The organism is Pseudomonas sp. LPH60, from assembly GCF_030718165.1.
GTDB lineage: Bacteria > Pseudomonadota > Gammaproteobacteria > Pseudomonadales > Pseudomonadaceae > Aquipseudomonas > Aquipseudomonas danubii.
This window is the reverse complement of sequence record NZ_JAVAJH010000003.1, coordinates 57,672-282,846: the sequence shown is the minus strand read 5'-3', so window position 1 is coordinate 282,846 and position 225,175 is coordinate 57,672. Positions and strand designations below refer to the sequence as shown.

The 225,175-nt window shown below is 62.4% G+C and carries 208 protein-coding genes, 2 tRNA genes and 2 pseudogenes (2 of these 212 only partly in view); 133 read left to right on the top strand and 79 right to left on the bottom strand.

Going from position 1 to position 225,175, the window contains the following annotated elements:
- On the bottom strand, position 1 holds a 1-nt sliver of the coding sequence (locus Q8O96_RS11660; RefSeq protein ID WP_102861491.1) for a hypothetical protein. It extends 200 nt beyond the left edge of the window; just 1 of its 201 coding nucleotides falls inside the window; the start codon is cut by the window's left edge — 1 of its three bases falls inside, at position 1; its stop codon lies off the left edge, out of view.
- A gap of 686 nt (positions 2-687) precedes the next feature.
- Between Q8O96_RS11660 and pcaR the strand changes: the two genes are divergently transcribed.
- The 11 genes from pcaR (at position 688) to pcaC (ending at position 11,680) form a co-directional block, all read left to right on the top strand.
- The gene (gene pcaR / locus Q8O96_RS11655; RefSeq protein WP_016962563.1) at positions 688-1,530 is read left to right on the top strand and encodes a pca regulon transcriptional regulator PcaR; all 843 of its coding nucleotides are present in this window, start codon (positions 688-690) and stop codon (positions 1,528-1,530) included.
- A gap of 289 nt (positions 1,531-1,819) precedes the next feature.
- Positions 1,820-3,166 (top strand): MFS transporter, encoded by a 1,347-nt coding sequence (locus tag Q8O96_RS11650; RefSeq protein WP_102861492.1) that lies wholly within the window; start codon positions 1,820-1,822, stop codon positions 3,164-3,166.
- Between the two features lie 190 nt (positions 3,167-3,356).
- A complete protein-coding gene (locus tag Q8O96_RS11645; RefSeq protein ID WP_102861493.1) occupies positions 3,357-4,214 on the top strand; it encodes a CoA transferase subunit A in 858 nt (285 codons plus the stop codon).
- Complete coding sequence (locus Q8O96_RS11640; protein ID WP_102861494.1) at positions 4,214-4,993, top strand: CoA-transferase subunit beta; 780 nt, start codon at positions 4,214-4,216, stop codon at positions 4,991-4,993. Before Q8O96_RS11645 ends, Q8O96_RS11640 begins: the two co-directional genes overlap by 1 nt.
- A complete protein-coding gene (gene pcaF, locus Q8O96_RS11635) occupies positions 4,990-6,195 on the top strand; it encodes a 3-oxoadipyl-CoA thiolase (protein ID WP_180988530.1) in 1,206 nt (401 codons plus the stop codon). Before Q8O96_RS11640 ends, pcaF begins: the two co-directional genes overlap by 4 nt.
- 37 nt (positions 6,196-6,232) lie before the next feature.
- Positions 6,233-6,937 (top strand): protocatechuate 3,4-dioxygenase subunit beta, encoded by a 705-nt coding sequence (gene pcaH, locus Q8O96_RS11630; RefSeq protein ID WP_102861496.1) that lies wholly within the window; start codon positions 6,233-6,235, stop codon positions 6,935-6,937.
- Between the two features lies 1 nt (position 6,938).
- Positions 6,939-7,505, top strand: coding sequence for a protocatechuate 3,4-dioxygenase subunit alpha (gene pcaG, locus Q8O96_RS11625; protein ID WP_102861497.1), 567 nt, complete (start codon positions 6,939-6,941; stop codon positions 7,503-7,505).
- Between the two features lie 251 nt (positions 7,506-7,756).
- Positions 7,757-9,052: an MFS family transporter gene (locus Q8O96_RS11620; protein WP_102861498.1), complete on the top strand. Its 1,296-nt coding sequence runs from the start codon at positions 7,757-7,759 to the stop codon at positions 9,050-9,052.
- A gap of 48 nt (positions 9,053-9,100) precedes the next feature.
- Positions 9,101-10,465: a 3-carboxy-cis,cis-muconate cycloisomerase gene (locus Q8O96_RS11615; protein WP_207815395.1), complete on the top strand. Its 1,365-nt coding sequence runs from the start codon at positions 9,101-9,103 to the stop codon at positions 10,463-10,465.
- An 11-nt stretch (positions 10,466-10,476) separates the two neighbouring features.
- A complete protein-coding gene (pcaD, locus tag Q8O96_RS11610; RefSeq protein ID WP_102861500.1) occupies positions 10,477-11,265 on the top strand; it encodes a 3-oxoadipate enol-lactonase in 789 nt (262 codons plus the stop codon).
- Positions 11,266-11,287: 22 nt separating this feature from the next.
- Positions 11,288-11,680 carry a 4-carboxymuconolactone decarboxylase gene (gene pcaC / locus Q8O96_RS11605; RefSeq protein ID WP_102861501.1) on the top strand — a complete coding sequence of 131 codons (393 nt, stop codon included), beginning with the start codon at positions 11,288-11,290 and terminating at the stop codon, positions 11,678-11,680.
- A gap of 69 nt (positions 11,681-11,749) precedes the next feature.
- Here pcaC and Q8O96_RS11600 read toward each other — a convergent pair whose 3' ends face one another.
- Positions 11,750-13,012: an OprD family porin gene (locus Q8O96_RS11600; RefSeq protein WP_305948826.1), complete on the bottom strand. Its 1,263-nt coding sequence runs from the start codon at positions 13,010-13,012 to the stop codon at positions 11,750-11,752.
- A gap of 622 nt (positions 13,013-13,634) precedes the next feature.
- Here Q8O96_RS11600 and Q8O96_RS11595 point away from each other — a divergent pair.
- The 4 genes from Q8O96_RS11595 to Q8O96_RS11580 all read left to right on the top strand — a co-directional run bounded on the left by Q8O96_RS11595 (position 13,635) and on the right by Q8O96_RS11580 (position 17,599).
- Positions 13,635-13,892 (top strand): Os1348 family RiPP precursor, encoded by a 258-nt coding sequence (locus Q8O96_RS11595; RefSeq protein ID WP_102861503.1) that lies wholly within the window; start codon positions 13,635-13,637, stop codon positions 13,890-13,892.
- A gap of 93 nt (positions 13,893-13,985) precedes the next feature.
- A complete protein-coding gene (locus Q8O96_RS11590) occupies positions 13,986-14,456 on the top strand; it encodes a GNAT family N-acetyltransferase (protein WP_242553907.1) in 471 nt (156 codons plus the stop codon).
- 20 nt (positions 14,457-14,476) lie between these two features.
- Entirely contained in the window at positions 14,477-15,637 is a 1,161-nt protein-coding gene (locus Q8O96_RS11585; protein ID WP_305948825.1) for an HEXXH motif-containing putative peptide modification protein, read from the top strand.
- A gap of 15 nt (positions 15,638-15,652) precedes the next feature.
- Entirely contained in the window at positions 15,653-17,599 is a 1,947-nt protein-coding gene (locus Q8O96_RS11580; RefSeq protein ID WP_250329234.1) for a DUF692 family multinuclear iron-containing protein, read from the top strand.
- Between the two features lie 67 nt (positions 17,600-17,666).
- Here Q8O96_RS11580 and adeC read toward each other — a convergent pair whose 3' ends face one another.
- The 3 genes from adeC to emhA are packed head-to-tail and all read right to left on the bottom strand — an operon-like array spanning position 17,667 to position 23,428.
- Positions 17,667-19,127 (bottom strand): AdeC/AdeK/OprM family multidrug efflux complex outer membrane factor, encoded by a 1,461-nt coding sequence (gene adeC / locus Q8O96_RS11575; RefSeq protein WP_207816684.1) that lies wholly within the window; start codon positions 19,125-19,127, stop codon positions 17,667-17,669.
- On the bottom strand, positions 19,124-22,267 hold the full coding sequence (locus Q8O96_RS11570; protein ID WP_102861507.1) for an efflux RND transporter permease subunit: 3,144 nt from the start codon (positions 22,265-22,267) through the stop codon (positions 19,124-19,126). Before Q8O96_RS11570 ends, adeC begins: the two co-directional genes overlap by 4 nt.
- A 3-nt stretch (positions 22,268-22,270) precedes the next feature.
- Positions 22,271-23,428, bottom strand: coding sequence for an efflux RND transporter periplasmic adaptor subunit EmhA (gene emhA, locus Q8O96_RS11565; RefSeq protein ID WP_102861508.1), 1,158 nt, complete (start codon positions 23,426-23,428; stop codon positions 22,271-22,273).
- A 265-nt stretch (positions 23,429-23,693) separates the two neighbouring features.
- Between emhA and emhR the strand changes: the two genes are divergently transcribed.
- On the top strand, positions 23,694-24,326 hold the full coding sequence (gene emhR, locus Q8O96_RS11560; protein WP_102861509.1) for an efflux system transcriptional repressor EmhR: 633 nt from the start codon (positions 23,694-23,696) through the stop codon (positions 24,324-24,326).
- A 162-nt stretch (positions 24,327-24,488) separates the two neighbouring features.
- Positions 24,489-25,373 carry a DMT family transporter gene (locus Q8O96_RS11555; protein ID WP_102861510.1) on the top strand — a complete coding sequence of 295 codons (885 nt, stop codon included), beginning with the start codon at positions 24,489-24,491 and terminating at the stop codon, positions 25,371-25,373.
- Positions 25,374-25,437: 64 nt separating this feature from the next.
- On the opposite strand, the gene Q8O96_RS11550 is transcribed toward Q8O96_RS11555, so the two are convergent.
- Genes Q8O96_RS11550 through Q8O96_RS11540 form a run of 3 tightly spaced genes read right to left on the bottom strand, consistent with a single transcriptional unit; the run spans position 25,438 to position 28,008 of the window.
- Complete coding sequence (locus Q8O96_RS11550; RefSeq protein ID WP_102878651.1) at positions 25,438-26,487, bottom strand: alkene reductase; 1,050 nt, start codon at positions 26,485-26,487, stop codon at positions 25,438-25,440.
- A gap of 33 nt (positions 26,488-26,520) precedes the next feature.
- Positions 26,521-27,687, bottom strand: coding sequence for an MFS transporter (locus Q8O96_RS11545; protein WP_102861512.1), 1,167 nt, complete (start codon positions 27,685-27,687; stop codon positions 26,521-26,523).
- An 18-nt stretch (positions 27,688-27,705) separates the two neighbouring features.
- Positions 27,706-28,008, bottom strand: coding sequence for a helix-turn-helix transcriptional regulator (locus Q8O96_RS11540; protein WP_016965050.1), 303 nt, complete (start codon positions 28,006-28,008; stop codon positions 27,706-27,708).
- 153 nt (positions 28,009-28,161) lie between these two features.
- On the opposite strand from Q8O96_RS11540, the gene Q8O96_RS11535 reads away from it, so the two are divergent.
- Complete coding sequence (locus Q8O96_RS11535) at positions 28,162-28,743, top strand: ACP phosphodiesterase (RefSeq protein WP_102861513.1); 582 nt, start codon at positions 28,162-28,164, stop codon at positions 28,741-28,743.
- A 104-nt stretch (positions 28,744-28,847) separates the two neighbouring features.
- Here the strand turns inward: Q8O96_RS11535 and Q8O96_RS11530 are convergent, their stop codons facing one another.
- The gene (locus Q8O96_RS11530; RefSeq protein WP_305948824.1) at positions 28,848-29,642 is read right to left on the bottom strand and encodes a lysophospholipid acyltransferase family protein; all 795 of its coding nucleotides are present in this window, start codon (positions 29,640-29,642) and stop codon (positions 28,848-28,850) included.
- Positions 29,642-30,397: an L-ornithine N(alpha)-acyltransferase gene (gene olsB, locus Q8O96_RS11525; RefSeq protein WP_102861515.1), complete on the bottom strand. Its 756-nt coding sequence runs from the start codon at positions 30,395-30,397 to the stop codon at positions 29,642-29,644. The genes Q8O96_RS11530 and olsB overlap by 1 nt, the downstream gene beginning before the upstream one ends.
- A gap of 140 nt (positions 30,398-30,537) precedes the next feature.
- On the opposite strand from olsB, the gene Q8O96_RS11520 reads away from it, so the two are divergent.
- From Q8O96_RS11520 to Q8O96_RS11480, 9 genes are all read left to right on the top strand, one after another.
- Positions 30,538-31,437, top strand: coding sequence for an acyl-CoA dehydrogenase (locus Q8O96_RS11520; RefSeq protein WP_305948823.1), 900 nt, complete (start codon positions 30,538-30,540; stop codon positions 31,435-31,437).
- Between the two features lie 276 nt (positions 31,438-31,713).
- Complete coding sequence (locus Q8O96_RS11515) at positions 31,714-32,811, top strand: serine hydrolase (RefSeq protein WP_305948822.1); 1,098 nt, start codon at positions 31,714-31,716, stop codon at positions 32,809-32,811.
- Positions 32,808-33,137 (top strand): amidase, encoded by a 330-nt coding sequence (locus tag Q8O96_RS11510; RefSeq protein WP_110595015.1) that lies wholly within the window; start codon positions 32,808-32,810, stop codon positions 33,135-33,137. The genes Q8O96_RS11515 and Q8O96_RS11510 overlap by 4 nt, the downstream gene beginning before the upstream one ends.
- 175 nt (positions 33,138-33,312) lie before the next feature.
- Entirely contained in the window at positions 33,313-34,488 is a 1,176-nt protein-coding gene (locus tag Q8O96_RS11505; RefSeq protein WP_102861519.1) for a M20 aminoacylase family protein, read from the top strand.
- A 98-nt stretch (positions 34,489-34,586) separates the two neighbouring features.
- Positions 34,587-35,897 carry an MFS transporter gene (locus tag Q8O96_RS11500; protein ID WP_102861520.1) on the top strand — a complete coding sequence of 437 codons (1,311 nt, stop codon included), beginning with the start codon at positions 34,587-34,589 and terminating at the stop codon, positions 35,895-35,897.
- 17 nt (positions 35,898-35,914) lie between these two features.
- Positions 35,915-37,357, top strand: a complete 1,443-nt coding sequence (locus Q8O96_RS11495) for an amidase (protein WP_305949023.1) — start codon at positions 35,915-35,917, stop codon at positions 37,355-37,357.
- An 85-nt stretch (positions 37,358-37,442) separates the two neighbouring features.
- On the top strand, positions 37,443-38,213 hold the full coding sequence (locus Q8O96_RS11490; protein ID WP_102861521.1) for an IclR family transcriptional regulator: 771 nt from the start codon (positions 37,443-37,445) through the stop codon (positions 38,211-38,213).
- A gap of 100 nt (positions 38,214-38,313) precedes the next feature.
- Complete coding sequence (locus Q8O96_RS11485) at positions 38,314-38,895, top strand: YceI family protein (RefSeq protein WP_102861522.1); 582 nt, start codon at positions 38,314-38,316, stop codon at positions 38,893-38,895.
- 1 nt (position 38,896) lies between these two features.
- Positions 38,897-40,054 (top strand): phosphatidylserine/phosphatidylglycerophosphate/cardiolipin synthase family protein, encoded by a 1,158-nt coding sequence (locus Q8O96_RS11480; protein WP_207167185.1) that lies wholly within the window; start codon positions 38,897-38,899, stop codon positions 40,052-40,054.
- A gap of 240 nt (positions 40,055-40,294) precedes the next feature.
- On the opposite strand, the gene bglX is transcribed toward Q8O96_RS11480, so the two are convergent.
- Entirely contained in the window at positions 40,295-42,586 is a 2,292-nt protein-coding gene (bglX, locus tag Q8O96_RS11475; protein ID WP_102861524.1) for a beta-glucosidase BglX, read from the bottom strand.
- A gap of 399 nt (positions 42,587-42,985) precedes the next feature.
- Here bglX and Q8O96_RS11470 point away from each other — a divergent pair, with 399 nt between their 5' ends.
- The 5 genes from Q8O96_RS11470 (at position 42,986) to Q8O96_RS11450 (ending at position 47,370) form a co-directional block, all read left to right on the top strand.
- Positions 42,986-43,594, top strand: coding sequence for a LemA family protein (locus Q8O96_RS11470; protein WP_305948821.1), 609 nt, complete (start codon positions 42,986-42,988; stop codon positions 43,592-43,594).
- Positions 43,594-44,544: a YgcG family protein gene (locus Q8O96_RS11465; RefSeq protein WP_305948820.1), complete on the top strand. Its 951-nt coding sequence runs from the start codon at positions 43,594-43,596 to the stop codon at positions 44,542-44,544. Before Q8O96_RS11470 ends, Q8O96_RS11465 begins: the two co-directional genes overlap by 1 nt.
- A gap of 33 nt (positions 44,545-44,577) precedes the next feature.
- Complete coding sequence (locus Q8O96_RS11460) at positions 44,578-45,336, top strand: YgcG family protein (RefSeq protein WP_305948819.1); 759 nt, start codon at positions 44,578-44,580, stop codon at positions 45,334-45,336.
- Between the two features lie 29 nt (positions 45,337-45,365).
- On the top strand, positions 45,366-45,983 hold the full coding sequence (locus tag Q8O96_RS11455) for a TPM domain-containing protein (RefSeq protein WP_060837908.1): 618 nt from the start codon (positions 45,366-45,368) through the stop codon (positions 45,981-45,983).
- A 169-nt stretch (positions 45,984-46,152) separates the two neighbouring features.
- The gene (locus tag Q8O96_RS11450; RefSeq protein ID WP_305948818.1) at positions 46,153-47,370 is read left to right on the top strand and encodes an SAM-dependent methyltransferase; all 1,218 of its coding nucleotides are present in this window, start codon (positions 46,153-46,155) and stop codon (positions 47,368-47,370) included.
- Here the strand turns inward: Q8O96_RS11450 and Q8O96_RS11445 are convergent.
- Positions 47,358-48,272, bottom strand: a complete 915-nt coding sequence (locus Q8O96_RS11445; protein ID WP_102861529.1) for a DMT family transporter — start codon at positions 48,270-48,272, stop codon at positions 47,358-47,360. The genes Q8O96_RS11450 and Q8O96_RS11445 overlap by 13 nt on opposite strands.
- Before the next feature lie 253 nt (positions 48,273-48,525).
- Between Q8O96_RS11445 and Q8O96_RS11440 the strand changes: the two genes are divergently transcribed.
- Together Q8O96_RS11440 and Q8O96_RS11435 are read left to right on the top strand one after the other, a co-directional pair.
- The gene (locus tag Q8O96_RS11440) at positions 48,526-49,107 is read left to right on the top strand and encodes a DJ-1/PfpI family protein (RefSeq protein ID WP_305948817.1); all 582 of its coding nucleotides are present in this window, start codon (positions 48,526-48,528) and stop codon (positions 49,105-49,107) included.
- A 14-nt stretch (positions 49,108-49,121) separates the two neighbouring features.
- Complete coding sequence (locus Q8O96_RS11435) at positions 49,122-49,427, top strand: ribbon-helix-helix domain-containing protein (protein ID WP_102861531.1); 306 nt, start codon at positions 49,122-49,124, stop codon at positions 49,425-49,427.
- Positions 49,428-49,981: 554 nt separating this feature from the next.
- Here Q8O96_RS11435 and Q8O96_RS11430 read toward each other — a convergent pair.
- The 7 genes from Q8O96_RS11430 to Q8O96_RS11400 form a co-directional block, all read right to left on the bottom strand.
- The gene (locus Q8O96_RS11430; RefSeq protein WP_102861533.1) at positions 49,982-50,602 is read right to left on the bottom strand and encodes a hypothetical protein; all 621 of its coding nucleotides are present in this window, start codon (positions 50,600-50,602) and stop codon (positions 49,982-49,984) included.
- A 9-nt stretch (positions 50,603-50,611) separates the two neighbouring features.
- Positions 50,612-50,902 carry a hypothetical protein gene (locus Q8O96_RS11425; RefSeq protein WP_305948816.1) on the bottom strand — a complete coding sequence of 97 codons (291 nt, stop codon included), beginning with the start codon at positions 50,900-50,902 and terminating at the stop codon, positions 50,612-50,614.
- A gap of 210 nt (positions 50,903-51,112) precedes the next feature.
- Entirely contained in the window at positions 51,113-53,674 is a 2,562-nt protein-coding gene (locus Q8O96_RS11420) for a TonB-dependent receptor (protein ID WP_305948815.1), read from the bottom strand.
- 120 nt (positions 53,675-53,794) lie between these two features.
- Positions 53,795-54,757, bottom strand: coding sequence for a FecR domain-containing protein (locus Q8O96_RS11415; protein ID WP_110595028.1), 963 nt, complete (start codon positions 54,755-54,757; stop codon positions 53,795-53,797).
- Complete coding sequence (locus tag Q8O96_RS11410) at positions 54,754-55,302, bottom strand: RNA polymerase sigma factor (RefSeq protein WP_102861537.1); 549 nt, start codon at positions 55,300-55,302, stop codon at positions 54,754-54,756. Before Q8O96_RS11410 ends, Q8O96_RS11415 begins: the two co-directional genes overlap by 4 nt.
- A 259-nt stretch (positions 55,303-55,561) precedes the next feature.
- Positions 55,562-57,145 carry a rhodanese-related sulfurtransferase gene (locus Q8O96_RS11405; protein WP_305948814.1) on the bottom strand — a complete coding sequence of 528 codons (1,584 nt, stop codon included), beginning with the start codon at positions 57,143-57,145 and terminating at the stop codon, positions 55,562-55,564.
- The gene (locus Q8O96_RS11400; RefSeq protein ID WP_115581761.1) at positions 57,142-57,771 is read right to left on the bottom strand and encodes a cysteine dioxygenase; all 630 of its coding nucleotides are present in this window, start codon (positions 57,769-57,771) and stop codon (positions 57,142-57,144) included. The genes Q8O96_RS11405 and Q8O96_RS11400 overlap by 4 nt, the downstream gene beginning before the upstream one ends.
- Before the next feature lie 106 nt (positions 57,772-57,877).
- On the opposite strand from Q8O96_RS11400, the gene Q8O96_RS11395 reads away from it, so the two are divergent.
- The 19 genes from Q8O96_RS11395 (at position 57,878) to Q8O96_RS11305 (ending at position 78,796) form a co-directional block, all read left to right on the top strand.
- Entirely contained in the window at positions 57,878-58,765 is an 888-nt protein-coding gene (locus Q8O96_RS11395; protein ID WP_092320280.1) for a LysR family transcriptional regulator, read from the top strand.
- 244 nt (positions 58,766-59,009) lie between these two features.
- Positions 59,010-59,831, top strand: coding sequence for an ABC transporter permease (locus Q8O96_RS11390; RefSeq protein WP_305948813.1), 822 nt, complete (start codon positions 59,010-59,012; stop codon positions 59,829-59,831).
- 2 nt (positions 59,832-59,833) lie between these two features.
- Positions 59,834-60,613, top strand: a complete 780-nt coding sequence (locus tag Q8O96_RS11385; RefSeq protein ID WP_305948812.1) for an ABC transporter ATP-binding protein — start codon at positions 59,834-59,836, stop codon at positions 60,611-60,613.
- Positions 60,610-61,815: an acyl-CoA dehydrogenase family protein gene (locus Q8O96_RS11380; protein WP_305948811.1), complete on the top strand. Its 1,206-nt coding sequence runs from the start codon at positions 60,610-60,612 to the stop codon at positions 61,813-61,815. The genes Q8O96_RS11385 and Q8O96_RS11380 overlap by 4 nt, the downstream gene beginning before the upstream one ends.
- A complete protein-coding gene (locus Q8O96_RS11375) occupies positions 61,812-62,750 on the top strand; it encodes a D-isomer specific 2-hydroxyacid dehydrogenase family protein (protein ID WP_207167194.1) in 939 nt (312 codons plus the stop codon). The genes Q8O96_RS11380 and Q8O96_RS11375 overlap by 4 nt, the downstream gene beginning before the upstream one ends.
- Before the next feature lie 335 nt (positions 62,751-63,085).
- Positions 63,086-63,895, top strand: a complete 810-nt coding sequence (locus tag Q8O96_RS11370) for a class II aldolase/adducin family protein (RefSeq protein WP_305948810.1) — start codon at positions 63,086-63,088, stop codon at positions 63,893-63,895.
- A gap of 12 nt (positions 63,896-63,907) precedes the next feature.
- On the top strand, positions 63,908-64,870 hold the full coding sequence (locus tag Q8O96_RS11365; protein ID WP_060837934.1) for an ABC transporter substrate-binding protein: 963 nt from the start codon (positions 63,908-63,910) through the stop codon (positions 64,868-64,870).
- Between the two features lie 128 nt (positions 64,871-64,998).
- Positions 64,999-66,210 (top strand): dipeptidase, encoded by a 1,212-nt coding sequence (locus tag Q8O96_RS11360; protein WP_305948809.1) that lies wholly within the window; start codon positions 64,999-65,001, stop codon positions 66,208-66,210.
- 369 nt (positions 66,211-66,579) lie between these two features.
- Entirely contained in the window at positions 66,580-68,157 is a 1,578-nt protein-coding gene (locus tag Q8O96_RS11355; RefSeq protein ID WP_305948808.1) for an FAD-dependent oxidoreductase, read from the top strand.
- An 88-nt stretch (positions 68,158-68,245) separates the two neighbouring features.
- Complete coding sequence (locus Q8O96_RS11350) at positions 68,246-68,743, top strand: RidA family protein (RefSeq protein ID WP_115581768.1); 498 nt, start codon at positions 68,246-68,248, stop codon at positions 68,741-68,743.
- 25 nt (positions 68,744-68,768) lie between these two features.
- Entirely contained in the window at positions 68,769-71,237 is a 2,469-nt protein-coding gene (locus tag Q8O96_RS11345) for a TonB-dependent siderophore receptor (RefSeq protein ID WP_115581769.1), read from the top strand.
- Positions 71,238-71,240: 3 nt separating this feature from the next.
- Positions 71,241-72,227 (top strand): aliphatic sulfonate ABC transporter substrate-binding protein, encoded by a 987-nt coding sequence (locus tag Q8O96_RS11340; RefSeq protein ID WP_305948807.1) that lies wholly within the window; start codon positions 71,241-71,243, stop codon positions 72,225-72,227.
- A gap of 293 nt (positions 72,228-72,520) precedes the next feature.
- Entirely contained in the window at positions 72,521-73,297 is a 777-nt protein-coding gene (locus tag Q8O96_RS11335) for a 2OG-Fe(II) oxygenase (protein WP_115581770.1), read from the top strand.
- 4 nt (positions 73,298-73,301) lie between these two features.
- Entirely contained in the window at positions 73,302-74,051 is a 750-nt protein-coding gene (locus Q8O96_RS11330) for a tRNA-dependent cyclodipeptide synthase (RefSeq protein ID WP_060837942.1), read from the top strand.
- A gap of 130 nt (positions 74,052-74,181) precedes the next feature.
- Positions 74,182-75,609, top strand: coding sequence for an MFS transporter (locus Q8O96_RS11325; RefSeq protein WP_305948806.1), 1,428 nt, complete (start codon positions 74,182-74,184; stop codon positions 75,607-75,609).
- Positions 75,610-75,622: 13 nt separating this feature from the next.
- Complete coding sequence (locus Q8O96_RS11320) at positions 75,623-76,954, top strand: LLM class flavin-dependent oxidoreductase (protein ID WP_207167994.1); 1,332 nt, start codon at positions 75,623-75,625, stop codon at positions 76,952-76,954.
- Between the two features lie 63 nt (positions 76,955-77,017).
- Positions 77,018-77,356 carry a YegP family protein gene (locus Q8O96_RS11315; protein ID WP_102861551.1) on the top strand — a complete coding sequence of 113 codons (339 nt, stop codon included), beginning with the start codon at positions 77,018-77,020 and terminating at the stop codon, positions 77,354-77,356.
- A 262-nt stretch (positions 77,357-77,618) separates the two neighbouring features.
- Entirely contained in the window at positions 77,619-78,263 is a 645-nt protein-coding gene (locus Q8O96_RS11310; RefSeq protein WP_207167201.1) for a hypothetical protein, read from the top strand.
- The gene (locus tag Q8O96_RS11305) at positions 78,263-78,796 is read left to right on the top strand and encodes a hypothetical protein (RefSeq protein ID WP_305948805.1); all 534 of its coding nucleotides are present in this window, start codon (positions 78,263-78,265) and stop codon (positions 78,794-78,796) included. The genes Q8O96_RS11310 and Q8O96_RS11305 overlap by 1 nt, the downstream gene beginning before the upstream one ends.
- Positions 78,797-78,865: 69 nt before the next feature.
- On the opposite strand, the gene Q8O96_RS11300 is transcribed toward Q8O96_RS11305, so the two are convergent.
- Both Q8O96_RS11300 and Q8O96_RS11295 read right to left on the bottom strand, forming a co-directional pair.
- Positions 78,866-79,753: a dihydrodipicolinate synthase family protein gene (locus Q8O96_RS11300; protein WP_305948804.1), complete on the bottom strand. Its 888-nt coding sequence runs from the start codon at positions 79,751-79,753 to the stop codon at positions 78,866-78,868.
- A 31-nt stretch (positions 79,754-79,784) separates the two neighbouring features.
- The gene (locus Q8O96_RS11295; RefSeq protein WP_102878683.1) at positions 79,785-80,567 is read right to left on the bottom strand and encodes an aldolase; all 783 of its coding nucleotides are present in this window, start codon (positions 80,565-80,567) and stop codon (positions 79,785-79,787) included.
- 161 nt (positions 80,568-80,728) lie between these two features.
- On the opposite strand from Q8O96_RS11295, the gene Q8O96_RS11290 reads away from it, so the two are divergent.
- The gene (locus Q8O96_RS11290; RefSeq protein WP_102861556.1) at positions 80,729-81,271 is read left to right on the top strand and encodes a helix-turn-helix domain-containing protein; all 543 of its coding nucleotides are present in this window, start codon (positions 80,729-80,731) and stop codon (positions 81,269-81,271) included.
- A 336-nt stretch (positions 81,272-81,607) separates the two neighbouring features.
- Here Q8O96_RS11290 and Q8O96_RS11285 read toward each other — a convergent pair whose 3' ends face one another.
- The gene (locus Q8O96_RS11285; protein WP_305949022.1) at positions 81,608-82,627 is read right to left on the bottom strand and encodes a DUF4917 family protein; all 1,020 of its coding nucleotides are present in this window, start codon (positions 82,625-82,627) and stop codon (positions 81,608-81,610) included.
- A 157-nt stretch (positions 82,628-82,784) separates the two neighbouring features.
- On the opposite strand from Q8O96_RS11285, the gene yiaY reads away from it, so the two are divergent.
- The gene (gene yiaY, locus Q8O96_RS11280; protein WP_102861557.1) at positions 82,785-83,933 is read left to right on the top strand and encodes an L-threonine dehydrogenase; all 1,149 of its coding nucleotides are present in this window, start codon (positions 82,785-82,787) and stop codon (positions 83,931-83,933) included.
- 51 nt (positions 83,934-83,984) lie between these two features.
- Here yiaY and Q8O96_RS11275 read toward each other — a convergent pair whose 3' ends face one another.
- Complete coding sequence (locus Q8O96_RS11275; RefSeq protein ID WP_110595048.1) at positions 83,985-84,269, bottom strand: type II toxin-antitoxin system RelE/ParE family toxin; 285 nt, start codon at positions 84,267-84,269, stop codon at positions 83,985-83,987.
- Positions 84,259-84,498 (bottom strand): CopG family ribbon-helix-helix protein, encoded by a 240-nt coding sequence (locus Q8O96_RS11270; RefSeq protein WP_092320301.1) that lies wholly within the window; start codon positions 84,496-84,498, stop codon positions 84,259-84,261. The genes Q8O96_RS11275 and Q8O96_RS11270 overlap by 11 nt, the downstream gene beginning before the upstream one ends.
- A 200-nt stretch (positions 84,499-84,698) precedes the next feature.
- Here Q8O96_RS11270 and Q8O96_RS11265 point away from each other — a divergent pair, with 200 nt between their 5' ends.
- The 7 genes from Q8O96_RS11265 to Q8O96_RS11235 all read left to right on the top strand — a co-directional run bounded on the left by Q8O96_RS11265 (position 84,699) and on the right by Q8O96_RS11235 (position 90,426).
- Positions 84,699-85,436: a hypothetical protein gene (locus Q8O96_RS11265; protein WP_115581774.1), complete on the top strand. Its 738-nt coding sequence runs from the start codon at positions 84,699-84,701 to the stop codon at positions 85,434-85,436.
- 10 nt (positions 85,437-85,446) lie between these two features.
- Positions 85,447-86,178, top strand: coding sequence for a hypothetical protein (locus tag Q8O96_RS11260; RefSeq protein WP_102861559.1), 732 nt, complete (start codon positions 85,447-85,449; stop codon positions 86,176-86,178).
- Positions 86,179-86,181: 3 nt separating this feature from the next.
- Positions 86,182-86,598, top strand: coding sequence for a fosfomycin resistance glutathione transferase (gene fos / locus Q8O96_RS11255; protein WP_305948803.1), 417 nt, complete (start codon positions 86,182-86,184; stop codon positions 86,596-86,598).
- A gap of 126 nt (positions 86,599-86,724) precedes the next feature.
- A complete protein-coding gene (locus Q8O96_RS11250) occupies positions 86,725-87,363 on the top strand; it encodes a LysE family translocator (protein ID WP_115581776.1) in 639 nt (212 codons plus the stop codon).
- Between the two features lie 108 nt (positions 87,364-87,471).
- Positions 87,472-88,821 carry a GGDEF domain-containing protein gene (locus tag Q8O96_RS11245; protein WP_102861562.1) on the top strand — a complete coding sequence of 450 codons (1,350 nt, stop codon included), beginning with the start codon at positions 87,472-87,474 and terminating at the stop codon, positions 88,819-88,821.
- A gap of 157 nt (positions 88,822-88,978) precedes the next feature.
- On the top strand, positions 88,979-89,503 hold the full coding sequence (locus Q8O96_RS11240; protein ID WP_305948802.1) for a DUF4142 domain-containing protein: 525 nt from the start codon (positions 88,979-88,981) through the stop codon (positions 89,501-89,503).
- Between the two features lie 149 nt (positions 89,504-89,652).
- Positions 89,653-90,426 (top strand): GNAT family N-acetyltransferase, encoded by a 774-nt coding sequence (locus Q8O96_RS11235; protein ID WP_305948801.1) that lies wholly within the window; start codon positions 89,653-89,655, stop codon positions 90,424-90,426.
- 7 nt (positions 90,427-90,433) lie between these two features.
- Here Q8O96_RS11235 and Q8O96_RS11230 read toward each other — a convergent pair whose 3' ends face one another.
- From Q8O96_RS11230 to Q8O96_RS11210, 5 genes are all read right to left on the bottom strand, one after another.
- Complete coding sequence (locus Q8O96_RS11230) at positions 90,434-91,210, bottom strand: AraC family transcriptional regulator (protein ID WP_102861566.1); 777 nt, start codon at positions 91,208-91,210, stop codon at positions 90,434-90,436.
- Positions 91,211-91,323: 113 nt separating this feature from the next.
- Positions 91,324-92,592 (bottom strand): FAD/NAD(P)-binding oxidoreductase, encoded by a 1,269-nt coding sequence (locus Q8O96_RS11225; RefSeq protein WP_305948800.1) that lies wholly within the window; start codon positions 92,590-92,592, stop codon positions 91,324-91,326.
- Positions 92,589-92,822 carry a (2Fe-2S)-binding protein gene (locus tag Q8O96_RS11220; RefSeq protein WP_102861728.1) on the bottom strand — a complete coding sequence of 78 codons (234 nt, stop codon included), beginning with the start codon at positions 92,820-92,822 and terminating at the stop codon, positions 92,589-92,591. The genes Q8O96_RS11225 and Q8O96_RS11220 overlap by 4 nt, the downstream gene beginning before the upstream one ends.
- Positions 92,819-93,940 (bottom strand): FAD-binding oxidoreductase, encoded by a 1,122-nt coding sequence (locus Q8O96_RS11215; RefSeq protein ID WP_102861568.1) that lies wholly within the window; start codon positions 93,938-93,940, stop codon positions 92,819-92,821. The genes Q8O96_RS11220 and Q8O96_RS11215 overlap by 4 nt, the downstream gene beginning before the upstream one ends.
- Positions 93,937-94,869, bottom strand: a complete 933-nt coding sequence (locus Q8O96_RS11210) for a 4-hydroxyproline epimerase (RefSeq protein ID WP_305948799.1) — start codon at positions 94,867-94,869, stop codon at positions 93,937-93,939. Before Q8O96_RS11210 ends, Q8O96_RS11215 begins: the two co-directional genes overlap by 4 nt.
- 264 nt (positions 94,870-95,133) lie before the next feature.
- On the opposite strand from Q8O96_RS11210, the gene Q8O96_RS11205 reads away from it, so the two are divergent.
- The 4 genes from Q8O96_RS11205 to Q8O96_RS11190 all read left to right on the top strand — a co-directional run bounded on the left by Q8O96_RS11205 (position 95,134) and on the right by Q8O96_RS11190 (position 100,500).
- A complete protein-coding gene (locus tag Q8O96_RS11205) occupies positions 95,134-96,054 on the top strand; it encodes a dihydrodipicolinate synthase family protein (RefSeq protein WP_102861570.1) in 921 nt (306 codons plus the stop codon).
- Positions 96,055-96,197: 143 nt separating this feature from the next.
- Positions 96,198-97,769: an APC family permease gene (locus tag Q8O96_RS11200; protein ID WP_102861571.1), complete on the top strand. Its 1,572-nt coding sequence runs from the start codon at positions 96,198-96,200 to the stop codon at positions 97,767-97,769.
- A 26-nt stretch (positions 97,770-97,795) separates the two neighbouring features.
- On the top strand, positions 97,796-99,370 hold the full coding sequence (locus Q8O96_RS11195) for an aldehyde dehydrogenase (NADP(+)) (RefSeq protein WP_305948798.1): 1,575 nt from the start codon (positions 97,796-97,798) through the stop codon (positions 99,368-99,370).
- Between the two features lie 116 nt (positions 99,371-99,486).
- Complete coding sequence (locus Q8O96_RS11190) at positions 99,487-100,500, top strand: Ldh family oxidoreductase (protein ID WP_102861573.1); 1,014 nt, start codon at positions 99,487-99,489, stop codon at positions 100,498-100,500.
- 51 nt (positions 100,501-100,551) lie between these two features.
- Here the strand turns inward: Q8O96_RS11190 and Q8O96_RS11185 are convergent, their stop codons facing one another.
- Positions 100,552-102,708 (bottom strand): TonB-dependent siderophore receptor, encoded by a 2,157-nt coding sequence (locus Q8O96_RS11185; RefSeq protein WP_207167209.1) that lies wholly within the window; start codon positions 102,706-102,708, stop codon positions 100,552-100,554.
- A 228-nt stretch (positions 102,709-102,936) separates the two neighbouring features.
- Here Q8O96_RS11185 and Q8O96_RS11180 point away from each other — a divergent pair, with 228 nt between their 5' ends.
- Positions 102,937-103,473, top strand: a complete 537-nt coding sequence (locus Q8O96_RS11180) for a GNAT family N-acetyltransferase (protein WP_305948797.1) — start codon at positions 102,937-102,939, stop codon at positions 103,471-103,473.
- Positions 103,474-103,539: 66 nt separating this feature from the next.
- Here the strand turns inward: Q8O96_RS11180 and Q8O96_RS11175 are convergent, their stop codons facing one another.
- Together Q8O96_RS11175 and Q8O96_RS11170 are read right to left on the bottom strand one after the other, a co-directional pair.
- Complete coding sequence (locus tag Q8O96_RS11175) at positions 103,540-103,914, bottom strand: hypothetical protein (RefSeq protein WP_102861576.1); 375 nt, start codon at positions 103,912-103,914, stop codon at positions 103,540-103,542.
- A gap of 224 nt (positions 103,915-104,138) precedes the next feature.
- Positions 104,139-104,426: a hypothetical protein gene (locus tag Q8O96_RS11170; protein ID WP_115581784.1), complete on the bottom strand. Its 288-nt coding sequence runs from the start codon at positions 104,424-104,426 to the stop codon at positions 104,139-104,141.
- Between the two features lie 559 nt (positions 104,427-104,985).
- On the opposite strand from Q8O96_RS11170, the gene Q8O96_RS11165 reads away from it, so the two are divergent.
- Positions 104,986-106,761 carry a sensor domain-containing phosphodiesterase gene (locus tag Q8O96_RS11165; protein ID WP_102861578.1) on the top strand — a complete coding sequence of 592 codons (1,776 nt, stop codon included), beginning with the start codon at positions 104,986-104,988 and terminating at the stop codon, positions 106,759-106,761.
- Between the two features lie 45 nt (positions 106,762-106,806).
- Here Q8O96_RS11165 and Q8O96_RS11160 read toward each other — a convergent pair whose 3' ends face one another.
- Positions 106,807-107,535 carry a class I SAM-dependent methyltransferase gene (locus Q8O96_RS11160; RefSeq protein ID WP_102861579.1) on the bottom strand — a complete coding sequence of 243 codons (729 nt, stop codon included), beginning with the start codon at positions 107,533-107,535 and terminating at the stop codon, positions 106,807-106,809.
- 376 nt (positions 107,536-107,911) lie between these two features.
- Between Q8O96_RS11160 and Q8O96_RS11155 the strand changes: the two genes are divergently transcribed.
- The gene (locus Q8O96_RS11155; protein WP_305948796.1) at positions 107,912-108,223 is read left to right on the top strand and encodes an SMI1/KNR4 family protein; all 312 of its coding nucleotides are present in this window, start codon (positions 107,912-107,914) and stop codon (positions 108,221-108,223) included.
- A gap of 164 nt (positions 108,224-108,387) precedes the next feature.
- Here Q8O96_RS11155 and Q8O96_RS11150 read toward each other — a convergent pair.
- From Q8O96_RS11150 to Q8O96_RS11130, 5 genes are all read right to left on the bottom strand, one after another.
- Positions 108,388-108,461, bottom strand: a tRNA-Gly gene (locus Q8O96_RS11150).
- 156 nt (positions 108,462-108,617) lie between these two features.
- Positions 108,618-109,502 carry an alpha/beta fold hydrolase gene (locus Q8O96_RS11145; RefSeq protein WP_102861581.1) on the bottom strand — a complete coding sequence of 295 codons (885 nt, stop codon included), beginning with the start codon at positions 109,500-109,502 and terminating at the stop codon, positions 108,618-108,620.
- A 325-nt stretch (positions 109,503-109,827) separates the two neighbouring features.
- A complete protein-coding gene (locus Q8O96_RS11140) occupies positions 109,828-110,520 on the bottom strand; it encodes a 16S rRNA pseudouridine(516) synthase (protein ID WP_102861582.1) in 693 nt (230 codons plus the stop codon).
- A gap of 33 nt (positions 110,521-110,553) precedes the next feature.
- A complete protein-coding gene (locus tag Q8O96_RS11135) occupies positions 110,554-110,772 on the bottom strand; it encodes a cysteine-rich CWC family protein (protein ID WP_305948795.1) in 219 nt (72 codons plus the stop codon).
- The gene (locus tag Q8O96_RS11130) at positions 110,765-112,252 is read right to left on the bottom strand and encodes a sensor domain-containing diguanylate cyclase (RefSeq protein ID WP_250329257.1); all 1,488 of its coding nucleotides are present in this window, start codon (positions 112,250-112,252) and stop codon (positions 110,765-110,767) included. The genes Q8O96_RS11135 and Q8O96_RS11130 overlap by 8 nt, the downstream gene beginning before the upstream one ends.
- A gap of 302 nt (positions 112,253-112,554) precedes the next feature.
- Here Q8O96_RS11130 and Q8O96_RS11125 point away from each other — a divergent pair, with 302 nt between their 5' ends.
- The gene (locus Q8O96_RS11125) at positions 112,555-112,998 is read left to right on the top strand and encodes a hypothetical protein (RefSeq protein WP_115581787.1); all 444 of its coding nucleotides are present in this window, start codon (positions 112,555-112,557) and stop codon (positions 112,996-112,998) included.
- Between the two features lie 49 nt (positions 112,999-113,047).
- Here Q8O96_RS11125 and Q8O96_RS11120 read toward each other — a convergent pair whose 3' ends face one another.
- A complete protein-coding gene (locus Q8O96_RS11120) occupies positions 113,048-114,160 on the bottom strand; it encodes an enoyl-CoA hydratase/isomerase family protein (protein ID WP_305948794.1) in 1,113 nt (370 codons plus the stop codon).
- Between the two features lie 133 nt (positions 114,161-114,293).
- On the opposite strand from Q8O96_RS11120, the gene ung reads away from it, so the two are divergent.
- Entirely contained in the window at positions 114,294-114,986 is a 693-nt protein-coding gene (ung, locus tag Q8O96_RS11115; RefSeq protein ID WP_102861587.1) for a uracil-DNA glycosylase, read from the top strand.
- Between the two features lie 145 nt (positions 114,987-115,131).
- Here the strand turns inward: ung and Q8O96_RS11110 are convergent, their stop codons facing one another.
- The 5 genes from Q8O96_RS11110 to Q8O96_RS11090 all read right to left on the bottom strand — a co-directional run bounded on the left by Q8O96_RS11110 (position 115,132) and on the right by Q8O96_RS11090 (position 120,576).
- Entirely contained in the window at positions 115,132-116,163 is a 1,032-nt protein-coding gene (locus Q8O96_RS11110) for an AbrB family transcriptional regulator (protein WP_102861588.1), read from the bottom strand.
- Positions 116,156-117,670: a tripartite tricarboxylate transporter permease gene (locus Q8O96_RS11105; RefSeq protein ID WP_102861589.1), complete on the bottom strand. Its 1,515-nt coding sequence runs from the start codon at positions 117,668-117,670 to the stop codon at positions 116,156-116,158. The genes Q8O96_RS11110 and Q8O96_RS11105 overlap by 8 nt, the downstream gene beginning before the upstream one ends.
- A gap of 1 nt (position 117,671) precedes the next feature.
- Positions 117,672-118,130, bottom strand: coding sequence for a tripartite tricarboxylate transporter TctB family protein (locus Q8O96_RS11100; protein ID WP_102861590.1), 459 nt, complete (start codon positions 118,128-118,130; stop codon positions 117,672-117,674).
- A 58-nt stretch (positions 118,131-118,188) separates the two neighbouring features.
- A complete protein-coding gene (locus tag Q8O96_RS11095; RefSeq protein ID WP_102861591.1) occupies positions 118,189-119,175 on the bottom strand; it encodes a tripartite tricarboxylate transporter substrate binding protein in 987 nt (328 codons plus the stop codon).
- A gap of 108 nt (positions 119,176-119,283) precedes the next feature.
- Positions 119,284-120,576, bottom strand: a complete 1,293-nt coding sequence (locus Q8O96_RS11090; protein ID WP_305948793.1) for an OprD family porin — start codon at positions 120,574-120,576, stop codon at positions 119,284-119,286.
- Between the two features lie 235 nt (positions 120,577-120,811).
- Between Q8O96_RS11090 and Q8O96_RS11085 the strand changes: the two genes are divergently transcribed.
- A complete protein-coding gene (locus Q8O96_RS11085) occupies positions 120,812-121,483 on the top strand; it encodes a response regulator (RefSeq protein ID WP_102861593.1) in 672 nt (223 codons plus the stop codon).
- Positions 121,476-122,879: a sensor histidine kinase gene (locus Q8O96_RS11080; RefSeq protein ID WP_305948792.1), complete on the top strand. Its 1,404-nt coding sequence runs from the start codon at positions 121,476-121,478 to the stop codon at positions 122,877-122,879. The genes Q8O96_RS11085 and Q8O96_RS11080 overlap by 8 nt, the downstream gene beginning before the upstream one ends.
- On the opposite strand, the gene Q8O96_RS11075 is transcribed toward Q8O96_RS11080, so the two are convergent.
- Both Q8O96_RS11075 and Q8O96_RS11070 read right to left on the bottom strand, forming a co-directional pair.
- A complete protein-coding gene (locus Q8O96_RS11075; RefSeq protein WP_102861595.1) occupies positions 122,865-123,686 on the bottom strand; it encodes an HDOD domain-containing protein in 822 nt (273 codons plus the stop codon). The two genes, Q8O96_RS11080 and Q8O96_RS11075, sit on opposite strands and share 15 nt — an antisense overlap.
- A 38-nt stretch (positions 123,687-123,724) precedes the next feature.
- On the bottom strand, positions 123,725-124,666 hold the full coding sequence (locus tag Q8O96_RS11070) for a folate-binding protein YgfZ (RefSeq protein WP_102861596.1): 942 nt from the start codon (positions 124,664-124,666) through the stop codon (positions 123,725-123,727).
- Between the two features lie 149 nt (positions 124,667-124,815).
- Here Q8O96_RS11070 and Q8O96_RS11065 point away from each other — a divergent pair, with 149 nt between their 5' ends.
- Complete coding sequence (locus Q8O96_RS11065) at positions 124,816-125,070, top strand: succinate dehydrogenase assembly factor 2 (protein ID WP_011059785.1); 255 nt, start codon at positions 124,816-124,818, stop codon at positions 125,068-125,070.
- On the top strand, positions 125,054-125,506 hold the full coding sequence (locus tag Q8O96_RS11060; RefSeq protein ID WP_102861597.1) for a protein YgfX: 453 nt from the start codon (positions 125,054-125,056) through the stop codon (positions 125,504-125,506). The genes Q8O96_RS11065 and Q8O96_RS11060 overlap by 17 nt, the downstream gene beginning before the upstream one ends.
- Here Q8O96_RS11060 and nadB read toward each other — a convergent pair.
- The gene (gene nadB / locus Q8O96_RS11055) at positions 125,469-127,091 is read right to left on the bottom strand and encodes an L-aspartate oxidase (RefSeq protein WP_305948791.1); all 1,623 of its coding nucleotides are present in this window, start codon (positions 127,089-127,091) and stop codon (positions 125,469-125,471) included. The genes Q8O96_RS11060 and nadB overlap by 38 nt on opposite strands.
- A gap of 558 nt (positions 127,092-127,649) precedes the next feature.
- On the opposite strand from nadB, the gene rpoE reads away from it, so the two are divergent.
- The 4 genes from rpoE to Q8O96_RS11035 all read left to right on the top strand — a co-directional run bounded on the left by rpoE (position 127,650) and on the right by Q8O96_RS11035 (position 131,469).
- Positions 127,650-128,231 carry an RNA polymerase sigma factor RpoE gene (gene rpoE / locus Q8O96_RS11050; protein WP_007930230.1) on the top strand — a complete coding sequence of 194 codons (582 nt, stop codon included), beginning with the start codon at positions 127,650-127,652 and terminating at the stop codon, positions 128,229-128,231.
- A gap of 31 nt (positions 128,232-128,262) precedes the next feature.
- Positions 128,263-128,850: a sigma-E factor negative regulatory protein gene (locus Q8O96_RS11045; RefSeq protein WP_102861599.1), complete on the top strand. Its 588-nt coding sequence runs from the start codon at positions 128,263-128,265 to the stop codon at positions 128,848-128,850.
- Between the two features lie 8 nt (positions 128,851-128,858).
- The gene (locus Q8O96_RS11040; protein ID WP_102861600.1) at positions 128,859-129,815 is read left to right on the top strand and encodes a MucB/RseB C-terminal domain-containing protein; all 957 of its coding nucleotides are present in this window, start codon (positions 128,859-128,861) and stop codon (positions 129,813-129,815) included.
- A 223-nt stretch (positions 129,816-130,038) separates the two neighbouring features.
- The gene (locus Q8O96_RS11035; protein ID WP_102861601.1) at positions 130,039-131,469 is read left to right on the top strand and encodes a DegQ family serine endoprotease; all 1,431 of its coding nucleotides are present in this window, start codon (positions 130,039-130,041) and stop codon (positions 131,467-131,469) included.
- A gap of 75 nt (positions 131,470-131,544) precedes the next feature.
- Here the strand turns inward: Q8O96_RS11035 and Q8O96_RS11030 are convergent, their stop codons facing one another.
- Positions 131,545-132,978: a M48 family metalloprotease gene (locus Q8O96_RS11030; RefSeq protein ID WP_102861602.1), complete on the bottom strand. Its 1,434-nt coding sequence runs from the start codon at positions 132,976-132,978 to the stop codon at positions 131,545-131,547.
- Between the two features lie 233 nt (positions 132,979-133,211).
- Between Q8O96_RS11030 and Q8O96_RS11025 the strand changes: the two genes are divergently transcribed.
- Entirely contained in the window at positions 133,212-133,451 is a 240-nt protein-coding gene (locus tag Q8O96_RS11025; protein WP_011059792.1) for a sulfurtransferase TusA family protein, read from the top strand.
- A 33-nt stretch (positions 133,452-133,484) separates the two neighbouring features.
- Positions 133,485-134,555, top strand: coding sequence for an AI-2E family transporter (locus tag Q8O96_RS11020; protein ID WP_102861603.1), 1,071 nt, complete (start codon positions 133,485-133,487; stop codon positions 134,553-134,555).
- A 37-nt stretch (positions 134,556-134,592) separates the two neighbouring features.
- Here the strand turns inward: Q8O96_RS11020 and Q8O96_RS11015 are convergent, their stop codons facing one another.
- A complete protein-coding gene (locus Q8O96_RS11015) occupies positions 134,593-135,066 on the bottom strand; it encodes a peroxiredoxin (protein ID WP_102861604.1) in 474 nt (157 codons plus the stop codon).
- 10 nt (positions 135,067-135,076) lie between these two features.
- A complete protein-coding gene (locus Q8O96_RS11010) occupies positions 135,077-135,637 on the bottom strand; it encodes a glycine cleavage system protein R (RefSeq protein ID WP_102861605.1) in 561 nt (186 codons plus the stop codon).
- A 326-nt stretch (positions 135,638-135,963) separates the two neighbouring features.
- On the opposite strand from Q8O96_RS11010, the gene dapA reads away from it, so the two are divergent.
- The 5 genes from dapA to Q8O96_RS10985 all read left to right on the top strand — a co-directional run bounded on the left by dapA (position 135,964) and on the right by Q8O96_RS10985 (position 139,653).
- On the top strand, positions 135,964-136,842 hold the full coding sequence (gene dapA, locus Q8O96_RS11005; RefSeq protein ID WP_102878721.1) for a 4-hydroxy-tetrahydrodipicolinate synthase: 879 nt from the start codon (positions 135,964-135,966) through the stop codon (positions 136,840-136,842).
- A gap of 17 nt (positions 136,843-136,859) precedes the next feature.
- Entirely contained in the window at positions 136,860-137,975 is a 1,116-nt protein-coding gene (gene bamC, locus Q8O96_RS11000; protein WP_102861607.1) for an outer membrane protein assembly factor BamC, read from the top strand.
- A gap of 4 nt (positions 137,976-137,979) precedes the next feature.
- Positions 137,980-138,738, top strand: a complete 759-nt coding sequence (locus tag Q8O96_RS10995) for an MBL fold metallo-hydrolase (protein ID WP_305948790.1) — start codon at positions 137,980-137,982, stop codon at positions 138,736-138,738.
- Between the two features lie 28 nt (positions 138,739-138,766).
- Positions 138,767-139,480 carry a phosphoribosylaminoimidazolesuccinocarboxamide synthase gene (gene purC, locus Q8O96_RS10990; RefSeq protein WP_011059799.1) on the top strand — a complete coding sequence of 238 codons (714 nt, stop codon included), beginning with the start codon at positions 138,767-138,769 and terminating at the stop codon, positions 139,478-139,480.
- Between the two features lie 83 nt (positions 139,481-139,563).
- A tRNA-Ser gene (locus Q8O96_RS10985) sits at positions 139,564-139,653 on the top strand.
- A gap of 1,197 nt (positions 139,654-140,850) precedes the next feature.
- Here the strand turns inward: Q8O96_RS10985 and Q8O96_RS10980 are convergent.
- From Q8O96_RS10980 to Q8O96_RS10970, 3 genes and pseudogenes are all read right to left on the bottom strand, one after another.
- Positions 140,851-141,144: pseudogene (locus Q8O96_RS10980) on the bottom strand (TonB family protein); the annotation flags it as partial.
- Between the two features lie 594 nt (positions 141,145-141,738).
- Complete coding sequence (locus Q8O96_RS10975) at positions 141,739-142,026, bottom strand: hypothetical protein (RefSeq protein WP_305948789.1); 288 nt, start codon at positions 142,024-142,026, stop codon at positions 141,739-141,741.
- A gap of 18 nt (positions 142,027-142,044) precedes the next feature.
- Positions 142,045-142,269 carry a hypothetical protein gene (locus Q8O96_RS10970; RefSeq protein WP_305948788.1) on the bottom strand — a complete coding sequence of 75 codons (225 nt, stop codon included), beginning with the start codon at positions 142,267-142,269 and terminating at the stop codon, positions 142,045-142,047.
- Between the two features lie 116 nt (positions 142,270-142,385).
- Between Q8O96_RS10970 and Q8O96_RS10965 the strand changes: the two genes are divergently transcribed.
- A complete protein-coding gene (locus Q8O96_RS10965) occupies positions 142,386-142,640 on the top strand; it encodes a helix-turn-helix domain-containing protein (protein ID WP_305948787.1) in 255 nt (84 codons plus the stop codon).
- Between the two features lie 22 nt (positions 142,641-142,662).
- On the opposite strand, the gene Q8O96_RS10960 is transcribed toward Q8O96_RS10965, so the two are convergent.
- Positions 142,663-144,225: a TIGR04141 family sporadically distributed protein gene (locus Q8O96_RS10960; protein ID WP_305948786.1), complete on the bottom strand. Its 1,563-nt coding sequence runs from the start codon at positions 144,223-144,225 to the stop codon at positions 142,663-142,665.
- Positions 144,226-144,469: 244 nt separating this feature from the next.
- Here Q8O96_RS10960 and Q8O96_RS10955 point away from each other — a divergent pair, with 244 nt between their 5' ends.
- Entirely contained in the window at positions 144,470-145,057 is a 588-nt protein-coding gene (locus tag Q8O96_RS10955) for a recombinase family protein (protein WP_305948785.1), read from the top strand.
- 200 nt (positions 145,058-145,257) lie between these two features.
- Here Q8O96_RS10955 and Q8O96_RS10950 read toward each other — a convergent pair whose 3' ends face one another.
- On the bottom strand, positions 145,258-147,390 hold the full coding sequence (locus tag Q8O96_RS10950; RefSeq protein WP_305948784.1) for a hypothetical protein: 2,133 nt from the start codon (positions 147,388-147,390) through the stop codon (positions 145,258-145,260).
- Between the two features lie 388 nt (positions 147,391-147,778).
- Complete coding sequence (locus Q8O96_RS10945; RefSeq protein WP_305948783.1) at positions 147,779-149,233, bottom strand: tyrosine-type recombinase/integrase; 1,455 nt, start codon at positions 149,231-149,233, stop codon at positions 147,779-147,781.
- A gap of 306 nt (positions 149,234-149,539) precedes the next feature.
- On the opposite strand from Q8O96_RS10945, the gene Q8O96_RS10940 reads away from it, so the two are divergent.
- Positions 149,540-149,731, top strand: coding sequence for a hypothetical protein (locus tag Q8O96_RS10940; protein ID WP_207167218.1), 192 nt, complete (start codon positions 149,540-149,542; stop codon positions 149,729-149,731).
- A gap of 117 nt (positions 149,732-149,848) precedes the next feature.
- Here the strand turns inward: Q8O96_RS10940 and Q8O96_RS10935 are convergent, their stop codons facing one another.
- The 5 genes from Q8O96_RS10935 to Q8O96_RS10915 all read right to left on the bottom strand — a co-directional run bounded on the left by Q8O96_RS10935 (position 149,849) and on the right by Q8O96_RS10915 (position 156,773).
- Positions 149,849-150,637 (bottom strand): IclR family transcriptional regulator, encoded by a 789-nt coding sequence (locus tag Q8O96_RS10935; protein WP_102861610.1) that lies wholly within the window; start codon positions 150,635-150,637, stop codon positions 149,849-149,851.
- A gap of 463 nt (positions 150,638-151,100) precedes the next feature.
- Positions 151,101-152,243 carry an acyl-CoA dehydrogenase family protein gene (locus tag Q8O96_RS10930; RefSeq protein ID WP_305948782.1) on the bottom strand — a complete coding sequence of 381 codons (1,143 nt, stop codon included), beginning with the start codon at positions 152,241-152,243 and terminating at the stop codon, positions 151,101-151,103.
- Between the two features lie 10 nt (positions 152,244-152,253).
- Positions 152,254-153,441, bottom strand: coding sequence for an acyl-CoA dehydrogenase family protein (locus Q8O96_RS10925; protein WP_115581798.1), 1,188 nt, complete (start codon positions 153,439-153,441; stop codon positions 152,254-152,256).
- A 10-nt stretch (positions 153,442-153,451) separates the two neighbouring features.
- Positions 153,452-154,636, bottom strand: a complete 1,185-nt coding sequence (locus tag Q8O96_RS10920; protein ID WP_305948781.1) for an acetyl-CoA C-acyltransferase — start codon at positions 154,634-154,636, stop codon at positions 153,452-153,454.
- Between the two features lie 16 nt (positions 154,637-154,652).
- Positions 154,653-156,773: a 3-hydroxyacyl-CoA dehydrogenase NAD-binding domain-containing protein gene (locus Q8O96_RS10915; protein ID WP_305948780.1), complete on the bottom strand. Its 2,121-nt coding sequence runs from the start codon at positions 156,771-156,773 to the stop codon at positions 154,653-154,655.
- 323 nt (positions 156,774-157,096) lie between these two features.
- Between Q8O96_RS10915 and Q8O96_RS10910 the strand changes: the two genes are divergently transcribed.
- From Q8O96_RS10910 to Q8O96_RS10845, 14 genes and pseudogenes are all read left to right on the top strand, one after another.
- The gene (locus Q8O96_RS10910; protein WP_102861729.1) at positions 157,097-157,813 is read left to right on the top strand and encodes a GntR family transcriptional regulator; all 717 of its coding nucleotides are present in this window, start codon (positions 157,097-157,099) and stop codon (positions 157,811-157,813) included.
- Positions 157,810-158,598, top strand: coding sequence for an SDR family oxidoreductase (locus Q8O96_RS10905; RefSeq protein WP_207167224.1), 789 nt, complete (start codon positions 157,810-157,812; stop codon positions 158,596-158,598). Before Q8O96_RS10910 ends, Q8O96_RS10905 begins: the two co-directional genes overlap by 4 nt.
- Positions 158,599-158,697: 99 nt before the next feature.
- The gene (locus Q8O96_RS10900; protein WP_102861616.1) at positions 158,698-159,630 is read left to right on the top strand and encodes a 3-keto-5-aminohexanoate cleavage protein; all 933 of its coding nucleotides are present in this window, start codon (positions 158,698-158,700) and stop codon (positions 159,628-159,630) included.
- A 79-nt stretch (positions 159,631-159,709) separates the two neighbouring features.
- Entirely contained in the window at positions 159,710-161,059 is a 1,350-nt protein-coding gene (locus Q8O96_RS10895; RefSeq protein ID WP_249735487.1) for an MFS transporter, read from the top strand.
- Positions 161,060-161,603: 544 nt separating this feature from the next.
- Positions 161,604-162,185: a fimbrial protein gene (locus tag Q8O96_RS10890; RefSeq protein WP_102861617.1), complete on the top strand. Its 582-nt coding sequence runs from the start codon at positions 161,604-161,606 to the stop codon at positions 162,183-162,185.
- A 28-nt stretch (positions 162,186-162,213) separates the two neighbouring features.
- Complete coding sequence (locus Q8O96_RS10885; RefSeq protein ID WP_102861618.1) at positions 162,214-162,969, top strand: molecular chaperone; 756 nt, start codon at positions 162,214-162,216, stop codon at positions 162,967-162,969.
- A 144-nt stretch (positions 162,970-163,113) separates the two neighbouring features.
- Positions 163,114-165,738 (top strand): fimbria/pilus outer membrane usher protein, encoded by a 2,625-nt coding sequence (locus Q8O96_RS10880; protein ID WP_346330273.1) that lies wholly within the window; start codon positions 163,114-163,116, stop codon positions 165,736-165,738.
- Complete coding sequence (locus tag Q8O96_RS10875; protein ID WP_305948779.1) at positions 165,735-166,472, top strand: fimbria/pilus periplasmic chaperone; 738 nt, start codon at positions 165,735-165,737, stop codon at positions 166,470-166,472. The genes Q8O96_RS10880 and Q8O96_RS10875 overlap by 4 nt, the downstream gene beginning before the upstream one ends.
- 85 nt (positions 166,473-166,557) lie before the next feature.
- Positions 166,558-168,210: a ShlB/FhaC/HecB family hemolysin secretion/activation protein gene (locus Q8O96_RS10870; RefSeq protein ID WP_305949021.1), complete on the top strand. Its 1,653-nt coding sequence runs from the start codon at positions 166,558-166,560 to the stop codon at positions 168,208-168,210.
- Between the two features lie 76 nt (positions 168,211-168,286).
- A complete protein-coding gene (locus Q8O96_RS10865; protein WP_305948778.1) occupies positions 168,287-171,280 on the top strand; it encodes a GLUG motif-containing protein in 2,994 nt (997 codons plus the stop codon).
- A gap of 143 nt (positions 171,281-171,423) precedes the next feature.
- The gene (locus Q8O96_RS10860; RefSeq protein WP_305948777.1) at positions 171,424-172,584 is read left to right on the top strand and encodes a fimbrial protein; all 1,161 of its coding nucleotides are present in this window, start codon (positions 171,424-171,426) and stop codon (positions 172,582-172,584) included.
- 89 nt (positions 172,585-172,673) lie between these two features.
- Positions 172,674-173,594 (top strand): LysR substrate-binding domain-containing protein, encoded by a 921-nt coding sequence (locus tag Q8O96_RS10855; RefSeq protein ID WP_102861622.1) that lies wholly within the window; start codon positions 172,674-172,676, stop codon positions 173,592-173,594.
- A gap of 237 nt (positions 173,595-173,831) precedes the next feature.
- A pseudogene (locus Q8O96_RS10850) lies at positions 173,832-175,022 on the top strand (low temperature requirement protein A).
- Positions 175,023-175,104: 82 nt separating this feature from the next.
- Positions 175,105-175,470, top strand: a complete 366-nt coding sequence (locus Q8O96_RS10845) for a 5-carboxymethyl-2-hydroxymuconate Delta-isomerase (RefSeq protein WP_102861624.1) — start codon at positions 175,105-175,107, stop codon at positions 175,468-175,470.
- Between the two features lie 12 nt (positions 175,471-175,482).
- On the opposite strand, the gene Q8O96_RS10840 is transcribed toward Q8O96_RS10845, so the two are convergent.
- From Q8O96_RS10840 to Q8O96_RS10820, 5 genes are all read right to left on the bottom strand, one after another.
- On the bottom strand, positions 175,483-176,421 hold the full coding sequence (locus Q8O96_RS10840) for a LysR family transcriptional regulator (RefSeq protein ID WP_102861732.1): 939 nt from the start codon (positions 176,419-176,421) through the stop codon (positions 175,483-175,485).
- 180 nt (positions 176,422-176,601) lie between these two features.
- Entirely contained in the window at positions 176,602-177,510 is a 909-nt protein-coding gene (locus Q8O96_RS10835; RefSeq protein WP_102861625.1) for a DMT family transporter, read from the bottom strand.
- Positions 177,511-177,531: 21 nt separating this feature from the next.
- Complete coding sequence (locus tag Q8O96_RS10830) at positions 177,532-178,716, bottom strand: cyanate transporter (protein ID WP_305948776.1); 1,185 nt, start codon at positions 178,714-178,716, stop codon at positions 177,532-177,534.
- A gap of 236 nt (positions 178,717-178,952) precedes the next feature.
- Entirely contained in the window at positions 178,953-179,423 is a 471-nt protein-coding gene (gene cynS / locus Q8O96_RS10825; protein WP_102861627.1) for a cyanase, read from the bottom strand.
- A gap of 35 nt (positions 179,424-179,458) precedes the next feature.
- Positions 179,459-180,118 carry a carbonic anhydrase gene (locus Q8O96_RS10820; RefSeq protein ID WP_102861628.1) on the bottom strand — a complete coding sequence of 220 codons (660 nt, stop codon included), beginning with the start codon at positions 180,116-180,118 and terminating at the stop codon, positions 179,459-179,461.
- Between the two features lie 108 nt (positions 180,119-180,226).
- On the opposite strand from Q8O96_RS10820, the gene cynR reads away from it, so the two are divergent.
- Positions 180,227-181,117, top strand: a complete 891-nt coding sequence (gene cynR / locus Q8O96_RS10815) for a transcriptional regulator CynR (RefSeq protein ID WP_207167231.1) — start codon at positions 180,227-180,229, stop codon at positions 181,115-181,117.
- Here the strand turns inward: cynR and Q8O96_RS10810 are convergent.
- Positions 181,096-181,878 (bottom strand): transporter substrate-binding domain-containing protein, encoded by a 783-nt coding sequence (locus Q8O96_RS10810; RefSeq protein ID WP_102861630.1) that lies wholly within the window; start codon positions 181,876-181,878, stop codon positions 181,096-181,098. The two genes, cynR and Q8O96_RS10810, sit on opposite strands and share 22 nt — an antisense overlap.
- 181 nt (positions 181,879-182,059) lie before the next feature.
- On the opposite strand from Q8O96_RS10810, the gene Q8O96_RS10805 reads away from it, so the two are divergent.
- The 4 genes from Q8O96_RS10805 (at position 182,060) to Q8O96_RS10790 (ending at position 185,485) form a co-directional block, all read left to right on the top strand.
- Positions 182,060-182,722 carry a class I SAM-dependent methyltransferase gene (locus Q8O96_RS10805; protein ID WP_102861631.1) on the top strand — a complete coding sequence of 221 codons (663 nt, stop codon included), beginning with the start codon at positions 182,060-182,062 and terminating at the stop codon, positions 182,720-182,722.
- Positions 182,723-183,009: 287 nt separating this feature from the next.
- The gene (gene rnd / locus Q8O96_RS10800) at positions 183,010-184,143 is read left to right on the top strand and encodes a ribonuclease D (protein WP_102861632.1); all 1,134 of its coding nucleotides are present in this window, start codon (positions 183,010-183,012) and stop codon (positions 184,141-184,143) included.
- On the top strand, positions 184,140-184,433 hold the full coding sequence (locus tag Q8O96_RS10795) for a YcgL domain-containing protein (RefSeq protein ID WP_016964446.1): 294 nt from the start codon (positions 184,140-184,142) through the stop codon (positions 184,431-184,433). Before rnd ends, Q8O96_RS10795 begins: the two co-directional genes overlap by 4 nt.
- Positions 184,434-184,552: 119 nt before the next feature.
- On the top strand, positions 184,553-185,485 hold the full coding sequence (locus Q8O96_RS10790; protein ID WP_102861633.1) for a D-2-hydroxyacid dehydrogenase: 933 nt from the start codon (positions 184,553-184,555) through the stop codon (positions 185,483-185,485).
- Between the two features lie 113 nt (positions 185,486-185,598).
- Here the strand turns inward: Q8O96_RS10790 and Q8O96_RS10785 are convergent, their stop codons facing one another.
- Positions 185,599-186,192 carry a nitroreductase family protein gene (locus Q8O96_RS10785; protein WP_250329268.1) on the bottom strand — a complete coding sequence of 198 codons (594 nt, stop codon included), beginning with the start codon at positions 186,190-186,192 and terminating at the stop codon, positions 185,599-185,601.
- 274 nt (positions 186,193-186,466) lie between these two features.
- On the opposite strand from Q8O96_RS10785, the gene Q8O96_RS10780 reads away from it, so the two are divergent.
- The gene (locus tag Q8O96_RS10780; protein WP_102861635.1) at positions 186,467-186,916 is read left to right on the top strand and encodes a YcgN family cysteine cluster protein; all 450 of its coding nucleotides are present in this window, start codon (positions 186,467-186,469) and stop codon (positions 186,914-186,916) included.
- A gap of 50 nt (positions 186,917-186,966) precedes the next feature.
- The gene (locus Q8O96_RS10775; protein WP_207167232.1) at positions 186,967-188,202 is read left to right on the top strand and encodes a hypothetical protein; all 1,236 of its coding nucleotides are present in this window, start codon (positions 186,967-186,969) and stop codon (positions 188,200-188,202) included.
- A gap of 39 nt (positions 188,203-188,241) precedes the next feature.
- Here the strand turns inward: Q8O96_RS10775 and Q8O96_RS10770 are convergent, their stop codons facing one another.
- From Q8O96_RS10770 to Q8O96_RS10755, 4 genes are all read right to left on the bottom strand, one after another.
- Positions 188,242-188,613 (bottom strand): DUF2892 domain-containing protein, encoded by a 372-nt coding sequence (locus Q8O96_RS10770; RefSeq protein WP_115581808.1) that lies wholly within the window; start codon positions 188,611-188,613, stop codon positions 188,242-188,244.
- Between the two features lie 82 nt (positions 188,614-188,695).
- The gene (locus Q8O96_RS10765) at positions 188,696-189,163 is read right to left on the bottom strand and encodes an RNA methyltransferase (protein WP_102861638.1); all 468 of its coding nucleotides are present in this window, start codon (positions 189,161-189,163) and stop codon (positions 188,696-188,698) included.
- A 108-nt stretch (positions 189,164-189,271) separates the two neighbouring features.
- Entirely contained in the window at positions 189,272-189,649 is a 378-nt protein-coding gene (locus Q8O96_RS10760; RefSeq protein WP_102861639.1) for a YajD family HNH nuclease, read from the bottom strand.
- 49 nt (positions 189,650-189,698) lie between these two features.
- Entirely contained in the window at positions 189,699-190,385 is a 687-nt protein-coding gene (locus Q8O96_RS10755) for a spermidine synthase (RefSeq protein WP_102878749.1), read from the bottom strand.
- Between the two features lie 75 nt (positions 190,386-190,460).
- Here Q8O96_RS10755 and Q8O96_RS10750 point away from each other — a divergent pair, with 75 nt between their 5' ends.
- The gene (locus Q8O96_RS10750; protein WP_102861641.1) at positions 190,461-190,775 is read left to right on the top strand and encodes a hypothetical protein; all 315 of its coding nucleotides are present in this window, start codon (positions 190,461-190,463) and stop codon (positions 190,773-190,775) included.
- On the opposite strand, the gene Q8O96_RS10745 is transcribed toward Q8O96_RS10750, so the two are convergent.
- Positions 190,772-191,245: a cyclic nucleotide-binding domain-containing protein gene (locus Q8O96_RS10745; RefSeq protein WP_102861642.1), complete on the bottom strand. Its 474-nt coding sequence runs from the start codon at positions 191,243-191,245 to the stop codon at positions 190,772-190,774. The genes Q8O96_RS10750 and Q8O96_RS10745 overlap by 4 nt on opposite strands.
- Before the next feature lie 103 nt (positions 191,246-191,348).
- Entirely contained in the window at positions 191,349-193,403 is a 2,055-nt protein-coding gene (locus Q8O96_RS10740) for a S9 family peptidase (protein ID WP_115581809.1), read from the bottom strand.
- 100 nt (positions 193,404-193,503) lie between these two features.
- On the opposite strand from Q8O96_RS10740, the gene Q8O96_RS10735 reads away from it, so the two are divergent.
- The 3 genes from Q8O96_RS10735 to Q8O96_RS10725 are packed head-to-tail and all read left to right on the top strand — an operon-like array spanning position 193,504 to position 195,363.
- Positions 193,504-194,001 carry an MFS transporter gene (locus tag Q8O96_RS10735; protein WP_102861644.1) on the top strand — a complete coding sequence of 166 codons (498 nt, stop codon included), beginning with the start codon at positions 193,504-193,506 and terminating at the stop codon, positions 193,999-194,001.
- 32 nt (positions 194,002-194,033) lie between these two features.
- Entirely contained in the window at positions 194,034-194,810 is a 777-nt protein-coding gene (locus Q8O96_RS10730) for a class II glutamine amidotransferase (protein WP_110595098.1), read from the top strand.
- 10 nt (positions 194,811-194,820) lie between these two features.
- Positions 194,821-195,363 carry a DUF2937 family protein gene (locus Q8O96_RS10725; protein ID WP_305948775.1) on the top strand — a complete coding sequence of 181 codons (543 nt, stop codon included), beginning with the start codon at positions 194,821-194,823 and terminating at the stop codon, positions 195,361-195,363.
- A 132-nt stretch (positions 195,364-195,495) separates the two neighbouring features.
- Here Q8O96_RS10725 and Q8O96_RS10720 read toward each other — a convergent pair whose 3' ends face one another.
- Positions 195,496-196,416 (bottom strand): LysR family transcriptional regulator, encoded by a 921-nt coding sequence (locus Q8O96_RS10720; RefSeq protein ID WP_102861647.1) that lies wholly within the window; start codon positions 196,414-196,416, stop codon positions 195,496-195,498.
- 138 nt (positions 196,417-196,554) lie between these two features.
- On the opposite strand from Q8O96_RS10720, the gene Q8O96_RS10715 reads away from it, so the two are divergent.
- From Q8O96_RS10715 to Q8O96_RS10700, 4 genes are all read left to right on the top strand, one after another.
- Positions 196,555-197,838, top strand: coding sequence for an MFS transporter (locus Q8O96_RS10715; protein ID WP_305948774.1), 1,284 nt, complete (start codon positions 196,555-196,557; stop codon positions 197,836-197,838).
- Between the two features lie 72 nt (positions 197,839-197,910).
- Complete coding sequence (locus Q8O96_RS10710) at positions 197,911-198,663, top strand: 5-oxoprolinase subunit PxpA (RefSeq protein WP_305948773.1); 753 nt, start codon at positions 197,911-197,913, stop codon at positions 198,661-198,663.
- Positions 198,660-199,364: a 5-oxoprolinase subunit PxpB gene (gene pxpB, locus Q8O96_RS10705; protein WP_102861650.1), complete on the top strand. Its 705-nt coding sequence runs from the start codon at positions 198,660-198,662 to the stop codon at positions 199,362-199,364. Before Q8O96_RS10710 ends, pxpB begins: the two co-directional genes overlap by 4 nt.
- A complete protein-coding gene (locus tag Q8O96_RS10700; RefSeq protein ID WP_115581811.1) occupies positions 199,361-200,278 on the top strand; it encodes a biotin-dependent carboxyltransferase family protein in 918 nt (305 codons plus the stop codon). The genes pxpB and Q8O96_RS10700 overlap by 4 nt, the downstream gene beginning before the upstream one ends.
- 113 nt (positions 200,279-200,391) lie before the next feature.
- Here the strand turns inward: Q8O96_RS10700 and Q8O96_RS10695 are convergent, their stop codons facing one another.
- The 3 genes from Q8O96_RS10695 to Q8O96_RS10685 form a co-directional block, all read right to left on the bottom strand.
- A complete protein-coding gene (locus Q8O96_RS10695) occupies positions 200,392-201,570 on the bottom strand; it encodes a VWA domain-containing protein (protein ID WP_102861652.1) in 1,179 nt (392 codons plus the stop codon).
- Between the two features lie 164 nt (positions 201,571-201,734).
- On the bottom strand, positions 201,735-202,580 hold the full coding sequence (locus Q8O96_RS10690; RefSeq protein WP_011059855.1) for a MoxR family ATPase: 846 nt from the start codon (positions 202,578-202,580) through the stop codon (positions 201,735-201,737).
- Positions 202,581-202,723: 143 nt separating this feature from the next.
- A complete protein-coding gene (locus Q8O96_RS10685; RefSeq protein WP_102861653.1) occupies positions 202,724-203,800 on the bottom strand; it encodes a DUF748 domain-containing protein in 1,077 nt (358 codons plus the stop codon).
- A 127-nt stretch (positions 203,801-203,927) separates the two neighbouring features.
- Here Q8O96_RS10685 and cysK point away from each other — a divergent pair, with 127 nt between their 5' ends.
- The 4 genes from cysK (at position 203,928) to Q8O96_RS10665 (ending at position 208,145) form a co-directional block, all read left to right on the top strand.
- Complete coding sequence (gene cysK / locus Q8O96_RS10680) at positions 203,928-204,902, top strand: cysteine synthase A (RefSeq protein ID WP_102861654.1); 975 nt, start codon at positions 203,928-203,930, stop codon at positions 204,900-204,902.
- A gap of 368 nt (positions 204,903-205,270) precedes the next feature.
- Complete coding sequence (locus Q8O96_RS10675; RefSeq protein WP_102861655.1) at positions 205,271-206,209, top strand: aspartyl/asparaginyl beta-hydroxylase domain-containing protein; 939 nt, start codon at positions 205,271-205,273, stop codon at positions 206,207-206,209.
- A gap of 352 nt (positions 206,210-206,561) precedes the next feature.
- Positions 206,562-207,425 (top strand): DMT family transporter, encoded by an 864-nt coding sequence (locus tag Q8O96_RS10670; protein WP_305948772.1) that lies wholly within the window; start codon positions 206,562-206,564, stop codon positions 207,423-207,425.
- 342 nt (positions 207,426-207,767) lie between these two features.
- Positions 207,768-208,145 (top strand): hypothetical protein, encoded by a 378-nt coding sequence (locus Q8O96_RS10665; protein ID WP_102861657.1) that lies wholly within the window; start codon positions 207,768-207,770, stop codon positions 208,143-208,145.
- Positions 208,146-208,216: 71 nt separating this feature from the next.
- Here Q8O96_RS10665 and Q8O96_RS10660 read toward each other — a convergent pair whose 3' ends face one another.
- Positions 208,217-209,110, bottom strand: coding sequence for a DMT family transporter (locus tag Q8O96_RS10660; protein WP_115581814.1), 894 nt, complete (start codon positions 209,108-209,110; stop codon positions 208,217-208,219).
- A 249-nt stretch (positions 209,111-209,359) separates the two neighbouring features.
- Here Q8O96_RS10660 and aceK point away from each other — a divergent pair, with 249 nt between their 5' ends.
- The 11 genes from aceK to Q8O96_RS10605 form a co-directional block, all read left to right on the top strand.
- Positions 209,360-211,081 (top strand): bifunctional isocitrate dehydrogenase kinase/phosphatase, encoded by a 1,722-nt coding sequence (gene aceK, locus Q8O96_RS10655; protein WP_207167239.1) that lies wholly within the window; start codon positions 209,360-209,362, stop codon positions 211,079-211,081.
- 132 nt (positions 211,082-211,213) lie between these two features.
- Positions 211,214-215,125: an ATP-dependent RNA helicase HrpA gene (hrpA, locus tag Q8O96_RS10650; protein WP_305948771.1), complete on the top strand. Its 3,912-nt coding sequence runs from the start codon at positions 211,214-211,216 to the stop codon at positions 215,123-215,125.
- A 293-nt stretch (positions 215,126-215,418) separates the two neighbouring features.
- The gene (locus Q8O96_RS10645) at positions 215,419-216,540 is read left to right on the top strand and encodes a beta-ketoacyl-ACP synthase III (RefSeq protein WP_102861661.1); all 1,122 of its coding nucleotides are present in this window, start codon (positions 215,419-215,421) and stop codon (positions 216,538-216,540) included.
- 80 nt (positions 216,541-216,620) lie between these two features.
- Positions 216,621-217,235 (top strand): RNA polymerase sigma factor, encoded by a 615-nt coding sequence (locus Q8O96_RS10640; RefSeq protein ID WP_102861662.1) that lies wholly within the window; start codon positions 216,621-216,623, stop codon positions 217,233-217,235.
- Positions 217,229-217,462 carry an anti-sigma factor gene (locus Q8O96_RS10635; protein ID WP_102861663.1) on the top strand — a complete coding sequence of 78 codons (234 nt, stop codon included), beginning with the start codon at positions 217,229-217,231 and terminating at the stop codon, positions 217,460-217,462. The genes Q8O96_RS10640 and Q8O96_RS10635 overlap by 7 nt, the downstream gene beginning before the upstream one ends.
- A 295-nt stretch (positions 217,463-217,757) precedes the next feature.
- Complete coding sequence (locus tag Q8O96_RS10630) at positions 217,758-219,092, top strand: OprO/OprP family phosphate-selective porin (protein WP_110595114.1); 1,335 nt, start codon at positions 217,758-217,760, stop codon at positions 219,090-219,092.
- A gap of 660 nt (positions 219,093-219,752) precedes the next feature.
- A complete protein-coding gene (gene dmpG / locus Q8O96_RS10625) occupies positions 219,753-220,754 on the top strand; it encodes a 4-hydroxy-2-oxovalerate aldolase (RefSeq protein ID WP_115581817.1) in 1,002 nt (333 codons plus the stop codon).
- A gap of 36 nt (positions 220,755-220,790) precedes the next feature.
- Entirely contained in the window at positions 220,791-221,648 is an 858-nt protein-coding gene (locus tag Q8O96_RS10620) for an acetaldehyde dehydrogenase (acetylating) (RefSeq protein ID WP_102861666.1), read from the top strand.
- 41 nt (positions 221,649-221,689) lie between these two features.
- Positions 221,690-223,846, top strand: a complete 2,157-nt coding sequence (locus Q8O96_RS10615) for a carbamoyltransferase C-terminal domain-containing protein (RefSeq protein ID WP_207167240.1) — start codon at positions 221,690-221,692, stop codon at positions 223,844-223,846.
- Between the two features lie 34 nt (positions 223,847-223,880).
- Positions 223,881-225,104, top strand: a complete 1,224-nt coding sequence (locus Q8O96_RS10610; protein WP_102861668.1) for an aminotransferase class I/II-fold pyridoxal phosphate-dependent enzyme — start codon at positions 223,881-223,883, stop codon at positions 225,102-225,104.
- Between the two features lie 28 nt (positions 225,105-225,132).
- Positions 225,133-225,175, top strand: the 5' end (the start) of a protein-coding gene (locus Q8O96_RS10605) for a CoA ester lyase (protein ID WP_123393369.1). 821 nt of this gene lie beyond the right edge of the window; 43 of the gene's 864 nt are visible here — the first part of the coding sequence; its start codon is at positions 225,133-225,135; its stop codon lies off the right edge, out of view.

Sequence of the window (225,175 nt, the reverse complement as noted above, 5' to 3'; positions counted from 1 at the left end):
CAGTGTTACCTAATTGAGTAAGGGTCCATTCCGGTGCAACGCATTGCTTGTGGGCGACTATCAAGAAAGCAGACTGATTGCCTGCCGAGGCCTTGGGGCCTGCTCTTTCCAGCCAGCCTTTTGTTGCATGCGGCCACGTCACCGGATGAAAACGACTGTCGTAGCTACAGTGTTGTTTGTTGCAAGCGGATTGGCCGAATCTGGTTAGGGGTCAAGCGCTTGCGACAGGTGACCGATTGCAGCCTTGGGTCACCTGAGCGAGGTACGAGCGGGACTGATTGCGCGTTACTCACTTCGGCAGTATAGCCTCGGCAAAGAATAACTCTACGCTCGGCAAGTTTAAAACTGTCAACTTTATTGTGAGCGTTTTGTGACACGGAAGTTCTAATGAATTCCTACACGGCGCTTCCCGTCTTCGTACTCCGTTGGCAGAAATCTATATGGGGCTAATCCGCTCTTGATACAAGTGACAGGCCTGAAGATGGTCACTGAGTCCACCGCCTGCTGGTGATTATTACCATGAGTTTTTGCAATAAAAGAGTGGGCGAGTGGTTGGCAGCGGCAAGCACCGCAGATTGCGATTATCGGTCGACGGTTCGATAATCGCCCAATCTTGCAGGGGCTGACTTGTGCTGCCTCTCCAATACGGCTTGTAATACGGAAGAATTTCATCGCAGAGACCCTGAAATGAACGATCAGATGCGTAATTCCTTCACCTCAGTGGCGCCGCCCATCGTGGCTTCGGCAGCGAAGAGGATTCAGGCGTTGACCGGTGACCCGGATTTCATGACGTCTCTGGCCCGAGGCCTGGCGGTGGTGCAGGCGTTTCAGGAACGCAAGCGTCACCTGACCATCGCCCAGATCAGCCACCGCACGGAGATTCCCCGAGCGGCAGTGCGCCGCTGCCTGCATACCTTGATCAAGCTGGGGTACGCCACCACCGACGGGCGTACCTATTCGCTGCTGCCCAAGGTGCTGACCCTGGGGCATGCTTACCTGTCGTCGACGCCCCTGGCGGTTTCCGCGCAGCCTTATCTGGACCGCATGAGCGAGCAACTCCATGAAGCCTGCAACATGGCCACCCTGGAAGGCGACGACATCCTCTATATCGCCCGTTCGGCCACTACCCAGCGGTTGATTTCCGTCGATCTTTCGGTGGGCGGCCGGCTACCGGCCTATTGCACGTCCATGGGGCGGATTCTGTTGGCCGCGCTGGATGACTCCTCGCTGCATGAGTATCTGGAACACGCCGATCTGCAGGCCAAGACCAGCCGCACCCTGCACACCCCGGAGGCATTGCTGGAGTGCCTGCAGCAAGTTCGTCAGCAGGGCTGGTGCATCGTCGACCAGGAACTGGAGCAAGGGCTGCGTTCAATTGCCGTGCCGGTCTACGATGCTTCGGGCCAGGTGTTGGCGGCGTTGAACGTCAGCACCCACGCGGGCCGGGTCAGCCGCGCCGAATTGGAACAGCGTTTTCTCCCCGGCCTGCTGAGCGCCAGCCGCGATCTCAGCGCCCAGCTGTTTGCTTAAGCGTTCGATAAACGCACAGATCCGCCTTTGACGAATTGACGCTCTTTCCACTGGCTCATTAATGTCGCGCCAGCGTCATCGGCGGCCAGCCGGCATTGCCAGCCTGCTGCCGATGACCCGTCCAATAATAATGAAGAGGCCAACTCATGAGCATGCTCTCCCTGCGTCGTTGCCGTGACCGTTCCTGCCGTCCCGCTCGAATCGCCTGATTTTCGCCACCTTTTCTACGTGACCTGATCAGCCCTTGGCGGCCTGTGCGCGCCTGCGTTTTAGTGTGGAAATAAAAACAATGAATCAACCCCAATCCGCTGTAGGGAACTGCCTCGATGTGCAGTCCTTCATCAATTCCCAGCCGCTGTCGCGTTACCAGTGGCGAGTCGTGATCCTGTGTTTCCTGATTGTCTTCCTCGATGGGCTGGACACCGCGGCCATGGGCTTCATCGCCCCGGCGCTGTCCCAGGACTGGGGCATCGACCGTGCCAGCCTGGGCCCGGTGATGAGTGCGGCGCTGATCGGCATGGTCTTCGGTGCCCTGGGTTCCGGGCCCCTGGCTGACCGTTTTGGTCGCAAGGTGGTGCTGGTAGGGGCGGTGCTGCTGTTTGGCGCCTTCAGCCTGGCTTCGGCCTACAGCACCAACGTCGACCAGTTGCTGGTGCTGCGCTTTCTCACCGGCCTGGGATTGGGGGCGGGGATGCCCAATGCCACCACGCTGCTTTCGGAGTACACCCCCGAGCGTCATAAGTCGCTGTTGGTGACCAGCATGTTCTGCGGGTTCAACCTGGGCATGGCGGGCGGTGGTTTCATTTCCGCCAAGCTGATCCCGGCCTTCGGCTGGCACAGCCTGCTGCTGATCGGTGGCGTCCTGCCGCTGATCCTGGCCCTGGTGCTGGTGGTCTGGCTGCCGGAGTCGGCGCGTTACTTGGTGGTGCGCAATCGCGGCACCGACAAAGTGCGCAAGACCTTGGCCCCCATCGCTCCGGCCATCGTCAGCGAGGCGGGCAGTTTCAGCGTGCCGGAACAGAAGACGGTGAAGGCGCGCAACGTTTTTGCCGTGATCTTCTCCGGCACTTACAGCGTCGGCACGCTGCTGCTGTGGCTCACCTATTTCATGGGCCTGGTGATTGTCTACCTGCTGACCAGCTGGCTGCCGACCCTGATGCGCGACAGTGGCGCGAGCATGGAGCAGGCCGCCTTTATTGGCGCTTTGTTCCAGTTTGGCGGGGTGCTCAGTGCAGTCGCCGTGGGCTGGGCCATGGACCGTTTCAATCCGCACAAGGTGATTGGCTGCTTCTACCTGCTGGCCGGGGTCTTTGCCTACGCCGTGGGACAAAGCCTGGGCAACATCACCGTGCTCGCCACCCTGGTGCTGATCGCCGGCATGTGCGTCAACGGTGCGCAATCGGCGATGCCTTCCCTGGCGGCGCGTTTCTATCCGACCCAGGGACGGGCCACCGGGGTGTCCTGGATGCTCGGCATCGGTCGATTCGGCGCCATTCTCGGTGCCTGGATGGGCGCCACCCTGTTGGGCCTGGGCTGGAACTTCGAGCAGGTGCTGACCGCGCTGGTGATCCCGGCGGCGCTGGCCACCACAGCGGTAGTAATCAAGGGCATGGTCAGCCATGCCGACGCCACCTGACAGGCAACAAGGAGCAGGATTGGGTGCAGGGCGAAGAATCGATAGCCCTGCAACAATCCGTTCGATAATCGAACGCTCAGTCGATTATCGGATTGTTTGGGGTATTGCTCCGGCTTAATCTTCAGTCACTGCGGCGCGCCTAGAGCGCCTTTTTCTCCAGTCGCTGAATAACAATCGGGAGACCCCATCCATGGCTGAAATCCTTTCGCTGCACGACGCGGTGAAGCAATTCGTCAACGACGGTGACACCGTCGCACTCGAAGGCTTCACCCACCTGATTCCTACGGCCGCAGGTCATGAAATCATCCGCCAGGGCAAGAAAGACCTGACCCTGGTACGGATGACGCCTGACCTGATCTACGACCAGTTGATCGGTGCCGGTTGCGCTCGCAAGCTGATTTTCTCTTGGGGCGGCAACCCGGGTGTTGGCTCCCTGCATCGCCTGCGCGACGCCGTGGAAAAGCAGTGGCCACAGCCCCTGGAAATTGAAGAGCACAGCCACGCCGACCTGGCCAACGCCTATGTGGCCGGGGCTTCCGGCCTGCCATTCGCGGTACTGCGGGCCTATGCCGGCTCCGATCTGCCCAAGGTCAACCCACTGATCAAGACCGTGACCTGTCCCTTCACCGGTGAAGTGCTGGCGGCGGTGCCTTCGGTGCGTCCCGACGTGACGGTGATTCACGCGCAGAAAGCCGATCGCAAGGGCAACGTCCTGCTGTGGGGCATCCTTGGGGTGCAGAAAGAGGCCGCCCTGGCCGCCAAGCGCTGCATCGTCACCGTCGAGGAAATCGTCGACGACCTGAATGCGCCGATGAACGCCTGCGTGCTGCCGACCTGGGCCCTGAGCGCGGTGTGCCATGTGCCCGGCGGCGCCCATCCGTCCTACGCCCATGGTTATTCCGAGCGCGACAACCGTTTCTACCAAGCCTGGGACCCGATTGCCCGCGACCGTGAGACCTTCACCGCGTGGATCAACGAATACATCCACGGCAGTGCCGACTTCAGCGAATTCCAGGCCAAGCTGGCCGCAGCTTCGGAGGCCCAGTAATGACCTACTCCACCAATGAAATGATGACCGTGGCCGCGGCCCGTCGCCTGCAGAACGGTTCGGTATGCTTCGTCGGCATCGGCCTGCCGTCCAAGGCCGCCAACCTGGCGCGCCTGACCTCGTCGCCGGACGTGGTGCTGATCTACGAATCCGGCCCGATTGGTGCCAAGCCCAGCGTGCTGCCGCTGTCCATCGGTGACGGTGAACTGGCGGAAACTGCCGACACCGTCGTCCCCACCGGAGAGATTTTCCGCTACTGGCTGCAAGGCGGGCGCATCGATGTGGGGTTCCTCGGCGCGGCCCAGGTCGACCGCTTCGGCAACATCAACACCACAGTGGTGGGTGATTACCACCGGCCCAAGGTGCGCCTGCCGGGGGCCGGCGGTGCTCCGGAGATCGCCGGTTCGGCGAAAAGCGTGCTGATCATCCTCAAGCAGTCTTCCCGTTCCTTTGTCGACAAGCTGGACTTCATCACCTCCGTCGGTCACGGCGAGGGCGGCGACTCGCGCAAGCGTCTGGGCCTGCCCGGCGCCGGGCCGGTGGGGATCATCACCGACCTGTGCATCATGGAACCGGAAGCCGGTACCCACGAATTCGTCGTCACTTCCCTGCACCCGGGGGTGACCCGCGAGCAGGTGGTGGCCGCCACCGGCTGGGCGATCCGTTTCGCCGAGCACGTGGCCGAGACGGCCGCGCCTACCGAAGTCGAACTGACCGCCCTGCGTGAGCTGGAAGCACGCACCGCTGCGGCCCACGGCCAAGCACCTGGAGAAGCCTGATGCGCGACGTATTCATCTGTGATGCCATTCGTACCCCCATCGGCCGCTTTGGCGGCGGCCTGTCGGCGGTGCGCGCCGACGACCTGGCGGCGGTGCCGATCAAGGCGCTGATGGAGCGCAACCCGACGGTGGACTGGACTGCCGTGGACGAGGTGTTCCTCGGCTGCGCCAACCAGGCCGGTGAAGACAACCGCAACGTGGCGCGCATGGCGCTGCTGCTGGCGGGCCTGCCGGACAGCGTGCCGGGCGTCACCCTCAACCGCCTCTGCGCCTCGGGCATGGATGCCATCGGCACCGCCTTCCGCGCCATTGCCAGTGGCGAGATGGAATTGGCCATCGCCGGCGGCGTCGAGTCCATGTCCCGCGCGCCCTTTGTGATGGGCAAGGCCGATGCCGCCTTCTCGCGCAACATGAAGCTGGAAGACACCACCATCGGCTGGCGCTTCATCAACCCGTTGATGAAGGCCCAGTACGGTGTGGATGCCATGCCCCAGACCGCCGACAACGTGGCCGACGACTATAAAGTGTCCCGCGCTGACCAGGACGCCTTCGCCCTGCGCAGCCAGCAGCGCACCGCCGCGGCCCAGGCCGCCGGTTTCTTCGCCGAGGAAATCGTCCCGGTGCGCATTGCCCACAAGAAGGGTGAGAGCGTGGTGGAACAGGACGAACATCCACGGGCCGACACGACCCTGGAAGCCCTGGGCAAACTCAAGCCGGTCAACGGCCCGGACAAGACCGTCACCGCTGGCAATGCGTCCGGGGTCAACGACGGTGCTGCCGCACTGATTCTGGCGTCGGCCGAGGCGGTCAAGAAACACGGCCTGACTCCACGTGCGCGAGTGCTGGGCATGGCCAGCGCCGGTGTGGCGCCACGCGTGATGGGCATCGGCCCGGTGCCGGCGGTGCGCAAACTGATCGAGCGCCTGGGTGTGGCCGTCAGCGACTTCGATGTGATCGAACTCAATGAAGCTTTCGCCAGCCAGGGTTTGGCGGTACTGCGGGAGCTGGGTCTTGCCGACGATGCGCCGCAGGTCAATCCCAATGGCGGCGCCATTGCCCTGGGTCACCCCTTGGGCATGAGTGGCGCGCGCCTGGTGCTGACAGCTCTGCATCAGCTGGAAAAGAGCGGCGGTAAAAAAGGCCTGGCCACCATGTGTGTGGGCGTCGGCCAAGGGCTGGCACTGGCCATCGAGCGGGTTTGAATGCCTGCCCTATATAAGAAGAGAACGAGGAACCACCATGAGTGACAAGCCCGGTTACCGGCGCCCGCAAGCGGGTACTCAGCCTGATTACCTGCACCCGGCCTACCAGTCGACCAACACCCGCTCGCCGTCCAAGCCGCTGGTGTTCCTGCCCCATTCGCTGTCGGAAATCACCGGCCCGAGCATCGGCGCCGAGTCGATCCAGGAGCGGGACAACGACCTGACGGCCCAGCACCAAGGCCAGCCCCAGGGCGAGCGGATCATCATCCACGGCCGGGTGCTGGACGAGAACGGCCTGCCGGTGCCGGGCATCCTGGTGGAGATCTGGCAGGCCAACGCCGCCGGTCGCTACAACCACGACCGCGACCTGCACGACGCGCCCCTGGACCCGAACTTCACCGGCACCGGGCGCACCGTCACCGATGCTGAGGGCTGGTATCAGTTCCAGACCATCAAGCCCGGTGCCTACCCCTGGGGCAACCACCACAATGCCTGGCGTCCGGCGCATATCCATTTTTCGCTGTTCGGCCCGAGCATCCTCACCCGTCTGGTGACCCAGATGTATTTCCCCGGGGACCCGCTGCTGGAATATGACCCGATCTACAACTGCGTGCCGGACACCCGTGCCAAGGAACGCCTGATCGCCCGCTTCGACCTGGAGAAAACCATTCCTTCCTACGCCCTCGGTTACCGTTGGGACATCGTCCTGCGCGGCCGCGATGCCACGCCGATGGAGAAATAACATGAGCCTGACCGCGACTACCTCCCACACCGTCGGCCCCTACTACCACATCGGCCTGACCTGGCTGAACCGCGAAGACCTCACCGAGGAAGGCACTCTGGGCGAGCGAGTGGCAATCACCGGCCAGGTGGTGGACGGCAACGGCAACTTCGTCAACGACGCCATGCTGGAAGTCTGGCAAGCCAACGCTGCCGGCAAGTACCGCCACTGCGAGGACGACCAGGACAAACCTCTGGACCCGAGCTTCCAGGGTTTTGGCCGAGTCCCGGTGGATGGCGAAGGGCGCTTCCGCTTCACCACCATCAAGCCGGGCGCGGTGCCGGGTCTGAAGGGCACGACCCAGGCGCCGCACCTGGTGGTGCTGGTGTTCGCTCGAGGCCTGGTCAAGCACTTGCTGACCCGGATCTATTTCGAGGGTGAACCGGCCAATGCCACCGACCCCTTGCTGGCCTGTGTACCCGAGGAGCGCCGCAGCACCTTGCTGGCCAAGTCCGATGCCGAGGGCCGCTATCAGTGGAACGTGATCCTCCAGGGTACCGACGCCGAAACCGTGTTCTTCGACTACTGAGCCGGAGCACTGTGTAGCCGCTGCCGCAGGCTGCGAACGACCCGAAGGGGCGCGGGGTTCTCAAGGTTGCGGCGAGTTTGGCGAGAGATTGCCGAGCAAGGCCCTGTGTACCGAACGCGGCCCGGCCTTTCGCAGCCTCGCCGTGGCTCGGCAGCGGCTACAGGGCAGAACCACAGGGCCCACGTCCCGTAGGGAACGGGGTTGTTGCAAAGTGTGTCTAGATTCGCACTGTCCCCCATGAGTGAAAAACCATGACTACAACGACAAGTCACTACACCGCAGAGGAGCGCAGCAAAAGGATCTTTGCCATTGTCGGTGCTTCCTCCGGCAACCTGGTGGAGTGGTTCGACTTCTACGTCTATGCCTTTTGCGCCATCTACTTCGCTCCGGCGTTCTTCCCCTCTGACGATCCCACCGTGCAACTGCTCAACACGGCCGGGGTATTCGCTGCGGGGTTCCTGATGCGTCCCATCGGCGGCTGGCTGTTCGGCCGGGTTGCCGATCGTCATGGGCGCAAGAACTCGATGATGATCTCGGTGCTGATGATGTGCGCCGGCTCCCTGGTCATCGCCTTCCTGCCAACCTACGCCAGCATCGGTGCCTGGGCGCCGTTCCTGCTGCTGGTGGCGCGCCTGTTCCAGGGTTTGTCGGTGGGCGGCGAGTACGGCACCACCGCCACCTACATGAGTGAAGTGGCGCTCAAGGGCCAGCGCGGTTTCTTCGCGTCCTTCCAGTACGTGACCCTGATCGGCGGACAACTGCTGGCGGTGTCGGTGGTGGTGATCCTCCAGCAGTTCCTCGATGAGGCCGAGCTCAAGGCCTGGGGTTGGCGCATTCCCTTCGTGATCGGCGCCATCGCGGCGGTGATCTCGTTGCTGCTGCGGCGTTCGCTGAAGGAAACCACCAGCAAGGAAATGCGTGATAACAAGGACGCCGGCAGCATCGCCGCGCTGTTCAAGCATCACTCGGCGGCCTTTATCACCGTGCTGGGCTACACCGCTGGCGGCTCGCTGATTTTCTACACCTTCACCACCTACATGCAGAAGTACCTGGTGAACACCGCGGGCATGCACGCCAAGACCGCCAGCTACATCATGACCGGCGCGCTGTTCCTTTATATGTGCATGCAGCCGCTGTTCGGAATGCTCGCGGACAGGATTGGCCGGCGTAACTCGATGCTCTGGTTCGGCGCCCTGGGCACCCTGTTCACGGTGCCGATCCTGATGACCCTCAAGACCGTCACCAGTCCGTTCCTGGCCTTTGTACTGATCACCCTGGCCCTGGCCATCGTCAGTTTCTACACCTCCATCAGCGGCCTGGTGAAGGCGGAGATGTTCCCGCCACAAGTGCGGGCGCTGGGGGTAGGCTTGGCTTATGCGGTGGCCAATGCGATCTTCGGTGGCTCGGCAGAATGGGTGGCCCTGAACTTCAAGAACATGGGCATGGAAAACACCTTCTACTGGTATGTCACGGCGATGATGGCGATTGCTTTCCTGTTCAGCCTGCGTCTGCCGAAACAGGCTGCATACTTGCACCATGACCTTTGACCCGTACGCCTGTGCCCGCCCAGGGCACAGGCGCACCAAGGACTGTTTATGACCTTACCTGCGAGCAACCAGTTGTTCGATGCCTACTTTACTGCCCGGGAAATGCGTGGGGTGTTCTGTGACCAGGGGCGGGTCCAGGCCATGCTCGACTTCGAGGCTGCCCTGGCCCGGGCCGAGGCGCGGACCGGGTTGATTCCAAGCGCGGCGGTTGCCCCCATCGAGGCGGCTTGCCACGCCCATCTCTATGACTTCCAGGCCCTGGGTGAAGCGATCGCCACGGCCGGCAATTCGGCGATTCCTCTGGTCAAGGCCCTGGGCAAGCAGATCGCCCGGACCGATGCCGAGGCCGAGCGTTATGTGCACCTGGGCGCCACCAGCCAGGACGTGATGGACAGCGGGCTGGTGCTGCAATTGCGCCGCGCCGTGGACTTGCTGGAGCAGGACCTGAACCGTCTGGGCGGCATACTCGCGGCCCAGGCCCAGCGCTATGCCGACACGCCCCTGGCCGGCCGTACCTGGCTGCAACATGCCACGCCGGTGACCCTGGGCATGAAGATCGCCGGTTGGCTGGGGGCCGTGACCCGCAGCCGCGAACGGCTGCAGCAACTCAAGCCGCGTCTGCTGGTGCTGCAGTTCGGCGGTGCCTCCGGAACCCTGGCGGCCCTGGGCGAACAGGCCCTGCCGATTGCCCAGGCCCTGGCGCAAGAACTGCAACTGAGCCTGCCGGAACAGCCCTGGCACACCCAGCGCGACCGTCTGGTGGAGTTCGCCTCGGTGCTGGGCCTGCTGGCCGGCAGCCTGGGCAAGCTGGGGCGGGATATCAGCCTGTTGATGCAGACCGAGGCGGCGGAAGTCTTCGAGCCTTCGGCGCCGGGCAAGGGCGGTTCGTCCACCATGCCGCACAAGCGCAATCCGGTGGGCGCGGCGGTATTGATCAGCGCCGCGACCCGGGTTCCGGGCCTCTTGGCGACGATGTTTGCCGCCATGCCCCAGGAGCACGAGCGCAGCCTCGGCCTGTGGCACGCCGAATGGGAAACCCTGCCGGAGATCTGCTGCCTGGTGTCCGGAGCCCTGCAACAAGCCTTGCTGGTCACCGAGGGCCTGGAGGTCGACAGCGCACGCATGGCGCGCAACCTTGACCTGACCCAGGGCCTGGTTCTGGCAGAAGCGGTGAGCATTGAGCTGGCCCAGCGCCTGGGGCGGGAGACGGCCCATCACCTGTTGGAACAATGCTGCAAGCGTGCGGTGGCTGAACGACGCCATTTGCGCGAGGTATTGGCGGACGATGCCCAGGTCAGCGCCGAGCTGTCGGCGCCAGAGCTGGATCGTCTGATGGACCCGGCGCATTACCTCGGTCAGGCCCAGGCCTGGGTCGAGCGTGCCGTGGCTGAACATTTTGCCTTGAAGGCCTGAAGGAGACTGCTGTGGGATTCGTGAAACTCGCCGAGGGCGATCTGCACTATCAACTCGAAGGACCAGAGGGCGCGCCGGTACTGGTGCTGTCCAACTCCCTGGGCACCGATCTGCACATGTGGGACAAGCAGATCGCGGCGTTCACCCGGCACTTTCGGGTGTTGCGCATGGACACTCGCGGCCATGGCCGTTCGCTGGTGACCGAGGGGCCTTACAGCATCCAGCAACTGGGCCAGGATGTGCTGGCACTGCTGGATGCCCTGGATATCCGCCGGGCGCATTTCTGCGGTCTGTCCATGGGCGGCCTGATCGGCCAGTGGCTGGGGATCAATGCCGGCGAGCGTCTGCACAAGCTGGTGGTGTGCAACACCGCGGCGAAGATCGGCGATCCGTCCATCTGGAACCCACGGATCGAGACCGTGCTGCGTGACGGCCAGGCTGCCATGGTGGCGTTGCGCGATGCCTCCATTGCCCGCTGGTTCACCGAGGACTTTGCCGCCGCGCGTCCTGATCAGGCCAAACTGATCACCGACATGCTCGCCGCCACCTCGCCCCAGGGTTATGCCGCCAACTGCGCAGCGGTGCGGGATGCGGATTTCCGTGAGCAACTGGCAGCAATCAAGGTGCCGACCCTGGTGATCGCCGGCAGCGAAGACGCGGTGACACCGCCGTCTGGCAGTCACTTCATCCAGCAGCACGTGGCCGGCGCCGAGTACGCCGAGTTCTATGCCGCGCATCTGTCCAACGTCCAGGCCGGTGACGCGTTCAGCGACCGTGTCGTGGAATTCCTGCTGGCCTGACCCCGGATTCAAGGAGCCCTTTGTGGACGAGAAACAACGTTATGACGAAGGCATGCAGGTCCGCCGCGCCGTACTGGGCGACGCCCATGTGGACCGCAGCCTGAATGCCCTGAACGAGTTCAACTCGGAGTTCCAGGAAATGATCACCCGCCATGCCTGGGGTGATATCTGGACCCGTCCGGGCCTGCCGCGGCATACCCGCAGCCTGATCACCATCGCCATGCTGATCGGCATGAACCGCAACGAAGAACTCAAGCTGCACCTGCGGGCAGCGGCCAACAACGGTGTGAGCCGAGCCGAGATCAAGGAAGTGATCATGCAGAGCGCGATCTACTGCGGCATCCCGGCAGCCAATGCCACCTTCCACCTGGCCGAATCGGTTTGGGACGAGTTGGGCACCGAATCGCGTGTGTAACCCGTTCCATGGCCCAATAAAAAGGCCAGCCCGATCACCGGGCTGGCCTTTTTGTTGGGCGTTGCGCGGTTACAGCAGGCTCAGCGGATAGCTGACGATCAGGCGGTTCTCGTCGAACTCGTTGTTGCTGAAATCACGGCGCATGGTGGAGTTGCGCCATTTCAGGTTGAGGTTCTTCAAGGTGCCGCTCTGCACCGTGTACCCAAGCTCGCTTTCCCGGCCCCATTCCTTGCCATCGCTGACGGTGGTGGTGTGCACGTTGCTGCCGCTGATGTAGCGGTTCATCAGGGTCAAACCAGGCACGCCCAGGGCGGCGAAGTTGTAGTCATGGCGCAGTTGCCAGGATTTTTCCTTGGCGTTGTCGTAGCTGGCGTTGTAGCTGTCGTTGGCCAGGGTCCCGCCGCTGGTGCCATTGACCCGCATCCAGCCGCTGTCGCCAGTGAGTTTCTGCAGGCCGACGTAGAAGGTGTTGCCGCCGTATTTGGCCGAGAACAGGCCGGACCAGGTGCGGTTTTCCAGATCGCCGGCCCGGGCGCTGCCGTCTTCCTTGCCGTAGAAGAAGCCCAGGTTGGCCCCCAGGGTCCAGTCGCCCAGCGGCTGGGTGTGGATCAGGTTGACGAACTGCTGGTTGTAGATGTCCTTGAGCTCGGCATTCCACAGGCCGATCTGGGTGCGCTTGTCATTGAAGGCGTATTCGGCCCCCTGGAAGTTGAAGCGATCCGAGGTAAAGGCCGCTTTGCCGAACATCGTCATGTCGCTCATGCTGCTGTCGTCGCGGGGGCTGTTGCCACGGAACTGACCGCCATAGAGGATCAGGCCGGCGATTTCCTTCGAGGTGATCTGGCCGCCGCGGAAGGTCTGCGGCAGCGAGCGACCGTCATCCGAACGCAGGATTGGCAGCACTGGCATCCATTCGCCAACCTTGACCTCGGTCTGCGACAGCCGAGCCTTGAAGGCCACTCCCAGGCGCCCGAAGTTGTCCGCCGGGCGCCCGTCGTGGTCCAGGGGCAGCAGCTGGGTGCCACCGGTGCCCTTGCCACCGTCGAGCTTCAGCGAGTACAGGCCCAATACATCCATGCCGAAGCCTACCGTGCCCTGGGTGAATCCTGACTTGGCGTCGAGGATGAAGCTCTGGGTCCACTCTTCAGCCTTGCCCTGGACCTTGCTCGGGTTGGTGAAGTTGCGGTTGATGTAGAAGTTGCGCAGGTTCAGGTTGGCCTGAACATCTTCGAGAAAGCCCGACTCTGCGGCCATGACCGGCAGGGCGGCGCTGGTCAGCGCCAGGGCCAGAAGGCTGGGCAGAAGGTATTGCGGCGGGGTGATTGGCTTCATTCGTCGGTCTCTCTAATTGTTAGGGGTGCAACTATCCACTGCCGCAAAAAGCCCATGCGGACAGCTTTCAAGGTGTGGGAGGAGGTGCTTGCAGGATCAGCCGGAGCGGGCAGGACGTGAGGGCATGGCATCGAACCTGTTGTTATTGGTGTGTTCGGGTGCCGGGAATGGTGCGTCGCGGATCAGGGCCGATCAATTGGCGAATGCGGGTTCTGGGCGATTAACGAACAGTTATCGGGCCGGGTGTGGTGGGCTGCCAGGGGATATATCCCTGATGAATCCTGAGGTTGTCCTCGCTGATCGATCAATGCTGGAAGTTGCGCTATTTCCATGACGCTGCGGGCGGTATCAACTAGTTAATAAAAAGGACTTATTGCTTTAGTAGTAAATCCTTGTTGTTGGATGTTGTTCTTATATAAAAGGATATAGGGCTAATCGCCAGTTAAACTTGATATTCGGTGTTATCGATTATCGTAAAAAGGTTTAAGTGAAAGGTTTGTGTTCGCTGGAAAAGCAGGTTTGCCTTGCTATATTGAAGTTCCTCAAGGCGGACAAGGATAAGTTTAAAGTTTCGTCGGGAGAGGGCTTTTTATCGTGTTGTGAATATACAAGGAGAAATACCATGAGTACGAGAGTCAATCAGGAACGCTTGGCGTCGGTAGTCGGTCGCGCACTTCTGGATAAGGAGTTCGCCGCACAGTTGCAAAAGGACCCAGAAGCAGCGGCCAAAGGTATCGGTGTGCACCTGAGTGTTACCGAAGTGGGTGCAGTGAAAAGTATCGATACGGCAAAACTGACCAGCGCCGGTTCGGCGATTCGCGACAAAATTGGTGTCGCGGCAATCTTTGACACTCAACAGCAACAGGCGCGCATGGACTGAGCCAGGCGTGTGCAGTCCGGTGTGCCGCGCTCAAGTTTTCATCAGTGCGGCACACCGGAACCGGGATTCAAGGTCATCGTGGAGTGTCTGTCCGTGTCCATCACCCTGGTGTCGATGCAGGAAGCCGACTTCAGTCGTTTCGCCCAGCGAGCCCTGGATGAATACGCCGCCGGCATGGTGGCGGCCGGTGAGTGGTTGCCGGAGCAGGCGTCGCTCCAGGCGGCAGAGGTGTTCCGCCAGTTGCTGCCGCAGGGGCGTCTGAGTACGCACAATCACTTGTGGCGGGCGCTGTGTGCGGGACGGGCGGTGGGCGAGTTGTGGATCGCCGAGCGCCAGGTGGGTTCTCGACGGATTGCCTTCATCCTCGATCTTTTTATCGAACCGATCGAACGTCGCCGGGGTTACGCCAGGCAGACGCTGCTGGCCGGTGAGTCGGCGGCGCGTGAGTGGGGGTGTGACGAGATGCGTTTGCATGTCTTCGGGCACAACCTAGGGGCGCGTCGTCTTTATGAACTGCTGGGCTATGAAGTCGCCAGCCTGACGATGAGCAAGCCCTTGCCGTGACCTTAAGGGAAGGTTGAACCATGGACAGCGTTAACAGTCAGCAAACAGAACTTTCCATTGATGAGCTATTTCAGGGCACTACTTTTCTCCCGGACAGCGAGCCGGAACGTTTTTTAAAGTTACAGGAGCAAGTCGAAAAGAATCGTTATACGATGTTTGTCGCGTTATATGCCGAGCTGTCAAAGTTGTTTGTCGCCGACTCTGCGTTGAATCTTTTTTTTAAACAGGCGCTGGATATTATTCTGTCTCCGCCCAGTGCTCGCGCCAAACTTATCGCCCATCCAGTGTTTCAGATCTGGAGCATTCTGACGTTTCGTGATGTTAACTATCTGTTGACCGGAAAGACGCTGGATGATGCTGAAGTTAAAGCCAGGCTGCTGGAGTTTGCGCAAGTTCTGCAACGGATCGAAGCTTCGCAGGATGCACAGGTCGATGAGCAATACCCGCCGGTTTATCGATTCGATGTCGACCCGTTGATCACCCAGGTCACGCCGCCCAGTTATGACTATCCGCCAGATGAGCAAACCCGGCGTCATCTGGAGCGGGCGGGTTATTCCAAAGCCTTTTTCAAGGACGTCATGCAGCTTGCCCTGCTGCGGATCAAGCACACCTGGCCGGCCTGTCATGAACAGTGGCAAGTGCTGGTCAAGGCCGTGTGCTATTTGCCCGACGGCAGTTTTCGCAGTTGCTCGGCGTCCCGTTATACCGGGGTGATCCTGCTGTCGAGCCGGGACAACTCGATACTCGATATGGAAGAGTCGCTGGTGCATGAAGCGACCCATCAGCTGCTGTACAACATCGTTGAAGTCGCTGCGGTGGTGGAGCCCCACGCCTCCAAAGAAGCCCTGTATTCCTTGCCCTGGTCGGGGCAGCAGCGTGACTTGTATGGCTACTTCCATGCCTTCTACGTCTACATCGCCCTGGTCAAGTACCTGGAGCGGGTCCAGGCCCGTCCGGCAGAGGAAATGCGCCGGGCCGAGCAGCGCATGTTGTTTATCCTGCGGGGCTTGAGCAAGGCGCTGGCGGATTTTGAAACCGCACCGGGCTTCACCGCGCAAGGGCGGGAACTGCTGGGTAACCTGATGCAGGAAGTGCATCGGCTGGAGCGTCGTCATGCCGGGTTGCTGAGTCGAGGCGAAGGTGCCAGCACCGTTGCCGCGCCCCTGCACTTGACGGCCTGAGCCAGGGAGGCGGACATGCAAAACTTCGATTCTTCGCGTTTCCCCGAAGCCGGGGTGGGGCTGGAATATCATTTGCCACATGGCGCCGGGGCCGGCTCAGCAGGGCTCGATCCCACCATCGAGCGGATTCTGGATGAAGGGCTGCCGTACTTCGATTACCTGGAATTCCAGCCCACCCACTGCATTCTGCAGCCGCGGCTGAATGAGCTGGGCGGACGGGTGCCGGTGCTGCTGCATTCTTCCAGCCTGTCCCTGGGTAGCGTCGGTATTGAAATGGACCGGGAGTTTTTGCGCATGACCCGTCGTCTGTGCGACCGAACCTCATCCCCCTGGCTGGCGGAGCATATTTCCTGGTCACGGTTTCAGGGGGGTGATACCCAGCATTTCATTCTGCCGAGCCTGGCCCGTGAAGTGGCCGATACGGTGGTGGCCAATGCCATCGAGCTGCAGGCCTTCACCCGGACCCCCCTGGTGCTGGAGAACGCCCCCCGGCTGTTTTCCATGGACATTGGCCAGGAACTCTCCGAAGGCGGGTTCATTTGCAGTGTGGTCGAGCGCAGTGACAGTGGCTTTCTTCTGGACCTGGACAGCGCCATCAGCACGGCCAGGGCCCTGGGCTACGACTTGCGCGATTACCTGCGCTCATTGCCGCTGCAACGTCTGATTGAGGTGCATATCGGCGATCCGCGCCGGGACTGGGACATATTGCGCCAACTCTTGCAGTGTGCGCCGCTCAAGGCGGTCACCATCGAGTGGGACATTGCCGATCGAGCCGAGGACCCGCAGTTGTCGGCGCTGATCAAGGAGATCAAGGCCCTGCGGCCCGAACCTCTGTTCTGGCAGGCCGCGCCTGTTGCCAGTGTGCCGGCCCCGACGGTTGGCGCGGTGGATGGCCAGAGCTTGTTCGAACTGCGGCCGGGGACCTGGCTCGGTTTCGCCCATCAGGCCTTTTCCCTGCGCGATCGTCGGCGCGGCCTGGACCTGGAGTTGTCGACGGAGTTTTTGCCGCTGGTACGGCATTTTCTCTGCCCGCGGACCCTGGACAGCGCACTCTTGCTACCCGGCGCGTTGCAAGGCGAGAGCCTGGCGGTGCTCCAGGAGCTGATTGAGTTGGGCCTGTTGCAGCCCGGGCAGTCCCAGGGCCTTGCCGAGCCCGAGGACGCCGGCGATATCTGGGCCCATTGGCAGGACGCCCTGGATTTCTACCTGGGGACTCGCACTCAAACCGCTACGCCCTACATCAGTGTGGCGCAGATGGAAGAACAGCTGGCTGGCAAGGCGTTGCAGCAGCGTCAGCCATCGGCGTTCAAGGACTACTTTTCTCACCCGTTCCTTGCCCTGGACAATCCTCTGTTGGCATCTGCACCGGCGTTGGATCAGCAGGGCCTGATGGATACCTTGAGCGATCGCGAGACTTGCCGGACCTTCGACGGTTCGCCCTTGAGCGCCCGGCAGTTGTCCCTGCTGCTGTATTACACCTGGGGCGCTACCCAGATGCGCCGCAACCCCATGGGCGACTTCTTCCTGAAGAAAACCTCGGCGTCCGGCGGCTCTCTGCATGCCATCGAGGTCTATCCGATCTTGCTCAATGTGCAGGGCTTCGAGGCAGGGTTGTACCACTATTCGGTGCGTCGGCACGGGCTTGAACTGCTGTCGCGAGAGGACCCCGGCGAGTGGATTGGCGCAGCCTGTGGCGAGCAGGACTGGATCAGCAAGGCCGCCGTGGTGTTTCTGTCCACCGCGCGGCTTGAGCGCCTGGCCTGGAAATACCCGGGCAGCCGGGCCTTGCGCGTGGCCTTGATGGACTGCGGCCACCTGAGCCAGAGCTTCGCCTTGGTGGCCACGGCGCTGGGGCTCAAGAGCTGCACCACGGCAGCCTTGCGCGACGAGACCTTCGAAACCCGACTGGGCCTGGATTACCTGCGCGAGCCGGTGTTCCTGCTCAATGGTGCCGGCGGCTGAGGGGAGGGCGCGCGAGGCATAAAAAAACCCACCGTCAGGTGGGTTTTTCATACGCACAGACTGTGCTTCAGAACAGGTGCAGCGCCGGGGCCTTTTCAGCCAGTGGCTCGTTCTTCGCGGTCTGTTCGCTCCAGCCGCCGCCGAGGGCCTTGTACAGGTTGACCTCGCTGGTCAGCTGCGACAGGCGATCGGTGATCAAGGCCTGCTGGGCACTGAACAGCGAGCGCTGGGCGTCGAGGAAGGTCAGGTTGCTGTCGACCCCGATGCGATAGCGACGCTCGGCCAGGCGGTAGTAGTCCTGGTTGGCGTTGACGAAGTCACGCTGGGCCTGCAACTGCTGGTTGTAGGTCTGGCGTGCGGCCAAGCCATCGGAGACTTCCTGGAAGGCGGTCTGGATGGATTTTTCGTACTGGGCCACGGTGATGTCTTTCTGGATCTTCGAGTAGTCCAGGCTGGCCCGCAGGCTGCCGGCGTTGAAGATTGGCAGATTGATCTGCGGCTGGAACAGCCAGGTTCCCGAACCACCCTTGAACAGCCCGGAAAGGTCCGGGCTCAAGGTGCCGGCGTTGGCCGTCAGGCTGATGCTCGGGAAGAACGCCGCCCGCGCCGCGCCGATATTGGCGTTGGCTGCTTTGAGCTTGTACTCGGCTTCGAGGATGTCCGGACGCCGTTGCAGCAGTTCCGACGGCAGGCCGGCCGGCAGCTCGCTCAACAGATTGGCCGACAGCGGCTGGGCCGCCGGCAGATTGCTCGGAATCGCCGTGCCCAGCAGCAGCGTCAGGCTGTTTTCATCCTGGGCCACCTGGCGGGTGTAACGGGCCAGTTGCACCCGGGCGTTTTCCACCGAGGTTCGCGCCTGACTCAGGTCCAGTGCCGAGGCCACGCCCACTTCGTTGCTGCGAGAGGTCAGCCGGTAGCTTTCCTCGTAGGCACCGAGGGTGTCCTGGGTCAGTTTCAGCAGTTCCTTGTCGGCCTGCCAGGTCATGTAGGCATTGGCCACGCTGGCCACCAGGCTGATCTGGGTGCTGCGCCGGGCCTCTTCGCTGGAGAAGTAGGTCTGCAGGGCTTGTTCGCTCAGGCTGCGAACCCGGCCGAACAGGTCCAGCTCATAGGCGCTGACGCCCACGGTGGCCGAGTACTGGCTGGTGATCCCGGCTTCGCCGGTCTGCGACATGCGTGCTGGAGTACGCTGGCGGCTACCGCTGGCGTTGGCCGAAACCGCAGGGAACAGGTCAGCCCGCTGGATCTGGTACTGCGCGGCATAGGCATCGATGTTCAGCGCCGCGACTTTGAGGTCGCGGTTGTTTTCCAGTGCAGTCTGGATCAGCTGCTGCAACGCCGGGTCATGGAAGAACTGCCGCCAGCCCTGTTCGGCGGCCGCCACGTTGGCGGCCTCCTTGGGCGAGTAGGCAGGGCCTTGGGGGAATTGCGCCGCCACCGGCGCTTGCGGTCGCTGATAATCCGGTATCAGCGAGCAACCACTTAGCGCGATGGCGGTGATTGCCAGGGAGAGTAGCGACTTGCTCATTGGCCAGCCTCATTAGCAGTTGCAGTAGTTTCTGATTGGTCCGCTTTCCTGCGGCCCATGGACGACACGGTGACGAAGAACAATGGCACCCAGAAGATCGCCAGGATCGTCGCGGTGAGCATACCGCCAATCACCCCGGTACCGATCGCATGCTGGCTGCCCGAGCCGGCGCCGGTGGAGATGGCCAGTGGCACAACCCCGAGGACGAAGGCCAGGGAGGTCATGATGATCGGCCGCAGACGCATACGGCAGGCTTCCACCGCCGCGTCCACCAGGGAGCGGCCCTGCTCGTGCAGTTCCTTGGCGAACTCGACGATCAGAATGGCGTTTTTCGCCGCCAGGCCGATGGTCACCAACAGCCCCACCTGGAAGTACACGTCGTTGGACAGACCCCGCAGGCTGGTGGCCATCAGTGCACCGATGATCCCCAGAGGCACTACCAGCATGACCGCGATCGGAATCGACCAGCTTTCATACAGGGCTGCCAGACACAGGAACACCATCAGCAGGGACAAGGCATACAGCGCTGGAGCCTGGGAACCCGACAGGCGTTCCTCATAGGACAGGCCGGTCCAGGAGATGCCCACACCCGGTGGCAGCTTGGCGGCAATGGCTTCGACTTCGGCCATGGCCTCACCGGTACTGTAGCCAGGGGCTGGAGCACCGAGGACTTCCATGGCTTCCACGCCGTTGTAACGGGCCAGTTTCGGCGAACCGTAGATCCACTCGCCCTTGGCGAAGGCGGAGAACGGCACCATGGTCCCGGCGCTGTTGCGTACGTACCACTTCTTCAGGTCTTCAGGGCTCATGCGAGCACCGGCCTGACCCTGGATGTAGACCTTCTTCACCCGACCGCGGTCGATGAAGTCGTTGACGTAGCTACTGCCCAGGGCAATCGACAGGGTGTTGTTGATATCGGTGAGGGTCACGCCCAAGGCACTGGCGCGCTCGTCATCGATGGTCAACTGGTACTGCGGTTCATCGTTCAGGCCGTTCGGACGCACCTGGGACAGCACCTTGCTCTGAGCGGCCATGCCGAGGAACTGGTTGCGTGCCGCCATGAGTTTCTCGTGGCCGATACCGGCGCGGTCCTGGAGGAACACGTCGAAACCGGTGGCGTTACCCAACTCCAGTACCGCCGGAGGGGCGAAGGCGAACACCATCGCGTCACGGAAGCTGAAGAAGTGCTGCTGGGCGCGGGCCGCCAGGTTGAACACGCTGTTTTCTGCGGAGCGCTCGCCCCAGGGCTTGAGCATGATGAAGGCCATGCCCGAGCTCTGGCCGCGACCGGCGAAGTTGAAGCCGTTCACGGTGAACACCGAAGCCACGGTGTCCTTTTCCTTGTCCAGCAGGTAGGCGCGCATCTCGTCCACCACCACTTGGGTCCGTTCGGCACTGGAGCCGGCTGGGGTCTGTACCTGGGCGAACAGAACGCCCTGGTCTTCTTCCGGCAGGAACGCGGTCGGGATGCGGGTGAACAGCCAGATCATGCCCAGGACGATCAATACGTAGGCCAGCAGGTACGGGACCTTGTGGCGCAGCATGTTGCCGACGCCGCGCTCGTAGCTTTTCACGCTGCGATCAAAGGTGCGGTTGAACCAGCCGAAGAAGCCGCGCTTCTCGTGATTCTGCCCCGCAACCACAGGCTTGAGCATGGTGGCGCACAGGGCCGGGGTGAAGATCAGGGCCACCAGCACCGACAGGGCCATGGCCGACACCACGGTGATCGAGAACTGTTTGTAGATCACGCCCGTGGAGCCGCTGAAGAAGGCCATCGGCAGCAGTACCGCAGACAGCACCAGGGCGATACCCACCAGGGCGCCCTGGATCTGGCCCATGGATTTCTTCGTCGCTTCCTTGGGTGACAGACCTTCCTCGTGCATCACCCGCTCGACGTTTTCCACCACGACGATGGCGTCGTCCACCAGCAAGCCGATGGCCAGCACCATACCGAACATGGTCAGGGTGTTAATGCTGAAGCCGGCCGCCGCGAGGATGCCGAAGGTCCCCAGCAGGACCACCGGCACCGTCATGGTGGTGATCACCGTGGCGCGGAAGTTCTGCAGGAACAGGAACATCACCAGGAACACCAGGACAATCGCTTCCACCAGGGTTTCAACCACACCCTTGATGGATTCGGTCACCACTGGCGTGGTGTCGTACGGGAACACCACCTTCATACCTTGCGGGAAGAAGGGTTCCAGGTCGCTGATGGTCTTGCGCAGCGCCTTGGCGGTGTCCAGGGCGTTGGCGCCGTTGGCCAGTTTCACCGCCAGACCGGAAGCCGGCTTGCCGTTGAACTGGGCGCTGATGGCGTAGTTTTCGCCGCCCAGCGCTACATCGGCAACATCACCCAGGCGTACTTGCGAACCGTCCTTGTTGACCTTGAGCAGGATTGCCTTGAACTGCTCGGCCGTCTGCAGGCGAGTCTTGCCGATGATGGTGGCGTTCAGCTGCTGGCCGGGCAGGGCGGGCAGGCCACCGAGCTGGCCGGAGGACACCTGGACGTTCTGCGCGGCAACCGCGGTCTTCACGTCCACCGGGGTCAGGTTGAAGTTGTTCAGCTTGGCCGGGTCGAGCCAGATCCGCATGGCGTACTGGGCACCGAACACCTGGAAGTCACCCACACCCGCGGTCCGCGAGATCGGGTCCTGCATGTTCGACACGATGTAGTTCGACAGGTCGTCCTTGGACATGCTGCCGTCCTCGGAAACCACGCCGATCACCAGCAGGAAGTTCTTCACTGCCTTGGTTACGCGGATACCCTGTTGCTGCACTTCTTGCGGCAGCAGCGGGGTGGCCAGGTTGAGCTTGTTCTGTACCTGGACCTGCGCGGTGTCCGAGTTGGTGCCCTGCTCGAAGGTGGCGGTGATGGTCATGCTGCCGTCGGAGTTACTTTCCGAGGACACGTAACGCAGGTTGTCGATACCGTTGAGCTGCTGCTCGATCACCTGGACCACGGTGTCCTGCACGGTCTGTGCAGAAGCGCCTGGGTAGGTCACGGAGATCGCAATCGCCGGAGGGGCGATGCTCGGGTACTGGTTGATCGGCAATTTGAGGATCGATAGAGCCCCGACCAACATGATCACCAGGGCAATTACCCAGGCGAAAATCGGACGGTCGATAAAAAATTTCGACATGGTTTACTCCCCTTTGCCGCCTGCAGCTTTGTCAGTTGCCTGTGCAGGGGCCGGGTTCTTGGTTGCTACATTGGTCGCTTCGCTGGCCTTGACTTCAATGCCCGGCTTGACGAATTGCAGGCCTTCGGTGATCAGCCGATCACCAGCTTTCAGGCCATCTTCCACCAGCCACTGGCTACCGACGGTGCGGCTGGCCTTGAGCTGGCGCAGCTCGACCTTGTTGTCCGGGCCAACCACCAGGGCGGTCGGGGTGCCTTTCAGGTCGCGGGTCACGCCTTGTTGTGGGGCCAGGATCGCTGCACTGTTGACCCCAGCTTGCAGCTGGGCGTGGACGAACATGCCCGGCAACAGGGTGTGCTGGGGGTTGGGGAACACGGCGCGCAGGGTCACCGAGCCGGTGGTTTCATCCACCGAGACTTCGGAGAACTCCAGCTTGCCGTCGAGCTTGTACTGGCTGCCGTCTTCCAGCGTCAGTTTGACCTTGGCGGCGTTGTCGCCCACTTTCTGCAGGCGACCGCTTTCCAGCTCGCGGCGCAGTTCCAGCAGCTCAACCGAGGACTGGGTGACGTCGACGTAGATCGGGTCCAACTGCTGGATCACTGCCATGGCATTGGCCTGGCCGTTGCTGACCAAGGCGCCTTCGGTTACCGAGGAGCGGCCAATGCGGCCGGTCAAGGGCGACAGCACTTTGGTGAAGCGCAGGTTGATCTGGGCACTTTGCAGGGAGGCTTCCGATTGCAGACGGTTGGCCACGGCGGTGTCGTATTCCTGGCGGCTCACGGCCTGCTCATCGACCAATTGCTTGTAGCGATCTGCAATCGACTTGGTCGATTGCAGATTGGCCTCGGCGCTCTTCAGCGTTGCCTCATAGACCGATGGATCGATCTGATAAAGCTGCTGACCTTCCTTAACATCTCCGCCTTCTTTGAACAGACGCTTGAGAATGATCCCGTTTACCTGTGGGCGAACTTCGGCGATGCGGAAAGCGGTGGTCCGGCCCGGGAGTTCGGAAGTCAAGGTAAAGGCTTGTGGTTGCAGGGTAACGACGCCGACCTGAGGGGCTTGAGGGGCTGGCGCCGCCTCTTCCTTTTTACATCCGCTGAGCAGCGATGCCAGGGCGACGGCAGTGACCAGAGCGGTAACAGCTGGCTTGAGTTGCATGAAGATCCTCGGGTCAGGCACGCAAGATGCGCACAAGAAAAGTGGAAGGGTAAAAAGAGTTGGCTGAGTGGATTAGTAGCTTGCTAAGGAATATACTTACGTTCATGGTTGTTTGTAAATACCCTGGCGGCGTACCCATCCGGTTACAAAAGCCCCTGTAGGTGTTGAATTGTAGGTTGGGCAAACGGCACTCGAGATGCCGTTCCATATTTATTCAGAAGGTCTTCACGCATCGCTGAAAGATCCTGATCGAGGTTTTACTGCCATGGTCCGTCGTACCAAAGAGGAAGCTCAAGAAACTCGCAGCCAGATACTCGAGGCCGCCGAAAAGGCCTTTTACGAGCGTGGCGTGGCGCGTACCACCCTGGCCGATATCGCGGCGCTGGCAGGGGTGACTCGGGGTGCCATCTATTGGCACTTCAGCAATAAGGCCGATCTGGTGCAGGCCATGCTCGACAGCCTGCGTGAACCCTTGGATGAGATGGCTGCCGCCAGTGAAAATGTAGATGAAATGGATCCGTTGGGCTGGATGCGCAAGTTGCTCATTCATTTGTTTCATCAAGTTGCCCTGGACCCGAAAACCCGACGCATTAATGAAATTCTGTTTCATAAGTGCGAATTCACCGATGAAATGTGCGACCTGCGTCGCCAGCGTCGTGCCGCCAGCCTGGACTGCAACCTGCGTATCGAGTTGGCGCTGACCAATGCAGTGAATCGTGGGCAATTGCCCGAAAATCTCGACACTATGCGAGCGGCTATCAGCATGCGGGCCTTTATCGATGGCATCCTTTATCAATGGCTGCTGGCCCCTGACAGCTTCGCTCTGCACACCGAGGCGGAGCGCTGGATCGACATCGGGCTGGACATGCTGCGCTTGAGCCCGAACCTGCGTCATTAAGACAAAATGCGTAATTGAGTCCAGTTATGTCAAGATTTACGGCGAGGGAGATTCATTACCGCGCTCGCCGGATCGCGATGGGGTGCTTTTATATACGGGCTGGCTGCATCTTGATAGATAGCGAGCTACGTATTTTGTAGTGATTTTGTTGCGGGTGTGTGAATGAGTGTGAACCCTTCACCGTTCAAAGGCGCAGAACAGCCAATCAAGGGGATCGCCCTGATTTGTCTGGCGGTTCTGCTCTTCGCCAGTCACGACACGCTGTCCAAATATCTCTCGGCCTTTTACCCCATCGTCATGGTGGTCTGGGCTCGTTACGTGGTTCATACCTTGCTGATGCTGGTGGTGTTCGTGCCTCGCAGCGGTTTTTCCGCGGTGGTACGAACCAAGCGTCCCGGCCTGCAACTGCTCCGGGCCTTGTGCCTGATCGGCACCAGCCTGCTGTTCACCACTGGCCTGCGCTATATCCCCCTGGCGGAAGCTACCGCGGTCAACTTTCTTGCGCCCTTGCTGGTCACGGCCTTGTCTGTGCCGTTCCTGGGCGAGCGGGTCAGCCGTGGGCAATGGCTGGCGGTGCTCGCGGGCTTCGTCGGGGTGCTGATCGTGGTGCGCCCTGGTGGCGTTCTCTTCACTCCGGCGATCCTGCTGCCCCTGGGGTCGGCGCTGTGCTTCGGCTTTTATCAGTTGCTCACCCGCAAGCTCAGCGGCATCGACAGCCCGACTACCAGCAACTTCCTGACCGGGATCTTCAACAGCCTGATCATGAGCGCGTTGTTGCCGTTTTTCTGGAGCACGCCAAGCTTTATTCACGGCCTGTTCATGATCGGCCTCGGCACCTGCGGCATGCTTGGCCATATGCTGCTGACCCAGGCCTTCCGTCATGCCGCGCCGGCGATGCTGGCGCCTTTCAGCTACGGACAGATACTGTTCGCTGGCCTGTATGGCTACCTGATCTTCGACCATACCCCGGACCGCTACGGCCTTATCGGGATTGCGGTGATCTGCCTGAGCGGCCTGGCGGTGGCCTGGACTCAACGCAAGCGTTAATCCTGGCACTCAAAGAAAAGCCCCGGCTCGCGAGAGTCGGGGCTTTCTATTTACAGAGGCAGGCTTACAGCGCCGGGTAGTCGATGTAGCCCACTGGGCCCTTGCCGTAGAAGGTTTCCGGATGCGCCTCATTCAAGGGCGCATCGGCCTTCAAGCGGGCCGGCAGGTCCGGGTTGGCGATGAAAGGTACACCAAACGCAACGGCGTCAGCCTTGCCGGCGGCCAGCCAGGCATTGGCGCTGTCCTTGGTGAAGCGCTCGTTGGCGATGTAGGGGCCACCGAAAGCCGCTTTCAACTGCGGGCCCAGGCTGTCGGCGCCTTCTTTCTCGCGGGAGCAGATAAAGGCGATGCCGCGTTTGCCCAACTCGCGGGCTACGTAGGTGAACGTCTCTGCCAGGTTGTCGTCGCCCATGTCATGGGAGTCGGCACGGGGTGCCAGGTGCACGCCCACTCGGCCAGCGCCCCAGACCTCGATGGCGGCGTCGGTGACTTCCAGCAGCAGGCGGGCACGGTTCTCCAGAGAACCGCCGTACTGGTCGGTACGCTGGTTGGTGCTGCTTTGCAGGAACTGATCCAGCAGGTAACCGTTGGCGCCGTGGATTTCCACACCGTCGAAACCGGCGGCCTTGGCGTTTTCCGCACCGACCCGGTAAGCGTCGACGATGTCGGCGATCTCAGCGGTTTCCAGGGCTCGCGGGGTTGGGTAGTCGGCCAGTGGACGCACCAGGCTGACATGGCCCTTGGGCTGGATGGCGCTTGGCGCCACTGGCGTTTCACCGTCCAGGTAGGACGGGTGGGAAATCCGCCCCACGTGCCACAGCTGCAGGAAGATCTTGCCGCCAGCGCCGTGTACGGCCTTGGTTACATTGGCCCAGCCACGCACCTGGTCGTTGGACCAGATGCCGGGGGTGTCCGGGTAGCCCACCCCCATTGGGGTCACCGAGGTGGCCTCGCTGAGGATCAGGCCAGCGGAGGCCCGCTGCACGTAGTACTCGGCCATCAGCGCATTGGGCACGCGGCCGGCGTCGGCGCGGCAGCGGGTCAGTGGGGCCATGATGATGCGGTTGGACAGCTCGAGGTCGCCGATCTTGATCGGATCAAAGAGAGTGGTCATGGAATACAGCCTTCTATATAGGAAAGGAACGGATCAGTGGGTTGCAGCAGCCAGTTCGGCGTTGCCGCCCTGGCGAAAGGTAATCAGCGTCACCAGCAGGGCCAGGATCGCCAGGACCGCCGCCGCCAGGGGCACGCTGGTCAGGCCGAAACCGTGGGCGATGACGCTGCCGCCGACCCAGGCGCCCAGGGCGTTGCCGATGTTGAAAGCGCCGATGTTCAGGGTCGAAACCAGGTTGGGTGCGGCTTTGCCGAAGGTCACCACATTGACCTGCAAGGCCGGCACCGCAGCAAACGAAGCGGTGGCCCAGAGGAACAGAGTGATCTCGGTGGGAATCAACGCCACGCTGGTCCAGGTCAGTACAGTGGAGACCACGGCCATGGCCGCGAACACGCCGATCAGGGTGGCGCCCAGGCGCTTGTCCGCCAGCTTGCCGCCGATGATGTTGCCCAGGGTCAGGCCCAGGCCGATCAGCAGCAGGGTCCAGGTCACGCCCCGGGGCGAGACGCCGGTGACGTCGCCGAGCAGCGGCGCAACGTAGGTGAAGAGGGTGAACATCGACGCGGCGAACAGTGCGGTCATACTCAGGGATAGCCAGATCCCCGCGCCCTTGAGGGCCGCCAGTTCCGCACCCATGTCGAGTTTTTCCTCATCGCGCTTGGCCGGCAAAAAGCGCAGCAGGCCGATCAGCGCCACCACACCGATGACCGTCACCGCCCAGAAGGTCGAACGCCAGCCGGCTGCCTGGCCCAGAGCAGTACCCAGGGGCACGCCGAGTACGTTGGCCAGGGTCAGGCCGGTGAACATCAGGGCCACGGCCGAGGCGCGCTTGTTGGCGGGCACCAGGCCGGCGGCCACCACAGAACCGATGCCGAAGAAGGCACCGTGGCACAGCGCCGTGATTACCCGGGCGAACATCAGCACGTTGTAATCACTGGCCAGTGCACACAGCAGGTTGCCGACAATGAAGATCCCCATCAGTGCTACCAGGGCTGCCTTGCGTGGCAGCCGTGCGGTGGCCAGGGCCATGAACGGCGCGCCGATGGCCACACCCAGGGCGTAGCCGGTCACCAGCCAGCCGGCACCGGGAATCGACACCCCGAGGTCCGCCGCCACATCGGGCAAAAGCCCCATGATGACGAACTCGGTGGTGCCGATGGCGAAGGCACTCAAGGCCAGGATGATGAGTGAAAGGGGCATTGTCGGGTCCTTGTCAGATCAGAGCTGTTGGCTCATTTGCGTGAGGAACTGCTGGATGACTTCCTCATTGCGTTTGAAAAAATGCCATTGGCCGACTTTCCGGCTGCTGATCAGGCCTGCGCGTTGCAACGTGGCGAGGTGGGCGGACACGGTCGACTGCGACAGGCCGCAGCGTTGATCGATCTGTCCGGCACAGACGCCGTGCTCATTGCTGTGAGCCTGATCGGGAAATTCGACTGTCGGGTCTTTCAGCCAGTGCAGGATTTCCCTGCGAACCGGATGTGCCAGGGCTTTTATTATTTCGTCGAGGTCGAGGGACATGGCGGTGCTCGTTTTCCATAAAACGTTGTATCGCGATGAGGCGAAATTTAAATCGTTATTTCGCGATATACCAATATGATTTTGATCTTAAATCATCACTTATCGGTATATCGGGTTATAACGATATGTTGGGCGCGGTGCTAAGCTGCGCGAATGAATTATCTCGCACATCTACACCTTGGCGGCCAGCGTCCGGGTCAATTACTCGGCAGCCTGTATGGCGATTTCGTCAAAGGCCGCCTGCAAGGGCAGTTTGCCCCCGAGGTCGAGGCGGCGATCCAGCTGCATCGGCGCATCGATACCTACACCGACAGCCATCCTCGGGTGACGGCGGCACTGTCGCGTTTCTCCCTGACCCGGCGGCGCTATGCCGGCATCGTCATCGACGTGTTCTTCGATCACTGCCTGGCCCGTGACTGGGCTCATTACGCCGATCGTCCCTTGCCGCTGTTCACCGCCGAGGTGTACCGGGTGCTGGCGGCCGAGCCGCAACTGCCGGCGCGTCTGGCGCAGATTGCGCCGTACATGGCTGCTGATGACTGGCTGGGTTCCTATCGGGATTTCGCGGTGTTGGAGCAGGTCTTGCGGGGCATTGCCCGACGCTTGTCACGGCCAGAGGAATTGACTGCAGCGATGATCGAGCTGGAGCGGCTGTATCAGCCCTTGAGCGAAGATTTCCGAGCCTTCTACCCGCAGTTGCAGGCATTCGCCGCGCAGCACACCCAGTTGCCCTGACGAACGTTCCACCGGGAGGCGCTGGCTTGCCAGCGAAGGCGCCTTCATGAGTGGCGCCAGGCTTGAAGGCCTTTTCGCCGGCAAGCCGGTTCCTACAGCGAGTTTCAGGCCGCGACCAGTTCGCCGTTGCGGCGTGGTTCGGCGGGCTGTATGACCTCACCGAACAGGGCTTTCTGTACGGCTTGCTGGGCCTGAAAGGCCAGCGCCGCACGTTCCTGGCCCTGGTAGGCAATCGGCTTGAGCACATGAATCTCCACCTGGCCCCGGTCGTTGGCAAACAGCCGCATCAGGTGCGAGAGCAGGTCGTCGTCGCCAATGAAAGGAGCCAGGGTATCGATCTGGCCATCGCGCAAATAACGGATCGCCACCGGTTGCAGGGACACCTCGGCATCGATGGCGCTGGCCAGCAGGCGGCCGTGGAAGGTGCGCAGGGCACGGCCGTCGGTGGTGGTGCCTTCAGGAAACAGCAGCAGTGGGTGCTGCTCCTGCAGGTGTCGGGTCATCTGCTTGCGGATCAGTTGGCTGTCACCGGCCCCACGACGGATGAACAGGCTGCCGGCCTTGGCCGCCAGCCAGCCCGCCACCGGCCAGGTGCGCACCTCGGCCTTGGACAGGAACGACAGCGGCGTCAACATGCCCAGCAGTGGAATATCGGTCCAGGACACGTGATTGCTGACCCAGAGCATCGGCTGGCGAGGCAACTCGCCGTGCACCGTGACCCGAAACGGCAGGGCATTGCTCAGGCGAGCCATGAAGAACCGCGACCAGCGCTGGCGCCGAACCATGGAGTTGGCGACCCCCAGGCGTTCCAGCAAGCCGAAGATACTGGCCATGCTCAGGCCCAGCGCGACCACCAGCAGTACCCGGGCGATGCGCCCGTAGACCCGCAGCCGGCGCATCAGACCGCCGCCTTGAAGTGCCGTGCATAACGCGGGCACAACTCGTCGCGCTTGAGCAGGATGAACACGTCGGCGACCTGGAAGTCCTGGTCCCAGCAGGGTTCGCCGCAGATCTTCGCCCCCAGGCGCATGTAGGCCTTGAGCAGTGGCGGCATCTCGGCGATGACATTGGAAGGAATGTCCAGGCTGGGCAGCGGGTGCTTCGGCTCGGCCCGCAGGTGTTCGGTACTCAGGTAGCGCTCGCGCAGCCGTTGCATGATGGCCTGGGCCTGGATGCCGCCGTCCTGCATGGGGATGCTGGCGCACCCCATCAGGTAGCTGTAGCCGCCCTGGTTGAGCACTTCCGCCAGCTCGCCCCAGAGCACGGCGATGGTGCCGCCGTTGCGATAGGCCGGGTCGACACAGGTGCGGCCGATTTCCAGGATGGGGCCCTTGAGGTGCGCAAGGCCGTGCAGGCTGAACTCTTCCTCGCTGTAGAAGCGTCCCAGGCTGCTGGCGGCCTGATGGTCCAGCAGGCGGGTGGTGGCCACCAGACGCCCGGTGTTCAAGTCGCGTACACCGATGTGGCTGCAGTGAACATCATAGTCATCCATGTCCAGACCCCATTCCGCGCCCTTGAGCTTGGCGTTGAACTCGCCGCTGAAGACGTTGAAACGCAGGGCCTGGGCTTCTTGCAGGGCCTGGGCGCCGATCAGGCGTTCGGCTTGCAGGCGGCGTTCAGTGCCGGTGTCGCTGATGCGGGCGATCTGAGTCATCGTGAATCTCCGTGCGGGCTACCGACCCGCCGTGGGTTGCAGCCAATCGACTTTGTTGTGCAAAGTCAGGCTATGTAGCCCCGGTGTCATCGCCATGAAGCTTTGGTGATGCTTATATGACAGCCCCTGAGGATCTTCGAATGCCCTGGCAAGCCCTGCTCGAGAGCCGTGACCGACTGCCCGTCAACCCCGATCTGGCCGAGGGCTACGGGGCTTTGCTGGCCCATTTGGGCAGCGTTACGCCCTTCGAACTGGCGGTGCTCGGCGGCCGTCTGATGGAGACTCCGGGGCTGGCGTTCCTGGTGGGCTACCAGGCGGCGTTGCGCATGTTGTGGCCCAGTGCGCCGCAAAGCCTGGGGGCTATGTGCGCGACCGAGCGCCGCAGCCTGCGTCCGGCGGACATGCAGACCCGGCTGGAGGATCTGCGCCTGCAGGGGCGCAAGGATTTCGTGACCGCTGGCGATGCCGCCGACTGGCTGTTGGTGGCGGCCCGCAGCGAGGCCCCGGGTGAGCGGGCAGCCTTGCGCCTGACCGTGGTCTATGCCGGGGAGCCTGGGGTCAAGGTCCAGACCCTGCCCGCCATCGCCCTGATGCCGGAGATCAGCCACGGCTGCCTGTTGCTGGAAAACGCCGCCTGCGAACTGCTGGCCGGCGATGGCTGGGACGCCTATGTCAAACCCTTCCGCACCCTGGAGGACATCTATGTCCTGAGCGCCATACTCGCCTGGCTGTATGGCGTGGGGCAGGACAGCGGCTGGCCGCAGCCCTTGCAGTTGCAGGTACTGGGGTTGCTTGCAGGTTGTGCCGAAGTCAGTCGGCAGAATCCCTCCTTGAGTGGCGGGCACATTCTATTGGCTGGTTTGTTCACGCAGTTCCAGGTATTGCGGCCTGAAATCGACGCCGCATTCGCCAATGGCCCCGAGCATTGGCGCAACCAATGGTCCCGTGACCAGGCCCTGCTGGACCTGGCGGCCAGCGCCCGGGAACAACGCCTGGCCAAAGCCCTGGCCTCGTTTCAGCAACGGCGTCCCCTTGCCTAGGAGCCGGCTTGCCGGCGAAAGGGCCCGAGAGCCTCGCACAAGGCTCGATGGCTTGCTTGCCGGCCAGCCGCTCCAAAAAATGAGGCCTTCCCGCTACGGCTCACGGCACAACATCACTCGTAGGAGCCGGCTTGCCGGCGAAAGGGCCCGAGGGCCTCGCACAAGGCTCGATGACGTCTGCGCTGGCCAGCCAGCTCCAACAAACGGGGGCACTTGCAGTGAAACTGTCATCAGCCTGGACTAGGCTCGGCCACTGACGTTGTTCGAGTGTCATCCATGGCCAAGGCTCCGATTCTGCTGGCGTTACTGGTGTACCTCTGCTTGCCGGCCTGGGCCGAGGAGTGGCCGGCGCAGCAATGGAGTCGGGGGCCGACTGTCAGTGGCCCGGCGCTCAAGGCTCTGGAGGACTATGCCTTTGTGCCCAGGGACGACCAGTCCCACAAAGGCATTCGCACTGACGCCTTGCTGGTGATCCGCGATGGCCAGGTGCTTTACGAACGCTACGCCGGCGCCACCGGACCACAGACGCCCCATCTCATCTGGTCTGCCAGCAAAAGCCTGTTGGCGGTGGTGTTGGGCGTTGCCTACGGTGAAGGCCGCTTCCAGCTCCAGGACCCCGCGGCAAAATATTACCCCGCGCTGCAGCCGCATCCGGCTATCAGCCTGGAGGATTTGTTGCATTGGGCCTCGGGTCTGGATTGGCAGGAAGACTACGAATACGCCCCCCTCAATTCCTCAGTGGTGGCCATGCTCTATACCCGCGGGCATCGGGACATGGCGGCATTTGCTGCACAGCAGGCGCGCTCCACCCCACCGGGGCAGGTCTTCCGTTATTCCAGCGGCGATAGCAACCTGCTGGCGGCCAGCCTGCGGGGGATGGTCGGGGCAGACCAGTACGCGGACTATCCCTGGCGTGCCCTGTTCGAACCGCTGGGCATCACCCAGGCGGTGTGGGAACGCGACGCCGCCGGCACCTTCGTGGCGTCTTCCTACCTCTACCTGACGGCCCGCGATCTGGCCCGTGTCGGCCTGTTGATGCTGCGTGAGGGGCGCTGGCGTGACCGGCAGTTGCTGCCCAGGGCCTGGGTCGAGTTCAGCCGCACGCCCTTTGCCGGCTATCGGGCCAACCAGGATGAGGCGGTGGCGGGAGGGCACTGGTGGCTCAACCGCTCGGTGGACGGTGCTCCTCAGCCCTGGCCCGATGCTCCAGCGGATACCTATGCGGCCCTGGGGCACTGGGGACAGGCGCTGTATGTCCTGCCGGCGCAGCGCCTGGTGATCGTGCGTTACGGCGACGATCGCGATGGCAGCTATCGGCACAATGACTTGCTCAAGCGAGTCCTGGCGGCGTTTTCCAGCCAGGGGCAGCCATGAAGCGTCGGGCCTTTTTCCGCCGTCATCCGCTGCTCGGCCTGGTGTTGGTGGCGCTGCTCCTGCTGCTGGGCTGGAGCTGGCAGCACCGGGTGGCGCTGCAAGCCTTCCCGGATATCCTCGGTGCCTACACCGCCAAGGAGTACTGCTCCTGCCGTTACGTGATGCAACAACCTGCCGACTACTGCCGTGCCTATGTGCGCCAGTACCTGCCCATCAGCGGCTTTAGCGATGAACCGCAGAGCCGACGTGTCACCGCCAGCGCCCTGGGGCGTACCCACAGCGCACTCTGGCTAGGTCCCCGGGAAGGCTGTCGCCTCGCCCCCTGATCCCTGGATCAGGCAGCGCTGCAGATTATGTGTTCCATCCAGTGGAACCACATTTGATTGTCCTGTGCTCCGGCTCGCGGTTATCTGACGCCGAGCTTCGAGCACGCTCCGGCGCCTCGTGCAACGCTCCGAAAAAAAAAGAACGGGAAGCCACCCGGCCCAGAGGAGATTCGCCATGACCCGACACCAGCACATCCTTGCCTGGCTCAACGACATTGCCAGCGATCTGCGGGCCATCCGCCAGGATATTCATGCCCACCCGGAACTGGGTTTCGAAGAGCAACGCACTTCGGCGCTGGTGGCTCGCTGTCTGCAGGAGTGGGGTTATGAAGTGCACACCGGCGTCGGCCGAACCGGGGTCGTGGGTGTTCTGCGCAACGGCACGGGCACGCGCACCCTGGGCCTGCGGGCGGACATGGACGCCTTGCCGATCATCGAGAACACCGGGGTTCCCTACAGCAGCCGCCATGGCGGTTGCATGCACGCCTGCGGGCATGACGGCCACACCACCATCCTGCTGGGGGCGGCGCGCTACCTGGCGGCGACCCGAGCGTTCGACGGCACCCTGAACCTGATTTTCCAGCCCGCGGAAGAGGGCCAGGGCGGTGCCGAGGCGATGCTTGCCGATGGCCTGCTGGAACGCTTCCCCTGTGATGCACTGTTCGGCCTGCACAACATGCCTGGGCTGCCGGCCGGTCACCTGGGCTTTCGCGAGGGGCCGATGATGGCGTCCCAGGACCTGCTTGAGGTGATTGTCGAAGGCGTCGGCGGTCACGGCTCCATGCCCCACCTGGCGGTGGACCCCTTGGTGGCCGCGGCCAGCATGGTCATGGCCTTGCAGACGGTGGTGGCGCGCAATATCGACGCGCAGGAAGCGGCGGTGGTGACGGTGGGGGCCTTGCAGGCGGGTGAGGCGGCCAACGTGATTCCCCAGCAGGCGTTACTGCGCCTGAGCCTCAGGGCCCTCAACGCACCGGTGCGCGAGCAGATGCTGGAGCGGGTCAAGTCGATCATCCGCACCCAGGCCGAAAGCTTTGGCTGCAGCGCCAGCATCGACCACCGCCCGGCTTATCCGGTGCTGGTCAACAGTCCTGAAGAAACCGAGTTTGCCCGGCGGGTCGGTGTCGAGCTGGTGGGGGCCGAGGCGGTCAATGGCCAAACGCCGAAGCTGATGGGCAGCGAAGACTTCGGCTGGATGCTGCAGCGCTGCCCCGGCAGCTACCTGTTCATCGGCAATGGCATAGCGCAACCGATGGTGCACAACCCGGGTTACGACTTCAACGACGACATCCTGCTCACCGGTGCGGCCTATTGGAGCGCGCTGGCGGAGAGCTGGCTCAAGCCCGTCTGAACCCTCCTGTTCCTGTAGCGCTGTGCGGCCCGGGCGTGCCATGCGTCCGGCACTTTTCCGAGCCCGCAAGAAGGCTCAAAAGTATCAAGGAACCTCCCATGAGCGTCTCGATACCTGCTGTTTCCAAGACCCGGCAAGTGGTTGCCGCCGTGGTTGGCAACGCCCTGGAATGGTACGACTTCATCGTCTATGGCTTTCTCGCCAGCTTTATCGCCCGCCAGTTTTTCCCGGCTGAAGACGAGTACACCTCGCTGCTGATGGCCCTGGCCACCTTCGGCGTGGGTTTTTTCATGCGCCCGGTGGGCGGCGTGCTGCTGGGCATGTATTCCGACCGCAAAGGCCGCAAGGCGGCGATGCTGGTGATCATCCAGCTGATGACCGTGGCCATTGCGATGATCGTCTTTGCCCCCAACTACGCGGCCATTGGCCTGGGCGCGCCGTTGCTGATCGTGGTGGCGCGGATGCTCCAGGGCTTTGCCACCGGGGGGGAATACGCCAGCGCCACGGCCTACCTGGTGGAAAGTGCCCCGGTGGACAAGAAGGGGTTGTATGGCTCCTGGCAGTTGGTAGGACAGTGCCTAGCGGTGTTCAGCGGAGCGGCGATGGCGGCGGCGGTGACCCACCTCTTCTCGCCGCAGACCCTGGATCTCTGGGGCTGGCGCCTGCCGTTCGTGATCGGCCTGCTGATCGGTCCGGTGGGACTGTGGATTCGCAAGTACATGGAGGAGCCGGAGGCCTTCATCGAGGCGCGCAAGCAGGCAGGTGGCAAGGGGCCGGGGCTGTGGCAGGTGGTGTCGGCCCATCGCCGGGCGATCCTGGTCTCCATGGGCCTGTGCTGCGGCAGCACTGTGTCTTTCTATGTGGTGCTGGTGAACATGCCGACCTTTGCCCACACCAACCTCGGCCTGCCCCTGGATCAGGTGCTGCTGGTGCAGATGTTCGCCGTGGCCCTGATGACCCTGGTGATTCCCTTTGCCGGGGCGCTGTCGGACCGCATCGGCCGGCGCCCAGTGCTGATGGCCTTCACCCTGGCGTTTTTCGTCATGGTCTATCCCTTGTATGTGTGGGTCGCCGCGGCGCCGTCCATTGAGCGCCTGCTGGTGATGCAAATGTTGCTGTGCGGTGCCATTGGCGGCTTTTTCGGTCCCGGTCCTACGGCCCTGGCCGAGCAGTTTCCCATCGAGGTGCGTTCCACCGGGGTGTCGGTGGCGTATAACGTCACGGTGATGTTGTTCGGTGGCTTTGCGCCCTTGATCGTGACCTGGCTGAGCAAGGTCATGGCCACGCCGGTGGCGCCATCCTTCTATGTCTTGCTGACCTCGATCCTCAGTCTGCTGGGTATCTACTGCATGCATGACGCGGTCAGAGACGACAAACAAGATGCCGTGACCCTGGGAGGCGAGTCTTGATCAAGCACAGCGAAGCAATGGCCAACGAGTCCATCGTCGAGTTGGATGCCTTGGCACTATCCCGGGCGATCCATGCGCGCGAGCTGTCCTGTCGCGAGGTGATGCAGGCTTATGTGCAGCAGATCGAGCGTTACAACCCGGGCGTCAATGCCCTGGTCTCTCTGTGCGATCCGCAGGATCTGCTGGCCCAGGCCGATGAGCGTGACCGGCAACTGGACCGGGGGCAGTCCATGGGCTGGATGCATGGCATGCCCCAGGCGATCAAGGATCTGGCAGCCACCGCAGGGCTGGCCACCAGCATGGGCTCGCCGCTGTTCGCCGATCAGGTACCCCAGGTGGATGCCATCAGCGTGGCCCGGGTCCGTGCAAGCGGCGCGATCATTGTCGGCAAGAGCAACGTGCCGGAGTTCGGCCTGGGCTCCCATACCTACAACCAGTTGTTCGGCACCACCGGCAATGCCTATGACAGCAGCCTGAGCGCGGGCGGCAGCAGCGGCGGGGCGGCGGTGGCCCTGGCCTTGCGCATGCTGCCGGTGGCCGATGGCAGCGACATGATGGGCTCGCTGCGCAATCCGGCGGCCTTCAACAACGTGTTCGGCATGCGCCCCTCCCAGGGGCGGGTGCCATTCGGCCCGACCCCTGAGCTGTTCGTGCAGCAACTGGCTACCGAAGGGCCGATGGGGCGCACGGTGGCTGATGTGGCGCGGTTGTTGAGCACCCAGGCCGGATATGATCCGCGAGTGCCCTTGTCCCTCAAGGACGATCCGGCGCTGTTGCAGGCGCCTCTGCAACGGGATGTACGTGGCCTGCGCCTGGGCTGGCTGGGTGACTACAACGGCTACCTGGCCATGGAGCAGGGCGTCCTGAGCCTGTGCGAAAAGGCCCTGGCCGACTTCACCCATCTGGGCTGTGAAGTGGAAAGCTGCCAGCCGGAGTTTTCCATGGCGCAGTTGTGGGACTGCTGGCTGGTGCACCGGCACTGGCTGGTCCAGGGTTCCCTGGGGCTGTTGCACAACGACCCGGACCAGCGCCGCTGGCTCAAGCCCGAGGCGCGTTGGGAAGTGGAGGGCGCGGCCAGCCTCAGTGCCGCGGACGTGTACCGCGCTTCCCAGAGTCGCAGCGATTGGTATCGCGCCTTGCTGCGGCTGTTCGAACGTTACGATTTTCTGCTGCTGCCCACGGCCCAGGTGTTCCCTTTCGATGCACGGCAGGCCTGGCCAAGGCAGATCGATGGGCAGGAAATGGATACCTATCACCGCTGGATGGAGGTGGTGATCGGTCCGACCCTGGCCGGCCTGCCCAGTATCAGCATTCCGGTGGGGTTCAATCTGGCGGGCCTGCCCATGGGCTTGCAGATCATCGGGCCGGCCCAGGCCGACCACGCCGTGCTGCAACTGGCCTATGCCCACGAACAACTGACGCACTGGGTGCGGCAACGCCCTCCGGGTAACCTGCTGTAACCAGGCAAATGCCGTTGATAGGGTTCTGAGGCCCGCATCTTGCTGGGAAAAACCTTTACCCATCTTCAGTCAGGGAGTTCGGACTATGGCCAGCAAGGTAGAAACCGGCAGCGTGCGTTCCGTGGAACGGGCCCTGGCCATCGTCGAGTTGCTGGGTCAGCACCAGGCCCTGGGCCTGGAGGAGCTGCACTACCTGACGGGCCTAGCCAAGGCCACGGTGTCGCGCATGTTGCTGACCCTGCAGGAGCAGGGCTGGATCTACCGTGGACTGAGCGACAGGCGTTATCGCCTGAGCGCCCGCAGCCTGTTCGGCGACAGCCGGCAACGCTTCAAGCGCCATCTGGTGGAGCAGGCGGCGCCCTGGATGCTGGAGTTGAGTGCACGCACCGGACTGGTCAGCGACCTGTCGAGTTTTGACGGTGAGCACCTTGAGGTCCTGGAAAGTGCGGTGCCTGCGGTGTTGCGCAAGCGCTACCCGAACAACAGCCGGATTGTCGGCCAGCATGCCAGCCTGTTTCATTCGGCCATGGGCAAGGCCTGCCTGGGGGCCCTGGCCAGTGATGAAGTCGAGCGTCTGGCCGAGCGTGAGCGAGTACCGGCCGAAGACCAGCAACAAGCTTGCGCCCAGTCCCAGCATCTGGGCTTCGGTCAGCGTACCGAGGGCCACTGGGAATATCCGGTACGACTGCCTTTTCTGATTCGTGCCGTGGCCCTGCCGTTGCAGGCCGAAGGCCGGGTGATCGGCAGCATCGCTCTGCATTGGCCGATGGACCTGAGCTGTGTCGAGCAGGTGCGCAATCGTCACTTGGGATTGCTGGCCGACACCATCGAGCAATTGCAGAAGTCCATTGCCTGAACCATTCCCCGTCTGCTACGGCTGGGCCCCACTTGAGCGCGGTGTTTGCCAGCCCCCTGGCAGCCGGTTAAGGTGGCGCCTTCTGTTCACGGGAGCTTGCATGCGTACGCCGATCCGCCTTCTTATCAGCCTGCTCGGGGTACTTGCCCTGCCGGCCCAGGCCAACTGGTACCTGGACAACGAGTCTTCCCGGGTGTCCTTCGTGACCACCAAGAACGCCAGTATTTCCGAGGTCCAGCGCTTCCTGGTGTTGCACGGCAAGGTCGACGCCAAGGGCCAGGCCCGGTTGCAGATCGAGCTGGACTCGATCAGCAGCGGCATTCCCCTGCGCGATGAGCGCATGCGTCAGGAGCTGTTCCAGGTCCAGCAGTTTCCCGAAGCGCAGATCACGACGCAGATCAACCTGCGGCCGATCAACGACCTGGCCCCCGGGGCGCAGATCGAGCTGCTGTTGCCGGTCACCGTGGCCCTGCACGGCCAGGAACACACCTACAACGCCGAGCTGCTGGCCACTCGCCTGGATGAGCGGCGTTTCCAGGTGGTGACCTTGGAACCGCTGGTTCTCAATGCCGAAGACTTCAACCTGGCACCGGGCCTCGACAGCCTGCGCAAAGTGGCTGGCTTGTCGGCCATCAGTTTCTCGGTACCGGTGGGTGCGGTACTGATCTTCACGGCGCGCTGAAATGCGCGGAGCGGTGTTCCCCTGGCGTGAAGGCAACCGCTTCGAGCTGTTGATCGACGGTCCCCAGTTCTTTCCGCGCATGCTGGTGGCCATTGCCCGCGCCCGGCAGCAGGTGGAGCTGGAGCTGTATCTGGTGGAAGCCGGCGCCTGTGCCGACGCTCTGGTCCAGTCCCTGGTCCAGGCTGCCGAGCGCGGGGTGCGGGTGCGCTGTCTGTTCGATGACTATGGCAGCCTGGCTTTTACCCAGGCCTTGCGCCTGCGCTTGACCACGGCCGGTGTCGAGCTGCGTTTCTACAACCGCCTGAAGTGGCGCCAGGGCTTTCTCAATCTGTATCGCGACCATCGAAAACTGTTGTTGGTGGACCAGTCCCTGGCCGTGGTGGGCGGTACAGGGGTTACCGATGAGTTCTGGCAGCCCGAGGACAACAGCTGCGACTGGCATGAAGTGATGGTGGAGATCGCCGGGCCCGCGGTGCTGGACTGGCAAAGGCTGTTCGACCGCCAGTGGAGCGCCAACCTGCGCAAGGGCGCCTGGCGGCCCGACGTGGATTTCGGCCTGCCCCATCTGCCCCGTGTGCCTGACTCGGGGGCGGGCATGGGCCGGGTGGCTTATGCCGACTCGCGTCAGCATCGCGACATCCTGCATTCACTGATTCGTGCCCTGCACAGCGGCCGGCAGCGCATCTGGCTGGCCACGCCTTACTTCTTGCCGACGTGGTCGGTGCGGCGCTCATTGCGCAAGGCCGCCGCCCGGGGCGTCGACGTACGCCTGTTGCTGACCGGGCCGCACACCGATCATCCGGCCGTGCGCTATGCCGGGCACCGTTACTACCCGCGGTTGCTCAAGGCCGGCGTGCGGATTTTCGAGTATCAGCCGCGTTTCCTGCATTTGAAGATGGTGCTGGTGGACGACTGGGTCAGTGTGGGGTCGTGCAATTTCGACCACTGGAACCTGCGTTTCAACCTGGAAGCCAACCTGGAGGCCCTGGACCCGCCCCTGACCCACTCCGTGGCGGCGAGCTTTGAGGCGGACTTCGCCCAGAGTGAAGAGATCAGCCTGGCGCAGTGGCGCAACCGGCCGTTGTGGCGGCGGGTCAAGCAGCGGATCTGGGGTTGGGTCGACCGCCTGGTGGTCAACCTGCTGGACCGGCGCGGCTGACCGTCACGGCTGACATGGCTGGCTGTAGCCGCTGCCGGAGGCTGCGAACGAGCGCGAAGCGGTCGCGGCGGTCGTGAGTCCGATGGAGGTTTGGCGGTAGATCGACAAGCAAGGCCCTGCGGACCTTTGCGCAGCCTCGCAGGCTCGGCAGCGGCTACAGATATTGCAGCGATTGTGGGGATTGCTGGGATTGCAGAAGGAGGCGGCCGGCGCAGGTCCTGCGCCGGCCACTGACAGGCATCAGAGCAGTTCGAAGCTCTGTTGCTTGACGTCCTGGGAATCCAGGCCGATCTGTACATTGAAGTCGCCCGGTTCTGCGGCGTACTTGAGCTGGGCGTTGTAGAACTTCAGGTCATCCTCGGTGATGGTGAAGTGAATGGACTTCTCTTCGCCGGCCTTGAGCATGACTTTCTGGAAGTTCTTCAATTCCTTGATCGGGCGGATCATTGAGCCGGCCACGTCCTGGATATACAGCTGCACCACGGTTTCGCCGTCACGCTTGCCGGTGTTCTTCACAGTCACGCTGGCATCGAGCTTGCCGCTCTTGTTCAGGGTGGTGGAGGACAGTGCCATGTCCGACAGGCTGAAGCTGGTGTAGCTCAAGCCATAGCCGAACGGATACAGCGGGCCGGTGGTGTCGTCGAAGTACTGCGAGGTGTAGTTGCCCGGCTTGCCCGGCGTGAACGGCCGGCCAATGGTCAGGTGGTTGTAGTAGGTGGGAATCTGGCCCACGGAGCGAGGGAAGGTGATCGGCAGCTTGCCCGACGGGTTGTAGTCGCCGAACAGCACGTCGGCAATGGCGTTGCCGCCCTCGGTGCCGCTGAACCAGGTTTCCAGGATGGCGTCGGCTTGCTGGTTTTCTTCCAACAGTGACAGCGGCCGGCCATTCATCAACACCAGCACCAGAGGCTTGCCGGTGGCCTTGAGGGCCTTGATCAGCTCGCGCTGGCTGGCGGGGATGTGCAGGTCGGTGCGGCTCGAAGACTCGTGGGACATGCCACGGGACTCGCCCACAGCGGCCACGATCACGTCCGCCTGCTTGGCCGCCTTGACCGCTTCGTCGATCATCTGCTGCGCCGGACGCGGGTCGTCCACCACTTCCGGGGCATCGAAGTTGAGGAAGTTCAGGTAGTCCACCACCTTCTTGTCGGCGGTGATGTTCGAGCCCCGGGCGTACACCAGTTGGGCCTTGTCACCCAGGACGTTGCGCATGCCGTCGTACAGCGTCACCGACTGTGCCGGTACGCCAGCGGCGGCCCAGCTGCCCATCATGTCGATGGGGGCCTTGGCCAGGGGGCCGACCAGGGCGATCTTCGCGGTTTTCTTCAGCGGCAAGGTGTCGTTGTGGTTCTTCAGCAGCACCAGGCTGCGGCGGGCGATGTCCCGGGCGTCGCTGCGGTGCAGGCGGCTTTCGGCGTTGGTGTCGGCCGGGTCGTCCTCGGCCTTGCCGATGCGCACATAAGGGTCCTTGAACAGGCCCATGTCGTACTTGGCCGCCAGCACTTCACGCACCGCGTTGTCGATGTCCTTCTGCTCGATCTCGCCGGACTTGAGCAGCCCCGGCAGTTCCTTGCCGTACAGCGAGTCGTTCATGCTCATGTCGATGCCGGCCTTGATTGCCAGCTTGGCGGCCTCGCGACCGTCCTTGGCGACGCCGTGGCGGATCAGCTCGATGATCGCCCCGTGGTCGCTCACCGCCAGGCCCTTGAAGCCCCATTCCTTGCGCAACAGGTCGTTCATCAGCCAGGTGTTGGAGGTGGCCGGCACGCCGTTGATGGAGTTCAGGGCCACCATCACTCCGCCGGCACCGGCGTCAATGGCTGCGCGGTAGGGCGGCAGGTAGTCCTGGTACATCTTCACCGGGCTCATGTCGACGATGTTGTAGTCGCGACCGCCCTCTACTGCGCCATACAGGGCGAAGTGCTTGACGCTGGCCATGATGCTGTCCGGCAAGGCCGGGCTCTGGCCCTGGTAGGCATTGACCATGACCTTGGCGATGCGCGAGACCAGGTAGGTGTCTTCGCCGAAGCCTTCGGAGGTACGGCCCCAGCGAGGATCGCGGGAGATGTCCACCATCGGCGCGAAGGTGATGTCCAGGCTGTCGGCGCTGGCCTCCTTGGCGGCGATGCGCCCGGAGCGACCGATGGCGTCCATATCCCAGCTGGACGCCAGGGCCAGGCTGATGGGGAAGATGGTCCGGTGGCCGTGGATCACGTCATAGGCGAAGAACATCGGGATCTTCAGCCGGCTGCGCATGGCCGCGTCCTGCATCGGCCGGTTTTCCGGGCGGGTGATGGAGTTGAAAGTGCCGCCGATATTGCCCGCGGCGATTTCCTTGCGGATCAGCTCGCGGGGCATTTCCGGGCCGATGCTGATCAGGCGCAACTGGCCGATCTTCTCTTCCAGGGTCATGCGCTTGAGCAGGTCGTTGATAAAGGCGTCTTTGTTTTCCAGGGGGACCGGGGCAGATTCGGCCAACACAGGGTGACTGGCCAGGCTGACCAGCAGGCCCAGCAAACACAGCTTATTCATGAATAGTGTTCTCAAGGGCTCAAGACCGACGCATGAGTGACGCGTCGAACAGCCAAAATTTAGGGAGCGACTATTGTTGTTCAGATAAATCCAGCACGCTTCAGGCCGTGTGAAAACCACTGCGTTCGGCAATACGGCGTTAAAAACAGGCTCGTGCGCGAGTCCGATCGGAATGCTCATGTAGGCTCCTACACTTCGCGTCCTCGCCTGTTTTTGCCTTGTCTTGCCTTCACTCGCGACGTTTTCACACCGCCTTATTTCTGAACTCTTTTTCGCGCTGGGCATCTTTTAGCCCATCAGCCCGATGCATTCCAGTGGCGCAGGCAGATTTTGCCCCACAGAATGTGTGAAAACGGGCAAAAGATTCTTTTCCATCAGGTTGTGCAAGGAGCCCCACCCATGAACATCACCCAAAGCCTGCGCTTGAGCTGGCCCGTCGCTGCCCTGTTGTTGCTTGCCAGCCTGCTCAGCGGCTGCGGCATCAACAACATTCCGACCCTGGACGAGCAGGTCAAGGCCGACTGGGGCCAGGTGCAGAACCAGTATCAGCGCCGCGCCGACCTGATCCCCAACCTGGTGGAGACCGTCAAGGGCTACGCCAAGCACGAGGAAGCCACCCTGACCGCGGTGATCGAGGCGCGGGCCAAGGCCACCTCGATCCAGGTGGACGCCAAGACCCTGGACAACCCGGAAAAGCTCAAGCAGTTCCAGCAGGCCCAGGACCAGTTGAGCGGAGCCCTGAGCCGCCTGATGGTGGTCTCCGAGCGTTATCCGGATCTGAAGGCCAACCAGAACTTCCTGGCCCTGCAATCTCAGCTGGAAGGCACCGAGAACCGCATCGCCGTGGCCCGCCGCGACTTCATCCTGGCGGTGCAGAAGTACAACACCGAGATCCGCACCTTCCCCGGCCGCCTGTGGCACAGCCTGATGTACAGCGACCTGCCGGTGCGTGAATCCTTCGAAGCCACCAGCCCTGACGCCGACAAAGCGCCGCAAGTGAAATTCTGATGGCCCTCGGGCAGCGCGTGCTACGAGGCGCGCTGCTGTGGCTGGGGCTGGTGAGTGGCGCCGTACTGGCGCAACCCTCAGGTTCAACACCCATGGATGGGGTGCCGTTGCGTGCGACGCAGCCCTCTGTCCAGGTCGGGCCTGCACCGGCCACGGCCACGGCGACAGCGGCACCGATTGCAAGCCTGTTCCCCCCGTTGACCGGGCGTGTGGTGGACACCGCCCAGTTGCTGACGCCTTCGGCGCAGGTCTACCTGACGCAGATGCTCGAACGGCTTGAACAAAGCACCAGCGACCAGGTGGTGGTGGTCACGGTGCCGAGCCTGGGCGGCTACAGCATCGAGGAGTTCGGCCTGCAACTGGGCCGGCACTGGGGCATCGGCCGCAAGGACAGGAACAACGGTGTCCTGCTGCTGGTGGCCAAGGACGAGCGCCAGGTGCGGATCGAGGTGGGCTACGGGCTGGAAGGGCGGATCGACGATATCTGGGCGCACCTGATCATCAACGACTCGATCATTCCGTACTTCAAGGATGAGCTGTACTCCTCCGGGATCATTACCGGCACCACCTCCATCGTGCGTCTGCTGGAGCCCAACAGCACGCGGATGCTGGAGCATCGCTGGGTGGTGCAGAGCTGGTACCAGCAGATCGAATGGCTGTGGTGGTTCAAGCTGGTGTTTTTCTCGGTGTTCGTCGGCGTGCCGCTGGTCGGGCTCTTGCTCTACACGCGCGACGACGGTGAAGCGGCAAGCGCCGGGCGGCGCGACACCGGCGATGACTCGTCCAGGCGCGAGCCCAGGGCCGAGCGCGACAGCAGTGCGAGCAGCGGTTCATTCGACTGGTTCGACTCCAGCAGCTCCAGCTCCAGCTCCAGTTCCAGCTCGGATTCGGACAGTTTCAGGGGCGGCGGTGGCAGTTTTGGCGGTGGCGGGGCGTCTGGCAGTTGGTAGTACACGCGGACAAACATTAAGGATGAGGTGCTGATGCGACTCTATAAAATCGGTCTGGTGCTGTTGCTCTGGGTCTTCGCGGTCTCGGCCCAGGCCGAACTCAGGTTCCCGGCCCTGACTGGGCGGGTGGTGGACGACGCGCAGATGATCGAGCCGAGCGTCCGCGCCCAGCTGACTCGGCAACTGCAAGCCCACGAACAGGCCACCAGCGAACAGTTGGTGGTGGTGACCCTGCCGGACCTGCAAGGCGCCAGCATCGAGGACTACGGCTACCAGTTGGGGCGCCACTGGGGCATCGGCCAGAAGGACAAGAACAACGGCGCGCTGCTGATCGTCGCTCGGGACGAGCGCAAGCTGCGCATCGAAGTGGGCTACGGCCTGGAGGAGCGCCTGACCGACGCCCAGGCCTCGGTGATCATCAACCAGGTGATCACCCCGGCGTTCAAGACCGGGCAGTTCAGCAAGGGCATCAGCGACGGGGTTTCGGCCATGCTCCTGGTGCTCGGCGGCACGCCGCTGGACGAGCCGGCCACGGCCTACGACAGCGGCGGCCAGAGCAGCGACCAGGAGGATTTTGTCCAGCGTCACCCGTGGCTGTTCCTCTTCATGGTGCTGCTGTTCATCCTGGTGGTGATGGTGGCGCAGGCGCTCGGTTTCATCACCACCACCAGCGGTCGTGGCGGTGGTGGGGGTGGTTTCGGCGGTGGCGGTTTTGGTGGTGGGTCCGGCGGTGGCGGCTTCAGCGGTGGCGGCGGCAGTTTTGGCGGCGGCGGTTCCTCCGGCGGCTGGTAACTCAAAATAAGAAGCGGAAATCCAACGACATGGCATTACTCAGTGAATACGAACAACGGCAAGTGGCCGAAGCCATTGCCCGGGTGGAGCAGCAGACCGACGCCGAACTGGTGACAGTGCTGGCCGCCCGGGCCGACGACTACGCCTATATCCCGCTGCTCTGGGCCAGCCTGCTGGCGCTGGTGGTGCCGGGGCTGGTGCACTACGCCACCGGCTGGCTGAACATGCACCTGTTGCTGCTGGCGCAATGGGCGACCTTCATCGTGCTGTGCCTGGTGTTTCGCCTGCCGCGGATCACCACCCGGCTGATCCCGCGCTCGGTACGTCACTGGCGGGCCTCCAACCTGGCCCGGCGCCAGTTCCTCGAACAGAACCTGCACCACACCGTGGGCGGCACCGGGGTGCTGATCTTTGTCAGCGAAGCCGAGCGCTACGTGGAAATCCTCGTGGACGAAGGCATTTCCAAGCGTCTGGATAACAAGCAGTGGAACGGTATCGTGCGCAACTTTACCCAGCAGGTCCGGCAGGGCCAGACCCTGCAGGGCTTCCTCGACTGCATTGAGGCCAGCGGCGAACTGCTCAAGGCCCATGTGCCCCTGACCCAGGTGCGCAATGAATTGCCCAACCGCCTGGTGGTGCTCAACTGAGCCCCTTGGGGGCCGGCTTGCCGGCCCATGGCCCCTGAGCCTCGCACTGCCCTGGGGAGACGATTTTTTTACCGTCGGGTGAATAACTCCGTGCCCCGACGGGGTTTGCTCCCTAAAATACCCGCCACTCCCTGATTCACACCCCGCATCGCCCGAGGCACCTGCCCCCATGTCTGTGACCGCACCTTCCGCCCGCTCCGCGCCGGATCATCATGCCCAGTTCCTGCAATTGCTCGACACCAGCCTTGCGCAAAACGCCTTTATCAAGCTGGTACTGGCCAAGCACGTGGGCCCGGAGGCGGACCTGCAACGCCTGATCATCAAGCAACTGACGGTCAAGGAGCAGCCGTGCCTGTCCTTCGTCTATCGCTACAAGACCCGGGACATCACCAAGAACTTCTCCCTGGACGAAGGCACCGCCGCCATCGCTGGGCTGCTGCCGGCTGCGTTCAAGAATGCCCACCTGCTGACCCTGACCGACGAAGTGCAGCTCGAATACAGCAAGAAGGGCAAGAGTTCGCTGTTCAAGGGCAAGCCGCAAACCCAGCGCGATGTGCCGTCCGCCGAGCACAACCGCGAGAAGAACCGCTTTCTCGACCTGAGCCGGCCTTTCCTGGCCGATCTTGGGGTGACCAACAAGCAGCACGAACTGATCCCGGCCATGTCGCGCAAGTGGAAGCAGATCAACAAGTTCATCGAGGTCTTCAGCCACGCCCTGGGCAGCTCGCCGATCAAGCTCGATCAGCCGGTGCGGGTCGCGGACTTCGGCTCCGGCAAGGGCTACCTGACGTTCGCCATCCACGATTACCTGCGCAACACCCTCAAGGCCGAGGGCGAAGTCACCGGCGTCGAATTGCGCGAGGACATGGTGACCCTGTGCAACGCCGCGGCGCAGCGCCTGGAACACCCGGGCCTGGTGTTCAAGTGCGGTGACGTGCGCAGCGTAGCCCCCAGCCAGCTGGACGTGATGATCGCCCTGCATGCCTGCGACATCGCCACCGACTACGCGATTCACACCGGCATCCGCTCCGGCGCGGCGATCATCATGTGCTCGCCGTGCTGCCACAAGCAGATCCGCCAGCAGATCCAGAGCCCGGCGCTGCTCAAGCCGATGCTGCAATACGGTCTGCACCTGGGACAGCAGGCGGAGATGGTCACGGACAGCCTGCGGGCGCTGTTCCTCGAAGCCTGTGGTTATGAAACCAAGGTCTTCGAGTTCATCTCCCTGGAGCACACCAACAAGAACAAGATGATCCTGGCGGTCAAGCGCGCCGAGCCGGTTGACCCGACCCAGTTGCTGGCCAGGATCGAAGAACTCAAGGCCTTCTACCAGATCAGCGAACACTGCCTGGAAACCCTGCTCAAGGCCGATGGCTATCTCGGCTGAGGGTTGGTCAGCGGCGTGGGCAGCGGGGCGGCCGGGCGCACCGCGGTCTTGCGCCCCACGACCACGGTGAGGATCACGCCCACCGCGAACACCCAGGTAATGGGCTGCACCTGTTCATCAAAGAACAGCGCGGAAAAGGCGATGGTGAAGAAAATCTGCAATAGCTGGATCTGGCTCACTCGGGCAATTCCGCCCATGGCCAGCCCGGCATACCAGGCGAAAAAACCCAGGAACTGCGAGAACAGCGCAACGTAGCCGAAGGCCCACCAGGTCCTCATGGAAATCGCTCCCTGGTGCTGCGCCGCCAGGTACCACACCGGGCCGATCAGCAGCGGCGTGGACAGCACCAGGGCCCAGCAGATCACCTGCCAGCCACCCATCTCCCGCGCCAGCCGGCCACCTTCGGCATAACCCAGGCCGCCCACCGCAATCGCCCCGAGCATCAGCACATCACCGGCCTGGATGCTGCCCGCGCCACTGAGCAGCGCATAACCCAGCACCAGCGCACTGCCCAGGGCGGCGCAAGCCCAGAAGGCCTTCGACGGCCGTTCGTGGGACAGCCACGCCGCATACAGCGCCACGCACAACGGTTGCAGGCCATTGACCAGGGCGCCGTGGGACGCGGGCAGGGTCTGCATGGCCCAGGCCGAAAGCACCGGAAAGCCGAGGATTACCCCGAGAATCACCACGCTCAGGCCTTTGACCTGTTTCCAGGTCGGCCACTTCTCCCGGTGCCAGAGCAGCAGCAAGGCCGCCGGGATCGCCGCGAACAGCGCGCGGCCCAGGCCGTTGAGCAAGGGGTGCATCTGCTCCACCACGATCCGGGTGAAGGGCAGGGTCAGGCTGAAAATGATGACACCCAGCAGGCCGAGGGCCATGCCGGTGTTTTCGCGCGAGGACATGAGGGGCTACCAGAATTCGTACAGGGACACAGGAGCTTGCATCTAGCCATAAAGCCGGCCGGTGCGGCTGTTACAGCTGGCGGCAGAGTTGTCCGTACAGTTGGAGGGGGCAGTTGCAGGCCACAGGCTGCAAGGCGTCCACTTACCGCTTGAAGCTTACCGCTGTAGTACCGGGTTATTACCCGGCCCGCGGGAATGGGGCTACCTTGAGTACTCCTTCTGCCCATGTATTTCCCTGATAGGAGTCCACTCCATGGCCGCGAAAAAGATCCTCATGCTGGTTGGCGATTACGTCGAAGACTACGAAGCGATGGTGCCGTTCCAGGCCCTGCTGATGGTCGGCCACCAGGTGCACGCGGTGTGCCCCGACAAGAGCGCCGGGCAGACCGTGCGCACGGCGATCCATGACTTCGAGGGCGACCAGACCTACAGTGAGAAACCGGGTCACCTGTTTACCCTCAACCACGACTTCGCCCAGGTCAGCTCCGCTGATTACGACGCCCTGCTGATCCCCGGCGGACGTGCTCCGGAATACCTGCGGCTGAACGAAAAGGTCCTGCAACTGGTCAAGGAATTCGACCAGGCCGGCAAGCCGATTGCCGCGGTGTGCCATGGCGCGCAACTGCTGGCGGCGGCGGGCATTCTCGAAGGCCGCGAGTGCAGCGCCTACCCGGCCTGTGCCCCGGAAGTGCGGCTGGCCGGTGGCACCTACATCGATATCCCGGTGACCGAAGGCCACGTCCAGGGCAATCTGGCCACCGCTCCGGCCTGGCCGGCGCACCCCAGCTGGCTGGCGGGTTTCCTCGGCCTGTTGGGCACCCAAATCACCCTGTAAGCGAGGACCACGCCATGTGCGAGCTGTACGTCAAGGCCGACCCGATTCTCTACGAATCCCGTTCCCGCTCGCTGCGCATCTGTGGCGTGGTCACCACCTTGCGCCTGGAAAACCAGTTCTGGGACATCCTCAGCGAAATTGCCGAAGTGGACGGCATGACCACCAACCAGCTGATCGCCAAACTCTATGAAGAGGTCATGGACTATCGCGGCGAAGTGGTGAACTTCGCCTCCTTCCTGCGGGTCAGCTGCACCCGTTACCTGAGCCAGCGCCGCACCACCGCCCCCGATCTCAGCCTGGTGCGGCGCAACGCACTGTAGCCGCTGCCGCAGGCTGCGAACGGCCCGCAGGGACGCGGGGTTCTGCAGGCCGCCGGAGGTTTGGCGGGCGATCGCCAAGCAAGGTCCTGCGGACCTTTGCGCAGCCTCGCGAGCTCGGCAGCGGCTACAGGGTCGATGCCGGGTCGGGATTTGTGTAGCCGCTGCCGCAGGCTGCGAACGGCCCGCAGGGACGCGGGGGTCTGCAGGCCGCCGGAGGTTTGGCGGGCTATCGCCAAGCAAGGTCCTGCGGACCTTTGCGCAGCCTCGCGGGCTCGGCAGCGGCTACAGGGTCGATGCCGGGTCGGGATTTGTGTAGCCGCTGCCGCAGGCTGCGAACGGCCCGCAGGGGCGCGGGGGGCTGAAGGCCGCCGGAGGTTTGGCGGGCGATCGCCAAGCAAGGTCCTGCGGACCTTTGCGCAGCCTCGCGGGCTCGGCAGCGGCTACAGGCTGATTTTGCTGAGGAAGCCAGGTGGTTCCGGTTCCGGGAGCACCGACAGCACTTTGAGGCGTTGCAGGTGTTCGCGAAGGTTCAGGGCCGCGGCAAAGGCTGAGGGCTAGAGCCCCAGGCGTGCCAGCTGGCGCAGGTCGGCGATCACCGCCGGGTTGCCGCCTTCGAGCACATCCAGGCGCATCTGCGCGATCAGCGATTTCAGCAGCTCGGTCTGGGTCATACGGGTGGCTTGCAGCAGGCGCGCGAGATCCTCGGCCACATAGTGGTTGACCTTCAGCGACAGGCGTTTCATGGCCGGCACGGCCGGCAACTGGCGGGCCTCGGCCTGTTCGGCCAGGTACGCGGCGAAGCCCTCATGCACCTGCTCCAGGGAAGAGGACGGAGGAGCGCTGAAGTAGTAGCTGAAGAACAGTTTGCGCATCTGCACCCCGGCGTCTTCGGCCACCGAGTGCATCGCCGCATCCAGCACATCGAGGTAGACCGCCGGCAGCCGCGCCTCGATGGAGGTCAATGACTGCTTGCGGGCTTCCTTGATCGCCGGCGTCGACTGGGGCGGGATGGCCACCACCGTGGCGCACAGGTCGCAGACCCCCACCAGGACCTCCCGGGCCTGGCCGTTGCCGTCGCTGAAAGGGACGTCGCGGCGGGTGTAGGTGATGCCCACGACCTGTTGGCAATGCTCACAAAGCGCCTTGCCCCGGTCGCCCTGCAGATAGAGTTTCATGGGTTGCCCTCATCGGTGAACGCTGATGAACCAGGTTTCTGGCTCGATAAAGTAGAACTTGATGTACCAGCCCGCCTTCTTCGGCACATGGATGGCAAGGTCCGGGACGCTGTGGTGGGCACTGCAATGGTGGTCGGAGCCCTTGCAGGCGCCGATGACCTCGATCAGTTGGCCAGCCGAAACCTCGCCAGTGGCCAGCAGGTTCTTGACCTCGATTGAACCGCGCGCGGCATGCACATAGTTGCCGCTTTGTAGTGCATTGATCAGGTCCCGCCTGACCTTCCTGAAGCCTCTGTCCATGATGCGTTCTTGGTTGTACGACAGTCGTCGTACATAATCAATGGGACGTTGACTGAAAGCGCTCAACGGCCTTTCAGCGGTGTTCAGGGGGGAGTCGATCTTAGCCCGGCAAGCGCGGGCGGCAGGGCCGGGCTAACGGCTTGCAATACATCGGTGATGGCCAACGGCTGGCCTGCTGCGGTGCGTCCGATGCACCGCAGCCAGTGGCCGTCAGAAGAAGCGGGTCACGCTGATCTTGGCGTTGCGCCCGACGCTGTAGGCGTTGTCGCCGCTGAGGGCCGGGCGGTAGTCGCGGTTGAACATGTTATCCAGGGTGAAGTTGACTTCGGTGCCCTTGAGATAGGCCTGCTGGGGCTTCCAGTTGGCGAACAGGCCCTGCACGTTGTAGCGATCATTGCCGTACTGGTCCCAGTAGGAATCACCCAGGCTACTGGCCGGGCCGCTGGGGTATTTGTCGCTGGGCAGGCGGTCGGTCTGGCGCACCCACTGGCCCTGCCAGCCGACTTGGGCATCCCACTGGGGAATCTTCACTCCCAGGGTCGCCACCCATTTGCGCGGCGGAATGTCCCGGGCCCAGACGTTCGGCCCCCAGGGGTTGGTGTAGGCGCCTTGGTGCTTGCCGGTGATCCAGGAGTAGGACAGTGCGCCGAACAGGTAGCTGGAGTCGTAGTAGCTCTCGACTTCAAAGCCCTTGATGGTCAGGTCGCCGATGTTGCGATACACCGACATCGGCGACTCCTTGCACACCTGGGCGATGCTCTTGCCGGTGCTCAGTTGTTCCGCGCAGCCGATGCCGGTGGCCTTGAGGATCTCGTTGCTGATCTTGTTCTGGAACACCGTGGTGCGGATCTGCACGTTGTCGTTGTCGGTCAGCACCTTGGAGAAGTTGTGGAGGGTCCCCGCGCGCAAAGCGGTGATGCGCTCCGGGTCCAGGTTGCGGCTGGTGGCCGAGCGCGTGCTGCCGGGGGCCTGGACCTCGTACTGCTCGTCGATTACCGGTGCGCGCCAGGTCTTGCTGTAGTCGGCGAACAGCGCCAGGTTCGGATTGACGTTCCAGAACGCCGAGAGGCGCGGCGACCAGCCGGTGTAGGTCTTGTCGCCGTAGTCATGGCCGTCCTTGGGGCTGGTGCTGTTGTACAGCGGCGCGTCGTTTTGCTCGCCACGGTTGCGCACATGGTCGTAGCGCAGCGATGGAGTCAGGGTGAAGTCCCCCAGGGTTATCGCGTCCTGGATGTAGAAGGCGTTGTTGTCGACCTTGCCGTGGGGCATGAAGCCCGGTTGGTAGTGGCCGTAGTTGTATTTGGGCACTTCATAGGTCTTGCCCGGCATCCACATGTCCACCTCACGGGTGTGCTTGCGGATCTGCGCACCTGTGGTGAAGGCGTGTTCCAGGGGACCGGTGCTGAAGCGGCTGATGTTGGTCACTTCGAGGATCTTGTCCTCGTAGCCCACGGTGATCTTGCGCCCGCCAGTGACCGGTTGATAGAAGGCGGTCGGGCCGCGCTCGTCGGTCTGGTCGGTCTTGGAGTTGGAGTACTGGACCTTGAGGTCGACCCAGGGGTTGTCCACCGGCTGGTACTCGTACTTGGTCAGCCAGGTGGTGTCGATGGTGTTGCGCTGGGCCAGGTAGCGCTTGGTGGCGCCGTCATAACCGTACTTGTCGATGTTGGCCTTGCTGGGCGGCGCTGGGTAGGTCTTGGCCGAGAAGGGCGCCCAGATGTCGCTGTTGGAGCGCATGTAGCTGAATCCCAGGCGATGCTCGTCGGTCAGTTGCATGTTGAACTTGTAGAGTTCGCCATCCAGGTCCTGAGCGGTGTTGGGCTGGCGCTTGGGGTTGATCAGGTACTCGTTGCGCGGATCGGGAATGGAGCTGGCCAGCTTCATGTCGTCGCCGTCGCGCTTGGTCCAGTAGGCCAGAGCGTCGAAGCGATGGTCATCGGAACGGCCATACACGGCCGAGGTGTAGGCCTGTTGATGGTCGTTGCTGCTGTAGCCGTACTTGACCATGGCGCCGACATTGCGCCCGTCCTGCAACAGGTCCGGGGCATCCTTGGTCTCGGTGTGCACGGTGCCGCCGAAACCGCCGTTGCCGGTCTTCGGCGAGTGCGGGCCTTTCTCCACTTCAACCCGCCGGATCAGTTCCGGCTCGATGAAAATCACTCCCTGCTGGTAGCGCTCGAAGCCGCTCTTGGTGGCGCCGTCGACGGTGATCGGCACGTCTTCGGCATCCCCCAGGCCCCAGATATTGATGGTCTGGCCGCCGGGTTTCAGCGAGCCGCCCAGGCTGACCCCGGGCAGGGTGTCGATCAGGCTGACCACGTTGTTGGACTGATGGCGATCGATTTCCGCCTGGTTCAGGGTCGAGCGGCCAACGCTGGCGGCGTCCACCTCGGTGCCGTTGCCGATCACGCTCATGGCCCCCAACTGCAGGGCCGAACCGCTGCTGAGGCTGGTCTCGGCAGGGCGCACGATGTAGGTGTTGTCGACCTTCATCAGATTGAACTGGCCGTTCTGCAGCAGGGTGCGGATCGCCTCTTCCGGGCTGTAGTCGCCTTGCAGGGCCGGGGCCTTGGCATTGCGCAGCAGTTGTTCATCGAACAGCAGCTGGATTTTCGCCTGCTGGGCGATCTGGCTCAGGGAGGCGGCCAGAGGTTGCGCCGGCAACTGGAAATGCAGCGGCCCGGCATGGGCCTGCAGGCTGAATGCCAGGCAGGCGGCGAGCAGGGTCGGGCGGGTACGGACTAACGGAACAGGCAAGAACGCGCGAAACATGACTTCCCCCAGAGCGGCTTAAAGGCCAAAAAGGCGCTGCGGACAGATCGCAGACAGGAGGAAGACGCGGCAGTGAAAAAAAACCTCATATGCGAATGCAAAATATTCTCATATAAAAAATTAGCGGGCTTCGATCTTCAGCTGACCGTTGGCCTGGACCCGGGTTTTCACCGGGATCAGGGCCGGTAGAGCCTTGACCAGGGCATCCGGATCGTTGACGTCGAGGTTGCCGGAAACCTTGTAGGCACCCAGCGGGCCCTCGGCCAGTTGTACCGGTTGCTGGCGGTACAGGTTCAACTCGTCCACCAGACTGGCCAGGTCGCGGTTGCGAAAGGCCAGGCGCCCGCTGCGCCAGTCGGCCACCTCGTCGCGGTCCAGGGTCTGTTGGCGCAAGGTGCCTTTTTGCAGGTCATAGGTGGCCTGTTGCCGAGCGCCCAGCAGGGTCAGCTCCCCGGGCTTGCCGTCCGGGCTGAAGGCCACCTGGCCGTGGGCCACGCTGACCACCAGTTGGCGCTGGCCGCGCCGCACGTCGAAAGCGGTGCCCACCACCCGGACCTTGGCCTCGCCGCTGTGCACCCACAGCGGACGCTCCTTGTCGGCGGCGACTTCCAGGTACAGCTGGCCCGCCTGCAAGTAGATGTTGCGCTGATGGGCGCTGAAATCGACGCTCACCTGGGTATTGGCATTGACGTACAAAGTGCTGCCGTCCGGCAGCTTGAAGGCTCGCGCTCCCTGTTCCTGGGCCGCGATCTGCTGCCGGTAGGGGGCCTGGGGCGTGCCCAGGTTGGCCGCCAGTACCGCGCACAGCAAAGCAGCGGCCACTGCCAGGGCCGGGCGCCAGAGCGGCGCCTTGCGCCGGGGGAGTGGCACTGGGCGGCTCAGTTGTTGCAGCTGCGCCAGGTCGTCCCACAGCTCCTCGAATTCGGCGTAGGCCCGGGCATGGGCCGGTTCACTGACCCAGCTCTCGAAGGCCTTGCGCGTGGCACGATCCGGATCATTGCGGTTACGGGCGAACCAGCTGGCGGCCTGGGCATCGATCTGCTCGCTGTCGAGGTCGTCGTGAGTGCCGGGAAAGCGGGTCATTCAGGCTGCTCCTTGCCATTTTCTCGTTGTAGGTGCTGCTTGCAGTGCAGCAGGGCAAAGGCGATGTGTTTCTCCACCATGCTCACGGAAATCCCCATGCGTTCGGCGATCTGCGCCTGGCTCAGCCCTTCGAAGCGGTGCAGCATAAGGGCTTCGCGGCGGCGCGGCGAGAGTTGAGCGAGGACTTCTTTCAATTGTTCCAGGCGTTGCAGGCGCTGGGCGGCGGGCAGCGGCTCGTGCTGTTCGTCGGCCAGGGGCTCGCTGTCGAAATTTTCCTCGTGGCGGGCCTCGTGGTGCACCTTGGAGCGCACTTGCTGGCGCCGCCAATGATCGCGCAACAGATTGCGCGCCATCTGGAACAGGAAGGCCCGGGGCTGCTCGACCTGGGCCCGATCACGGTAATCGAGCCATTGGGTGAACACGTCCTGGGTCATGTCCGCCGCGTCGCTGGCGTTGTCCGTGCGTTTACGCAGGAAATGCAGGATGTCCGCATAGAACCCGCGAACAGAGTCCGCCGACGCAGAGTCGGTCTTGGAGCGAGACATGGATATCCTTCTTGACGACGCGGTGAGCACAAGGTCGCGAATGATATCGAGAATTATTGCTATTTGTCACTTGAGCAGATTGACGATCAACCGGCACCGCCTACGCGTCCGAAATACCCCTCTTCGCAGGAGCGGGCCTGCAGCGAAGGCGACCTTGCGAGCGATGCCAGGCTTGCGGCCTCTTCGCCGGCAAGCCGGCTCCTACAAGGGGAAGCAGGCCTGTAGGAGCTGGCGTGCCAGCGAAAGCCCCCACTAAGGCTCAGATCACGAAAAAACCGTGGGTGCCGTCGCGCCGCAGTTGTTCTACCAGACCAAACTCCCAGTCCAGGTAACCCTGCATGGCTTCCCTGGGGTTGTCGGTGCCCTCATAGGGCCGGCGGTAGCGGTCGATCCGTGGCGCGGCCAGTTGCTGGCGGCTTTCCTCCAAGGGCAGGCCGGCGTCGATCCAGGCCGCGGTGCCACCGCTCAGGAGAAACACCGGACGCTGGGTCAGGGCCTGCAATTGCGGCACCACAAAGCGCGCCAGCAGACTGCTGCCGCAGGTCAGGACAAACCGCTCGGGCTGGGGCAACCGGGCCAGGGATTCCTGCAGTTGGCTGGGCAGGGCCCACCAGGCGCCGGGGATATGACGTTGCACGTAGTTGGCGCTGGCGGTGAAATCCAGGACCAGGGTGCCGGGTTTCTCTAGCCAGGCGGCGAGGGTCCGAGGGCTGATTTCTTCGGCCGGCGAGGTATCCGGCAGCGGCGCCTGCCAGGGACCGCGCACGCTGAAGTCGCTGTCGCGCAGGCCGTCGAGCACTGCCACCTGCCAGCCCATCTGGGCCAGCCAGGACGCGCTCATGTTGGCGCGCACGCCGTCGTTGTCCACCAGCACCAGGCGCGCACCGCGAACGCTGGCGAAGTGATCGGTTTCCTGCACCAGTTGTCCCCCGGGCGTGGAGCGAGCTCCCGGCAGGTGTCCGGCGGCGAATTCCTCCGGAGTACGTACATCGAACAGATAGCTGGTGCGCTTGGGATCGGCTTGCCAGCGCCGCCATTGGGCGAGGTCAATGCGTGCCACGTCAGCCCGATCCGCGACCGCCCGCGCTGCTGTTTGCGCCTGCGCCCGCTGGTCCTCATTCACCGCCTTGAACCGGCGGCTCTGGCCGTGCTCCAGTTTCTGTCCGGCCAGGGTCCAGCCGATGGTGCCGTTACGCAGTGCCGCCACCGGATTGGGAATGCCGGCGTTCACCAGGGACTGTGTGCCGATGATGCTGCGGGTGCGTCCGGCACAGTTGACCACCACTCGGGTGCGTGGATCGGGGGCCAGCTCACGCACCCGCAGCACCAGTTCGGCGCCGGGCACGCTGGTGCTGCCGGGGATGCTCATGGTCTGGTACTCGTCGAAGCGCCGGGCATCCAGTACCACCAGGTCGGCCTCTTGGTCGAGCAGCGCCTGGAGTTCTTCGGCGGCCAGGGATGGGGTATGACGTTCGGCTTCCACCAGTTCGCCAAAGGATTTGCTGGGGACGTTGACGTCCTTGAACAACTCGCCACCGGCGGCGCGCCAGCCCTCCAGGCCGCCTTCGAGCAGGGCGACGTCGCGGTAGCCCAGTTGCCCCAGGCGGGTCGCGGCGCGCTGGGCCAGCCCTTCGCCCTGGTCATAGAGGGTGATCGGGGTGTCGCGCCGGGGGATGCGCGCGTAGACCTCCAGCTCCAGTTTCGACAGCGGGATATTGGCCGCGAACAGCGGGTGGGCTTCGGCGAAGGGCGCCTCTTCGCGGACATCGATCAGCGCCAGTTCCTGGCACTCGAGCAGGGCCTGACGGATCTGCGCCGGGCTGCGGGTAGGGAAATCGGTCATTGCAGGGGCTCCTTCGACAAGTCCCAGAGGTTAGGCAGCAAGCGGTTGGAATAACCGGAGACAAAGGGCTTCTCGTGACCTTCGGCGGTGTACACGGCCCGTCGTACCGCGCCGATGTTGGCGCCGTACACATGGATGCTGATGGACACCCGGTCGGCGTAGGCGTTGCTCACCTGATGGATGTCGCCAATGCGCGGCGACACCGCCTCCACTTGCCCCGGTACCAGGCGAATCGGAGCCCCCGCAGGTTGCAGGCGGCCGTCCGCCAGGCGTTCGAACCCCTGGGAGTCTTCGGCGCCGCGGAGCATGCCGATCAGCCCCCAGACCCGGTGATCGTGGATCGGCGTGCGCTGCCCCGGACCCCAGACAAAGCTGACGATGGAGAAGCGCTGGCGCGAGTCGGCATGCAGCAGGAATTGCTGGTAGCGCTGCGGGTCCGGCTGGGCGAAATCATCGGGCAGCCAGTCGTCCTGGCTCACCAGGCGCTGCAGCAGGTCGGCGCCGTGCTCCAGTATTCGGGCCTCGTCGGGATGGCCGTCCAGCAGCTCGGCCAGGGCGGCGATGAAGTCCCGCAGGCGGGCGAAGTTGGGTGTATCGATAGCGACTGTTGCGGCGTTGTGGGGCATGGGCTCCCTCCGTGGACACAAGGCAAATGACGCGAACTACACGGGCGAGCTAAAAGGTATTATTCTTCTCGAACATTTTTCCAGTCATTTATTATGCGAAAAAAGAATGAAGATAGATGATCTGAACGCGTTCGTGGCGGTGATCCGCTGCCAGACCATCAGCCAAGCGGCCGATGCCCTGCAATTGACCCAGCCGGCCATCACCCGCCGGGTGCAGAATTTCGAGGAAGCCCTGGGGGTGGAGTTGCTGGACCGCAACACCAAGCCGCTCAAGCCCACCAGCATGGGCTTGCGGGTTTACGGCCAGTGCCTGGAAGTGCTGCGCAGCATCGATGCCCTGAACGAGCTGGTGGCCAATGACGGCGCCCCCAGCGGCGCCTTGCGCATTGGCGTGCCGCAGACCATTGGCGACGTGGTGCTGCTGGATGCCCTGAGCCAGCTGAAGAACCTCTATCCGCAGTTGCAGACCTCGGTGGCCACCGGCTGGGGCAGCCACCTGCTGAGCAAGGTCGAGAACGGTGAGCTGGACGTGGTGGCCGCGCTGTTTCCCGCCGGCAAGGTGTTCCCCGAAGGGGTGGTGGGGCGCTCCCTGGGCAGCATGAACCTGGTGGTGGTGGCGGCCAAGGGCGAGGTGCGCAAGCGCTCGTGCAAGCTGGCCGACTGTTACCAGCGCGGCTGGGTGTTGAATCCCGATGGCTGCGGTTTCCGGGCCGGCCTGCAACGAGCGTTGAGCGCCCAGGGCCTGACCTTGCAGATCAACCTGGAAACCTTCGGCACCGAGCTGCAACTGGGGCTGATCGCCAATGGCCTGGGCTACGGTCTGGTGCCGCTGCCGCTGCTGGAAAACAGCAGCCACCGGGACAAGCTGGAGATCGTCCCGGTCAGCGACTTCAAGCCGGTGATCGACCTGTGGCTGATCCACCCGCGCTTCCTCGGCAACCTGCAGGAGCCGGTGAGTCTGTTCGGCGAAATGGTCGCCGCTCGCGTCGGCTAGCCGCGGGGGCGGCACAAATCGGCGGTAGGAGCTGGCTTGCCAGCGAAGGTGCCGGCAAAGGCGGCACAAGGCTCTACGGCCTTTTCGCCGGCAAGCCGACGTCTACGGGTTTATCCTTTGTTTGCATATATATCTATTTGCTGAATGCAATTTTTGTATATTAAGTTAGAACCAAAACGAATTTCACGGACGTTTTTTATGTAGTTAGCATGGGGCTCGAACGCGCTGAAATAGGGATGTTGAAATGCCTGCGCAAGCCCCGCTCTCCTTGTATTCCCGCTGGACCGAGCGCCCCGGAGTGAAGTTCCTCGGCAATCTGTCGCTGCGCCTGATCAGCCCGCTGTTGTTGCTGCTGCTCTGGGAACTGGCTTCCCGCAGCGGGCTGTTGCCGGCGCGGATCATCGCCGCCCCCAGCACCATCGGCGACACCCTGTGGCAGATGCTCGGCAGTGGCGAGCTGGGCGGGCATCTGTGGGTGTCCCTCCAGCGCGCCCTCAGCGGCCTGGCCATCGGCGTCAGCCTGGGCACTGTCCTGGCCCTGGTGGCGGGGCTGTCGCGGCGCGGCGAGATCGCCATCGACTCGCCGATGCAGATGCTGCGCACCCTGCCGTTCCTGGCCATCGTGCCGCTGTTCATTCTCTGGTTCGGCGTGGGCGAGACGCCGAAGATCGCCCTGATTGCCCTGGGCACCACTTTTCCCATCTACCTGACGCTGTTTTCCGGCATCCGCAGCCTGGACCCCAAGCTGCTGGAGGCGGCAACCCTGCTCGGCCTCAAGCGCTGGGAACTGATCGTCCACGTGATCCTGCCCGGGGCCTTGCCGGCGTTCTTCGTCGGCCTGCGCTATGCCTTCGGCATCAGTTGGCTGGGGCTGGTGGTGGTGGAGCAGATCAACGCCAGCGCCGGCATCGGCTACCTGGTCAACGACGCCCGGGACTTCATGCGCACCGATGTGATCGTCATCTGCCTCCTGGTTTACAGCGTGCTCGGCCTGGGCATCGACGGGCTGGTGCGCGGCCTCGAACGTTGCGCCCTGGCCTGGCGCCCGACCTTTATCAGGAACTGACCATGACTGTGTTATTGCCCCAGCCGGGCCCCGTGCGCGCCGCCGTCGAATGCCGTGGGGTGACCCGACGTTTTGCCGGGCAGGCGGTACTCGACAGCCTGGACCTGAACATCGCTCCGGGGGAGTTCGTCGCCCTGCTGGGCAGCAGCGGGTCGGGCAAGACCACCTTGCTGCGGGCCCTGGCCGGGCTGGAACCCATCGATGAGGGCCGGTTACAGGTGCCTTCGGCCATGGCCGCAGTGTTCCAGGAACCACGCTTGATGCCCTGGAAGCGCGTGTGGCGCAACGTTGCCCTGGGCGTGCGCGGGGCTGGGGGCCGTGAGCGGGCCGAGGCGGCGCTGGCCGAAGTCGGGCTGGCCCATCGATTGGGCGCCTGGCCCGGCACCCTGTCCGGCGGCGAGGCCCAGCGCGTGGCCCTGGCCCGGGCCCTGGTGCGCGAGCCGCAGCTGTTGCTGCTGGATGAACCCTTCGCCGCCCTCGACGCCCTGACCCGGATTCGCATGCATCAACTGATCATCCGCCTGTGGCGGGCGCACACCCCGGCGGTGCTGCTGGTGACCCACGATGTCGACGAGGCGCTGCTGCTGGCCGACCGGGTGCTGGTGCTGGCCAACGGGCAAATCGCCGAACAACTGCCGATCCGCCTGCCGCGTCCGCGCCAGGTGTCCGCCCCGGGGTTCCAGCCGCTGCGTGCGCGGTTGCTGCAACTGCTGGGCGTGGAAACCGAGGCCGAGCCGGCCGTCGACATCTCCCACCCCTTGAGCAGGACTGCCAGCCGATGAGCCTTTCCAGCGTGCAACCGTCTTCGTCCGTGTCCCGTCGCGTCCCTGATCCGGACTCCAGCGAGTTCGCCGACCTGCTGCAGCAGTTGAGCGAGGAGTTCGCCGCCACCGCGGCCCATTACGATCGCCACAGCGAGTTTCCCCACGCTAACCTGCAGCGCCTGCACCAGCATGGCCTGCTGGCCCTGACCGTGCCCCGGGCCCTGGGTGGCAGCGAGGCGACCCTGGCCCAGGCGCGGCGGGTGATCGGCGCCGTGGCCCGGGGCGAACCTTCCACCGCGCTGGTGCTGGTGATGCAGTATCTGCAGCACACCCGCCTGCAACAGAACAGCGCCTGGCCCCTGCACCTGCGCCAGCGCGTGGCGCGCGAGGCGGTGCAAGAGGGCGCCCTGATCAATGCGCTGCGGGTCGAGCCGGACCTCGGCACCCCGGCCCGTGGCGGTTTGCCCGCGACCCTGGCGCAGCGGGTCGAAGGTGGCTGGCGGCTCAATGGGCGCAAGATCTACTCCACCGGCATTCCCGGGCTGACCTGGCTGGCGGTCTGGGCTCGTAGCGACGATGCCGAGCCGCAGGTGGGCACCTGGCTGGTGCACCGCGACAGCCCCGGCATCCGCGTCGAGGAAACCTGGGACCACCTGGGCATGCGCGCCACCGGCAGCCACGACGTGATCTTCGACGACGTGTTCGTGCCCCTGGAGCAGGCGGTGGACATCCAGCCGGCCAACGTTCCTCGTCCTTCCGAACTGGACAGCAAGGGTGTGCTCTGGCTGGCGGTGCTGCTGTCGGCGATCTATGACGGCGTGGCCCGGGCCGCCCGCGACTGGCTGCTGGGCTGGCTGGCCCAGCGCGTCCCGGCCAACCTTGGCGCGCCGCTGTCGAGCCTGCCGCGTTTCCAGGAACTGATCGGGCGCATCGATGCCTTGCTGTTCAATAATCGGGTGCTGCTCGATGCCGCCGCCGAAGGGCGGATCGCCCCGGGCGAGGCGACCCAGATCAAGTACCTGGTGACCAGTAACGCCATCAGCGCCGTGGAGCTGGGCATCGAGGCCATCGGTAATCCCGGGCTGGCCCGGGGCAACCCCATCGAGCGGCATTACCGTGATGTGCTGTGCAGCCGGATTCACACGCCGCAGAACGACGCGATCCTTGGCGCCGTGGGCCGCGCCGCCTTTGCCTTGCCCAGCCGGGGAGCCCAGGTGTGACGCGCATTGCCAGCCAGCTCGACGAGGGCTTCAACCAGCAACTGCGCCAGTCGCTGCCAGGCGTCGAGGTGCTGAGCCTGCCCCGAGGACTGCCCAGTGATCTGCCCGGGGATGTTCAGGTGCTGCTGGCGGCGCCCCATGCCGATTTTCGTGATGCTCCAGAGCCGCCTGCGGGCTGGCCCTTCGGCCTGCGCTTCGTGCAATTGGTGACCTCGGGCCTGGACTACTTTCCCCGCTGGCTGTTCCAGGATCTGCCGGTGGCCAGTGCCCGGGGCAGCACCGCCGAGAGCATTGCCGAGTTTGCCCTGGCGGCGATCTTCGCCGCCGCCAAGCAACTGCCCCAGGTGTGGATCGAGCGCGCCGAACACTGGCAGCCACGGCCGCTGGCCTCGGTGGCCGGCAGCACCCTGGGGCTGTTCGGCTTTGGCAGCATTGCCCGCGAACTGGCGCCCAAGGCCCAGGCCCTGGGCATGCAGGTGCTTGCCCTGCGCCGTTCGGCGCAGCCTTTCGAGGTGCCCGGGGTTCAACCGGTGGCCGACCTGCATCAACTGTTCGCCCGGGCCGATCACTTGCTGCTGGCGGTGCCCCTGACCGAGCACACCCGGCGCATCATCGATGCCGATGTCCTGGCGTCGGCCAAGCCGGGGCTGCACCTGATCAATATCGCTCGCGGTGCGCTGATCGATCAGCCGGCGCTGTTGCAGGCCCTGGAGACGGGGCGCATCGGCCTGGCCAGCCTGGATGTGGCCGACCCCGAACCGCTGCCCGCGGGCCACGCGTTTTATCGCCACCCGCGGATTCGCCTGTCGCCCCACACCTCGGCCCATTCGCCACGGGTCTACCTGAATATCGCCCGCTTGCTGGGGCGCAATCTGCAGCGCTGGAGTGATGGTTTACCCCTGGAAAACCCGGTGGAGATCCAGCGTGGCTACTAACACACGGTTCCAGCCTTGGCCTGCAGCGCTTCGTGTAGCCGCTGCCGCAGGCTGCGCACGGCTCCGCAGGAGACGCAGGGGGCTTGAGGTCGCTGAAGGTTCGGCGGGCGATTGCCAAGCAAGGCCCTGCGGGCCTTTGCGCAGCCTCGCAGGCTCGGCAGCGGCTACAGGGCCCATGTCGGGCCGGGATAGGTGTAGCCGCTGCCGCAGGCTGCGAACGGCCCGAAGGGACGCGAGGTTCTCAAGGTTGCTGCAGGTTTGGCGGGAGATCGCCAAGCAAGGTCCTGCGGGCCTTTGCGCGCAGGGTATCGATGACCACTTCAAGGAGAGCGGACATGACCGCACATTTTCGTCCCGCGGTGTATGACTTGCCCCGCGATGGCCATACGGTGTTTCGCTGGGAGCACCCGCCCCAGCAGGCCACGGTCGAGCTGGAGCGCCGGCAGCGCAAGCAAAGCCTGGCCGCGGCCTTTAGGGTGTTCGCCCGGCTGGGCTTCGACATGGGTGGCGCCGGGCATATCACCGTGCGCGACCCGGGGCGCCCGGACCATTTCTGGGTCAACCCGGTGGGGGTGTATTTCGGCCATGTGCGGGTGTCGGACCTGCTGCTGGTCAACCCCGAAGGCGCGGTGATCGAAGGCGAGGGGGCGCTCAACCTCGCCGCGTTCGCCATTCATGCCGCCTTGCACGAAGCCCATCCCGAAGTGGCCGCCGCAGCCCATGCCCATTCGTTGCATGGCAAGGCCTGGTCGAGCCTGGGCCGCCTGCTGGACCCGCTGACCCAGGACGCCTGCGCCTTTTACGAGAAGCACGGGCTGTTCGACAACTTCTCCGGGGTGGTGCTGGAGGCCAGCGAAGGCGCGCGGATCGCCGCCGCGCTGCAAGGGCACAAGGCGCTGATCCTGCAGAACCATGGCCTGCTGACCGTGGGCGAAACCGTCGAGGCGGCGGTGTGGCGCTTCATCGCCATGGACAACGCCGCCCAGGCCCAGCTGCTGGCGGAAGCCGCCGGCACCCCGCGACTCATCCCTCACGAGGTGGCGCGTCACACCGCGCGCCAGGTCGGCACCGAGTTCGGCGGCTGGTTCAGCTTCCAGCCTTACCGCGAGCGGATCGTGCGTGAAGAACCGGATTTTCTCGATTAAGGACCCTTGCCCATGCAGCGTCGTCACTTTCTCCAACTCTCGGCCCTGGCCGGTCTGGCCGCCGCCTTGCCGCGCCTGGGCCTGGGGGCCGCCGTGGATCTATCCGGGGTTACCCTGAATGTCGCCACCTACAAGGGCGCGGCGCCGAGCTTCTTCGCCGAGGCGGGCATCGAGCCGCCGCCCTACAAGGTCAGGTACGCCGAGTTCACCGGCGGCAACCTGAGCTTCGAGGCCCTGGTCAGCGGCACCCTGGACATCTCGCCGATGAGCGAGATCCCGCCGATCTTCGGCATCAAGAACCACGCCCCGGTGAAACTGATCGCGGTGCTCACCGGCGACGTCAACAACCAGGCCTTCATCGTGCCCAAGGGCTCTGCGGTGCAGTCGGTGGCCGAGCTCAAGGGCAAGCGCATCGGCTACATCCGCTCCACCAGCTCGCACTACTTTCTGCTCAAGGCACTGAAGGAACAGGGCCTGGGCTTTGCCGACATCGTGCCCATGGCGCTGACCCCGCAAGACGGTTTCGCCGCCTTCCAGAACGGCGCCCTGGATGCCTGGGTCAGCTTCGGCTACTTCATCCAGCTGGCGGAACTGCGGGCCGGGGCCCGGGTGCTGAAGACCGGCCAGGGCTACCTGTCCGGCAACTACGTGATCGCCGCCAACCAGAACAGCATTGCCGACCCGCTCAAGCACGCGGCGATCACCGACTACATCCTGCGCGAGTACCGCGCCTGGCAATGGATCGCCAGCCATCCCGAGGAATGGGCCACCAAGAGCGCCAAGATTCTTGGCATGCCCCGGGAAGTGTTCCTGGCCCAATACCGCGCCCAGAGCGGCCCACGACTGTTGCAACCGGTGGACGACGCGGCGGTGAAATCCCAGCAGGACGTGGCCGACCTGTTCTTCGAAGCCGGCGTCCTGCCCCAGCAGCTGGATGTTTCCGGGCTGTGGGACCGCAGCTTCCACTGGTCCTGACCCCTTGTAGCAGCCGGCTTGCCGGCGAACGGGCCCATGAGCCTTGCGAGGATCTCGGGGCCGCTTTCGCTGGCAAGCCAGCTCCTACGGTCCGATGGGGCGATTTCTTTGATTGGCCAGGAGGCCCGATGTTTTCTCGAACCTTGCTGTGCCTGGCGCTGGTCAGCCCCTGGGCGCTGGCCGCCAGCCCGGCGCAATCCTTGCACCAGCGCCTGACGGTGCTCGACAGCCACCTCGATACCCCGATGCAACTGGCCCGCCCCGGCTGGGACATCACCCAGCGCCATGCCTATCGGGACGACCTGTCCCAGGTCGATCTGCCACGGATGAAAGAGGGCGGCCTGGACGGCGGCTTCTGGGCCATCTTCACCCCCCAGGGCCCGCTCAATGCCGAAGGCCGGACCCTGGCCAGCGAACATGGTCTGGCGGTGCTCACGCGGATTGGCGACCTGATCGCCGCCCACCCCGAGGACTTCGCCCTGGCCCTGAGCGCTGCCGATGTACCGGCGATCATCGCCCGTGGCCAGCGCGTGGTGTTCATCAGCATGGAAAACGCCGAGCCCCTGGCCGCCGATCCCGGGCGCTTGCTCACTTACCATCGCCAGGGCCTGCGCATGCTCGGCCTGGTGCACTCGGCCAACAACGATTTCGCCGACTCCGCCACCGCCCTGCCGCAGTGGCACGGCCTGAGCCCGGCGGGGCGCGAACTGGTGGCCGAGGCCAATCGCCTGGGCATCCTGCTGGACGTGTCCCATGCCTCGGACCAGGTATTCGACCAGGTCCTGGCCCTGTCCACGGCGCCGATCATTGCCTCGCATTCCAGCAGCCGGGCGATCACCGCCCATCCGCGCAACCTGGATGACCGGCGCCTGCGCCAGCTGGCGGCCAGGGGCGGAGTGGTACAGGTCAACAGCTTTCCCAGCGACCTGATCAACCACGCGCCCAACCCCGAGCGCGACAAGGCCCTGGGGCCGCTGTACCGCGAGTTTCGCCTGGCGGCGAGCCTGAGCCCCGGGCAGGTGGCGGACCTGGCCGAGCGCATTCGTCAGGTCGAGGCGCGTTACCCGCAGCCCAGGGCCAGCCTGGACGACTACATGCGCCATCTGCTGCACATCCTGGACGTGGTGGGGCCGGACCATGTGGGCATCGGTGCCGACTGGGATGGCGGCGGCGGGGTGCAGGGGCTGGAGGATGTGACGCAGCTGGCGCGAATCACCGAACGCCTGCTGGCGGCGGGTTACAGCGAAGCGGATCTGGCGAAGATCTGGGGTGGGAATCTGCTGCGAGTCCTCGACGCCGCCCAACGGGCAGGAGCCGGCTTGCCGGCGAATGGGCCCTGAGGTTTGCGGGGGGGCTGGAGAAGGCCTTCGCTGGCAAGCCAGCTCCTGCAGAAAAGCTGGGGGCTACCCCTTGTCGTAGGAGCCGGCTTGCCGGCGAAGGGGCCCTGAGGTTTGCGGGGTGCTGGAGATGGTCTTCGCTGGCAAGCCAGCTCCTACCGCGGAAGGGGGAGGGTTTCGCTTTTTGGGCTATGCGCGGGGCGCAGAATCTTCCGGCTTGAATATGAAACAAAGTAATATTTGCATATGCTTAAAATGTATTTCTCTTATTAAATGAGCGCCCCTAGGATGGCTTCCCATAGACCCAAGTGACTGCATAAGTCCACGGGCTATAACCGAACGCACTATCCATTCGCAGCAGGGAGCGCTGGCATGCCACTGACCAGAAGACAATTGATCGCCCGTATCGCCGCTGTCGGCGGGGTCCAGGCGGCGAGTGCGGTCATGGGCCTGTTCGGCGGGCCGGGCAACGCCGAGGCCTTCGAGGAGAACTATGCGTCGCTGCCCACAGCCGCCGTGGGCAAGGGCGCTTCGGTGGTGGTGATCGGCGCCGGGATCGGTGGCCTGGTCAGTGCCTATGAACTGAACAAGGCCGGGTTCAAGGTGACGCTGCTGGAAGCCCGGGACCGGGTCGGCGGGCGCAACTGGACCGTGCGCCGCGGCGATCGGGTGGAGTACAGCGACGGCAGTGTGCAGGTCGCCGAGTTCGACGACGGGTTCTATCTGAATGCCGGGGCCGGTCGCTTGCCCAGTCACCATCAACTGATGCTCGGCTACTGCCGCGAGCTGGGGGTGGAGCTGGAAGTGCTGGTCAACACCAGCCGTAATGCCCTGGTGCGTCCGGACCTGAACCAGCCGGCCCTGCAGATCCGCCAGGCGGTCAATGACAGCCGCGGGCATTTTTCCGAGTTGCTGGCCAAGGCGGTCAATCGGCATGCCCTGGACCAGGAGTTGACGGTGGCTGATCGCGGCAACCTGCTGAGTTTCCTGAAAACCTGGGGCGATCTCTCGGACAAGCTGGAATACCTGGGATCGGCCCGCTCCGGCTACAAGGTCTGGCCCGGCGCCGGTGACCAATTGGCGCAGAAGAACGATCCGCTGCCGTTGCAGACTCTGCTCAACCCGGCGCTGACCACGGCGCTGATGATCGATGAATACCCGGAATTCTCGCCCACCATGTTCCAGCCCGTGGGTGGCATGGACCGCATTCCCCAGGCCTTTGCCCGACGCTTGCAAGGGCAGTTGCGGCTGCACAGCGAGGTGCGCGCCATCACCAACCGGGCCGACGGTGTCGAGGTGGTCTACCTGGATCGCCGCAGCGGCCGCACCCAGAGCCTGAAGGCCGACTACGTGATCAGTTCCTTGCCCCTGCCGCTGTTGGCCAAGGTGCAGAACAACTTCAGCGCACCGGTACGCGAGGCTATTGCTGCGGTGCAGTTCGGCTACGCCAACAAGGTGGCCTGGCAGTCGCGGCGCTTCTGGGAAAGCCAGTATCAGATCTACGGCGGGCTGTCGTTCATCAATCAGGAAGCCTCCGGGCTGTGGTACCCCAGCGGCGGGTTCAACCAGGCCGAGGGGGTGCTGGTGGCGGCGTACAACAACGGTGAAACCGCGCGCAAGTTCGGGGAGAAAACCCTGGCCCAACAGATCGAGATTTCCCGTCAGGCGGTGGAGCTGCTGCACCCCGGCCACAGCCATGAACTGCGCAAGCCGCTGGTGATTGCCTGGGGCAAGATCCCCTACAACTTCGGCCCCTGGATCAGTCATGAAGTGGCCGAGCCGGACTACAGCCTGCTCAACCAGCCCCAGGGGCGGGTCTACCTGACCAGCGACGGCCTGGCCCATAGCGGCGTGGGCATCTGGCAGGAAGCCGCTGCCGGTGCCGCGCGGCGCGTGGTACGGCAACTTTTTCAACGGGCGCAAGGCTCGTCGCTACAGCAAACGGCCTGAAAAAGCCGAGCACTCATAAAACAGCAGTCACCCATTGCCGGGTAGCGGACCTCCGAGGCTGGCAAACACAACCTTGGAGCGTCTTTGCATGTCTTTGAAAAACACCGTCGTAGGGCTGGGCCTGTTGTGCGCCGCCAGCAGCAGCTGGGCTGCGGGAATCCAGCGCGTGCCGTCCACCTATCCCCATTCACCGATCCTGCAATCGGTGACCTTGCCCGCCAACAGCGAGCTGACCTACCTCTCCGGCCTGCTGCCGGACCCGGTGGACCCCAAGGCGCCCAAGGAACAGATCCACGCTGCCGGTAACACTGAGGCCCAGGCCCGGGTGGTGCTGCGCAAGGTGGAAACCATTCTCGCTAGCCAGGGCTTGACCCTGGGGGATGTGGTGCAACTGCGGATCTACCTGGTGGGCGACCCGGCCCTGGGCGGCAAGCTGGATTTCGACGGCCTGCAAGTGGCCTTTCGCGAGTTCTTCGGCACCGAGAAACAGCCGCTCAAACCGGCCCGGACCACGGTGCAAGTGGCGGGGCTGGTACTGCCCGGCGCCTTGATCGAAGTCGAAACCGTCGCCGCCCGAGCGCGCTGAGGCGCCTGTCAAAGGATCTGAAGTCATGAGTATTTCCTTGCATAAAATCGTTCGCGGCGCCGCGCCCCTGAGCCTTGGCCTGCTGAGCCTGGCAACCCCGGTGGAGCTGCTGGCCGCCGATGAAACCCTCGGCACCGTAGTGGTCACCGGCGTGCGCGGCAGCCAGCAACGTACCGTCACCAACAGCCCGGCGCCGATCGATGTGATCGACAGCGAACAGCTGCGCAGCATCGGCCAGAACGGCCTGAAAGAAATGCTCGGGCGCCTCTTGCCGTCGTTCAACGTGCCCACCATCAACGGCGGTGGCACGGCGTTCCTGGTGCGTGGGGTGAGCATGCGCGGCCTGGGCGGTGATCAGGTGCTGGTGCTGATCAACGGCAAGCGTCGGCACAACTCGGCGCTGATCAACAACGGGGCCCGAGTCGGCAACGCCTCGGTGCCGGTGGACCTGGACCTGATTCCCACGGCCGCCATCGAACGCATCGAAGTGCTGCGCGACGGCGCCGCCGCGCAATACGGCTCCGACGCCATCGCCGGGGTGATCAACATCATCCTCAAGCGCAACGCCGAGGGCCTGACCTCGGACACCACCCTGGGCCAGTACTACGACGGCGATGGCACCACCGGCCACGAGGCCTTCAACTGGGGCAACAAGCTGGGGGAGGACGGCGGCTTCATCAACCTGTCCTGGGACGCCAAGCTTCAGGAACCCTACGAGCGTTCCAGCGCCGCCAGCGGCCAGCTGTACTTCAATCAGCCCGACGGCTCGCCGGACCCGCGAGAAAGCAATCGCCAGGGCTGGGGCACCGAATACGGCCTGGGTCGCGACCGCACCACCAGCCTGGCCTACAACGCCGAGCTGCCTCTGGCCGACGACCTCAAGCTGTATTCGTTCTCGACCCTGAGCTACCGCAACAGCAACAAGAACCTGGGCCATCGCAAGCCCACCGACATCACCAGCCTGGCGGGAGTACCCAACGCGCCATATCCCAATGGCGGCCAGGCGCGGCGGGAGATCCGCGAGACCGACTTCCAGGTCGCCGGCGGGGCCAAGGGCCTGCTGGGCGGCTGGGACTGGGACCTGTCCAGCACCTATGGCAAGGATCGCGGAGTACTGGATACCGCCAACAACCTGAACATTTCCAACGGTCCTTACGGCCAGCACGACTTCCACCTGGGCAATCTGGTGTTTGACCAGTGGACCAACAACCTGGACTTCTCCCGGGCCCTGGACATCGGCTGGAGCAGCCCGCTGGAAACCTCCTTCGGCGTGGAATACCGCTGGGAGAAATACGCGCTGGAGGAGGGCGAACCCAACTCCTACAACCAGGGCAGCTACGTCCCGGCCACCGGTCCCTTTGCCGGCGTGGTGCCGGACCCGGGGCTGTTTTCGGTCAATGGCACCACGCCGGAAGACGCTTACAGCCTCAAGCGCCACAGTGAAGCCGCCTATGTGGATTTCGGCCTGAACATCACCCCCAACTGGTACGTCGGCGCGGCGGCGCGCTATGAAAAGTACAACCTCGGCGTGGGCGATACCACCAGCGGCAAGCTGACCACGCGCTACGAGTTCCTCCCCGGCTACGCGGTGCGGGCGGCGGTAAGCAACGGCTTCCGCGCGCCGTCCCTGGCCCAGAGCGTGTTCTCCACCACCAGCACCGTGACCCAGTTCGGCGCGGGCGGCACCACCAGCTCGGTGCGCACCAAGCAGATGCGCCCCAACTCGCCGGAAGCCATCGCCCTGGGGGCCAAGGATCTGGAGCCGGAAACCTCGCGCAACTACAGCCTGGGCTTCACCGCCGAGCCTACCGAACGGCTGCGCCTGACCGCTGACTTCTACCTGATCGACATCGACAAGCGCATCCTCCAGACCGGCATCCTCAAGGGCCCGGCGGTGTCGCAGATCCTGGTGGAGAACGGCCTGTCGCCGAACCTCGCCGGGCAGTACTACACCAACGCCGCCGACACCCGGACCAAGGGCGTCGACCTGGTGGCGGACTACAGCCAGTCGTTCGGCGAGTACGGCACGGCCAAGTGGAGCGTCGCCTACAACCACAACAAGACCACCATCCGCGACCTGGCGGACACCCCGGCGGCGCTATCACGCCTGGGGGCCGGCTATGTGCTGTTCGACCGCCAGCAGCAGATCGACCTGACTAAATCCACACCCAAGGACAAGTGGATCCTCTCCACCAACTACAAGGTCGGCGACTGGACCACCAACCTGCAGCTGACCCGCTTTGGCGAGTACACCGAAGGCTCGAACATCCCGGCCAACGACCGCACCTACAGCGCCAAGTGGATCACCGACCTGGACGTGGCCTACGACGTGACCCAGAACCTCACCGTGGCTGTGGGGGCCAACAACCTGTTCGACGTGTACCCGGACAAGATCGGCCTCAAGGCCTGGGCGGGGACTTATGAATACGGGATGTTCTCGCCTTATGGCCTGGGCGGTGGCTATTACTACAGCCGCGTCAGCCTGGCGTTCTGATCGATGATCAAGCAGGCGAACGAGCACCCTGTAGCCGCTGCCGCAGGCTGCGATCGGCTGCGCAGCAGACGGCGGCTGGCGATCCTGGCGCTGCTTCTGTTCGCCAGCCATGCCCTGGCGCAGCCGGCGCTGTGGGTGTCCAGCCAGAAGCAGTCGCTGAAGATCCTGCTGCAGGCCGCTGGCGAACTGGAGCAGGTGCCATACCCCATCGAGTTCGCCTCCTTTGCCGCTGCCGCCCCCACCGCCGAGGCCCTGGCCGCGGGGGCAGTGGACATCGGCAGCTTGGGGGATGCGCCGTTCGTGTTCGCCGCGGCCGCCGGGGCGCCGATCAAGACCGTGGGGGTGATCAAGCTCAAGGTCACGCCCACGGCGGTGGCGATTGTGGTCAAGGATGACTCGCCGCTACGGGATGCCGCCGACCTCAAGGGCCGGCGCATCACCACCACTCGCGGTTCCATCGGCCATTTCCTGGCCCTGGCGGCGCTGCGTTCGGTGGGCCTGCACGGCGCGGATGCGCAGTTCATCTTTCTCCAGCCGGCCGAGTCCCGCAGTTTGCTGAGCAACGGTCAGGCCGATGCCTGGTCGACCTGGGACCCCTATACCAGCATGGTGCAGATGGAAGGTGGAACCCGGGTCCTGGTCAGTGGCGAGGGGCTGTTTGCCGGGCACATGCTGCTGGTGGCCAATGACCAGGCGATTCGTGAAAAACCACGGCAGATCGCTGATTTCCTCCGGCGCCTGGACCGTGCCTATGCCTGGGCCAACCAGCACCAGCGCGAGTTTTCAAAGATCCAGGCCGGTTACAGCGGCCTGCCGTTGGAGGTACATGAACGCTCCAATCGCTACTCGCTGCCCCGGCGCATCGCCGTGGGCCCGGCCGTGGTCGAGGAGGTGCAGCACACCGCCGATCTGTACCGTGAAGAAGGCATCATCCACCAGTCGTTCGATGCGGCGGCTTACATGGATGCTTCATTCAATGAAGTTGAATGAAGTGATGGCACTTTTATTAATTAAGCTCGGGAGGTGTTGAATAAATAAAAAACAATGATGTCCTTCTTTTAAGTTAACTATCAGCGAATTTAATAATCCTCTGTCGGTACTTGTGAAAGTGCCGATAACGGCCGCTATTTGCCTGTTTTTCGATACATTTTTAAGTTTGGAGATTAGAGGTAAAGGATATTTCACAAGGCTTTCGTAACTGCCTAAGGTGGTCTTGAAACAAATTATTACCTTCTGCAAAACCATAACTTCGTCGCTACTTCCAGGGAATTAAGGGAGCTTGCATGTTCACAGTCACTACGGCCGATAAACTTGAAGCGCGGCATATCCTCGATGTCGTTGAAAAACGCTCTTATGGCGTCCAACTCAAAGGTTTCTGTCCGCCGGACACCTTGCAGGTGGCGCGGGATCATCTGTACCAGCAGGAGCTGCGCAGCGCTTTCAGCCAGCAGCAGGAGTTCGTCCGCGTCGGCAAGGCCTATATCGAGATTCAGGACGAGCAGAGCCGGGCCGAATACCACGCCCTGGCCCTGCCCAACATCCGCAAGATCCGCAACCTGTTCCGGCCCCTGGCCTCGCCCATCGACGAGCTGCGCCTTTTGCTGGATGAGGTCTGGCCCCAGGGCGCGCACCTGCTGCAGGTGGACGGGCAGAAGTGCTTTGTCGGCATCGCCCGCTTCCAGGGTTCGGGGGTCGATCTCACGCCCCACACCGACAAGCTCGAACGCAACGCGCCGGAGGGCCACAGCCCGCCACTGCTGACCCAACTGTCCACCAACATTTACCTGGAAATCCCCGAGGACGGCGGAGAGCTGGAGATCTGGGGCATCGAGCCGGACGAGGAGGAGTACAACCGCCTCAAGGGCGAACGGGCCTACGGCATCGAGCGCCACCTGCTGCCGCCGCCGGACTTCGTGGTCAAGCCCGAGCCCGGCGACCTGATCCTGCTCAACCCACGGCTGATCCACGCGGTACGCCCTTCGGCCAGCAGCACCCGGGTCACCCTCGGGGTCTTTATCGGTTACTACGGCGAACACCAGCCTTTGGCCTACTGGAGCTGAACTCATGAGCAAGGTGCAGGAAATCAACCTCAAGGCCTACTTCAACAAGGGCGGCGAGGAGCACGAATTCGACGGCAAGCGCGTGGTCCTGGCGGTCAGCGTCGGCCAGGAATATCACGAGGACCAGAAGCTGCGGTCCACCATCCACCTGATCAACCAGTCCGGCTTCAGCCACGTCAAGGTGGTGGTGGCCGACACCCTGCAACGCCACAACAAGCACGGCAAATCCCCCGGCGAGGCGCTGTCGGCGTCGATCCGCGACGGCGATGCCTGGCTGGCGCGCAACCAGAGCATCCTCGATGGCCTGCGGGTGCCGTACCACATCACCCGCTGGAACCAGGAACTGGCCAGCGACCGTTACGCCGAGTTGCGCCAGCAACTGGACCAGATCTATCAGCAGCGCGAGGAATTGCGCCAGGCCATCGACAGCACCATCAACGTGTTCACCGAGCGCCTGCGCCTGCGGGATGAACAGGCGGACATCGAACGGGCGGCGGCCCAGTGCCGGGAATACATCCTTGAGGAAATCCCGATCATCCTGCCGCTGTGGGCCGACGAGGGTTACCACTACGTGCTCTACCCGCAGCAGATGACCAGCGCCATGGCCACCAGCCGCGAGCTGTTGATCGAACCCCACAGCCCGGACCGGGTGCGCTGGCTGCCGCTGAAGTTCAAGAAGCGCGGGATTCCGATTCCGTTCACCTTGCCCGGCGCCATCCACCCCAACTGGACCAGCGGCGCCATCGCCATCTGACCCGCCGCGATCAATGCAGGAGCTGGCTTGCCAGCGAAAGCGCCCTGGCCAGCGATGCAGGACTCAAGGGCCTGTTCGCCGGCAAGCGGGCGCCTGCAGAGCGGTTTTTTTTGACTGACAAGGAGTTTCCATGAGCGTTTTTGCGCAACAGCAACGCAAGTGGTGGGCATTGCTCGGTGTGAGCATCGCCAGTTTTCTCGGCTGTGTGGATTTCACCATCGTCAACACCGCGCTACCGGCGCTGCAGGCCGATCTCGGGGCTTCGGTGGACAGCCTGCAGTGGGTGATCAACGGCTTCATCCTGACGCTGTCGAGTTTCATGGTGCTGGTGGGGCGCCTGGCCGACCTGCATGGACGCAAGCGGGTGCTGTTCATCGGCCTGAGCGTGTTCGGCCTGGCGTCCCTGGCGGCCGGACTGGCGACGCAGATCGACACCCTGATCGGCGCCCGGGTGATCCAGGGGCTGGCCTGCGCGGTGCTCTACACCGCCTCCGGGGCGATTGTCTCCAGTACCTTCGACAGCGCCGAACAGGGCAAGGCCTTTGGCGTGCTGTTTGGGGTCAACGGCGTGGGGCTGGCTGTCGGGCCGGTGCTGGGCGGGCTGATCACCAGTGGTTTTGGCTGGCAGTGGATCTTCCTGATCAACGTGCCTTTCGTGCTGCTGAGTCTGGGCATCTGCAGTGTCAGCGTGAAGGAATCGCGCTCGGCCGAGGCCGGTGCGCGGCTGGATGGCTGGGGCGCCTTGCTGTTGCTGATCAGCTTGCCGAGCCTGGTGCTGGTGATCGTCCAGGGCGGGGCCTGGGGCTGGGGTTCACGCCTGACCCTGAGCCTGATCGCCTTGGCGCTGCTGGCTCTGGTGGCGTTCCTGGCGGTGGAGAAACGGGTGGCGGCGCCGATCATCGACCTCAAGCTGTTCGCCAACCGGCGCTTTGTCGCCGGGGTCGCGGCCAGTTTCGGCCTGGCGCTGTTCTACTGCGTGGCGTTCTTCGTCATGCCGCTGTACCTGGCGCAGATCCGTGGCGAGTCGGTGCAGGCCAGCGGCCTGCTGTTACTGCCCACCACCTTGGGGGTGGCGTTGCTGTCGCCGCTGGTGGGACGGCTGGTGGACCGCAAGGGGCCGGCGCTGTTGATCAAGACCGGGCTGCTGCTGTTCGTGCTGTCGGCGCTGTTGCAGGCCGGGTTCGACCGCCAGACCTCGCTGGCGTATCTGCTGGGCGCCTTCGTCATCATGGGCCTGGGTTGGGCCAGCATTCTCGGGCCGTCGACGGTGCTGGGGATTTCCTCGGTGCCCCAGGCAGTGGGCTCGGTGGCCATGGGTTCGCTGATGACCCTGCACAACGTCGGCGGTGGCGTGGGGCTGGCGGTGGGGGTGGGCTTGTTCCACTACTTTTCCGCGACGCCGCTGGACGATGCCCAGGGCGCCTTTCTCAACGGTTATCGCGGGGTGATGCTGTTCTTGGCATTGGCGACGCTGCTGGTCTGGACTGCGGTCAGCCTGTTGCTGCGCGCCGCGCCGAGTCCGGTGGCGGCGGCCGAGGAGGGCGCCAGCCGTGGCTGAGCGCGGCGGGCAGATGGGGCTGGGGGCCTTTCTCTCCGGCTCCGGGGCCCACGGCGGCAGTTGGCGCCATCCCCGGGCGGATGCCGATGCCTCGTTGAATTTCCAGCGCTACCGACACTACGCCCAGACCCTGGAGCGGGGCTGTTTCGACGCGCTGTTTCTCAACGATAACGTGGCCGTGGGGGATCTCGATCCGCGGGTGCTGGCTCGCAGTTCCCACAGCCTGCGCTGGGACCCGCTGACCCTGCTGCCGGCCCTGGCGGTGGTGACCCGGCACATCGGCCTGATCGCCACCGCCAGCACCACCTACAACGAGCCCTACAACCTGGCACGCAAGTTTGCCTCGCTCGATCACTTGAGCGAGGGCCGGGCCGGCTGGAACCTGGTGACGGGGCTGATCGGCGGGGAGAACTTCAATCACCCCGAGCCCCCCAGCCATGCCGAACGTTATGCCCGGGCCGAGGAGTTTTTCGCGGTGGTCAGCGGCCTGTGGGACAGCTGGGCCGATGACGCCTTCCCCCGGGACAAGGCCAGCGGCCAGTGGTTGCAGCCGCACAGGATGCACCTGCTGGAGCACCGTGGCCGGCACTTCCAGGTGCAGGGACCGTTGAATGCGCCGCGTCCGCTGCAGGGCTGGCCGGTGATCGCCCAGGCCGGGTCTTCGGGCCCGGGCTGTGAGCTGGCGGCCCGCTGTGCCGAGCTGGTGTTCACCGCCCAGACCGACCTGCAACAGGCCAAGGATTTCTACGCCAGGCTCAAGGAACGACTTCCCCATTACGGTCGCCATGCCGGGCAGTTGAAGATCTTCCCGGGGATTGCGCCCACGGTTGGCCGGACCCTCAACGAGGCCGAGGAGAAGTATCAGCAGTTGCAGGAGCTGCAGGACCCGGAGGCCCAGCTCAGGGCGCTGTCCTACTTGCTGGACCTGGGCATCGACCTGTCGACACTGCCCCTGGATGCCCCAGTACCGCTGTTGGCGGACGCGGCCCCCACCGAACGGCACAAGAGCCGCCGGCAACTGGTGGTGGATCTCGTGCGTCGGGAGCGGCCAACGCTGGCGCAGCTGCTGCGCAGCCTGTCCGCCAGCGGGCACAAGGTACTGGTGGGGACGCCAGGGCAGATCGTCGATGAACTGGCGACCTGGTACGAGGAGTACGCCGCCGATGGCTTCAATGTGCTGTTCACCCACCTGCCGGGGGCCATCGACGACTTTGTGCAATTGATCACCCCGGAGCTGCAACGCCGGGGCCTGTTTCGCCAGCGTTACACGGGGCGCACCCTGCGCGAACACCTGGGGCTTGCGCGAGTGGAAAACCGATTTTTCAGTCATCGGGGCAATGGCTGAATCGCGCAAAGAGTCTTTACTTTCAAGCCGCAACGCCCATCAATCAACGCAAGGAACAACAGCATGTCCGGATGGTATGAGTTGAAGAAAAGCAGCAACGGTCAATTTCGTTTCGTGCTCAAGGCGGCCAACGCCGAGACCATTCTCACCAGCGAGCAATACACCACTCGCGCGGCCGCGGAGAACGGCATTGCCTCGGTGCAGGCCAACAGTCCCCTGGAGGAGCGCTACGAGCGCAAGAGCACCAAGGACGGCCAGCCCTATTTCACGCTGAAGGCGGCCAATCACCAGATCATCGGCAGCAGTGAAGCCTATTCATCGGAGGCGGCCCGGGACAAGGGCATCGCCAGCGTCAAGGCCAACGGTCCGAGCCACAACATCAAGGACCTGACGGGCGCCTGAACCCGGTTCGACAAGGTCTTTGCCGCTTGGTCCGATCAGGGGCCAGGCGGCCTTGCTGCAGCGCCATCGGCCCTGTGGCAGCGGGTCGCCCGCGATGGCGGCGGGCTTGGGTTCGAGCCCCTGACGGGCGCCAGCCGATTGGCGACTGAATTCTGGCGAAATGCCATCACTTGTTTTATCCTCCGCGCCCGTCAACGGGCGCTCGGCAGGCCTGGCGCATGGGTTGACGTTATCGATCATTGTCCAAGGGATCTGCGACCTCATGATTCGCCCTCTCGTATTACTCGCCGCGCTGCTGGCGCTGAGCGGTTGCTACAGCCTGTCTTCCACGAAAATCGCCGAGAGCATGCGCCCCGACTCGCAGTCGGGGGTGGCCTATGTGGTGGGCGTGGTGGGCATCTGGCCGAAGGCGGTGCACACCGCCAACGAACAGATGCTGCTGATTCGCCCACGAGGCGGTGAGGGCTTCGCCTCGGCACGCTTGTACAACCAGATCTACGGCCGCACGCCACGGGATGTGCGCGAGACCTGGCACGGCATCGGCAGCCTGTTCGTGATGCCGCTCAAGCCCGGGCGCTACGAGATCTACAACCTGCACTTTGACCGCGGCAACGCCACCGCCTGGAGCCGCGAAGACTTCTCCATCCCCCTGGAACTGGAAGCCGGCAAGGCCTATTACGTCGGTGATTTCCGCGCCGGCTGCCTGTCGGCGACGGGGGCCAAGTGCGTGTTTCTGCACAGTGACCATCTGGAGCGCGACGCCGCCCTGGTACGGGCCAAGTACCCGCAGGTGCCGAGCCTGCAGCGGGTCGATCTAGAGAAGATGGAAGACGTCACGTCGCTGATCGTCAAGGAGCAGGGACCCAAGGCGTCAATGCTCAAAGCCATGCTATCGGGGGATCTGTAATGCGCAGTCGGTTGTGGTTGTTGCTGGTGCTGATGCTGGGACTTGGCGGTTGCCAGACCAGCCATAGTCTCAAGTCGGCCGAGGTGGATTATCAGCAGCGGTTGCCAGCGATCAGCGTCAGTGTGATGGGAGCCATCCCTGCCGGCCTGATCCGTGACGACCTGCGTCGTCGTGGCACCTTCGAGCAGGTGCAGCCGGGGTTCAGTGCCGATGGCTACAACGTGATCGTGATGGCCAACAGTGATTACTTTGGCTGGCAGAACATTCCCATGGGGCTGCTCAGTGCGATGACCTTTTTCATCGTGCCGGGCCGGGTCACCTGGGACAGCCAGGTGATGTTCCATGTCAGCCGTGGCGACCAGCCGCTGGCCAAGTATCGGGTCAGCAATCAGACCCGTTCCTGGCGCGGTTGGGCCAATCCTGATGGCAGCCAATACCAGCATGTGCAGCGCATCACCGACGACTTCATCGCGCAGATGCTGCAGGACCCGCAGTTCAAGGCCCAGGCCCCGGTGGCGCAGAACAGCCACTGAGCCACGCGTGAACGCGGCCCATGGCAAAGCCCGGACGGTGTCAGCCGCCCGGGCTTTTTGCTCAGGGTTTCAAGCCAGGGTATGCAGCAGCCTCTGCAACTGTTGGCGTGCGCCCTCGTTCAGGGCAAACACCGGCCGGCGCGGCTCGCCGGCGTTCAGCCCGGCCAGTTCCAGCCCGGCCTTGACCGTGGCCGGCAAGCCGCCCTTGAGGATGAAATCCAGCAGCGGCAGCTGGCGGTAGAACAGCTCCCGGCCGCGCTGCAGGTCGTTGTCCAGCAGCGCCTGGTAGAGGTTGAGATTGAGCTGCGGGATCAGGTTCGCCGCCGCCGTGCACCAGCCGCTGGCACCCGCGGCGAAGGCTTCCAGGGCCAGCGGGTTGCAGCCGTTGTAGAACGGCACCTGGCCTTCGCCCAGCAGGTGCAGCTTGTGCATGCGCTGGATGTCGCCGGTGCTTTCCTTGACCAGGGTGACGTTCTCCACGCTGTGGAAAATCTTCAGGATCAGCTCCACCGACATGTCGGTGCCGCTGGTGGCCGGGTTGTTGTAGAGCATGATCGGCACGCCGATGCTGGCGCCGATGGCCTGGTAGTGGGTGAGGATCTCGGCTTCGCTGAGTTTCCAGTAGGAGGTGGGCAGCACCATCACCACGTCGGCGCCCCGGGCTTCGGCAAAGCGCGCGCGGCGGATGGCCTTGGCGGTGGTCAGGTCGGAGACGCTGACGATGGTCGGCACGCGCTTGGCCACGTGGCGGATGCTGAACTCGGCGACCTGGTCCCATTCCGCGTCGCTGAGGTAGGCGCCTTCGCCGGTGCTGCCCAGGGGCGCGATGGCGTGGACGCCGGCGTCGATCATGCGGTCGATGGAGTGCCCGAGGGCATCCAGGTCCAGGCCTTCGCCGTTAGGGCCGAAGGGGGTGACGGTGTAGCCGATGATGCCGTGGATCTTGGTGGTAGGCATGGTGCAACTCCTGCAAGGCATAGGGGGTGGATCAGTTCAGGCAGTCGGCGTGTTTTTTCAGGTTTTGCCGAGCGTAATAGTTGAAGGCGGCGCCGTGGCGCTTGGGCTTGGAGATCCAGTCGTGGGCTTCACGACCCAGCTCCGGGAGGATCGGCTTGATGGTGCCGGCGGCCATGGCCAGCAGTTGCAGCTTGGCTGCGCGCTCGATCAGTTGGGCGATGACGCAGGCTTCCTCGATGCTGGCCCCGGTGGACAGCTGACCGTGGTGGGAAAGCAGGATCGCGCGCTTGTCGCCCAGGGCCGCGGAGATGATTTCGCCTTCTTCGTTGCCCACCGGCACCCCGGGCCAGGCTTCGAGAAAGGCGCAGTCCTCGTACAGCGGGCAGAGGTCCATGTGCGACACCTCCAGCGGCACTTCGAGCATCGACAGCGCGGCAACGTGGGTCGGGTGGGTGTGGATGATGCAGTTCACGTCTGGCCGGGCGCGGTACACCCAGCTGTGGAAGCGGTTGGCCGGGTTGGGCATGCCGTGGCCTTCCAGGACTTCCAGGTCTTCGTTGACCAGCAGCAGGTTGCTGGCGCTGATTTCATCGAAACCCAGGCCCAGTTGCTGGGTGTAGTAGGTGCCGGGCTGCGGACCGCGGGCGGTGATCTGCCCGGCGAGGCCCGAGTCGTGACCGTTCTCGAACAGAATGCGGCAGGTCAGGGCCAGCTTTTGCCGGTCGGTCCACGTATTATCCGCCAGGGTGTTTTGCATCTGGGTCAGGGCTTGCTTGATCAGTTGGTCCTTGGGCAGTGCTAATGTCTTGGCCATATCGGGGTCCTTGGTGAGGGTGCAATGGACGTCGGGTTTGCACTTCACCTGTTACTTGCAAGGTTGTTGGGTGAATGCTCATGACACTAAAGAGGCTATATGACACTTTGTGTCATTGGCAAGCGCCAATCGTTGTTTTCTAGATGGATTAATCGCTCCACATGTCTATCCGTTTGAAATTATTGAGAAAAAAACTTGGCGTGACCCTGGAGGCCCTGGCCGAAAAATCCGGGATGACCAAGAGTTATCTGTCGAAAGTCGAGCGCGGGTTGAACACCCCGTCGATCGCGGCGGCGCTGAAATTGGCCAAGGCGCTGAACGTCAAGGTCGAGGAACTGTTCGCTGAAGACAGCCTCAGCCTGGACAGCTACAGCCTGGTGCGTAGCGATGAGCGCCAGTCACTGGCGGCCAACGACCAGACCCCGGGCTATGCGGTGCTGGCCCATCAGGTCAGCGAGCGCAACCTGCTGCCGTTCATCATCTACCCGGCCAAAGAGTTCAGTGACAAGACCTTCAAGGAACACCTGGGGGAGGAGTTCCTGTTTGTTCATGAAGGCCAGGTGGAAGTGGATTTCATGACCGAGCGGGTGATTCTCAACCGTGGCGACGCGCTGCACTTCAACGCCCAGAAACCCCACCGCATCCGTTCCCTGGGGGATGAGCAGGCGCAGTTGCTAGTGGTGGTACACAGCAACGAAGAATGAGCCCCGACCACTTCCTGTAGCCGCTGCCGCAGGCTGCGAACGGTCCGCAGGCCTGCGGCGATCCCAAGGACGCCCAAGCCCCTGCGGTGCTTATCGCAGGCTACGCCAGCGGCTACACCAAGCCTGGCGTGTCCCCATCTGTAGCCGCTGCCGCAGGCTGCGAACGGGCCGCAGGCCCGCAGCGATCCCAAGGACGCCCAAGCCCCTGCGGTGCTTATCGCAGGTTACGCCAGCGGCTACACCAAGCCTGGCGTGTCCCCATCTGTAGCCGCTGCCGCAGGCTGCGAACGGGCCGCAGGCCCGCAGCGATCCCAAGGACTCCCGCGCCCGGCGCAATCAGCGTTCCACGGGCACCGACAGGGCCGGGTTGCCCAGGGCGTGGGTCTTGGAATCGAAGAAGCGCAGGTTCAACTCCAACCCTTCGAACAGCTTGGCGTAGTGGCGCTTCTGGTGCTGGATGAACGCCGCGCTGCGCGGGTAGATGGAGATCGCCAGGGTCGTGACGGCCGACTGGCGGATCGCCTGCACCAGGTGCTGGTCCTGGGGGCCGAGGTTGTGGCCGAAGATGCACAGGGCGCCGCTGTGGTCCAGCAGTTGCTGGTAGCAGAACGACAGGTAGTCCGAGCTGCGGATGGTCTTGAGCTTGTCCGCCAGGGGGCCTTCGCTGATGAACAGCGGCACGTCGTCCAGGGTCTTGAGGGTGTTGTTGATGGCGAAGCTGCCCAGCAGGGTGCCTTCGGTGGAGCTCAGCTTGCGCGCGCTGCCGTCCAGGTTGCGCACCAGGTGCAGGCCGCCGTGGAGGTAGAGCAAGCGGGTAGCGGCGCTGGAAGTGGTGCCCAGTGCGAAGGCCGGATCGGCGCCGTGAAACAGGTCATCGATGCCTTGGTTGTCGTGCTGCACCGCCCAGTAGTTGAGCAGGTCGTAGTTGCTGGTGAACACCGTGGGATAGCGTCGCAGTTCCTGGTTGATCGCCGCCAGGCTTTGCGGCTGTACCAGGCGCCAGGGGATGTGCACCGCATGCACGGTGTTGATCAGGGCTTCCTTGATCGCGTAGTAGCGGTTGCGCGGCGCCGCCGAGCTGACGGCCAGGGCCTTGTTGACCCGGCTGGTGGTTTTCAATGCGCCCAGTACCTGTTCGAAGCTGCGGGTCTGCAGGGCTTCGAAGACGCTGAGCTCGGACTGGCTCAGGGGCTTTTCTTCCACTGTGCGAGCGTTTTCGAACAGCGAGTCGTAGGCAAAGTCTTCCCAGACGGCACGGCTGGCACCGTTGCCGATCAGCAGGCCATTGAACGGTGTGCTCGTGCCCAGGGCGTTCCAGTCTTCAAGTTCGGCGTCAAATTCCTGGAAATCCGTCATCGCGGTCATTGGTCTCAAGGCAGAAGGTCATCAGGGCGCCGACTTTATCACGACCGACCCTTGAGCCAGATCAAGATCGCCCGTGACCGATGAGTCGATCCTGTCGGGCAGACATGAATCGACACCCCGCATTGGGCATTCGCCTGGAGACCTCCTCATGAGCAGCACCTTCTTCATCCCAGCCGTCAACATCATGGGCATCAATTGCCTGGACGAGGCCATGAGCGCCATTCGCAATTATGGGTTTCGCAAGGCGCTGATCGTCACCGACGTCGGCCTGGCCAAGGCCGGGGTGGCGGGCATGATCGCCGAGAAGCTGGCCATGCAGGACATCGATTCGGTGATCTTCGATGGCGCCAAGCCCAATCCGAGCATCGCCAACGTCGAGCAAGGGCTGGCGCAGTTGCAGCAGTCGCAGTGTGATTTCGTCATCTCCCTGGGCGGCGGCTCGCCCCATGATTGCGCCAAGGGCATTGCCCTGTGTGCAACCAACGGCGGACACATTGGCGACTACGAAGGGGTCGACCAGTCGAGCAAGCCACAACTGCCGTTGATTGCCATCAACACCACCGCTGGCACCGCCAGCGAGATGACCCGCTTCTGCATCATTACCGACGAGTCGCGCCACGTGAAAATGGCCATCGTCGACCGCAACGTCACGCCACTGCTGTCGGTCAACGATCCGGCGCTGATGGTGGCGATGCCCAAGGGCCTGACCGCCGCCACCGGCATGGACGCCCTGACCCACGCGGTGGAGGCCTATGTGTCCACCGCCGCCAACCCGATCACCGACGCCTGTGCGCTCAAAGCCATCAGCATGATCAGCGCGAACTTGCGCCAGGCGGTGCACGACGGCAGCGATTTGCTGGCCCGGGAGAACATGGCGTATGCGCAGTTCCTCGCCGGCATGGCCTTCAACAACGCGTCCCTGGGCTTCGTGCATGCCATGGCTCACCAGTTGGGCGGTTTCTATGACCTGCCCCATGGCGTGTGCAACGCGGTGCTGTTGCCCCATGTGCAGAGCTTCAACGCCAGCGTCTGTGCCGAGCGCCTGACCGATGTGGCCCACGCCCTGGGCGCGGATATTCGAGGCTTCAGTCCGGAGGAGGGAGCCCAGGCGGCAATCGCGGCGATTCGCGCCTTGGCTCGGGACGTGGAAATCCCCGCCGGTTTGCGGGAACTGGGCGCCAAGTTGCAGGACATTCCGCTGCTGGCGGCCAACGCCCTGAAAGACGCCTGTGGCCTGACCAACCCGCGTCCGGCGGATCAACGGCAGATCGAAGAGATTTTCCGTAGCGCGTTTTGAGGAACGGGTAGGTCCGTTTCGCTGGCAAGCCAGCTCCTACATGTGAAGCGTTCACCAACGTGCCGGGGGCTGACGGCGGGTATGGAAAATTCGCAGAATCTGTAGCCGGTCCCCGCGCACCCGGTAGGGAATTAGGTAAGGCCAGCCCGGCACTACCCATTCCCGGGTGCCGGGCAGGCGGCCTTCGCGGCCACTTGAGGGGAACCGGGCCAGTTGCTCGATACTGATCAACAGCGCCCTGACAAATTCCCCGGCGGCCCGGGGATCGTCCTGGGCGATATGACGGGCCTCAGCGTCCAGGTTGTTCAGGGCGCTGCGTAGCCATTCAATGCGCATTGTCGGTCCACTTGCCGGCGATGGCCGCCACTTCTTCGGCACTGGCGAAGTCACCTGCGTCGGCCTCGTTCAGGGCCTTCTGGATTTCCTCGATTTGCCAGGCTTCCCGCGCCAGGTATTCACGCAGGGCGTCCACGGCGAGAAACGACTTGCTGCGTCCGGTGGCTTTTGCCAGCAGGGCCAGAGTTTCAGCAAGTTCATCGGGCAAGCGCAGGGACATGATGGACATGGCAGTCTCGTTGTAGTGATGTGTAATACAGCATATTACCTCGTCATACCCTAGCCCAGGTCCGGCCATTCGTCAGGCCTGCAGTTGTTACAAGGCAAGGTCACTCCCACGCGCGTGCTCCCAGCGTTGAAAGCGTCGACGGGGCAGAGGATAGTGCGACCTGAAATCGCGCTGTATCCGCCTGTCACAAGGAGTCGTGAATGTTCCGTCGCTCTTCTTTGATCCCGCTTCTGGGCAGCCTGGCGCTGCTGGCCGGCACCACATCCGTCGCGGCCCAGTGCCTGCCGCCGCCCCGCAATGCCGAGGTTCCGGGCTTTTCCCTGTGCAAGGACTGGCCGGCCTTCGACGACCAGAGCATCAGCCTGCTGTCGGAACAGGTCCCGGACCCCAGCGACACCGGCAACGGTGACGGCACCTACAACCTGCAACTGGCGGTGCTGGACCGCAACAGCGGCAAGCCCCTGGCCAGTTACAGGCAGCCTGTGGCTTTCGTCTCCGACGCCTTCCGCCTGGAGAGCGTGAAGCTCGACACCGGGCGCTTCCAACTGGCGCCACAAGTGCGGGCCTTTGGGGTTCGGGCTGCGTTCGAGGGCTCGTCCCGGGTCAACCCTTTCAATCAGGTCTGGCTCAGCCTGTATGTGCGCGAAGGCAGCACCCTGCGCCCGGTGCTGGAGAAGTTCCTGGCCCATTCCTACAACGGCGAATGGGATGGCCAGTGCGCCGGCGAGGGCACTGAAACCACGCGTACCCTGGAGATCGCCAAGACCCGCAGCCACGGTTATGCCGACCTGATCGTGCGTTCGGTCAGCGTCAGTACCCGGAGCGAAAAAGTCGGGGAGGAGTGCCGGTCCAAGTCCGTGACCGCCAAGCCGGTGCTCATCACTCTGCATTACGACGGCCAGCGTTACGTGCTGCCCAATGGCTACAGCGGTATCTGAGGGAGTTTTGATGAAGTGGCTTGAGTCATGCGGCCTGGGCCTGGCCCTTTGTGCCGGGTTGGGGGGTGTCACGGCGGCGCAGGCGGGGTGCGACAACACGACGGGTATTCCCGGAGAGTTCTATGTCTGCAAGCCCTGGCCCGCAGAGCCGGAGCTGAGCATCAGTGCCCGGGCGACGCCCATGCCCGGGAGCCAGGCTGGCGACGTCAGCAGCTACAGCCTGGACGTATCGCTGCAGGACATCGACTCCGGTTGGACCCTGGCCAGCAACTACAAGGATAGCGCTCTGTTCTCCGATGCCGTGGCCCTGCAGGGGCTGCAGATCGACACCGGGCGCTACCGTTTGAATAAAGAGCAGCGAGCCTTTGGCCTGCGGGTTCTCTATCACCACAGCTCCAGTGCCATGCCCTACGAGAAAAGCGTGCTGACCCTGTATCGACGTGAAGACAAGGAAGTCCTGCCGCTGCTGGAAGGATTGGTGATGGATGAGAGCCACGGCGAGTTTGGCTGGGGCAGTGAGTGCGAGGGCCGCTCCCGGACCCTGCACCGGACCCTGGAAGTCGGCAGTGGCCAGCGCAACGGTTACGCCGATCTGATCGTGCGTACCCGTGAAGTCAGCACCAGGCATTTCAAGGGCCGTGATGGCTGTGAAAGCCGTGATCTGCCGCCCAGGAACACGCTGGCGACCCTGCATTATGACGGCCAGCGCTATGCGCTGAGCAAAGCCCTGAAAGGACAGTAATCGATGCTCACCGGCCTCAATCACCTGACCCTGGCGGTCAGCGACTTGCCCCGCAGCCTGGCCTTCTATCACTCGCTGTTGCAACTGCGTCTGGAGGCCACCTGGGATGCGGGAGCCTACCTGTCACTGCCGGGACTATGGCTGTGCCTTTCCCTGGACCCGCAACGGCGGGCACCGGCGGTTGCCGATTACACCCATTACGCCTTTGGCGTCGGCGCTGTGGATTTTGCAGCGCTGGTCCAGCGCCTGCGTGAGGCGCGAGTGCCGGAGTGGCGCGACAACCGCAGCGAGGGCGCGTCGTTTTATTTTCTCGATCCCGATGGGCATCGACTGGAAGCTCATGTCGGTGACTTGGCTTCGCGATTACGGGCCTGTCGCGAACATCCTTACGCCGGGATGCGCTTTTACCCCGCCGACTGAGGCGCCGCTACCGGGAAGCAGCTGACGAAAGCCGCTGGTGGCAAGGTGCCTTGATCGTGCAGAATCCGCCAGATTCGTTCTGTGCCTGGCGTTGCCGTGAGGTGCATCCGTTCTGGAGTCTTGCTGATGACCTCATCGCTGTTGCTGGCTGTTATCGCCTCGGGTTTCATTTACGCGATCACCCCCGGGCCCGGGGTCCTGGCGGTCTTCGGTATTGGCGCTTCCCGTGGCCGACAGGCTGGCGCAGGGTTTCTCTGCGGGCACTTGCTGGGGGATGTGGTCTGGTGCAGTACGGCACTGATCGCCATTGTCGGCGCCCGGGAAATCGGTAGCGACGCCTTCAACATGCTCGGGGTGCTCAGCGGTTTGTACCTGTTCTGGCTGGGGCTGCGGGCGATCCGCAGTCGTGGTGGCAATGGCGATGAGCCTCAGGGAGCAGCGCGCAATCCGTTCTGGCACGGGATCATCTTCGGCCTGACCAACCCCAAGGCTTATCCGGTGGCGGTGGCGACGTTCACCGCCCTGCTGTCCAGTCGTGCGGAGCTGCTCAGCTGGTCCATGCTTCCCGGCCTGATTGCCCTGAGCTTCCTGGGCGGTCTCGGCGCTTACGCTATTCTCATCGGCGTGGTGGGGGCGCGGCAGGTACGCAGTTGGTATCAGCGTCACGAGCTAGCGATCACCCGGGTCTGCGGGGTGATGTTCATCGGTTTCGCGATCAATGCCCTGCTGCATGCGCTGCCGGGGCTGATCGGCAACAAGGCATAACGCCGCTCGCGGAGTGCGAGGGTGGTGTTCAGCCGGTGTTCGTCACTGGCTGACCGGGCTCAAGGGATGGGTACTCAGTGCATTTTTCATGGGTAGTAGCTTTCTCTGATGGCAACCAAGAACTCCGCGCCTCTGGCGAGTTTCATCGATCTGCTTCTGGACGTCGTGTGCGCCGTAGATAGCCAGGGTCGTTTCGTATTTGTCAGTGCCGCCTGCGAGCGGGTCTTCGGCTACACCGCCGACGAGCTGATCGGCCGGCCGATGATCGAGCTGGTGCACCCGGCCGATCGTGAGCGCACCCTGCAGGCCGCTCGGGAAATCATGGGGGGCGTGCCCAAGCCCAATTTCGAGAACCGTTACCTGCGCAAGGACGGGCGGGTGGCGCACATCCTCTGGTCGGCGCGCTGGTCGGAAGTGGATCAGTTGCGCATCGCCGTGGCCCGGGACATTACCGAGCGCAAACAGGCTGAATCGAAACAGGCGGCGTTGTATGCCATTTCCGAAGCGGCCCACGCCACCGAGGACCTGCTGGTGCTGTTCAAGCATGTGCATCGGATCATCGGTGAGTGGCTGCCGGCGCTCAATTTCGTTCTGGCGCTGTACGACGAGCGCAGCGATAGCCTGAACTTTCCCTACCATGTCGATGACTGCGAAAGCAGCCCGGAACTGCCCGGGACCCTGATCGGGCGTTTCTGCGCGCAGGTGCTGCGGCACGGCCAGTCCTTGCTGCTGGCACCGGAGTGTCCGTCGAGCCGGGATTTGTGGAACCAGTTCGCCGTCGTTCAAGGTCCTCGCTGCTGGTTGGGCGTGCCACTGAATTCGCAGAAGGGCACCATCGGCGTGCTCATGGTCAAAAGTGCACCCGGTGCCCGGGGCTACGGGGAGGCAGAGCTGGAATTGCTGCAGTACGTCAGCGCCCAGCTCGCCGCGGCCATCGAACGGGCGCAACTGCATGCGCGCCTGCACTACATGGCCGAGTACGATCAACTGACTCACCTGCCTAACCGTGAGCTGCTGCGCGAGCGCTTGCGTTCAGCCCTGGCTCGGGCCCGGCGCGACTCGGGACGCATGGCCTTGCTGTATGTCGACCTGGACAAGTTCAAGGAGGTCAACGACACCTGCGGGCATGCTGTGGGCGACATGCTGCTGCAAGCGGTGGCCAATCGCCTCAAAGGCTGCGTACGGGAAACCGACACCGTGGCACGCATGGGCGGTGATGAGTTCGTGGTGCTGCTGGAGAGCGTGCAGCACAGCGACGATGCCCAGCGTGTCGCCGAGAAGATTCGCCACGCGCTCAACGAACCGCTGCGCCTGGATGGCCATTCGCTGAATATCCTGCCGAGTATCGGCATTGGCCTGTACCCCGAACATGGCCTGGAAGAAAAGCAGCTGTTCAAGCACGCCGATGAGGCGATGTACGCGGTCAAGCGCGAGCGCAAAAGCCGCTCCAGCGCCTGAGGTCCAGGCCAGGGGCGAGGCTCTGCTTCCGGCCTGAACGACTCGCCATTCGTCGTACCACCGGCGATTTTTCTAAACCTTTGCGGCTTCGGGTTTTCCCTATGCAGGCGGGTGCTGTGGCTCCCGCCGTACTGACTTGCAAGAGGAGACTCCCAGCATGAACCCCATGGCCACCATCCTCGGTCGTGCCGGCCTGGCCCTGCTGCTCGGCCTTGGCGCCAGCAACGCCCTGGCCCAGTCCCCCGCGGCCTTTATCGACGACGCCTCGGCCAAGGGCATGGCCGATATCGAAGCCAGCCGCCTGGCGCATCAACACACCTCGTCCAGGACGGTCAAGGAATACACCATTCAGGTGATCAACGATCGCACCACGGCCAACCAGCACCTGGCCAAAATCGCCAGGCAACTGGACCTGCCGGTGGCCCCCCGAGAGCAGGTCATGGACCAGGCCAAGCGCTTGATGCCGCCGCTACCCGAGGGGACGGATTTCGACCGCGCCTATGCCGCCAACCAGATCAAGGCCACTGAAGCGGCGATCCGACAGATCCAGCAACAGGCGCAAACCAGTGACGTGCCGCAACTCAAGGCCTTCGCCGAGGAAACCCTGCCCAAGCTGGAGAACCACCTGCAAATGGCCAAGGCCATCCAGGCTGGACGTCACACCGAGCGCTTGGATGGTTGAGTGATGATCAACTAGCGCCGTCTGCTTACACCTCAGAACATCCCTTCGCACAATAAAACAGGATTGTGCTGGAGCCGCTGGGCCTGTGGGCTTAACGTGGCCCGGGTCAGGCGGCGCATGGCGCGTCGCGAGGCTCAAGGAGGTAGCAGATGGCGCAGGTGCCCAGCGCGTCGATCATCGATCTGTATCACCAGGCGGAAGACTATTTCTTTGTTTCCATCTCGCAGTTCCATCGGCGCTTCGGCGCCGATCTGAGTGCCTATTGCACCGGGCTTGAAGCCAGCAGCCTGAATCTGTTGATGATGAAGGACCGGCCTGGCGACAACAGCGAGCAACTGGCCGAGGGCGTGGCGTTCCTGCAGCGCACCGGCATGCCGTTCTGTGTGGTGATCCCTCAGGCGCAGGTGTCGCGGGTCAGTCTGCAGTTGCAACAGCAGCACCTGATGGCCGCGGACAAGACCACTTGCATGGTGCTCGATCTGGCGACCTACGAAGCGCAGGAGGTATCGGCGCCATTGGCGGATGTGCGTTGCACCGATGAGCATCTGGAGGATTGGGGGCTGCCGGTGCAGAGCGCGTTCGAGCCCGATGGCGGAGGCATCGAGCTGTACCTGGAGCGGCACCGGGCGGCGTTGCTGGCCGGCAGGGCTCTGCGCCATTTCACTTTGTATGTCGACCAGCGTCCGGTCAGTGCCCTGACGCTGTCCCTGGGGCCGGGGGTGGCGCGGCTGGATGATATCGGCACTTTGCGCGAGTGCCAGGGGCGGGGCTATGCCACGGCGCTGATCCACTCGGTGCTGCGCCTGATCCAGGCCCAGGGCGCGAAAATCTGTGTGCTCGAGGCCTCTCTCGACGGCCTGTCGATCTACCGCAAGGTCGGCTTCACGGGCTTGTTCGACTATTGCACCTTCTGCCAGGCGTAAGTCCTGGCTACGTCGTGGCGTTGAGCCGGAACTGCCGTGGGCTGAGTCCGGTCAGGGACTTGAACTGCCGGCTGAAGGCGCTGTGATCGGTGTAGCCGCATTGCAGCGCCACCTCGGTGATCGGCTCCTGGGTCAGCAGCAGCCGTGAGGCGTGTTCCAGGCGTGCCTTGTGGATCATCTGCCGGGGCGTGAGGTGGAAGATGCGCTTGCAGTAGCGCTCCAGCTGCGCCGTGGACAGGTTGGCGATGCGGGTCAGGTCCTGCAGGCGGATGGCTTCGCTGTAGTGCTCGCGGATATGCCGGTCCACGGCCGCCAAACGCTCGTAGGCCGGATGGGTGTCACGGGCTGCCTGCAGGTCCAGGGAGATGCCGGCCATGCCGATGATCTGTCGGTCGTGTCCATACAGCGGCAGTTTGTGGGTCAGGCACCAGCCGGGTTCGCGACTGCCGTACAGGTGCAATTCCAGTTGGCCCTTGATGGTGATGCCCTGGCGCAGCACGCGCTGGTCCTGCTCGGTGTAGACCGGGCCGAGCACCGCCGGAAAGACTTCGGCGGAGGTCTTGCCGAGCAATGGCCGGATGTTCTTGAAGCCGCAGCGCTGGGCCAGGGTCAGGTTGGCGATCAGGTAGCGGGCCTGCAGGTCCTTGATGAAGAACACGGCGCTGGGAATGCAGTCCAGCAGGGGGGTGATCGGGGCCATGCTGGCCAGCAGGCTGTTGATGTCCCCGAGGGATTGGGCGGCGATGGCCCTGGGCAAGTGGTGGAGCTGTGCGCTATCGATCATCGTCGGCCTCTCTCTAGGGGGCTTGGGGGATGGGTCTGTGTCGATAAAGCCAGGGGGTACAAAAGGGCTGTGCAAGCTGGCCGGGTGTTCCCGGCCAGGGTGGGTTCAGGGGCTCAGTCTGCGGCGTCGTGGCAGGTCTCGTCGAGCATCAGGGTGGCGAGCCGGGCCGGCACCAGCGGCGTTCGCGGGGCCACCATGGGCCAGTTGAACAGGCGCTGGGCGGCGCTGGCGCAGACCCGGCCCTGGCAGGCCCCCATGCCGCACCGGCTGTGCAACTTGGCGCTGGGCCAATCGGCTGCCGCCGCCACCGCAGCGTAGGGCACATCTTCGCAACGGCACAGCAGTGTCTCGGGTCGGGCCAGTTCGAGGATCTGCGGTTGCAGCTCGAAGTGACGCTGCAACTGCCTGGCAAAGGCCTGCCAGTGCTGGCGCTGGCGGATCAGGCCGGCGGCGCGGGCGCTCTGGCCGCTGGCCACGCAGCCGGCAATCTCGCCTTCGATCAGGGCCAGTTCGCTGCCACCGATGCCGGTGCATTCCCCGGCGGCAAGGACCTGGGGCAGGCTGCTGCGCTGCTGCTGGTCGACCGCAATGGCGCCGTGTTCCAGGTGACAGCCCAGATGGCTGGCCAGACGGGTATTGGGCACCAGGCCGAAGCCGCAGGCCAGGTAGTCGCAGGGGATTTCCTCGCTGCGCCGACCCTGGCGGATGCGTACCCCTTGCAGGTGCCGGTCCCCCAGGGCCTCCACCACGTGGGCGTTGCAACGGTAGGCCGGGGTGGCCAGCTTCAGGGCCTGGGCCAGCTTGCTTGGCCAGCGCCACAACTGGCCGGCGAAACCCAGCACGGAGGCTGCGGTGGCCTGTTCCAGCACCCGCACCACGCGGGCGCCGGCCTGGCGTGCGGTGGCGGCGCTGGCCAGCAGCAAGGGGCCGCTGCCGGCGATCACCAGGGTTTTTCCATTCACCTGCAGGCCATTCTTCAGCAGGGCCTGCAGGCCTCCGGCACCGGTGACCCCGGGCAGGGTCCAGCCGGGAAAGGGCAGCAGCAGTTCCTGGGCACCGCAGCACAGGATCAGCTGTTCAAAGTCCACCTGCCAGGCCTGTTGCGCGTCCTCCAGCAACAGGCGCTGCGGGCCCAGGGCGGCGATGATCCGGGTGGCGCTAAGGTAGCGCAGCGTCGGGTGCTGCAGGATCTTGAAGCGCTCGGCCTGGAGAGCGGTGGGCGGGTGCCCGGGGCCATTGCGCCAGATCTGTCCGCCGGCCCGCGGGTTGTCGTCGATCATCAGGATCGAGGTGGCGCTGTGGCTGGCGGCCTGGGCGGCGGCGAGTCCCGCCGGGCCGCTGCCGACTATGACGATCTGGCAGTGCAGGCGTTGGGCGCTCATTGGCTGCGCTCCACTTGCATGCCATCCCGGCACAGGGTCTGGCAGGCCAGTTGACGGTGACCGTCGATGGTCATCCGACATTCCTGGCAGATGCCCATGCCACAGAACGGCGCTCGTGGAGCACCGCTGCAGGCGGTGCGGGTATAGGGCACGCCGCTGTTGGCCACAGCGGCGGCCACCGTGAGGCCGCCGCGGACCTCCAGCGCTTGCTGATCCAGGTAGATGATCACGGGCATTCTCCAGTCAGGGCGGCGAAGCGTCCGGGCAGATAGGGGCGCGGGTCGATTGCCGGGCATTCGCAGAGCATCAGGTCCACCAGCAGCCGCGCGCTGCCGGGGGCGGTCGTCACGCCCAGGCCTTCATGGCCAACGGCCAGCCACAGGCCCGGTTGTTGCGGGTGTTCACCCAGGATCGGCAGGCCGTCCGGGCTGGCGGCGCGAAAGCCGGTCCAGGCGCGGATGCCGTTGAGCGTTGCCAGCTCTGGCAGGTATTGCACTGCCCGTTGCAGCATGGGCGCCAGTACGGCCGGTTCGACTTGAGGATCGAGGGTGTCGAATTGTCGGGACGAGCCGATCAGCAACTGGCCGGTCGGACGCGGCTGGACGTTGAAGGCCACCGAGGTGCCGTCACTGGCGTGGGCACTGGCGGCGTAGCCCAGTTCGACCAGTTGATGCTGGACCTGTTGTGGGTAGCGGTCGGTGATCAGCAGGTGGCCCTTCTTCGGCCGCAGGGGCAGGGCCGGCAGCAGTTCCCGGGCGGCGAAGCCGTTGGCCAGCAGCACCCGGGGGGCGCGCAGGACCCGGCCGTCGTCCAGCTCCAGCTGATCGCCGGCTACCCTACGCACATGGCCGCACTGGCGCTGGATCAGTGGATGGCTGCTGAGCATCCAGTGGGCGGTGGCCGGGGCGTAGAGAATGCCGTCTCCGGGGATCTTCAGGGCGCCGCCCAGGCCCGGGCGCAGCATCGGCTCCAGCGCCGCCAGCTGCGGGCCGTCGAGCAGGTGGCCGGTGACGCCGTGGTCTGCCAGGGTCTGCTGCTTGGCTCGCGCCAGGTCCATTTCCTCGCGGTCGGCGGCCAGCCACAGGGTGCCGCAGTTGCGATAGGCACAGGCCTCGGGCAGACGTTCGCGCAACTGCCGCCACAGGCCGATGGAGTAATGACTCAGGGCCAGCTCCGCCGGGTTGTCGTCCATGGCCACAAGATGCCCCATGCCGGCCCCGGTGGCACCGCCACGGGCGTCGTCCAGTACCTGCACCCGCAGGCCGCGGCCGGCCAGTTCATGGGCGCAGGCGGCACCGATGATGCCGGCGCCGACCACGATCACGTCGGCCTCGCCCTGGGCATTCACGAGCCGATGCCCCAGGCGAACGGGTCGCTTTCATCGAGCAGCAGGGTCGCTTCGGCGCTGATGTGGGCGCTGCCACGCAGGGTGGGAATGATCCGCTCGCCGGCCTGCTCGTAGTGGGCGCTGAACTGACTGCCGATGACGCTGGCCTGGCGCCAGGTCTGGCCGGGAGCGAGCTTGCCGTCCGCCGCCAGGCAGGCCAGCTTGGCGCTGGTGCCGGTGCCGCAGGGGGAGCGGTCGTAGGCCTTGCCGGGACAGAGCACGAAGTTGCGGCTGTCGGCCTGTGGGTCGTCGGCGAACAGTTCGATGTGGTCGATGACTTCGCCCTCGGCCCCGGTCACCCCGGCGGCTTCCAGAGCCTCGCGCACGCGCCAGGTGAATTGAGTCAGGGCTTCGACATTGTCCAGGGCAATGTCCTGGCCGTGATCGCTGATCAGGAAGAACCAGTTGCCGCCCCAGGCGATATCGCCATGCACCGTGCCGTGCCCCGGCACTTGCAGCGCCACCTGGGTGCGGTAGCGATAGGCGGGGACGTTGCGCACGCTCACCGACAGATCGTCGTGCAAGGTGGCCTCCACCGTGCCCACCGGGGTTTCGATGCGGTGCACGCCGTAGTCGATGCGTCCCAGGTGGTACAGCGAACGCACCAGGCCGATGGTGCCGTGGCCGCACATGCCCAGGTAGCCGCTGTTGTTGAAAAAGATCACGCCGGCACAGGCCTCCCTGGCCTGTGGCTCGCAGAGCAGGGCCCCGACCAGCACGTCGCTGCCCCGGGGTTCGAGGACGCAGGCGCGGCGCCAGTGATCGTGCTGGCTGCGCAGGGTCTGCAGGCGCTCGGCCATGGAGCCACGGCCCAGCTCGGGAAAGCCGTCGATTACCAGGCGAGTGGGTTCACCTGCGGTGTGTGAGTCGATCACGGTTATTTTTTTCATGGCGGCACCTGACGGGAAAGAACGACAGAGTGGCCTTGGCGGGGGCGGCGTTGCTTGTGGGTTTTCGCTGTGGCAGATGACGAAATCAGCACAGTTTCGCCATGGCCGCTGTGGCGCTGGAGCTGCAATGGGGTGAGGGGCGAGTGTGCCGATTTCGTCTCTTGCAGGGGCGAAAAGCCTCAAGCTGCAAGGGGGATAAAAGGCGACTCTGGTCTGGGTTTTCAACGTCAGTCGGCCCGGCCGACCTCAAACAAGGACCAGACCATGAGCCGTAAAGCCATCCAATGGAGCGGTGTATTCCCCGCTGTGACCACTCAATTCAAAGCCGATTTCTCCCTCGACCTGCAGGCCACCCACCAGGTCATGCGCAACCTGGTGGACGACGGCGTATCCGGCCTGGTGGTGTGCGGCACCGTGGGGGAGAACACCTCCTTGAGCACCGCGGAAAAACTCTCGGTGATCGAAGTCGCCAAGGACGCCGCCGGCGGTCGGGTGCCGGTGATCGCCGGGGTGGCCGAATTCACTACCGAGTTCGCCCGCCATACGGTGCGCGAAGCGGCTCGGGTCGGGGTCGATGGGGTGATGGTGATGCCGGCCCTGGTGTACTCGGCCAAGCCCCATGAAACCGCGGCGCATTTTCGTGCGGTGGCCACCGGCACCGACCTGCCGGTGATGGTCTACAACAACCCGCCGATCTACAAGAATGACGTCACCCCCGAGGTGCTGATCGCCCTGCAGGACTGCGAGAACATCGTCTGCTTCAAGGACTCCTCCGGCGATACCCGGCGTTTCATCGATCTGCGCAATGCAGTCGGCGATCGCTTCGTGCTGTTCGCCGGTCTCGACGATGTGGTGGTCGAGAGCGTGGCGGTGGGGGCCGAGGGCTGGGTCTCGGGCATGTCCGTGGCCTTCCCCAAGGAAGGCGAGACCCTGTTCCGCCTGGCCAAGGAAAAACGCTTCGAGGAGGCCCTGGCCCTGTACCGCTGGTTCATGCCGCTGCTGCACCTGGACGCTCGTCCGGACCTGGTGCAGTGCATCAAGCTCTGTGAAGAACTGGTGGGCCGTGGCTCGTCCATCACCCGGCCGCCGCGTCTGGCGCTGCAGGGTGAAACCCTGGCCGAAGTCAAAGCCCTGGTCGCCAAGGCCCTGGCCACGCGCCCGAGCCTGCCGGACGTCGGCCTGTAGAAACGGGCCTGCAGGATTTGGTCGGGTGCCCTGGGTGGGGGCACCCGCTTCTGCAATACCCCATGTGCTGCAAGCGTCGAGCGGCTCCGCCGACGTGACATTCGACTTGCCTATTCCAATAACCTCAAAAAAGGCGCAGCCCCATGTCAGGCAAAGGCAAATTCAAGAAACAACTCTCTCTGGTGGACCTGACCTTTATCGGTCTGGGTGCGATCTTCGGTTCCGGCTGGCTGTTCGCGGCCAGCCACGTTTCGGCGATTGCCGGGCCGGCGGGGATCTTTTCCTGGCTGCTGGGCGGGTTCGCCGTGCTGCTGTTGGGCATCGTTTACTGCGAGCTGGGAGCCGCCCTGCCCCGGGCTGGTGGGGTGGTGCGCTACCCGGTGTTCTCCCATGGCCCGCTGCTGGGCTACTTGATGGGTTTCATCACCCTGATCGCCTTTTCCAGCCTGGTGGCGATTGAAGTGGTGGCGGCCCGGCAATACGCCGCGGCCTGGTTCCCGGCATTGACCCACGAAGGCTCCAGCAACCCGACCATCATCGGCTGGCTGGTGCAGTTTGCCCTGTTGTGCCTGTTCTTCTGGCTCAACTACTACAGCGTCAAGACCTTCGCCAAATCCAACAACTTCATCAGCCTGTTCAAGTTCATCGTGCCGCTGCTGGTGATCGCGGTGCTGTTCACCTTCTTCAAGCCCGACAACTTCCATGTCCAGGGTTTTGCCCCGTTCGGCCTGTCGGGGATCGAGATGGCGGTCTCGGCGGGGGGCATCATCTTCGCCTACCTGGGGCTGACGCCGATCATCTCCGTGGCCAGTGAAGTGCGTAATCCCCAGCGCACCATTCCCATCGCGCTGATTCTCTCGGTGCTGCTCTCGACCTTGATCTACGGCCTGTTGCAACTGGCCTTTCTGGGCAGCATTCCCACGGAAATGCTGGCCAACGGTTGGAGCGGCATCAGCAAGGAGTTTTCTCTGCCGTACCGCGACATTGCCTTGACCCTCGGGGTCGGCTGGCTGGCCTATCTGGTGGTGGCCGACGCGGTGATCTCCCCCAGCGGCTGCGGCAACATCTACATGAACGCCACGCCGCGGGTGGTCTACGGCTGGGCCCGGACCGGGACCTTCTTCAAGGTTTTCACTCGCATCGATGAAGAGTCCGGCATCCCGCGTCCGGCGCTGTGGCTGACCTTCGGGCTGTCGGTGTTCTGGACCCTGCCGTTCCCCTCGTGGGAGGCGCTGATCAACGTGGTGTCAGCGGCCCTGGTGCTCAGTTATGCGGTGGCCCCCATCAGCGTCGCGGCGTTGCGCAAGAGTGCACCGCAGCTGGCGCGGCCGTTCCGGGTCAGCGCCTTTGCCCTGCTGGGTCCGGTGTCGTTCGTGATCGCGGCATTGATCGTCTACTGGTCCGGCTGGGGCACGGTGTCCTGGCTGCTGGGGCTGCAGATCCTGATGTTCGTGATCTACCTGCTGTGCAAACGCCTGGTGCCCACCGACCACCTGAGCCTGGGCGAGCAGGTGCGCTCATCGCTGTGGCTGATCGCCTTCTATGGGCTGACCATTGTCATTTCCTACCTGGGCAGCTTCGGCGGCATCGGCGCCCTGACTCATCCCTACGACACCCTCACCGTCACTCTCATGGCCCTGTGCATCTACTACTGGGGCGCCAATACCGGAGTGCCCAGCGCCAAGCTGGTGCTGGACGGCGATGAGGTGGAATGACCACTTTCATGCAGACGAGGTTATCCATGACTGTTACTGGACAGATGCTGATAGGTCACACCGCCGTGCTTGGCGGCCAGGGCTCGATTCATGGGCTGGCCGCCGCCAGTGGCGAGGTGTTGCAACCGGCTTTCGGTGGCGCCTCGGCCGCTGAACTTGAGCGCGCCTGTGCCCTGGCGGAGGCGGCGTTCGATCCTTATCGCCAGTTACCGCTTGCACAGCGGGCGGCATTTCTGGAGAGCATTGCCAGCCATATTCTGGGCTTGGGCGAGGAGCTGATTGAGCGCTGTCACTTGGAAACCGGCTTGCCCCGGGCTCGCCTGGAAGGTGAGCGGGGGCGCACCGTCGGCCAATTGCGCCTGTTTGCCCAGGTAGTCCGTGACGGCGGTTTTCTCGGGGTCAGGATCGACCCGGCGCAACCTGAGCGTCAGCCTCTGCCCAGGGTCGAGCTGCGCCTGCGGCATATCGGCCTGGGCCCGGTGGCGGTGTTTGGCGCGTCGAACTTTCCCCTGGCGTTTTCCGTGGCCGGCGGCGACACCGCTTCGGCCCTGGCGGCGGGTTGTCCGGTGATCGTCAAGGCCCACTCGGCGCACCCCGGTACATCAGAGTTGGTGGGGCAGGCCATTGCCCGGGCCGCACAGAGCCTGGGATTGCCCGAGGGGGTGTTTTCGCTGCTGTTCGACAGCGGCCGGGCCATTGGCCAGGGACTGGTGGCGGACCCGCGGATCAAGGCAGTGGGGTTCACCGGCTCGCGCACGGGCGGGGTCGCGCTGATGCAGATCGCCGCATTACGTCCTGAGCCGATTCCCGTGTATGCCGAGATGAGCTCCATCAATCCGGTGCTGTTGATGCCCCAAGCCCTGGAGGCGCGGGCGGAGCAGATTGCCCCGGCGTTCGTTGCCTCACTGACCCAGGGCGCCGGGCAGTTCTGTACCAATCCGGGCTTGATCCTGGCCCTGGAAGGCTCGGCATTGCAGCGCTTTGAAAGCGCCGCCGCCGCTGCCCTAGCCACACAGGCAGCGCAGACCATGCTTACCCCAGGCATTCACCGCAGTTACTGCCAGGGCGTAGCCGCCCTGGCGGCCCATGCCCAGGTGCAGACCTTGGCCCAGGGCTTGGCGGGGCAGGGCACTCAGGCCCGAGGCGCGTTGTTCGCCACCTCGGCCGAGGCCTTCATGGGCTGCGCACAACTGCGGGAAGAGGTCTTTGGCCCGGCCTCGTTGATCGTTAGGTGCCCGGACTTTGCCGCCTTGCAACAGGTGCTGCAGAGCCTGGAGGGCCAGTTGACCATTGCGCTGCACCTGAGCGATGGCGATCACCCCCAGGTCTGCGCGCTGCTGCCGCTGTTGGAGCGCAAGGCCGGACGCCTGCTGGTCAACGGATTCGGCACTGGGGTCGAAGTGGCCCACGCCATGGTTCATGGCGGTCCGTTCCCGGCCACCTCCGACAGCCGCAGCACCTCGGTGGGCAGCCTGGCGATCCAGCGCTTTCTGCGTCCGGTGTCCTACCAGGATCTGCCTGAGGCGCTGTTGCCTGCCGAGCTGCACCGCGCCAATCCGTTGCAGGTGCGGCAACTGCTCGACGGTCAGTTCTCCGGTTGATCCGGGGCGAGACGGCGCTCCTTCTGGAGCGTGCCGCCTCGCCCGTACCTGTTGCCCCCTCCATCCACCAAGACTCTCCCACAGGAGCGTTCCCCACCAGCCATAGAGGTTCCAGAATGTCTGAATACATCACCCTGTCACTGGATGAAGTCCGCGCCCAGTCGTATCGGGTCCTTACCCATCACGGCCTGTCCGAGGCACATGCTCGGGTGATCGCCGAGGTCATCACCCAGGGCCAGCGTGACGAGTGCCACTCCCACGGTGTGTACCGCCTGCTGGGCTGCGTGCGCTCGGTACGCGAGGGCAAGATCGACCCACAGGCCGAACCCAGCGTGCGGCACATTTCCGCCGGGGTGCTGGAGGTCGATGCCCATTACGGCTACTCGTTGCTGGGCTTTCACACCGGCTTGCCGTTACTGGCGCAAAAGGCTCGCAGCCAGGGGATCGCCGCCATGGTGATCAAGCACTGTTTCCACTTCTCTGCGCTGTGGCCGGAGGTCGAGGCGATTGCCGCCAGCGGCTTGGTGGGCCTGGCGATGAACCCCAGTCACAGCTGGGTGGCCCCGGCCGGCGGCCGCCATCCGGTGTTCGGCACCAACCCCCTGGCCTTCGCCTGGCCGCGTCCGGGGGGCCACCCCTTTGTTTTTGATTTCGCCACCAGCGCCATCGCTCGTGGCGATATCGAGCTGCATGCGCGCCAGGGCACGCCGATTCCCAGCCATTGGGCCATAGATGCCCAGGGCCAACCGACCACCGATGCCAGGGCGGCGTTGCAGGGCGCCATGCAGACCTTTGGCGGCCACAAGGGGTCGGCCCTGGCGGCGATGATCGAGTTGCTAGCCGGCGCCTTGATTGGCGATCTGACCAGCGCCGAATCCATGGCGTTCGACGAGGGCGTGGGGGCGACACCTTGCCATGGCGAGCTGGTGCTGGCGTTCGATCCCCAGGTGTTTTTGGGCGAGGGTTATCAGCAGGGGCTGGAGCGGGCGGAAGGGTTGTTCGCGGCCATTGCCCAGCAAGGCGCGCGGTTGCCGTCGCAGCGGCGTTTTGAGGCCCGGGCGCGCAGCCTGGAGCAGGGGGTGCAGGTTCCCCGGGCACTGTGGAACGACATCCAGGCCTTGCTGCCATGACGCCCTGGGGGCGATGGAATCTCCATCGCCCCCAGGGTTCTGCGGGTCATGTCAGAAGCGCAGGTTGGCCGCCAGCTCGGCGGAACGCCCGGGCGCGACGGTGGCGAACAAGCCAACGTGGGACGCGTCGTAGTAGGTCTTGTCGGTGAGGTTGAGCACGTTGAACTGCAGGTCCAGGTTCTTGTTCACCCGATAGGCCAGCATGGCGTCGTAGCGCCAGTAGGCATCGAGGCTGCGGGTGTTTTCATCGTTGGTGTAGCGCTCGCCCACATAGTTGGCGCCGGCACCGACTTTCAGGCGGTCGGTGAGCATGTAGGTGCTCCACACCGAGGCGCTGTTGGGGGCGATGAATTTCATCTGGTTGCCGTTGAAGTCGGTGTTCCTGCCTGAGGCGTACTTGACCGTCTTGGCATCCAGGTAGGTGTAGCCCGCCATCACCTCCCATTGATCGGTGAGGTAACCGGTGGCCCCGACTTCAAAACCTTTCACTTCGACATCGCCATCCAGGGTCACTTCGTTGCTGATCGGGTCGTAGGTCCGGGCGTTGGTCTTCTCGGTCTTGAACACGGCTGCGGTCAGGGCCAGGCGCTCGTTGAGCAGGTCCCATTTGGTGCCCAGTTCGAGGCTGCGGCTCTTTTCCGGGTCCAGGTTGCTGAGCCGGCCGCCTGCTGCGCCATCGGCGCCGCCCGACTGCCCGGCGGTTTCGCCCGAAGGGTTGAACGAGGTGCCGTAGGACAGGTAGATGCTGCCGTAGGGCAGGGGCTTGAAGACGATGCCGCTTTGGTAGGTCCACATATTGCTGCGGTTGCTCTGGCTGGGGTCCCTGACGTGATAGGCGTCGTAGCGCAGGCCCAGGTTCAGGTCCCATTGCTCGTGCAGGGCGAGGGTGTCCATCACATAGACGGCGCGGTTGTTGTGTCGGGTGACGGTGTGCTGGCCGTCGTCTCGTAGCACCGGGGCGAATGGGTCTTTGGGATTGGGGTGATTGAGGTCGCCCAGGTTGCTGTTCTTGGGGCTTGCATAACGGTTCTTGACGTCGATCCGTTCGCGCGAGAACTCCAGGCCCGCGCTGTAGCTGTGGCCGATGGAGCCGGTGTCGAATGTGCCGAAGATGTCGGTCTGGTTGATCAGCGATTCGTTGACCACGTTGCGCCCGCGAGCCGCACGTTGCACGGTGTTCGCCTGTTCCTGCGCCGCCGTGGATATCGGCCGGCTCATGACGTAGTCCTGCATGCTGCGGCCCTGGCGGGTGGTGTTGCGCAGGGTCAGGTGGTCGTTGAAGTCATGTTCCAGTTGCAAGGTCGCAAGGTCTGCCGAGGTCTTGCGGAAGTCGCGCTGGGTGAAGCCATAGAAGTTGTCGCGGTCGACCTTGATCGGCTTGCCGGAGATTTCCGATACCGGGATGCCCTGGTCGGGCATGTCGTCGGTCTGCAGGTGGTAGTAGCTCAAGGTGGCGCGGGTGTCGGTGTTCAGGCCGAAGGTCACGCTCGGTGCCACGCCCCAGCGCGACACTTGCACATGATCGCGCCCGGGGGTATCGGCTTCATGCTTCATGGCGTTCAGGCGCAGGGCCATGTTCTGTTCGGGCAGGTACTGGTTGAGGTCGAGGGTGCTGCGCCGCAGATGATCGGTGCCCAGGGTCAGGCTGCCGGCGCTGAAGTTCTCCTGCTGCGGTACTTTGCTGATCAGGTTGATGGTGCCGCCGGTGGAGCCGCGTCCCGAGTAGGCCGAACCCGGGCCTTTGACGATCTCGATCTGCTCGTAGTTGAAGACTTCATGGTTCATCCGGCCGACGTCGCGGATGCCGTCGATCATGATGTCGGTGCTGGCCTCGAAGCCGCGGATGAAGGGGCGATCCCCCAGCGGCGTTCCGCCTTCCCCGGCGCCGAAGGTGATGCCCGGGGTGGTGCGCAAGGCATCGGTCAGGGTCGACACGGCACGTTCCTGCATCAGGGTGTCGGTGATGATGGTCACTGACTTCGGCGTTTCCCGCAGGGGCGCGGTGAACTTCACCGAATCCGAGGCCTCGCGCTTGTAGCCGGGCTGATGCACCCCTTGCACATGGGTTGGCGCCAGGGTGACAGGTGTCGCCTCGGTGTGACGCTTGGCGTCTTCAGCAGCGGCTCCCAGGCTGGCTTCGCTGAGGGCCATCAGACCGAGAGAGGTGGACCACAACTTCCAGGGTTGTGGGCGGGCGGGACTGGACATTGAGATAGAGCCTCCGTTTTATTTGGAAGCGATTCTCATTAGATAATTATTATCATTCAATCAGATAGTTCTGAACAATGGTGTCGAAAAGTGTATGCGTGGCTGTATACGAAGTGAGGGGGCTTGATCGGGTTTGCTGTGCGGAGCGACGTGTTTTCTTGCGGCGGGCCGTTTTCTTTTTCCGCCAGCCGCTGTTTCATGGTCGACCATCAACCCAGGAGATCACGGATGAATCTGCACTTCGAAACCCCCAACCTGATATTGCGTCCACGCACGCTCGAACACTTCGAGGCCTGCTTGCGCATGGACCTGGACCCTGAAGTCACGCGCTTCACTCCGGGGATCTGGGACGGTGGGCAATGGCATCGGGATTTCCTGCGGTCGCGTATGACCCAGGACTTTGGTGAGCGATGCGGTTATTGGGCGATCTTCGCCAAGGAGGCCCCGGACGATTTACTGGGCTGGGTCTCGTTCATTCCTTTCGACGCCGTGGGCCCGGAACTGGAGATGGGCTGGCGTCTGGTGCGGCGGGCCTGGGGCCGGGGGGTGGCCTCTGAGGCCGCCAGGCGCATTGTCGAGCACGCCTTTGCCGACCCGGAGGTCGAGCGGATTGTCGCTGATGCTTACATCGACAATGGCGCCTCGTTGGCGGTGGCTCGCAAGCTGGGTTTTCGTTTCACTCACGACGGCGAGTTCGAAGGCCTGCCAAGCCGGTTTTTCGAAATGACCCGTGAGGATTTTCATCAGCAGACAGCGACCGGTTGAAGGGCTGCTGGCTCTGGGGAGACGGGGCGCCGTTGCGTGGCGCCCCGCAATGAAGACCGTTGCCGGTCAAAGGTGACGACTGACCCACCACAACACCAGGAAGGCGATAAGCGCGGCCAGGGCTGACAGCTGGAACAGATTGATCAGCCATTTCAGGCCCAGGGGGAAGTTCTTGTAGTCGCGCACATCCAAGCCGCCATTGCGCAGAAAGAGGTGGGGCATGGCGAACATTCCGCCGATGCACACCAGCATGCACAGACGGCTGAGAGGGTCTTTGCCCAGCAGTGGCATGCGAATGGCGACGACCCGGCAACGGGCCAGGTATTTGACCATGTCATCGATCTTGAAATAGCCCAGGTAGACCTGGATCACCAGGGACACCAGTCCGGACATGACCACCAGAATCCAACCCGCGGTGTAAATATCTTTGGCGTTGCACATATCTATTCAGTGACCTCCTCAAGCTTCACGACCAGGCGTTCAGCGTCGCACTCCTCCAATGAGCCCTGGCGCGCAGGGCAGCCGACCACCATAGCACCCCTGGACCAAGGAGGGGCGCAGGGCTCCCCAGGGGCAGGAGAGTTGTAGCGACCCTAGCCGGGGGCTGGCCCGGTTGCCATGAGACGAGTACCAAAGGCACGGGGGGGCGTGCTGGAGGAGAGGGGTCAGAGCTTGGCGCAACGTTCCACGTCGGCCTGGGTGGTGACCTGGGTATCGATGCCCAAACGGTACTTGCAGTAGTCGATGATCATCTGCCGGTACTCGGGCGTGAGCTTTTCCACGCGCCGGTAGTCGCCGTCATTGGCGTGGATATTGAAGAACTCCAGGCGCAGCGTCGGGGACTGCTTGATAAACCAGCGGGTGTGGGTCTCGGCTTCTTCCAGCTCGGTGTAGTAGCCGACGTTGAGCACCACCAGCAGGCCGAGGAATAGCAGGAATACGAGTTTTTTCATGGTACGGCTCCATCCATGGGCAGGGCGGCGCATGGTTCCGGCTTTGCTCATGCTTGGCAAGGGCCTGTCATGAATTGTCACGCTTGCCGCCGGCAGGTTCAGCCAGCAGACAGTCGCAGGCTGTTAAAAGATTCGGACGCCCGGCAGGAGCAGGGTAGTGACAAGGGGGCAAGAAGGTCGGGACTCTGGAACTGGCCTGATGATGCAATAGCAAAGAAAGCGATCTGCGGATCGCTTTTTTTGTCTTCGCAAGGTATGCGCCTGCCGATCTGCCAGGGTTTGCAGAGAGGGGCTCGAGCAGGACGCAATGGCCGGCAAGGTCTCTTTGTCATGGGGCGCTAGCGCTCTGGAACGGTCTTTTCAAGGTTGCTATGTATTGTTTCGGGCAATACCGTTCGTCCGACGGATGGAATTGGCAAGCACTAGTCACTGCGTCATGCTGTCGATGGATGTCGTAATGCCACCATTTTGGGCTCAACCCGTTTCCAGGTGGTGTTTTCCCCCTGCGCTGCTGAGATAGGTTTTCTGATGAGTGTGTTGATCCTGCCTGAGGCGCGGTATGCCCGATAAGGCGTTGGTCGAGGAGCAGCGCCTGGCTGCTCTGTATGCCCTGGAACTGCTGGACACGGCCCGTTGTGAGCGTTTTGATCGTATTTGTCGTCTGGCGGCGCAGTACTTCAAGGTACCCACGGCCTTGATCACTCTGGTGGATCGGGATCGCCAGTGGTTCATGTCGCGGGTGGGCTTCGTCGCCGAGCAGACCCCCATCGATCAATCGTTCTGTGCCTACACCATCAAGTCCGGCGATGTGTTTGAAGTGGAAAACGCCCGCCGGGATGTGCGCTTTCATGCCAATCCCCTGGTCACCGAAGATCCGTGCATCGGCTTTTATGCTGGCGCGCCGCTGATCACATCCACCGGCCATGCCATCGGCAGTTTGTGCGTCATCGATAAACAGCCCCAGCGTTTGAATGCCGTCGAGCGCCAGCAACTGCGGGACCTGGCGTGCCTGGTGATGGAGCAGATCGAGCACCGTCAGCGCCAGACCCGTCGCGATCCGGTCAGCAGCCTGCCCAATCGGGAGCAATTCCAGAGCGATCTGTACGACCTGGCGGAACAGCATCCTGGTGAAAAGCGCGTGCTGGTGCTGGTGGATGCGGTGGACATGACCGTGGCTCACGAGCTGACCCTGGCCATGGGCATGGCTCCGTTTGAAATCATCGTGCGCTTCCTGGCCCAGCAACTGCTCACCTACCTGGGGCGGCATGTCCGGGTGTATCACGTCTCGGTCAAGCGTTTTGGCTTTCTGCTACCGGCAGCGCCGGGCATCGAACGTTTTCTCGAAGGGCTGGTTCGGCGTTTGCGGCGCCAGCCGCCGGGCCTTGAGTTGCCGATGATTCCCGGGGTATGTGCGGGCACCGTGGAGTTCTCCACGGACCGCGACGCGGTGCCGGACGTGCTGCGCAAAGCCATGTTCGCCCTGGAGCTGGCGACCTTGAAGCGCAGCACCTGGGCGCCCTATGACGTGGTGCGGGACCAGGCCTATCGACGTGCCTTCAATCTGGCGTCGGACATCAGCGAAGCCCTCGACAGTGGGCAGATCTACCTGATGTTCCAGCCGCGCTTCGCCCTGCCCGATGGTGCCCAGGTCAGCGCCGAGGCGCTGATCCGCTGGGATCACCCTTGGCTGGGACCGATTTCCCCGGCGGAATTCATTCCGGTCATGGAGCGCAACGCCCTGATCCACCGGGTGACCCATTGGGTGATCAACGCGGTGCTGGACAGGCTGCACAGCTGGAGTTCCAGCGATGTACAGCGCCTGTCGATCAACCTGTCCCCCCAGGATTTCGAGGACCAGGACATTGCCGATGTCCTCAGGGAGGCCTGCCAGCGTCACCGCATCGATCCCCGGCGCCTGGAGGTGGAGATCACTGAAGGTGCCTGGCTGCGCTCCAACCCCAAGGTGCTGGATCAGTTGAGCAAGATACGCGGCCTGGGCATGGACGTGGCCATCGATGATTTCGGTACCGGCTACAGCAACTTCGCCTACCTGCATCAGATTCCCGCCAATGTGGTGAAGCTCGACAAATCCATGGTCACGGACCTTGAGAGCAGCGCCCAGCACCAGAAGATCACCCGTTCGGTCATTGCCCTGGCCAGGGAGCTGGGCTATCGCACCGTGGCCGAGGGCATCGAGAGTTTCAAATGCCTGCAGATGCTACGGGCCTTTGGCTGCGACGAAGCCCAGGGCTATTTCCTGGCCCGGCCCATGGCCCAGGAAAAATTCCTCGCTCACAGCGGGGCCCGGCGTTTTCCGTTGCAGCAGGGTTTCTAGCAGGCAGGGCAAGCCTGCCGAGGTGGCCGCGCAACGGCGGCCGCCTCAGCGCTGGGCGGCCACCAGCAACATCATCGGTCGCTCGCGCTCTTCTTCCAGAGCCGGTTGCTCCAGCACTTGCTGGGCGCTCGGTCCCCACTCCTCGACATGGCGAATGCTGAACCCTGTGTCGATCAGGGTGTTGAGCAGAGTGCCCAGGGTCCGGTGCTGCTTGATCACGCCCTCCGCCAGCCAATGGGTCACTCGTTCGCCTTCTTGCTGGTAGCTGTCCAGCGGCCAGGATTTGCGGCCCTGGTCATCCACCTGCCAACCCGGGTTGCGCGGGGCCATGAAGATCGGGTGCTCGATGGAGAACACCAGGCGTGCCCCGGGTACCAGGGCGGCATGGACCTGGGTGAACAGCCCGCGCAAGTCCTTGATGTAGTGCAGGGCCAGGGAGCTGTAGGCCAGATCGAAGCTGCAGGCGGGCAGGCTCAGGTGTTCCAGATCGGCCCGCTGATAATCGATGTTGGGCGCCGAGGTGCTGGCGCGGGCGGTCGCCAGCATCTTTTGCGAAACGTCCAGGCCCAGTACCTGTCGGGCCCCCTGTTCGCTGGCCCAGCGGCTGAACCAGCCATAACCGCAGCCCAGGTCCACCACCTTGAGACCGTTCATGGTGGGCAGCAGAGCTTGCAGGGCTGGCCATTCCGGTGCCGCATCGAGGCCGCCGAGGGAGCGGCCCATCTGGCTGTAGCCCTGGAAAAAGGTCGGATCGTCGTAAATATTCTGGGTCATGCAGCGTTTCCTTGAGGTTCGTGTGCAGCCGTGATGTCGGGCGGATGATGCAAAAGACGCGGCTGAGGTTTTTCCTCTGACCCGGTCACGGCGATTTTCACTCAGTGTGGGTTATGCATTATCGTGCGCCACGCCTCAAGCGATCAGCGTCGTCATCGACACCAAGCCAACCGATAGCGGTGGGTGATTGTCTGTAAGGGCCAACCGAATCCCCCGAACCCGGGTCTGTACCCTAAGCGAGGCACCTTGGGCAAAGCGCGAGTGATAGGCACGACAATAGAGGCCATTCATGCTGCCGAGACGGCATTGGGGCGAACCTTGCCCGGGTCATTCGTGGACTGGCTGCTGGAGCACAACGGCAAGGCGCTGGGGGGGGGTGGAAGTGTTTCCTGTCTTTGATGCGCGTGATCCCCGCAAGACCTGGGAGTCAATAGTCCGCCATTTCGAGCAAGGCTGGCGGGCTTGGCAAGACACTTTCTCCGGCATCGCGCTCGACTGCTCCAGCCTGCTGCCGTTCGCTCAATTTGGGACGGGCGACTATTACTGCTTCGATTACGCGGTACTGGGCGACGCCGGTGAGCCGGTCGTGGTGCTGTGGTCCCATGAGACGGGTCGAACCTGCGTCGTTGCGGATGACTATGCCGCTTTTTTGGCCAATCCCGATCAGTTGTGCCACGCACCCGGCTGATGGGCCGTTGGCACAGGTCGATGTTGAAACAGCGGCGCTCCAATGATCTGCACGAGGCTTGGGCTTGGTTCGCTAGGTTTGCTGCTGGGAGGGGAGGAGATCGTTTGAATCAACGACCTGAGAAGCTTCTACAGATATCTGCGGGAGCCCGCAGATTGGGGAAGTGGAGCGGGTGAAGGGAATCGAACCCTCGTTATCAGCTTGGGAAGCTGGAGTAATGCCATTATACGACACCCGCTCGAACGGCTGACTTTGTACCAGAAGTGGCCGGGGATTTGAAGTTTTTCTTTATCTGACTTGTGCTTGCGTGTCGGTTGAGGTCGCCACAGGTGCCTCACCCGCCAGGAAAAACAGGTTTTTTCAAGGCGGGGTGACGGCCTGTGGCGACGGGGTTTCAGATGGCCCGTGCATGCTGATCATGAACATAGTGTGGACGCGAGCGGTTGTCGTACTGGGCTGGCTTGAGGAAGCCCAGGAGTGCCTGGCGACTGTCGCGGCAGGCCGCCTTGTGTTCCATGTCGAGAAAATGCCCGGTGGCCTGGATGGTGCTGAAGCTCGCGTGCTGTACATGGTCGGCGAACAGCTTGGCGTCGTTGGCTGAGGTGTACTCGTCCCACTCACCGTTGAGAAACAGCACCGGCACCTGGATGTTCTTCGCCGCCCGCAAGTAGCACTGGCGATCGCCGTTGAGCACATGGCTGATGTGGAAGTGCATCTGCCCGTACTCATGCTCCGCCAGGCTGCTGACATGGCGATAGTTGAAGCGCTTGAACAGTGATGGCAGGTGTTTGCCGATGGTGTCGTTGACCAGGTGGCCGACGCGATGGCGGTCGAGGCTGCCGAGGTAGTCGACACCGCGCTCCAGGTAGTCGCGCATGGGTTCGTTGAGCACCGGCGAGAACGAGCTGATCACCGCCTTCTCGATGCGTCGAGGACGTTGGGACAAGGCCTGCAAGGCCGCGGCGCCGCCCCACGAGAACGACAGCACATGCTCGGCGGCGAAGTGCTCGATCAACTCCAGCAGGATCTGCCCTTCCACTTCCTTGGTGAGCATCCGTTCGTGCTTGTTGTGGGCCTTGGACCGGCCCGCGTAGGGCTGGTCGTAGAGCACCACGTTGAACTGCGGGTACAGATTCTTCACGGTCTGGGCAAAGGACGCAGTGGTGGCCATCGAGCCGTTGACCAGAATGATGGTCTTGTCTGCGGCATCTGCGCGATAGAACTCCGTGTAAACCCGATACTGACCCTGTATATCCAGCACAGCGATTTCTGGCCTCATGTCATAAGACTCCTGGCAAGCGGGTATGCGCGCAACATTGAGTGTGCACGGGCAATGTGACAGGTAGGCATACGCCTGGAATCGGAGCCCATGTCGATCCGGTAATGCAGGTCGACGGGTATTGTTATAGGCGGGCGATTTACCGGGTTGAATGCAGAGCAGGCAGGGCTCAGGCCGGCAAAAGGTTTCTTAGATGTGTATGGGTGACTCATCGGTCACATTTCGGCCGACGGACTGATTCAAGCAGGGCAACCGGGAACCTGCAAGTGCGTTGGGCAAATTGTTCGACAGCTTCTGCCCAGCGGTCATTCAGCGGGACGCGGCGTCAGATCAGGCGGATTTCGTCTGCGCTGAGGGGGCGGTATTGGCCTGGGGCAAGGCATTCATCCAGTACCAGTGGCCCCATGCGTTCGCGGTGCAGGCGCACCACCTTGTTGTTGAAGTGGCCGAACATCCGTTTGACCTGGTGATAGCGCCCCTCGACGATGCTCAGCCTGGCGCTATGGGGGCCGAGGATCTGCAATTGCGCGGGCAGGGTGGTGAGGTCCTCGAAGGCGAAATACAGACCCTGGGCGAAGGTCTCGATGTACTCGGGGCCAATCTCCTGCTCGGTTTCCACGTAGTAGAGCTTGGGCAGCTTGGTCTGCGGCTGGGTCAAGCGTCGCGACCAGCTGCCGTCGTTGGTGATCAGCATCAACCCGGTGGTGTTGTAATCCAGGCGCCCGGCGATGTGCAGGTCCTGGGGATCCGGCTCGTGGATCAGCTCCAGCACGGTCCTGTGTTCCGGGTCGCGGGTGGCGCTGACACAGCCCATGGGCTTGTGCAGCATGAAATAACGCGCCGGCTTGCCGACCTGGAGCACTTCCTCATCCAGTTCCACGCGACTGAACTCACGGACCTCGGCCTTGGGGTCGCTGACCGGCTGCCCGTCGATGCGGATGCGGCGTTGCACCAGCAGCAGGCGCACCTGCTGACGGTTGAAGCGGGGCAGGTTGCTGAGGAAACGGTCAATGCGCATGGTGATCGGCGGTTGGGGGCAAGGTGAGGAGGTTCAGGAGCGTGGCAAGGTGCCGGCGCGCAACTGCGCTTCGACCCCGGCACAACGGGGGCACAGGCAGGAGCGGTCGCGCAGCTGTGGCGGCAAGGCTTCGATGATTGCCGGGTCGATGCTCACGTTGTAGCACCAGCAGGCTTGGTCCGCAGTACGCGGGTCGGCCAGGGTGCAGTCGTTGCGGGCACCGCAGGCCGGGCAAAGGTCAGGTTCATTCATGGCTGGAGTGGGGCATTTCCACACAGGTTCGATTGCGTCCGCTCTGCTTGGCGCGGTACATCGCATGGTCAGCACGGGACAGCAGGCTGTGCAGGGTGTCTGCCGATTGCAGAGCGGTCAAGCCGATACTGACGGTCAGTTGCAGAGGCTGCCCTTCATAGTAGTAGCGCTGTTGTTCAGTCTGCTGGCGGATCTTCTCGGCAATGACCAGGGCGGCGCTGCTCTGGGTGTCCTTGAGCAGGACAATGAACTCCTCGCCGCCCCAGCGGCAGACGATGTCGGACTGGCGCAGGCAGTCCTGCAGGTCACGGGCAAAACCGCTGAGCACCAGGTCCCCGGCCAGATGGCCGTAGGTGTCGTTGAGGCGCTTGAAGTGATCCAGGTCCAGCAGCAGGGCGCACAGTGGCGTCATGTCCCGCCGCGCTTCCTGCAGAGCCTGGGCTGCCAGCAGATCGAAGCCGCGACGATTGGGCAGGCGGGTGAGGCTGTCGAGGGTGGCCTGGGCCTCGATCTTGCGCCGGTAGCGACGCACCACGCCGCTGAGCAGGATCAGCACGATGCTGGTGACCACCAGGCAGATCAGCAGGTTCAGGTACAGCGACTGACGGATGCTGTTGAGGGCGCCGTCTTCGCGCTTGTCGACGAACAGGTACCAGTTCAGTTCGGGAATGAAACGCACATTGAGAAAGTGCCCCTGGCCCTGGGTCGAGTATTCGTAGCTGCCGCTGTGGGGCTTGGGCAGTTGGGTCATGAGTTCCTTGAGGCTGTCCAGGTCATGCAGGGACTGGCCGCTGCGGGCGCCCTGGGGCCCACCGTCGGCGCCGGTAAGGACGATGCGGCCGAAGGTGTCGACGAAGTACACACTGCGCTGGTAGCGCTGCTGGTACTTGTCGATCAGCTTGATCACCGCGTCCACCGTCAAGCCCACTCCGGCCGCACCGATGAAGCGCTCCTGATAGTCGTAGACCTTGTAGTTGATGAAGAAGGTCAGTTTGTCCTGGTTGGCCAGGTCCGGGTCGACGTTGATTTCATAGGGCGTGGCCATATCGCGTACGCGAAAGTACCAGGCGTCCCGGGGCTCATCGACCTTGACCTGCTTCAGCACGCCCTTGGCCTGGTAGTAGGTGAGGCTGGTGTTGGAGACGAAGAAGGCGGTGTAGGCGCCATAGTGGGTCATGACCTCGTTGAGGTAACGGGTCATCTGGGTAGGGTCGCGTTCGCCGGCTACCACCCAGTCACGCATGAAGGTGTCGCGGGCCATCATCGAGGAGATCAGGACCGGCCGTACCAGGTCCTTCTGGATTTCCGAGTACACGGTGTCGGAGGTCAGGGGCAGCTCGGTGTTGACGATGCTGTCGCGGATCGAGTCCCGGGAGGCGTAGTAGCTGAGCAGGGAAGTGGCGAGGAAGCCGCTGCCCAGCAAGGTGATCAGGACCAGTACCAGCGAACGTTGCGAATACAAGGGAGAACGAAGCGGCATGGCAATTCCGTGATAGTGGCCCGATGACGCATTCTAGTGGCACGGCGCGCAAATAACTCGTTCATCAGCACACTGAGTTGTCTCGGAATCGATACGCGGCATGGTGTTTTTCCGGCGCCGGAAATGCGACTCCGAGGCGTCCTGACAGGGCGGTTACCGGCGGTCGAAGGACTTGTATCAACGTGTTGCCAAAATCGCACCAGAAGGGGTTTTCGCGGTCAGATATTTCGTCAGTCGGCCTGTTGTCGACTGCCGCCTGCCAGCGTCGCTGGTGTGGCTTCTTCGCGGTCCAGGAGGCCGCCATGTATCGTCGACTTCTGCTTGTTGCATTACTGGGTCTGAGTCTTAGCGCGTGCGTCCCTTATTACGGTGGAGGTTCAAGCTATTACAGCTCCGAAGTCTACAGTTCTCCCTCGCCGGCCTATTACTACGGTGGTGGTTCTTCCTATTACTCCACTGGCCGCAGTTACTACGCACCGCGTTACTACCAGCCGGCACCCCGTTATTACCAGTCGGCTCCGCGTTACTACCAACCGGCTCCGCGCTACTACCAGCCACCCCGGGCGGTGTACCGGCCGTATCCGAACCAGGGCTGGGGCGGGCACGATCGCCACAGTAACTGGGGCAACAACAATTGGGGCAACAACGGTGGCCATCGGGAATGGGGCGGTCACGGCGGACGTGGTGATCGTGGCCGAGGCGATCGTGACCGGGGCGACCATGGGCGAGGCGGTCGCGGCCATTGATCCCGAGTGGGCCAAAAGCCTGTAGCCGCTGTCGGCGGCTGCAGGCTTTTTAGTAATCCGTCAGGTCCGCCAGGGGATGACGGCCTTCCCAGGCCTTGTGGAAATGCGCTTGCACCACCGCCTCGGGCACGCTGTTGATATCCGACCAATGCCAATGGGGCTGATGATCCTTGTCGATCAGGCGGGCACGCACCCCTTCGGCGAATTCCGGGTGCCGGCAGCAGTTCAGGCTCAGGGTGTATTCCATCTGGAATACCTCGGCCAGGGACAGGTAGCGAGCACGGTGGATCTGCTCCCATACCAGGTGCGCGGTCAGCGGGCAGCCCTCGACCAGCGTCTTGGCCGCTCGGCTGTAGAGGGCATCGCTGTGGTTCTGCAACTGGCTGATGGCACGCCAGGCACAGGCCACGTCACTGACGTCCAGCCAGGTGTCGATCTGCTGCCGACGCGGCAGCCATTGGGCTTCGGGCAGTTGAGCCGAGGCTTCCTGCTGCAAGGCCTTGAGCAAGCTGTTGAGTTGCCTTGGCGTCTGTTCCTGCCAGTTCAACTGCAACAGCCCCTCGATCAGTGCTTCCTGTTGTTCGTCCAGCAGGAAGCGGTCGGCGAGGTTCAGGTCCAGGGCATCGCGGCCATTCATGTGGGCGCCGGTCAACCCCAGGAACAAGCCGAGTTTGCCGGGCATGCGCGAGAGGAACCAGCTGGCGCCGACGTCGGGATACAGGCCGATGCTGATTTCCGGCATTGCCAGGCGACTGCTGGGGGTGACGATACGGATCCCGGCACCTTGCAGCAGACCCATGCCACCGCCCAGCACATAACCGTGGCCCCAGCAGATCAAGGGTTTGGGATAGGTGTGCAAGCGATAGTCGAGACGGTATTCCGCGGCAAAGAAATGCCCGGCCAAGGCCGGTACTTCGCCGGGGTGATCGAGGCAAGCCTGGGCCAGGCTGCGTACCTCGCCGCCGGCACAGAAAGACTTGGCGCCGTTACCCCGCAGCAGCACACAGACCACTTGCGGGTCCTTGGCCCAAGCATCGAGACGCTCGCTCAACTGCTGGATCATGGGCAGCGACAGGGCATTCAGGGATTTTTCCGCGTCCAGGGTGGCAATGGCGATGCGTGCGCCATCGGTGCCGGTGAGTTCTTCGACGTGCAGGTTCATCGTGACCTCGAGGGGAAATAGAAGCGCTCAGTATGATCGCTGGTAGGGAAAGTGCAGGTTCCGTGTCAGATCAATTGACAAGCGAAGTCGGCTTTCCTAGGGTGCGGCCATTGTTTTTTTCACGGGCATGGCCATGACTGCTGACGATCGTATCAAACTCGAACCGAGCTGGAAGGAAGCGCTGCGTGCCGAATTCGAGCAGCCCTACATGAGCGAACTTCGCGAATTCCTGCGCCAGGAACATGCCGCCGGCAAGGAAATCTATCCGCCGGGTCCGATGATCTTCAATGCCTTGAACTCAACGCCGCTGGACAAGGTCAAGGTGGTGATCCTCGGCCAGGACCCGTACCACGGACCGGGCCAGGCCCATGGCTTGTGCTTCTCGGTACAGCCCGGGGTGCCCGCGCCGCCCTCGCTGGTGAACATCTATAAAGAGCTCAAGCGTGACCTCAACATCGACATTCCCAACCACGGCTACCTGCAAAGCTGGGCCGACCAGGGCGTGCTGATGCTCAACACCACCATGACCGTGGAGCGGGCCAACGCGGCATCCCATGCGGGCAAGGGCTGGCAGTTTTTTACCGATCGGATCATCGAAGTGGTCAGCGAGCACCAGCCGCACCTGGTGTTCCTGTTGTGGGGTGCCCACGCCCAGAGCAAGCAGAAACTGATCGATGCCACCAAGCATCTGGTACTGACCTCAGTGCATCCTTCACCGCTGTCGGCCTACCGCGGCTTCCTCGGTTGCGGGCATTTCAGTCGCACCAACAAATACCTTGAGCAGAATGGCGAGACGCCCATCGAGTGGCGCTTGCCGCCGTTGTAACTATTGCTCGATGGGGGGCTGCTTGGTGGCAAAACCACCTGCGACTTGAACCAAGGCATTTCTGTAGCCGCTGCCGCAGGCTGCGAACGGCCCGTAGGGACGCGGCGGTGAAGGCTGTGAACCTTGTCGCCGCCCGCGGCAGCGGCTACAGGGGGCCTTTGTTCCAGTGGCGGAACAGGGGCTCGGCGAGAAACAGTACGAACAACAACCTCATCACCTGCATGGCGGTCACCAGTGGCACCGACAGTTGCAGGGTCTCGGCCGTCAGGCTCATTTCCGCGATACCGCCGGGCATCATGCCCAATGTCAGCGAACGTAGATCCAAGTGGGTCAACACACTCAGGCCCAGGGCCGCAAGGCCGGCGATCAGCATGCTCAGGGCGGTGCCGATCAAGGTCCGTCCCATGAACGACGGCGCCCGGCGGAAGAACTGCCGATTGAAGTGACAGCCCAGGCCGCTGCCGATCAGCCATTGGCCCACCTGACTGCCGCCCTCGGGCAGGCCGATGTGCAGGTCCCAGGCGATGCTCACCGTAGCGCTGAGCAGCAAGGGGCCGAACAGCCAGGGGTTGGGTTGGTGCAGACGCTGCCAGATCCAGGCCAGCAGCGCGCCCGCGGGAAACAGCAGGGCCAGCCACTGCCAGTCCACGCTGGTGGCATGCAGGGCGGGGGTGCCTTCCCCCAGCAGATATTTGAAGGCCGCTGGAACACAGAGCACCACGGCCAGCACCCGCAGGCTCTGCCCAGCCGCCACGCGGCTGAGCACCGCTCCATTGCGCGCGCCGAGATTGACCATCTCCCCGGAGCCGCCGGGCATGCTGGAGAAAAACGCGGTGGCCCGGTCCTCTCCGGTGCGCCGCAGCAACCACACCCCGACCACGCTGGACAGGCTGGTGACCAGGGCGCCGAAGAAGATCAGGCCAAAGTGGCTCATGACCTGTTCCATCACCTGCGGCGTGAAGTGCAGGCCAATGCCGATGCCGACCACCCATTGCCCGCATTTACGGCCGCCGGGGATTTCCGCCAATTGCCAGGGCGTCAGGCAGCGCACCAGGATGATCGCCAGCAACGAGCCGACCATCCAGGGCAATGGCCAGCCGATCTGGCTGGCGAGATAACCGCCAGCCAGGCCCACCAGGGGCGTGCCCCACCATTGTCTGAAGCGGGCTTCAGACATCGGCCACGGCACGTTGCTGGGCCGAACGCTTGCGCCAGATGCGCAGCAGCGGCATGAACAGCATGAGGAGGGTCAACACCCAGACCCCGACCGTGATCGGGCTCGACCAGAGGATCTCCATCGCGCCATTGGAGATCGACAGCGCCCGGCGCAGGTTCTGCTCCATCAAGCCGCCGAGGATGAAGCCCAGCAGCACTGGCGACAGCGGGAAGTCCAGCTTGCGCAGGATGTAGCCGAAGATGCCGATACCCACCATCAGGAACAGGTCGAAGGTGGTGGCGTGCACCGCGTAGACGCCAATCCCGGTAATGATCGCGATCACCGGCACCAGGGCCCAGTTCGGCACGGCGAGGATGCGGGTGAAGAGGCGGATCATCGGGATGTTGAGGATCACCAGCATGATGTTGGCGACGAACAGCGAGGCGATCAGGCCCCAGACAATGTCCGGCTGCTGCTGAAACAGCAGTGGGCCGGGCGTGATGTTGTACAGCGACAGGGCGCCGATCATCACCGCCGTGGTGCCGGAGCCGGGAACGCCGAGGGTCAGCATCGGCACCAGGGCACCGCAGGCTGAGGCGCCGATGGCGGTTTCCGGGGCGGCCAGGCCGCGCTTGTCGCCTTCGCCGAAGGTGCCGCTGGCGCCGGCGATGCGTTTCTCGGTCATGTAGGCCACGGCGCTGGCCAGGGTCGCGCCGGCACCGGGCAGTACGCCCATGATGAAGCCCAGCAGGCCGCAGCGGATGTTCACCACGAACACCGAGGCCGCTTCCTTGAAGTTGAACATCATGCGTCCGGTGGCTTTCACCGCTTCCTGGCCGCGATGGGTCTTCTCCAGCAGCAACAGAATCTCGCTGATAGAGAACAGGCCCAGCACCAGCACCACGAACTGGATGCCGTCGGTGAGGTGGATGTTGTCCCCGGTGAAGCGGTACACGCCGCTGTTGGCGTCGATGCCCACCGCCGACAGGAACAGGCCGATCAGCGCCGCAATGAAGGTCTTTAGCGGCCGATCGCCGGCCATGCCGCCCAGGCAGACGATGGCGAACACCATCAGCACGAAGTACTCCGCCGGGCCGAAGGCGATCGCCCACTTGGCCAGCAGCGGGGCGAACAGCACCATGCCGCAGGTGGCGATGAAGGCGCCGATGAACGAGCTCCAGGCCGAGAGTGACAGGGCCACGCCCGCCAGGCCTTTGCGGGCCATGGGGTAACCGTCCAGGGTGGTCATCACGGTGGAGGCTTCGCCCGGAATGTTCAGCAGGATCGAACTGATGCGGCCGCCGTATTCGCAACCCAGGTACACCGCCGCCAACAGGATCAGCGCCGACTCCGGCGGCAGGCCCAGGGCGAAGGCAATGGGGATCAACAGGGCCACGCCATTGATCGGGCCCAGGCCCGGGAGCAGGCCGACCACGGTGCCGATCAGGGTGCCGGACAGGGCGGTGACCAGGTTGTAGGGGGTCAGTGCAACGCCGAAGCCCTGGCCCAGATAACTGAGGGTATCCATATCAATTCTCCAGAACGTCGAGCAGGCCGAGGGGCAGTGGTACGTCCATGACCCGGTCGAACAACCAGTAGAGGCCGACACTGAGCAGGCTGATGATCACCAGGCTAGGCAGCCAGCGGCCGCCGTAGAGCCGTGCCATGGGTACGCCGATGAGGACACTGGCGACGATGAAACCCAGGGGTTCGAAGGTTCCGGCGAACACCAGCAGCAAGGTCACGCAGATCGTGATCTTGGTCAGGGTTTCCCGGTCCAGGGGCGGTTCATCTTCGCTGTGCTTGATGGGTGTCGGGCGAAACAGCATGTACAGCAGGGCCAGCCCCATCAGGCCGAGCATCAGCAAAGGGAAGGCCCGCGGGCCCACGGGTTCATAGGAAAAGGCCGCCTGATACGGCCAGGCCATCAGTGCCAGGCCGGCACAGGCCAGCAGCAACACCGCAGCGAAGAGACGTTGAACGAGCATGGCTAACTCCTGGGTGCGGCCCTCGATGCGCGAGGGCCGCGCCTTTAGCAAGGTACGGTCACTGGATCAGGCCGAACTCTTTGGCCAGGGTCTTGTAGTCGGCCACCTGTTTCTTCACATAGGTGTCCAACTCGGGGCCGGTCAGGGCGAAGGGGAACAGCTCGCGCTGGTCACGCAGCTTGGCGAACTCTTCGGAGGCCAGGAGCTGGTCGAAGGCATTTTTCCACCAGGCGTATTCCTCGTCGGTGACTTTCGGCCCGAGGTAGAAACCGCGTACCACCGGCCAGACGATGTCGTAGCCCTGCTCCTTGGCGGTGGGGATGTCTTTCATTTCCGGCTCGTCCAGACGCTGTTCGGAGAACACCGCCAGCAGGCGCATGTCGCCGGCCTGGATATGGGGCATGGAGTCGGAGATGTCGGTGCTGCCCACCTGGATGTGTCCGCCCAGCAGGGCGGTGGCGATTTCACCGCCGCCTTCCAGGGCGACGTAGCGCAGGTCCCGGGGGTTGATCCCGGCGGCCTTGGCGATCAGTGCGGTCTGCATCCAGTCCTGGCTGCCTACGGTGCCGCCGGAACCTATCACCACTTTGCTTGGATCTTTCTTCAGGGCTTGGACCAGATCGTCGAGGGTCTTGTAGGGCGAGTCGCTTTTCACCGCGATAGCGCCGTAGCTGGTGCCGACCGCTGCCAGCCAGCGCACCGCGCTTTCATCGAAACGGCCGAACTTGCCCTGGGCCAGGTTCAGCAGCGAGCCGCTGGACCAGGCCACCAGGGTTCCGGCGTCGGCGGGACGCTGGGCCACCACGGCGTTGTAGGCCACGGCACCGACACCGCCAGGCATGTAGGTGACGCGCATCGGCTTGGTGAGGAGTTTTTCGTTGACCAGGGCGCTTTGCGCCAGCTTGCAGGTCAGGTCGAAACCGCCGCCGGGGGAGGCCGGGGCGATGCATTCCGGGCGTTTGGGCTCGGCGGTCGCGGCCAGCAGTTGGCCGGCGAACAGCATGCAGCCGGCGGCGAGGGCTAGTTTGCGCAGTGAAAGGTCCATGAACGTCTCCACAGGAGTTGTTGTTATCGGTATGTCCGGGTCATCCCCGACCCTTTTTCCGCAGGAGCTGGCAAGCCAGCTCCTACGACGCAGCGTGATACGGGTGGCTTACCACAGGGCCACGCTGTAGCTCACCAGCAGGCGCACTTCATCGGCATCGCGTGCCGAATAGTTGGAACGGTAGGTGGCGTTGCGCAGGCGCACGGCGACGTCCTTGAAGGTGCCGCTTTGCACCACGTATTTGACCTCGGTGTTGCGTTCCCACTCTTTGCCGGTGTCGCCGTTTTTCAGGGCGATGTTGTCGCCGCTGAGGTAGCGGGTCATGAAGCTCAGGCCGGGAATCCCCAGCTTGGCGAAGTCGTAGTCATAGCGGGCCTGCCAGGAGCGTTCCTCGGCGCCGGCGAAGTCGTTGATCTGCACGAAGTTCACCAGGTACGGGTCGCTGCCATCGACATAGGGGAAGGCGCTGTCGCCGGACATGTGCTGGTAGCCGGCGCTGAGTTTATGTCCGTTCAGGGCATAGCTCACCAGGCCGTTGAGGGATTTGTTGTCGATCTTGCCGCCCCGGGCCTGGCCCTGGTCGTCGCTGATGGCCAGGCGCAGGTCGGTGCCGAAGGTGCCCGGTCCCATGGGCTGGGACGCTACCAGGCCGAGGAAGTGCTGGTTGTAGACATCGTCCAGTTGGGCGAAGTGGTAGCTGCCGGTGATCTTGTCGGTGAACTTGTAGTCCAGGCCGCCGAAATTGAAGTGCTTGCCGGCCACGGTGCCGGCGAAGCGGCTGTTCTTGTTGTTGAGGCGGATGTCCTCGTAGTTGCTGTCGTCGCGGTCCTTGGCCTTGTCCAGGCGCCCGCCGGTGAAGGTCAGGTTCTTGATTTCCTTGGAGGTCAGCAGGCCGCCTTCGAAGGTCTGCGGCAGGATGCGCCCGTCGTTGGGCTTGAGGATCGGTAGCTCGGGGATCAGGCTGCCGATTTTCAGTTCGGTGGCGGAGATCTTCACTTTGCCGGTCAGGCCGAGCTTGGAGTACTGGTCGGCGGCGCGTCCGTCATCGTGGGTCGGCAGCAGGCCGGTGCCGGTGCGGTCGGGGCTGGAATCGAGCTTGACCCCGAGCATGCCCAGGGCGTCCAGGCCGAAACCCACGGTGCCTTCGGTGTAGCCCGACTGCAGGTTGAGCATGAAACCCTGGGCCCATTCATCGCGCTTGGATTGCTGGGCGCTGGTGCCGTCGCGAAAGTCGCGATTGAAATACATATTGCGGGTTTCGAAGGTGGCGCTGCTGTCTTCGAAGAAGGCGGCCTGGCTTAAGGGCGCGACACCGGCGAGGGCCGCGGCGCTGGCCAGGGCAGTCGGGGTCAGACGGGAAAGAAATACAGGTGTGACGGCGTGAGGGCGCGTGGACGGCATCCAGGGGTACTCCGTTATTGTTCTTATTTTGACGAAAACGCTTCGAGGCGTTTTGCGTATCAGCGGCCATCAGGGCCAGGGCAGTCGAGACTGTCCGTAGCCGGACTCTAAAGGGCCAACCTTTCGCTAACCTTTCAACGTACTTTCACGGTTTTCGGGCTTCACAGCGGCGAATGCAGCGGTACACTCCGCGCCAAAGAGCGGCGTCGATCCCCCCGGCACGAGGTAAGAAAACATGCGAGTCCTGCTCGTCGAAGACCATCTGCAACTGGCCGAAAGTGTCGCCCAGGCGCTCAAGAGCACCGGCCTGACCGTGGATGTGCTGCACGATGGCGTGGCCGCCGACCTGGCTCTGGGCAGTGAGGAATACGCCATGGCGATCCTCGATGTCGGCCTGCCGCGCCTGGACGGTTTCGAGGTGCTGGCGCGCCTGCGGGCCCGGGGCAAGAACCTGCCGGTGCTGATGCTCACTGCCCGCAGTGACGTCAAGGATCGGGTCCACGGTCTGAACCTGGGGGCCGACGATTACCTGGCCAAGCCGTTCGAACTGACCGAGCTCGAAGCCCGGGTCAAGGCGCTGTTGCGCCGTAGCGTGCTGGGGGGCGAGCGCCAGCAGCGTTGTGGAGTGCTGGCCTATGACCTGGATACCCGACGCTTCACCCTGGGCGAAGAACTGCTGACCCTGACGTCCCGCGAGCAGGCCGTGCTCGAGGCATTGATTGCCCGTCCCGGCCGGGTGATGAGCAAGGAGCAACTGGCCTCCCAGGTGTTCGGCCTGGATGAGGAGGCCAGCCCGGATGCCATCGAGATTTATGTCCACCGTCTGCGCAAGAAGCTCGATGGCCATGCAGTGGCCATCGTGACGTTCCGTGGCTTGGGTTATCTGTTGGAAAGCCGCGATGCATAGGCCCAGCAGCCTGCGCTGGCGGTTGCTGTGGAACCTGGCGCTGCTGCTGGTGGTGCTGATGCTGGCCAGCGGCTTGAGTGCCTACTGGAACGGCCGTGAGGCCGCCGACACCGCTTATGACCGCACCCTGCTGGCCTCGGCGCGGACCATTGCCGCCGGGTTGTCCCAGCGTGACGGTAGCCTCAGCGCCAATGTGCCCTATGTGGCCCTGGACACCTTTGCCTACGACAGTGCCGGGCGCATCTATTACCAGGTCAACGATATTCACCAGCAACTGATCTCCGGTTACGAAAACCTGCCTGGTCCGCCGCCGGGTACTCCGCGTACCGATGACTATCCGGCCCTGGCGCGCTTCTACGATGCCACCTATCAGGGCCAGAACGTGCGGGTGGTGAGCCTGCTCAAGGCGGTCAGCGAGCCGAACATGAACGGCATGGCGGAAATTCGCGTGGCGGAGACCGACGAGGCGCGGGTCGCCATGGCCCGTAGCTTGATGGCCGACACCTTGCTGCGCCTGGGAATGCTGGCCATGGGGGCGTTGCTGCTGGTGTGGTTTGCGGTGAGTGCCGCCTTGCGTCCGCTGGAACGTTTGCGCGGTGCGGTGGAGGAGCGCCAGCCCGATGACTTGCGGCCGCTGCCGCTGGTTTCGGTACAGCGTGAGTTGTGGCCCCTGGTGCGGGCCTTGAACCATTTCACCGAACGCCTGCGGGGGCAGTTCGAGCGCCAGGCACAGTTTATTGCCGAGGCCGCCCATGAGTTGCGAACGCCGCTGGCGGCACTCAAGGCCCGTCTGGAGCTGGGGCTGCGTTCCAGCGAGCCGGACACTTGGCGTACGACCTTGGAAAGCGCGGCCCAGGGCACCGATCGTTTGACCCACCTGGCCAATCAGTTGCTGTCCCTGGCCCGGGTGGAAAATGGCGCCCGGGCGATCGCCGAGGGCGGCGCACAGTTGCTCGATCTCAGCCAGTTGGCCCGGGAACTGGGCATGGCCATGGCGCCTCTGGCCCATGCCAGGGGGGTGGCCCTGGCCCTGGAAGCCGACGAGCCGGTGTGGCTCAAGGGCGAGCCAACCCTGCTCAATGAACTGCTGAGCAACCTGGTGGACAACGCCCTGGCCCACACGCCGTCGGGCGGCAATGTGGTGCTGCGGGTATCGGCGCCGGGGGTGCTGGAGGTGGAGGACGACGGGCCGGGTATTCCCCTGGAGGATCGCGACCGGGTCTTCGAACGTTTTTACCGGCGTAATCAGCAGGTGGCCGGTTCGGGGTTGGGGCTGGCGATCGTCGGGGAAATCTGTCGCGCCCATCTGGCACAGATCAGCCTGCACGATGGCCTGCCTTCGGGGCTCAAAGTGCGGGTGAGTTTTGTCGCGGGGTTAGGATCAGTAGAGCATTGAGCGGGATTCTTGCAGCTCGCTGCACATGGCCTGGTTTTCCGGGTCGATCCCCAGCTTCTTGAACGCTGGCACGCTGAAGGCGTCAATGCGCGAGAGGGAGTGATCTGTGTCTTTGTGGCAGTACAGGGTCGCCACCTGGACCAGGTCGACGTAGTCGATCCCGCTGGTCTGGCGGTTGAATTCCAGGTAGTGCCCGGGGATTTCCACCAGTTGCTCGGGGAACTCCCAGACCCGTAGCAGCTTGTCCCCCAGCAACGGGTGAATGCGTTCGATCACGTGATTGAGGCTGACCGGGTCGGAAAGCAGTTCGTAGTGGTCTTCGGCGTAGGTCAGGATCGGCAACACGCCGATCTGGTGTACCAGTCCGCCGAGCGCTGCCTGGTCGGGCTTGAGCTGGGTGTAGCGGCGGCACAGGGCATAGCTGACTCCGGCCACTTCCAGGCTGCGGCGCCACACATCGTGCATTTTCTGTGCAACCACCTCGGAGCGGGCATTGAAGATCTGCTCCATCACCAGGCCGATGGCCAGGTTGCTGCTGTAGTTGACTCCCAGGCGGGTGATGGCGGTATGCAGGTCGGTGACTTCCTGGGCCGCCCGCAACAGTGGGCTGTTGACCACCTTGATCAGTCGCGCCGACAACGCGGTGTCGCGGCCTATCACTTTGCTCAGGGTGCTGACGCTGATTTCCGGGTCTTCGGCGGCCCGGCGAATCTGCATGGCCACCTCCGGTAGGGTTGGCAGAACCAGGTCATCGTTGTCGATGGCCTCTACCAAATCCTGTTGGACCTTCTGCGCCAGCTCAGTCATTTCAGTTCTCTAGGGTGTTGCAGGAAAGGGGGAGTCGGTCAGCGCTGGATTTCGCGATCGCGGTCCAGCTGGTACGGCAGGTCCAGCAATTGCAGACCGGGCCCTTCGAGTGCGCCCAGGTGCAGGTTGCCATCTTCTGCCGCTTCGGCCTGCAACACGGCCAGCAGTTCCACCTGGTCTTGTGCCTGGGCGGCCAGGACCACTTCACCGATGGAGCTGTTGTGGGTCGGGGAGAACAGCGGGGTGCCTGGAATGGGGAGTTCGCCGCTGGGCAATGCAAGTCGGTAGAGGCGACGCTTGAGCTTGCCCAGGTATTGCATGCGGGCGACGATTTCCTGACCGGTGTAGCAGCCTTTCTTGAAGCTGACGCCGCCCACGGCCTGGAGGTTGAGCATCTGCGGAATGAACAGTTCACGGGTCTGCGCCATGACCTGGCCGAGGCCTGCGCGGATCTGGCCCAGCAGCCACTGATTGAGCTCGCCCTGGGGCAGTTGCGCAGCCAGTTGCTGACCCAGGCTCTCGGCGCGTTCTGCCGGGACCCAGAGTTCGACGCGGTGGCTTGAGGCGCGCACCGCAATCAGACCGTCGGCGCGGACTACGGCGCCGTCTTCCTGGGGCAGTTCAAGGCCCAGGCCGCTCAGGCTGGAGTCGGCATGGCTGAGGCCGAAGCGCGCCCAGTTGGCGCTTTCATCGGTGAGCTTGGCCTTGGAGAAGACTGCGTATTTCTTCAGGTCCGCCAGTTGCGGCTCAAGCAGTTCGCTGGCCATGGCCAGCAGGCAGCCGTCACCTTCCAGGAGGATACGGAAACTGGACTGCATGCGGCCTTTCTGGTTGCAACGGGCGCCCAGGCTGGACTGGCTGTCGCTGAGGTAATTGAGGTTGCAGGTCAACTGACCCTGAAGGAATTTGCTGGCATCAGGGCCGCGGACGGCGAGGACGCCTTCGTGGGACAGGGGGCAGAAAAAAGCGGAGTCAGCCATGGTTCATCGCAGGGTAAAAAGTCTGGGGCACATCATAAGGGGGCGCCCCTGAAATGGATAGTTCACAAAGGACAGGTGGTGACCGACCAAAGCCGACTGTTCTCGTGTTCCCCGGGCTGTATACTTGCGCTCTATTTGAGGAGCGCTCCATGGTTGAAGATGTTGAACTGAATCGCCTCTACTGGCACAGCCGTCGCGGCATGCTTGAGCTGGACGTATTGCTGGTGCCGTTCGTCAGGGAGGTGTACCCGCATCTCAATGAGACCGATCGCGAGTGCTACCGCAAGTTGCTGGAGTGTGAGGATCAGGACATGTTCGGCTGGTTCATGGAACGCAGCGAGTCCGAGGATCCTGAGCTGCAGCGCATGGTTCGCATGATTCTGGACCGTGTCCAGCCCAAGTAGGCTGTTCGAGTGCCGCTGGCGTGCTTCACGGCAACTGCTGGCGGCTTACCTGCTGGCCCAGGCATTCGCTCTGGTTGCCATTTTCCTACTGAATATCCCGTCTTTGGCCAAGGTGCTGGGCATCCTGCTGTGCCAGTTGCACGGCGGCTGGGTGCTGCCTCGACAGATTTTGTTGACCCATTCCCGAGCATTCAGCCGCTTGCGGCATTCATCAGAGGGCTGGCAGCTGTGGAGTCCGGCCACGGGTTGGCAGGTGGTGCAGTTGCGGCCTGACAGCCTGGCATTGCCGCTGATCGTGGTATTGCGCTTCCGTCTGCAGGGCGAGCGCTGGGTGCGCTCCCTTTGTGTGCCGAGGGACGCGCAGACCGCCGATGAGCATCGGCGTCTGCGGGTGCGGCTCAAGTTCGGCCGGCGTAGGTGGGCGGCAGCAGAATAGTGTCGCGAGCTTCAGGCAGCAGCTGCGGATAGTCGAGGGTGTAGTGCAGGCCGCGGCTTTCCTTGCGCTCCATGGCCGAGAGAATCATCAATTCGGCCACCTGGGCCAGGTTGCGCAACTCGATCAAGTCACGGCTGACCTTGTAGTTGCTGTAGAACTCGTCGATTTCGTCCAGTAGCAGGCGAACCCGGTGTTGAGCCCGTTGCAGGCGTTTGTTGGTCCGCACGATGCCGACGTAGTCCCACATGAATCGCCGCAGTTCGTCCCAGTTGTGCGCAATGATCACGTCTTCGTCAGAGTCGGTGACCTGGCTGGCATCCCAGGCCGGCAGGGCGATGGGAATCGAGATCTGAGGCAACTGCTGGAGAATGTCGGCCGCTGCCGAGCGGGCGTAGACGAAACACTCCAGCAACGAGTTGCTGGCCATGCGGTTGGCTCCGTGGAGGCCAGTGAAACTGGTTTCGCCAATGGCATACAGGCCTGGCACATCGGTGCGCCCCTGTTGATCGACCATTACGCCGCCGCAGGTGTAGTGGGCGGCCGGCACCACTGGGATCGGCTGCCGGGTGATATCGATGGAAAATTCCAGGCAGCGCTCATACACGGTGGGGAAGTGGGTCTTGATGAAGGCTTCCGGTTTGTGGCTGATATCCAGGTAGACGCAGTCGATCCCCAGGCGCTTCATTTCATGGTCAATGGCCCGGGCGACGATGTCCCGGGGAGCCAGTTCGGCCCGAGGGTCGAAGCGCTGCATGAAGCGTTCGCCGTTGGGCAGCTTGAGGTGGGCGCCTTCACCGCGCAGGGCCTCGGTGATCAGGAAGCTCTTGGCCAGTGGGTGATACAGGCAGGTGGGGTGGAACTGGTTGAACTCCAGGTTGGCCACCCGGCAACCCGAGCGCCACGCCATGGCGATGCCATCGCCACAGGCACCGTCGGGGTTGCTGGTATAGAGGTAGACCTTGGCTGCACCGCCGGAGGCGAGGATCACGAAGCGGGCGCCGAAGGTGTCCACTTCACCCGTGCCGCGATTGAGTACGTAGGCGCCCAGGCAGCGATCACCTTCCAGGCCCAGGCGTTTTTCGGTGATCAGGTCAACGGCAACCCGCTGCTCCAGCAGTTCGATATTGGGGTGCTGTCGGGCCTGGGCCAGCAGTGTCTTGAAAATGGCTGCGCCAGTGGCGTCTGCGGCATGGATGATCCGTCGGTGGCTGTGACCGCCTTCACGGGTCAGGTGGAACTCGAAGCCATTGTCATCGCTGCTGGCGTCTTCATCGCGGGTAAAGGGAACCCCCTGGTCGATCAACCACTGGATGGCCTCGCGGCTGTGTTCCACGGTAAATCGCACGGCATCTTCGTGGCACAGGCCGCCACCGGCGTTGAGGGTGTCATCGACATGGGATTCGACGGTATCGGTATCGTCCAGAACGGCAGCGACGCCGCCTTGGGCCCAGTAGGTCGAACCGTTGGCCAGATCGCCTTTGCTCAGGACGGCGATACGCAAGTGGCGGGGCAGTGTCAGGGCCAGACTCAAGCCGGCGGCGCCGCTGCCAATCACCAGAACATCGTGTTGAAACTGTTGGCTCATTTGAAGGATTCCGCTCAAAGCGACCCAATATGGGGTTGGCGCCAGACGCCTGAATCGGCGAGTCAAAGCAGCCACACAGCCCACTAGTATATAGAGGGGGGGATCGGCACAATAGTCGCGCCTTCATGGCGTTGTGCGACTTCGCTGAGCAAAAGCGTTGCTCTCGACCAGCCTCTACTCGCGGCGTTCAAGCTTCCGCGCGGGTTGATCGAAGAAGTAGGGCTGTTTTTCTCTTCACCGTTACACAATCTTCGTTCGGCGCAGCTATAAAGATTGGGAACTTTTGCCAAGGCCCCAAACTCAATAGAAGGTTGCCTGAAAGAAGGGACAGCGTCGGTTCTGGCCAGGGTTTGCAATCTGTCCCTTGGTGACAGAAATCGACGACAGGATTATTCGCGCAGCCGGCCTTGCCCGCGCTGCGTTTTTCGTGCGTGCCGGATCAGAGCCCGCAGGAAACTTGCTTGGAGGGGGAGAACTTTTGCGAAAAGCCCGAGTCTATGTTTGCAAGCCTGATCGATTAGTGATGCAAGCCTCCTCCGAGTTTATCGAGGAGTGTTCATGCTAACCCAGGAAGAGGATCAGCAGCTGGTCGAGCGCGTTCAGCGTGGCGACAAGCGAGCGTTCGATCTGCTCGTGCTGAAATACCAGCACAAAATTCTCGGGTTGATCGTGCGTTTCGTGCACGACACCCATGAAGCCCAGGATGTCGCACAAGAAGCCTTTATCAAGGCTTACCGTGCACTAGGTAATTTTCGGGGGGACAGCGCGTTCTATACGTGGCTGTACCGTATCGCCATCAACACGGCGAAAAACTATCTGGTTTCACGCGGCCGCCGGCCGCCGGATAGCGATGTCAGTTCTGAGGATGCGGAGTTCTATGACGGCGATCATGGCCTGAAGGATCTCGAATCGCCGGAACGTGCATTGCTGCGGGATGAGATCGAAGGCACCGTCCATCGAACCATTCAGCAACTACCTGAAGATTTGCGTACAGCCTTAACTTTACGTGAATTCGATGGTCTGAGTTACGAGGACATTGCCAGCGTCATGCAGTGTCCGGTGGGTACCGTGCGCTCCCGGATTTTCCGCGCTCGGGAAGCCATCGATAAAGCCCTGCAGCCGTTGTTGCAGGAAACCTGAGACAGCGGCGACAGCCAAGAGAGGAACCGCCATGAGTCGTGAAGCCCTGCAGGAATCGCTGTCCGCGGTGATGGATAACGAAGCGGACGAACTGGAATTGCGTCGGGTGTTGAATGCCGTCGACGAAGTAGAAACCCGTGAGACTTGGGCTCGTTATCAAATCGCCCGGGCAGCTATGCACAAGGAGTTGCTGCTTCCACGTCTGGACATCGCCGCTGCTGTTTCGGCAGCTCTGGCTGATGAGGCCGTACCAGCCAAAGCGTCCCGTGGACCTTGGCGCAGTCTGGGCCGTCTGGCGGTAGCTGCATCGGTGACTGTGGCGGTACTGGCCGGTGTGCGGCTGTACAACCAAGATGAGATCGCAGGCGTTGAACTGGCTCAGCAAGCCGCTCAACCTACCCTGGCGACTCCACAAATTAAGGGCCCTGCTGTACTGGCCGGCTACAATGAAAGCTCGGAAGCCACTGGCCCCATGGCTAATGGCGTATTGCAAGGGCAGCCAGGCTGGCACGATCAGCGTCTGCCAAGCTACCTGCGTCAGCATGCTCAACAAGCTGCACTCAAAGGCACTGAAAGTGCACTGCCTTATGCCCGTGCGGCAAGCTTGGAAAACCGCTAAGGAGGATCATGCGCGCCATACCTCTACTCTCGCTTCTGCTTAGTGGCTGGTTTGTGGTTCCAGCCCACGCCGATGAAGCCCAGGGCTGGTTGCAGCGTCTTGGGCAAGCGGAACAGCAGCAAAGCTTTCAGGGCACTTTCGTTTACGAGCGTAACGGTAGTTTTTCTACCCATAACATCTGGCATCGCGTCCAGGGTGGAGAGGTCCGTGAGCGTTTGGTTCAGCTCGATGGATCTGCTCAAGAGGTGGTGCGTGTCGATGGTCGCACCCAGTGCGTCAGCGGTACGTTAATGGCAGGGTTGGGCGATGCTCCGGACTCTGCGACCCGTGCGCTGGATCCGCAAAAGCTCAAGAATTGGTATGACCTTGCCGTTATCGGCAAATCACGCGTGGCTGGGCGTCAGGCAGTCATCGTTTCGGTTACGCCCAGAGATCAACATCGTTATGGCTTTGAGTTGCATCTGGATCGGGAAACCGGCCTGCCGCTCAAATCCCTGTTGTTGAACGACAAGGGACAACTATTGGAGCGCTTCCAGTTCACTCGTCTGGATACTGCAGATGTTCCTGAAGATGCAGAGTTGCAAGCCGGGGCTGACTGCAAACCCGTGAGCCTGGATAGCGACAAGGCTTCGGCCATCAAGACTGCGCAAACCTGGCATTCCGACTGGCTACCTCCGGGTTTCGAGCTGACCAGTAGCTCCGCCCGCAAGGATCCGCAAACCAAGACCCTGGTCAACAGCTTGCTGTATGACGACGGTTTGGCGCGGTTCTCGGTGTTCCTCGAACCACTCAACGGGGCGACGGTTACCGATACCCGCACCCAGCTCGGTCCGACTGTTGCCGTATCACGTCGCTTGACCACGCCTGAAGGCGAAATGATGGTCACCGTGGTCGGGGAAATCCCCATTGGCACTGCTGAACGTATTGCGCTGTCGATGCGTTCCGATGCCACCGCCAAGCAATGAGCCTTTGTTGGTTGTGTAAGAGGTCGGTAATGCCTACTCCACAATTGAGAAGATGAAATGTTTGGTGAGCAATTTCATTTGCAAAATCCCCAGAGTTTTTTTATAGGTCAGAACCCCTCGGTTCTGACCTTATTTGTCGTTCCTGGAGCAAAAGTACCGCCCCTGCATTTTCGGTGCGACTTGCTCCATATCGCTTAACCACGCTCGTCGTAACGGGAGCCGTATGTCGATACCACGCTTGAAGTCTTACTTCACCATTCTTGCCACCGTGCTGGTGCTGGGGCAGGCCGTGTCTGCCCAGGCAGCCGAGTTGCCTGATTTCACCCAACTGGTCGAGCAGGCCTCGCCTGCTGTGGTGAATATCAGTACAACGCAGAAGCTGCCTGATCGGCGTTTTTCCAACTCGGCACAGATGCCCGAACTGGAAGGCCTGCCGCCAATGTTGCGGGAGTTCTTCGAGCGTGGCATGCCCCAGCAGCGCTCTCCGCGAGGGGACCGCCAGCGTGAAGCCCAGTCCCTGGGCTCGGGTTTCATCATTTCCCCGGATGGCTACATCCTCACCAACAATCACGTGATCGCCGATGCGGACGAGATTCTCGTGCGTCTGGCCGACCGCAGTGAATTGAAAGCCAAGCTGATAGGCACCGATCCGCGTTCCGACGTGGCGCTGTTGAAGATCGATGGCAAGGACCTGCCTGTGCTGAAGCTGGGTAAATCCCAGGACCTGAAAGCCGGGCAATGGGTCGTGGCCATCGGTTCGCCATTTGGTTTCGACCACACCGTGACCCAGGGCATCGTCAGTGCCATTGGTCGCAGTCTGCCAAATGAAAACTACGTTCCCTTCATTCAGACCGACGTGCCGATCAACCCGGGTAACTCCGGTGGCCCGCTGTTCAACCTGGCGGGGGAGGTGGTGGGCATCAACTCGCAGATATACACCCGTTCCGGTGGCTTCATGGGGGTGTCCTTCGCGATCCCTATCGACGTGGCCATGGACGTTTCCAATCAGCTGAAAACCGGTGGCAAGGTCAGTCGTGGCTGGCTGGGCGTAGTGATTCAGGAGGTCAATAAAGACCTGGCAGAATCCTTTGGTCTGGAAAAACCTGCCGGTGCACTGGTCGCACAGGTTCAGGACGGAGGCCCAGCGGCCAAGGGCGGCCTGCAAGTGGGGGACGTGATTCTCAGCCTCAATGGTCAACCCATTGTCATGTCGGCGGACCTGCCGCATCTGGTCGGGGCACTGAAGGCCGGAGCCAAGGCCAACCTGGAAGTGATTCGTGAAGGCAAGCGCAAGAATGTCGAGCTCACCGTGGGCGCCATTCCTGAAGAAGACAAGGATCTGAGCATGCTGCCCAAGTCCGGCGTCGAGCGCAGCAGTAACCGTCTCGGCGTAGCCGTTGTAGAGCTCAATGATGAGCAGAGAAAGGCTTTTGACCTCAAGGGTGGCGTAGTCATCAAGGAAGTCCAGGATGGCCCAGCGGCGTTGATCGGCCTGCAGCCGGGCGACGTGATCACCCACCTGAACAACCAGGCGATTACCACCGCCAAGGAGTTCACCGAAATCGCCAAGGCGCTGCCGAAGAACCGCTCGGTGTCCATGCGTGTACTGCGTCAGGGGCGAGCCAGTTTCATTACCTTCAAACTGGCCGAGTAATACGTCTGACGCCGTGCTCGCGCAGTAAAAAGCCCGCCTCGTAAGAGGCGGGCTTTTTTATGGCGCCTGGAAACATCAGCGCATCATGTCTTTGACCATCTGCTCCTGGTCCATCATCTCCCGCTGACGAGCGTCGATTCTCGACGACAGTGGGAAGTTGCTGCCGGCCCGCCGTTTGGCGAAGTCCAGTTGCTGAATGGCTTGGCGGTAGTCGCCGACCAGGGCGAAGTACTCGGCCCGGGCCTGGTGCAGGCCAATGATATTGCCCGACAGACCGCGGGTTTCCGCCACCAGATACCAGACATCCGGATCGTCCGGACGGCTTTTCAGCAAGCCTTCCAGGGCCTTTTCCGCATCCGCGGGGCGGTTCTGCTTGAGCAGCAGGTCCACTCGGATCTGATTCAGCGGGTAGTTGCCCGGGTACAGGTTGAGCATCCGCTCCACACGAGCTTGCGCATCCGGCAGGCGGTTGTTGGCCATGTCCAACTCGATCTGAGCCAGGTTGTAGGTGACATCATTGGGGGATTTGGCCAGCAGCGGCTTGAGGTTTTCCCGAGCCTCGTTCCACTGGCTGCCCTTGATCTGGGCGATGGCCAGACCGTAACGGGCAATGTCGTTCTTCGGGTTTTCATCGAGCTGGGCGCGAAAGCGCTTGGCGGCCAGACCAGGAGATTCTTCGTAATTCAACTGCACCCGCGCACGGATCAGTTGATAGCGCAGGCTGTCCTCGGTGCCTCCGAGTTTGGCCTGTTCTGCGCGGTTGCGGGTGTCGGCGATTCGCGATTCGGTGACCGGGTGCGTCAGGAGGAATTCCGGAGGCTTGGCATCGAAGCGGTATTGGCGCATCAAACGTTCGAACATGGTGGGCATCGAGCGTGGGTCGTAGCCGGCTTTCTCCAGATTGAGAATGCCGATGCGGTCGGCTTCCTGTTCGTTTTGCCGGGAAAAGCGCCGCTGTTCCTGGATGGCCGCGGCCTGGGTGCCGGCGATGGTGGCGATCCCCGCATCCCCGGCGCCGGCGGCAGCGATCACGATCCCCGCCAGCAAGGCGGCCATCATTGGCACCTGCATGCGCTGCTGGGCTTCAACCCCGCGGGCAAAGTGGCGTTGGGAAAGGTGCGCCAGTTCGTGAGCCATCACCGAGGCGTACTCTCCCTCGGTCTGGGCATTGAGAAACAGGCCACCGTTGACCCCGACAATCCCGCCGGGGGCGGCGAAGGCGTTGAGCTGCGGGCTGTTGATCAGGATGAACTCCAGGCGGCGGTCGTTGACCTGGCTGGTCTCCACCAGTTTGTAGACGCTGGTTTCGACATAGTCCTTGAGTTGCGGGTCGTTGAGTTGCGAGACCTGGCTGCGTAGCAACGCCAGCCAGGCACGGCCCAGCTGGTGTTCCTGTTGTGGAGAGACAATGGATGAACTGGCGTCACCAAGTGACGGCAGGTCGTCGGCGAAGCCCGGTGAGGCGAGCAGGCAAGCGAGCGTCAGCAGGGTAGGGCGCAATAAATTCATGCACAAAGCCTTATTCGACAAAGGCTCTACTGTAGCTGCCCGCTGGTCCGGGGACCAGATAAAGCCAGTGAAAACTCTGCGGATAAAAAAGTGCTTTCGGGTAAATTCCGACGTCTACCTCATCGAGCCTCTGTCACGGCGCTACAGCGCTCTGGTTTCAGGCTTCTTTATTGCCGACGGCTTTGCCTTGCAGGGTATTCTAGGCGCCTTGAATTGATGATCGGAGTAAGCCAATGACCGATGTTGTCGCCCATGACGCCGAGCTCGATGCCAGTGGACTGAACTGCCCACTGCCACTGCTCAAGGCCAAGATGGAACTCAATCGCCTGGCCAGTGGCGCGGTGCTCAAGGTCATTGCCACCGATGCCGGGTCCCAGCGTGACTTCCGCACCTTCGCTCGCCTGGCCGGTCATACCCTGTTGCGCGAAGAGGACGAGGCCGGGGTCTATCGTTACTGGCTGAAAAAGGCCTGACGGCCGTTCACCGCTTTCATCTAAGGATCATTGATGTTCAAAGTGCTACGTGACTGGATACAGCGCTACTTCTCGGATGAAGAAGCGGTGGTGCTCGCTGTGCTGCTGTTCCTGGCCTTTACCGCTGTGCTGACCTTGGGTGGGATGCTGGCGCCAGTACTGGCGGGCATGGTCCTGGCCTACCTGATGCAGGGGCTGGTGGTGAGCCTGGAGCGCCTGCGCCTGCCCGGTGGGGCGGCGGTGGGGTTGGTGTTCGCTCTGTTCATGGGCCTGCTGCTGGTGTTCATCCTGGTGGTGGTGCCTTTGCTCTGGCACCAGTTCGTCACCCTGTTCAACGAGTTGCCGGGGATGCTCGCCAAGTGGCAGTCACTGTTGCTGCTGTTGCCCGAGCGCTATCCGCACCTGGTGTCGGACGAGCAGGTGCTGCAGGCCATCGAAGTGGCTCGGGGCGAGATCGGCAAGTTCGGTCAATGGGCGCTGACGTTCTCCCTGTCCAGCCTACCCTTGCTGGTGAACATCATGATCTACCTGGTGCTGGTGCCGATCCTGGTGTTCTTCTTCCTCAAGGACCGGGCGATGATCAGCCGTTGGGTTATCGGCTACCTGCCTCAGGAGCGGACCTTGATCACTCGGGTTGCCCACGAAATGAACCGGCAGATCGCCAACTACATCCGCGGCAAGGTCATCGAGATCGTTATTTGCGGTGGTGTGACTTATATCGCCTTCGTCGCCCTGGGCCTGAACTACGCGGCCCTGCTGGCCCTGCTGGTGGGGATTTCGGTGGTGGTGCCCTATGTCGGTGCGGTAGTGGTGACGGTGCCGGTGGCGCTGATCGCCCTGTTCCAGTGGGGCTGGAGCGACCAGTTCATCTACCTGATGGCGGTCTACGGGATCATCCAGGCCCTGGATGGCAATGTGCTGGTGCCGCTGCTGTTCTCCGGTGCGGTGAATCTGCACCCGGTAGCAATCATCTGTGCGGTGCTGCTGTTTGGCGGGCTGTGGGGCTTCTGGGGGATTTTCTTTGCGATTCCCCTGGCCACGCTGTTCAAGGCAGTGCTGGATGCCTGGCCGAGGAAGGACCCGGTGGTGGCGCCTTTACTCTAGATAACGCGGGGCGGCTGATTCAGCCGCCCCGTTGGTTTCAGGCCTTGTTCAGAGCCTGGGCTGCTGCCAGTACGGCGTCGACATGGCCCGGAACCTTGACCCCGCGCCATTCCTGGCGCAGGACGCCGTCCTTGTCGATCAGGAAAGTGCTGCGGTCCACGCCCAGGTATTCCTTGCCATAGAGCTTCTTCAACTTGATCACGTCGAACAGCTGGCAGACGGCTTCGTCCTTGTCGCTGATCAGCTCGAAGGGGAACTCCTGCTTGCACTTGAAGTTCTCGTGGGACTTCAGGCTGTCGCGGGAGATGCCGAAGACCTCGGTGTTGGCGGCCTGGAAGGCGGCGTATTGATCACGAAAGCCCTGGCCCTCGGTGGTGCAGCCAGGGGTGCTGTCCTTGGGGTAGAAGTAGATCACCACTTGCTTGCCCTTGAGGCCGGACAGGCTGACGGTCTGGCCGCTGGTGGCAGGGGCCTGGAAATCAGCGACGGGTTGGTCGATAGCAACAGCCATGGGAGCTTCCTTACATGGGGTTCTGTGGGCGCCAGGGTTCGATCAGCGCATCGAGGTTCATGGCATCGGCAAAATCCAGGAACTGGTCGCGCAACCAGCTGATCTGGGTGCCGGCGGGCAGGGTCACGGTGAAGGTGGCATTGAGCATAGTGCCCCCGGTCTGCGGAGCCTGGTAGGTATCGCAGGTGAGGTTTTCCAGTTCGACATGATGGTCGATGAAGAACTGGCACAGCTCATTGACGATGTCAGAGCGGTAGGCCGCGCTGACGTAGGCGACATAAGGCAAGGCCTGGGGACGGCTTTCCAGAGCGGCGCTGCGCACCACGTTGACCGTGAAGGCGTGCTTCTTGGCCAGGGATGGCAGGCTGCTTTCCAGGCGCGCCAGGGCGTCCCAACTGCCGGAAATCTCCAGCACCAGGGCGCTGCACTCGCCGTGTCGGGTCAGACGCGAAGTCACCACGGCACAACGGTTTTCATGGCTGGCGCGGCACAGGACGTTGGTCAGCTCCATGGGGTTGGCGCCGAGGGCACTGATGACAAGGAATTGTTCGCGAACTGTGGGGGTGGACATGCAGCATTCCTAAAGCGATGAGCGGTCGGTACTTTTTGACAAGCCAGTAGCAGGCAAGCGTTGCAAGCTGAACTTCAGGGCCTTGAACCACAAGCCGGCGACGGGCCCCGAAACGCTCGGAACACAGTCTGGCAACGCGGGAATGGGGCTTTGCAGATCCAACAGGCAGGCGATAACCCGGTTTACATGCTTATCAGTAGCGATCAAAGCCTGAAGGGTAGCGAAAACCATCGCTCAGGGGAATGCTCACGGCAAGGGACTTCGCTTGTGCAAGGAACTTGGCGCCAGTACCATTACCGCTCTCTTTTTCCGGCAGGAGCGGTTGCATGATTGCGGGCAGTATGGTGGCACTGGTCACACCCATGGATGCACAGGGAAATCTCGACTGGGACAGCCTGAGCAAACTGGTGGACTTCCACCTGCAAGAGGGCACCAACGCCATCGTGGCGGTCGGCACCACAGGTGAATCGGCCACACTGGATGTCAACGAGCACATCGAAGTGATTCGTCGGGTGGTGGCCCAGGTTGCAGGGCGTATCCCGGTGATTGCCGGTACCGGCGCCAACTCGACGCGTGAAGCGATCGAACTGACCACCAACGCGAAGATCGCCGGCGCCGACGCCTGCCTGCTGGTGACTCCGTACTACAACAAGCCGACCCAGGAAGGCCTGTACCAGCATTTCCGCGCCATTGCCGAGGCCGTGGACATCCCGCAGATCCTCTACAACGTTCCAGGCCGTACCGCATGCGACATGCAGGCCGAGACCGTGATCCGTCTGTCCTCCGTGAAAAACATCATCGGCATCAAGGAAGCCACCGGCGACCTGCAGCGTGCCAAGGCCATCCTGGCCGGCGTGCCCGACGATTTCCTGGTGTACTCCGGCGATGACGCCACTGCCGTTGAACTGATCCTGCTGGGCGGCAAGGGCAATATCTCGGTGACCGCCAACGTCGCGCCTCGGGCCATGAGCCAGATGTGCGCCGCAGCCATGGCCGGCGACGCCGCCAAGGCCCGCGAGATCCACGAAACCCTGATGCCGCTGAACAAGACACTGTTCATCGAGTCCAACCCTATTCCCGTGAAATGGGCCCTGCACGAAATGGGCTTGATGCCGGACGGTATCCGTCTGCCGCTCACCTGGCTCAGTGCCGCCTGTCACGAACCGCTGCGGCAGGCCATGCGCCAGTCCGGCGTCTTGGTTTAATTGAGGAAGTACAACGCATGAAGCGAATGGCCGGACTTTCCGCACTTGCCTTGATTATCTCCAGCACCAGTGGCTGCGGTTGGATCTGGGGCCCGGAAGGCTACTTCCGTGACCGGGGTAGTGATTACCTGCAAGCGCAACAAACAGCACCAATGCAACTGCCGCCGGATGTCCAGACCGCCAAGCGTCTGGATCCGCTGCTGCCAATCCCGCGCAACGTGGCCGACGACAACGTCAAGGGCGAGTACCAGGTGCCTCGTCCGCAGCCGCTGTCGGCCATTGCCGATGCCAGCGACTACACCCTGCAGAAAAGCGGCGACTCCCGTTGGGTCATGGCTCAGCATCCGCCGGCCGAAGTCTGGCCAGTGGCAGTGCAGTTCTTCCAGGACAACGGTTTCCGCCTGGATCAGCAACGCCCGCAAACTGGCGAGTTCAGCACCCGCTGGCAGCGTTCCGACGAGCTTTCCGCTGCCGTGGCCAAGCGCCTGAGCAGCGCCGGCGTCGCCGCCGACAGCGAAACTCGCGTGCGGGTGCGCATCGAACCGGGTGTGCAGCGCAATACCAGTGAAGTCTACGTGGTCAGTGCCGAGCGTCCCGCCGGCAGCACCGCCGATGTTGAGTTCACCAACCGTTCGGTCAACACCGGCCTGGACGCCGCGCTGGTGGATGACATGCTGGCCAGCATGAGCCGTACCTCCGAGAAGGGCGGTTCGGTGTCCCTGCTGGCTGCTCGCGATTTCGATACCCCGAGCCGGGTCAGCCTCAGCGAAGACGGCAGCGGCAACCCGGTGCTGAACCTGGGCGCCGACCTCGATCGCGCCTGGTCCAGCGTGGGCCGCGCCCTGGAGCAGGGCGAATGGCGGGTTGAGGACATCAACCGCAGCCTGGGCCTGTACTACATCAACCTGGCGGAAAAAGCCGAGAAGAAGAACGATGAGCCGGGCTTCTTCGGCAAGTTGTTCGGCAGCAAGCCGGCCAAGGAAGAGATCGAAGCCCGCGCCGAGCGCTACCAGGTGCGCCTGAGCAAGGTGGGTGACAACGTCCAGGTGACTGTCGAGAAGAACATCAACACCGTGGCGCCGGCCGATGTGGCGCGCAAGGTGTTGGGCGCGATTCAGGACAACCTGGGCTGATCAGATGCGTTTCGCCGTTCTCGGCAGTGGTAGCCAAGGGAATGGCACGCTGATCGCCAGTGCTGACACTTACATCCTGGTGGATTGTGGTTTCTCCTTGCGGGAAACCGAGCGGCGCCTGCTGCGCCTGGGAGTTCATCCTTCGCAGTTGAGCGCCATCCTGGTGACCCACGAACATGCCGACCACGTGCATGGCGTGGGTTTGCTGTCTCGGCGCTACAATTTACCGGTCTACCTCAGCCAGGGCACTTTGCGCGGGATGCGCAAACCGGTGGAGGCTGCAGGTTTTGTCCGCGGTGGCGAGCAACTGCAGATTGGTGCCTTGTGCATTGACGTGATTGCCGTCGCCCACGACGCCCAGGAACCTACACAGTTTGTCTTCAGCGACGGTCAGCGGCGTTTTGGCCTGCTGACCGACCTGGGTTCCTACTGTACCAGCGTACTGGAAGGCTACCGTGGCCTGGATGCCTTGATGATCGAGGCCAACCATTGCCGGGACCTGTTGGCGCGCGGTTATTACCCGTACTTTCTCAAGCAGCGGGTCGGCGGTGACCAAGGGCATTTGAACAACCATCAGGCCGCAAGCCTGGTGGCCGAATTGGGATGGCAGGACCTGCAGCATCTGGTCCTTGCTCATCTGAGCAGCAAGAACAACCTGCCGCAGCTGGCCCGGCAATGTTTTGTCGACACCCTCGGGTGCGATCCGGACTGGCTGCAATTGGCCGATCAAGATTCAGGGCTCGACTGGCGCCACATCGCCTAGCCCACCTACTTAGCAAGCGGAGCCCATCATGGAAAAACGTGAAGAACTCTACCGCGGCAAAGCCAAATCGGTTTACAAGACCGACGACGCTGACCGCCTGATCCTGCTGTTTCGCAACGACACCTCGGCGTTCGACGGCAAGCGCATCGAGCAGTTGGACCGCAAGGGTATGGTGAACAACAAGTTCAACGCCTTCATCATGCAGAAACTCGAAGCTGCCGGCGTGCCGACCCAGTTCGACAAGCTGCTGGGCGACAACGAGTGCCTGGTGAAGAAGCTCGACATGATCCCGGTGGAGTGCGTGGTGCGTAACTACGCGGCCGGCAGCCTGGTCAAGCGCCTGGGTGTGGAAGAGGGCATGAAGCTCAATCCTTACACGTTCGAGCTGTTCCTGAAGGACGACGCCAAGGGCGACCCGTTCATCAACGAATCTCACGTTGTGGCGTTCGGTTGGGGTACCGCCGAGCAACTGGCGCGCATGAAAGAGCTGTCGCTCAAGGTCAACGAAGTCCTGAGCAAGCTGTTTGATGACGCTGGCCTGCTGCTGGTGGACTTCAAGCTGGAGTTCGGCGTGTTCAGCGACGGCTCCATCGTCCTGGGCGACGAGTTCAGCCCGGACGGCTGCCGTCTGTGGGACAAGGACACCAAGAAGAAGATGGACAAGGACCGCTTCCGCCAGGGCCTCGGTGATGTCATCGAAGCCTACGAAGAAGTCGCCCAGCGCCTGGGCGTGCCGCTGTAATCGACGCAAGCATCTGATAGCACGGAAAAAATTTGCTCGGGGGCTTCGCATCCGGCAAAGGTGCTGTTATGATGCGCGCCGTTGGAGAGATGCCAGAGTGGCCGAATGGGACGGATTCGAAATCCGTTGTACCTTCACCGGTACCTAGGGTTCGAATCCCTATCTCTCCGCCATACAAATGAAAGCCCCTGAAATCGATGATTTCAGGGGCTTTTTGTTTTTCGATTGTACGTAGTGTTTGTACGTAAAATTCCTGTGTTTTCCCTTCTCTGTATACTCAAATCACGTAGCTAACTCCATGCCCAGTAGCATGGGTAGTGAGGCTGTTCCCCACGCCCAGCATGTTGAACGATCAGAGTGACTTTGTTCTATCTGGCTTGTGGGTGTGTGCGGTATTTTTTACATATTGTCTGTTTTTTCAGTCGACCCATGGTTGCGTTGTGCCGAGCGGAACAAACACATGATGAGGACGAACAGTGATTAAGCGTGAAAATCGTTTGTTTGAGAGAGCGTCCTGGTGCGCGCTGTTTTAGGCTTCTGGGCGCGTCATGTAGGCTTTATCGCCTGCTGCTAATAGGGGAGGGAGGTTTCAGTCGGGGCGCCTTGTACGAGCTTGTAGCGGCCTTCTAAGCGGGATGATCAAAAAGTACGAAAATCGAAAATATTTTCGAATTATCTTCAGTTTTTGAATTTTATCGACATAAATACATATGTGCCCATGAACGATACCTTCAAACAATGTTTATTCTGGTGTCGAGTAAGTATTAGAATGGATGCACGGGTCGAAACCATAATCGACCAAAAATTCGAACGGCTTCAATTATTTTCTAAGAGACGTCAAGAACGTTGGGTGTAGATGGCCGTGCGATAATGTTGCGTAAAAAGGTTTATTCGGGAAGTCACAATCGGAAAAGTCTGCAACCACTATCGCCAAACTAGAACAATGAATTATGGACCATGACAGGATGATGGCTCTGCAGAAAAAGATGCAACCATCGATTCGATTGAACTTCGTCATACTGGACTCAATTGGATACCGTAGCTGCTGCGAAGCAAAAAACAGACATTAATCGTGCATAGGGTTACCCGCGCGAGCTAAACAACAAGAGAATACTTTTTGTATGCAAGTCTAGTATGGGCCGTGCCGGGGACGTTCTTCAGACTCCCTTGGAAGGATTTTCCTGGACAGGGAAAATCCGTCCGGAACTTTCTTCAGTGCGGGTTCTATAAGATTAAAAGAAAATATACTAGATCGCCGTAGGCGATGCCCGTAGGGCTGATCTAGTACATTGTGTTTTTATTCTTGATCGCTAGAAATTCGATTTATGACTTTTGGAATAAGGTTGTTTTGGTACTTTTGACTAAGACTTTCATAGTGCTAGGTCATCTGGTGTGAATATCATTATGAACTGCCGATAACGATTGCTTTCCGAAGACTTCATTTCCTGTATTTCAGTTAATCTACCAATATTCTTGACTGCGGCAGTTGCCGACTTATCAAATGGCACGTCACCACTGGTCTTCGCAACGCTGACCGAGGTAACGGTACCGTCACGTGCTATGCTGATTTGCAGTTCGACCGCCAATCCCTTCCGTGCAGATGGCGGCCGAGCCCAGCCTTCGGAGGCACGCGCCTTAATCAGTTCATCAAAGTGGGCAGCCAAATCAGGATATTCTGGTTTGAGGGTAGCAGGCACTGTAACCGGCTGTTTGACTGGTTGTTTTATAACTTTCTTTTGGACGGATAATCTGGTAATAATCATAGTTCCGGCTATATCTGTTCCGATAATACGCACCAACTGCCCTTGAAGCTTCCGCCCATTGAAGTCACCTTCATCTTGTTCTACGGCAACCATCAATGAGCCGTTACTTTCACGTATGTAACATAAACCATCGCCGCACATTCTGATGGTGAACTCTTTGTCCAGTTCAAATGCCTTGTTTTTAAACCAGTTCAACCCCTTGTCCTGATTGCTTGTAAAAGCATTTGAAAGTCCCCCGGAGTATTTTACGCCGTTGGCGTCCTCCAGAGCTTTCAAGTCGGATTGACTCAATGTGTGCCCGAATGCAAATACCGGCAACAAAGCCAGGGCCAAAATAGAAGTTCGCATAATTTCCGCCGATCTAGTTAATTAATTAGATTTGTTGTCGGCAGGGACAGTCTCGCTACATGGCACCCTGCCTACAACCATAAATATCTAGTATTTAGCGTTACAGTCCATCAACCTTGGCTTGGTTGCTAATGCGCATCATAGATGTCATTTCTGGTGCATGAGCCATACAAGCCCCATCACGATTGCTACCCAGACAGTGGCGATCAATGACCACTTCAATGCGGACAGGAAACTCGCACCGCTTGCAGCACCAAACTTAAATCCAAGCCCCCAGCGCCACCACTTGTTCACTGCATAAGCCACTGGTGGAGCCGCTAGAAGAAATGCCCATAGCAGATCATCAGATGTGCCCTTACCAGTTTGGGCGGCTGATACAGCGCATGATGCGGTTGCTGATGTCATCAACAACCAGGCACGTCGAAAAAGGGTCATGCGATTCGTCCTTGAATGTCAGTTGCTTGAATTGGTCTGTGTGCGTAGACGCCGCAAAGTCGAGGGAATCCCTACCAGGAACAAGGTTGAGGCCACCAGCAGCAGCACAGAGCCCACGAGGACGCCAACGCCCAATGCTTGCCGGAAGCTGGAAACGTATCCGAATTCCAATGAACAGATTCCGGCAATACTGGCTACCGGCATGCTTAACGCAGCCCCAAAGAGCCCAAATAACAATTTCATGAAGTTTTCCTTGTTGTTTTTGAATTGGTGATTGCGGTAACGACTGTAAAATATCTGAAAATCAGATATCTGAAAAGCGGATATAGCTTATGGGCTGTCTTTTATGGATAGCTACCATGCCCAAAGCGATATATCGGCCCGAACACGACGTATTTTTGGCCATTTTGAAGGCTCGCAGAATCGATTCAGGGATAACCCAAGCTGACTGTTCTCACGCATTAGGTCGCCCCCAATCGTTCATGAGTGATGTCGAGAGGGGTATTAGACGGCTGGATATAATTCAGATTCGTGACTTGTGTAAAGTACTGGGCTGCGGGCTAGTTGATGTGATTCAAGAGTTTGAAGAAGAACTAAATAAGACTGGATTTTAGCTTTACTGAAATTTCGATAAAATCAAATGTGGATTTTTGCTAATTCCACATGATACCCCATCGCTACTAACCGCTGCGAATATTGTCGAAAATTGACTTTTGAAAAAAATGGCATGTGCAAGGCTCCTTGGCTACCCTGCATAATGGCAAATATAATGTGATTATGCCTAGGTAGGGCACTTGGATTGAATTCAAATACATGTGCGCCTTGAGCGGCAAGATGAATATTAACTTGTTCGATTATTTCTGGGGCGTGTATAAGCGATTCTGCTGACACATACGCTTGGGAAAAAAGGTGGCTTAATACACTGGATGAAGAATATTTCTTGACGTGTACGATATGATTGTCTGGTGTAAGAAGATCACAAAATTCGATGACGCTAGAAGCGCCATTGACGCGTACATTGTGCTGATCTAATAGGTGAAATGCTATACCATCTGAAATTCTACGTAGGTAGTCTCCCTCGTGCGCACCATTGTATCTTGGGAAGATAATGTTTGATCGTGGAAAATCGTCAAAATAACGATTAACTTGGTTTGCGTAGTCAATATTAATGCAGTACCAGTCACCCTCACTTAAAAGATAATTTTCACCTTCCAGTTCTACTTCTCCACTAAGGCACTCGTATAAAGTCCATGTGTCAATCTTGTTGTAGTCGGTGCCATACAGGTAGATTTTTGTGGATTTCGAATTTTCCACGGAAAGGTTTCCAGCTAGTGCTTTTTCGATTAGACAGCGTTGCAAATCTAACTCAAATCCTAGGACTGGCCCGTTTCCGTTTCGCCCACGCTGCGATGTGTATGAAAATCCTGAAAAGCTTTCATATTCTATAACTCTCGGTGCCGCTATCCATACTTCGTGATAATTACCTTGGTTAACTAAGTTAATTAATAATTCATCCAGTTCTGACGAAAGCGCACTATCCCGTACCGGCACGATATGGTCCATCCAGGGGTATTTTTCTTTTCCCCTTTCATCTTCGTATGCTGTTATCAACCGTTGTGCAATTGCCGGGAGTTGTGGAAGTTGTACGTCTGTGTGCAAGGAAAGCGAGTCCGATCCACTTACAACTTCGTGTTCGTCACCTTCAATTGACTCAACAATACCGGTAAGGGATTTGAGAATTTCCGAATCGAACTTGAATTCAAATTCTGAAATTGAAAGGTTTTTTGAAGACTGCGAACGAGATCGTAGAGGGATTTTGTCGATATTTGATTTGTCAATCGACTTAATAAGCTGCGGATCTGTCATGCTCAATGCTGTTCTTAACCCAAAATATCTTTCGATTGAAGTCTTGTCGATTAAGTGACGGGCGTGACCAAAGGTAAAGCAGAAGACTCGGTCGTTCACGGCAAAAACTAGCACACCCTGTAATGATCTTCCTCGCATTTGTGTGGTGTTTATTTCTTCAATACCGCTGAACAAGTCAACCCATTTTGGTTTTGATGGGTTGGTTTGGTAGTAAAACAGACAGTTTATATCGTCAATTTGAAACTGCTGTGGCTGAATGGCGTACTCGTCGGATAACGCATCGTATATAGTCCGGCCGGACTTCAGAAGAAATACATTAATCGTAAGCTTCATTGGTCAGTCCCTGACTGAATGCAGTCCAGCAGATGGTGCAGTGGAGTGTAGCCAATTTCATACGTGTGGTTGGATTCAGTCCCGAATCAAGGAACCCCAGGTTCTGATACGTAATGGGATCATCAAACGACCGTTTGATGGCACCAAAAATCTTTGCTTATAAGCGGATCAACAAAATAGCCTTGTACAGATTGCGATACCTATATACATTGATGCTACGTTTAATGATACGTGAGCATCTTCCATGTCCCGCACATTTCTATACTGCCGTGTTTCAACATCCAATCAGTTCACTGCAAACCAGGTACAAGAAGTGAAAACAGCAGGATTCGATGTACAGGCAGGCCGTGTAGTAGAAGAAGTTATATCGGGCAGCATCGCTGCCAGTGAACGTCAAGGGTTTCAAAAGCTTCTGGATCGCATGGAAGCAGGTGACGTACTGATCGTGACCAAACTGGACCGTTTAGGCCGAAACGCAATGGACGTGCGACAGACCGTTGAACATCTAGTTGGAATTGGCATTCGCGTACATTGTCTAGCATTAGGAGGCGTGGACCTGACCAGTCCGGCAGGCAAGATGACAATGCAGGTTTTGAGTGCCGTAGCCGAGTTTGAACGTGACCTATTAATAGAACGTACACAGCAAGGATTGATGCGTGCCAAAGCTGAAGGAAAGCGGCTTGGTCGTCCCGTCGCGGTCAAGACCACAAACAACGTACAACGCCTTAAACAGCAAGGGTTAATTCAGACACAAGTTGCCACCGAGCTAGGCATTGGCATTGCCACGGTGAAGCGTCATTGGAACATCGTAACTACCCCGGTGGGGGACTAGAAAAACGTACTACCCTATTTTGGGGTAAAGGGTAGTCGCAGACGAAATCGAAATATTCAAAAAATAAATTCGCTTTAAGTCATCGGTACACACATTCGTGCTGTGGTCTGCGTAGCTGCATTTTGCATTCCGTAGAGAGCACTGGACGAGGCTGGAGAACAGCCACAGCACAAGCGTGTTGTGGGACGATACACCCTTGGTTATTGTGGGATTGGTATCACCTGGCCAGACCGGACATCGGCCCATTTTACTATCCGAAACATCTCCACCCCGTGGGAAGCATCCATCAAGTACACTTCTTTCTCTGTGTCGGTAATTGGCATCATGTAAGTCGTGTATATATTGTCATCATAAGAAGCTGTGCCGATCGAACCATTTGCGTGGATATACAACGCAGGATAACGCTTACCTTGCTTGTACATTCCATCTATCCCCCGCTTAAGATTGTCCCAATCCACGGCTATCGGTGGAAGCTGATCGTAAGTATGTGTTACGGCAGGGATTACTAAGTCAGCTAGCACAAGCACATCTGGGGTCAACTTGCAAAGATCAGCTAGTGATAGCTTATAAAGGTCTAGTGAGTCAATGTGTGAGGATATGTCGTCTAAATTCAAGATTTTTTCAATATTGGATAGATGTTTACGCTTATGCGATTCATTGTAGGCAGGTTCTTTGTCTGCCTTTTTTAGGACTGCGGCAAGATAGCCCGAAAAATTCGTGATTAGCTCTTGGTCCTTCAGGGCATTGACAAATATCGATGTCTCCAAGTCCTCTGCGAGCATGGCAGGACCGAGTTCGAGTCCAAGATGGAAAGTAGTAAGGTGGAAAGGAATACCATCAAGTATTTCGGACTCTATCCACTCATTCAGTTCAGTAGGATCGAAAGAATTTTTAGTATACGCAGAAAGTGTAAGTTGCGATTTGGGAGGATTTATATCATTGGCTGTTCTTGCTAAAATAAAAAGTTCATCAATGTAGCATGTCAGGCTGGAAAAGTTCCAAAACATCAATGCATCCCAAAATTTCATTGGTTCCGCTGATTCTGATGCGATTTTTGTTAAGAAGAAGTGACGTCCAATAGAAAGTCCGAGGCGAAATGTATCGGATGGGCGGATAAAGCCTTCTGAACAGAATTGGGGCTCGAACAAGTTACGAATCAACCAAAGTCCAATAAAAGGTTCGCGCCAGTCAGAAAGTCCAGCAGGGAATAGGGTAGGGCGTGCATTTTGTACGGCGGGATTGGATATATAACTCCTAGCGTAATCTCCGGGAAGTCCCCAGAACTCGGTTAAAATGGGGAGCCCGGATTCTTGTAGAAGTTTTCGAGTTGTATTCCAGTCGACGAATCTGCCAAGTTCAAAATTTTTAAAAGCTTCGAGTCTTGGCTCAATAACTTTAGTTGAAAGTTCTAGCAGCGAAGATAGTCCCGACTCAGTACCGTGACGCTTCGTGAATTTCGCTATTTTGGCTGTTAAGTGCCCGTTTTCAATATCTGCTTTTCCTTTTCGTAGCATTGTATCAAAGAATGCTAGCGGGCTAGTTGAGCAAAGGATAATTTCATGCAGATCATCGCAGTAACCGCCTAAGTTCTTTGACAGCAGTGCGAACCCGTGCAATCCCATTCGCTCTGCCTCTCTTGCAAGGAAGCTCATCGCTAGATACAACCGGTTGGTTATTTCATCGGCATCCATCGAGGGTGGAGCTTCAAAGGAAATAGTAAACGACGAAACACTATCGGAAGGGAAATTGGGGGTGCCGGTGATGCTCCAAGAACTAGGCGAATGGATTTTGAATTTGTAGTCGCCTGGTGTTGTGTCGACCTGGAGGCAGAGAAGGTTTTTGTTTGACCATGTAATCGCGCTGGTTGCTGCATGCTCAAGCAGTACTGACCACTCTGTAGATATCAATACGAAGGTAGTGTCGTAATTGGATAGAAATGGTAGCAGGTTTTTTACTTCATGTTCATATGCTAGCAGTTCGGTTAAGGCTTGGCGCCCCGTCTGATTTGATTTTTTAAACTCGAAAATTACTAATTGTTGTGTTTCGCTGTTAATACAAACTATGTCAGGTCGTAGGGTCTCGTTTTTTGTTAATGATATGTTGTTATCGGAGGTAAGGACTTCTAATATATTAAGTGAGCTGAGGGTTGCGCTTGCAGATTCTGCAAAGCGCTTTCTAACGTACTCATCAATGGAGAAAGCAGGTAGCAGGTTTGGGTCCACCACAATGATGTCCTCAATGCGCTTGATATCGGCCTCGTCTATTCGTTCGAGTAGTCCACCTTCACGTATGATTTTTTCGATTTCTTGATGAATAATTGCTTCGGTTGGCATTTCTAAACTCCTTTTTGAAATGTTGGCTGGTTGAAAAGTTTTTGATATTGTCCGTCAGGCGTTGTGAGTCGGACCTTGCAACTATTGTCCAATAACCAAGTAAACGTCGAGGTTGGTGCTCAAGAGCCGGGACCGATTAAATCAAAAAAACATGACAAGCGATACGCCGATATGTTGGCTTTATTGACTATATTTGAATTTCGAATGTTGGGGTTGAATGGCTCGTTTTTTGAAATCATGATGAATGAAGGTTTTCCACTTGAATCGAGCGCTGATACTCAGTGGGGAGGGTGGTTTTGATACCCCCCCCCTATATTCTGCCTAAAGGGTTTTGGGTTCCGGTATGGGTTTAGCTACGGGGTTACACACTGTAAATATCAGGGGTGAGCTAGTTCAGCTGGGGTAGCTTTGAGATAGCGTCGTATTTTTGCAAGACTGTTGCCCCTTGGCTGTACACGTCAAAAGTAATCAACCCCGTCTCATGGCCGACCAGTTCTGCAATTAAAGTACCCTGTACGTTAGCTCTGACAAGTTGGGTTATGGCCGTTTTTCGGATCGAGTGGAATACACGATCAGGTCCGAACCCGAGAGAGGTCTTGAGCCTGCCGAACGCCTTCACCATGGGGTCAGACCGAATGCCGTATTTGCTACGACTGTTGGTAACGACAAGGTAGTCGTCCTTTGAGTCGTCCATCAGTCGCTTCACAACACCTGTGATGGCCGGATGTATAGGTACGATCCTGATCCCCGCCTTTGTCTTGCTATCGGTGATGTCGAAGCTATGGACGCCGTCGACCACAATGACGTTTTCTTTCTTCAATTGACACAGTTCCTCGATGCGAGCTCCTGTGTATGTTCCAAGTAGAATCAGGTCCGCAAGGGCGTGCAGTTCCTCTGAAACAGCTGCTGCATGTAGCTTTGATAGGTCATCCAGGGTGAAGTCTTTGCGTTGTGCATCCGCTCGATCTTTGCCTCTCACTTTAGGCAGATCGTGTTCTTCAAACGGGTTGGCCCTGTCCTTATAGTCAACCCGCCAACGAGCATCGTGCTTCATTGCCCATTTCCAGAAGACATTCCCTGCCAGCAGGTATTGCGTCAGGGTCTTGCTTGCCAAATTGATTGAATCCAGCCACGACGAAATCGCATCGAAGTCCAGCGGTTTACCTGTTTGCGTGAGGTACGCTGAAAGCTTTTCCAGTTTGGACTGCTGCTGATCAATTGTTTTGGCGGCGATGTTTCTGTTCTCTCGAAAGGTTCGGAATGCTACGAGCCTTGCTTTGGTAATGGGGGATTTGGGTGTGTATGACTTCGGGTTATTGATCAGTCCTGCCAGCTCTTTGTGTTCGTCCAAGGACGGTCGATGCATCGAGGCGAATTCGTTTTGAATCGTCTTTTTGAACGCTCGATGCAATCCTTCTTGAATGCGTAATTCGCCATCAACTCCATTGTCCCATTCGTGGTCGATAATTCTTTCGAGTAGTGCGACAAACCCTGGGTTTTCTGTCTTGAACGCTTCGACTTCCGATTCGCTGACGGCCAGGGGGGCTGTAGGTTCTCCGATGATATTGAGCTTTCGGTTTCGCTTTAGGGACTCCAGTTCAAGCAGCCCTGAAAGTAGGTTTTCCTGCCAGCCTTCAGGCAGAGGTTTGCCTTCGCGTGCAATTTTGATTTGGGCTTTCCAGGCCGCGAGAATGGGGAGTCTGCGATCCAATGCTTCTTGGTATACGCCTGTCATGAGTGTTTGAGAAAGCACACGGCGTCCGCCGAATGCTTTTTGTACGTCTGCGGGGATGGCTAGCCTGACGTGGTAGGTGCCCCCTTGAAGCTCTAAGTTGTTTGCCATTTGATGTTCCTGTGATCGATTGTACGTATTTATTGTACGTAAAATGGCCGTGTAAGTACCGATAATCAATGGCTTATGGGGTTTTGATCGCTATATGGAGGGTCCCTATCTCTCCGCCATTATTGAACAAGACTAAGCCCCCGTAATCATTGAAGATTACGGGGGCTTTTTCGTTTCTGTGGCAGTTGTCAGGGCATTTTTAGGGCAAAAGATGCGGCATGCAGGGGCGCTCTAGTCCGCATGGTCCAGCTGGCGCGCCAGCCACTCGGCAGGAACCTAACTCCACAGCATCAGGCTCGCGAACGTATGGAGGCATTGGTTGGCACCGCGGCGCCAGTCGCCTTCGATAACCCAACATTCGCCAGCGGCGAACTCACCGGCAACCGGGATGCTCGGCTGGGTGGCCTGGCGGGCCTGGGCTTGGGTGACATTCGTCAATCTGCAGCCTTCGGCAATAGCCAGGTGATTGCCGGTCACGATAAGTGGGGTGACGAGTAACGGATGGGACGGCTCCGCTGATAACGGGGCCGGTCTCGGGTGCTTCATGGTCATTCATGGAGTACCCGATGTACCCCGGCTCGTTGCAGAAGCCGAAAATCTGCCCTGGCGTGTGCTTCAGACGCCGAGGCTTTCCAGGTCCCGGGCCAGCATCACCAACTGGTGGGCCAGGGAGCTTTCGAGTTTTTCGCTGGACAGCTGAAAGCTCGGGGCGCCGCAGGTCAGGGCCATGATGCTGCCGTCGGCCAGGCGCAGCGGCACGCCGGCGCCATTGACGTTGCGGTCCCATTCTCCCAGTGACAGGCAGAAGCCAAAGGCTTCGTATTCACGGAAGGAGTCCTCCAGGGACTTTTCCAGGGCCGGCCATTCATCTCCGACTTTTTTCGCCACTTCCCGCAGCAGATGGTCACGCTCGATTTTCGGCGTGGCCGCCAGGTAGGCCCGCCCCGCGGCGCTGGTGGCCAGGGGCAGGCGCAGTCCGGGTTCCATGCGCAGACTGGCGACCTCCGGCGGGCGGCTGCTGTCCACGTGAATCATCGACAGGCGATCGCGGCAGGTCAGGCTGACTGTGGTGTTGGTGCGCCGGGAGAACTCGTCCATGAAGGGTTTGCCCAACTGGCGAACTCGCAGGCTGGCGGAGTAGGCGTAACCCAGGGCCAGTACCGCCGAATCCAGCTGGTACTTCTCCAGGTCCTGGTTGTACTTGAGGTAGCCCAACTGCGTCAGGGTGTAGGTCAGGCGCGACACCGTGGGTTTGGGCAGGCCGGTGATGCGGGCGATGTCCTGGTTGCCGCGTACCGCGTGACCGTGGGTAAAGGCCCGCAGGACTTCCAGGCCACGGGCCAGGGCTTCGACGAACTTGCGGTCTTTGGGCGCTGGTTCCGGGGCGTCGTTCGGGTCGTGCATGGGGTCTTCCGGTAGGGGCTGGTGCCGGGCGCAATGCCAGTTGACCACACAGCGGGTTCTTGGAAACAAGAGAAAAATGTTATCCCGGAACCGCTTGAATTGAAATCGACGATTGCCTCTCGGAACGCTGTTGCACCAGGCAGGCACCTGTCTCGTCAGGCGATCACGGTCTGGTCGATCTGCCGTCTGCGCCGTACCGCCTCAGTGGCTGTCGTGACGCAGGTGGCCACGCTTGAATACGCCCTTGGCGCTGACCAGTCGTCAATCCTCGGCATCCAGCAGGTCGTCACTGGCGATAAAGAGCTTCGTGCCACCACCCCGGGTGCAGCTCACGGTGCGGACCTCGGTCCCCGGTGGCGTGCTCGCCATGTCGTTGGTGTTCAACGATAGAGTCAGGGCTCGTCGCCATCGCTCGGGGGGGCGGCGTGTTTGGCCTGGGCCTGTGGTTGTCTGCCCGAGAGACTCATGGAGTCGGTGCTTGGCCGAGGGCGATGTAGCGCTGCAGGTGATGATCCTCGTCCCCCAACTGGTGGTCGATCATCACCAGCCGCTTGGCGTAATGGGCCAGTGGCAGTTCCCAGGTCATGCCGATACCGCCATGCAACTGGATGCATTCCTCCGCCACCAGGGCGCCGATGCGACCGATGCTGACCTTCGCCGCCGACAGGCTGCGTTCGCGGGTCAGGCGGTCGGCGTCGAGGGCGGCAGTGGCGTTGATCACCGCCGAACGCGCCTGCTCGATCTCCAGCAACAACACTGCCATGCGATGTTGCAGCGCCTGGAAGCTACCGATAGGACGGCCAAATTGTTGCCGGGTGCGCAGGTAGTCCAGGGTCGCCAGCTTGGCCACTTCCATGGCGCCAAGGGCTTCCGCGCAGAGCGCCAACAGGCCGCGGCCGATGGCCCGTTCGAGGATCGCGTGGCCCTGATGCAAGGGGCCCAGCAAGGCCTGTGCCGGCACTTTTGCCTGGTGCAGGCGCACTTGCGCGACGGGGCCGCTATCGAGGGTCGGGCAGGCCTGGATCTCCAGGCCCGGGGTGTCCGCCGGTACCAAGAACAGCGAGATGCCCTGGCTATCGTCCTGGGCTCCGGCCGTGCGTGCCGCGACCACCAGCAACTCGGCCTGGCGGCCGTTGAGGACCATGCTCTTGATACCGTCCAGACGCCAGCCGGCAGGGTCCGCCTCGGCGCGGCAGGCGACCCGGTGGGTTGCATAGTGGTTGCCGGGTTCTTCATGGGCCAGGGCGGCGATCAGGCTGCCGTCGATGATTGGCCCCAGGTGCATTTTCTGTTCTTCGTTACCGGCGCTGGCGATGGCCTCGCCGGCCAGTACCGCACTGCCCAGCAGAGGTTCCACCAGCAGTCCGCGGCCTATTGCCTCGAAGACCAGGGCCAGGTCGAAGCCGCCGCCACCGAAGCCGCCGTCGGCCTCACTGAACAGGGCACCGATGACTCCCAGGTCCGCCAGCTTGCGCCAGATATCGGGGTTGAAACCCAGCTCGGACTGCAGGCTCTGCTGGCGCTTTTCCAGGTTGTATTGCTGGGTGATGAAACGATTCAAGCTGTCGGCGAGCATGCGCCGTTCTGCGCTGTGTTCGAAGTTCATGTGCACGCCCTCAGAGCCCGAGAATCATTTTCGAGATGATGTTTTTCTGGATTTCATTGGAGCCGCCAAAAATCGACAGCTTGCGATTGTTGAAGTACTGCGCCGTGGCGTTGGCCGCGAACCCGGGGCCCGCGTCCAGCGCTTCGGGGTTGGCGTCATCCAGCATGAGCCGGGCTTCGGGGCCCATGGCCCGGCGCAGCAGTGCGGTCAGTTCCTGACGGATTTGCGTGCCGCAGATCTTCAGCATCGAACTTTCCGCACCGGGAGCCCCACCCCCGGCCACGGCGGCGATCACCCGCAGGTTGGTGGTCTGCATATTGGCCAGGTCGATCTCGACCCGGGCCAGGCGGGCGGCGAACTGCGGGTCATGCAGCAGTGGCTGGCCGTTGCGGGTGCGCTGCGCGGCCAACTGCTTGACCCGTTGCAGCGCCGCCATGGACAAGCCGACCCCAGCGATATTGGTGCGCTCGTAGGTCAAGAGGTATTTGGCGCAGGTCCAGCCCTTGTGTTCCTCGCCTACCCGATTGGCCACCGGCACCCGCACGTCGGTGAAGAAGACTTCGTTGATTTCGTGATCGCCCTCCAGGGTGATGATCGGGCGTACCTCGACCCCGGGGCTGGCCATGTCGATCAGCAGGAAGCTGATGCCTTCCTGGGGCTTGGCTTCACGGTCGGTGCGTACCAGGCAGAAAATCATGTTGGCGTGCTGACCCAGGGTGGTCCAGGTCTTCTGGCCGTTGACCACATAGTGATCGCCGTCGCGTACGGCGCTGGTTTTCACTGCGGCCAGGTCCGAGCCGGCACCGGGTTCCGAATAGCCCTGGCACCACCAGTGGCGGCCGTCGAGAATCCGTGGCAGCCAATAGTCCTGCTGCTGTGGGGTGCCGTACTTGATCAGCACTGGCCCCAGCATATTGACGCCAAAGGGCACGATGCGCGGCGCATTGGCCAGCCCGCACTCCAGTTCGAAGATGAACTTTTCCACGGGGCTCCAGCCCGGTCCGCCAAAGGCTTGGGGCCAGTGGTTGGCCAGCCAGCCCCGGGCATTGAGCAGCGCATGCCATTGCTCCATGTCGGCCTTGGACAGGCGCTCGCCTGCGGCCACCTTGTCACTCAGGCCAGTGGGCAGGTGTTCGGCGAGAAAGCGTCGCACCTGGTCGCGGAAGGCTTCTTCCTCTGGAGTGAAACTCAGGTCCATGGCGAGGTCCTCAATAGATTTCGAACAGCGCAGCGGCGCCCATGCCGCCGGCGATGCACATGCTGACCACGGCGTACTTCACGCCCCGCCGGCGACCCTCAAGCAGCACATGGCCGGCCAGGCGCGCGCCGGTCATGCCGAACGGGTGACCCAGGGCGATGGCTCCGCCGTTGACGTTCAGGCATTCGTCGGCAATGCCCAGCCGCTGCTGACAGTAGAGCGCCTGGGAGGCGAAGGCTTCGTTGAGTTCCCAGAGGCCGATGTCCTCGACCTTGAGGCCATGCCGGGCCAACAGCTTGGGCACCGCGAACACCGGGCCGATGCCCATTTCGTCGGGCTCGCAGCCAGCCACCGCCATGCCGCGAAACACCCCCAACGGGGTCAGGTTGGCGCGGGACGCTTCCCGGGCCTCCATCAATACGCAGGCCGAGGCGCCGTCGGACAGTTGCGAGGCGTTGCCGGCGCTGATGAAACGCTCAGGGCCTTGCACCGGCTGCAGTTTGGCCAGGGCCTCGTAAGTGGTGCCACGACGGTTGCAGGTGTCGGCCTCCACCGTGACCTGCAACTGGCTGACCACACCGCTCTGTTTATCGGTCAGCGCCATGGTGGTGGTGCAGGGGATGATTTCCTCGCGGTAGCGGCCGGCCAGTTGTGCCGCTTCGGCCTTGCGCTGGCTCTCCACCGAGAAGCGGTCCTGGGCCTCGCGACTGATGCCATAGCGCGCGGCGACGATGTCGGCGGTTTCGATCATCGGCAGGAACAGTTCCGGCTTGTGCTGCAGGAGCCAGGGGTCGAGGTCCGGGTCGTCGCTGGCGCCGCGGCCACGGATCTGGGAAATGCTCTCCACACCGCCGGCGATGATCGCTGGGACACCGTCCACCACGATGCGTCCGGCCGCCATGGCAATGGCCTGAAGCCCGGAGGCGCAAAAGCGGTTGACCGTGGTGCCGGCGATGCTGATGGGCAAGCCGGCACGGACCACTGCCAGGCGCGCGACGTTGCGCCCGGTGGTGCCTTCGCCGTAGCCGCAGCCGAGGATGGCATCTTCGATCAGCTCTGGATCGATGGCGGCCCGCTCGACCGCGGCGCGTACTGCGAAGGCGGCGAGGGTGGGGCCGGGGGTGATGTTGAATTCACCTCGATGGGCCTTGGTCAGGGGCGTGCGGGCAGTGGAGACAATGACGGCTTCGCGCATGGGACGTGCTCCTTGGTCAGTGGCTGTGATTGAGGCTGTCAAAGTTCTCGCCGCGCTCTACCAGCTGCACCAGCAAGGGTGAGGCTGTCCAGAACAGCGGATCTTCTTCGGCAAACTCGCGGATATCCGCCAGGACCTGGGGCAGGCCGTACTGGTCGGCGTACTTGAGCGGGCCCCCGCGATAGCGCGGAAAGCCGTAGCCGTGGATAAGGGTGATGTCCACGTCCATGGGGCGCAGGGCGATGCCTTCATGCACCACGTTGGCGCCCTCGTTGATCATGGCCGCCATGTAGCGCCGCAGGATTTCCGTGTTGCTGAAGGCCCGGGGCGTGATGCCGACCCGGGCCCGCTCGGCGTCGATGATCGCCAGGACTTCCGGGTCCTGGCTGGCGCTGCGCGGGCCCTGGGCATAGAGGTAGTAGCCGCGCCCGGTTTTCTGCCCGAACCAGCCGCGCTCGCAGAGGCGGTCGGCGATCTGTACATAGCGGGCCCGGGGATCACGGCTGGCGGCCTTGCGCTGGCGGGTCGCCCAGCCGATGTCACCACCGGCCAGGTCCGCCACCTGGAAGGGGCCCATGGGGAAGCCGAAATCGCGCAGGACCTGGTCGATCTGATAGGGCGAGGCGCCGTCTTCCATCATGTAGTCAGCGGCCTGGCGATAGACCGCGAGGATGCGATTGCCGATAAATCCATCACAGACGCCGGCGCGTACCGGCACCTTGCGCAACTGTTTCGCCAGCTCGAAGGCCGTGGCGACGACCTCCGTCGCGACCTTGGCTGGCACCACGATCTCCAGCAACTTCATGATGTTGGCCGGGGAGAAGAAGTGCAGGCCGATCACGTCGGCAGGTCGCGAGACGCTCTGGGCGATGGCGTTGATGTCCAGGTAGGAGGTGTTGCTGGCGAGTACGGCGCCGGCCTTGCACACGCGATCCAGTTCGGCGAATACCGCAAGCTTGGCCGCCATGTCCTCGAACACGGCTTCGATCACCAGATCGGCCTGGGCCAGATCCCGGTAGTCGGTGCTGGCGCGGAAACGGGCCAGGGTCGCGGCTTTGTCGGCCTGGGTCAGGCGACCTTTGCCGATCAGGGTGTCGTAGACCTTCTCGACATTGCTGCGGCCGCGATTCAGGGCGTCCTGGTCGCGTTCGATCATGGTCACCTCCAGCCCCGCGTCGAGGACCGTCACGGCGATGCCGGCGCCCATGGTGCCACCGCCCACCACCCCCACACGGGCAATGGCCCGGGGGGCTGCCGCGCGGGTCTCGGGGGCCTTGAGCACTTCCCGTTCCGCAAAAAAAGCATGCACCAGCCCGGCACGCTGCGGGCTGTCGAGGCACTCCAGAAACAGTCGGCGTTCTTCGCGCAGGCCGTCTTCGAAGGATTGATCGAGGGCCGCTTCCACGGCCTGGATGATGTGCAGCGGCGACAGCAGGCCTCGGGATTTCTGCGTGGCCTGCTGGCGGGCGGCATCTATCGCTTGGCGCTGGGCGGCTGGCTCGCTCAGGGCCTGAGCATCCCGGGTGCGTCGGACAGTGGCGCCCTGTGCCAGCAACTGGCGCATGTAGGCCAGGCCTTCGGCCAGGGCGTCATCGCTGTCCCCCAGACGGTCCACCAAACCCAGATCCAGGGCCTCCTTGGCGCTCAGATGGCGCCCGCTGAGCATCAGTTCCAGAGCCGCTTTGGCACCGATCAGGCGTGGCAGCCGCTGGGTGCCGCCGGCCCCGGGAAGCAAGCCCAGCAACACCTCTGGCAGGCCGAGCCGGGCGCTGCCGGTGGCCAGGCGGTAATGGGCGGCGAGGGCGACTTCCAGGCCTCCTCCCAGGGCCACTCCCTGGATTGCTGCCAGCACCGGTTTGCTGCTGTCCTCGATCCGCTTGGTCACCTCCGGCAGCGCCGGCGCCTGGGGCGTCTTGCCGAATTCGCGAATGTCGGCGCCGCCACAGAAGTGTCGTCCTGCACCGACCAGCAGTATGGCTTCGACCGCCGGGTTGTCGTTGGCGCTGTCGATGGCCGCCAGCAGTCCGCGGCGGATCTCCACCCCCAGGGCGTTGACCGGCGGGTTGTTGAGGGTCAGCACCAGGATGTTTCCGTGTAATGCGCTTTCGACGATGGGCAGGGCTGTTTCGCAACTCATTGCAGCAATCTCCGGGGTGAAGGGCAGCGAGAGGTCGGTGGGCGCGGTATGGCGTTGAGGGTGACCAGCAGAACATCCCAGTCACGGATAGCTTTATTCCGCTATTTGAATCACTTGGCGAAAATAATCCTGTCATCAATGAATAGTGTGGTCAATACGGAATATTGTTCCGCAGTGCGGAATTTATGAAATATTTTAGTGATGAATTTGCCCTTCATGACGGGCTGTGGATCAAATCCTGATGTTTGACATATTTGATTTGTGATCACATATTGTCGAGCACAAGAACCACAACACAGGTAGATGCCATGTCTGAAGGTCCTATATCCCAAGGCCCAATCCCCCTTCCCACGTTGCGTCAGGTTTCTCGCGATACCTTGCAGGAGCAGGTGTACCGGCAGATTCGCGAAGCCTTGATGAGTGGGCGTTTTCAGCCCGGCCAGAAGTTGACCATTCGTGGTTTGGCCGAAGCCCTGGGTTCCAGCCCCATGCCGGTGCGCGAAGCGCTGCAGCGCCTGAGCGCGGAAAATGCCTTTGAGGTCACGGAAACTTCCCGCCTGCGAGTGCGAATGATGACGCTGGAGCGTCTGCGGGAGATCCGTGATGCACGGGTGGCCCTGGAAGGGCTGCTGGCGGAAAAGGCCCTGCAGCATCTGCAAGAGGGCGATCTGCAGGAGATCACCGATCTGTGCCGGCAGATGCAAAAGGCTGCCGATGAGGTGGATGTGTCCCGTTACCTATGGACCAACTTCGCCTTTCACCGACGTATCTATGCCGTGGCCCGAGCCGAGCTGACCATGGCCGCGGTGGAGAACTTCTGGCTGCACATGGGGCCGTGTTTTGCCCTGGTGGCACCGGACCAGGCCCACCTGCAACGTTCCATGGAAGCCCACAATCGCATCGTCGAAGCCCTGGCCACCGGCGATGGTCCGGGAGTGCGAGCGGCCGTCACCGACGACATCATGCAAGCGGCAGACTCCCTGGGCCGGCTGTTGGCCAAGAAGCCTGGTGCGGCGGCGCTCAAAGGAGGTCGGGCATGAGCATCTTGCAGCGTTTACAGCCTTACCCAGGCTTGCGGGTGATGATTTCCGGCGGCGCGGCGGGCATCGGTGAAGTGCTGGCCAGGGCCTATCTCGAAGCTGGCGCCCAGGTGCACGTCTGCGATGTCAGTGAGGCGGCCCTGGCGGCGTTCCGGGATCGCTACCCCGAGGCGCTGGCGACCCGCACCGATGTCGCTGATCCGGCACAGATCCAAGCGCTGTTCGAGCTTCAGGTGGAGCGCTTCGGCGGGCTCGATGTGCTGGTCAACAACGCTGGTATTGCCGGGCCCACGGCCGGCATCGATGCCGTCAGCGACGCCGACTGGCAGCGCACCATCGATATCAACCTGACCGCGCAGTACCGTTTTGCCCACCACGCAGTGCCGTTGCTCAAGGCTTCGGCCAACGCCCATCTGCTGCACATCGCCTCGGTGGCCGGGCGCCTGGGATATGCCTGGCGTACGCCGTATGCGGCCACCAAGTGGGCCATTGTCGGGTTGATGAAGTCTCTGGCGGCCGAGCTTGGGGCCAGCGATATCCGGGTCAATGCGCTGTTGCCGGGGATAGTCCAGGGCCCGCGCATGGACGCGGTGATTCAGGCCCGGGCCGAACAGACCGGAGTGCCGGTGGCCGAAATGCGCCAGGAGTACCTGAACAAGATCTCCCTCAAGCGCATGGTCAGCGCCGAGGACGTGGCCGCCATGGCGCTGTTTCTCTGCTCGCCGGCGGCTCGCAATATCACCGGCCAGGCGATCAGCGTCGACGGTAACGTCGAGTACCTCTAGCCGCGCCCGCGATCCGCACCGCTGAAGGTCGTCAGCGGTGAATTCCATCAGCGACACCCAGGGATTTTTTTCATCAAGAATAAAAGTCGGAGTACCGTCATGTCTGGAAAAACGCCTGTCATCATCACTTGCGCTGTCACCGGGGCGATTCATACCCCGTCCATGTCGCCGCACCTGCCGATCACCGCCGCAGAAATCGCCGCCGAGGCCATCGCTGCGGCCCAAGCCGGTGCGGCCATCGTGCACCTGCATGCCCGAGACCCGGAGGACGGGCGGCCGAGCCAGGACCCCGAACTGTTCCGGCGCTTCCTGCCGCAGATCAAGGAGGCCTGCGACGTGGTGATCAACCTCACCACCGGTGGCGCCCCCACCATGGGCGTCGAGGAGCGCCTGCAGCCGGTGCTGGAGTTCAAGCCGGAGCTGGCCTCGCTGAACATGGGCTCGATGAACTTCGGTCTGTACGAAATGCTCAACCGCTTCACCGAGTTCAAGCACGACTGGGAGCGGCCGTACCTGGAGGAGAGCGACGACCGGATCTTCCGCAATACCTTCCGCGATATTGCCCATATCCTCAGCGCCTGTGCCGAGAATCGCACCCGCTTCGAGATTGAGTGCTACGACATCGGCCACCTGTATACCGCGGCGCATTTCCTTGAGCGCGGCCTGCTCAAGGCGCCGCTGTTCATCCAGTCGGTGTTCGGCCTGCGGGGCGGCATCGGTGGTCATCCCGAGGATCTGGCGCACATGCGCCGTACCGCCGACCGGCTGTTTGGCGATGCCTATCACTGGTCGATCCTCGGCGCCGGGCGCAATCAGATTCCCCTGGCCACCATGGGCCTGGCCATGGGCAGCCATGCCCGGGTCGGCCTGGAGGACTCGCTGTGGGATGGCCCCGGCAAACTGGCGGCCAGCAACGCCGATCAGGTGCGGCGCATTCGCACGGTCATCGAAGCCCTGGGCGGTCGTGTGGCGACCCCGGATGAAGCCCGGGCCCTGCTCGGGCTCAAGGGGCGTGAGCACGTCGCGTTCTGACCCTTGAAGGTCCGTGTCAGCGGCCCTGGCTCCAGGCCCGCTGACGATCCCGCATAACAACTACAAAGGGATATGCCCCATGAACACTGCAACCACAGCAGCGCCCCGGGACCCGCAACAGCTGACCCGCCTGATGTTTCTCAAACTCATGCCGCTGTTGATCGCGGCCTATGTCCTGAGCTTTCTCGACCGCACCAACATCGCCCTGGCCAAGCACCAACTGGATGTGGACCTGGGTATTTCCGCTGCCGCCTATGGCCTGGGTGCCGGGTTGTTCTTCCTCACCTATGCGCTGTCCGAGGTGCCCAGCAACCTGATCATGCACAAGGTCGGCGCACGCTTCTGGATTGCCCGGATCATGGTCACGTGGGGGCTGATCTCCGCCGCCATGGCCTTCGTCCAGGGCGAGACCTCCTTCTATGTACTGCGCCTGCTGCTGGGCATCGCCGAAGCCGGCCTGTTTCCCGGGGTCATGCTGTACCTGACCTACTGGTTCGACCGCCGGCAACGGGCCCGGGCTACCGGCTATTTCCTGCTGGGGGTGTGCCTGGCCAATATCATCGGCGGTCCGCTGGGCGCCGCGCTGATGAAGATGGACGGCTTGCTGGGCTGGCATGGCTGGCAGTGGATGTTCCTGCTCGAAGGGCTGCCGGCGGTGTTCTTCGCCTGGGTGGTCTGGCGGCGCCTGCCGGACCGTCCAAGCCGCGCACCCTGGTTGAGCGCCGAGGAGGCCCGGGGCATCGAGCAGCGCCTGGCCGACGAAGCCGATGAGGGGGCAGGGCAGGGCGGGCATTCGTTCCGGCAGTGCTTTACGCCGCAGATCCTGCTGGCGATCTTTGTCTACTTCTGCCACCAGATCACCATCTACACCGTGATCTTTTTCCTCCCCAGCATCATCGGCAAGTACGGCAGTCTGAGCCTGATGAGCGTCGGCCTGCTGACCTCCTTGCCGTGGATCGTCGCGGCCCTGGGGGCGATCAGCCTGCCACGGCTGGCCACCAGCGCGCAGCGGGCACGGCGACTGCTGGTCTGCGGCTTACTGACGATGGCGGCCGGGCTGCTGATTGCGGCCTTTTCGGGGCCGGTGTTCAGCCTGCTGGGGTTCTGTGTGGCGGCGCTGATGTTCTTTGTGGTGCAGTCGATCATCTTCCTGTACCCGGCGTCACGGCTCAAAGGTGCGGCCCTGGCGGGAGGCCTGGGCTTTGTGAACTCCTGCGGACTGTTGGGCGGTTTTGTCGGCCCCTCGGTGATGGGGGCGATCGAAATGAGCACCGGCGATGCCATGAACGGCCTCAAGGCCATTGCCCTGGTGCTGTTGGTGGCGGCGCTGGCGGCCTTGCGTTTGCGTCAGGGCCAGGAAGACCCGCGTCCGGTGCGCCCCATGGCCGCAGTTGCGCACCCTGTTTCGGGGCGCTCAAACGCGTTGTGAGCGCTTGCAGCACAGGCTGCGTTGTCGAGAACTCTGGCCAAACGCCCGGTGCAATGCACCGGGCGTTTTTCGTTGGGCGGACGTTCGGGGCTTGCCCAGCACTTAGGTCCGGAAGCGGCCGACCGTCACTTGAACAGTTGGTTACAGCGCTGAATCTCAGTCGTATATCGCGTGTTTGCAGTCTATGGGGCTCTATATAAGAAGTGTCTTATTTATTGGCTGTTTTTAGTGTGTTTAGTGGTTTTTAAGTAGTGCAAGTTTCCGAGAAAAATCTTGTTCATTTAGAGAGTGCTCCTTGTTACATGAAGATTGGTCGTTATTCTAAAAGAAGAGGGCGGGCGGTATCGTAATGTCCGCTCCGGATGGAATGCAGAAGCCTGTTGTCGATATGCATTTTATTATGGGCGAGAGCGGTTGATCGAGGTTGTTGTGGTGTTCAACTCATGTCTCGTTGGCTCGAAGTTCAGCAAGGCTGTACGTCTCGGGAGGGCGAAGTTGTTTTGAATACTGTGCTCTTAGACGGTTTTTAATAATAGGGAATCAGATGAAACTTAAATCTTTTGCATCCATGGCGACCTCTGGGTTGCTGCTTGCGGCACTGACTCCGGCATTGAGCTACGCAGAAACCGGTGTCAACTCCGGCAACGTGAAGTTCGAAGGCCTGATCTCCAGTGTCAGTTGCAAGGTTCAGGTCGATGCCAACGAATCCGGAGCGAACACCGGCACGGTCAAGTTCGGCAACGTCCTGCCTTCGGTTTTCGCCGGTGGCATCGGCACGGCTTCCGAGTTCAAGGAATTCAACATCAACCTCAGTGGCGGCGGCTGCACCGACGGCTCCAAAGCCGCCGTCAGCTTCCACAAGGATGGTTTCATTGATAACGCCACCGGCAACCTGCGTCTGATCGACAGCGGTTCCGGTTCGGCCTCGGGCGTGCAGATCCAGATTCACAACAACGGCGCCACGCCGGGGAAAATCGACCTGTCTGAAAACAACAATCAGCAGGTTGCCGAAGTTATCGGTAACAAGGCCGTGCTGAAGTTCAAGGCCTCTTATGTGGCGGTCAGCGACACAATCGTCGAAGGTCGTGCCGACTCCAATATCAACTTCGATGTGACGTACAACTGACAGCTGTCAGTTACATAAGGAGTTGCTCATGGCGCCGAAAGCGCATGTGTTTAAAACGTTCGTTATCGGCGCCCTCTTCCTGAGTTTGTTCTCTTCGGTAGTCAATGCGGAAATAGTCATTCATGGCACTCGTGTGGTTTATCCGGCGAGTGCGCGTGATGTGACACTGAGAATGAATAATCCAGGCAGCATGCCGATATTGGTTCAGGCCTGGATTGATGATGGTGATGCCAGTAAGGCGCCGGAAGAAATGAAAGTGCCCTTTCAACTTACACCGGCACTCAGTCGCCTGGAGCCCAATGCCGCGGCGGTACTGCGTATTGGTTATTCGAAAGAACCGTTGCCCGCTGATCGTGAGTCACTGTACTGGCTGAACATTCTGGAAGTTCCGCCCCAACAGAAACAGGATGAAAACCGATTGGCCTTTACCTTCCGTCATCGGATCAAGTTGTTCTTTCGTCCTGCGGACTTGAAGGTCGATGTCAACTCGGCGGTGGAAAAACTCAGTTGGAAGTTTGAGCCCGCGGGAGTGGCCAAAGACCAGGCCGCAGGTCCGGTCATCCAGGTATCCAATCCAACGCCTTACTACCTGTCTTTCAGCAAGGTCGAGGTGCAAGTGCAAGGACGCACCGTCGACCTGGGGACCGGGATGGTCGCGCCTTTTGGTCGGGAGTCCTTCGCCTGGCCGGCAAGCGCTGAAAGAGCGCCACGCAATGCGGCTGTGCGCTTTGAAGTGGTCAATGACTTCGGTGGCCGGGTGCCGCTTGAAAAGAACCTTCTCTAGTTGCCCTGTTAATTCAACTCCGCTCTTGGCCCTGGTTATTGAACGCTGAGTGCATTGGTATCGATTATGTTCAGTGTGCAGCCCTTTTGGCTGGGTTTTCCTGTGCTTGCGCGAGTCTGTCCTGGCGATGCTCCGGCCCGGCTCTTGCGAGCACTGTCGGTGCTGGCCGGGCTGCTGGGGCTGGCGGCTCCTGTGGCTGCCCAGCCGACGACCGCTGATCAAGCCGTGCTATCGGAGGTGTCCGGCGACACGTCGCAGAACAGTCCGGTGTTCTTCGATACCCAGATGCTGTTCAAGGGGCCGGGAACCCTCATCGACACGCAGCGCTTCGAGCGCGCGGGTTACGTGGCGCCGGGCAAGTACCTGCTGGATGTGCGGGTCAGTGGCGCCTGGCGCGGGCTGATCGAGATCGAATTGCGCGAAAGCGCTGACCCCCAGGGCAGCCAGCCCTGCTACGACCGCGAGTTGCTCACGCAATTGGGCATCGACCTGCACAAAGCCGACGCCGCGTTGGCGCCTGCCAGCCATCCGCTGCAAGGCGATGGCCTGTTCTGCGGGGACCTTGCCAGTTACATCCCCCACGTCACCACCAGGGTCAACATGGCCGAACAGCAGCTTGAACTCTCGGTTCCACAGCTGTTCGTGCTGCCTGAAGTCGCCTCCAGCTATGTCGATCCGGCCAGTTGGGACTCGGGCATCAACGCTGCCCGGCTGAACTACAGCACCAACCTGTTCAGCACCCAGAGCCGTGGCCAGCGCAGTACCAACGGTTATGCCGGATTGAGCATGGGCCTGAACCTGGGAAACCTGCGCCTGCGTCACAGCGGCACCTTGTCCTGGTCGCCCGACAGCGGCAGCGATTATCAGCGGGGCTATATCTACGGCCAGACCGACCTGACCGACTGGCGTTCGCAATTACTGGTGGGGGAGAGCGTGACCGATTCCGAGCTGTTCGATTCGGTGTCGTTTCGCGGGGTCAAGTTGTTCAGCGATGAACGCATGCTGCCCACCACTCAGCGCTATTTCGCCCCGGTGGTGCGCGGCACGGCCAATACCAACGCCAAGGTCACGGTGCAGCAGCGTGGTTACCTGGTGTATGAAACCACCGTTGCCCCAGGCCCCTTCGAGATTGCCGACCTGCAGGCCGCCAGCTTTGGCGGTGACCTGGAGGTGACGGTCACCGAGGCCGATGGCCGTACCCAGCGTTTTACCGTGCCCTTTGCCACCATGGCCCGCCACCTGCGTCCCGGCGTCACCCGCTACAGCCTGACCGGCGGTCAAGTGATCAGGGCCGGAGGGCGTGGCCTGCACCAGTATGTGGCCCAGGGCACCCTGCAACGCGGGCTGGACAACCAGGTCACCGGTTATGCCGGTGCCTCGCTCACCGGCAGCTACATGGCCGGCCTGATCGGCGCGGCGCTGAACACCGAGCTCGGAGGTTTCGGTCTCGACCTGACCCAGTCCCGCAGTCAGGTGCCGCGCAATGGCAACCTGCAGGGCACCAGCCTGCGTCTTTCCTACAGCAAGAACCTGCATGACAGCGGCACCCAGTTCTCGTTGCTGGCTTATCGCTATTCCACCCGGGGCTACCTGAGCCTGCGGGACGCCATCGACCTTGAGGACTTCGTCAACCGAGGCGCGCGCTTCGAAGACTTCGCCCGGGTCCGCGATCGGCTGGATGTGACGATCAACCAGCGGGTGGATGGCCTCGGCGGTGACTTTTACCTCAACGGCTCCTCCCTCAACTACTGGAACAGCCGCGGTCAGGCCCGCAACTACGCCATGGGCTACAACCATCAGTGGCGCGGCCTCAGCTATGCCCTGAGCGTCCAGCGTACCCAGGGTTCGAGCCAGTTCTCGGGGCGTCGCACCCGCAGTGAGAACACCTTGTGGAGCCTCAGTCTGTCGCTGCCCCTGGGGGGCGTCGCCGGGCGTTCCACCCTGGCCAATGCCTTTGCCAGTCACGACCGGAATTCCGGTGCCCGTTACTCCAGCGGCATTTCCGGTTCACTGGGCGAGCACGACACGGCGTCCTATGGCGTCTCGGTGTCCCATGATGCCCAGCCGCGGGAAACCTCGACCAACGCCAACCTGAGCTACTACCTGCCGCAGGTGACCCTGAGTTCGAGCCTGTCCCAGGGGCGTGACTATCGGGCCCAGTCGCTGGGTGCCTCCGGCGGCATGCTCCTGCATTCCGGGGGCCTGACCCTGTCCCAGACCCTGAGTGAAACCGCAGCCCTGGTGCATGCCCCCCATGCCAGGGGCGCCAGTGTCGGCTACGCCGGTACGCAGGTGGACGGACAAGGTTATGCGGTGCTGCCGAGCCTGGCGCCCTATCAGCTCAATACCGTGGACCTGGACCCCAGCGGCATGGATGAGGATGTCGAGCTGCAGGTCAGTTCGCGCAATGTCGCGCCCCGGGCGGGGGCCGTGGTCAGGCTGTCCTACCCGACCCGCAAGGCCCGGGCGTTTCTGATCGACAGCCGGCAGGCCGATGGTGCGCCGCTGCCCTTTGCCGCCAGTGCCCTGGACGCCGACAGCGGCGAGGAGCTGGGGGCGGTGGGGCAGGGCAGTCGCCTGGTGCTGCGCAGTGAGAAGGACCGGGGCCGCATCCGTGTGCAGTGGGGCGAAGGACCTGGCGAGCAGTGCCTGATCGACTATGTATTGCCGGCGCCCGCGGCGCAGCCGGGCAACGATTCGCTTCTGCTCGACTTGCCGTGTCACCGCTGGGCGCAGCAGAGCGCCATCACCACGGAGCCTGCATCTTGAGTAGCAGTCTTGCTTGTGTGGTGCGTTGCGTGTGCCTGTTGGCGGCGGTGCTGCTGTTCAGCCAGGGCGTGCGCGCCGATCTGTCGATTGTCGGCACGCGCTTTATCTATCCCCAGGGGCTGGCGGCCTTGAGCATCCGGGTCGGCAATCTCGGGACGGCGCCGCTGCTGCTGCAGACCTGGCTGGACAAGGGCGATGCCTCGGTCGATCCGAGCCGGCTGGCGGTGCCATTCGTGCTTTCGCCCCCGCTTTCGCGGCTTGATCCGCAGCAGAGCTCCGTCCTGTCGCTGCGTTACAGCGGTGAACCGCTGCCTGTCGATCGCGAGTCGGTGTTCTGGCTCAACTTTCTGGAAGTGCCGTCCCTGCGGCCTTTGAGCAGCAACCAGCTGAGCCTGAGTTACCGCCTGCGCATGAAGCTGCTGTATCGCCCCAAGGGCCTGCCGGGTCGCGCCGACGAGGCGGCGCGCCAGCTGCGCTGGAGCCTGCAGAAGGCAGAGCAGGCGGCGCTCAGCGTGAGCAATCCGACGCCGTACTACGTGTCCCTGGCTCGGGTGGATGTGGGCGACCCGCGTCAATCCATGACTGTGCAGGGCATCACCGTCGAGCCGTTCGGCTCGGCGCGCCTGCCGTTGTCCGCCGCGCCGGTGTTGAGCGGCGGCGCGGCGGAAATTCGATACCAAGTGGTTTTAGACAGCGGGGAGACGCTGAGTGGAAGTGTGCAAATACACCTGTAGTGGTACGGCAGCCGGGCTGCCGGCCGGTGGATGCAAAGAGCGAGATGCGGAGCGGTTGCGAGTGCCGTCGGCGCTGCGACCGGGGATGTTGCTGGCGCTGTTGCTGCCCGTGCTGGCTCAGGCCCAGATGCGGGTCCAGGTGCCCAGCGCCGGACAGGCCATACGGGATATCGAAGCCACCCAGCCAGCGCTGCCGCGGCCCTCCGATGAGGTGCAACTGGATGTGCCCAAGGCCGAGCGTTCGACGCCGGCCCCGGACACTTCGGGGGTGCGCTTGCAGGTCAAGGCCTTCGTCATCGAGGGCAATCAGGTGTTCAGCGATCAGGACCTGCAGCCGCTGCTGGACGATTTGCGCGGTCAAGAACTGGACCTGGGCGGTTTGCGTGACGCAGCGCAGCGCATCACCGCCCATTACCAGCAACAGGGCTATCTGTTGGCCCGGGCTTTCTTGCCGGCCCAGGAAGTCGATGGCGGCGTGGTGCGCATCGAGGTCATGGAAGGTCGCTATGGCCGGGTTGAGCTGAGCAACCAGTCCCGTGCCCGGGATGGCGTACTGCGTGGGCCGCTGGCCGCACTGGACGATGGCGCGGCGGTCAACAGCGCGGACCTTGAGCGCAGCCTGCTGCTGCTTAACGATCTGCCCGGGATCCGGGTCAAGGGCACGTTGCGTGCGGGACAGGCCCCCGGCACCAGCGATCTGCTGGTGGAGGCACAGCCCGCTCCCTGGGCCAGTGGCAGCCTGGAGGCCGACAACTTCGGCGGCTACCACACCGGCGAGTTCCGCCTGGGGGGCAGCTTCAACCTCAACAACCCCCTGGGCCTGGGGGACCAGATCAACTTGCGCCTGCTGGGCAGCGATCGGGACCAGCGCTACTGGCGCGGCGCCTATCAACTGCCCGTGGGGCCCTGGTCGACCCGGGTCGGTGCGGCCTATTCGCACATGAGCTACGAGCTCAACAGAAAACGCGTGAAGAAGCTGGAGATGAACGGCCAGGCCAGTGTCCAGAGTGTCTTCCTCGCCCAGCCGATTCTGCGGGGACGGACCTTCGACCTGAGTGCGCAACTGCAGTACGAGAACAAGCAGCTGCGCGATGACATCGACCTGTTCGAGCTGAGCAAGCGCAAGCACATCGAGTTGTGGACCCTGAGCCTGGGCGGCAACCGCCAGGACCGGTTTCTCGGCGGTGGCTACAACCAGTTCAGCCTGTCCTACGGCTCGGGTCGCCTGACCTTCGATGACGCCTTTGAGCAGCGCCTGGATCGCTATACCGCCGCCACCGGCGGCGGCTTTGCCAAGACCAACCTGCAGGTTGCGCGCCTGCAGCGCCTGGGCGACCGCTTCCAGCTCTATGCCCAGGTCAATGCCCAGTGGACCTCGGCCAACCTCGACAGCTCGGAAAAGATGGGGCTGGGCGGCCCCTATGGGGTGCGCGCCTATCCCCTGAGCGCCGGCATTGGCGACCAGGGCTGGCAGGCCGGCCTGGAGCTGGGCTACGCCCTGGCACCCGGCTGGCAATTGAGCCTGTTTGCCGACAAGGGCTACGTGCAGGTCAACCGCCTGCCCTGGACAAACGAGATCAACACCCAGCGCCTGCAATCGGCGGGCCTGGGGGCGCGCTGGAGCGGCGAGCGGCGGCAACTCAACCTGAGCAGTGCCTGGCCTCTGGATAACCAGAAGGCCGGGGACGGTCCCGAGCGCACCCCGCGGATCTGGGTGAGCGCGACACAGTTTTTCTGAAGGCCTGCGTGTGCTTTGGAAGTAGTGCCGTTCTGCGAAAAACAGCAGGGCGTTTAAACGTCAATAAGGAGTCATTGTGAACAAGATTTATGCGTTGGTATGGAACCAGGCCCAAGGTCGCTGGAGCGTAACCTGCGAGGGCGCGCGGCGCCGGCGTCGCAGTGGTGGGCGCAAGGGGTTGCTGGTGATGGCGGCGGGGTTGCTGGCCCTGGGAGGACTGACGCCGGCAATGGCGCTGCCCGAAGGCGGCACGCTGGTTTCCGGCAGTGCCAATTACGACGTCAATGGCAACAACCTGGTGATCAATCAAAAGACCGACAAGCTGATCACCAACTGGAACGAGTTCAACATCGCCGCCAATCAATCGGTGACCTTCAACCAGCCGGGACGCGAGTCCATCGCCCTGAACCGGGTGACCGGCTTAAGGGGCAGTAATATCCAGGGCGTGCTGAATGCCAACGGCCAGGTGTTTCTGATCAACCCCAACGGGGTGCTGATCGGTCAGGGCGCCCAGATCAACGTGGGTGGCCTGGTGGCCTCGACCCGTGGCATCAGTGACGATGATTTCAATAACGGTCGCTATCAGTTCACCGGTAAATCGGCGGTGGAAGTCATCAACGACGGCAAGATCACCGCGGCCGATGGTGGCTACGTGGCGCTGTTGGGCGCGCGGGTGCGCAACAACGGCGAAATCGTTGCCAATCAGGGCTCCGTGGCCCTGGGCGCCGGTAACGACTTCACCCTGAGCCTGGGTAACGACAATCTGATCAACTTGCAGATCAACGGTGCCGCCGCGAATGCGTTGGCGCAGAACACCGCAGTGCTCAAGGCCGATGGCGGTCAGGTGCTGATGCTGGCCAAGAGCACCAATGCGCTGACTCAGGCAGTGGTCAACAACCAGGGGGTGATCGAGGCCAATACCCTGTCCAACAAGGAAGGACGTATTGTCCTGGACGGTGGCGAGCGTGGCGTGGTCAATGTGGGGGGCAAATTGACGGCCAACGCCTTAGCCACCGACGGCAACGGCGGTACGGTGCAAACCTCGGGCGCGGTCACCCGGGTCGAACTCAACGCCGAGGTCGATACCCGCTCCAGGAACGGTCGTACCGGCACCTGGATCGTCGAGTCCAATGAGGTCAAGGTGGGTTCCACGGGTGAGCCCGGCAACCCGACCCTGGTCGAAAGCACGCTCTCCCAGAACCTGAACAACACCAACGTTGATCTGCGTAGCCGCGATGGCGATGTAGCGGTGGCCGCTGCGGTCGAGTGGAAAAGCGGCAACCAACTGGCCCTGACCTCTGCCAAGGACGTCAAGGTCAATCAACGGATCAGCGCCACGGGGACCAACTCGCGTCTGCAATTGAATGCCGCCAAGTCGGTCCGGCTCGACAGTCACGTGAGCCTCACCGGCGCCAACAACAGCCTGGGGGTCAATCATGGCGAGCAACTGGTGGTGGGCGACAAGGGACTGGTGACCTTGTCTGGAAAGAGCGCCGGGTTTGACGTCAATGGCAAGCAGCACAAAGTGATCCAGAACAGCCAGCAGTTGCAGGCCATCGGCAACAAGCTCGATGACCACTATGTGCTGGGCAATCAGATCAAGGGCTCGGGGAGCATCAACTCGATTGGCGGCGACCAGGTGTTCACCGGTTCCTTGAACGGTCTGGGCAATACTATCAGTGGCTTCACCATCAACAGCTCGGGCCTGTATGCCGGATTGTTCGGCCAGTCCTCCGGCAGCATCAGCGATCTGAAGCTGGCCTCGATCACCGTCAACGGACAAAACAGCCGCAACGGCTTCAGTGAAATTGGCGGTCTGGTGGGGCGCAACAGCGGCAGCATCGAACGGGTCAGTGCCAGCGATATGCAGGTCTCCGCCAATAGCGACCAGCGCAACAAGGTCGGCGGCTTGGTGGGGGTCAACTACGGTGGCTCGATCAGCGACTCTTCGGTAGCCGGTTCGTTGTCCGGCGGCAGCCTGACCACGGCCATCGGCGGCGTGGCCGGGGAAAACCGCTTCGGCAATGGCAGAACCGGTCTCATCAGCGGCAGTGCCAGTGATGTCGATATCACCACCAAGATGTATAAACAGGCCATGGGCGGCGCCGGAGGACTGGTTGGGATCAACAATGGCGCAGTGATTTCCAACTCGTCGAGCAAGGGCACCATCGGTACTTACAATCCACTCTATAAGGGACTGAACCTGGGCGGGCTGGTGGGTAATAACCAGGACGGCACCATTACCGGCTCCAGTTCCTCGATGACCGTGTACGGCTCGCTGGGTAGTCATATTGGCGGCCTGGTCGGGTTCAACCGCTCTGGCACCATCAGCGGTTCCAGTGCCAGCGGTAACGTTTACGGGGTGGGCAGCGAGTCCGCTGGGGGGCTGATCGGCTCGCAGCAGAACCAGAGCGTGGTGAGCAACGTCAAGGCGACTGGCGATGTGATTGACCGCTTCGGCACGAACCTGGGTGGCCTGATCGGAAAAAGTGACGACAGCACCATCCGCGGTTACGTCGAGGCCAAGGGCGATGTCAAAGGAGGTGTGAAGGCCAACGTCGGCGGTTTGGTCGGTAGCAATATCGGTGGCCTGATCTACGATGCCAAGGCGCTGGGCGCGGTGGAGGGCTACGCCAAGAGCAATATCGGCGGTCTGGTCGGCTACAACGATGGTGACCTGGTCTCGGTTGCGGCTCACGGCAAGGTCTTCGGTGATACCTATAGCTCCGTGGGTGGGTTGGTGGGCTTCAATGCCGATTACTACGACCACGTGATCGAGCGTGCCGTGGCGACGGGCAATGTCCATGGAACCTGGCACAGCAAGGTCGGGGGCCTGGTCGGCGACAACCAGTCGCGGATCGTCAACTCCGAATCCCGTGGCCGCGTCAGTGGCGGCTGGCGTGCCACTCTGGGTGGGCTGGTGGGGGTTAACGAGGGGCGGATCCAAGGCTCGAAATCCACCGGCAAGGTCGATACCGTCTGGGCCTACTTCCAGACTTACGGTAACCAGATCGGCCTCAACCACGGCACCTACTCCTCGGCCCGGGTTTCCAACGGCCTGATGGATTAAGGAGCGTCGGCAAGACCTCGACCCGGCGGCCAGGGTTACCCCTGGCACGCCGGGCACTTGCCACCTATTCACTTTCGATTGACCGGCTCCCGGGGCACCGCAGCGTGTACCAGGGGCCGGCTTGGAAAAAGAGGCAATGACCGATGAGTGATCCATGGTCCAGGCTCCTCACCGATGGGCGCCGGCGCGGTCTGTTGATACGCGCGATCATCCTGATGCTGTTGGGCGTGCAGGCGAGCGCACCGGTGTACGCCGTTACCCATGGCAAGGCCGAGGGGTGCTCATTCAGTAGCTATGACAGCCCTGCCCAGGACTGGGTAGAGGTCACGCCACTGACCCGGAGCACGCCGGTGGGGTCCGTGTTGAAACAGCGTCAGGTGAACCCGATCATTGAATACACCACTGGGAAGTCTGTAACCAAGGAGCCGCATGAATTGGTTTTAGGTGCGCATTTTCCGGGGATCAGGTTTCTCGATGGCATCGTTCCGACCAATATCGATGGCATCAGTTTTAAAGTGACGGCCTATCCTTCAGGCTCGGACGCCCAGAGACTGACGGGTAATTTCTATCCCTTGGTACTGAAAAAATACAGGGTGGAGAGCTCAAACGGCGAGCTGAAAAAAGACTTCATGAACTACGTGTATTCGCTGATTCTGACCCGACCCGCCAATGAGTTACCCAAGGGATCGCTGCAGGTCAACAGCCTCTCCGGTGTCCAGGTGGCGATGTATGCGCTGGACCTGGACGCGGGCGTGGCCCAGGTCGGACAACACTTGCTGGAGCTACCGCCGCATAACAACCGAGAACGCTGTGCGAAAGAACTGCTGCTCAACGAGCACGACCTGCTTGGTTCCGAAGGCGTCAAGTTCACCGCCAAGTGCCAGGTGGTCACCCGCAACGTTACGCTGCGCCTGGGCAGTCCCTCGGCCCATGACTTTCCCACGCTGGGCTCGACCTCACCGCCCTCGGCCGTGGCCAGGCTTGAGGTCAACGACTGCTCGTTCAACAGCCTGCCGAAGGTCTCGTTCAGCGCCGAACCCGCCTCGCGCTGCGACCCGACAGGGATCCTGGGGCTGACTCAATCGGCTCAGGATCAGGGGCGGTCCGTCGCCAAGGGCGTTGGTATCGTCATGTTCAACGAGCAGATTCCGCGTATTCATTGCAATGGCACCCCATATGCCATGGAGCGCCTGTTGGGCAGCGATAGCGCCAGCTTCAGCTTTCGCGCCCAGTACATTCGCACCGGTCCCATCACCGAGGGGGCAGCCAACAGCAGCGCCCAGTTCAACTTCACCTTCGACTGAAGCACCGGCGCTGGCCACGGGTGTTTACCTGGACGCCAGCCCCCCGGCCTTTCTACACTGACCGCCGTCTGGGGACCGGGGGCACACCGATGAATCGCAATGAACTGCGCAAGGCCGACATCAACCTGATGGTGGTATTCGAGGCGTTGATGCTGGAACGCAATGTCACCCGGGTAGCGGAGAAGCTGTTTCTCGGCCAGCCCACCATCAGTTCCGCCCTCAACCGTTTGCGGGCGATGTTCAACGATCCGCTGTTCATCCGCGTCGGCCATCGCATGGAACCCACGGCGCGGGCCGAGCAGCTTATCCAGCACCTGTCGCCGGCCCTTGACGCGCTGTCCTCGGCCCTGAGCCTGACCCACGATTTCGATCCCGCCAGCAGCACCATGACCTTCCGTATCGGCCTGTCCGACGACGTCGAGTTCGGCTTGCTGCCGCCCTTGCTGCGAGCCCTGCGCCAGGAAGCACCGCAGGTGGTGGTCGTGGTGCAGCACGTGGATTACTGGCGGATTCCCGACCTGCTGGCGTCCGGCGATATCACCGTGGGCATCAGCCAGACCCGGGGCCTGCCTGCCAATGCCAAGCGCAAGCTGTTGCGGCACATTCAGCCCTGCTTGCTGCGGGCCGACGCCAGCGACACGCCGCTGACCCTCGATGAGTACTGCGCGCGGCCGCATGTGCTGGTGTCACACACCGCCAATGTCGCAGGTTTCGCCGATGAGTGGCTGGCGGAGATCGGCCGTACCCGCCAGGTCGTGCTGTCGGTGCCCCAGTACAGCTCGCTGCCGGCCCTGCTGGCCGGGACCAAGCTGATTGCCAGCCTGCCGGACTATGCCGCCGCCGCCATGGCCGCCTCGGGGCAGCTGTACTGCGAGCCGTTTCCGTTCAAGACCCCAACCCTGGACCTGTCCATGGTCTGGCTCAGCCATGTCGACACCGACCCCGCCGAGCGCTGGCTGCGTTCACGGCTGGAAGCCTTCATGAGCGAGCGGGCGCCCCTCGCGAGCTAATCGTGTTTTGTAGCCGCTGCCGCAGGCTGCGATGGACCGCGCAGCGGGCCCGAAACCGGCCCATGCGGTCTGCCTGGCGGATCGGGGGGCGGCCTTGCCCGTCCTGCGGACTGGGTCGCAGCCTGCGGCAGCGGCTACAGCGGCGCAGTGAACGGAGGCCGCCCGCTTGGCATTGGCGCGGGCGGCTGCTTTGCTGTGTAGGTCTTCGGGTGAAACATTGATCGGTGGAGTGTGCCCATGAGTCGTTCCCGTTCCCTGTTGCGTGGGCGTGGCAGCCACGACAGCGGCAAGGTTGGCATGGTCGAGCTGTTCTTCGACCTGGTGTTCGTGTTCGCTGTGACCTAGTTGTCCCATTCCCTGCTGGCCCATCTGTCTCTGGGCGGGGCGCTGCAGGTGGCGTTGCTGATGGTGGCGGTGTGGTGGGTATGGATCTTCACGTCGTGGATCACCAACTGGCTGGACCCGGAAACCCTGCCGATTCGCCTCGGGTTGTTCGTGCTGATGGTGGCGGGGTTGCTGCTGTCGTCGTCGATTCCCCAGGCCTTCGGTGAGCGCGGCCTGCTGTTCGCCGGTGCCTATGTGTTCATGCAGGTGGGCCGCACCGCCTATGCCCTTTGGGCAGTGCGCGGCGAGCCGGTGAACATGACCCGCAACTTCCAGCGCATCCTGTTGTGGCTGACGTTCTCGGGGGGGTTCTGGATCACCGGCGGCCTGCTGGAGGGCCCGCAGCGGCTGGCCTTGTGGGGGCTGGCCCTGGCTATCGAAGTGCTGTCGCCGTCGCTGTATTTCTGGGTGCCGGGGCTGGGGCGTTCGACCCTGGCCGACTGGGATGTGGAAGGCAATCACATGGCCGAACGCTGCGGCCTGTTCGTGATCATCGCCCTGGGAGAATCGCTGCTGGTGACCGGTGCCACCTTCGCCGAGCTGACCACCAGCGCCCAGGGTCTGCTGGGGTTCGTGGTGGCGGTGCTGGGCAGTATCGCCATGTGGTGGGTGTATTTCGACAGTGGCGCCGAGCGTGCCCACCACCGTATCGCTCATTCCGACGACCCGGGGCGTCAGGCGCGCATCGCCTACACCTATCTGCATCTGCTGATCGTGGCCGGGATCATTGTCAGTGCCGTGGCCGATGAGCTGGTGCTGATGCATCCGGAACACGCCAGCCAGGCCGGGGTGCTGGTGATAGTCGGTGGTCCCTGGCTGTTCCTCTTGGGCTGCGCCCTGTTCAAGTGGGTGATGAACGATCGGCCGTTACCGCCGCTGTCGCACCTTGCCGGGCTCGCGGTGCTGTTGCTGTTGTTGCCGGCCGCCTGGAATCAGCTGTTTTCCGCTCTGGCCCTGGGCAGCCTGACCACCTTGGTGATGGTGCTCGTGGCCGCCTGGGAAACCCTGGCCCTGCGCGAGCGGACAGCGACAGCGGGGCAATGAGGCCGGCGGATAATGCAGGCGCGGGGGCGGGGCTTGTGTAGTATGGAGCGCCTTTTCCCCCTGACAGACCAGGAGTTCTGCCATGCCGCACCTGCATATGGAATACACCGCCAACCTGCCCCAGCTGGACGTCGACAAGGCGCTGCTGCGGCTCAATCACGGGCTGGTGGCCTCCGGGCAGTTTGCCGATGAGTTCGATATCAAGAGCCGGGCAGTGAAGGTCGAGTCGTTCCGGGTTGGTACCGGTCTGGGGGAGCGGGCCTTTGTCCACGTCAAGTTGGCCCTGCTCAGCGGCCGCTCGCCGGAGATCAAGAAGCAATTGTCCGAGAGCCTGCTGGCCCTGCTGCAGGACCTGGCGCCCTGGCCGGCTGAGCTGGCGGTGCAGTTGTGCGTGGAGATCATCGACATCGACCGCGCGTCCTACAGCAAGGCGGCTGTCGGTCTCTGATGGGGGCTGGGCCTAAAGCAGGCCCGGTTCGGCGCAGACCTTGACCACTTGTTCGCGGAACCAGGTCTGCGCGCTGTCCTGATCGGTGTTCTGGTTCCATTGCATGTCCAGGGTGAACCCCGGCAGGCCGCTGGGGGCCTCGCAATGGTTGAACACCGCTTCGTTGGCCAGCAAGGCCTGGATGCGTCGTGGCAGGGTCAGGATGAAGTCGGTGCCGGTGATCATTTTCAGCGCTGCGCTGTAGCTGTTGGAGCGGGCGACGATCTGCCGCTTGTGCGCCTGGCGGGCCAGCCAGCCATCCACCATGTTGCTGTCCGACGTCCAGGGCGTAGGAAAAACGTGGCGCCGTTCGATGAACGATTGCAGGCTGAAACGCGGCTCCCTGGGCGGCGTGGCGCGCTTGTCGAAGACGCACACCAGGTCGTCCTCCAGCAGCATCTGCGACTTGAAGTCGGCATGGCTGCGATGGAAGTTCGGACCAAAGCAGATCACCAGGTCAATGCTGCCGTCACGCAGCTCCTCGGCAGGAATGTCGCTCTCAAGCTTCTGCACATTGACCGTCACCGGCAGGTCGGCGTAGTCGAACCCCTTGAGCAGGCGCGGCAGGATCAGCAGCTCGAAGTATTCCGGGGCGCAGAGGTTGAAGGTCACGGCCTGGCGGGTCGGATCGAAGGCCGGTACGCCGCTGTGGCACAGGTTGATGCTTTCCAGGATCTTCAGCACGTGGCTGTACATGCTGGTGGCCTTGTAGGTCGGGCGCATGCCGGTGCGGGTATTGATGAACAGCTCGTCCTCGAAGCCGTTGCGCAGTTTCTTCAGGCAGTAGCTGACAGTCGACTGACTGACGCACAGGGTTTCCGATACCCCGGTGACACTGCTTTGCTCGTACACCGCGATAAAGACCATCAGGTCCTGCATGTCGAGTTTTCTGAGCACGTTGCTGATGAGCATCTGTTCCATCCCGCTGAGCACCTGGCGCCGGTGGCGCACAAACCGGGTCGATGCTAGCGGAACGATCGTCCTAATCAAATGCCCGGTGTGGGGATTCGCGGACAGCATCCGGACATTAAATTCCGATAACACGACCTGCGCAGTTTCTCGCAGAATAATGTCCCCTGTCTCAGGGTCATTTCAGGCCATGGCCGCCCCGTGACGGCTGCCGCGCACCAGACCGAACATGCCCAGGGCCACCAGCAGAGCACCGAGCCCTTCTCCCAGGAGCGGACGCTGGCCCAGCCACAACCAGTGGAACAGGGTGAGGAACAGGGTGCTCAGGTAGATGTAGGAAATCACCGTGGACGGGGCGATGACGCCAATGGCCCGGTGCAACAACCAGAAGGTCGCCAGGGTGGCGAACAGGGCCAGGTACAGCAGCCACAGCAGGTCGTGGCTGCCGAGCAGGGCGGCGCTGCGCCAGCCGCCGCTGACCAGGCTGGCGGCAAACAGGAACAGCGCACCGAAGAGCATGTTCCAGAACGTCATGGCGGCCGGGCTGCGGCCTTGCAGGCTGCGAGCCTTGAAGCGCTGGCTGAGGGGCGAATAGGCCGCCATGGCCAGGCAGCCCAGGGCATAGACCGCCATGGCATACAGGGAGGGCAACTGCCCCGGCGCGCCCCCCTTGAGCACCAACAGCAAAGCCCCGGCGCCGGCCACCAGCATCGGCAGCAGGCGGCGTTGCTGGCTGCCGCCGGGCAGCAGCCAGCCTTCGAACGCCAGGGTCAGCAGTGGCACCAGGGTGAACAGAGTCCCGGTGTTGACCGCCGAGGTGTAGCGCAGGGCTTCGAACAGCGAGCCAAAGTACAGCGCCAGCAGCAGGCCCAGTACCGCGTGGGCGCCCAATCCGGCCCGGGTCGGCGCCGCAGCGCCCTTAAACCACAGCAGGGGCACGAACATCAGTGCCGAGAACAACAGGCGCAGGGCGGTCAGCAGCACCGGATCGATGGCCTGGCTGACCTGGGCGGCCGCGAAGAACGAGGCGGCGATCAGCGCTGCCCAGAGCAGCATGCCGAGGTTGGCTTGGGTGAAACTCACAGGGTTCATGCAGGCCTCCCGGGCCGATGCTCAGCGGATGTGCCGGGCGTAATGCCGAGGGTCGAAGCGCAGCACCATGAGGATCATCACCCCCATCACTGCCGTCAGTGACCACCAGGCCCATTCGAAACTGCCCAACTGGTCGCGGATCATCCCCGCCAGCAGCGGTGACAGGCCGGCGATCAGGTAACCGATACCCTGCACGAACGCGGTCAGGCCGCCGGCCCGGCGCGGGTCGGGCAAGTGGTCCAGGGACACGATCAGGCTCATGGGAAACAGTCCGCCAATGCCCAGGCCCAGCAGGCACGGCCAGAGCAGGCTCAGGTGTTGCGGGCTGAGGATCAGGCCGCAAAAGCCGGCGATGATCAGCACCAGCAGGGCCACCAGCACTCGGCGCCGATCCTGGCTGCGGTTGGCGATGGCCGGGGTGACCAGCCCGGAAATCACTTCCATGGCGGTGAGAAAGCCCAGCAGCAGGCCGGCGTTCTGTTCGCTCCAGCCGTTCTCCACGTAGTAGGGCGCCAGCCACGCCAGCACGCAGGTGTAGGACGCGGTGCCAAGACCGAAGAACACCGCCAGCAGCCAGGCCCGGCGATTGCCGCTGAAGGACTCACGCCTGCCGCCGGCGGCCGGCAGGCTAGGCAGTGAAAGGCGCTGGGCGGACCAGAACACCAGGGCCAGCAGGGCCAGGCCGGCCCAGATCGCCAGGGCCAGGCGCCAGCTGCCGCTGTGGTTCATCACCAGTGGGGCGAAGGACGCCGCGATGGCCGCGCCGCCCATGATCGAGGTGACATACAGGCCCATGAACAGCGAGACGTTATCGGCAAAACGCGACTTGATCAGGGCCGGCATCAGCGCCTGGATCAGGGCGATGCCGACACCGGCCAGCACGGCGCTGAGAATCAGCTCCGCCGCCGAGTCCATGAACAACCGCGAGACCGTGGCCAGCCCGATGATCAGCAAGGACAGGACCACCGTGCGGTGTTCGCCCAGGCGCTGACTGATGGCCATGCCGAAGAACATCGCCAGGCCCATGGCCATGACCGGCAACATGGTCAGCAGCGACGCCAGGCTGAAACTCAGGGGGACATCGCTACGGATGCCCGACAGCAGAGGGCCGACGGCGGCCATCGACGGCCGCAGGTTGAGGGCCACCAGGACCACGCTGACCATCAGCCAGAGCGCGGGACGGGAACTTGCACGAACGTTTTCCATAACCAGACCTTCAAGGAACAGGGGCTGATTAGGCGGCGAGGGGGACAGTAGGGGCAAATCAGAAAGTCCGCAGTGTTATTTAAAAACTAAATATCACTGCGGACCTGTAACCGCTGCCATAGGCTGCGATTCGGTGCACAGGACGGGGCAAACCGGGCGCCGCGGTTTATCGGTAAGGCCCGGTGACTCGTTGCGACCCGGCGCCGCCTGCAGCGGCGGCGACTAGGCAGGGTGGATCAGAACGGTTTGGTTGGCAGGTACTTGCCGTCCAGGGTGATTACCGCACGGGAACCACCTTCCGGGTCCTCGACTTTCTTGATGTCCAGCTTGAAGTTGATGGCGCTGATGATGCCGTCGCCGAACTGCTCGTGCACCAGGGCCTTGAGGGTCGAGCCGTAGACCTGGAGCATTTCATAGAAACGGTAGACGGTCGGGTCGGTGGGGATGCCGCCGGCGATGCTGCCCCGCAGGGGAATGCTCTGCAGCAGGCGGCTGGCGTCCTGGTCCAGGCCGAGTTTTTCGCATACCTGATCGGCAGCAGCAGCGGGCAGGGCATGCTGGCCCAGCAGAGCGGCGGTGACGAAGGCCAGGCTCAGCCCGGTACCGTCGGCAAGGTCCTGCCACGACAGGTTCTTGCGCGCCTTGGCGTCGATGATGGTGTCGGCCAGGGCCAGGCGTGGAGCTTGGGCGAATTGAGATTGCAGCATGGGTCTGTTCCTCTTGGGGGGATGAAAGGGGTTGTTCAGGCAGCGGTTGAAGCTTGGCTGGCTAGGGCGCAGGTCTGCGGGTGTTCGGTCAGGGAGACAAAGCGCTGGCTGGTGCCGTCGAGGGCGGCGATGGCGCCGCGCTCGATGTCATACACCCAGCCGTGCAGGTTCAGCCGGCCCTGTTCCAGGGCCAGGGCCACCGAAGGATGAGTCTTGAGGTTCGCCAACTGGGCGATCACGTTGTCGCGCACCAGGGCGTCCAGGTGCTCGGCGGGGGAGGCATGCTGGCGGGCGGCGTTGATCACCTTGGCCGACTCGGCGTGGCGCAGCCAGTTGGCCACGGCGGGCAGGTGATCGAGGCATTTGCAGGTGGAGATGGCGGTCATTGCGCCGCAGTCGGAATGGCCGCAGATGACGATGTCACTCACCCCCAGCACCGCTACCGCGTATTCCACGGTGGCCGACACACCGCCGGGTTCCGGGCCGTAGCTGGGGACGATGTTGCCGGCGTTGCGAATCACGAACAGGTCGCCGGGCTCCTGCTGGGTCAGAAGCTCGGGAACGACCCGACTGTCGGAGCAGGTGACGAACAGGGTGCCGGGGCTCTGCTTGTTGGCCAACTGCCTGAACAGCTCGCTGCGTTGCACAAAGGCCTCGCGCTGGAACTTGAGGAAGCCGTCGATGATGTTCTGCATGGGAGTCTCCTTGCGTCGCTGATGGGGCAAGGATGGAAGTGTTCGGCTATAGCGTCCAAGACCGGTTTATTATGCTTTCCATAAGTCCTGCCTATAGTTGGAGCCGTCATGCTCTTGCGTCATATCCGTTACCTGCTGGCCGTGGCCGAGCATTGCAATTTCACCCGTGCCGCCGAGGCGCTGCATGTTTCCCAGCCGACCTTGTCGCAACAGATCAAACAGCTGGAGGAGTCCCTGGGCACGCCGTTGTTCGACCGCTCCGGACGCAGCGTGCGTCTCACCGATGCCGGTCAGGCCTATGTCGTCTATGCGCGCCGCGCCCTGCAGGACCTGCAGGCGGCCAAGCGGGCGATCCATGATGTGCAGGACCTGAGTCGCGGTTCACTGCGCCTGGCGCTGACCCCGACGTTCACTGCCTACCTCACCGGCCCCTTGCTCAGCCGCTTCAACCAGCAGTACCCGGGGATCGACCTGAGCCTTGAGGAAATGACCCAGGATCGCCTGGAAGCAGCCCTGGCCGAGGATCGCCTGGACCTGGGGATCGCCTTTGCCGGCGAGCACCTGGCGGATATCCACAGCCAGCCGCTGTTCACCGAAACCCTGAGCCTGATGGTCGGTCTGCACTATCCGCAGCAGGGCCAGCAACCCTTGAGTGCCTCGGCCCTGGCTCGTCATTCCCTGGTGCTGCTCAGCGCCGACTTTGCCACGCGCCAGCATATCGACCTGTATTGCCGGCAACAGGGCATTGCGCCGCGTATCGCCATCGAGGCCAATTCGGTGAGTGGGATTGTCGAGATCGTGCGGCGCGGGCCGTTGGCGACCCTGCTTCCGAGTGCCATCGCCCGCGAGCAGCCGGGCTTGCGGGCATTGGCCTTGCAATCACCCCCGGCGCCCCGCAGCGTGGTGCTGCTGGAACGTCGGGGCGCCTATCGCAGCGCCGCTTGCCAGGCCTTTCGGCAGATGCTGCTGGACCAGGACTACGGCGCCGCCAGCCACTGATTCACCACCTGCTCATAGGCGCCGGTGGCCTTGCTCAGGTGCAGCCACTGGTCGACATAGCTTTTCCAGGCCATGTCATCCCGAGGCAGGAGAAAGGCCTTCTCGCTGTATTGCAGGTAGCGCTCGGGGTTGACCGCGCACAGCCCCGGCTTGTGCTTCTGCTGGAAGCGCGCCTCCGAGGCGTCGGTGATCATCACGTCGGCCTGCTTGGTCAGCAACTGATCGAAGATTTTCACGTTGTCGGCGAACAGGATCAGCTCGGCCTTGGGCACATGGGCCCGGGCGAAGACTTCGTTGGTGCCACCCGGTGGTTCGATCAGGCGCACCGAGGGCTGGTTGATCTGCTCCAGGGTTGCATAGCGCTTGAGGTCCTGGCAGCGCACCAGGGGAATCTTGCCGTCAATCCCCAGGGGCTGGCTGAAGAAGGCTTTTTTCTGCCGCTCCAGAGAAACGGAAATACCCCCGACGGCGATATCGCATTGCTGGCTCTGGAAGTCCGCCATCAGGGTCTTCCAGGTGGTATTGATCCACTTCACCCGGACCCCGAGGCTTTTCGCCAGGGATTCGGCCATGTCGATGTCGATGCCCTCGTAGTGGCCATCGTCGCGCAGGTAGCTGTAGGGCTTGTAGTCGCCGGTGGTGCAGACCGTGAGGTGGCCACGTTCGAGCACCCGGTCCAGATGGGAGGTCGGGTCCTGGGCGAAGCTGAGGGCGGGGGCACTGAGGCCGAGCAGAGTGCAGAGCAAGAGGCGGGGCAGCATGGGTCGTTCCTTGAAGTGAAGGGCGGGACGCGGTGCCGAAGCATTATTGGCATCGGCCCTGGGTCGGGCAAGGGTGGCCTGGTGCCCCGCCTGGACAAAACCGCTCGAGGGCTTTCGACCTTTTTTTCACGAACGACTGGTTAACCTGTGGCTTCTGGATACCTACAAGAGTTCGCCAGTCATGTCGTCCCATCCCCCACCATCCATCGAGCTGGAGTTCGCCCGGCGCTATGATCAGGAGCACGCCCGGGTCTGCGGCGAGCCCCGGCCTGCCGGGCTTGCCGCGCGCCTGGCGCTGTGGCGCACGGTGCGCCTGGTACGCCACGCCCTGAAAGTAGCCGGCGAGCCGGGACTGATCCTGGATGTGGCCTGTGGTGCCGGGCGCTACTGGCCGGTGCTGGCCGAACATGGCAACCGGGTGATCCTGGCGTCGGACCCGTCTCAGGACATGCTCAATCATGCCCAGACCCATCACCCGGCCAGTCTGCTGCAACGGGTCAAGACCTTGCACAGCTCGGCGTTCGACATCGGTCTGTCGGCCAATGCGGTGGACAGCATCATCTGCATGCAACTGTTTGCCCATGTGACCCGCAGCGAGGATCGCCTGGCGCTGCTGCGGGAGTTTCATCGGGTCAGCCGTGATTCGGTGATCCTCGCGACCCGGGTCGAGCCGTTGTTCAAGCACCTGGCCACTGCGTGGGGAGAGTCCGCGGCGTCACTGGCGATCGGCAGGGGACAGTTGGAAGGCGAGTTCAAGCAGGCCGGTTTCGAGGTCGTGAGCCAGCAGGATTTTCTGCCCGGCTGCGGGGTGGCGCGGGTCTATGTCCTTAGAAAACCCAGCTAGGTTCTGCACGAACACTGCCTGCGTTTCGACCATGCCGCGCACTGCGCGCCTTCGGTGCTACTTAGAAACAGGCTCGCAATGCTCATGTAGGCCCCTACACGCCGCTTGCTCGCCTATTTTTGCCTGGCCTGATCTTCACTCGGCGAGCTTTCGTACAGAACCCGATTGCGACTCTCGGACTATTCTTGCCGTCCGGCATAAGGTTTCGCACTTGCTCTTGTCGGGTGAATGCTCAGAAATCGCCGGAGGCGATATATACTGCGCGCCATTCTTCAAGGGAGAGCCGTGTGGCCATCGATATACACTGGATTCGCGACAACGATAGCCTCGGTCAGTTTTGCGCCGAGTGGCAGCAGTTGCCATTCGTCGCCCTCGATACCGAATTCATGCGGGTCGACACTTTCTATCCCATCGCCGCCCTGTTGCAGATCGGCGATGGGCAACGCGCTTACCTGATTGATCCTTTGACCATCGACAACTGGAAGCCCCTGGCGGCCCTGCTGGAGAACCCGGCGGTGGTCAAGGTGGTGCATGCCTGCAGTGAGGACCTCGAGGTCCTGCTGCGCCTGACCGGCAGTCTGCCGGCGCCTTTGTTCGACACGCAACTGGCGGCTGCCTACCTGAACCTGGGCTTTTCCATGGGCTATTCGCGCCTGGTGCAGGAAGTCCTGGGCATCGAACTGCCCAAGGGCGAGACCCGCTCCGACTGGCTGCAGCGTCCGCTCTCGGAAACCCAGGTCAGTTACGCCGCTGAAGATGCCGTGCATCTGGCCCAGGTGTTCACCGAGCTGCGGCCGAAGCTGTCCGAGGACAAGTACCGCTGGGTGCTGGAAGACGGCGCCGAGCTGGTGGCCAACCTGCGCCGCGAAGTGGACCCCAACGAGGTTTATCGCGAGGCCAAGCTGGCCTGGAAACTCTCCCGTGCCCAGTTGGCGGTGCTGCGTGAGCTCTGTGCCTGGCGCGAGCGTGAAGCCCGTGCCCGGGACTTGCCGCGCAACCGCATCGTGCGTGAACACGCCCTCTGGCCCCTGGCCAAGACCCAGCCCGATACGCTGGCGGCGCTGGCCAAGATCGAAGACATGCACCCGCGTACCGTGCGTCAGGACGGCGAGTTTCTCCTCGACCTGATCAAGCGCACCGCGGCCCTTGGCCCGGATCAATGGCCGCCGGCCGTACCCGAGCCGTTGCCGATCGAAGCCGCGGCCCTGCTCAAGCGCCTCAAGGCAGTGGGGCAGGCCGAGGCCGAGCGTCTGGGCATCGCCCCGGAAGTCATGCTGCGCAAGAAAACCCTGGAGAGCCTGCTCAAGAGCGGCTACCCCAACGGGCCTTACCAATTGCCTGATTCGCTGCGTGGCTGGCGCCGCGAATTGATGGGCCAGGCGCTGCTGGACAGCCTGGCCACCGCCGGAGAACAGCCTTGAAACGTATCTGCTCCATCTATAAAAGCCCGCGCAAGAACGAGATGTACCTCTACGTCCTGAAAAGCGAGGCCCTGGAACGCGTGCCGGAAAACCTGCTGCTGGCTTTCGGCAAGCCGCAACATGCCTTCGACCTGGTACTGACCCCGGAGCGCAAGCTGTCCCGGGAGGACATCCACCAGGTGCTGGAGAACCTCGAAAAGCAGGGCTATCACTTGCAGATGCCGCCGGCGGAAGACGAGTACATCGAGCACTTGCCCGAAGAGTTGCTGCGCCGCAATGATCCGGTCTGACCTCTAGAGGCTCGGTCCCGAGCCGCTGTGAAATGCAATTGACTGACCTGGCCACCGCCTTGATCGATGGAGCAATGCTCCGTCGGCGGCGGCCTGCACCGTTTTTTAAGGTTTGAACCATGCGCGTTCTGATTGCCGAACACGATCACGCTGTTTATGCCCGCCTGTTGCGTCAGGCGGCTCCGGAGCTGGAAGTGCTGACCAGCGGCGATTCCGCCGAACTGTCGCGGCTGGCGGCCGATTGCCCGGTCTGGCTGGGCCAGCCGGACCTGCTGGCGACCCTGCTGCGTCAGGGCCATCAGCCCCAGTGGCTGCAATCCACCTGGGCCGGTATCACCCCGTTGCTGGCCGACGGTCTGCCCCGGCATTACCGCCTGACCCGGGCGGTGGGCATCTTCGGCCAGGTGATGGCCGAGTACGTGCTCACCTACATCCTCGGCCATGAGCGCGAAGTGCTGGCGCGGCTGGTCAGCCAGGTGGAGCGCAAGTGGGACAACCGCCTGGGCCAGAGCCTGGTGGGGCGCAAGGTGCTGATCGTCGGCACCGGCGACATCGGCCAGAGCGTGGCGCAATTTCTGCTGCCCTTTGGCGTGAAGCTGTACGGCATCGCCAGCCAGGCGCGGGAGCAGGCCCCCTTTATCGAAGTGGCTGGCCTGGAAGACCTGGGACGCTTGGTGGGGGAGGTGGATTATGTGGTCAATCTGCTGCCCAACACCCCAAGTACCCACGACCTGTATGACGCGGCGCTGTTCAAGCAATTCAAGTCCACGGGGCTGTTCATCAATGTGGGCCGGGGTGTTTCCGTGGTCGATGGCGACTTGGTGCAGGCCCTCAAGGATGGGCATCTGGCGGGGGCGGTGATTGATGTCTGCCGCCAGGAACCCTTGCCGCAACGGCATCCGTTCTGGACGGCCTGGGGCTTGCTGCTGACGGGCCACAGCTCGGCGCCGACCTCGCCGGAACTCATGGTGCAGTTGTTCGTCGACAACCTGCGGGCCTACCAGGCCAAGCAGGCCTTGCGCGGCGAAGTGGATTTCGCTCGCGGCTACTGAAACGTGCCTGATCGTAGGAGCGAGCTGGCTCGCCAAAGCCGCGCTTGCCAGGCAAGCGCGGCGGCCTTCAGGGCTTCGCGAGCCAGCTCGCTCCTACAGAGACGATCGCGGCTTTAGAGGCTGAAATCGCCTTCGGCCACGGTCTCGCTCAATGGACGGCGCGGGCTCGGCTCTTCACGGGCCTGCAGGTAGTCGGCCAGGGTCGACTTGTCTCCCAGCTTGCCCACCGCTATCGCTGCGTGCAGTGCATAGCCTTCGGGAATCTTCAGCTCCTTGCGGGTCAGTTCCTGGTCGAAGCCGGCCATGCCGTGGGTGTGCCAGCCGCTGAGGCTGGCCTGCAGTGCCAGGTGGCCCCAGGCCGAGCCGGTGTCGAAGGTGTGCCACAGGGCCGGGCTTTCTTCCGTGGCGCCGGGGGCGGTGAAGGTGGTCTTGGACATCACGATCACCAGGGCCGAGGCATGTTGCGCCCAGCCACGGTTGAATTCGTTGAGCAGGCCGAGGAAACGCTCCCAGTTCGGCGTATCGCGTCGGGCATAGAGAAAGCGCCAGGGTTGCGAGTTGTAGGCCGAAGGCGCCCAGCGCGCGGCTTCGAAGAAGCTCAGCAGGGTTTCTTCAGGGATGGTTTCGCCAGTGAAGGCCCGTGGCGACCAGCGCTGAGTGAACTGCGGGTGGATGGCGTAATCGGCAACGCGAGGATTGGCGCTCATGGAAAAACTCCTGGCAGCAAGTGAGAAGGGTGGAATAAACCGGCAAGCGCAGATCAGCTGAGCGAAGGGGTATTCCTGACCCCGTGCGGTTTGCCGGGTGCAACGCGGTCGAGCGTTAATGGCACTCGGGCGCGGGGTGGTCCGAGGCGCAAAGCTACTGTGCGGGCCTGCTGCTGACAAGCCCCGGCCTACCGACAGTCGTAAGCGCTTGGCCCGCCGGGCCTTCGGCACTAGACTGGCGGCCTTTTCACCCTCGGATACTGATGCTTGAGCCATGGCCGCCAAAGTCGAACCTTTCTGGATACGCAAAACCCTCGAACAGCTCGACCAGGACGAATGGGAGTCGTTGTGCGATGGCTGCGGTCTGTGCTGCCTGCAAAAGCTTGAGGACGAGGACGACAACAGCGTCTATTACACGCGCATCGCCTGCAAACTGCTGGACCTGAAAACCTGCCAGTGCAGCGACTACCCCAATCGCCGGGCGTCGGTGCCCGACTGCATCCAACTGACCCCGGGCAAGGCCGACGAATTCAAGTGGCTGCCACCCACCTGCGGCTACCGCCTGGTGAGCGAAGGCAAGGACCTGCCGCTCTGGCACCACCTGGTGTGCGGCGATCGCGATGCGGTGCACCACGAACGTATTTCCCAGTCCGGGCGCATGCTGGCCGAAGGCAGCGTGGCGGAAGAGGACTGGGAGGATCATCTGATTTTCCGCGCCGGCTGAGGATTCGCCGCGTTGGCTGCAGAACCAGGTTACCCAGGAAAGGAGTGTGTATGAGGGTGGGGGCGAAACTGGCGCTGGCCGCTGCAATGCTGGCATTGAGCGTATCGGCCTTTGCGGCGAAGAAAGTCGATCTGGATTATCACGTGCGTTTCCTGCCCCAGAGCGATCAGGCCGAGGTGCGCCTGACCCTGGCCGAGGGCTCGGCCTTGCGCAGCCTGGACTTCGACCTGGGGCGTGACGGCGACTACAGCGACTTCAAGGCCGACGGCCAATGGCAGGCCGGGGCGGCGGATGCCGGTGGCCAGCGCGGTGTCTGGCGTCCGGCCAGCGGCAAGGCCAGCCTCAGCTACAGGGTGCGCCTGAGTCACAGCATCAAGAAGGGCAGCTACGACAGCCGCAGCAGCGCCAACTGGGCGCTGTTGCGCGGCGAGACCCTGGTGCCCCCGGCCAGGCTTGATCAACAAGATGGCGTCGAACTGGTGGCGCGCCTGGACTTCGATTTGCCGGCCGGTTGGAAAAGCATCGAAACCGCCTGGCCGCGTATCGGCAAGAATCGCTTCCGCATCGACAATCCCTCGCGACTGTTCGACCGTCCCGCGGGCTGGATGCTGGCCGGCAACCTGGGCAGCCGCCGTACGCGTCTGGGAGCAACCGAAGTCAGCGTGGTGTCGCCCCTGGGCCAGGGCATGCGCCGCATGGACGTGCTGACCCTGTTGACCTTTGTCTGGCCGCAAGTACAGGCGGTGTTCCCGCGTCAGCCCGGCAAGCTGTTGATCGTTGGTGCGGCCGATCCGATGTGGCGCGGCAGTCTGGCGGGGCGTGACTCGCTGTTCCTCCATAGCCGCCTGCCCCTGGTCAGCGAGAGCGGCAGCAGCCCGTTGTTGCGGGAACTGGTGCAGTCACTGTCGCGGATCAACGACAGCCAGGGCAGCGACTGGATCAGCGAGGGGCTGGCGCAGTACTACGGCATCGAACTGTTGCGCCGGGCCGGTGGCATCAGTGACGAGCGCTATCAGGTGCTGCACAAGCGCCTGGTCCGGGACAGTCACAAGGTCGACAGCCTGCGGGGCGAGCAGGTAGACAGTGCCACCGTGGCCAAGGCCGTGCTGCTGTTGCAGGAGCTGGATCGGGAAATCCGCCTCAAGACCCGCAACAAGCGTTCCCTGGACGACGTACTGCAAGCGGCGATGCGCCTGGAAAGCGTCAGCACCGCCGAGTTCATCCAGCTCAGTGAAAACGTGCTGGGCGAATCGTCCAAGGTCCTGGACACCAGCCTGCTGCATTGACCCTTGCCCGCGCAGGGGATCCGCAGGAACGCCTTCGCCTCAAGCCTTGGGCGTCTTCACTTCATCATTGCTGGCCGCCTTGGCATGGCGGCTGGCCGCTTCGGCATTGGCCTTCAGAGTGCGCAGTTCTTCCCCGGCGCGCTCGATCTTGCTGCGCACGTTGTGCATGTCCTGGCGGCTCTTGTGCAGCAGGCTTTTCGCCGAGCTATGTCCGGTAATCCCCCGGGCCAAGGCCACGCCACCGATGGCGACTTGAATCAGGCCGAACACGCCGCCGCGGCGTAGGCCCTTGCCCATCATCACCACGCCACCGGCCAGGGAGCCGATGCGCTCCCAGCCCTGGACGTTCTGGGTCGGTTGGCTCGGCAAGGGTGTGGCTTCGATCGTTTGCAGCTGTTTGCGCTCGCTCATGCTCTGTCTCCAAGGGCGGTGTGGGATACAAAGCTGACTGCACCAGGGCGTCGCTGGTTCCCGGGGATTGATCGACGGGTTTTCAGTACTTCGGACCGGAGCGGGTGTTGTTGCCTTTGGCCAGGCGATCGTAGAGCACCACGTTGACCGTGGCCGCCAGGTTCATGCAGCCGGTGGTGGGGATGTAGACCACGTCTTCGCACCAGTCGCGGATCTCCTTGTCGAGGGAGCCGTCTTCCGGACCGAAGATGTACAGCGCACGGTCCGGGTGGGTGTATTCCGGCAGCGCACGGGCGCCTTCCACCAGTTCCACGGCCACCGGGATGCAGCCCAGGGGGAGGATTTTCTTCAGGTCGTCGATGCCGATCAGGGGAATGTCCTGGTGGACCTTCTTGGTGTCGGTGACGAAGTCGCGGGCACGTTCATAGCGCTTGCCGGTGTAGAACACCGAGGCGACGCCATAGCAGCCGGCGGCGCGCATCACCGAACCGACATTCTCCGGTGACTTGGGGTTATACAAACCGATGCAGCTGTACCTTTTGTTTGCCACGAGCGAGGAGCCTTGGGGGAAAAGAGCGCGATTATACGGGGATTGTGCGGGGTGTGGCGGGGTGCTCGGCGGTTCGCGGGCAAGCCGGGCGGCTGGCCCGCGAAAAGCTTACTCGTCGTCTTTCTTCATCAACCCGGCCAGGGCGGCAAACGGGTTGTGGGTCGCCTTGGCAATTTTCGGGGTGCTCAGGGAGCCTTCGCCGAAGTACTGCTGGTCGGTGTAGCGCGAGTGCTCGTTGTCATGGCAGTACAGGCACAAGAGTTCCCAGTTGGAACCGTCCTGGGGGTTGTTGTCGTGGTTGTGATCGCGGTGGTGCACGGTCAGCTCGCTCAGGCGCTTGCCGGAAAACTCCCGGGCGCAGCGGCCGCAGACGTGGGGGTACATCTTCAGCGCCTTGTCGCGGTAGCCCATTTCCCGGTCGCGCTGGGCGTCGGCAAGGATACGGTCCAGCTTGGCGGTGTTGGACGGGGGAGTGGACGAACTCATGGGTTCACCTTTGTAGAAGGACTAATGACGGTAATGGACAAAGTTTAGCTCAGGCCTTGAGCTTCTCGGCAATCCAGATGGTATGCCGGGTGCCGCGATTGCCGTGAGCGTACACCTGCACTTCCTCGGCCTTGAAGCCGGCCTTGCGCAGGCGCTCGGAGAACTTCTGGTCGGCGCTGGCCGACCACACCGCAAGAATGCCCTTGGGCCGCAGAGCGCGGGCACAGGCGGCCAGGCCGGCGCTGGAGTAGAGCCAACTGTTGGCTTTCTGGGTCAGGCCTTCGGGGCCGTTGTCGACGTCGAGCATGATCGCGTCGAAGCCCTGGGGCTCGGCCTGCAGGACCTTGGCCACGTCTTCCAGGCGGATCACCGTGCGCGGGTCCAGCAGCGGCCGGCCGGACTTTTCCCCGAGCGGGCCGCGGTTCCACTCCACTACCCCGGGCACCAGTTCGGCGACCACCACCTCGGCGCTCTGGCCCAGGTGCTTGAGGGCCGCGGCCAGGGTGAAGCCCATGCCCAGGCCGCCGATCAGCACCCGCGAGTTCGGGCGCCCGGCGACCTTGCTGCAGGGAATCTGCGCCAGGGCGTCCTCGGAGCCGTGCATGCGGGTGTTCATCAATTGGCCGCCGTCGCCGCCCTGGATCTTGATGACGAAATCCTCACCGTATTCGAACAGGCACAAGGCACCGCCGTTGTCGGGAATCGCAGTGGTGTCCAGCAGTACGAAACGTTTCATGGAGATCTCATTGAGGAAGGCAAAAGCTCCCGGTTGGGAGTAGCCTGACGCCAGACAATAGCAATGGAGCCATTGATGAAGCGCACTATTCTAACGGTGATTGCCCAAGCGGCGCTCGCCCTGACCGCCGCCCTGGCGCTCAGTGCTGGCCCGGCCCTGGCCGACGAGCCGCAAAGCGCCCCGGTGGTGACCCCGACGCCGACCCTCGGCACCCCGGGCACGGCCACCCCCACGCCTTATCCGCAAGTGACCCCACCCAGCACGCCGAAAACCGGCAGCAGTGGCAGTGCGCCCTTGCTGCCGCCCATCGACATGCCCAAGCCGCCCAAGGATCAGACCCTGCCGGGGCTGGAGCAGAACGACAACAAGGCCAAGGTGCAAGGAGCCTAGATCTGCTGTGCGAGCAACTGGCCGTCGGCCATGCGCAGGCGCTTGGACAGGGAAATAGCCAGGGCGCGGATGATCTTGGCGGCGATCTTCGGCGCATCGTTGAGCATCTTCTCCAGGGAGTCCTTGCCCAGGTTGAGCAACTGGCAATCACTGGCCGCCACGCAGGTGGCCGAGCGTCGCTCGCCATCGAGCACCGCCATTTCGCCAAAGGCCCGGCCGCTGCGCAGGGTGGCGATGGTCAGCGGCTGGCCGTCCAGGGTGCTCTTTTGCACGGCCACCTGGCCGCTGTGGATGATGCACATGAAACTGCCGGCATCGCCTTCACGAAAGATCGCTTCGCCTTCGGCGATGCTGCTGATGCTGAAATAGCCGGCCGCCGCGTTGAAGTCGGCGGGCTGCAGTTGGTCGAACAGGCCGCAGTCCATCAGCCAGTCGCGGATCTCGTTGTTCAGTAAGGTGGGTTCAGACATGGGATCAGGGTCTTTTTCTTGTGTCTGTTGCACGGGCGCAGGCCCGGTCCGGCGGTTGCCGGCGGCGGTCCAGGGTTAAGACAGGAGCGCCGCCGAGAGTTCCTCAGTCCAGGCCCAGAATGTTCAGGATAAAGGCATATTCGAGGGCTACGTCACGTAATCCCTGGTAACGGCCGCTCATGCCGCCATGACCGGCGCCCAGTTCGGTCTTGAGCAGCAGCAGGTTGTCGTCGGTCTTGGTTGCGCGCAGTTTGGCCACCCATTTGGCGGCTTCCCAGTACTGCACGCGACTGTCGTTGTAGCCGGCGATCACCAGGGTCGCCGGGTAGGCCTGGGCCCGGACATTCTCGTAGGGGGCGTAGGCCTTGATCCGCTCATAGACCTCAGGCTCCTCGGGATTGCCCCATTCGTCATACTCGGTGACGGTCAGTGGCAGTTCCGGGTCGAGCATGGTGTTGAGCACGTCGACGAAGGGTACTTCGGCGATGGCCGCCCGGAACAGTTCGGGTCGCTGGTTGAGCACGGCGCCGATCAACAGGCCGCCGGCACTGCCACCGCTGATGGCCAGTTGCTGGGCGCTGGTCAGGCCCTGGGCGATCAGGTGCTCGGCGCAGGCGATGAAGTCGCTGAAGGTGTTCTGTTTGTGTTCCTGCTTGCCGGCGCGATACCAGGCTTCCCCCAGCTCGCCACCGCCGCGCACATGGGCGATGGCAAAGGCCACGCCGCGATCGAGCAGGCTCAGGCGGGCATGGGAGAACCAGGGATCGAGGCTCTCGCCATAGGCGCCGTAGCCATACAGGTACAGCGGTGTCGGTTGGCCCAGGCACTCGCGCTTGACCACCAGGCTGATGGGCACCTGGGTACCGTCGGCCGCGGTGGCCCAGAGGCGCTGGCTGACGTAGGCATCGGCGTCGAAGGGGCCCAGCACCGGGGTTTCCTTGAGCACCTGCTGTTGACCGTCGGCCAGTTGCAGCTGGCGTACCTGGGCCGGGCGATTCAGCGCCTCGTAGCGCAGGCGGATGCGATCGCTGGAAAACTCCAGGCTGTTGTGCACGTGCAGGCTGTAGGCCGCGTCCGGCAGTTGCACGCGATACACGGGCAGGTCCTGGGGATGCACTTCGATGATCGGCAGGCCGCCTTCGCGCAGGCTCAGGGTCATGGCGCCGGCATTGAGGGTCACGCCGTCGAGCATCACCTCGGGGTTGTGCGGGACCAGCAGTTGCCAGTCGCTTTCCTCGGGGATAACGCCTTCGTCCGCAGCCTGGTAGAGGGCGAAGTTGATGCCCTCACGGTTGCTGCGGATGAACCAGGTCCACTGGCCGTCGAGTTGACCGTGATCGACATCGTATTCATGGCCTTCGACCCGTGGCGCCAGGCAGGTGAACGGCAACTGCGGCTGCGCGGCATCCAGGGCCCAGGTTTCGCCGGTGGTCTTGCTGCCCAGGGACAGCAGCAATTGGCGCTCGGAGCTTGAGCGGTAGCAGTGCAGGAAGAAGCGTCCGTCCGGCTCGTGGAACACTTCCTCGGCGGCTGTGCCGTCCAGGCGGTAGCGGAACAGTTTGTGCGGGCGGTGAGTGTCGTCCAGCTCGCCGAAGAACAGGGTCAGGCTGTCGTTGGCCCAGGTCATGCTGCCGTCGCAGTTGTCGAAGGACAGCTCGCTGACCTTGCCGTTGGACAGCTCCTTGATGAACAGGGTGTAGATTTCCTCGCCGGTGGTGTCGAGGCTGTAGGCCAGGCGCTGGTGGTCGGGGCTGATGCTGAAGGCACCGAGGGAGAAGAAGCCTCCGTTGGCCAGGGCATTGGGGTCCAGCAGCAGCTGTTCGCGGCTTTCGTCCACCGTCAGGCTGTCGTCCGCCGGGCGCGGGCAGCGGTAGTGCCGGGCGTATTCGTCACCGGCGGTGGTGCGGGTGTAATACAGGTACGGGCCCCAGGGCGAGGGCAGGGACAGGTCGGTCTCGAGGATCCGGCCCTTGATCTCCTGGAACAGTGTCTCGCGCAGGGGCGCCTGGTGGGCCAGCCGGGCTTCCTGGTAGCTGTTTTCAGCGTTCAGGTAGTCGAGCACCGCGTCGGTGTCGCGTTCCTGCAGCCAGGCATACGGGTCAGCGCCTTCGGCCTTGTGGGCAATCGGGGCGCTGCTGTCGTTGGCGGGTAGGGGCATGGGTGGCTCTCGAACGAAGACAAATGAGGGCTTGGCAGACGGCGGTGCAGCCTGACACGGGAAAAGTCGTTATCATAAGCGCCTCTTTGCCTGCCTTGCCATGGACACCATGACCGAGAACGACTATCTGATCGCCTGGGGCCTTTACGCCTTTGCCGCCTTGGGCTGCCTGCTGGTGTGGATGCGCCTGACCCGCTGGATGTGGCGCTGGCTGCGCGAGCCGCTGCGAGTACTGGTGGCGGTGCTGCTGTTCAGTCCCACCATCATCGACCCGGTCAAGGAAAAATTTGCCCCGGCGGTGGCTATCACTGCCCTGGATATGGCCTTCAAGGTCGGCAACAACGCCTGGCGCGCGGTGTCCGATCTGTTCATGTACGGCATGATCGCCTTTGGCGTGTACCTGCTGTTCGTGCTGATCCGCTGGCCCATCGAGCGTGCCGCCAATGAACGCCGCCAGCGCAATGAAGCGGCGCAAGCCGCGGCCAAGGCTGCCGAAGTCGAGGATGACCAGCCCTTTGGTGGCGCCGGCAATGACCGTTATGGTCGTCCGCCAGCTGCGGGCACCCCCCTGAACACGCGGGTCGAGCCGCGTCTGTAACCTGGCCCCGGCATTGCAGCGAGAGTCCGAGCATGTGTGAGTTATTGGGCATGAGCGCCAATGTACCGACCGATATCGTCTTCAGCTTTACCGGGCTGATGCAGCGCGGCGGCCGCACCGGCCCCCATCGCGACGGTTGGGGCATCGCCTTCTACGAGGGCCGCGGCCTGCGGCTGTTCCAGGATCCGGCGGCCAGCAGCGAGTCGGAAGTGGCCAACCTGGTGCAGCGCTACCCGATCAAGAGCGAAGTGGTCATCGGCCACATCCGCCAGGCCAACGTCGGCAAGGTCTGTCTGGCCAACACCCATCCCTTTGTCCGTGAACTCTGGGGCCGCAACTGGTGCTTCGCCCATAACGGCCAGTTGGCGGACTTCCAGCCCCAGACCAGCTTCTATCGTCCGGTGGGCGATACCGACAGCGAGGCGGCCTTCTGTGACTTGCTCAACCGGGTGCGCGAAGCCTTTCCAGAACCGGTGGAGGTCGAGCAACTGCTGCCGACCCTGATCCAGGCCTGTAGCGAATACCGCAGCAAGGGCGTGTTCAACGGCTTGCTCAGCGACGGTGACTGGCTGTTCTGCTTCTGCTCCACCAAGCTGGCGCAGATCACCCGGCGCGCGCCGTTCGGCCCGGCCCGGCTCAAGGATGTCGATGTGATTGTCGACTTCCAGGCGGAAACCACCCCCAACGACGTTGTGACGGTGATCGCCACCGAACCTCTGACCGAAAACGAAACCTGGACCCGCTATCAGCCGGGCCAATGGAGCCTGTGGCGGCGCGGTGAATGCGTCAGCCACGGCCAGACCGAATAAGGACATCTCTATGTTGCTCAGTTATCTGCGGCTGGTGTTGTTCGCCGCCGGCCTGTTGATCGGTGTGCAAGTGCCGGGTTTCATCAGCGACTACGCCAAGCGCGTGGAAGCCCACTTGATTGAGTCGCAGAACAGCCTGCGGGGCTTCCAGGGCACCGCGCAGCAGTTCTTCAAGGGCGATCTGAATGCGCTGGTGGCCCATTACCGGGCCAGCGAAGACCCGGTGTTTCGCAGCGATGCCGAAAGCTTGAGCGGTTTGCTCCATCGTCAGCTGGCCCTGGACAAGCAATACCAGGCGATGCAGGGCCCGTGGTACATCCGCCTGTTGCAAGTGGTCCTGGCAGCCGACCCGGATATCCGCAAGGAAACCTGGGACGGCTACAGCTACCAGATCCTGCTGACCCCGGAAGCGATGATCTGGGGCATGAGCGGCGCCATGCTGCTGTCCTTTGGACTGGAGTGCCTGTACCGCCTGATCGACTGGGTGGTCCTGGGCGGGCGGCGTTTGCGCCAGAGCCGTCCCATCGAAGAACGTGACCTCAAGGGCCTCTGACTGCCAGTAGGTGCCTTCACTCCACATCTGTAGGAGCCCGCTTGCCAGCGAAGGGGCCTGTAAGCCTGCGTCTGGCTACAGATCGCCTTCTCGCTGGCAAGCCAGCTCCTACGAGGGGGGTGATGGCGATGTTTACTGGGGGGCGATCAGTACCAGCTGATCCTCGCCGACCTTCTGCCCATAGCGCTGCACCACGCGCTGGCACAGCTCCACGATATCCTCCACCAGTTCCACGCCCACGCGCCACGACACCACCACCTGCAGGTTGGGCGGGCGCTGGTCGATGGCCAGCAGGGTCAGTTCGCCACGGGCCAGCTCTTCGCGGACCAGCACCGGCGGCAGGGCGCCAATCCCGAAGCCGTCCCTGAGCAGGCGGGTGATGGCCGACACCGAGTTGACGCAATTGAGCCGTGGCGCCGGCACCCCGTTGGCCTGCATCAGGCTCAGTACCTGCTGGTGGGGCAGGGAGTTCTTCGAATAGGTGATGATCCGCTCCCGGGCCAGCTCGGCGAGATTGGCGTAGTCGCGGTTGTAGATCGAGTTGCTGGCGGCAATCCAGCCCACCGGGTGGCTGGCCAGCTCCCGGCTGCGGATGCTTTCCTGGCGCAGCAAGTCGGTCTGCAGCACCAGGTCGAGAAAGCCTTTTTGCAGCTGGTCGCAGAGATTCAGCGAGGTGTCGGCCACCAGTTCGATTTCCACTTGCGGGTAGTGATCCATCATTTCCGCCACCAGGGGGCTGAGCCAGGTGTGGATCACCGTATCCATGACCCCGATGCGAATCCGCCCGACCTTGCTCGACGGCGCCTCGATGGACTGTTTCAGCACCTGCAGGGTGTCGAGCATCTGCTCGGCGTGCTCCAGCACCTTGAGCCCTTGCGGGGTCAGGCTGACGCCCCGCGAGTCCCGCAGGAACAGCTTCACCCCCAGTTCGCCTTCCAGCACCGCGATACGGCTGGAGATGGCCGCCTGGGTGGTGAAGAGTTTTTCCGCGGTCAGGCTGAAGCTCTTGAGCCGCGCCACCCAGACGAAGGTTTCGAGAAACTTGAGATTCATGGGATCAACTTTTCTTATGCCTTGGGGCGGTTTTTATTAGTTGGACGCAGGTTGTGCCTGAACCGAAGAATGGCCCAACCCACGATATGCGTCGTCGGGGCCCAGAACAATACCAACAACACTACCCTGGAGATCGCCATGAGTGCGCCCGAAACATTGGCCGCCAAGGCTCCGCGCCGCGCCGGCCCGTTTGACTGGTACCGGGACATCAACCAGCAGGAACGCCGGACATTCTGGAGCTGCAAGATAGGTTACGGCCTGGATGGCATGGACACCCAGATGCTCAGCTTCGTGATCCCGACCTTGATCGCGCTGTGGGGCATCACTTCCGCCGAAGCCGGCCTGATCCATACCAGTACCTTGCTGGCCTCCGCCCTGGGAGGCTGGATCGCCGGGATTCTTTCCGACCGCATCGGCCGGGTACGCACCCTGCAACTCACGGTGCTGTGGTTTGCCGTCTTCACCTTTCTCTGCGGTCTTGCGCAGAACTACGAACAGTTGCTGATCGCCCGTACCTTGATGGGGTTTGGATTCGGCGGCGAGTGGACCGCCGGGGCGGTGCTGATCGGTGAGGTGATCCGCGCCAAGAATCGCGGCAAGGCGGTGGGCATGGTGCAGTCCGGCTGGGCCCTGGGCTGGGGGCTGACGGCGCTGCTGTATGCGCTGCTGTTCTCCTTGCTGCCGCCGGAGGACGCCTGGCGCGGGCTGTTTCTGCTGGGCATCCTGCCGGCGATTTTCGTGATCTTCGTTCGTCGCCTGGTCAAGGACCCCGAGGTCTACCGGGCAACCAAGGCGCGTGAAGCGCCAAGCAACCCGGCGCGGTTCTACGAGATCTTCGCCCCGGGGATTCTCAGCACCACCCTGCGCGCCTCCTTGCTGGCGGCAGGGACACAGGGTGGTTACTACGCCATCACCTTCTGGCTGCCGACCTATCTGAAGACCGAGCGCGGCTTGAGCGTGCTCAGTACCGGCGGCTACTTGGCCATGGTGATCGCCGGCTCCTACGTGGGCTATGTGATCAGCGCCTACCTGACGGATATTCTCGGCCGCAAGAAGAACTTCGTGCTGTTCGCCGCCGGCTCTTTCACCATTGTCCTGCTCTATACGCAAATGCCGGTGAGCAATGCCGTGATGCTCTGGCTGGGCTTTCCCCTGGGCTTCTTCGCTTCAGGCATTTTCAGCGGCATGGGGGCGTTCCTCACTGAGCTGTTCCCCACCCGTATCCGCGGTTCCGGCCAGGGGTTCTGCTACAACAGCGGCCGGGCGCTGGCGGCGCTGTTCCCGCTGCTGATCGGCCTGCTGAGCCAGCATGTACCCCTGAGCGTGGCCATCGGCAGCTTTGCCGCGGTGTCCTACGGCGTGGTGGTGCTCGCGGCCCTGAGCCTGCCGGAAACCCGCGGCAAGGAACTTGAGGCGCGCTAACTGATAATCTGCGCGGACATTGCGCGACAGCCCAGCAGCTGACCCACAACAAGAACCACAGGAGCACTGACCATGAGCCGCCTGTTATTGAATTGCGACATCGGCGAGAGCTTTGGCAACTGGACCCTGGGCCTGGATGCCGAGGTGATGCCCTTTATCGACTGCGCCAACATTGCCTGCGGCTTCCATGCCGGCGACCCGGGCATCATGCGCAAGACCGTGGCCCTGGCCCTGGCCAACGGCGTGCGCATCGGTGCGCACCCGGCCTATCAGGATCTGGCCGGTTTCGGCCGCCGCTCCATGAGCTATTCGCCCGAGGAGATTCGTGACCTGCTGCACTACCAGATCGGCGCGCTGGACGGCATCTGCCGGGCCCAGGGCGCGCGGGTCAGCTACGTCAAACCCCACGGCGCGATGTACAACGACATGATGGCCAAACCTGCGCAATTGCGCGCGGTGATCGCGGCGGTGGCAGCGTACGATCCACAGTTGCCGCTGATGCTCATGGCCACCCGCGATAACAGCACCGCACAGGCCCTGGGCGACGAATATGGCGTGACCCTGTGGTTCGAGGCCTTCGCCGACCGTGCCTACGACAATGCCGGGCACCTTGTTTCGCGACAGCTGCCAGGGGCAGTGCACCACGATTCGGCGACCATCATCGAACAGGCCCTGACCATTGCCCGTGGCGAGCCTTTGACCGCCAGCGACGGCAGCGCCTTGCAGTTGCACGCCAACACTCTGTGCGTGCATGGCGACAACGCCAGTTCGGTGGCGGCCGTGCAGCGCATTCGCGCGGCCCTGAACCAGCAGTCCGGCCTATGAAGCCACAGGTTGAAGTCGTCGCCATCGACTGCCTGATGGTGCGCCTGTTCGAAGTGATCGCCGAGGACAACATGCCCTGGATGCTGGCCGCCGCCCAAGGGTTGCGGCGGGCCTTTGGCGAGTCTCTGATCGATCTGGTGCCGTCCTATACCACGTTGATGGTGCATTACGACCTGCTGGCCCTGAGTCCGTCCGAGGCTCGGCAGCGGATCGCGGTCGCCTTGACCGATCTGGCGCCCAGTACCACTCAGGCCGGGCGCGAGCATGTGCTGCCGGTGTGGTACGACCTCAGTGTCGGGCCGGAACTGGCGCTGTTGTCCCGGCGCAGCGGGCTGTCGGTGGCCGAGGTGATCGAGCGTCACAGCCAGCGTGAATATCAAGTGTTCGCCCTGGGTTTCGCGCCCGGATTCGCCTTCATGGGGCTGGTGGAAGAGGCGCTGGCGGCGCCGCGGCTGAACACCCCACGCAAGCGGGTGGCGGCAGGCAGTGTGGGGATCGCCGAACGGCAGACCGCCGCTTACCCGGTGGTATCGCCGGGGGGCTGGAACCTGATCGGCCGTACCCCGAGCCGCCTGTTCGATCGCGAGCGCGAAGGCTACAGCCTGATGCAGCCGGGGGACCGCGTGCGCTTTGCTGCCGTGGAGCGGGCCGAGTTCCTGCGCCTGGGGGGCGATGACACGCCGCTGGAGGTGCCGGCATGAGCCGCTTGATGATCGAGGCCAGCACCCCGCTGTGCCTGCTGCAGGATGCCGGGCGCTTTGGCGTGCGCCATTTGGGCGTGACCCAGGGTGGGGCGCTGGATTGGGTGTCGATGTCCTGGGCCAACTGGCTACTGGGCAATGCCCTGGATGCGCCGGTGCTGGAAATCACTCTGGGCGGTTTCACCCTGTTGGCCGAGGATTATTGCCTGCTGGCCCTGGCCGGGGCCGATCTGGGGGCATATGTCGATGAGCGGCCTTTGAGCCCGGGACGCAGTTTCATCCTGCAAAAGGGCCAGCGCCTGCGTTTTACTCAACCTTTCTTCGGCGCCCGGGCTTACCTGGCAGCCCCTGGCGGATTTGACGCGCCCAAGGTGCTGGGCAGTTGCGCCAGTGTGTTGCGCGAAGCCTTGGGCGGTCCGGATGGTTATGGCCGGGCCCTGAGCGAGGGCGGGGCCTTGAGTTACTCGGGGACTGGCGGTGCGCTCAGGAGCCTGTCGGCCGCGCAGTTGCCGGATTGGCAATGCGCAGCACCCCTGGAGGTGATTCTGGGCGCGCAGATCGGCCAGTTCAGCGGTTTGAGCCTGTTCGACGCCTTCAACAGCACCTGGACTCTGGACAGCCGTGCCGATCGCATGGGCGCGCGCTTGCTGGGGCCGACCTTGCAGTATCAGGGCCGGCCGATGATTTCCGAGGGCATTCCCCTGGGGGCGATCCAGGTGCCGCCGGACGGCCAGCCGATCATCCTGCTCAATGATCGGCAGACCATTGGCGGCTATCCGCGATTGGGGGCGTTGACCCCCTTGTCACTGGCGCGGTTGGCGCAGTGTTTGCCGGGCAGCGAGGTGCGATTGACGCCGGTGGTGCAGGAAACGGCGCATCGGCAGCAGGTGGCATTCTTGCGCAGGTTTGGGTAATGGCTGAAGGCGGCCGCTTCGCGACCGTTCGCAGCCTGCGGCAGCGGCTACAGGGGGCTCTGTAGCCGCTGTCGAGCCATGGCGAGGCTGCGAAAAGGCCCGCAAGGCCTTGCTTACTTGGACAGGAAACGCATGCCTTCTTCCAGGCCACGCAAGGTCAGCGGGTACATCTGGTCTTCGATCAACTCGCGAACGATGTTGGTCGAAGCGGTGTAGCCCCAGGTGTCTTTCGGGTAGGGATTGATCCAGATGAGCTTCTTGTACTTTTCCATGAAGCGCTGCATCCACACATAGCCGGCTTCCTCGTTCCAGTGCTCGACGCTGCCGCCGGCCTGGGTGATTTCATAGGGCGCCATGGCGGCGTCACCGACGAAGATCACTTTGTAGTCGGCGCCGTACTTGTGCAGCAGGTCCTGGGTCGAGGTGCGTTCCGAGCCGCGGCGCAGGTTGTTCTTCCACACCGATTCATAGATGAAGTTGTGGAAGTAGTAGTACTCCAGGTGCTTGAACTCGGTCTTGCAGGCCGAGAACAGTTCCTCGCAGATCTTCACGTGGGCATCCATGGAGCCGCCGATATCGAACAGCAACAGCAGCTTGATGCTGTTGCGTCGCTCCGGGCGCATCTGGATGTTCAGCAGTCCGGCATCACGGGCGGTGTGGTCGATGGTGCCGTCGATGTCCAGCTCCTCCGCCGCACCCTGGCGCGCGAACTTGCGCAGCCGGCGCAGGGCCACCTTGATGTTGCGGGTGCCCAGTTCCACCGAGTCGTCGAGGTTCTTGTATTCGCGCTGGTCCCAGACTTTCACCGCCTTGCCCTGGCGCTTACCGGCGTCGCCGACGCGGATGCCTTCCGGGTTGAAACCGCCGGAGCCGAAGGGGCTGGTGCCGCCGGTGCCGATCCACTTGTTGCCGCCGGCGTGGCGTTCCTTCTGTTCTTCCAGGCGCTTCTTGAACTCTTCGATGAGTTTGTCCAGGCCGCCCAGGGACTGGATCTGCGCCCGTTCCTCATCGCTCAGGGAGCGCTCGAATTCCTTGCGCAGCCAATCCTCGGGGATCAGCGCCTGCAGGTGGTCATCGAGCTTTTCCAGGCCGTTGAAGTAGGCGCCGAAGGCTCGGTCGAACTTGTCGAAATGCCGTTCGTCCTTCACCAGGATTGCCCGGGCGAGGTAGTAGAACTCGTCCATGTCGGCGAAGGTCACGCGCTGCTTGAGCGCGTTGATCAGGTCCAGCAGCTCGCGTACCGACACCGGTACCTTGGCCGCGCGCATTTCATTGAACAGGTTGAGCAGCATGACTATCGCTCTCTAATGATCTAGGGGTCTGTTCAGAAGCTCGCCAAGCGGCGATCAGGCAAGGCAGAAACAGGTGAGGAGGCGGAGTTTAGCGAGCTAAATGAGCATTCCGAACCGATTTCTAACGCAGCATGATCGACGCGCAGGCAGCTTCTGGGCAGAGCCTAACGACTACCGCGACGGCTCATGAAGGCCAGGCGTTCCAGCAACTGCACGTCCTGCTCGTTCTTCACCAGGGCGCCGGCCAGGGGCGGGATGGCCTTGGTCGGATCGCGTTCGCGCAGCACCGCTTCGCCGATGTTGTCGGCCATCAACAGCTTGAGCCAGTCCACCAGCTCCGAGGTCGAGGGCTTCTTCTTCAGGCCCGGCACCTTGCGCACATCGAAGAATACGTCCAGGGCTTCGCTGACCAGGTCTTTCTTGATGTCCGGGTAGTGCACGTCGACGATCTTTTGCAGGGTGGTGCGGTCGGGGAAGGCGATGTAGTGGAAGAAGCAGCGGCGCAGGAAGGCGTCCGGCAGTTCCTTCTCGTTGTTGGAGGTAATGATGATGATCGGCCGCTGCTTGGCCTTGATGGTCTCGTCGATTTCGTAGACGTAGAACTCCATCTTGTCGAGCTCTTGCAGCAGGTCGTTGGGGAACTCGATGTCGGCCTTGTCGATCTCGTCGATCAAGAGGATCACCCGCTCCTCGGATTCGAAGGCTTCCCAGAGCTTGCCCTTCTTCAGGTAGTTGCGGATGTCGTGGACCTTGTCCACACCCAGCTGGGAGTCGCGCAGGCGGCTGACCGCGTCGTACTCATACAGACCCTGGTGGGCCTTGGTGGTGGACTTGATGTGCCAGGTGATCAGCTTGGCGCCGAAGGATTCGGCCAGTTGCTCGGCGAGCATGGTCTTGCCGGTGCCGGGTTCGCCCTTGACCAGCAGCGGACGCTCCAGGGTGATGGCGGCGTTGACTGCCAGCTTCAGGTCATCGGTGGCGACGTATGCGCTGGTGCCTTCGAACTTCATCTGCAATTCCTCGAACGGTGACGGCGAGCTGCCCGGGGCAGATCGATTGAATGGAGAGTGATGGCGCGACTATAACGCGGTGCCCGGTCGACTGTGAACGTGGACGCTCCATTCAGTCTCTGAATGGAGCGTCACGGGGTGACTCAGTCAGTCGAGGGCTTGGGTTGCTCGTAACGGGCATTGAAAGCCTGGATGAATCCATTGCGCAAAATCTGCAAAAACGCCTGGAATGCGCTGATATCTTGCTGGTGCACACTGCCGCTGAGTTCGACCCGGGTGGCGAACTGGTTCTTGTGCTGGTTCTTCAGCAGGTTTTCCCCGGCCCCCACCAAGGCTTCCCATACCGAGCGGAATATTCCTTTGTTGCGGTTCTCCACGTCCTGCTGCCAGTTGAAGACTTCCACGTCCCGCAGCAGCGGCTTGATATAGCCATGCAGTTGGCCCTTCTCGGCCTGGGCTTCGATCACCACGTCGCCGTGTCCGGCATTGAAGTCGAACTTGCCGTAGGCCGAGGCGAAGTCGTTGAAACGCTTGAGTTCGATATCCCGGGCCCGCAGACGGAATTCGAAGTCCTCGAAATTGCTCAGGGGGTCGAAGGTGGCGGTGCTTTCCATGGGGGCCTGGCCTTGCAGCAAGGCCTTGCCGTCGAAGCGTGCATCGCGTTTGCCCTGGGTATCCACCACGTTGGTCAGGTTGTAGACGCTGGCATTGACCTGGGTGGCGCCGATGTTCACCGGGGGCGTGGAGCTGAAGTTGCGAAAGTGGATCTTGCCGTCGCTGATCCGCAGCTCGTCGAGGGTGATGGGCAACAGCTTGCCCAGTTGCGCCCGCCAGTCGGTGCCTTCGCCGGTCTGCGACGCTTGCTTGTCGGCGCCGCCATCGACGAAGTTCAGCTCCGGCTGGACGAACTGCACCTTGGCCACCACGGCGTGGTCGTACCACAGTGAATGCCAGCTCACTGCCAGGTCGATCTGCGGCGCCTTGACGAAGGGCACCGGCACCTTGCCGCTGACCTTGACGATCTCCAGCCCGTTGATGCGGTAGGCGCCGCGCCACAGGGCCAGGTCGATATCGCTGATCTGGCCACGGTAGTCGCCCATGTCCGCCAGTTTGTCATTCAAGTAGTCGCGCACCAGATAGGGCAGGGTGAAGTGCAGGGCCAGCAGCAGGACCAGCAGGCCGGCCAGGGTCCATAGGGGCCAACGGTAACGACGTTTCATGATCAGCAGTCTCCAGCCGTATAGAGGCATTGACTGCCTGGGGTCGCAGTCGTTCGGCGCGACTGGACGCTCAAAGGCACCAGGCATACCCTTGAGGACTTCTTCACTGCTGCATAAGGACCCAGCCATGAGCCGAATTTTTGCTGACAATGCCCATTCCATCGGCAATACGCCCTTGGTGCAGATCAACCGTATCGCCCCTCGCGGCGTGACCATCCTGGCCAAGATCGAAGGGCGTAACCCGGGCTATTCGGTGAAATGCCGGATCGGCGCCAACATGATCTGGGACGCGGAAAGTCGCGGCAAGCTCAAGCCGGGCATGACCATCGTCGAGCCCACTTCGGGCAACACCGGGATTGGCCTGGCGTTCGTCGCCGCTGCCCGTGGTTACAAGCTGATGCTGACCATGCCCGCGTCCATGAGCATCGAGCGGCGCAAGGTGCTCAAGGCCCTGGGGGCGGAGCTGGTGCTGACCGAGCCGGCCAAGGGCATGAAGGGCGCGATTGAAAAGGCGGCGGAAATTCTCGCCAGCGATCCGTCCAAGTACTTCATGCCGCAGCAGTTCGATAACCCGGCCAACCCGGCGATCCACGAGAAAACCACCGGTCCGGAAATCTGGAACGACACCGACGGCGCCGTGGACGTGCTGGTGGCTGGGGTCGGCACGGGTGGCACCATCAGCGGCGTGTCGCGCTATATCAAGAAGACCCAGGGCAAGCCGATCCTCTCGGTGGCGGTGGAACCTGCCACGTCGCCGGTCATCAGTCAGAAACTGGCCGGTGAAGAGATCAAGCCCAGCCCCCACAAGATCCAGGGCATCGGCGCCGGTTTCGTGCCCAAGAACCTGGATCTGGAAATGGTCGACCGGGTCGAGCTGGTGACCGACGAGGAATCCAAGGCCATGGCCCTGCGGTTGATGCAGGAAGAGGGGATTCTCTGCGGGATTTCCTGCGGCGCGGCAATGGCGGTGGCGGTGCGCCTGGCCCAGACCCCGGAAATGCAGGGCAAGACCATCGTGGTGATCCTGCCGGACTCCGGCGAGCGCTATCTGTCGAGCATGCTATTCAGCGATCTGTTCACCGAGCAGGAAAACCAGCAGTAACGCACCCCGGGCATTCGCCGACAGGCGCCGGCTCGCCGGTGAATGCTGACCTACATCAGGCAAGAGCCTGGCCGCTTATGCTACTTAAGCGCCTTTGTTGCACGTCCGTTAACACTGAATGTTGAGTCGTGCGGGTTTTTCCAGGGTCCAGGAGTGTTTATCATTGCCGGCTGCCAGGTTGGGTGAACACTCCCCCACACAGGCTGTGTGAAAACTACTGCGTTTGGCAATACTGCGTTAAAAACAGGCTCGGAATGCTCATTTAGGCCCCTAAACTCCGCTTCCTCGCCTGTTTTTGCCTTGTCTTGCCTTCACTCGCAACGTTTTCACACAGCCTGCACAGGTGCCTATTTCCAAGGAGTCGTTGCATGAGCTTTTCCTTTGCCGCCAAGTTCGCGGTGTTGTCGCTGTTCGTCGGCAGCATCCTTTACGTGCATCTGCGCGGCAAAGCGCGTCTGCCGGTACTGCGCCAGTTCGTCAACCATTCGGCGTTGTTTGCCCCCTACAACGCGCTGATGTATCTGTTTTCCGGAGTGCCCTCCAAACCTTACCTGGACCGTAGCAAGTTCCCCGAGCTGGACGTGCTGCGGGACAACTGGGAAGTGATCCGCGAAGAGGCCATGCATCTGTTCGACGAGGGGTATATCCGCGCGGCGGAGAAGAACAACGATGCCGGCTTCGGTTCCTTCTTCAAGAAGGGCTGGAAGCGTTTCTACCTCAAGTGGTACGACAAGCCCCTGCCGTCGGCGGCCGCGCTGTGCCCCAAGACCGTCGAGCTGGTGAGCGCCATTCCCAACGTCAAGGGGGCGATGTTCGCCCTGCTGCCCGGTGGCAGCCACCTGAACCCGCACCGCGATCCCTTTGCCGGCTCGCTGCGTTATCACCTGGGTTTGTCGACTCCCAACTCCGACGCTTGCCGGATCTTCGTCGATGGCCAGGAGTACGCCTGGCGCGACGGTGAAGACGTGATGTTCGACGAGACCTATGTGCACTGGGTGAAGAACGAAACCGAAACCACCCGGGTGATCCTGTTCTGCGACATCGAGCGTCCGCTGAGCAGCCCGCTGATGACGCGCATCAACCGCTGGGTCAGCGCCCAGTTGGGGCGTGCGACCGCGCCGCAGAACCTTGATGACGAGCGCGTTGGCGGGATCAACCAGGCCTATGCCTGGAGCAAGCGTTTCAGCGACAGCTTCAGCGGTGTGGTCAAGCAGTGGAAGCGCCGCAATCCCAAGCTCTACCGCATCCTGCGCCCGGTTCTGGCGGTGGTGGTGCTGGTGGTCTTGTGGAAGTGGTTGTTCGGATAAGTCTTGCAATGAATATCGGGCGCCGGTTACATTCGGCGCCCGATGAGTCAACCGACTCATGGTTTTTTCCCTTCAAGAAAGATCAGCTCATGGCCTTTTCCCCTCTCAACGCGGTAGTGGTTTCAGCGGTCAACGCTGGCGTCGTGCCGTGCGGGAATCAGCAGCCTGTGCAGATCGGTCAGTACCCCCCACCTGTCAGTAGCACGCCGGTGTACGCAGTCGTATCACCGCCGGGCGTTGGCTTTTCGGGCTGATCAGCAATCGCTGCTGTTCCCTGTGCCCGCCTGAACCAAACACTACTGAACTTCAGCCTTGGCTGAATTGGCTTCTTGCCTGATTACAGGTGGTTTTCATGTTGCTCATTTCCAAAAAGTCCGCACTTGCGGCGGCTTCCACGAGCCTGTTCGTCCTGCTCTGGAGCAGTGGCGCGATCTTCTCCAAATGGGGCCTGACCCAGGCTTCGCCCTTTGCCTTCCTGCTGCTGCGTTTCATCATCGCGCTGATGGGCCTGGTGTTGCTGCTGCCCCTGCTCAAGCTCAGGTTGCCCCAGGGGCGCCGGGCCGTGGGCTTTGCCATGGCCACCGGCCTGGTGCTGCTGGGGGCCTACCAGATCTTCTACATCCTGGCCCTGGACCTGAAGGTCACCCCAGGCGTCATGGCCACCATCATGGGGGTGCAGCCGATCCTCACCGTGGTGCTGATGGAGCGCCAGCGTTCCTGGAGCCGCCTGTTCGGCCTCAGCCTGGGGCTCACCGGGCTGATCATGGTGGTCTACCAGGGCATCGGTCTGGCAGGGATATCCGTCTCCGGCATGCTCTGTGGCCTGCTGGCCCTGGTCAGCATGACGGCCGGTTCGATCATGCAGAAGCGCATCACCGACAACCCCTTGGGCACCCTGCCGGTGCAGTACCTGGCGGGCCTGTTGCTGTGTGCGCTGTTCGTGCCGTTCCAGCCGTTTCACTTCGAGTACAGCGCCAGCTTCGTGATTGCGCTGCTGTGGATGGGGTTGGTGGTGTCGGTACTGGCCACACTGCTGCTGTACCGCTTGATCGCTCAGGGCAACCTGGTGAATGTCACCAGCCTGTTCTATCTGGTGCCGGCGGTGACCGCATTGATGGACTTTATCTTTTTCGGCAATCGTCTGGCCTGGCTGAGCCTGATGGGCATGGGCCTGATCATTGTCGGCCTGGTCTTCGTGTTCCGTAAGAGCGCCTGATAGTTACGGGCGACGATCTTCGCGGTGGTTGTCCAGACCTGCGGCCGAGCGCAATGCTCGGTCGCTTTTGCGCATCATTGATTCAATTAATGATCGACTATAAGCACGAATAGTGGCTAGATGCCACTATCGTCGTGTAGTTCTTTGCCGGTCAATAAAGGTCTGATTTCAAACCTTGTATGTGCACGTAATGAGCGACTGAAGCGAACCCTTAAGGTTCTTTTGATAACCAGATGCTTAGACTTTTTTGTTGGTATTCCAAATTAGTCCATCAGACAAACCTTAAAAGCTAAAGCCGGTACCTAGACTGACGACATAGTCCTTAAACAAAGGAGAGTCAGTATGAACGCAACGTTCGCTTCAACCGCTTTCGGTTTGCTTTTGGGACTGTCGAGCAGTTGTTTCGCCGCTGCTCCCGTGGCACAGGGGGTCATCCGCTTTACCGGCAGTATCGTTGAGAGCCATTGCACCACCAGCGCCGCCAGCACAGGGCTTAGCCTACGCCAATGTCCTCAAGGCTCCCGCGGCACCGCAATCGACGTAGCCCGTGTGGGAGCCGTGGCCAGCGTCAGCGCTTCGGATCATTCCGCCGTCAAGGTCAAGCTCCTGGCCGACAGTGGTTCCCAGGGCCGTTACTACAACCAGCACTATGCCTTTGTTGATCAGGCCGGCAAGGCCGTAACCTCCGGCACCTACCTGATTACCCTGAACGTTCCATAGGGCCACCGCCAGCGTTGCGACTCGGAGCTGCGGCCTCCCGAGTCGCAGGCTGATCAGAACCAGGCAGTGCTTCAGGCCGCCGATTTTGCCCCGGGCCGCAGCACCAGCCACAGGGCGGCGCCAATCAGCGCGCCGCCATACAGATGCGCCATGGACAGCGGCTCATCCAGCAGCAAGGCCCCCCACAACACGCCGAACGGCGGAATCATGAAGGTCACGGTCATTGATCGCACCGGACCGATGGCGCTGAGCAGCCGGAAATACAGCACATAGGCAAACGCCGTGCAGCCCAGCCCCAAGCCCAGCAGCGACAGCCACACGCTCCAGCCACCCCAACTGGCCGGCGGCTGGCTGATGGCGTTGTAGGCGAACAGGGGCAACAGCAGCAGGGTGGCACCGAGCATGCTGCCCAGCGCCGAGAGGCGACTGTCCAGGCCGCCGGCCTGATCCAGCCAGCGCCGCGCGAGGAAGCCGGCAAAGCCGTAGCAGGTGGTGGCCATCAGGCAGGACAGGGCGCCCAGCAGCAGTTCATGGTCGAAGGCCACAGGGCCGGCGCGGGTCAGGATGCCGACGCCGAACAGGCCCAGGCAGACGCCGGCGATCTTGCTCAGGCTCAGCCGCTCATGAAAGAACAGCCCGCCGATCAACACCCCCATCAAGGGCGTGGTGGCATTGAAGATCGCCGAGTAGCCGGCAGGCAGCACCTGGGCTGCCACCGAATACATCGTTGCCGGTATGCCTGAGTTGATCACACCGAGCAGCAACACGGTCTTGAGCTTGCCGCGAAAATTCCAGTCGACCCGCATCAGCGCCAGCATGACCAGCAGCCCGAGCGCGGCAATCGACACCCGGAAAAACGCCGTGGGCACGCTGCCCAGCACCGGGGCGATGATGCGCATGAACAAAAAGCTCGCGCCCCAGATGGCGGCCAGCGACAACAGACGCAGGAGATCGACAAGTCTCACGCAAGGATCCTTCGGTTTGAGGGCGGGGATCTTGCCCAGCGCTGGCGGGCATGGCAAACCTTATTGGTGCACAGGGCGAAGAAACCCGGCACTGGGTTTGTTGTGTCCCATGATTCGCCACACAAGCCTGGGGAGCAGGGCGACTGCCGGGTCATTTTCCGGCGTACGCTTGATCACAAAAATACGCTTCTCCTCAAGCCGTTTCACTGGCTAAGCTCTGGCATCGTAAATTCCCGCAGAGGTCTACTTATGCCGCAGCCATGGCCCGCCGCCGATATTGCTCGAATGATCCTCGATGGCTTCGACGACTACCGCGAGCATTTCCGCCAGATCACCGACGGCGCCCGGCAACGCTTCGAGCAGGCGCAATGGCAGGAAGCGCAGAGGGCCTCGGCGGCGCGGATCAACCTGTATGAGGAAAAGGTCGGGGAAACCGTGGCCCGGTTGCACCAGTCCTTCAGCGACGATGCGTTGATGGATGTCGGCCAGTGGCCCCTGGTGAAAAGCGCCTACATCAGCCTGATCGACCTGCGTTTTGACGATGAGCTGTCCGAGACCTGGTACAACTCGATTTTCTGCGGGCTGTTCAGCCATGACCTGATCAGCGACGGCTGCATGTTCATCCACACCACCCGGCCCAGCCTGCGCCGGGCCCGGGCCGCGCAGACCCGCAGCTACCACCCCAAGGGCAACCTGCCGGCGATGCTCGAACAGGTGTTCGCCGACTACCGCTTCAGCGAGGACTATGCCGACCTGCCGGGGGACCTGCGGCGCCTGGAGGCGCAACTGCGGGAGAACCTGCCGGACTGGGTGTGCAAGGACCCTGAGTTGACCCTGGAGCTGTTCTCCTCGGTGCTCTACCGCAACAAGGGCGCTTACCTGGTGGGGCGTATCTTCACCCACGAAGAACAGTGGCCCCTGGTGATCCCGCTGCTGCATCGTGAAGGCCGGGGCATCCAGATCGATGCGCTGATCACCGACGAAGCCGATGTCTCGATCATCTTCTCCTTCACCCGCTCGTATTTCATGGTGGATGTGCCGGTGCCGGCGGAATTCATCGGCTTTCTCAAGCGCATCCTGCCGGGCAAGCACATCGCCGAGCTGTACACCTCCATCGGCTTCTACAAGCACGGCAAGTCGGAGTTCTACCGCGCCCTGATCAACCACCTGGCCAGCACCGACGACCGTTTCATCATGGCTCCCGGTGTGCGCGGCATGGTCATGAGCGTGTTCACCCTGCCGGGCTTCAATACCGTGTTCAAGATCATCAAGGACCGCTTCTCGCCGTCGAAGAACGTCGACCGGGCCACGGTGATCGAGAAGTACCGATTGGTGAAAAGCGTCGACCGGGTCGGGCGCATGGCTGATACCCAGGAGTTCGCCGATTTCCGCTTCCCCCTGAGCAAGTTCGACCCGGCCTGCCTTGAGGAACTGTTGGAAGTGGCGCCGTCCACCGTGGCCGTGGAAGACCAGACCGTGCTGATCCGCCACTGCTGGACCGAGCGCCGCATGACCCCGCTCAACCTCTACCTGGAGCACGCCAACCCGGATCAGGTCCGCGAGGCCCTGGAGGACTACGGCCTGGCGATCAAGCAACTGGCGGCAGCCAATATCTTCCCTGGTGACATGCTGCTGAAAAACTTCGGCGTGACCCGTCACGGCCGGGTGGTGTTCTACGACTACGACGAGATCTGCTACCTCACCGAAGCCAACTTCCGTCACATTCCGGCGCCCCGTACACCGGAAGACGAGATGGCTTCCGAGCCCTGGTATTCCATCGGCCCCCACGACGTGTTCCCCGAGGAGTTCCCGCCGTTCCTGTTCGCCGATGCCGGCCAGCGCAAGCTGTTCGACCAGTTGCACGGCGAGCTGTACAACGCCGACTACTGGAAGGGCCTGCAGGACGCCATCCGCGCCGGCAAGATCATCGATGTCTTCCCTTACCGGCGCAAAGGCCTGGAAGACGAATAAAAGTGCAGGAGCCGGCGTGCCAGCGAAGGTGCCCGTGAGGACGCCTTCGCCGGCACGCCGGCTCCTACGTATTGCCTGCGCTTTTCTGCGACAATCGCGCCCTGCCTACATAGACGACATTTTGCGTACCTGATGACTTCCGAATCGCCTGCAATCGACCAACTGTTGAAAAACCTCGATCAAGCCATGCTCGCCGACCGCCACCGGTTGCGCCGGCAGTTGCTTGAACTGCGCAAGAAGCCCGACGAGGCCAAGCTCGCCCAGTGGCTGGAGCGGATGCAGGCGTCGTGCAACCTGTTGACGGCGCGGCGCGACAGCGTGCCGCCGATTCGCTATGACGACAGCCTGCCGATTGCCGCCAAGCGCGACGAGATCAAGGAGGCGCTGCTCAAGCATCAGGTGCTGATCATTGCCGGTGAGACCGGCTCGGGCAAAACCACCCAGTTGCCGAAGATCTGCCTGGAAATCGGTCGCGGCCAGCACGGTCTGATCGGCCATACCCAGCCCCGGCGGATCGCTGCCCGCAGCGTCGCCAGCCGAGTGGCCGAAGAACTGGCCACGCCCCTCGGGTCGCTGGTGGGTTACCAGGTGCGTTTCGAGGATCAGAGCGATTCCAGCACCCTGATCAAGCTGATGACCGACGGCATCCTGCTGGCGGAAACCCAGAACGACCGTTACCTGGAGCGCTACGACACGATCATCGTCGACGAGGCCCACGAGCGCAGTCTGAACATCGACTTCCTCCTCGGTTACCTCAAGACCCTGTTGCCACGGCGTCCGGACCTGAAGGTCATCATCACCTCGGCCACCATCGACCTGGAGCGCTTCTCCAAGCACTTCGATAACGCGCCGATCGTCGAAGTCTCTGGCCGCACCTTTCCGGTGGAAACCTGGTATCGCCCCCTGACCCTGGAGCAGGACGAGGAGGGCAACCGGGTCGAGGACGACCTGACGGTGGACCAGGCGATCCTCGCCACCCTGGATGAAATCGCCGCCTACGAGCGCAGCGAGCGGCGCAGCCCCGGAGACGTGCTGGTGTTCCTGCCGGGGGAGCGGGAAATTCGCGACGCCGCGGACATGCTGCGCAAGGCTCAGCTCAAGCACACCGAGATCCTGCCGCTGTACGCGCGCCTGTCGCCGGCGGAACAGCAGCGGATCTTCCAGTCCCACCCGGGCCGGCGGGTGGTGCTGGCGACCAACGTTGCCGAAACCTCGCTGACCGTGCCGGGCATTCGCTATGTGATCGACAGCGGCACTGCACGCATCAGCCGCTACAGCTACCGGGCCAAGGTCCAGCGCCTGCCCATCGAGGCGGTGTCCCAGGCCAGCGCCAACCAGCGTAAAGGCCGCTGTGGCCGGGTCGAGCCGGGGATCTGCGTTCGCCTGTACAGCGAGGAGGATTTCCTCGGCCGGCCGGAGTTCACCGATCCGGAAATCCTGCGTACCAACCTGGCGGCGGTGATCCTGCAGATGCTCCATCTGCGCCTGGGGGAAATCACCGCGTTCCCGTTTATCGAGCCGCCGGATGGCAAGGCCATCAGCGACGGTTTCAACCTGCTGCAAGAACTCTCGGCGGTGGACCGCAACAGTCAGTTGACGCCTCTGGGCCGGCAACTGGCGCGGCTGCCGGTGGACCCGCGCATGGGCCGCATGCTGCTGGAAGCGGCGAAACTCGGCAGCCTGCAGGAAGTGCTGATCGTCGCCAGTGCCATGTCGATCCAGGACCCTCGCGAACGTCCGCCGGAGCGCCAGCAGGCCGCCGACCAGGCCCATGCACAGTGGAAGGACGTGGATTCGGACTTCGCCGGGCTGGTCAATCTGTGGCGCGGCTTTGAAGAGCAGCGCCAGGCCCTGACCGCCAGCCCGCTGCGCAACTGGTGCCGCAAGAACTTCCTGAATTACCTGCGCCTGCGGGAATGGCGCGACTCGCACCGGCAGCTGAGCCTGATCTGCCGCGACCTGCAACTGAGCCTGAACAAGGAACCGGCGGACTACCCGAAACTGCACAAGGCAGTACTGGTGGGCCTGCTGAGCCAGATCGGCCAGAAGACCGAAGACGGCGATTATCTGGGAGCTCGTCAGCGACGTTTCTGGATTCATCCGTCCTCGGGCCTGGGCAAGAAACGCCCGCAATGGCTGATGACCGCCGAGCTGGTGGAGACCACCAAGCTCTATGCGCGCATGGTGGCCAAGATCGAGCCGGACTGGATCGAGCCCCTGGCTGGCCACCTGGTGAAGAAGAACCACTTCGAACCCCATTGGGAAAAGAAGCGTGGCCAGGTGGTGGCCTACGAGCAGATCACCCTGTTCGGGCTGATCGTGGTCGGCCGTCGGCCGGTGCATTACGGTCCGGTGGACCCGGTGGTGTCTCGCGAGCTGTTTATCCGCGAGGCCCTGGTGCGCGGTGAGATTCAGTCCAAGGCCAAGTGCCTGACTGCCAATACCCAATTGCTGGAACAGCTCGACGCCCTGGAAGCCAAGGCCCGGCGCCGGGACATCCTGGCGGACGAGGAAACCCTGTTCGCCTTCTACGACGAGCGCCTGCCGGCGGAGATCCACCAGACCGCGACCTTCGACAGTTGGTACCGGGTCCACAGCCAGAAGAACCCGCAGTTGTTGATCATGCGCGAGGAAGACGTGCTGGCCCGCGAGGCCAGCGAGGTCACTGCCAAGCAGTACCCGGACACCTTGCATATTGGCGATCTGGAACTGGCCCTGAGTTATCACTTCGAGCCCAACCATCCCCGCGACGGCGTGACCTTGCGGGTGCCGGCGCCCCTGCTGCCGGCGCTGCCCGCCGAACGCCTGGAGTGGTTGGTGCCGGGGCTGATCGAGGCCAAGTGCATCGCCCTGGTGCGCAACCTGCCCAAGGCCCTGCGCAAAAACTTCGTGCCAGTGCCGGACTTCGTCAAGGCGGCCTTGCAGCGCATGGTCTTCGCCGAGGGCTCGTTGCCCCAGGCCCTGGGCCGCGAACTGTTGCGCATGACCGGTGCCCGGGTCAGCGACGAGGCCTGGAGCGAGGCCGCGCAGCAGGTGGAGAGCCACCTGCGGATGAACCTGGAAATCGTCGACGCCCAGGGCAAGTTCCTCGGTGAAGGTCGCGACCTGGCCGAACTGACCGCGCGTTTTGCCGAAGCCAGCCAGGCCGCCCTGGCGGTGCCGCAAACCGCCAAGAGCCAGCAACCGGTGGAGGCCCGTGTGTTTGCCGCGGTCGCGGAAAAGACCCAGCAGAAGATCGCCGGACTGTCGATGACGGTCTACCCGGCCCTGGTGGAAGAGGCGGGGACGGTCAAGGAAGGGCGTTTCTCCACCGCCGCCGAGGCCGAATTCCAGCATCGCCGGGCCCTGCAGCGCCTGCTGTTGCAGCAATTGGCCGAACCGGCCAAGTTCCTGCGCGGCAAGCTGCCGGGGCTGACTGAGCTGGGCCTGCTGTACCGTGAACTGGGCCGGGTCGATGCCCTGGTGGAGGACATCCTCCTGGCCAGCCTCGACAGCTGCATCCTCGATGGCGAAGCCACGCTGCCTCGCGATGGCGCGGGCCTGGCGTCCCTGGCCGAGCGCAAGCGCGGCGCCTGGACCGAGCACGCCGAGCGTCTGGCGCGCCTGACCCTGGAGATTCTCAAGCTCTGGCACGGCCTGCAAAAACGCTTCAAGGGCAAGATCGACCTGGCCCAGGCGGTGGCCCTCAACGACATCAAGTCGCAGTTGGCGAATCTGGTGTACCCGGGCTTTGTCCGGGAAACCCCGGCCCTGTGGCTCAAGGAACTGCCGCGCTACCTCAAGGCGGTGGAACTGCGTTTCGAGAAGCTCGGCAGCCAGCTGCAGAAGGATCGGGTCTGGAGCACCGAACTGGCGGGCCTGTGGAGCCAGTACCAGACCCGGGCGCAGAAGCATGCCCAGGAAGGCAAGCGCGACCCGCAACTGGAGCTGTATCGCTGGTGGCTGGAGGAATACCGGGTGTCCTTGTTTGCCCAGCAATTGGGGACCAAGGTGCCGATTTCCGACAAGCGCCTGAACAAGCAGTGGAGCCAGGTCGAAGCCTGAGCCCCTGCAGGCGCCGGCTCCCCAGCTAAGGTGTCTGCGTGGGCAGCGCAAGGCGCCAAGGCCCCTTCGCCGGCAAGCCGGCGCCCACCGGGCACACTGCAATTGCGGCGAAATGCCGGTGTTTATGGCAAACTCCGCCGTCATAAATACCGGCCCTGTTGTTCTGTACCCCAGGCAAACGGGCGGATCGGAATAAAGCGATGCCAGGAAGGCTCCCACCAGCGGGGCAGTCCGTTTATGGTTTGGCACGGCGGTGCCAAGACCTTCTGCCTCATCACACTAGAGGAACGACCGTGCATAACGTCGTCATCAGCGGCACCGGCCTGTTTACCCCGGCCAACAGCATTTCCAACGAAGAGCTGGTGGAATCTTTCAATGCCTACGTCCACCAGTTCAACAGCGACAACGCCGCGGCCATCGAGCGGGGCGAGGTGCAGGCCCTGACCGAATCCAACGCCGCTTTCATTGAAAAGGCCTCGGGGATCAAAAGTCGCTTCGTCATGGACAAGGACGGCATCCTCGACCCGCAACGCATGGCCCCGCGCCTGCCGGAACGTTCCAACGACGAATGGTCGGTGCTTTGCCAGATGGCGGTCGCCGCCGCCGAACAGGCCCTGCAACGGGCCGGCAAGACCGCCGCCGACATCGACGGGGTGATCGTTGCCTGTTCCAACCTGCAGCGTGCCTATCCGGCCATCGCCATCGAAGTCCAGGCCGCCCTGGGCATCCAGGGCTTCGGCTTTGACATGAACGTGGCCTGTTCTTCGGCGACCTTCGGCATCCAGGCTGCCTGCAACAGCGTGCAACTGGGTCAGGCCCGGGCCATCCTGATGGTCAACCCGGAAGTCTGCACCGGACACCTGAACTTCCGTGACCGCGACAGCCACTTCATCTTCGGCGACGCCGCCACCGCGGTGATCATCGAGCGGGCCGACCTCGCCACCTCGGCCCAGCAGTTCGAGATCGTCAGCACCAAGTTGCTGACCCAGTTCTCCAACAACATCCGCAACAACTTCGGTTTCCTCAACCGCGCGGCGGAAGAGGGCATAGGTGCCCGGGACAAGCTGTTCGTCCAGGAAGGCCGCAAGGTGTTCCGTGACGTTTGCCCGATGGTGGCCGAACTGATCGCGGCCCACCTGGAAGAAAACCAGCTCAATGTCGGCGACGTGAAGCGCTTCTGGCTGCACCAGGCCAACCTGAGCATGAACCACCTGATCGTCAAGAAACTCCTGGGCCGTGAAGCCACGGTGGAAGAGGCCCCGGTGATTCTCGACACTTACGCCAACACCAGTTCGGCCGGCTCGGTGATTGCCTTCCACAAGTACCAGGACGACCTGGCCAGCGGCTCCCTGGCCGTGCTCAGTTCCTTCGGCGCCGGCTACTCCATCGGCAGCGTACTGCTGCGCAAGCGTTGATCTAGGCTGATGTGGGTGTGGCGCAGGGCCGGGTTGGCGCGTCACACCCTCTCAAACCTGCATGATTGAACGAGGCACGAATGGCTGCTGCTGATGACACGCAACTGCTAGAGCGCCTTTTGGCGGGTGAGCAAAAGGCATACAAGGAACTGGTCAGTACCTACCAGAGCGCTATGCGCGCGGTGGCTTACGCCATTGTCGGCAACCGCCATGCCGATGAAGTGGTACAGGACGCCTGGTTGTCGGTGGTGCGCAATCTGTCAGGGTTTCAGGGGCGTTCCAGCCTCAAGACCTGGCTGCTGACCATCACGTCCAACGCGGCCAAGGGCCGTTACAAACAGAATCGCCGGGAAGTCCTGCTGGATGACTTGCCCGCCCCCCACGGCACCGTGGGCGATGAGCGTTTCTCTTCCAGCGATGGCCACTGGCTGGTGGCGCCCTTCGCCTGGCACGAAGACACCCCGGAGGCCCTGCTGACCGAGTCCGAGCTGCGAGACTGTCTGGAGCACACCCTGCTCAGCCTCTCGGAACTGCAAAGCAGCGTCCTGCTGTTGCGCGAACGCCAGGGTTTGGAACTGGAAGAAATCTGTAATCTTTTGGGGCTCACGCTCTCCAATGTACGGGTGCTGTTGCACCGGGCGCGTTTGAAAGTCTTCGCCACCGTGGAGCATTTTGAGGAAACCGGCCAATGCTGACCTGTAAGGAACAAGTGGCACGTTCCAGCGACTACCTGGACGGCCAGCTGAGTTTTCGCGAGCGCCTGATGGTTCGCCATCATCTGCTGTTCTGCCCCAATTGCCGGCGTTTCATTCGTCAGATGCGCCTGCTCCAGGCCACGTTGCGGGTGCTTCCCGAACCGCCTCTGGAAGGTCTGGACGAACTGGCCGAACGCCTGGCTGCCGAGCACAAGCGCGACCTCTGACCTTTGCCCCCATGCGGATGCCGCCGTGCATCCGCATCTGTCATCAATCGGTCATCCGATCGAAGGTGACAGCTCTGTAATGTCCCCCCATTCCCCCGCAAACCCTGGCGAAAGCGCTCTAGCACGGGCTTTTGGCCTTATTGCATTTCGAAGTAAAAAAGTTCCCCTGTAATTAAATCTTTATCTATCAGCAACCCGGCTGAAATAACCCATCGCCAAGATTCCCACCCAACACCAGCGGGCCAACCCCGCGTGTTTTCCAACGCTACAGACCACCAATTAGGGGAACTCTTCGATGATCCGTAAGCACTTCGCCGGTTTTGCCGCCAGCGCCCTGGCCCTGGCAGTAACCGCCCAGGCTTTCGCTGGCACCGTCACCACCGACGGCGCCGATATCGTAGTCAAAACCAAGGGCGGCCTTGAGGTTGCTACCACCGACTCCGCGTTCAGCTTCAAGCTGGGCGGTCGTCTGCAAGCCGACTATGGCCGTTTCGACGGGTTCTACACCAAGAATGGTGATACCGGCGACGGCGCCTACTTCCGCCGCGCCTATCTGGAATTGGGCGGCACCGCCTACAAGGATTGGAAATACCAGATCAGCTACGACTTCTCCCACAACTCCGGCACCGCCGATGACGGTTACTTCGACGAGGCGTCCATCTCTTATGTGGGCTTCAAGCCGGTGACCATTCGCGCCGGTCGTTTCGACGCCGACTTTGGTCTGGAGAAGGCCACCAGCTCCAAGTGGGTTACCTCCATGGAGCGTAACGCCGCCTATGAGCTGGCCGACTGGATCAACTCCCACGAGAACGGCATGGGGCTGCAGGTCAGCTCGGTGGTGGCCGACATGGCTTACCTGTCCGGCAGCGTCTCGGCCAAGGATATCAACGACAGCGATGGCGACAGCGTCAAGCAGCTCAACGCCCGTGCCGTGTTTGCACCGCTGCATGAAACCGGCAACGTCCTGCACTTCGGCCTGGACTTCGCCAGCCGCGATCTGGGCGATACCGCCTTCGACTCGCGGATTCGTCCTCGCCTGGGCGTGCGTGGCATCGCCACCAACGGCGGCAACGATGCCGGCGCCAACGGCAACCGCGCTACCTTCGGCGGTGGTGTCGGCCTGAACGCCTCGAACCTGACGACAGCAGGCGCTTATGACAATGACCGAGTGTTCGGCGGCGAGTTCGCCTTCGCCAGTGGCCCGTTCTCGGCCCAGGCGGAATACCTGACTCGCAAGCTCAAAGCCGACAGCAACGCTTACAAGGACGTCAAGGCCAACGGTTTCTACGGCCAACTGGCCTACACCCTGACCGGCGAATCCCGGGTCTACAAACTCGATGGCGCCAAGTTCGACACCATCAAGCCGGAAAACAAGCAGTACGGTGCCTGGGAAGTGTTCTACCGCTACGACAACATCAAGGTTGATGACAAGAACATCGTCGCCGCCACCGCTACCCGTGAGGTTGGCGATGCCAAGGCCAACATGAACACCATCGGGGTCAACTGGTACGCCAACGAGGCGATCAAGGTGTCCGCCAACTACATCAAGGTCAGCACCGACAAGATCAGCAACAGCGTTGGCGATGACAGTGGCGACGCCCTGGTGGCTCGCGTGCAGTACGTGTTCTAAGGCTGTTGCAACATCCAGGTAGAGCTCTTTCTCATCCGTTATAGCTCCTCTCGTTTTGACCCCGCTGCGGCGGGGTTTTTTTTTGCCCGAATACGGCAATACGCTGTTTTTGGAGTGAAGGTCATAGCGATCGAAAGACGCTAGTTAGCCCCTTGGCAGGCGTCAAATTTAAAAAATAAATAGCCTCTGGATGGTTCCCGTCGAGTTTATTTTCGCTGTTGAAATCCGCCATCAATCGCTCTCGCTACAGCCGTTGGCGAAAGTGCTCATGGGCCAGTCGATACGGGGCAATGGTGGATGAGGCGAGGGCGTCGATACGGTTTTTTTTCTGGATTGATTTTTTTTCTTAAAAAATATTACGATTTTTTAGAATGAAATTAGTGCGGTTGACAGCCTCGGAATGGCTATGGAAGTATCAAAGAAGATTGCAGGTAAACGTTTGTAAAGTTACCTGGAAGATACAGTTCTACACGGAGTTTTGTAGGGCTGGTCAGGCTGATTGTTGTCAGGGAAGTTAGAGCTTTAACCGATTGTTAATACGCTGGTGGCCGGCGCTGAGTTGTTTGGTCATGCCCCGGCCCGATAAGCCCTTCAAGGAAGTGAAGGGTGGGGCAGAGTAATTAAGTACCCCTGTACCGGGGGTCGCAAGGGATTGCTGACATGACGAAAGTTGAACTTTACGACCCGACACTTCGGGACGGTAATCATGCGCTCGGGCACCGACTTGGCCTGGAGGACATCAGTGCCTATTGCCGCGCCGTGGATGCCTGTGGGCTCTATTGCGTGGAGGTCGGTCATGGCAACGGCCTGGGGGCTTCGTCCCTGCAGTTGGGGCTGGCTCCCCACAGTGATGAAGCGATGCTGAGCACCGCTCGGGAAGCCTTGCAGCAGACCCGCCTGGGGATTCATGCGATTCCCGGGTTCGCCAGGATCGATCATCTGCACATGGCCATCGAGCAGGGTGTGGATGTGCTGCGCATCGCCTGCCATTGCACCGAGGCCGATATCACCGCGCGCTACATCGACTTCGTCAAGTCACGGGGCGCCGAGGCCCAGGGCGTGCTGATGATGACCCACATGGCCAGTGCCCGGACCCTGCTGGAGCAGGCCCGACTGCAGGTCAGCTACGGCGCCGATGCCATTGTGCTGATGGATTCCGCCGGGGCCTACATGGAGCAGGACGCCTTTGAAAAGGTTTCGCTGCTGGCCCAGGAGTTGCCGGTGCCCATAGGTTTTCACGGGCATAACAACCTGGGGCTGGCGGTGGCCAACAGCCTGAGCGCGGTCAGGGCCGGAGCCCGGTTGCTCGACGGCACCATCAATGGCCTCGGCGCCGGCGCCGGCAATACCCCCCTGGAAGTGTTGTGCGCGGCGCTGATGAAGCTCGGTCTGGTGGACGAGGCTCGGGCCTTTGCCATGATCGTCGCCTCTGAGCAGAGCACGGACCGGATCAAGAGCGCGCAGCCCCATATCAGTGCCATGAACATTGTCAGCGGTTTGTACGGGGTGTTCTCGGGGTTTGAAAAGCCGGTGTTGAAGGCCGCACACCAACATGGTGTCGCGGCGCTGGATATATATCGCGTGCTGGGCAAAAGAAAAGTAGTGGCAGGTCAGGAAGACCTGATTATTGAAGTTGCGATGAATCTGGCCAAGGCGCTGTGAATTCAACTGACTTCCCATAAGCAAGGAGAGCGCTTTATGGTACTTAGAGTCGCGATATTAGGCAGCGGTAATATTGGCTGTGATCTTCTGTTGAAGGTCATGCGCAGTTCTTATTTGCGCTGTGATTATTTTATTGGGCGCAATCAACAGTCGGCGGGGCTGGACTATGCCGCAAAACTGGGAGTGCGTTGTGATCATCGCGGTATTGATAAGTTAGTTGAACATCTGGATGAAGTTGATGTGGTGTTCGATGCCAGCAGTGCCCAGGCCCATGTGCAACATGCCCAGGTGTTGGAGGGGCAGGGCAAGTTGCTGATCAACCTGACTCCGGCCGATACCGGCGTCTGGTGTGTGCCCACGATCAATTCAAGCACGTTGCGGGATGTAGAGAACCTCAACATGGTCACCTGCGGTGGCCAGGCCTCTCTGCCGATCGTGCACGCGCTGCGGCGCACCGGTCAGCACCTGGACTACGTGGAGGCGGTGTCGTCGATTTCCGCCCGCAGTGCCGGCGCCGCAACCCGGCTGAATGTGAACGAGTACCTGTGCACCACGGAGAAGGCCCTCAAGCATTTCTCCGGCGCCCCGAGCGTCAAGTCGATCCTCAACATCAATCCGGCCGATCCGCCGGTGGACATGCAGACCACGGTCTTCGCCCTGATAGACAAACCGGACATGGCCGAGCTGCGGCACAGTGTCCGCGTGATGCTCGATCAGGTGCGCCAGTACATGCCCGGCTACTCGCTGATCATGGAACCCAGCCTGATCGACGGCAAAGTGGTGACCATGGTCCGGGCCAGGGGGGCAGGGGACTACTTGCCGGCCTATGCGGGCAACCTGGACATCATCACCAGTGCGGCAGTCCGGGCCGCCGAAGATCGTTGCCGGAACTGAACCCAGGACGGGTTCGAGGTTTATCTCAGGAGAGTGTCGACATGACCAGGGTATATGGAACCTACGGGCCGAAGCTCAAGCGCCTGCCCGAGTGGGTCAAGCGCGTGACCGACTTTGTCTACGAGAAGTTGGGCCGGCGGCAGCATTTCTACAGCGGTGAAAGCGCCTTCGCCCAGGAGCGCGGAGCGGAGTTCGCCCGGCGTCTGGCCCAGGGCGAGAGCCTGTACCTGCTAGGGGTCGGTCCCTTCGGGCACAACACCGGCGTGGCCCTGATCAAGGTCAGCGCCAAGGATGGCATCCACATCATTGCCAACAACGAGGAGGAGCGCTTCAGCGCAGAAAAACACTCCAACAAGTTTCCCCAGCACAGCCTGGCAGAGATCCGCCTGATCATGGCCAGCCGCAACATCAGCGCGCAGGACATCTTCTGCATTCTTGGCAGTTGGGACTACATCCGCGCCCTGGGCTTTGACCTGAAGATCATCTTCGAGCACGCCCCCAGCAGCCTGACCCTGCTCAACCCGCGGCACGACCCGAACTTCAACCTCAGCCACCTGGTCAAGGGCCTGGGGGCGCCCAAGCGAATCTCCCAGAGCCTGGGCCTGGAAACCACCCAGCCGCTGATCGGCATGCATCACCACAACAACCATGCCTACCTGGCCTATGCCCTGTCGCCGTTCGCCCGGGAGCCTGAGCCGGTGATCCTCACCGTGCTCGACGGCACTGGCGACAACGGTGCCATCTCGTTGTACGAAGTCCGCGACGGCCAGGTCATCTGTCACCGGCAAAACCAGAGCACCATCGACTCCCTGGGCTACCTGTACGGCTACATCAGCTCGACCCAGGGCGGCTGGAGTTTCCTCAGCTCCGAAGGGCGCTACATGGGCGCCGCAGCCTGGGGCAATGCCAGCCGCCTGACCAACCCCTATTACAAGCGCCTGCGGCAGATCCTGTACTTCGCCGAGGAAGGCAACATCCACGTCAACCGGACCATGGTCAACTGGCACATCAAGAGCCACACCGAGCCCTATGGCCAGCCGCTGATCGACATCCTCGGCGCGCCCATCGCTCCGGGGGACATGTGGAACCCGGACAGCGTGCTCAGCGTCGACGACATCGAGCATTCGGACATCACCCAGGATCGGGTCGACAAGGCCCAGGCCCTGCAACTGGTGTTCGAGGACGCGCTGTTCCATATCGTCGATCACCTGATCCGCAAGACCTGTGCCCACAAGCTGGTGCTCACCGGCGGCACGGCGCTCAATTGCATTGCCAACATGCATCTGGTGCAGCACTTCAATCGCGACTACTTCCAGCGCTACCTGGGCCAGGACCAGTGCCTGAAGATCTGGGTGCCGCCGATCCCCAGCGACTGCGGTGTGGCCCTGGGCGCGGCGATACAGTTCGCCATGCGCAATGGCGCCGACGCGCGCAACGATTTCGCCAGCCCGTACCTGTGTGGCCTGGCACCGTCCACGGCGCAGATCCAGCGCGCAGTGATCGAGGAGCAGGGAGTCGAAGCCCGCAAGATCGGCTCTCTGAACCAGGCCGATTCCCTGACCGAGGTGGCGCGCTTCATGGCCAGCCTGGTGTGCAACAACGCCGTGATCGGGGTGTTCCAGGGGCCGGCGGAAACCGGTCCGCGGGCCTTGGGCAATCGCAGCATCCTGGCCAATCCGTGCAATCCCAACACCCTGGAACTGCTCAACTCGAAAGTGAAGTTCCGGGAGAAGATCCGGCCGCTGGCGCCCATGGTCACCCTGGAAGAAGCCCATCGGCTGTTCGAGCTCGATGAAGGGGCCAAGACCGACGACTACTCGGCCTACAACTACATGGTGCTCACCGCCCGGGCGCGCCCCGAGGCCCGCAGCCGGGTTCCGGCGGTGGTCCATGTGGACGGCACCAGTCGCCTGCAGATCGTGCGCCAGTCCCTCAACCCGCTGATCCACGCCTACCTCAAGCAGATGGGGAAACACTGCGGGGTCGAGGCCTCGGTGAACACTTCGCTGAACGTCGGCAGCCCGATCGCCCAGACCCCGGCCCATGCCCTGCAGACCCTCAAGCGGGCCAAGGGCATGGACGCGCTGATCATGGTCGGCGCCAGTGGCGACATCTTCGCGGTGTGGAAAACCGACAGCGACTTCAAGCGGCGGCTAGCGGTGTTCGAAGCCCAGGCCCTCGACGTCATGCCTACCTGACAGGCACCTATTCACTCGAATTCCGGAGAGCATCATGACCGACAACACTCAGCCTCAGGCCACCAACAAGTACCGCAACAACCTCAAGGCCTTCGATTACGGCAACCAGTTCTGGGACGAATCCGAACGCAACGGCTTGGCGGGCATCGTCGCCAACCTGGTGGGGGACGGCAGCCTGGAAACCGCTGATGGCCATCGTTTCATCAACGTCAGTTGCTGTTCCTACCTGGACCTGGATTCCCATCCGAGCATTGTCCAGGGCGCCATCGACGCCTTGCATCGCTACGGCGTGCTGGATCACTGCATTTCCCGGATTCGCATCCAGATTCCGGCGCTGCTGGAGCTGGAGGCGTCGCTCTCGCAGCTGTTCGAGGCCAAGGTGATTACCGCTATTTCCGCCGGCGCGGCCACGGCGGGCATCCTCCCGCTGCTGGCGTCCGGGCACCTGACCCAGGGCGTGCGCCCGGTGATGGCCTTCGACAAGTTCGCGCACTTTTCCATGAGCCTGTACAAGCCGGTGTGCGGCGATGAGACCGAGGTGTTCACCATCGGCCACAACGACATGAACGCCCTGGAAGACCTGTGCCGCAAGTACCGCAAGGTCGCCTATGTCGCCGACGGCACCTACAGCATGGGCGGCCACGCGGCCCTCGGGGACTTGCTGACCCTGCAGGAAAAGTACGGCCTGTTCCTCTACCTGGACGATTCACACTCGCTGTCCATAGTCGGTCGCCACGGCGAGGGCTATGTGCGCTCGCACATCGATCAGGTCAATGAAAACACCATCATCGTCGCCACCCTGAACAAGGCGTTCGGCACCAGTGGCGCAGCCATCATGTTCGGCCCCAAGGGCAAGCAGGTGGAGGACATCCTGACCCGTTTCGGCGGGCCGATGGCCTGGTCGCAGCCGATGAACACCGCGGCCATCGGCGCCTCCCTGGCGTCTGCCGAGCTGCATCGCGGCCCGGAGCTGGCGCTGCGGCAGAACGCCCTGTCGCGCAACATCCAGCTGTTCGACGAGTTCATCCGCACCGAGCAGGCCGGCAATGCCTTTCCGATCCGCCTGGTGCAGTTGCCCAACGACCAGGTGATCCGCAGCGGTCGGCTGCTGTTCGAAAACGGCTTCTATGTGTCGCCGGTGTTCTTCCCCATCGTGGCCAAGGACAACGCCGGGCTGCGGGTCATGTTGCGCTCCACCATCAGCGAGGAGCAGGTGCTGTCCATGTGCGAACTGCTGCGTGGCTGCATCGAGTCCTGAACCCATCCATTGCTGCGAGTGTCCGGTTATGCAAACCCGTGGTTATTCAGTTGCCCCCATTCCCCGGTTGC

Coding starts and splice junctions, on each gene's coding strand:
- Q8O96_RS10885 (WP_102861618.1), top strand. CDS start 162,214: ATGGCGCCGAAAGCGCATGTGTTTAAAACGTTCGTTATCGGCGCCCTC.
- Q8O96_RS10895 (WP_249735487.1), top strand. CDS start 159,710: ATGAACACTGCAACCACAGCAGCGCCCCGGGACCCGCAACAGCTGACC.
- Q8O96_RS10970 (WP_305948788.1), bottom strand. CDS start 142,269: ATGAAATTGTTATTTGGGCTCTTTGGGGCTGCGTTAAGCATGCCGGTA.
- Q8O96_RS11355 (WP_305948808.1), top strand. CDS start 66,580: ATGCCACTGACCAGAAGACAATTGATCGCCCGTATCGCCGCTGTCGGC.
- Q8O96_RS11615 (WP_207815395.1), top strand. CDS start 9,101: ATGACCTTACCTGCGAGCAACCAGTTGTTCGATGCCTACTTTACTGCC.
- Q8O96_RS10690 (WP_011059855.1), bottom strand. CDS start 202,580: ATGAAGTTCGAAGGCACCAGCGCATACGTCGCCACCGATGACCTGAAG.
- Q8O96_RS10950 (WP_305948784.1), bottom strand. CDS start 147,390: ATGCCAACCGAAGCAATTATTCATCAAGAAATCGAAAAAATCATACGT.
- Q8O96_RS11500 (WP_102861520.1), top strand. CDS start 34,587: ATGAGCGTCTCGATACCTGCTGTTTCCAAGACCCGGCAAGTGGTTGCC.
- Q8O96_RS10920 (WP_305948781.1), bottom strand. CDS start 154,636: ATGCGCGAAGCCGTCATTGTCTCCACTGCCCGCACGCCCCTGACCAAG.
- emhR (WP_102861509.1), top strand. CDS start 23,694: ATGGTCCGTCGTACCAAAGAGGAAGCTCAAGAAACTCGCAGCCAGATA.
- Q8O96_RS11370 (WP_305948810.1), top strand. CDS start 63,086: ATGACCGCACATTTTCGTCCCGCGGTGTATGACTTGCCCCGCGATGGC.
- Q8O96_RS11385 (WP_305948812.1), top strand. CDS start 59,834: ATGACTGTGTTATTGCCCCAGCCGGGCCCCGTGCGCGCCGCCGTCGAA.
- Q8O96_RS11530 (WP_305948824.1), bottom strand. CDS start 29,642: ATGCGCCGGCTGCGGGTCTACGGGCGCATCGCCCGGGTACTGCTGGTG.
- Q8O96_RS11310 (WP_207167201.1), top strand. CDS start 77,619: ATGATTCGCCCTCTCGTATTACTCGCCGCGCTGCTGGCGCTGAGCGGT.
- Q8O96_RS11295 (WP_102878683.1), bottom strand. CDS start 80,567: ATGGCCAAGACATTAGCACTGCCCAAGGACCAACTGATCAAGCAAGCC.
- Q8O96_RS10835 (WP_102861625.1), bottom strand. CDS start 177,510: ATGAACCCTGTGAGTTTCACCCAAGCCAACCTCGGCATGCTGCTCTGG.
- Q8O96_RS10930 (WP_305948782.1), bottom strand. CDS start 152,243: ATGAACTTCGAACACAGCGCAGAACGGCGCATGCTCGCCGACAGCTTG.
- Q8O96_RS11165 (WP_102861578.1), top strand. CDS start 104,986: ATGCCCGATAAGGCGTTGGTCGAGGAGCAGCGCCTGGCTGCTCTGTAT.
- Q8O96_RS10925 (WP_115581798.1), bottom strand. CDS start 153,441: ATGGACCTGAGTTTCACTCCAGAGGAAGAAGCCTTCCGCGACCAGGTG.
- rpoE (WP_007930230.1), top strand. CDS start 127,650: ATGCTAACCCAGGAAGAGGATCAGCAGCTGGTCGAGCGCGTTCAGCGT.
- Q8O96_RS11515 (WP_305948822.1), top strand. CDS start 31,714: ATGGCCAAGGCTCCGATTCTGCTGGCGTTACTGGTGTACCTCTGCTTG.
- olsB (WP_102861515.1), bottom strand. CDS start 30,397: ATGACTCAGATCGCCCGCATCAGCGACACCGGCACTGAACGCCGCCTG.
- Q8O96_RS11390 (WP_305948813.1), top strand. CDS start 59,010: ATGCCTGCGCAAGCCCCGCTCTCCTTGTATTCCCGCTGGACCGAGCGC.
- pcaR (WP_016962563.1), top strand. CDS start 688: ATGAACGATCAGATGCGTAATTCCTTCACCTCAGTGGCGCCGCCCATC.
- Q8O96_RS11550 (WP_102878651.1), bottom strand. CDS start 26,487: ATGACCACTCTCTTTGATCCGATCAAGATCGGCGACCTCGAGCTGTCC.
- Q8O96_RS11445 (WP_102861529.1), bottom strand. CDS start 48,272: ATGTCCTCGCGCGAAAACACCGGCATGGCCCTCGGCCTGCTGGGTGTC.
- Q8O96_RS11520 (WP_305948823.1), top strand. CDS start 30,538: ATGCCCTGGCAAGCCCTGCTCGAGAGCCGTGACCGACTGCCCGTCAAC.
- Q8O96_RS11145 (WP_102861581.1), bottom strand. CDS start 109,502: ATGAGGCCAGAAATCGCTGTGCTGGATATACAGGGTCAGTATCGGGTT.
- Q8O96_RS11190 (WP_102861573.1), top strand. CDS start 99,487: ATGTCTGAATACATCACCCTGTCACTGGATGAAGTCCGCGCCCAGTCG.
- Q8O96_RS10640 (WP_102861662.1), top strand. CDS start 216,621: ATGGCTGCTGCTGATGACACGCAACTGCTAGAGCGCCTTTTGGCGGGT.
- Q8O96_RS11535 (WP_102861513.1), top strand. CDS start 28,162: ATGAATTATCTCGCACATCTACACCTTGGCGGCCAGCGTCCGGGTCAA.
- dmpG (WP_115581817.1), top strand. CDS start 219,753: ATGACGAAAGTTGAACTTTACGACCCGACACTTCGGGACGGTAATCAT.
- Q8O96_RS11175 (WP_102861576.1), bottom strand. CDS start 103,914: ATGTGCAACGCCAAAGATATTTACACCGCGGGTTGGATTCTGGTGGTC.
- Q8O96_RS11240 (WP_305948802.1), top strand. CDS start 88,979: ATGAACCCCATGGCCACCATCCTCGGTCGTGCCGGCCTGGCCCTGCTG.
- Q8O96_RS10855 (WP_102861622.1), top strand. CDS start 172,674: ATGAATCGCAATGAACTGCGCAAGGCCGACATCAACCTGATGGTGGTA.
- Q8O96_RS11035 (WP_102861601.1), top strand. CDS start 130,039: ATGTCGATACCACGCTTGAAGTCTTACTTCACCATTCTTGCCACCGTG.
- Q8O96_RS11285 (WP_305949022.1), bottom strand. CDS start 82,627: ATGACGGATTTCCAGGAATTTGACGCCGAACTTGAAGACTGGAACGCC.
- Q8O96_RS11335 (WP_115581770.1), top strand. CDS start 72,521: ATGTTCACAGTCACTACGGCCGATAAACTTGAAGCGCGGCATATCCTC.
- Q8O96_RS11270 (WP_092320301.1), bottom strand. CDS start 84,498: ATGTCCATCATGTCCCTGCGCTTGCCCGATGAACTTGCTGAAACTCTG.
- bglX (WP_102861524.1), bottom strand. CDS start 42,586: ATGAATAAGCTGTGTTTGCTGGGCCTGCTGGTCAGCCTGGCCAGTCAC.
- Q8O96_RS11290 (WP_102861556.1), top strand. CDS start 80,729: ATGTCTATCCGTTTGAAATTATTGAGAAAAAAACTTGGCGTGACCCTG.
- Q8O96_RS10830 (WP_305948776.1), bottom strand. CDS start 178,716: ATGGAAAACGTTCGTGCAAGTTCCCGTCCCGCGCTCTGGCTGATGGTC.
- Q8O96_RS11250 (WP_115581776.1), top strand. CDS start 86,725: ATGACCTCATCGCTGTTGCTGGCTGTTATCGCCTCGGGTTTCATTTAC.
- Q8O96_RS11105 (WP_102861589.1), bottom strand. CDS start 117,670: ATGGATACCCTCAGTTATCTGGGCCAGGGCTTCGGCGTTGCACTGACC.
- Q8O96_RS11640 (WP_102861494.1), top strand. CDS start 4,214: ATGACCTACTCCACCAATGAAATGATGACCGTGGCCGCGGCCCGTCGC.
- Q8O96_RS10760 (WP_102861639.1), bottom strand. CDS start 189,649: ATGAGTTCGTCCACTCCCCCGTCCAACACCGCCAAGCTGGACCGTATC.
- Q8O96_RS11485 (WP_102861522.1), top strand. CDS start 38,314: ATGCGTACGCCGATCCGCCTTCTTATCAGCCTGCTCGGGGTACTTGCC.
- Q8O96_RS10965 (WP_305948787.1), top strand. CDS start 142,386: ATGCCCAAAGCGATATATCGGCCCGAACACGACGTATTTTTGGCCATT.
- Q8O96_RS11510 (WP_110595015.1), top strand. CDS start 32,808: ATGAAGCGTCGGGCCTTTTTCCGCCGTCATCCGCTGCTCGGCCTGGTG.
- Q8O96_RS10730 (WP_110595098.1), top strand. CDS start 194,034: ATGTGTGAGTTATTGGGCATGAGCGCCAATGTACCGACCGATATCGTC.
- Q8O96_RS11650 (WP_102861492.1), top strand. CDS start 1,820: ATGAATCAACCCCAATCCGCTGTAGGGAACTGCCTCGATGTGCAGTCC.
- Q8O96_RS10755 (WP_102878749.1), bottom strand. CDS start 190,385: ATGAAACGTTTCGTACTGCTGGACACCACTGCGATTCCCGACAACGGC.
- yiaY (WP_102861557.1), top strand. CDS start 82,785: ATGAGCAGCACCTTCTTCATCCCAGCCGTCAACATCATGGGCATCAAT.
- Q8O96_RS10695 (WP_102861652.1), bottom strand. CDS start 201,570: ATGCTGCTCAACCTGTTCAATGAAATGCGCGCGGCCAAGGTACCGGTG.
- Q8O96_RS11075 (WP_102861595.1), bottom strand. CDS start 123,686: ATGACTGAGCTGGCGCAGAAGGTCCAACAGGATTTGGTAGAGGCCATC.
- Q8O96_RS11545 (WP_102861512.1), bottom strand. CDS start 27,687: ATGCCCCTTTCACTCATCATCCTGGCCTTGAGTGCCTTCGCCATCGGC.
- Q8O96_RS11405 (WP_305948814.1), bottom strand. CDS start 57,145: ATGACCGATTTCCCTACCCGCAGCCCGGCGCAGATCCGTCAGGCCCTG.
- Q8O96_RS11090 (WP_305948793.1), bottom strand. CDS start 120,576: ATGCCGTCCACGCGCCCTCACGCCGTCACACCTGTATTTCTTTCCCGT.
- Q8O96_RS11495 (WP_305949023.1), top strand. CDS start 35,915: ATGGCCAACGAGTCCATCGTCGAGTTGGATGCCTTGGCACTATCCCGG.
- Q8O96_RS11540 (WP_016965050.1), bottom strand. CDS start 28,008: ATGTCCCTCGACCTCGACGAAATAATAAAAGCCCTGGCACATCCGGTT.
- Q8O96_RS11325 (WP_305948806.1), top strand. CDS start 74,182: ATGAGCGTTTTTGCGCAACAGCAACGCAAGTGGTGGGCATTGCTCGGT.
- Q8O96_RS10740 (WP_115581809.1), bottom strand. CDS start 193,403: ATGCCCCTACCCGCCAACGACAGCAGCGCCCCGATTGCCCACAAGGCC.
- Q8O96_RS10995 (WP_305948790.1), top strand. CDS start 137,980: ATGCGTTTCGCCGTTCTCGGCAGTGGTAGCCAAGGGAATGGCACGCTG.
- Q8O96_RS10720 (WP_102861647.1), bottom strand. CDS start 196,416: ATGAATCTCAAGTTTCTCGAAACCTTCGTCTGGGTGGCGCGGCTCAAG.
- Q8O96_RS10715 (WP_305948774.1), top strand. CDS start 196,555: ATGAGTGCGCCCGAAACATTGGCCGCCAAGGCTCCGCGCCGCGCCGGC.
- pxpB (WP_102861650.1), top strand. CDS start 198,660: ATGAAGCCACAGGTTGAAGTCGTCGCCATCGACTGCCTGATGGTGCGC.
- Q8O96_RS11045 (WP_102861599.1), top strand. CDS start 128,263: ATGAGTCGTGAAGCCCTGCAGGAATCGCTGTCCGCGGTGATGGATAAC.
- Q8O96_RS10945 (WP_305948783.1), bottom strand. CDS start 149,233: ATGGCAAACAACTTAGAGCTTCAAGGGGGCACCTACCACGTCAGGCTA.
- Q8O96_RS11305 (WP_305948805.1), top strand. CDS start 78,263: ATGCGCAGTCGGTTGTGGTTGTTGCTGGTGCTGATGCTGGGACTTGGC.
- Q8O96_RS11110 (WP_102861588.1), bottom strand. CDS start 116,163: ATGTCTGAAGCCCGCTTCAGACAATGGTGGGGCACGCCCCTGGTGGGC.
- pcaH (WP_102861496.1), top strand. CDS start 6,233: ATGAGTGACAAGCCCGGTTACCGGCGCCCGCAAGCGGGTACTCAGCCT.
- adeC (WP_207816684.1), bottom strand. CDS start 19,127: ATGAGCAAGTCGCTACTCTCCCTGGCAATCACCGCCATCGCGCTAAGT.
- Q8O96_RS11040 (WP_102861600.1), top strand. CDS start 128,859: ATGCGCGCCATACCTCTACTCTCGCTTCTGCTTAGTGGCTGGTTTGTG.
- cynR (WP_207167231.1), top strand. CDS start 180,227: ATGCTCTTGCGTCATATCCGTTACCTGCTGGCCGTGGCCGAGCATTGC.
- aceK (WP_207167239.1), top strand. CDS start 209,360: ATGCCGCAGCCATGGCCCGCCGCCGATATTGCTCGAATGATCCTCGAT.
- Q8O96_RS11345 (WP_115581769.1), top strand. CDS start 68,769: ATGAGTATTTCCTTGCATAAAATCGTTCGCGGCGCCGCGCCCCTGAGC.
- nadB (WP_305948791.1), bottom strand. CDS start 127,091: ATGAGCCAACAGTTTCAACACGATGTTCTGGTGATTGGCAGCGGCGCC.
- fos (WP_305948803.1), top strand. CDS start 86,182: ATGCTCACCGGCCTCAATCACCTGACCCTGGCGGTCAGCGACTTGCCC.
- Q8O96_RS10610 (WP_102861668.1), top strand. CDS start 223,881: ATGACCGACAACACTCAGCCTCAGGCCACCAACAAGTACCGCAACAAC.
- Q8O96_RS11450 (WP_305948818.1), top strand. CDS start 46,153: ATGTCTGTGACCGCACCTTCCGCCCGCTCCGCGCCGGATCATCATGCC.
- Q8O96_RS10860 (WP_305948777.1), top strand. CDS start 171,424: ATGAGTGATCCATGGTCCAGGCTCCTCACCGATGGGCGCCGGCGCGGT.
- ung (WP_102861587.1), top strand. CDS start 114,294: ATGACTGCTGACGATCGTATCAAACTCGAACCGAGCTGGAAGGAAGCG.
- Q8O96_RS10675 (WP_102861655.1), top strand. CDS start 205,271: ATGAGCTTTTCCTTTGCCGCCAAGTTCGCGGTGTTGTCGCTGTTCGTC.
- Q8O96_RS10975 (WP_305948789.1), bottom strand. CDS start 142,026: ATGACCCTTTTTCGACGTGCCTGGTTGTTGATGACATCAGCAACCGCA.
- Q8O96_RS10940 (WP_207167218.1), top strand. CDS start 149,540: ATGGAGGCATTGGTTGGCACCGCGGCGCCAGTCGCCTTCGATAACCCA.
- Q8O96_RS10845 (WP_102861624.1), top strand. CDS start 175,105: ATGCCGCACCTGCATATGGAATACACCGCCAACCTGCCCCAGCTGGAC.
- Q8O96_RS10915 (WP_305948780.1), bottom strand. CDS start 156,773: ATGAGTTGCGAAACAGCCCTGCCCATCGTCGAAAGCGCATTACACGGA.
- Q8O96_RS11430 (WP_102861533.1), bottom strand. CDS start 50,602: ATGAAACTCTATCTGCAGGGCGACCGGGGCAAGGCGCTTTGTGAGCAT.
- Q8O96_RS10615 (WP_207167240.1), top strand. CDS start 221,690: ATGACCAGGGTATATGGAACCTACGGGCCGAAGCTCAAGCGCCTGCCC.
- Q8O96_RS11580 (WP_250329234.1), top strand. CDS start 15,653: ATGCAAAACTTCGATTCTTCGCGTTTCCCCGAAGCCGGGGTGGGGCTG.
- Q8O96_RS11415 (WP_110595028.1), bottom strand. CDS start 54,757: ATGACCCGCTTTCCCGGCACTCACGACGACCTCGACAGCGAGCAGATC.
- Q8O96_RS10670 (WP_305948772.1), top strand. CDS start 206,562: ATGTTGCTCATTTCCAAAAAGTCCGCACTTGCGGCGGCTTCCACGAGC.
- Q8O96_RS10890 (WP_102861617.1), top strand. CDS start 161,604: ATGAAACTTAAATCTTTTGCATCCATGGCGACCTCTGGGTTGCTGCTT.
- Q8O96_RS11230 (WP_102861566.1), bottom strand. CDS start 91,210: ATGATCGATAGCGCACAGCTCCACCACTTGCCCAGGGCCATCGCCGCC.
- Q8O96_RS11185 (WP_207167209.1), bottom strand. CDS start 102,708: ATGTCCAGTCCCGCCCGCCCACAACCCTGGAAGTTGTGGTCCACCTCT.
- Q8O96_RS11010 (WP_102861605.1), bottom strand. CDS start 135,637: ATGTCCACCCCCACAGTTCGCGAACAATTCCTTGTCATCAGTGCCCTC.
- Q8O96_RS11480 (WP_207167185.1), top strand. CDS start 38,897: ATGCGCGGAGCGGTGTTCCCCTGGCGTGAAGGCAACCGCTTCGAGCTG.
- Q8O96_RS11100 (WP_102861590.1), bottom strand. CDS start 118,130: ATGCTCGTTCAACGTCTCTTCGCTGCGGTGTTGCTGCTGGCCTGTGCC.
- Q8O96_RS10870 (WP_305949021.1), top strand. CDS start 166,558: ATGTTGCTGGCGCTGTTGCTGCCCGTGCTGGCTCAGGCCCAGATGCGG.
- Q8O96_RS11380 (WP_305948811.1), top strand. CDS start 60,610: ATGAGCCTTTCCAGCGTGCAACCGTCTTCGTCCGTGTCCCGTCGCGTC.
- Q8O96_RS10635 (WP_102861663.1), top strand. CDS start 217,229: ATGCTGACCTGTAAGGAACAAGTGGCACGTTCCAGCGACTACCTGGAC.
- Q8O96_RS10775 (WP_207167232.1), top strand. CDS start 186,967: ATGAGGGTGGGGGCGAAACTGGCGCTGGCCGCTGCAATGCTGGCATTG.
- Q8O96_RS11315 (WP_102861551.1), top strand. CDS start 77,018: ATGTCCGGATGGTATGAGTTGAAGAAAAGCAGCAACGGTCAATTTCGT.
- Q8O96_RS11585 (WP_305948825.1), top strand. CDS start 14,477: ATGGACAGCGTTAACAGTCAGCAAACAGAACTTTCCATTGATGAGCTA.
- Q8O96_RS11080 (WP_305948792.1), top strand. CDS start 121,476: ATGCATAGGCCCAGCAGCCTGCGCTGGCGGTTGCTGTGGAACCTGGCG.
- purC (WP_011059799.1), top strand. CDS start 138,767: ATGGAAAAACGTGAAGAACTCTACCGCGGCAAAGCCAAATCGGTTTAC.
- Q8O96_RS10805 (WP_102861631.1), top strand. CDS start 182,060: ATGTCGTCCCATCCCCCACCATCCATCGAGCTGGAGTTCGCCCGGCGC.
- Q8O96_RS11235 (WP_305948801.1), top strand. CDS start 89,653: ATGGCGCAGGTGCCCAGCGCGTCGATCATCGATCTGTATCACCAGGCG.
- Q8O96_RS11470 (WP_305948821.1), top strand. CDS start 42,986: ATGAACATCACCCAAAGCCTGCGCTTGAGCTGGCCCGTCGCTGCCCTG.
- Q8O96_RS11245 (WP_102861562.1), top strand. CDS start 87,472: ATGGCAACCAAGAACTCCGCGCCTCTGGCGAGTTTCATCGATCTGCTT.
- cynS (WP_102861627.1), bottom strand. CDS start 179,423: ATGCTGCAATCTCAATTCGCCCAAGCTCCACGCCTGGCCCTGGCCGAC.
- Q8O96_RS10665 (WP_102861657.1), top strand. CDS start 207,768: ATGAACGCAACGTTCGCTTCAACCGCTTTCGGTTTGCTTTTGGGACTG.
- Q8O96_RS11160 (WP_102861579.1), bottom strand. CDS start 107,535: ATGACCCAGAATATTTACGACGATCCGACCTTTTTCCAGGGCTACAGC.
- Q8O96_RS11275 (WP_110595048.1), bottom strand. CDS start 84,269: ATGCGCATTGAATGGCTACGCAGCGCCCTGAACAACCTGGACGCTGAG.
- Q8O96_RS11200 (WP_102861571.1), top strand. CDS start 96,198: ATGTCAGGCAAAGGCAAATTCAAGAAACAACTCTCTCTGGTGGACCTG.
- Q8O96_RS11330 (WP_060837942.1), top strand. CDS start 73,302: ATGAGCAAGGTGCAGGAAATCAACCTCAAGGCCTACTTCAACAAGGGC.
- emhA (WP_102861508.1), bottom strand. CDS start 23,428: ATGCAACTCAAGCCAGCTGTTACCGCTCTGGTCACTGCCGTCGCCCTG.
- Q8O96_RS10685 (WP_102861653.1), bottom strand. CDS start 203,800: ATGAAACGTCGTTACCGTTGGCCCCTATGGACCCTGGCCGGCCTGCTG.
- Q8O96_RS11125 (WP_115581787.1), top strand. CDS start 112,555: ATGTATCGTCGACTTCTGCTTGTTGCATTACTGGGTCTGAGTCTTAGC.
- Q8O96_RS11600 (WP_305948826.1), bottom strand. CDS start 13,012: ATGAAGCCAATCACCCCGCCGCAATACCTTCTGCCCAGCCTTCTGGCC.
- Q8O96_RS11620 (WP_102861498.1), top strand. CDS start 7,757: ATGACTACAACGACAAGTCACTACACCGCAGAGGAGCGCAGCAAAAGG.
- Q8O96_RS11505 (WP_102861519.1), top strand. CDS start 33,313: ATGACCCGACACCAGCACATCCTTGCCTGGCTCAACGACATTGCCAGC.
- Q8O96_RS11360 (WP_305948809.1), top strand. CDS start 64,999: ATGTTTTCTCGAACCTTGCTGTGCCTGGCGCTGGTCAGCCCCTGGGCG.
- Q8O96_RS11340 (WP_305948807.1), top strand. CDS start 71,241: ATGATCAAGCAGGCGAACGAGCACCCTGTAGCCGCTGCCGCAGGCTGC.
- Q8O96_RS11070 (WP_102861596.1), bottom strand. CDS start 124,666: ATGGCTGACTCCGCTTTTTTCTGCCCCCTGTCCCACGAAGGCGTCCTC.
- Q8O96_RS11260 (WP_102861559.1), top strand. CDS start 85,447: ATGAAGTGGCTTGAGTCATGCGGCCTGGGCCTGGCCCTTTGTGCCGGG.
- pcaG (WP_102861497.1), top strand. CDS start 6,939: ATGAGCCTGACCGCGACTACCTCCCACACCGTCGGCCCCTACTACCAC.
- Q8O96_RS11265 (WP_115581774.1), top strand. CDS start 84,699: ATGTTCCGTCGCTCTTCTTTGATCCCGCTTCTGGGCAGCCTGGCGCTG.
- Q8O96_RS11420 (WP_305948815.1), bottom strand. CDS start 53,674: ATGTTTCGCGCGTTCTTGCCTGTTCCGTTAGTCCGTACCCGCCCGACC.
- Q8O96_RS11595 (WP_102861503.1), top strand. CDS start 13,635: ATGAGTACGAGAGTCAATCAGGAACGCTTGGCGTCGGTAGTCGGTCGC.
- Q8O96_RS11465 (WP_305948820.1), top strand. CDS start 43,594: ATGGCCCTCGGGCAGCGCGTGCTACGAGGCGCGCTGCTGTGGCTGGGG.
- Q8O96_RS10725 (WP_305948775.1), top strand. CDS start 194,821: ATGTTGCTCAGTTATCTGCGGCTGGTGTTGTTCGCCGCCGGCCTGTTG.
- Q8O96_RS11030 (WP_102861602.1), bottom strand. CDS start 132,978: ATGAATTTATTGCGCCCTACCCTGCTGACGCTCGCTTGCCTGCTCGCC.
- Q8O96_RS11435 (WP_102861531.1), top strand. CDS start 49,122: ATGTGCGAGCTGTACGTCAAGGCCGACCCGATTCTCTACGAATCCCGT.
- Q8O96_RS11300 (WP_305948804.1), bottom strand. CDS start 79,753: ATGCCTACCACCAAGATCCACGGCATCATCGGCTACACCGTCACCCCC.
- Q8O96_RS11320 (WP_207167994.1), top strand. CDS start 75,623: ATGGGGCTGGGGGCCTTTCTCTCCGGCTCCGGGGCCCACGGCGGCAGT.
- Q8O96_RS10810 (WP_102861630.1), bottom strand. CDS start 181,878: ATGCTGCCCCGCCTCTTGCTCTGCACTCTGCTCGGCCTCAGTGCCCCC.
- Q8O96_RS10840 (WP_102861732.1), bottom strand. CDS start 176,421: ATGCTCATCAGCAACGTGCTCAGAAAACTCGACATGCAGGACCTGATG.
- Q8O96_RS11440 (WP_305948817.1), top strand. CDS start 48,526: ATGGCCGCGAAAAAGATCCTCATGCTGGTTGGCGATTACGTCGAAGAC.
- Q8O96_RS10960 (WP_305948786.1), bottom strand. CDS start 144,225: ATGAAGCTTACGATTAATGTATTTCTTCTGAAGTCCGGCCGGACTATA.
- Q8O96_RS11140 (WP_102861582.1), bottom strand. CDS start 110,520: ATGCGCATTGACCGTTTCCTCAGCAACCTGCCCCGCTTCAACCGTCAG.
- Q8O96_RS10745 (WP_102861642.1), bottom strand. CDS start 191,245: ATGTCTGAACCCACCTTACTGAACAACGAGATCCGCGACTGGCTGATG.
- Q8O96_RS11425 (WP_305948816.1), bottom strand. CDS start 50,902: ATGGACAGAGGCTTCAGGAAGGTCAGGCGGGACCTGATCAATGCACTA.
- Q8O96_RS11225 (WP_305948800.1), bottom strand. CDS start 92,592: ATGAGCGCCCAACGCCTGCACTGCCAGATCGTCATAGTCGGCAGCGGC.
- Q8O96_RS10735 (WP_102861644.1), top strand. CDS start 193,504: ATGGACACCATGACCGAGAACGACTATCTGATCGCCTGGGGCCTTTAC.
- Q8O96_RS11205 (WP_102861570.1), top strand. CDS start 95,134: ATGAGCCGTAAAGCCATCCAATGGAGCGGTGTATTCCCCGCTGTGACC.
- Q8O96_RS11490 (WP_102861521.1), top strand. CDS start 37,443: ATGGCCAGCAAGGTAGAAACCGGCAGCGTGCGTTCCGTGGAACGGGCC.
- Q8O96_RS11555 (WP_102861510.1), top strand. CDS start 24,489: ATGAGTGTGAACCCTTCACCGTTCAAAGGCGCAGAACAGCCAATCAAG.
- Q8O96_RS11365 (WP_060837934.1), top strand. CDS start 63,908: ATGCAGCGTCGTCACTTTCTCCAACTCTCGGCCCTGGCCGGTCTGGCC.
- Q8O96_RS11195 (WP_305948798.1), top strand. CDS start 97,796: ATGACTGTTACTGGACAGATGCTGATAGGTCACACCGCCGTGCTTGGC.
- Q8O96_RS10820 (WP_102861628.1), bottom strand. CDS start 180,118: ATGCAGAACATCATCGACGGCTTCCTCAAGTTCCAGCGCGAGGCCTTT.
- Q8O96_RS11350 (WP_115581768.1), top strand. CDS start 68,246: ATGTCTTTGAAAAACACCGTCGTAGGGCTGGGCCTGTTGTGCGCCGCC.
- dapA (WP_102878721.1), top strand. CDS start 135,964: ATGATTGCGGGCAGTATGGTGGCACTGGTCACACCCATGGATGCACAG.
- Q8O96_RS11400 (WP_115581761.1), bottom strand. CDS start 57,771: ATGCCCCACAACGCCGCAACAGTCGCTATCGATACACCCAACTTCGCC.
- Q8O96_RS10780 (WP_102861635.1), top strand. CDS start 186,467: ATGGCCGCCAAAGTCGAACCTTTCTGGATACGCAAAACCCTCGAACAG.
- Q8O96_RS11170 (WP_115581784.1), bottom strand. CDS start 104,426: ATGAAAAAACTCGTATTCCTGCTATTCCTCGGCCTGCTGGTGGTGCTC.
- Q8O96_RS10700 (WP_115581811.1), top strand. CDS start 199,361: ATGAGCCGCTTGATGATCGAGGCCAGCACCCCGCTGTGCCTGCTGCAG.
- Q8O96_RS10785 (WP_250329268.1), bottom strand. CDS start 186,192: ATGAGCGCCAATCCTCGCGTTGCCGATTACGCCATCCACCCGCAGTTC.
- Q8O96_RS11180 (WP_305948797.1), top strand. CDS start 102,937: ATGAATCTGCACTTCGAAACCCCCAACCTGATATTGCGTCCACGCACG.
- Q8O96_RS11455 (WP_060837908.1), top strand. CDS start 45,366: ATGGCATTACTCAGTGAATACGAACAACGGCAAGTGGCCGAAGCCATT.
- Q8O96_RS10770 (WP_115581808.1), bottom strand. CDS start 188,613: ATGAGCGAGCGCAAACAGCTGCAAACGATCGAAGCCACACCCTTGCCG.
- Q8O96_RS11015 (WP_102861604.1), bottom strand. CDS start 135,066: ATGGCTGTTGCTATCGACCAACCCGTCGCTGATTTCCAGGCCCCTGCC.
- Q8O96_RS10620 (WP_102861666.1), top strand. CDS start 220,791: ATGGTACTTAGAGTCGCGATATTAGGCAGCGGTAATATTGGCTGTGAT.
- cysK (WP_102861654.1), top strand. CDS start 203,928: ATGAGCCGAATTTTTGCTGACAATGCCCATTCCATCGGCAATACGCCC.
- Q8O96_RS11410 (WP_102861537.1), bottom strand. CDS start 55,302: ATGTCTCGCTCCAAGACCGACTCTGCGTCGGCGGACTCTGTTCGCGGG.
- Q8O96_RS10790 (WP_102861633.1), top strand. CDS start 184,553: ATGCGCGTTCTGATTGCCGAACACGATCACGCTGTTTATGCCCGCCTG.
- Q8O96_RS10955 (WP_305948785.1), top strand. CDS start 144,470: ATGTCCCGCACATTTCTATACTGCCGTGTTTCAACATCCAATCAGTTC.
- Q8O96_RS11395 (WP_092320280.1), top strand. CDS start 57,878: ATGAAGATAGATGATCTGAACGCGTTCGTGGCGGTGATCCGCTGCCAG.
- Q8O96_RS11065 (WP_011059785.1), top strand. CDS start 124,816: ATGGTTGAAGATGTTGAACTGAATCGCCTCTACTGGCACAGCCGTCGC.
- Q8O96_RS11085 (WP_102861593.1), top strand. CDS start 120,812: ATGCGAGTCCTGCTCGTCGAAGACCATCTGCAACTGGCCGAAAGTGTC.
- Q8O96_RS10630 (WP_110595114.1), top strand. CDS start 217,758: ATGATCCGTAAGCACTTCGCCGGTTTTGCCGCCAGCGCCCTGGCCCTG.
- Q8O96_RS11645 (WP_102861493.1), top strand. CDS start 3,357: ATGGCTGAAATCCTTTCGCTGCACGACGCGGTGAAGCAATTCGTCAAC.
- Q8O96_RS10750 (WP_102861641.1), top strand. CDS start 190,461: ATGAAGCGCACTATTCTAACGGTGATTGCCCAAGCGGCGCTCGCCCTG.
- Q8O96_RS10905 (WP_207167224.1), top strand. CDS start 157,810: ATGAGCATCTTGCAGCGTTTACAGCCTTACCCAGGCTTGCGGGTGATG.
- Q8O96_RS11020 (WP_102861603.1), top strand. CDS start 133,485: ATGTTCAAAGTGCTACGTGACTGGATACAGCGCTACTTCTCGGATGAA.
- Q8O96_RS11135 (WP_305948795.1), bottom strand. CDS start 110,772: ATGAATGAACCTGACCTTTGCCCGGCCTGCGGTGCCCGCAACGACTGC.
- Q8O96_RS10710 (WP_305948773.1), top strand. CDS start 197,911: ATGAGCCGCCTGTTATTGAATTGCGACATCGGCGAGAGCTTTGGCAAC.
- Q8O96_RS10900 (WP_102861616.1), top strand. CDS start 158,698: ATGTCTGGAAAAACGCCTGTCATCATCACTTGCGCTGTCACCGGGGCG.
- hrpA (WP_305948771.1), top strand. CDS start 211,214: ATGACTTCCGAATCGCCTGCAATCGACCAACTGTTGAAAAACCTCGAT.
- Q8O96_RS11095 (WP_102861591.1), bottom strand. CDS start 119,175: ATGGACCTTTCACTGCGCAAACTAGCCCTCGCCGCCGGCTGCATGCTG.
- Q8O96_RS10935 (WP_102861610.1), bottom strand. CDS start 150,637: ATGCACGACCCGAACGACGCCCCGGAACCAGCGCCCAAAGACCGCAAG.
- Q8O96_RS11210 (WP_305948799.1), bottom strand. CDS start 94,869: ATGAAAAAAATAACCGTGATCGACTCACACACCGCAGGTGAACCCACT.
- Q8O96_RS11460 (WP_305948819.1), top strand. CDS start 44,578: ATGCGACTCTATAAAATCGGTCTGGTGCTGTTGCTCTGGGTCTTCGCG.
- Q8O96_RS11120 (WP_305948794.1), bottom strand. CDS start 114,160: ATGAACCTGCACGTCGAAGAACTCACCGGCACCGATGGCGCACGCATC.
- Q8O96_RS11130 (WP_250329257.1), bottom strand. CDS start 112,252: ATGCCGCTTCGTTCTCCCTTGTATTCGCAACGTTCGCTGGTACTGGTC.
- Q8O96_RS11570 (WP_102861507.1), bottom strand. CDS start 22,267: ATGTCGAAATTTTTTATCGACCGTCCGATTTTCGCCTGGGTAATTGCC.
- Q8O96_RS11025 (WP_011059792.1), top strand. CDS start 133,212: ATGACCGATGTTGTCGCCCATGACGCCGAGCTCGATGCCAGTGGACTG.
- bamC (WP_102861607.1), top strand. CDS start 136,860: ATGAAGCGAATGGCCGGACTTTCCGCACTTGCCTTGATTATCTCCAGC.